This is a genomic window from Marinobacter shengliensis, from assembly GCF_030297115.1.
Lineage (GTDB): Bacteria > Pseudomonadota > Gammaproteobacteria > Pseudomonadales > Oleiphilaceae > Marinobacter > Marinobacter shengliensis.
This window is the reverse complement of record NZ_AP028062.1, coordinates 1,323,870-1,554,555: the sequence shown is the minus strand read 5'-3', so window position 1 is coordinate 1,554,555 and position 230,686 is coordinate 1,323,870. Positions and strand designations below refer to the sequence as shown.

Here is a 230,686-nt window from a genome sequence, read left to right as displayed (position 1 = left end):
CAAAACTGTGCGGAGCCATGGATGGCGGAGCCCAAGCGCCCCATGGATGGGCTTGAGCGTGTTTTGGAAAGCCTTCCCCGAACTGCTCACACCACCAATGTCAGAGCCGAAACCGTGGCAGGAGAAATTACATGAGAATTGGTGTACTTGGCGCCGGCCAACTAGGCCGCATGCTAGCCCTCGCAGGCTACCCCCTGGCCAAAGACTTCGTGTTCTATGACATGTCCGGCAGCCCCAGCGCCGGCCTTGGCGAAGTCATCATCGACCGTGACGGCCAATACCTGGACGACTTCATCTCCCGGGTTGACCGCGTTACCTACGAATTCGAACACCTGCCCGTCGCCGTGGCAGAAGAACTCGCCAAACACAAACCCGTGCATCCCTGCCCCAGGGCCCTGGAAGTTTGCCAGAACCGCGAAGCCGAAAAGACCCTGTTCGGCCGCCTGGGCATCCCCACACCCCAATGGCAAATCGCAGACAGCGCCGAGTCACTCAAAGCCGCTGCCGAAGAACTCGGCTGCCCGGTGGTTGCCAAGTCCATCACCGAAGGCTACGACGGCAAAGGCCAGGCAGTACTGAAAACACCGGAAGAAGCACAAGCCGCCTGGAGCAGCATCGGGCACCCACGGGTGATCGTCGAAAAGTTCGTCAACTTCAAACGTGAAGTATCGATTATTGCCGTGCGCGCGGAGGACGGCGACCTGGCCTTCTACCCCATTGCCGAGAACACCCACCACGAAGGCATCCTTCGTTATTCCATTGCTCCCGCGCCTGCGCTTCAGGCACACAGTCAGCAAGACGCAGAGAAATACATCAAATCTCTGCTGAACGAATTGAACTACGTGGGCGTATTAACCCTCGAGCTTTTTGAGACCGATGATGGCCTGGTGGCCAACGAAATGGCGCCGCGAGTACACAACTCCGGGCACTGGACCATCGAAGGTGCCATGACCAGCCAGTTTGAAAACCACATTCGCGCTGTCAGCGGCCATGCCCTGGGCAACGTGGCAGCCAGAGGGCTTAGCTGCATGATTAACATCATCGGCGAGCATGGAGACATTGAACGCATACTGGAACTGCCCTACGCTCATGTTCACCTCTACAATAAAGGTGAGCGCCCGGGGCGCAAGCTGGGACATGTAAACATTCTGGCCGACAGCTACGAAGAACTGGTTTGGCGGGTCCGGAACTGCGCACAGTTCCTGCCCGGCAGCCCCGAGTTTACAAGTACTCTTACACCAAGGGGTTGATTTAGCTCAAATCGCCCCTATATTGCTGTGACGTACACATTCAACATAAACAGAGAGACAGGGAGAACGACCTCATGGCATTTGAACTTCCCGCACTGCCTTACGAAAAAAACGCTCTGGAACCGCACATGTCCCAGGAAACCCTGGAATACCATTACGGCAAGCACCACCAGACCTACGTCACCAAGCTGAATGGCCTGATTGACGGCACCGATAATGCCAGCAAATCCCTGGAAGACATTATCAAGAGCGCTAGCGGCCCACTGTTTAACAACGCTGCGCAGGTGTGGAACCACACCTTCTTCTGGAACTGCCTGAGCCCGAACGGCGGTGGCGAGCCCACTGGCGCTGCCAAAGAAGCGATCGAGAAAGCGTTTGGTTCTTTCGAAGAGTTCAAGAAAGAATTCAACGACAAAGCCGCCAACAACTTCGGCTCCGGCTGGACCTGGCTGGTGAAGAAGGCCGACGGCAGCGTAGCCATCGTCAATACCAGCAACGCGGAAACTCCGCTGACCGGCGCTGACAAGCCGGTACTGACTGTTGACGTTTGGGAACACGCCTACTACATCGATTACCGGAACAGCCGCCCGAACTACCTCGAAGGCTTCTGGAACCTGGTCAACTGGAATTTCGTTAACGAAAATCTGGCCTGATCACAGAGTAGTGCCGTCGGAAGCTGCCCGGCCGCTTCCGCCTGAACGCCCGCCAGGTCAGCCTGGCGGGCGTTTCTGTATCCAAATGCGACGAAACCGCAACAAATCGATACACGCCCACCCATGATTATTTGAAAAAATCGGCCATACTCCATGCAGTTGCAAAAAATCTGAACCATACTGTCGTACACGGCAGGCCTGACCCTGGCGCCTGCACCCAAGAACAATCCGGACAGATGAGCCACAAGACTCGGAATGCAAACCGCCTTCAAAGTTGAAAATCACCTGGGATACCGAATCCTGCGCTGGGTGCTGATTGTCGCCCTGTTGACAGGCATCCTGGTCAGCACCGTTCAGGTTGTTCTCGACGCCAGGCGGGTATCCATGGAACTGGAACGCCAGGCCAACCAGACCATGGCAATGGTTCGTGACGCCGCCACCCAGTCCGTTTTCAGTATTGATGACACCCTGGCCCAGCAAGTGGTTGATGGCCTTTTCGCGCTGGAGCCCATTCACCTCGCTCGCATTTCCCACCCGGATGGCGACCAATTGGGCGGCCGGCTCAGGCCGCTGCAAGACCGGGCATTCCGCCCCATTACCGACCCCATTTTCGGCAGCATTCGTGAATACCGCGAAAGCCTGCACCGAGGCACCAGCCCAGACACGATCTACGGCTACCTTGAAGTGCACTACGACACTGCCCCTATCGCTGAGAACTGGCTGAACCGGGCATTAATCACCTTTGGTTCAGGCATTGCACTGGCACTGATTCTGGGCCTTGTACTGTTCGTGGTGTTCCACTTGGTACTTACCCGGCCCCTTTTGCGCATTGTACAGTCCGTTCGCACAGTCGACCCGGCACGGCCCGACGACCGGCTGATTGCGGTTCCGGACGGACATCGGGCAGACGAGCTTGGGCTATGGGTGAACGCCACCAATAATCTTCTGGTATCTATCGCTGAGAGCCAGAAAAAGCATCAGGAAGCCGAAGATCGGGTCAATCGCCTGTCACGCTATGACACTCTGACCGGGCTACCCAGCCGCGACGCATTCATGGAAGACCTGCAACACGACATCGTGGCTGCCAGGGAATCCCATGGCACACTGGCATTGATGGTTTGCGGCATTGATGACTTCAAATCCGTGAACGAACAGTGCGGCTTCCGAACTGGCGACACCATATTGCAGACGGTCGCCAGTCGCCTGACCGCCAACCTGCCTTCGGAACGGTTCAGTGTTGCCCGGCTGGGCAGCGACCAGTTTGTGGTTGTTGAGAAGCGGCTGCGCGATGGATTTCAGGCGGCCGATACCGCCGAAAAGATTCTGGGCAGCTTCGCCACCCCGATCAACGCCGGCAACCATCGCATATCCATGACGGCTACCCTGGGCATTGCCCTGTTCCCCTCCGATGCTGACCAGGCCGACCGGCTTCTGCAAAGCGCCGAACAGACCATGGCACTGGCCAAACAGAACGGACACAATCATTTCCAGTTCTACGTTGCCAGCATTGATCAGGAGATCCGGGAGCGCAAACAGCTTGAGAAAGACCTGAGTAACGCACTGGCAAACCACGAGTTCCATCTGGTTTACCAGCCTCAGATCAACCTCGAGACCAAACGCATTATCGGTGCCGAAGCACTGCTGCGCTGGGAACATCCCGAGCGCGGCATGATTCCCCCGGATCACTTCATCCCCGTTGCCGAGTCCAATGGCGCCATCGTCGAGATTGGCCAATGGGTGCTCGACCAAGCCTGCTGGCAAGCCGCTCGATGGGCCAGTGAAGGTTCACCCCTCAGAATTGCCGTGAACCTGTCTGCTGTTCAGCTTCGCCAGGAATCCATCGTCGATGACATCCTGAACACCCTGAAACGCCACAACATTCCCGCCGGCCGGCTAGAGCTTGAGGTCACCGAAACCAGCTTCATGACCAATCTCAGCGATGCCGTGGCCAAGCTGCATCGCCTGCATCGGGCAGGCATCAGCATCGCGGTGGACGATTTTGGCACCGGATACTCGTCTCTCACCTACCTGAAGCAGATGCCGGTTCAGCACCTGAAAATCGACAAGCAGTTCATTCGGGACTTGCTGGTCAATGAGGAAGACACACGAATTGCCAACACCATCATTGATCTTGGCAAAAGCCTGAACCTCACCGTTGTGGCCGAAGGGGTTGAAACCGCTGAACAAGAGTACTATCTGAGCCAGCGTGGTTGTAAACTGGCCCAGGGGTACTTTTTCAGCAAGCCACTGCCACCCAAGGAATTTGAGACGTTTGTACAGACTTTCCATACCCGTATCGTGGAAAATAACGCCTGAACCTTTCACCCTGAGGAGTAGTCATGGGAACGACCGTCATCGGCCTTGTTGTTATTGCCGTTGTCATATTGTACCTGGTGTTTATCTACAACAACCTGGTATCGCTGCGTAATCAGTTCAAGAATGGCTTTGCGCAGATTGATGTGCAGCTACAGCGCCGCCATGACCTGATTCCCAATCTGGTGGAAGCCGCCAAGGCCTACCTTGTTCACGAAAAATCGACGCTGACCCAGGTGATGGAAGCCCGCAACAACGCAGTCAGCGCCCAGAAAGACGCGGCGAAAGACCCGGGGGACGGCACCAAGATCCAGCGTTTGGGCAGTGCCGAGAACCTGCTGACCAAAGCCCTGGCAAACTTCTACGCCGTTTCTGAAAACTACCCGGAACTGAAAGCCAACGAAACCATCCAGCAACTGATGGAAGAGCTCTCCAGCACCGAAAACCGGGTAGCCTTTGCCCGCCAGGCCTACAATGACGGCGTGATGACATACAACATTTTCCGCGAGAAGTTCCCGAACAATATTGTTGCCGGCATGTTTGCCTTCAAGGAAACCGCCCAGCTGCAACTGGAAACCCCGGAAGCGCGCCAGGTACCAAAAGTCAGCTTCTGAGGCCTGAATCATGGCAAACCCCGGTTTCTTCCAGCGCCAGGCCCATGCCCGGCGCAATACCGGCCTGTTAATCGTCCTGTTTCTGACAGCAGTCACCCTGATTACCCTGGCCGTTTGCCTGGTCGGTTACCTTGTCACCCGCAGCCAAACCTCCGTTCTGCCTTTCCATTACTGGCTCACCTCCAGCCACGGACTCACCACCGCACTCGCGGTGGTGTTGCTTATAGGCGTTGGCTCGCTGGTGCGCTGGGCAGACCTGGCTGGTGGCGGTAGCCGGGTGGCCAAAATGGTGGGCGCCCGCCCGATTGAGCCCGACACCAACGATCCCGAAGAACGCAAACTTCGCAATATCGTGGAAGAAATGGCCATCGCCAGTGGTGTGCCCGTGCCAGATCTGTACGTGATGGACAACGAGACCAGCATCAACGCCTTTGTGGCAGGCTACACGCCTGGTGAGGCCGTTATGGTGGTTACGCACGGCGCACTTACCCACCTCACCCGAGACGAGCTTCAGGGCGTGGTGGGGCACGAGTTCAGCCATATATTGAATGGTGATATGCGCATTAACGTCCGGCTGATTGCGCTGCTGGCCGGCATTCTGATGCTAGGTCAGATTGGCCAGTTCCTGCTTCGGGCAGGTTTCTACAGCGGCGGCCGAAGCCGAAACCGGGATGGCCGGGCGCAGGCTGCAATGGGCCTGATAGGTCTAGCCCTGATGATCATCGGCTATGTGGGTGTGTTCTTCGGCCGGCTGATTCAGGCAGCGGTATCCCGGCAAAGGGAAATGCTGGCCGACGCCTCCTCCGTACAATTTACCCGTAACCCCGAAGGCATAGGCAGCGCCCTGTTCAAAATTGGCATGAAGGGCGGCTACCTGGACACCACCAGCCATGCCAGCGATATGAACCACATGTGTTTTGGCGAGTCGGCACGGATGAAGTTCAGCACCCTGCTCGCGTCCCACCCGCCCATCAACGAACGCATCAATGCGATCCAACCGGGTATGCTGGCACGCTTACGCAGCCGCCTGCGAGACACTGAACCAAGCCAAAAGCTGCGCCAGGACACCTCCAGGACTGCCGGTAAAGCGGGCCTGAACGACCTGGTCAATCAGGTTGTGGCGCCTGCCAGGGGCCGTAGTAGCTCATCACCGGTGCGCTCTTCCCTGGCACCCAATACGCCACAGCCGGCTGAAAAGCTGTCCACACGGGTAGGCACCGTCAGCGCCCAGAGCGAAGCCTTTGCCATCCAGCTTCTGGAACAATTGCCATCCACCTTCCGTAACCTGCTCTACACCCGCGCCGGCGCGATTCAGCTGTGCTATGCCCTGCTGATCTTTGATCTCTCGCCGAGCATCCAGAAACAACGACTGGCACTGTTAACCGAACACCCGCTACTGGGCGCTCAGCCAGACCTGCTGGACAAAATGTTGCCAGCCCTGGCAAGACTGGGTGAAACTGCACGCTTCCCGGTACTGGAACTGGCCATGCCGGCATTGCGAAAACTGGACCCGGAAGAACGCGACGCCCTGCTTGAAAACGTTCAGAAGCTGGTCGCAGCCGACAACCGGGTGAGCCTGTTCGAGCTGGCCCTGACCACCTTCCTGAACCGGCATCTCGGGCTTGGCGCAGAACAGGTTGTACCGGTTAAATACAGGAACTATCGCCAGGTGATGCCGGCCCTGCGGCGCCTGCTCAGCCTGTTCGCCCGCGCCGGCACCGACACCCCTGAGGACGCAGACAAACTGTATCTTGAAGCCATGGCCGGCTTTGGTAGCGGTCAGGAAGAAAGCAGAGCCGGGAAGGTGTCCATGCGAGAACTGAGAGAAGCGCTGGAAATACTGAATCGGCTGTCGCCGCTACTGAAGCCCGCCGTCATCGACGCCTGCGGCTACTGCGTGACCCACGATGGCAAGGTGGATGTTCGGGAGTATGAATTAATGCGGCTGGTGGCAGACCAGCTGGATTGCCCGATGCCTCTCCGGGGTCTGTCCCCGAACGGGGACTGACCCACTTTTGCCCGTCTGTTGCGACCAAGTCTGACCACGTACGTAGCCCGCCAAGATGGGTCAGTCCCCATTCGGGGACAGACCCTGGGGGACAGACCCACTTTTGCCCGTCTGTTGCACCCAAGTCTAACCACGTACCTAGCCTTCCAAAATGGGTCAGTCCCCATTCGGGGACAGACCCTGGGGGACAGACCCTTTAACTAAGTGCTTGGATTCCAAAATGGGTCAGTCCCCGTTCGGGGACAGACCCTTGAGACCCTATTGCCTGCGCCCCTGGAACAGCATATCCACTGAGGGCTGGTCTTCCGGGGCGGGCAGGCCGAGCTTTTCGCGGACTTCAAGGTTTACGTCCCACAGCTGGTTAAACTTCTCGGTAGTGGCAGCCACGCTCTCGTCTTTACCGAGCATAATGGTCGGCCTCAGGAAGACCAGCAGGTTGCGCTTGATGCGGGTTTCAGACTCCGATGAGAACAGGCGCCCAAGCAACGGGATATCCCCTAGCAGCGGCACCTTACTCTTGTTGACCTGGAAGTCATCCTTGATCAGCCCGCCCAGAACCACGGTTTCACCATCATCGGCGAGCACGGTGGTTTTGATTTCACGCTTGTTGGTGATCAGATCAGAGGCGCCAGAGACCGTCGTGGTAGAGATATCCTCGGTGGTCTGCTCGACCACCAGCCGAACCAGGCCGTCGGCACTGATGGTCGGTGTTACTTTCAGGGAAAGGCCCACATCACGGCGCTCAATGGTGGTAAACGGGTTGGTGGTTCCATCACCGGTAACCGTCGACTGCCCCGTCCGGAACGGCACGTTCTGGCCCACAATAATCTCGGATTCCTGATTATCCAAGGTAATGATGCTCGGTGTCGAAAGCAGGTTGGCAGCGGATGAGGAAGACAGCGCCTGAATCAGAATACCCCAGGTGAGACCGTCCCGATCCCGCTGGCCAGCGCCAACGGTAATGCCGCCGCCCAACTGCGGCAGGGTATCGCCTACCAGCGCACCAATCACCGAGTTCAGCCCCAGCATGCCCTCACCACTGGTAAGGTTAGTGCCCATTACCGGGAAAGCGTTGGCAGACTCATCACCAGCCGCCAGTTGGACACCCAACTGATCTCCCAGCTCGTCACTGATCTCGACAATCGCCGCTTCAATCATCACCTGAGCCCGGCGCACATCCAGAGCGGCCACAATTTGCTCGGCTTCCTGCATCAACGACGGCTCGCCACGGACAACCAACGCATTCAAACCTTCATCGGCGAACACCGAGAAGCTTGCGGAACGGCTACCCGATGAGCCACTGCCCCCGGAACCACTGCCGGTACTCGATTCCCGCACCACTTCGCCCATCACGCCCTTTAGGATTTCGGTCAGGGCTTTGGAGTCAGCGTGCTTGAGTCGGATGACTTTTGTCGTGCCGCCAGTTGCCGAGGGCTGATCAAGCTGGCGAATCAAGCCCCGCATTTTGTCACGAAAAGTCTCGTCGCCCCTGAGAATCAGCCGATTGCTCCGCTCATCCGCAGTCACGCTGTACTTTCTCGCGGAACTATCACCGCTACCACGACGCAATTCATCGGGCGCGAGTTCCTGCAGGAGTTTGACCATATCGCCCACCCAGGCTTCCCTGAGCTGGATAACCTCAACCTCGTATTTGGAAGGGCTGTCCAGTTCGCGAACGATCTGCTCAATACGCTGAATATTGGAAGAATGGTCACTGACAATCAGCGCGTTAGCTGCTGCCACGCCGGCCAGATGTCCATACTTGGCCACCAGCGGGCGCAGGATGGGCACCAACTCCAGGGCATTGGCATTATCAATTTGGATAACCCGGGTAATCAGCTGTTCAGATGGGGTAACCTCGAATCGATCCAGAATCTCGGCAGACTGCTTTGCATCCACCTGCTGGATGATCTTGATCACTTCTTCCCCGGGAATGGCGGTGAAACCGTGCACATTCAATACCGCCAGGAACAGATCATAGATTTCGTGCTTGTTCATGGGCGCACTGGACAGTACGGTCACCTTGCCCTTAACCCTGGGGTCCACCACAAAACTGTACCCGGTAATATCCGCCACCTGAGTGACAAAGGCCCGGATGTCCGCATCCTTGAGGTTCAACCGCCAGGTTTCATCCTGTGCCTGAGCCACCGATAGGATTGGCAACAGCAGAAGAAACACGAGGGTCCGGAGTACGTTGGTCTTGTGGTTATACATCTGGCGATATCGTCCTGTTGTAATGTTCCCGATCAGCGCCACTGCTCGGGTATGGCATAGCTGACGGTCAGTATGGAGCCGTCTCGTTCTATCTCGATATCCAGCTGGGCCTGGCTTCGCCAGTCTTCCAGCAGGGATTTATCCTGTTCTACATCACCCAGGCGCTGACCGTTAATGGCAGTAATGACATCGCCCTGGCGCAGATTGACCGCATTGAGCATCGGGTTGGAGCCATCGTACACATACCCAGAAGCGCCGCTGTCATCCGCTGGCCGTAAGCCGTAAGCCGCCAATGCCGCAGCCCCTTCTGCATCCAGCTGCTGCCTGGCCCCGGCCAGGAAATCATCGGGCGATTCTGCCGCCTGAACCGGTGCGTCCGCAACCATTACCGAAGAGTCCAGCTGCTCTTCAAATGCGAGCGATTCATAGCGGCCCCCACGCCGAATCAGAATGCGGTCTGATTCCACCTCGGCCAGCTCTGCATTACCGGGCAGGGTTTCACCTACCCGGTAATACTCAGTTTCACCATTGCTTCCGGCAACTATAGCACCGGAGTCTTCCGGCCGCTGCCCTATCAGCACCCCCTCGAGGCGCAACCGAAGTCCGGTTTCCGGTGCGCTGCGGCGAACAACCTCTGCCACACCGGCCTGCCGCTCTGGCCGGCCGAAAAATTCGTAACCGGCGATGGAAGCCTGGGGCACCCGGTTCTGGGCGCCAGGTTGGCCACCCAACCGTGCCGGGACATCCGGAACCGGCCGATCAGACCATGCATACAACCAGGTCAGTTTGGCCGCCGAAATACTCAGATAAACCACCAGGGCGACCAGAATAATGTTTGCCAGGGCTCTGGATAGACGCTCCTGATGATGTACTGCCAATCCTGCCACGTCAGAACCCTCCCGGCAGTATTGGCTGACGAACCCGGAACACCACATCACCCGGGCGCGCACTGTCGGGCCATGGCTGTTGCGCCAGGTCGACCATGCGCTTATACACCCTGAGCTCCATCATGCCGTCCCAAAGAATGCTGGCATCCGCAGCGGGGCCATCGCCGCCCTGCTCCGATACCGTCAAAGCAACGCCACCCTCGGTGGTATCTACATTAGCCTGCATAGGCGGGAACTCTGCCTGCCCGGTCTGATTCCCCATAGGCCAGGTAACCAGCCCGCCATTCCAGCGCCCGACACCGTCGGCTTGCTGTAATCGGTTATCCGCGAAGACCAGGCGTAGTCGATCGATACTGACGTCCCCTTCAATCATCGCTCCGCCGCTCTGGCGAATCAGATCTTCGAATTCCTCTACCGCTATTCGGCCGCGGGCCGTAACATCCAGGTTACCCGGCCAACCGATACTAGCAGTTCCCTCCACCCGGGATTGTGACGACGCCAGGGAAATTCCAATCGGTAACTCCAATCCGGTCAGCGAGGGCCACCCCAACGTCCACTGCACCCGGGCCGGAAAACCGGCAACCACAACGCCTGCGGCGCCATCCCAGAGCCGACCCGACACCTGCTGCACCACTACCTGCGGTGGCAACTGGACATACCGGGAAGCCTGATGCCAAACCCATCCCGCCGGCACCCACAGCACCAGAACCACGCCATACACCAGCAAGCCAAGCAGCAACATCAGCAGGATCTTGGCAGGGCGCAGGAAAGGCTTGGCTTGGGGTTCAGTCATTGAGTTTTGCACGTTAATGAACGGGTAACCGAGTCTAACAAAGCCATTGGGCAACTTCATGACAAAAATAACGAAAAACCCCGCACCAGTGTGAACCAGCGCGGGGTTTTTCAGGGGTAGATCGGGCCAGACCTCAGAAACTGAGATCTGGTCGGGACCTGGCCGGCATTACATCATGCCGCCCATGCCTCCCATTCCGCCCATTCCACCCATGTCTGGCATACCGCCAGCTTTCTCGTCTTCAGGCTCGTCCGCGACCATCGCCTCGGTGGTGATGATCAGGGATGCTACGGAGGCAGCCGCCTGCAGGGAAGAACGGGTGACCTTGGCAGGATCCAGGATACCCATTTCCAGCATGTCGCCGTACTGCTCGGTTGCGGCGTTGAAGCCGAAGGAACCTTCGCCTTCTTTCACCTTGGCAACCACAACAGAGGATTCACCACCTGCGTTGAATACGATCTGACGCAGCGGCGCTTCCATGGCACGGCGCAGAATGTTCACGCCGGCTTTCTGCTCTTCGTTGATGGCGTCTACCTTGTCCAGGGCCGCAATGGCGCGGATCAGGGTCACACCACCACCGGCTACGATGCCTTCTTCAACGGCAGCGCGGGTGGAGTGCAGCGCGTCTTCAACGCGGGCCTTCTTCTCTTTCATTTCCACTTCAGAGCCGGCACCAACCTTGATCACGGCAACACCGCCAGCCAGCTTGGCTACGCGCTCTTGCAGTTTCTCTTTGTCGTAGTCAGAAGTGCTGTCTTCGATCTGCTTGCGGATCTGCTCAACGCGGGCTTCGATATCGCCCTGAGCGCCGGCACCGCCGATCAGAGTGGTGTTTTCCTTGGTCACGTTAACGCGCTTGGCAGTACCCAGATCATCCAGAGTGGTGTTCTCCAGAGTCAGGCCTACTTCCTCGGAAATCACAGTACCACCGGTCAGAATGGCGATGTCCTGCAGCATTTCCTTACGACGGTCACCAAAGCCAGGCGCTTTAACCGCGTTCACCTTAACGATGCCACGCATGTTGTTCACAACCAGAGTGGCCAGGGCTTCGCCTTCGATGTCTTCGGCGATGATCTGCAGCGGCTTGCCAGCCTTGGCAACAGCTTCCAGCACCGGCAGCAGTTCGCGGATATTGGAGATTTTCTTGTCAACCAGCAGGATGTACGGGTCATCCAGCTCGGCAGACATGTTGTCCTGGTTATTGATGAAGTACGGGCTCAGGTAGCCGCGGTCGAACTGCATGCCTTCAACCACGTCCAGCTCGTCTTCCAGGCCACGGCCTTCCTCAACGGTAATGACGCCTTCTTTGCCTACGCGCTCCATGGCGTCTGCAATGATCTTGCCGATGGTCTCATCACCATTGGCGGAGATGGTGCCAACCTGGGCGATCATACGGCTGTCGTCGCAGGGCTTGGCCATTTCACGAATGGCTTTAACGGCTTCAGCCGTCCCCTTGTCGATACCGCGCTTCAGATCCATCGGGTTCATGCCGGCAGTCACTGCCTTGATGCCCTCATTGACGATGGACTGGGCCAGAACCGTTGCGGTAGTGGTACCGTCACCAGCGGTTTCGTTGGCCTGGGAAGCAACTTCCTTGACCATCTGCGCGCCCATGTTCTCGAACTTGTCTTTCAGCTCAATTTCCTTGGCCACAGACACACCGTCTTTGGTCACGGTCGGAGCGCCGAAAGACTTCTCCAGAACCACGTTACGGCCTTTCGGGCCCAGGGTTACCTTGACTGCGTCTGCCAGGATGTTTACACCTGCAACCATGCGTTTGCGGGCGCTATCACCGAATTTAACGTCTTTTGCTGCCATGTCTTCTATTCCTGTTCGTTAAACCGAAGTTGAATAAGATCGGATTAATGAGCGTTCGTACTTATCGCTGCTGCGATCACTCAAGCACGCCGTAGATTTCGCTTTCGCTCATGATGAGCAGCTCTTCACCGTCAACCTTTACGGTGTTACCGGCATACTGACCGAAGACCACGGTGTCACCCACCTTGACCGCCAGTGCACGGGTTTCGCCGTTATCCAGAATACGGCCATTGCCCACAGCAACTACCTCACCCTGGGAAGGCTTCTCTTTGGCGTTACCCGGCAGCACGATGCCACCCGCAGTTTTCTCTTCTTCTTCCTTACGGCGTACGACAACACGATCGTGTAGCGGACGAATTTTCATTGCTCGGTTTCTCCAATAGTCAGATTAATGTGGCAATGACAATTGCATGTTAAAAGTGTCTGGCCGGAACCCCGGACCGGACAAATTGCCCCGGCATCCAAGCCACTGATAGACAGCAGTTTTCAGCCTGAGACGAATCTGTGGTGAGTTAATGGGGTTGCCACCAACGTTTTCAACACCCGGAGCGAAAAAAATTTCACTTTTTTTCGTCGCCCTCACCGCGCTCCCGTGCCCGCTCGAGGCGTTCCCGATCGCTCTCCGTCTGATCCTGATATTCACCTTCAATAATGTCGCCATTGGCATCCCGATCAAACGGCCGCTGCGGCCCGAACGGTCCGTGCCCTTCAAACGGACCCTGCCCGAATGGCCCGGCACCGCCGCCAGCACCAAAATAAAAGCTCCGACTCTGGCCGGCTACCGTCATTCGCCTCAAAGCCTTCGCCGCGAGCCAGTGCCGGGACCCCGGCAGCAAACAGGCAAACCCCACCGCATCGGTAATAAACCCCGGTGTCAGCAACAAGGCCCCGCCCACGGCCAGAATCAGCCCCTCAGCCACTTCCTTTGCCGGCAATTCGCCGCTGTTCAAGCGCTGGTTCGCCCGCAATAACGTGGCCAACCCCTGCTGGCGCAACAGCCAGGCGCCAATGACGGCGGTCAGCAGCACCAGCCCGATGGTGTTCAACACCCCGATCAGGCCGCCGACCTTGATCAGAACCACCATCTCGGCGATGGGCAGAATAATGAAAAGAAAAAGGAAAACGGGCAAAATGCCTCCTTATAAAAACGATGCAGACACACAGAGAACGTAAACCACCTCTGAACTTAATTAGGGCAAACCATGAAACTTCAAGATTCAGTGATCGCAATCACCGGCGGCGGCCAGGGCCTCGGCCGCGCCATGGCAGAATACCTGGCAGCCAAAGGCGCCAAGCTCGCGCTCATCGACCTGATGGAAGACAAACTGACGGAAGCCGCCGACGCCTGCAAACAAGCCGGTGGCGATGCAAAAACCTATGTCTGCAACGTCGCTAAAGAAAACGATGTTGAGAAAACCTTCCAGGCTATCATCAACGACTTTGGTCACCTGAACGGTCTGGTAAACAACGCTGGCATTCTGCGCGACGGCCTGATGGTGAAATTCAAGGACGGCAAACTGGAAAAACGCATGGAACTGGCCCAGTGGCAGTCCGTCATTGATGTAAACCTCACCGGCGTATTCCTATGCGGCCGCGAAGCCGCCACCCGCATGATCGAAAACGGTGACCAGGGCGTCATTATCAACATCGCCTCCATCTCCCGCGCCGGCAACATGGGCCAGAGCAACTACTCTGCCGCCAAGGCCGGCGTATCGGCCCTGGTGCCGGTCTGGGCCAAGGAACTGGCACGCTACGGCATCCGCTGCATGGGCATCGCCCCCGGCTTCATCGAAACCGAAATGACAGCCTCCATGAAACCCGAAGCCCTGGAGAAAATGACCGCGGGCATTCCGCTCAAGCGCATGGGTAAGCCGGAGGAAATCGCCTCTGCCGTGGCGTTCATCTTCGAGAACGACTACGTCTCCGGCCGTATGATCGAAGTGGACGGCGCACTGCGTCTCTAGTGCGCAGACGCATGAGGCTCTGAATGGACGAGTTCGACAAGGAACCGACAAAAGAGCAGAAAATCTGGCAGGTAGTGGCCGCCATTCCGCAAGGAAAAGTGGCCAGCTACGGCCAGGTCGCCGCCATGGCCGGCCTGGGCCGCCAGGCGCGCTTTGTTGGTCGGGCCCTGGGCAAACTGCCCGCCGGCCACAGCATCCCCTGGCACCGGGTTATCCGCAGCAACGGCCAGATCGCTTTTCCTGGAGGCACAGAAACCTGCCAGCTTCAAACCGAGAAGCTGAGACTGGAGGGGGTGGAGGTGTATAAAGGAAAGGTAAAGATGAAGGACTTTCAGTGGCAGCCCTGAGCCGAACGCCCAAGGCTGCCACCGAGACTAACAAAGACTCAGATCAAACCGCTTTGGCAGCAATGATCTTGTCGTGCCACTCAACCGGGCCAGTCTGGTGCACGGAGCTGCCACGGGAATCCACCGCTACGGTTACCGGCATGTCTTCCACTTCGAACTCGTAAATGGCTTCCATACCCAGCTCTTCGAAGGCCACCACTTCGGCACCCTTGATCGCCTTGGATACCAGGTACGCCGCACCGCCCACCGCCATCAGGTATACCGCGCCGTGCTTCTTGATCGCATCAATAGCAACCTGGCCACGCTCGGCTTTACCGATCATGCCGGTCAGGCCGGTTTTCTCCAGCATGGTGTCAGTGAACTTGTCCATACGGGTGGCCGTGGTGGGGCCAGCCGGGCCAACCACTTCTTCACGTACCGGATCAACCGGGCCTACGTAATAGATGAAGCGGCCTTTCAGATCCACCGGCAGCTCCTCGCCACGTTCGATCATATCCACCATCTTCTTGTGGGCGGCGTCACGGCCAGTCAGCATTTTGCCAGACAGAAGAACAGTTTCACCGGGCTGCCAGTCTTTCACGTCTTCCGGAGTCACGGTGTCCAGGTTTACACGGCGCACGTTCTCACCCACTTCCCAGGTGATTTCTGGCCAGTCGTCCAGGCTCGGTGGTGTCTGCAGGGACGGGCCAGAGCCATCCAGCACAAAATGCGCGTGGCGGGTGGCGGCACAGTTCGGAATAATCGCCACCGGCTTGTTGGCCGCGTGTGTCGGAAAATCCTTAACCTTCACATCCAGAACCGTTGTCAGACCACCCAGACCCTGGGCGCCAATACCCAACTCGTTGACCTTCTCGAACAACTCCAGGCGCAACTCTTCAGATCGGTTGGACGCGCCACGGGCCTGCAGATCGTGAATATCGATCGGGTCCAGCAGGGCTTCCTTGGCCAGTTCCATTGCCTTCTCGGCGGTACCACCAATACCAATACCCAGCATACCAGGCGGACACCAGCCGGCACCCATCTGCGGCACCATCTTCAGCACCCAGTCCACCACCGAGTCAGACGGGTTCAGCATGGCAAACTTGGACTTGGCTTCAGAGCCGCCGCCCTTGGCTGCCACGTGCACGTCTACCGTGTTACCCGGCACCATCTTGTAATGGATGATGGCGGGGGTGTTGTCCTTGGTGTTCTGGCGCTTGCCGTCCGGGTCTGCCAGCACGGAGGCACGAAGAACATTGTCCGGGTGGGTGTAAGCACGGCGCACGCCTTCGTTGATCACGTCGTCCAGCGGCATGTCGCACTCGAATTTCACATCCATGCCAATGTTCACGAATACGGTCACAATGCCGGTGTCCTGGCAGATCGGGCGATGGCCCTGGGCACACATCCGGGAATTAATCAGGATCTGGGCCATGGCATCCTTGGCAGCCTGGGACTCTTCGCGCTGATAGGCCTCGTACACAGCCTGAATAAAATCCTTGGGGTGATAGTAGGAAATAAACTGCAGCGCATCGGCTACGCTTTCGATCAGGTCGTCCTGGCGGATAACAGTGGTCATAGTCGCCTCATCAGCTTTCTGATTATCGGAAGTGTGCGGAGCCACCCAGGCAGCCCCTGCTTATATAAGGAAGCGTGAGTTTACCAGAAATGAACCCGATAGGACTCGACAAACCCGCCGGTGCCCACTATTTTTCAGAAAGGCCACTCCGACTGTGCGGGGAGGGATTCCGAAAGCAGAATCACACTTTTGGCTGATCAACACTTGCCAGACTGTCGCTATAGTCAAAGCTACAGAAATTGGCTCAAGTGCTGGCTACAATTTCAGACAACGAACGAATTCATAAAAGCAGAACAGGCAAAAGCACGGAATTCAGGGGCCGACCGGTTCCGTCTACGCCGGATATAACGACACAACAACAGGAAAAGGTTCCACCCATGTTCAAGAAAACTCTAATAAGTCTTGCCGTGGCTTCTTCCCTTGGGTTGACTGGTTGCTTCGATAGCGCCGGCGATGGGGGTAATGCGAATCCCAATTATAAGATCAGTAATCCTGAACTGGATGGCAAAACGTGGCCGCTGTTCAATCCGGTGACTGGCCAATTGCCGCTGCCCAATGACCTGATTTTCCGTTCGGACAACCCGGCGACAAGCATCAACGAAGCGGACGGCTCGTTCAGCGTGGCCGACTCCGCCCCCCCTGTCACAACAGCCCTTAATCAACTGAGCGGTGCATCATCCATCGCTCCCGCTGTTGTGCAGTTTAACGGTCAGATCGATGAAGATTCTGTTGATTCTCGCGCCTTCATTCTCACGGACCCAGCAGATCCTACCAGCGTTATTCCGAACCCAAACCAGAACGTATTCTTGATTGAGCTTGAATACGCAAGCGGTGATCCGGTTCGCGGTCTGGGTGCCGGCGAGTCGCCAACCATTCCGCTGGCCATCACAGCCCAGGTAGCTGCTGGTGCCGCTCCACAGGATCTGAGTGGCCGCAATCAGGCGCAGGCCGGAGCCTATCTCTTCGGTTTAACCCAATCACCTGATTATGTTGCTGAAGTAGTCACGCTTGACGGCAATTCCGCAATACGCATCAACCCGACCAAGCCACTTAACCCGTTCAAGCGCTACCTGGTAGTTGTCACCAAAGAAGTGCTCGACGTTAACGGCGACCCGATTGTTCAGTCGCCACTCTATCGCGATGTAGCTGATCCCACTCGAGTTCTGGGCAACCCAACTGCTCTTGCTCCTGTACGTCAGATCGTGGATGGCTTCTGGGAGAAGGTAGCGGCCAGCTTCTTTGGTGTACCCAATCAGGCGAGACCAACGGCGCTCACTGAAGAAAGCATCGCTATCTCTTACAGCTTCACAACTTCAAATGATCAGCGTGTTCTGCAGTACATCGCTGACCCAAAGACCTTTTTTAAAGAGACGATCCTCGCATCCATCCGTTTCGATGCGGTAAAAGAGGCGCGGGATGAAGGAGAAACTGACTTCTTTACTTTGTTTGGCATCGGTAATGCTGCCGTAGCTGCAGCAGAGCCCACTGCTGATGGCCAAGCGGACGCACTGGTTGGAGCATTCACCGCCGGTGAACTGTTGCCAACGCCCGCTGACCTCAGCTCTACCGCAGAGTTCGGTACCCCGCAGGATGTGACTCAGGTATCGGCAATCGCGAGCCAGTTTGTCGATTTCGGTGACGTTAATATTGTTCAGGGTACCATCGACCTTCCCTACTATCTCGGGGTTCCAACCGGATCGTCGGATGCCGAAGGTTCCGTAATTAACACTCAAAGCTGGAAAGCCAATGCAGCCTTGGCGGCTGTCGCCGGCGATCAGCTTGGCGTTGAACTTGCGCAATCAGACCCAATGGTTAGTGAGGTCGTGAACTATCGATTCCCGTTCCCGGCCAAGACTCAAGACGTCACCGTTCCCATCATGGTTCTCTACCCGGCCGATTACGATGGTAGCACGCCGCTTGAAACCGTCATGTACATGCACGGCATTACCACTGACCGTAGTACCGCACTTACCTTTGGTAGTGCACTTGCTCATAACTCCGGGGTTGCCGTCGTCGTTATCGATCAACCGGTTCACGGTGTGACTCCGTTCAGTGCGGAAGCTCAGGCTGGTCTGGCAACCCAACTGTTGACTGTGGGGCAAGCGAACGGGTTACCAGAAAGCTTGGCACCGACCGACACTAATGTTCAGGCGGTGATTGCTGGCCAACTGGCTATCGGCTTTGTAGTGGGCGCTACAGGTCAAACTCCTGAAGATTCGGCCGCGTTGATCCAGAGTGTCGTTACAGGCGGAACTTCCGGTGATGCAGCTCTCGATGGAGCCATTCGCGCTCTCCGCTCTTTTGAGAACACTGTTGCAAACGCTGGCTCAACCGTTCCAGGCATTGCCAAAACCGAGCATGAAAGGCACTTCGATTTCACCGCCAACGCTGCAACCCAGCCGACGGCCATGACAGCAACCTCCGGGGAGTCCGGTAGTCTGTTCATTAACCTGACGAACTTTACCAACACCCGGGACAAGAACCGTCAGGCAGTGGTTGACCTACTCAACGTTCGTGCATCGCTTGCGGGCCTCGACTTTGACGGCAACGCAGGTGCCGATCTGGATGCAGATAGCGTTTATTTTGTCGGTCACTCACTCGGCACGATCGTGGGAGCGCCTTTCGTTGCAGTCGCCAACGAAACCGCAGCCACTGAGGATGACATTATTGCCGCTCAACTGCTGACGCCTGGCGCCGGCATCGTTCGTATGCTTGAAAACTCCCCGACCTTCGCACCACGGATTCTGGGTGGCCTACAAGCAGCCGCAGGTCTTGAGCAAGGCGACGGCGCTCTGGAGACGTTCCTGAATGTATTCCAGGCTACCGTGGACTCCGTGGACCCAATCAACTTCACAGGCAGCCTGAATGCATCGGCTACACCGGTGCTGCTCTCTCAGGTAAATGGTGACAATGTAATTCCAAACGATGCGTTGGCAGCCCCCCTGGGTAACGCATTTGACGCTTACCTGTCTGGCACAGAACCACTCGCACGACTGTTAAATGCCAACAATGTCACAACTGCCGGTGTCCCGGTTGACCTTCCTGCGATAACTCGCTACACCGAAGGCACCCACAGTACGCCTGTGCTTCCGCAGGGCGGCCCTCTCGACGCACTTGTCTTTACAGAGATGGTAAGCCAGACTGTGAGTATCATCGAAGAACTGGGAGGGGCTGGAACCGTTGTTCCTAACATTCTCGGTAACGCGAATTACGAGGATATCGTCCAGCAGGATTGAACACTTAACTCGTGAAGAAAAAAGAGGCGGCCTCTCAGGCCGCCTCTTTTTTTGTACCTCTAACTAGCGAATCGCACGAACTAGCAAATAGCACGGGCGTACGTTGTTGTAACGCCCGCGCTCTTCCCGCCTTACTCAGTCATGATCTGGATTGTCCCGTTGGGAATGAGATTCGCCTCAATCTCACCATCACTGAAGTACAGCTTCCGATAATCCTTCTCCGAGTAACGCAGTCCCTGATCATTGAAGTATGGTGATCCCTCATCACTCGACTGGGAGTAGCTCACCAGTCCATAGGCCTGAGGGCCCTCGTCTGTGAACTCCAGACCGAAATGCCAACTGGTCCCCCTGGCCATCAACCAACCTTCGCCAGGCTGATCAGAAAGCCCCGCCGTGTTACCAATGGTCGAAGGGGCAATCCTTGGAAATACCGTGTCTTCGGCAACAGGCGAGGCCACTACACCAATCGCATTAAAGGCGCCATCGATAGTCCCGTCACCTCCATGCCAGGGAAACGACTGAAGCTGCTCAACTGGGGTACCACCAGGCGGCACTCCACCGCTCGGCTGATAGTATTGCACCTGCCCGAGCGCCACATCGTAGGCAATTCCAACGGAATCCAGAGCTTCAAGCCCTTCGGCAAGCGCTATCAACATTGCATCATCCGCCGTACCTTTAGTAGCTTCTGACGGCGACGCGGGGGTTGCAACGGGATCGCTAGGATCAAACGGAACGGTCAGGTCCGCCCCAAAACTGTTCCGGTAGTTAGCAATGAATACCCGGAACACATGGGCGCCAACGCTATCCACATCATATACGCCATTCCAGTCCTGCAGGACATCACAGGCCTCCTCCACAGCCCTGGAGCCACCGCCCGAAAGATTCACGGGGTCGCTGCCAATCAACGTACAACGGTCCCGCAACTCGGGCAGGAACTCCTCTGCGTACCAGGTACGGTTGTTGTAGATCACGTTGATCAGATCAATCGCCCCAAACTTCCCATCTTGCCCAGCCGGCGCGCCGGCAGCAAATCCCGGATCAGAAGGGTTTTGCAACATTTTGATGCCGATACGGGTTCTTGGGTTCAGGGGCGTTTCTTCTGAGCCGAAGAGGGGGGAAAACCCTGTCAGGAAAGCATCCGGGTTGGTTGCCCAGTAACTGTCATTGGAGTTTTGCACCCAATCGGTACGAAGTAACTGAGGCCGTTTTTCATAGGGCACCAAACCGCCGCATTCACCCTCTACCCAATCATCGCGGGACTTACTTCCATCCAGCAAAGTCAGGCCTGCATTAAAGAGCTGATTGTATTCGGGGCTGACCTTTCGCTTAAAATCTACAACCGCCAGCGCAGCATCCGAAAGATGCGGCACCGAGCTGCTGTCAATGTAATAGGCGTTGCCCTGATCATCCGCGTAGGTGGTATTAGTCCAGAATGTGGTGCCGCAATTCTGGAACACTTGCCGGAACTCAGCCAAAGTACTGGCCCGGCTCATTTGCAGCCAGGTATCCAATAGCCGCTGAGTAGAGGCATTCGCATCCCGATAGGTGTATGCAGTACCCGCTGCGCCCCAGGCGGGGAGGCCGCCGCTGGTTACCGCATCAGCGGCCAACATAGGGCCATACTCTGAGAAGTAGAACGTCTTCTCAAGAATAGTTGGTGTTGGAGAGCCGTTGTTCACCTCGATTCTGTAGGTTTCTGAGGTTATGGGCCGCTCCTGACCATCCTTCAGGTAAGTGAAGTTATCGCCGTCTTTGAGTTTCAATTCATATAACGTAAAACGGCGGCTAGTGGTTACCGTATGAGACCATGCCAGATTCTCATTGAAATTAATCAATGGAATCGCGGTACCCAGCAGCCCCGCTCCGTTGGTATTCAGGTAGCCAGGAACGGTCATCTGGACTTGGTATAGCCTCCTGTGGCCGGTGTAGGGAAAATGCGGGTTTGCCAGCAACGCACCTTTACCCTGCTCCGTCAGGTCTCCACCAACACCCCAGGCGTTACTACCAAGCCCGAAATCCTGATAATCGATTTGATTGGCCGCGTTTGACGTTGCGTTTGCAACCAGTTTCCGTAGCATTTCATCGGAAGAGGTATCTCGTGAGGCCGCATCCATCACCGGTGTTGGAGAAGGTGATTCGCCGTCCGGCACTGCCAGGAATACGGCTCCCGTGGCAAACAAAGCGCCACTGGCGTATTGACCGACGATCCGGTAGTGAGCAAACAGATCAACAGGTGTGATCTCTTTTACCCAAGGTTGATTCCGGCACTCCGGAGGTAAATCTGCCGACTCTGTTTCTTTCACATACTTATTGTAGCCAGCGGTAAATCCCTCGATGAGGGCTCTGGTCTCACTACTGAGGCTCGGATATTCAGCTTCGGCGCCACTCAGAATTTTCTGGGCCTTAAAACTGAAATCATTGATGATGTTGATATCCCCGGGCCCTGGCCCAAAATACTTTGCTCTCTCGCTCCTGGCCTTGACGATTGCCTCCGCCAACAAACACACATTGTCCTGAGTTTGGGCGTAACCCGCGCCGAATGCCGCCGATGCGAGGTTGTCGGCTTTGACGTGAGGCACGCCATTGGTGGTCCTGCGAATGGTAGCGTTGAACTTACCGTCTGCGGGGAATAGCGTTTCGTCGACACTTGAACCGGAACCCGATGAGCTGCCGCCAAAACAACCGACTAACAACATGCTGGAAGCAAGCATTACTCCAGCAGCTTTCAACACACCCAGGTGGGCGTGTTGAGAACTATCGCTTAGCCATCTCATAATAAATCGTCCATTGTAATTGTTGGATAGGAGCCAAAAACCTGACTCACTATCACAAATTAGCAGACGACTTTAGTTTTTGCCCGCAAATGAACACCAATTCACTCTTTAATCTGACGCCGCAACATGCCGAATCGGACAACCTAACTGCCGCTGCCCCACACCATCCCCCCGATCCCTCTCAACCACCATCCCCCGCGCCTTAATCTGCGGATGCTCCGCCGCCTCCTCGATCGTCAGCACAGGCTCCACACAAGCATCCACCTCGGCAAAAATTGCCCGCCAATCGGCAAACGTTTTCGCTCCAATCTTCTCTTTAATGGCAGCCTTCAACTTCTGCTGATGCTCAGGGTTCTGGCTCAGGGCGAAGCTCTTCACCTCGCTGAGTCCGAGCGTGTCACACAACCGTGCGGAGAACTGCGGCTCCAGGCTGCCTACCGACAACCAACGGCCATCGCTGGTCTGGTAGTAATCGTAGAAGGTGCCGCCATTGAGCATGCCGCCCTCGGGCTTCTGGGGCTGGCCGCCGGCCAGGGCGGCGGCGCCGGCCATGGCGTTGAGGGAGAAGGCGGCGTCGGTCATGCTGATGTCGATGAAGGCGCCCTGCCCGGTTTGCTGGCGCTGGATGACCGCAGCGAGAATGCCCATCACCGCGTGGTGAGAGCCGCCGGCCACGTCGGCAATCTGGATCCCCATGGGAGGCGGGCCGCTGTCGGCGCGGCCGCAGTGGCTGGCGACGCCGGAGATGGCCAGGTAGTTGATGTCATGGCCGGCGCGATCTTTGTAGGGGCCGGTCTGGCCGTAACCAGTAATGGCACAGTAAATCAGATTCGGGTTGATGGCTTTGAGGGTTTCGTAGCCAATGCCCAGCCGATCCATCACACCCGGGCGGAATTGCTCCACTACGATGTCGTAGTCTTTGACCAGTTCTTTCACCTTCTCCACGCTCTCAGGCTGTTTCAGGTTGAGCTGGAGTGTCTGCTTGCCACGACTGAGGTACGAGAAGGTGGTGCTGAACTTGCCATCAAACGGGGGCATTACCTTGGCCAGGTCTACCCTGTCCGGCGCTTCCACACGCAGCACCTCCGCGCCCATGTCGGCAAGCATCATGGTGGCGTAGGGGCCGGGTAACAGGGTGCTGAAATCGAGTATTTTCAGGGCGTTCAGTGGGCCTGCCATGGTCGTCTCCATTGGTTGATCTGAGGTATTGTTATTACTGTGGCTCATGCTGCCGGGTTTTGCAGAGGGGGCCAACTGCCGGTTCCTTCATTCCCATTGGCAGAATCTTCCATCTTTCGCGAAATCAGATGGTTGCATTGTCCCTCGGGGCACTTATGATGAACATCGTTTCCATCAATGGCACCGGTTATGTCTACGCTTACGGTTTCAAAGCATTTCGTTGAAGCATCCCTCTCCGGCGCGGAGCGCCTGGGGCTGGATAGCCGTGCGCTGCTGCAGGAGGCCGGCATTTCGCCGGATTTGCTGCGCATAGACATGGCCCGGGTAAGCAGCGACCAGTTCAGCCGGCTGATGCAGGTGATCTGGAACCGCACCGGTGACGAGTTTATGGGCATGGGGCCGCGGAAGGCCCGCACCGGCACCTTTGCCACCATGTGCGCCCTGGTGATTAATTGCCAGACGCTGGAAGAAGTCTACGAGCAGGCGTTCCGCTTCTCCCGCCTGTTTGAGCCCATGGTGAGCATGGAACTGGAAGTTAACGAAGACAACGCCCGGCTGGTGGCCCGTATCGAGGGCGAGATTCACGACCCAAGCTATTTCCTGCGCGAGAGCATCCTGGTGATCTGGCACCGCCTGGGCAGCTGGCTGATTGGCCAGCCGGTGGAGCTGGAGAAGGCGGAGTTCAACTATCCCCGCCCCGAGCATGGCGATGAGTACCGCCATATCTTCCATTGCCCACTGGCGTTCAACTCCGACTGCATCGCCCTCACCTTCAGCAAGCGCTTTCTCTCCGCCCCAGTGATCCGGGACAAGCCGGAGATGCGCCAGTTTCTGAAAACCTCGCCTGCGGATCTGTTATCCCGGCCAGACGAAAGCAACACCTGGACGGGTAGAATTCGGGGGCTGATTGGCCGGGATTTTTCCAAGCCTATGCCGGATTTTGACTGGATTGCCCAGGAGCTTCACACCAGCCCGCAAACCCTCCGGCGGCGGCTCAAGCAGGAAAATACGTCGTTCCAGGAGATCAAGGATCTGCTACGGCGGGATATGGCCATTTACTACCTGAGCCATCAGGAGTTGCCGATCAACGATATTGCCGAGCGGGTGGGCTTTACGGAGCCTTCAACGTTTCACCGGGCCTTCAAGAAGTGGACCGGCGTCACCCCGGGTGCCTGGCGGGAGGGCGAACGGGGTGACCTGGCCGAATAACGGCCAGGACCTTGCAATCAGTGCGGATCAGGAGCCGGAACTGCCCTGCTGCAGGTTGCGAATCAGTCGGCCCAGGGTCAGGGCAATCTCGTTCACCTGGTTTCGGCTTTGAGCCAGCTGGAACAGCCGGGAGCCATCCCTCGGATCATAAATCCAGCAGGCGCCTACAGCGGGCTCACAGTCCCAGCGGGGCTGTGGGTTTACGCCAAATACCGGCAGCGAAACAGACTTCCGGACGGTTGTATCATCGGTGTTCCTGGTGATTTCCTGAATGTTCAGGTTACCGTTGGCAACGCTCACCCGGTACCGGATGTCTGCTGGCCGGTCCAACCGCACCACGGTTTTGTCCCTGCGCCAGCCGGCGGTTTCCAAGAGGGCATTGAGATGGATGGTCAACGCCTCCCGGTCTGAGTCGGCCAGGTACAGCTGGCGCAGGCTTTTCAGCTCCTGGCCGCCCGCCGGTTCGATAATGGCCACGGGCTCTTTGGCTTCGCCATTGCCGTTGGCCAGCGCCCGAACGTTGGCGCGATTTTCTTTCTCAATATCGGTGATCAGCTTCAGTGACTGCTGGTAGTGCTTCCCATCCACTCCAGCCCTGCTCACATAAGCTTCCAGGGCCGCCCGCGCCTCGTTGAGGTGGCCGGCCTGCAACATTGCTCGGCCGCGGTAGTAGAAATAATCTGCGGGCTTTTCGGTTTCCATCTTCTGCAGACGGTTCAGGTACTCGCTCGCCTCACCCCAGCGCTCTGCCGAAACGGCCTCTTCGGTAGCCAGCATCAGGCGACGGATCTCATGCTCCGGTGCCAACGACTGCCCGTGGGCAGAAACCGTGGCCAATGAGGCCACCATTGCCAGGCCTGCCACTAATGACCGTCCACCGGCCAGGCTTACAATTCTGGGTGACAACATACCGCTACTCCTGATCGTCATTTGTGCCTTCTTCCGCTACCTCAGGTGCGTCGCTACCTGCGTCTGTAGGCGCGCCAAGCTCGGTATGCTTCGGCTCGCCGGAATCGGCATCTTCGTCGTCCGCATCCACCTCGGCCTGGTCCACAATGGCTTTGGGCAGTTCCTTCTTTACCCGAACCCCAAGTTCCACAAACCGGTTGGCCTGGGAGATCAGATTACCACGGCCACGAGTCAGCGTATTCATGGCGTTATCATAGGTGCCTTGAGCCGTGTGCAGCTGGGTGCCCAAACGCTCCATGGCCTCCACAAACACCCGAAGTTTGTCGTAGACGGCGCCAGCCCGGTCGGCAATCCGACGGGCGTTCTGGCTTTGCCGCTCGTAACGCCAGATATTTTCAATCGTCCTGAGGGTCGCCAGCAAGGTGGTGGGAGTCACCACAATAATCTTTCGCTCGAAGGCTTCTGCGAACAGGTTCTCGTCTTGCTGGAATGCTGCCACAAAGGCTGGCTCGATTGGCATGAACAGCAGCACGAAATCCGGAGAATGCAGGCCATTAAGCTGGCTGTAGTCTTTCTCACTGAGGCTCCGGATATGGCTGCGCACCGCCTCTACGTGTTGCTTGAGGGCTTCATCACGGGCGCTGTCTTCCTCGGCCACTACCCACTGCTGGTAAGCCAGCAGTGACACTTTCGAGTCTACCACCAGGTTGCGCTGGTCGGGCAGATGTACGATGACATCGGGGCGCAGTAACTGGTTGTCTTCGTCCCGGTAGCTGCCCTGGGTTTCGTATTCTACGCCTTTGCGCAGGCCTGAGCGTTCCAACACTCGCTCAAGAATCAATTCCCCCCAGTTGCCCTGTACTTTCTTGTCGCCTTTGAGGGCGCGAGTCAGGTTGGCGGCTTCCTCGGTAATCTGGCGGTTCAGATCCTGCAGCGATTTAATTTCGCTTCGCAGGGCCTGGCGATCCCGGGTTTCGGTGGTGTATACATCCTCAACCCGTTTGCGGAAGTCCTGGAGCTGGTCCCGGAACGGGTTGAGCAGGGAATCCAGGCTGGTTTTCGACTGCTGACTGAAGCGCTCGCTTTTCTGGTCAAAAATGCGGTTGGCCAGGTTCTCGAACTCCTGTTTGAGGGCGTCCCGGTTTTTCTCAAGCAGCTCCATTTTTTCCGCTGCCGAGCGGCGCTCTTTGTCAAGGGTCACCTGTTGTTCCCGGAGCTCCACTTTCAGCTGGTTGAACTCATCGCTCAGGCTCTCAGCCCGCAGTCGGAGATCCCGGTTCTCCTGCTCCAGCTGACTTAACCGGTCCCGGCGACTGGCCAACTCCGAATCTGTAGAGGCCAATCGGTTCTCCAGACTGGTGGCTTTCTGGCGCCAGGTCTCGAGACTGTTATCCCGCTCCAGCAGGGTTTGCCGCTGCTGCTCGATCTGCTGTTCCAGATGGCTTACCTGTTGATGGTGCAACGCCTGAGCCTGATCCGATTCGCGCAACCGGGCATTCTGATCAGACAACTCCTGTGCCTTCAGATCCAGCGCGGCACGAACTTTGCGCACTGTCAAAGCGGCCCAGACCAGGCCAGCAAACAAGGCGACGCACGCCACCAGAAGCGTGATAATCCAGCCGGCCAGCCATTCGGGGCGTAGCTCCATAAGATTGGTCAGGGTATCGACCACAGCGTGAAACTCCTTTCGTAGCGTGTTAACACCAAAGATTTTCAATGGTTAGTGTTAGCGAACCAGTCTACCCCAAGCGCGGAACTTTTTGCCCGTTAAACCCTCATTACCTGTGCTGATCTCAGTTCCGCCCTCGACTGATCGGCATTTCCGGCAAGTGACGGAATCCGGTTCTTTACGGCTAACGTAAATTGCTCTACAAGGAACAGAAGGATCTCTCAACGGCGCAGGGTTCCGAACCCTGAACGCGCCAAGGCAGGACCAGCACATGCTCAAGGCACTCTGGAGAAAACTGGGCGTAGATAACATGCCGGCAACAGGTGCGGGATGCATGGGTGACGCACTTTGCACCTCAGATGCGCACTCGGGGCGCGAGTCTGTACGGGTGTTGCCTCACATCACCCACACCGGCGAATTTCACCTTGAGCGCCTGACCCAACTTCTCAACTCTCGCTATGGCCAGTCAGTGCCCACAAATGAACACAGCGCTGTGAGCGACCAGACGCTGAAAGACATCGTAGGCTTTGCCTCCCGCATTCAGGATCAGGATATCCAGCGCGAACTGTTGCTGTTCTATCTGAATTGCTCCCCGGTGATCCAGGAATTTCTCCGCTCGGAAACCGCCCTTGGCCAGGAACAACTGATTTCACCCTGAGTCGATTTTCAAGGCCTTAACCAACTGTAAAGTATTCACACAGGTCACGTGTAGTATACTTTGCCGCCTGATTCAGAAACACATTCACAGGCTGCATTCATAATCGGTCGCAGAAACCGCTTCCGCAGCCAGCTCAGGGGAAATCAATGGGTTACAGGTTCTTCCAGCCTCGGCGCTTCCTGATGTTCGTTATTCCAACCATGGCGCTTGTGATCACCGGCTGCTCGGCAGATCGTTACTTCATGGTCCCCAAAAATAACATGGAAGACCTGAGAACGTCGGTACAAACCCAGAGAGCCACGCAGGTGACGATGGAAAACAACGCCACCGTGCGGCATGAACAACTGCTCCACAAAAGCGACGCTGCCACACAAACCATTCTCGACGCTATCGCTACCCAGGTTGAAAGGCCCGTTTGCCCGCCGGCCGCAGCACCGGTTTGCCCTGCAGTTGCAGAGAACCAGGGGCGCGCCGACAGGCTCAAAGGCAAAGTGATTGTGGGGGAAATAGAGAAGTTTTACCTGGCCGGCCCCGGGCACATCTACACCGCACGCATTGACAGTGGCGCAGAGACATCCTCGATTCACGCACGTAACGTCAAACGTTTCGAGCGGGATGGCAGCAACTGGGTACGCTTTGAGGTACCTGTGCCCGGTGCGGACGGCGAATGGGTCACCATGGAGCGGGAGATATCGCGCCGTGTTCGGGTCATTCAGGCCAGTGCCGAAGAAGCCGAACGGCGCGTGGTGGTGGAGCTCCAGTTTGCCATCGGCGACCACCAGCAAGTGGCCGAGTTTACCCTGGCCGACAGGACTAACCTGACCTACGAGGTACTGATTGGCCGGAACGTTTTGCGGGATGTCATGCTCATTGACGTGGGTAAGGAATACGCCACGGAACTTCCTGACTCCTACCGCAGGCGAGCGAATAACGGAGATGACTCATGACCGTCCGCTCCAGAGCGCCGTTCTACGCATTTGTTCTGTTACTGATCGCCGCCGGCATTTCCATTGCCACCTGGCGACACATCGAGCTTGGTGTCCCCTGGATGACGGGCGAGCAAAGGCCAGTCTGGATGATCGAAGCCCGGGTGGACTTTGTCGGCCAGGATGAGGCGGCACAGATAAGCCTGCACATTCCCGAGCAACCGCCGGGGTTCAGCATCCTCACCGAACAAGCAGCGTCCCCGGGCTATGGTTTCTCCATTATCGAAACCTCTGGCAGCCGGCGCGCCGAGTGGACCAAGCGGGATGTCTCCGGCCCCCAGACACTCTATTTCAAAGCCCAGTTTGTGCCTGATGACAGTGCCGGGGAATCCGCGCGGTCACGAAAACCGAGGCCAACCCCCACCTTTTGGGAAGAACCTCAGGCTACCGCAGTCCGCGAAGTACTGCGCCAGGCTAACGAACGCTCCAGCTCTCCGGAAAGCCTGACACGGGAGCTAATCCGGCTGCTTCAGCCTGACAGCCGAACCCAGAACACCACCCTGCTGGTGGCTGACGACAACTACCTGCAAATGCTGGTTCGAATGCTGAATCATGCTGGCATCCCAGCCCGCACCGCCGACGCACTCAAACTGGAAGATGCCCGCCGCCGTCAGCAATTGATGCAGTTCCTGCAGATACATAACGGTGACCGCTGGCTCACCTTTGACCCAAGAACCGCCGAACAGGGGGTACCGGAAAACCTGCTGCTGTGGCGCCAGGGGTCGGAATCGCTGCTTGATGTGGTGGGCGGCGACAACTCCCAGGTAAGCTTCTCCATGCTCCGGCAGACGGTGCCCGCACTTCAGCTGGCCACCCTGGAGGCCAACAAGAACGGCCTTGGGGTACTGGGGTTCTACCAACTCCCGATCGAAGAGCAAAGCATGTTCCGGATGCTACTGCTACTGCCCATCGGGGCTCTGATCGTGGCATTTATGCGGATTGTTATCGGGGTTCGCACCTCCGGCACATTCATGCCCGTGTTGATTGCCGTGGCGTTTGTCCAGACAACCCTGGTGCCCGGACTGATCGCTTTCCTGTCGGTCGTCGCTATTGGTCTGCTGTTACGAGGCTATCTCTCCAGCCTCAACCTGCTTCTGGTTTCACGAATATCTGCGCTGATCATCCTGGTGATCTTTATCACCGCCGGACTCAGTATTATCGGCTATCAAATGGGCTTCAATACCGGCATGACCGTCACTTTCTTCCCGATGGTGATCATTGCCTGGACCATTGAACGAATGTCCATACTCTGGGAAGAGGAAGGTGCCCGCGAAGTTATGGTACAAGGCAGCGGCAGCCTGTTTGTCGCAATTTGTGCCTATCTGGCCATGAACACGTCGCTGGCCGGGCACCTGACATTCAACTTCCCGGAACTGCATCTGGTGGTGCTGGGATTGATCCTGCTGATGGGGCAATACACCGGTTACAAGCTCAGCGAATTAAGGCGCTTTACCCCGATGAAGGCCTACGACTGATATGGACTGGATTTCCCCCAGAAAACTGAAAAAGCTTGGCATCCTGAACATGAACCGGCGAAATGTGGACTACATTTCCCGGTACAATGAACGGGAGTCTTATCCGCTGGTTGATAACAAGCTGAAAACCAAGCTGGCAGTCAGCGAATACGGCGTCAAAACCCCGGAGTTGTTGCAGGTAGTTCGCCAGCAACACGAAATATCCCATTTTCGGGAAATTGCCGAGGGGCTCGCTGGCTTCGCCATCAAGCCCGCCAAAGGTTCCGGTGGCAAAGGCATTACCGTGATCACCGGGCGAGATGGCGATGACTACGTCAAGGCCTCTGGCGCCCGTATTTCCGTGGCTATGCTCGAACGCCATCTGACCAACATTCTGGCCGGCCTCTATTCCCTGGCAGGAACGCCAGACGTCGCGATTGTGGAAGATCTGGTACAGTCCACCCCCTCCCTCGCCAGATACTCCTTCCAGGGCGTTCCGGATATCCGCATCATTATCTTCCAGGGTTATCCGGTGATGGCCATGCTGCGACTGGCCACCAAGGATTCCGATGGCAAAGCCAACCTGCACCAGGGAGCCGTTGGTGTTGGCCTGGACATAGGCACCGGCCGCAGCCTCAACGCGGTTCAGTTCAATCGCCCGATCACCCTGCACCCGGACACTGGCCTGGCATTGGAAAACATCCAGATTGACAGCTGGGAAGACATGCTGGAAATGGCGTCCCGATGCTATGAAGCCACTGGGCTGGGCTATATGGGCGTAGACCTGGTGGTCGACACCCAGAAAGGCCCCCTGCTGCTGGAACTCAACGCGCGCCCTGGCCTGGCCATACAGATGGCTAACGGGGAGGGGCTGTTACCCAGGCTGAGAAACATCGAGGCCCTTAAGCGCCCCCATTTCAGCCCCAGGGAGCGTGTTCAGTACGCGATGGGAGCTTTCGGGAAATTCTGACAAGCGGCAGGCCACAAAAAACCGGAGCACTAAGCTCCGTTTTTTTGTGGCCGTGAAGGCTGCTCCGTCAGAGCAGCTCACCGCGTTGCAACAACAGTTTTCGTTCGTGTGTCAGGCCTTTCAACAGGCCCCATGTCATGATCAGCAGCACGACAGTGAACGGCAGGCCGGCACTGATGGCCACCGCCTGAATGGCCCCCAGGGCGTCGTCACCGCCACCAAAGATCAAGGCTGCGGCAATCGCACCTTCCATCACCACCCAGAACACACGCTGAGCCGTCGGTGCATCGGTCTTGCCACCGGCAGTAATGCTATCGATGACCAGTGAGCCAGAATCCGACGATGTCACGAAGAACACCAGCACCAGAACAATACCCACAAAGGAGATGATTCCGGTCAGCGGCAGGTTGGCGAACATCTGGAAAGTCGCCAGCGAGACTTCTGTCAGGCCGTCCTCTGCCAGTGCACCCATGCCTTGCTGGATCTGATCCAGGGCGGAGCCACCAAACCCACTCATCCACACGGTGGTAATCAGGGTTGGGATGATCAGTACCGCAGTTACAAACTCGCGCACTGTCCGGCCCTTGGACACCCGGGCGATAAACATACCCACGAACGGTGACCAGGAAATCCACCAGGCCCAGTAGAAGACAGTCCAGCCCTGGAACCAGGCCTCGTCTTCACGGCCAAACGGATTGCTCAGAGGCACCACGTTAGCCACGTAGGTGGATGAAGTAATCCAGATGGTCTCGACGATGGCCAGGGTCGGGCCAGCGAAAATCACGAAGGCCAGCAGGACGCCAGCGGTGACCATATTGATGTTACTGAGCACCTTGACGCCGCCATCCAGACCGCGAAGCACCGAAATCAGCGCCAATGCCGTGACACCAACAATAATGGCCATCTGAACATTGATCCCGGCGCCCATACCAAACAGGTAGTCCAGGCCCGAGGCAGCCTGCTGCGCACCAAAGCCGAGGGACGTCGCCAAACCAAAGATGGTGGCGACCACTGCCAGCACATCAATGACATGCCCAGGCCAGCCCCACACTTTATCCTTCAGGAGCGGGAAAAAGGCTGAGCGGATGGTCAGCGGCATGTTCTTGTTGTAAGCAAAGAACGCCAACGACAAGGCGACCACAGCATAGATTGCCCATGGGTGCAGACCCCAGTGGTACAGAGTCGCGCCCATGGCCATGTTACGGGCCTCGGCCGAGTTCGCCTCTACATTGAACGGCGTCTCATACCAGCCGGTGTAGTAAGCCACGGGTTCTGCTACGGCCCAGAACATCAGGCCAATCCCCATACCCGCTGCGAACAACATGGCAAACCACGACATTGTCGAGAATTCCGGCGTTGCCTCCTGACCGCCAATCCGTATTTTGCCTACGGGCATGAAGATCAGGGCCAGGCTAACCACCACAAAGATGTTGGCACTGATCAGGAAGAACCAGTCAAAGGATCCGATAATGTCCCACTTCATGCCGTCCAACGTTTCCTTGGCGGCTGTCGGGAACATCAGGGTTGCTATGACAAACAGCACAACAATGACTGATGTGACCGGGAATACCCAGTTATGGAGGTCCAGTCCAAACGGTCTTATGTTGTCCTGGCCTGCGACGTAATCCGTCTGATATTCGTCTTTCACTACCTCGCCCACGTTGGCGCCTCCTGGTCTGGTGTGACGATTGAATATTCGTTCGGTTTCATTAGCTGTGAATCTATCCTCATAGATTACAAGCTAGTCATCTTATTATTTTGAGCTCAAAACATCAAAAGTTGACATGTGTCATCACTGCACATTCAAGCATAGACCAGATTTCAGAGGCGAAAGTACAACCGGACATCTATCTGAACCCCTCCGCACTGCAAGCCGTAAGATATACTTGAACCCACGCCAATTTGGCGTGACCCGTACCGACCACAGAGGTATCCATGGCGAAAACCACCACCTTCCCGCTGCGCTACTCGGCCTATGTAATCAGCATTGCCGGTCTGATCATTTCCTTACCGATCACTTTGTGGGCAGGCGCTGGATACGTTATTCCATTGATTTTCGCTGGATTGACCACCCTGGGAACCTGGGATTTGCTCCAGAGAAGTCATACGGTAAGTCGCAACTATCCGATCATGGCGAACTTTCGCTACCTGTTTGAGTCCGTGGGGCCGGAGATCCGGCAGTACTTCATCCAGTCAGACACCGAAGAACGGCCATTCTCCCGGGAACAACGCACCATTGTTTACCAACGGGCCAAGAACGTACTCGATAAGAGACCGTTTGGCTCACAACTCGGCATGTATGAGGAGGGGTTCGAATGGATGAACCATTCCCTTACACCAAGCAAGTTGAGCTCCAGCGACTTCCGTATTGTGATCGGCAAGAACTGCGACAAGCCCTATAGCGCCAGCGTATTCAACATTTCCGCCATGAGTTTTGGCTCGCTGTCTGCCAACGCCATTCTCAGCCTGAATTCCGGTGCTCGCAAAGGCGGGTTCTACCATGACACCGGCGAGGGCTCTATCTCCCGTTACCACAGGGAGCCAGGCGGCGATCTGGTTTGGGAAATTGGTTCCGGCTATTTCGGCTGCCGACATCCAGACGGCAGCTTTAACCCGGATATGTTCCGGGAAAATGCCTGCATTGATCAGGTTAAAATGATAGAGGTCAAACTATCCCAAGGTGCCAAACCCGGCCATGGCGGCATTCTGCCAGGTGAAAAAGTAACCCAAGAGATTGCCGAAGCCCGAGGCGTTCAGGTCGGCGAAGACTGCGTATCCCCGGCAAGCCATTCCGCTTTTTCCAACCCGGTGGAACTCTTGGAGTTTCTGGAGCAGCTTCGCGAACTCTCCGGTGGCAAGCCGGTCGGTTTCAAACTGGCCATTGGTCACCCCTGGGAGTGGTTTGCCATTGTCAAAGCCATGCTGGCAACCGGCAAGAAGCCTGATTTTATTGTGGTAGACGGCGGCGAAGGAGGAACCGGTGCCGCGCCCCTCGAGTTCATCAACCGGCTGGGCATGCCCATGACCGAAGCCCTGTTGCTGGTACACAACACCCTGGTAGGCACCAACCTTCGGGAAGACATCGCCATTGGCGCCGCCGGAAAGATCACCTCGGCCTTTAACATCGCCCGCACCCTGGCACTCGGTGCAGACTGGTGTAACGCCGCTCGCGGCTATATGTTTGCCCTGGGATGCATCCAGGCCCTTAACTGCCATACCGGACGCTGCCCCAGCGGGATAGCCACCCAGGACCCACGCCGGGGCAACAAACTGGACGTTCCCCTGAAAAGCGAACGGGTATTCAACTACCACAAGAACACGCTGGACGCCCTTCAGAACCTGCTGGAAGCATCTGGCCTGAAACACCCCTCCGAACTGGGCCCCGAGCATATTGTCCGGCGCGTCTCCAAAACGGAAATACATAGCTATCTGGACCTGTTCCCGTGTCTGGAACCCGGCGCCCTGCTGGAAGGCAAAACCGGCCTGACGGTATTCGACAAATACTGGGAAGAAGCCCGGCCCGATACCTTTGAGCCGCCGGAGTTCATCCTGAAACTGAGGGAAACCAAACTGAGGTAATCCTTTGGAGAAAATCGCCCGCTCCCTGTTTATTTTTACCGTGGGCTGGTGTAGACTTCGCTCCCGCTAAGCCACTGAGATAAACCTCTTTTCTTGGTGGACCGCAGTTTACGGGGCGTAGCGCAGCTTGGTAGCGCACTTGCATGGGGTGCAAGGGGTCGTAGGTTCAAATCCTACCGTCCCGACCAGAATTCCCTACACAAAACCCGGGCCGAAAGGTCCGGGTTTTGTTGTTTCTGGCTCATCAATTCTGACAACGTTATGTGCCAACCTGAACTGTCAAGGAATCCTTGACAGCTGCCTAGAACTGTAAGCCTGTAGTTATCATCACGGCAGCCGCACCAAGAAAGGAAAGCTCCGAGGATACATGCTGCCCTCGAACCCCCACCGCAGGAATAATAGCGGGCGCTACGCCCAGGTGATTCAGCGGAATCTTATCCCGATACTCGCCCCGATACCCGTGCATCAGCCCACCGGTCACCTTGGCAAACACTGGCCCCGGCCCGAAATCAAAGTACCGGCCGGTGAAAACATACGCTGAACGCTGGCTGAAAGAATTCAGAAAGCTTGCTCCGCCAACCACCCAATCGTCCTCACGGGCATATTCCAGCGAGACCAGTTTCTGGTCGTTGTTGTGTTCCGGTTTGGGATTGTGGTGGGTTGTGAAAACACTGGTCTGCAGCAACCAGCGGGATTCATTGGCGTGCGCAGTATTGGCTGCGAGAACCACAATCAAGAAAATCAGTAATCTGGTCACGGAATAGCCCCTCATTTCTGCAGGCTGAATGGTAACCACCCGAGTACCGAAGTTCAATTTGCAAAGGATTACGGCTTGAACAGCTTTCGCCCTATGGGTAGCGCGGCGGCGATGGCAACACCGGAGGCGCCGAACGCCAGTGCGAAACCGCCCAACTCCAGCAGAAGGCCGAACATCAGCGGTGCCAGAAAGTGGATGGCGCGGTTGGCCATCAGTCGCATTCCCAGCGCACCGGAGCGCTTGGCGCGGTCAACCGACTCCGCAAGAATAACCATGGACAAAGGCTGGGTAAGTCCTGAGCCGATACCGACCAGCACCGCGAGCAATCCCATGACGACAACCTGTTCCGTTGCACCCAGAAGCGCGATACCTGCAGACACAGTGACCAGTGACAAAAACACCGTATTCACACGGCCGCCGGCGAGCTCGATGATCGACGCCATGAACGGACGAATCACCATGGACACCCCCGCCCTGAGGCTCACCAATATCCCGATGATCACCGGGCTGATTGCAAGGCTCTCCAGATAAACTGGAAGGTAACTACCGTAAACACCGAGGGCAAACATGCCCAATACTGTCACCAGAACCGACAGCTGTACGCCGCGATTCGATTGCATCAAAGCCCACTGGGCCCGGAATCCTGCCTGCTTTCGAGTAACCTGAATGCGTTCAGTGGCCTGGCCGGTCAACCAGAATCCTACCACGCCGGCTACCAGCGCAAACGCTGCCATCACCAGAAACGCGTAGGCCGTTCCGCTGGCGCTCAGCAACAGCCCTGCCAGCAGAGGGCCGATCACCTGTCCGCCGGAAAGCCAGGTGGAGTACCAGCCAAAATACTTCTCAAGGCGCGGACCCGCGCCCAGGTTGGCAATAATGGTTTGTGCCGCCAGAACCATCTGGAGATGCGCCAGACCAACCAATAGCTGTCCCAGGACCAATCCACCAAAACCAGGCCAGAGGTGCATGGCCAGAAGCCCCGCCACCATCAAGCCGGCACCGGTTATCAGCGTTGCCCGACCACCGAAACGGCTGACCACCCCACCCAGCGGAATAGCCAGGGCCAGGGGTAACAGATACTGGGCACTCAGAACCGCACCAAGGACCAAGGGAGAGGCGCCCAGTTGCAAGCCGTAGACCGGTACCACGACGATTAGCATGGAGTAGACCACGAAACAGAGCGTCAGCGACAGGCAGACTGCGCAGAAGGTTTGAGTGGCTTCGGCTTCGGCTTCGGTGGTTTTGCTGGGGGCGGGTGTGTTCAATGTGGGCCAGCGGTGCGATTGGAGAAGTGAATTTAGAGGGAGATGGTAGCGCAGGATGGGGTCGCTTGCTACGTGGCTACGAGGTCGCTACGGGGTCTGTCCCCGAATGGGGACTGACCCCAATCGCACCAAGCATCGGGGTTCGGAGATTGACCGAGGTAAAAGGGGGTCAGTCCCCGTTCGGGGACAGACCCTTGGGGACAGACCCTATTCGGCGGAGGCGATCAGACTGGCGTTGCCGCCCGCGGCGGTGGTGTCTATGCACAGGTGCCGTTCGATCACGTAACGCTGGTCCAGTTTGTGCTCGGTGATGATGGGCAGCAACGCACCATCGCGCCGGGCGAGGGCCTGGCGATATTGCTTGAGCAGAGGCTTTTCGGCCACGCTGGTAATGGCGGCATAGCCCTCAAGCTGGGTCAGTGCATCCGGAGCGATCACGCCGTCGGCGGCCACTACCGGCAGGCCGGCTTTGATGGCATCCGCCAGGGCTTTTTCGGCACCCGGTGCAATCACAACCACCTTGTTGCCCTGTGACAACGCAGTGCCAGCCTGCTCTACCGCAGACTCCGCATCCGGCCCCAGGCACAGAATGGTGCCGCGGGCATGACAGGACAGGTGGTTTTGTTCGCCGGTTGGTCCTGGCATTTCTTCATAGCCAAGATCCAACGGCGCCGGTACGTTCTTGAACCAGGGGCGCAGAGCTTCTTTACGGCGATCCGCCGCCGGTACCTCGGCCTTTTCCAGCTTGTCGATCAGCTTCTGAACCTTGTCAGCCCCGAGTACCTTGTTGCTGGACTCCGACCGCTTGTGGACCATCTCCGCTCTCAGGAAGCGACGCACGTACTGCGGGCCGCCGGCCTTCGGGCCAGTGCCAGACAAGCCCTCTCCACCAAACGGCTGAGAGCCCACGATGGCGCCAATCTGGTTCCGGTTAACGTAGGTGTTGCCCACCTTGATTCGGCTGGCAATGTGCTCAATCCGGTTATCTACCCGGCTGTGAATGCCGAAGGTCAGGCCGTAACCCTTGGCGTTCACCGCATCCACAACCTTGTCGATGTCTTTGGCTTCAAACGTAGCCACGTGCAGAACAGGGCCAAAGATTTCCTCTTCCATTTCCTCAATGCCACTCACCTGAAGCACCGCAGGGGAAACGAACAGGCCTTTTTCGGGTACCTTAATCTTCTTCAAGAGCTTGCCTTGCTGCTCGAACTTCTGGCAATGATCGTTGATCTTCTTACGGGCGTTCTCGTCGATCACCGGGCCAACGTCGGTAGACAACAGCCAAGGGTCGCCAATGCCCAGCTCTTCCATGGCGCCATAGAGCATTTCCAGCAGGTTGTCGGCGATGTCTTTCTGCACGTACAACATGCGCAGAGCCGAACAGCGCTGGCCGGCACTCTGGAATGACGACGCCAGAACGTCCCGCACCACTTGCTCGGGCAACGCGGTGGAATCCACGATCATGGCATTCAGACCACCGGTTTCCGCCACCAGTGGCGCGTCCGGCTCCATGTGTTCGGTCATGGCTTTGTTGATACGTTGGGCGGTCATGGTGGAACCGGTGAAGCAAACGCCATTCACCCTGGCGTCGGAGGTCAGGCCAGCACCCACGGTGGCCCCGGTGCCCGGCAGCAACTGGATAGCCGCCTTGGGAATGCCCGCCTGGTGCATCAGTTCAACCGCCCGTACCGCCAGCAGTGAGGTCTGCTCCGCCGGCTTGGCGACCACCGCATTGCCTGCCGCCAGGTTCGCCAGGATCTGGCCGGTAAAGATGGCCAGCGGGAAGTTCCAGGGGGAAATACAACAAACCACGCCAAGGGCCTCGCCCGCCTCTTTGTAACGGACACCCTCGTTGGCGTAGAACATCGCGAAATCCACCGCCTCACGAATCTCCGCCACCGCGTCCAGCAGGGACTTACCCGCTTCCCGGGTAGTCAGGGCAAAGAGCTCGTGTACGTTCTCTTCATACAGGTCGCCTACCTTACGGACCATCTCGGCGCGATCCTCCGCAGACAGCGCCGACCACTGCTTGAACCCGTCCCGGGCAGCGTCCAGGGCAGCAGACACGTCTGCCTCGGAGGCGTAGGTAATGTGGCCGACCAGATCATCCGGGTTGGCCGGATTGCGCACCTCAACCACTTCATCACTGGCGGGCTCAACGGCCAATACCGGACCGCCGTGCCATTGATGACTCTTGTAACGATTGCGGCCCTCGTCGATTTCCTCAACGATTACCGGGTCGGTGATGTCCCAACCTTTGGAATTACGGCGTTGCTCACCAAAGAGCTTCGACGGATGCACAATCGCCTTGCTGGACAAGTTGTGCCCCAGAGTCTTCACCACATCAATCGGGTCTTTGGCAATCTCTTCCGGAGTGATACTGGTGTCCACAATCTGGTTCACGAAAGAACTGTTGGCACCGTTCTCAAGCAGGCGGCGCACCAGGTACGCCAGCAGATCTTTGTGGGCACCAACGGGAGCATAGATCCGGCAAGGTACACCGCTGTCTTCAAGCACCTGGTCGTGCAGGGATTCACCCATGCCGTGTAGTCGCTGGAACTCAAACTTGTCGCGACCCAGGCCTTTTGCCAACTCCAGCACCGCAGATACGGAATGGGCGTTGTGGGTGGCAAACTGGGGGTAAATCCGGTCTGTCATGCCCAGCAACTGCTTGGAACACGCCAAATACGACACATCGCTGCAGGCCTTGCGGGTAAACACCGGGAAGTCCGACAACCCCATCACCTGGGCCCGTTTAATTTCGGCATCCCAATAGGCACCCTTCACCAGCCGCACCATGATCCGGCGATCCAGTTTCTCAGACAGTGCATAGAGCCAGTCCAGCGTCTGGGACGCCCGCTTGGCAAAGGCCTGGACCACCACGCCAAAACCGTCCCAGCCTTTCAGTGACGGTTCCGACAGAATCGCTTCAATCACATCCAGGGACAGGTCGAGCCTGTCCTGCTCTTCCGCGTCAATATTGAACCCCATATTGGCCGCTGCGGCCTTCTGGGCCAGTTTCAGGGCCCGGGGCATCAACTCATTCATCACCCGCTCTTTGTTACCGTACTCATAGCGGGCCAGCAGTGCGGACAGCTTTACCGAAATACCCGGATTGGTGCGCACATCACCTTCGCAGCGCTTGCTGATGCTGTCGATAGCATCGGAGTACGCCTGGTAGTAACGCTGGGCGTCGGCATCGGTACGGGCAGCCTCACCCAGCATGTCATAGGAATAGGTGTAGCCTCTTGCTTCCTGGGCCTTGCCACGCTCCTGCGCTTCTTCGATATCCCGGCCCAACACGAACTGTCGGCCCATTTCTTTCATGGCCTGCCCCGCCACGGTACGAACCACCGGCTCGCCAAGGCGCTTGACCAGTTTGCGCAGGGTATCCCCCACGCTCTGGCACTCGGAGTCCTTCAACAGGTTACTGGTCATCAACAAGGCCAGGGTGGCCGAATTGATCAGTCCGGATTTGGCCTTGCCCACGTGGGCGCCCCAGTTACCGGATGTAATTTTGTCTTCGATGAGATCATGGATGGTCAGGTTATCCGGAACCCGCAACAGCGCCTCGGCCAGACACATCAAGGCCACGCCCTCTTTGGTGGTCAACCCGTACTCAGAAAGGAATTTTTCCATAATGGTCGGGCGGGCACTGCCACGGACGCTGCGAACCAGATCGGCCGCCCGGGCAGAGATCGCCACCCGAGCGTCATCGGAGAGCTGAGCCTCAGCAATCAATCGATGAATAACCTCATACTCGTCCGCCAGGTAGTTGGCACGGATGGCCTTGCGAATGTTATGAAGCTCTGGCGTCATGGATTGCTGTGGACTCATGGGGGATACCCTCCTGCTTATTGGAATACTGTCCGCATTTTAACGAAGCCGCTATATACTATTTACCTATTCAGGTCGAAATTGGTTTACCTTTTTCCTTTTTTGGATTGAAATAACAGAATCATTACCCCTAATTCAGGCCAAGAACAGGAATTATTGCCTGGGCACAAAAAACAGACCGACTTTCTAAAAGGATAGCAGCCATGGCGGATCTGGACAGGATTGACCTCTCGATCATCCGGGAACTACAGAAGAACGGCCGCATAACCGTGACAGACCTTGCCTCCCGGGTAGGCCTCTCCAAGACTCCCTGCCAGATCCGGATGCGGCGCCTGGAGGAGCAGGGCTACATCACCGGCTACAGCGCCATGGTGAACCAGACCAAGCTTGGCTTGTCGCACGTAGCTTTTGCCCAGGTCACCCTGAACGACACCAGCAGCAAGGCGCTGGCGGCGTTCAACACGGCGGTTCGGCAAATCTCTGCAGTTGAGCAATGCCATATGATGGCTGCCAACTTCGACTACCTTCTTAAAGTCAGAACCAAAAACATGGCCGAGTACCGGCAAGTGCTTGGCGAACAGATCTCCAGCCTGCCCCATGTGCTGCAAACCAGCACCTTTGTAGTAATGGAAAGCGTTAAAGACCGTGGCCTTTGAGGAATTCTCCAATGTTGACGAACAGAACCGACACTCTACGAGTAGTCATTGCCCCCGATTCCTTCAAGGAATGCCTGGCCGCCGAACAGGTGGCCCAGGCGATTGCCCGGGGCTGGCGACAGGCAGCCCCGGATGACCAGCTTGTGACGGTGCCGCTGGCCGATGGCGGTGAAGGCACCACCCGGGCTCTGACGGAGGCGCGCCGGGGGCAGCTTCACACGGTTAAGGTCACCGGGCCTATGGGTGAACTCGTCTCAGCTCACTACGGTCTGGTTAATGATGGCGAGATTGCCATTGTTGAGGTCGCCGAGGCCAGCGGCTTGCACTGCGTGCCGGCCCGCAGCCGAAATGCCCTGACAGCGTCCAGCGTTGGTACCGGCGAACTGATTCTGGCCGCCCTCGAGCACAAACCCAAAACCCTGATCATGGGCCTGGGCGGCAGCGCCACCACCGATGGTGGCGCTGGCATATTGCAAGCCCTCGGGGCACGTCTTCTGGATCACGGTGGCCACCCCATACCGGGCGGCGGTAACGGCCTGGCAGAACTGGCCAGCCTGGACCTGGCCCCAGCTCTGGATCGATTGGCCGGGGTAAACCTGGTTGTGGCCTGCGACGTCAACAACCCTCTGTTGGGGCCGAATGGCGCGGCAGCGGTGTTCGGGCCGCAGAAAGGCGCTGACTCCCGGCAAGTGGTGGAGCTGGATCGCAATCTGGGGCACTTTGCCCGCCTGGTGGAACAGCAAGGAATGGATATTGCCAGTTTTCCGGGCAGTGGCGCGGCGGGCGGAATCGGCGGCATGATTGCGGGTATTCTGGGGGCGGAACTGCGCCCGGGTATAGAGCTGGTGATGGAAACCGTGGAGCTGGAAAGCCATCTGGCCCAAGCGGACCTGGTGATCACTGCCGAAGGGGCGATTGACTCCCAGAGCGCCTACGGCAAAACCCCTGCCGGCGTTGCTTCGCTGGCAAAAAAATACGGTGTTCCGGTGATTGGCTTGGCAGGGAAACTGGGGGCGGAACTGGGAGAATTGCACCGCCTCGGGTTGTCTGCTGCCTTTTCCATTACCCCTGCACCGATGGAACTGCAGGAGGCCTACACCCAGGCCGCCGATAATCTGGAAACAACCGCAGGGCAGCTGGCACGACTGGTGCACAGCGTTTCAGGCAGGCGCTAGCTTATCGGCAAGCCCCGTCAGCTCAATCTTGCCGCGGGCCAACCTGACCTGATCCTGCCGCTCCAGCTCCTTCAGCAGGCGGCTGACCACTTCTCTAGCCGTGCCCAGCTCAATCCCCAGCTCCTGATGGGTAATGGCCAGCACCCGCTGGCCATGACTCGCCCGCGCCAGCAACCACTCTTCCAGGCGCTCATCCATCCGGCGAAACGCCACCTCCTCCACCAGCAACATGAGATCGTCGAGGCGCTTTCCGTAAGACTCCATAATCGCCAGCCGAAACTCGGCGGACTGGTCCATCAGCCGGTCAAAAAGCCCTCGAGGGATGATCGCCGCTTCCGCCTCTTCCTCAACGATGGCCTCGGCCCGGTAGCCACGGCCGGTCATCAGGCAGCCAATCGACAAGGTGCATATATCATCAGCACCCATCCGGTACAACACGATGCCCTGCCCGGAAACGCCGGTCATCTGGACCTTGATGCTGCCATCAAGCACCAATGGCAGCCCCCGGCAATGCTCCCCAGCGCTGAAAAGCACCTGCCCTGGAGGAAATCGCATAACACTGATCGACGTCAGCGTGTCTTTGCGCAGGCTTTCGTTAAGGGTTTCCAGAATACTGTGTTTCGCCATTATTGGCTCCGGACGCATAATCTTGGTTGCCTGTGTGACTTTATCACTGAACGCTCGTCGCCGCAGGCCTATAGTGCCAGCATCACCCGACATCAAACAGGAGAGACAAAGATGACGGTAAACATGGGTTCAGCGGACCGGATTATTCGCGCCATTGTCGGCATTGTTCTGATTGCCCTGGTGTTTGTAGGGCCACAAACGGCCTGGGGCTGGATTGGTGTGGTGCCCCTGGCCACCGCTGCCATTGGCAACTGCCCCGCCTATTCCCTGCTGGGGATCAAAACCTGCAAGACCAAATAGGCAGAAAGCGCACGCCAGAAAGCATAAAGGCCGGAGTGGGTACCCACTCCGGCCTTTCATCAACGGCTTACACTGCGTTCCCCGAGGCAACTTACCGGGCGGGGGAATTCAGCACATCCAGTACCTCTTCCAGCTCGGTGATCATTTGCCGGATCAGCTGCTTGTACTGGGAGGTGTCGTCTTTGACTTCCGAGCTGCTCAGCTTCTGCTTGGCACCACCGATGGTGTAGCCCTGATCGTACAACAGGCTACGGATCTGACGAATGGTGATCACATCCGCCCGCTGGTAGTAACGACGATTGCCCCGGCGCTTGACCGGCGACAACTGGGGAAACTCCTGTTCCCAATAGCGCAATACGTGGGCTTTTACAGCACACAAATCGGCCACTTCACCAATCGTGAAATAGCGTTTCCCCGGAATGGCGGGGAGCTCGTTGTTATGACTCGGTTCCAGCATACGCTTCTACTTTCTGCTTCAGTTTCTGACCTGGTCGAAACGTAACTACGCGTCGTGCACTGATGGGAATTTCTTCACCCGTTTTCGGGTTCCGTCCCGGGCGCTGCTTCTTGTCCCTGAGATCGAAGTTGCCAAATCCCGACAACTTAACCTGCTCGTTGTGGCTGAGTGCGCCTCTGATTTCGTCGAAGAAAGCTTCTACCATTTCCTTGGCCTCACGCTTGTTAAGACCTAACTCCTCGTACAAGCGCTCTGCCATGTCCGCTTTCGTCAAAGCCGCCATTTCTCAACTCCTCAGTGTTGCCCCCAGCTCTTCTTTCAAGGCATCAATAACGCCGTTGAAGAGCGAATGCACTTCATCTTCATTGAGCGTGCGTTCGGGATGCTGCCAGAACAGGCTGAGCGCCAGGCTTCGGTTGCCTTCACCCAGGCTTTCGCCTTCATAGACATCAAACACACGCAACGCCGTAAGGTGTTCACCAGCATGCCTCCTGGCCACATGCTCAACCTGGGCGAACGCCACATCGCTCCCGATAATAATAGCCAAATCCCGCCGAACTTCCGGAAATTTTGAAATATCTTTGAAATTAGGCACATATCCGGTAACGATCGAATTCAAGAATAGCTCAAACATCAGGATCGTGCCATTAAGTTCAAGATTTTTCTGAACTTGTGGGTGCAACGTGCCCAACCAGCCCACATGTTCACCGTCACGCAACAATTCAGCGGTCTGGCCCGGGTGCAGCGCCGGATGCTGGCTGGCGATGAACTGAATCTCGATACCCAGCACACGGAACAAGCTTTCCAACTCTCCTTTAACATCAAAGAAGTCCGCTGTTCTGCGACCGTTTACCCAGTTTTCCGGTGCCTGATTGCCCACCACCACACCGGCTAGCATCGGCTGCTGGTCGATCTCACCGTCATTTTTCTCAAACCTGAGACCGGTTTCAAACAGACGGATGCGGGGCTGCTGGCGGTTCTGGTTGTGCACTACTGTCTTCAACAGGCCGCTCCACAGGGTGGTACGCATCACTGACAAATCCGCCGAAATCGGATTGGCCAGAGCAATGCCTTCCCGCTCTGGATCGATCAGCTGTTGTACCTTCGGATCAACAAAGCTGTAGGTAACTGCTTCCTGGTAGCCCTGCGCCACGAAGAAGTTGCGAATGGCCGACAACGGCCGTACCGCCTCTTCCCTCGCCCGCAAGCCAAGGGAGCCCGTTGGCTCGGTCACCGGCAGGTTGTTGTAACCGAAGATACGACCGACTTCCTCGATCAGGTCTTCTTCGATGGAAATGTCCGGGCGGAAGCTGGGCACACTGATGCGCCAGCCGTCTTTCAGTAACTTGTCGATATGCAGACCAAGACGAGACAGGATTTCTTCCACCGTGGTGCGGTCAATCGCCAGGCCCAGCACATCGGCCAGGCGTTTTTCCCTCAGATCGATCACTCTCGCTTTCGGCAAGTGCTCCTGGCTTGCCACTTCCACGATTTCTCCGGGCTCGCCACCAACAATGTCCATCAGCAGGCGCGTTGCCCGCTCCATGGCATCGCGAGCCAGTTGGTAATCAACACCACGCTCAAAACGGTGGGAGGCATCGGTGTGCAAACCATATTCGCGGGCCTTACCCGCCAGGGTAATGGGGTCGAAATAGGCCGACTCCAGCACCAGGTCCCGGGTTTTCGGGCTCACCCCGGAGTGCTCCCCACCCATAACGCCGGCAATGGCAATCGGTTTCTGGTGGTCCGCAATCAGGAGGGTTTCCGGAGTCAATTCAACTTCCTGACCATCCAGCAGCACCAGTTTTTCGCCTGCCTTGGCCATACGCACAATGATACCGCCACTGATCTCGTCACGGTCGAAGGCGTGCATGGGCTGGCCCAGTTCCAGCATCACGTAGTTGGTGACATCCACTGCGGCATCAATGGACCGGATACCGGAACGGCGCAGCTTTTCCTGCATCCACAAGGGTGTTTCCGCCTGCAGATTTACGTTTCGCAGAACGCGCCCCAGGTAACGGGGGCAACCTTCCGGCGCCTCTACGCGGATATCCGGCACTTCCGAATGCACCGCTTCCACCGGAGCAATGTCTGGTGCCTCTACCAGCAGGCTGTTCAGAACACCCACTTCCCGGGCCAACCCCTTGATGGACAAGCAATCACTGCGGTTCGGAGTGAGGTCAACATCAATGGCGATGTCGTTGAGCTTCAGGTAATCCGCTACGTCCTGACCAACCGGCGCATCAACAGGCAATTCCATCAGGCCATCGTGACTTTCAGACAGCGCCAGTTCGGATTCGGAGCAGAGCATGCCTTCGGAAGGCTGGCCACGCAGCTTGGCCTTCTTGATCTTGAAGTTACCGGGCAACACCGCACCAACCACCGCAAACGGCACTTTCAGGCCGGCGCGCACATTGGGAGCGCCACAAACCACCTGAACGGTATTGGTCCCGTCACTCACCTGACACACACGCAGCTTGTCAGCATCCGGGTGGGGTTCGGCGGAAATCACCTCGCCAACCACCACACCGCTGAACTCCCCGGCCACCGGCTCAAAGCCATCCACTTCCAGCCCGGCCATGGTGATCTGGTCCATCAATTCCTGGGATCCAAGGTTCGGGTTAACCCACTCGCGCAGCCACTGTTCACTGAATTTCATCGTTCTTGCCTTGTCCTGATGCGGTTTATGCGGTTGATTCTGAGCTCTGCGTACGTCGTCCTGCCCTTGGGCTTAACGGAACTGACGCAGGAAACGCAGGTCGTTTTCGAAGAACATGCGCAGATCTTTCACGCCGTAGCGGAGCATGGCCAGGCGTTCAACGCCCAGACCAAAGGCAAAGCCACGATATTCTTCGGCATCAATACCGCAATGCTCGAACACTTTCGGGTGCACCATGCCGCAGCCCATCACTTCCAGCCACTTGATGCTGCCGTCTGCTTCCCGGCCCCACTCGATATCCACCTCCGCGGAGGGCTCGGTGAACGGGAAATACGACGGACGAAAACGTACTTTCAGATCACGCTCGAAGAACACCCGCAGGAATTCTTCCACCGTGCTTTTCAGATCCGCAAAGCTGACGTTCTTCTCAACCAGCAACCCCTCCACCTGGTGGAACATGGGGGTGTGAGTCATATCCGAATCGCAGCGGTACACGCGGCCCGGGCAGATCATCCGGAAGGGCGGCTTGCCGGCTTCCATGGTACGGATCTGAACCGGAGAGGTATGGGTCCGCAGCAGAGTGCCGGGATTGAAATAGAAGGTATCGTGCATGGCACGGGCCGGGTGATGCCCGGGAATGTTCAGCGCTTCGAAGTTATGGTAGTCATCTTCGATTTCCGGCCCCTGCTCCACGCTGTAACCGGCGCGGGCAAAGATCTCTTCAATACGCTGCAGGGTGCGGGTGACCGGGTGCAAGCCCCCCAGGTCCTGGCCACGGCCGGGCAAGGTCACATCAATGGATTCGCTGGCCAGCTTCGCCTCTATGGCGGCTGTCTCAAGATCTGCCCGGCGCGCATTGATAGCTTGCTCAACCTGCCCCTTGGCTTCATTGATCTTCTGGCCGGCGGCAGGACGCTCCTCCGCAGAGAGTTTACCCAGGGTTTTCGCCTGCTGGGTGATCACCCCCTTCTTGCCGAGGTATTCCACGCGAATTTGATCAAGTGCCTGAAGGTCGCTCGCGTTTTCTACCGCGTTCAACCCGTCCTGAACCAGTTGCTCCAGGTTTTCCATTGACCCTGCTCCAAACCAGAAATGGGGTAGGTTAAAACAAAAATAGGGGAAGAGCGTGCCCTTCCCCTATCAGAGGGCGCATTCACGATGACATGAAGCACCCGGATCGATCAGTAATCGATGAAAGAGCTTAAGCGATCACAGGGATGCTTTGGCCTTCTCAACCACAGCGGCAAACGCCTGCTGCTCGTTCATGGCCAGATCAGCCAGAACCTTACGATCGATTTCAACATTCGCCTGCTTCAGGCCAGCGATCAGACGGCTGTACGACAGGCCGTTTGCACGGGCGCCAGCGTTGATACGGGCAATCCACAGAGCGCGGAAAGCGCGCTTACGGTTGCGACGGTCACGGTAGGCGTACTGACCAGCCTTGATAACCGCCTGCTTGGCAACGCGGAATACACGACTACGAGCGCCGTAGTAACCCTTGGCCTGCTTGAGAATCTTCTTGTGACGACGACGTGCTACCACGCCACGCTTTACACGAGCCATACTTTAATCCTTCTACCTTTACTTTCTAAGGAACGTTTCGCGCGGCTGGATCAGCACGCGGTCATGCGCTTGATAGATGCAACATCCGACTTGGCGATGAGCTTGGTGCCGCGCAGCTGACGCTTACGCTTCGGGCTCTTCTTGGTCAGGATGTGACTGGTGAAGGACTGCTTGTGCTTGAAGCCGGTGGCGGTCTTCTTGAACCGCTTGGTAGCTCCGCTTTTGGTTTTCATCTTCGGCATTTTTAAAACTCCGCATTCTATTATGAATAAAAACAACTGTGCCCCTGAACGACAAATCCCCCGCCGCTGCGGGGGACCCGTGCTGGGATCAGGTTCACTTCTTCTTGCGGGGAGCCACGATCATGGTCATCTGCCGGCCTTCCATTTTCGGCCGCATCTCAACCGTTGCAAGTTCTTCGATGTCGGTTTCAATCCGAGCCATGAGTTTCATACCAATTTCCTGGTGTGCCATCTCACGGCCGCGGAACCGAATCGTGATCTTGCCGCGATCCCCGTTCTCAAGGAAACGTACCAGGTTGCGTAGTTTGACCTGATAATCCCCTTCTTCCGTTCCTGGTCGGAACTTCAGCTCTTTGACCTGCGTCTGCTTCTGCTTTTTCTTGGCAGCCGCCTTGGCCTTTTTCTCTTCAAAAATTTTCTTGCCGTAGTCCATTATCTTACAGACGATCGGATCGGAATCCGTAACCTGCACCAGATCAAGGGTGGCTTCTTCCGCCATGCGGATCGCGTCCTCGATGGGTACTATCCCGACCTGATTGCCTTCGGCATCAATCAGACGGACTTCAGTTGCGTCAATGTTCTCATTGATAGGCGCTTTTGGAGTACGCCCACCCCGATTCGTTCGCTGTTTAATAATCAGATCTCCGTTTTGTTTCTGCCTTTTCGGTCGACGTCAGCTGCAAGCAGCTGTTCAAACTCGTCGACAGACATGGTGCCCAGATCTTCGCCTTTGCGAGTTCTTACTGCAACGGCGTTGTTCTCGATTTCTTTATCGCCAACAACGATCAGGTAGGGAACCTTGTTAAGAGTATGCTCGCGGATTTTAAAGCCGATCTTCTCGTTTCTCAAGTCAGCATTAACCCGATAACCCAAAGAATCCCACTTTTTGGCCAGATTCTGACAATAATCACGCTGGTTATCGGTAATATTCAGCACCGCAACCTGTGTCGGAGCAAGCCACGTGGGGAATGCGCCTTCGTATTCTTCGATCAGTATACCGATAAACCGCTCAAAAGACCCGAGAACCGCCCGATGCAGCATAACGGGAGTTTTCCGCTCGGAATTATCGGCCACATATTGGGCACCCAGGCGGCCTGGCATTGAGAAATCCACCTGAATGGTACCACACTGCCAAACCCGGCCGAGACAGTCTTTCAGGGAATATTCAATTTTGGGACCGTAGAAGGCACCCTCGCCCGGCAACAATTCCCAATCAACACCCTCGCGGTTCAGGGCTTCTTCAAGAGCAGCCTCCGCCTTGTCCCAGACCTCGTCCGAACCTACGCGCTTCTCCGGGCGAGTGGACAATTTGTACAGAATCTCGGTAAAACCGAAGTCCTCGTATACTTCGTGCAGCATTTTCATGAACGCCGACACTTCTTCCTGGATGGCGTCTTCTTCACAGAAGATATGGGCATCATCCTGAGTGAATCCACGCACCCGCATCAGGCCATGAAGAGCCCCGGAGGCTTCATTTCGGTGGCATGAGCCGAATTCTGCCAGGCGCAGCGGCAAGTCCTTATAGCTTTTCAGACCCTGATTGAACACCTGTACGTGGCACGGGCAGTTCATGGGCTTGATGGCGTAATCGTGCTTCTCGGACTCGGTGGTGAACATGCCATCCTTGAACTTGTCCCAGTGCCCGGACTTCTCCCAGAGCGTGCGGGACACCACCTGCGGTGTTTTGATTTCCTTGTAGCCATGCTGGTGCTGCTTGGCCCGCATGTACTGCTCAACTTCCTGGTACAGGGACCAGCCATCCGGATGCCAGAACACCATGCCGGGAGCTTCCTCCTGCATGTGGAACAGGCCCAGCTTCTTGCCAATCTTTCGGTGATCCCGCTTTTCGGCCTCTTCCAGGCGATGCAGATAGGTTTTCAGGTCTTTCTTGTTACCCCAGGCCGTGCCGTAGATACGCTGCAATTGTTCATTGCTGGTATCACCGCGCCAGTAGGCACCCGCAACCTTGGTGAGCTTGAACGCTTTCAGCTTGCCGGTGCTGGGCACGTGAGGACCACGGCACAGGTCAATAAAGTCACCTTGACTATAGAACGATAGATCTTCCTCACCGGGGATATCCTCGATGATCCGAACCTTGTATTCCTCACCCATTTTTTCAAACAGTTTGACCGCTTCCTCCCGGGACATGATGGAACGGGAGACCGGCAGGTCCTGTTTGGCGAGTTCTTCCATACGCTTTTCGATGCGCGCCAGGTCTTCGTTGGTAAACGGGCGCTCGTATTTGAAGTCGTAGTAGAAACCGTTCTCGATCACCGGCCCGATGGTTACCTGGGCGCCGGGGAACAGATCTTGTACCGCCATGGCCATAAGGTGTGCCGTGGAGTGGCGAATCACGTCTACGCCGTCTTCATCGCGCTCGGTTACGATGGCCAGATCCACATCGTTTTCGATCAGGTAGCTGGTATCCACGAGTTTGCCATTCACTTTTCCAGCCAGGGCGGCCTTGGCAAGGCCTGCACCAATATCGGCGGCCACATCATGAACGGTAACGGGTTCGGCAAAACTGCGATGACTGCCATCCGGCAGGGTAATGACGGGCATGATTCTCTCCTGATGGTTTCTCAGCGGTGATCTATACCAAAGATCACATGGTGGCCGGGCTCCGTGATACAAACCACGGGCCGGTTTGAGGGCGAGTCTAACAGAAAAAAACCCGGCAGCAACGCCGGGTTTTCACTAAGTGCCATGAGCTTTACGCCGTTTGAGGTGATGCGTCCTCCCTGGCTTTGCGCTTGAGCTGGCCAAACGCCACCAATCCAAGCAACAACAGCGCGGGAATAAACATCAATTCCCTCGGTGGCCGGTCGAGCTTTGCCTGAACTGCTTCGATATTCCAACCAAACTCAATACCGGCATCTTCCGCAGCGCTGCCAAAATCGACAAAATTCACCGCCAGCACGTCACCCTGATCGGACACGTCCAAACCGACGGCTGAGAGCCGTTCCTCCGCTGACCCACCAGCCGGAATATCGAGCTGAACATAAGTGGTCACGTCACTGCCATCCAGCCCCATGCCCGATACCCGGAAAACCGTTGTGTCATCAACCGGCACCGTCTCGACGTACTCCATAATCGCACTGCCCTGCCGCTCTTCATAAGGCGGATAGATCATGTCCCACCAGAACCCGGGCCGGAACAAGGTGAAGGTAATCAACAGCAACAGCAGGCTTTCCCACTTGTAGCTGCGGGTAAACCAGAAACCCTGTGTCGCGGCAGAGAACACGAGCATGGCCGTTACCGCGCTGGCCACGGTAATCAGCAGGTCGACCCACCCGGTCAGGCCAATCAGCAACAACTGGGTGTTGAAGATAAACATGAACGGCAGGATGGCGGTACGGATATCGTAGGTAAAACCCTGAATACCCGTTCGGATGGGGTCTGCGCCCGAGATAGCCGCCGCCGCGTAGGCGGCCAGACCCACGGGCGGCGTATCATCCGCCAGTATCCCGAAATAGAACACAAACAGGTGAACCGCAATAAGCGGCACGAGCAAGCCATTCTGGGCGCCGAGGGTAACGATGACCGGCGCCATCAGTGTCGATACCACGATGTAATTAGCCGTGGTGGGCAAGCCCATCCCCAGTATCAGGCTGATCACTGCGGTGAAGATGAGCATTAACAGCAGATTCCCCCCGGAGAGGAACTCTACAAACTCTGTCATCACCAACCCGATACCGGTGAGGGTTACTGTGCCAACCACGATGCCAGCGGTGGCCGTGGCAACACCAATGCCCACCATGTTGCGAGCGCCGGTGGCCAAAGAGTGCGCCAGATCAACAAAGCCACTGGCAAACTCACGGAGCACCTGGCCGCGGCTGCGGAAAAGTGTTTTCAGCGGGCGCTGTGTTATCACGATAAAGATCATGAACAGGGTCGCCCAGAATGCAGACAACTGCGGCGAAAAGCGCTCTACGGTGAGGCACCAGACAAGCACCACCACAGGCAGGAGATAATAAAGGCCGGTTTTGACGGTGGGGCCCACCTCAGGCAATGCGCCCATCGCCTTTTCGGGATCATCCACTTCCAGCTCGGGAAACCGGGTGGCATAGCCAACCAAACCCACATAGACCGCAACAAGCAGCGGCCCAAGCACCCAGGGCGCCGCCTCGCCAAGAACATCCTTGGTCCAGCCCACACCATAGTAAACCGCAAAGGTGAGTACGATCAGGCCGATCAGAATCACCACCCAATTCAGCATTCGCTGTGCCAGCGAGGGACGGTTCGGCCGCTCCATGCCTTCCATCTTCAGCTTGCAAGCTTCAAGGTGAACAATGTAAATCAATGCCACGTAGGAAATCAGAGCCGGCAGAATGGCGTGCTTGATCACTTCCAGGTAAGAAATGCCCACATATTCGACCATCAAAAACGCAGCAGCGCCCATGATAGGCGGTGTGAGCTGCCCATTGGTGGACGCAGCAACCTCGACAGCACCCGCCTTGGTAGCCGGAAAGCCAACACGCTTCATCAGCGGAATCGTGAACGTACCCGTGGTGACCACATTGGCAATCGATGAGCCGGAAATAACACCACTCAAACCACTGGACACCACCGCAGCCTTCGCAGGGCCACCACGCATATGGCCAAGCATGGCGTAGGCCACCTTGATGAAGTAGTTGCCGGCTCCGGCACGTTCAAGCAACGCACCAAAAAGTACGAATAGAAACACAAAGCTGGTGGATACACCCAACGCCACCCCGAAAACACCTTCGGTACCCAGCCATTGATGAGACGCCAGCTTGTTGAGGCTGACCCCCTTATGGGCAATGACATCCGGCATGTAAGGGCCGGCAATCGAATAGGTGATGAACACCGCCGCGACGATGGTCAGCGGCAGGCCAAGGGCCCGTCGAGTGGCTTCAAGCAACAACACCAGACCTCCGAGCGCGACCCATAGATCCATGGTAATCGGCGCACCCGGGCGGGTAGAAAGTTCGTTATAGAATACGAAAAGGTAAGATGCGGAGAAAGCAGCCGCAAGTGCCAGTATCCAGTCGTAGACCGGTACTTTATCGGCGTGTACTCCCTTGATCATGGGGAATGCTGAAAACGCCAGGAAAACCGCAAATGCCAGATGAATGGAGCGGGCTTCCGTGGAATTGAAAATGCCGAAGTTCAGAATGAACGGCAGCGGTGATGCAATCCAGAGCTGAAACAAAGACCAACAAAGGGGCACGATAAACAGGATGACAGATGCCGGTCCGGTGAGAGCCCTGCCTCCGGTTTCTGTCTGCAACAGCTGATCGACCTTGGCGGCGTCAACACCCGCCCCGGTACCGGGGTCGTTCTTCGCCATAGAATGTACCTGTGATGGGAGATAACCTGGTTGGAATCAGCAGGGCGGGCCGGACGCCCACCCTGCCGGCGACGTGCCGGATCAGTCGATCAGGCCAGCCTCACGATAGTACTTGGCTGCACCCGGATGCAGAGGCGCACTCAGGGCGTCAGAGACCATCTCTTCCTTCTTCAGGTTACCGAACGCAGGATGCAGGCGCTTGAAGCTGTCAAAGTTCTCAAAGACCGCTTTAACCACTTCATAAACCACATCGTCTGCCACATCGGTTGATGACACAAAGGTTGCTGCCACACCGAAAGTGGTTACGTCCTGGTCAGACCCACGGTACATTCCACCCGGAATAACCGCCTTCCGGTAGTACGGGTTGTCGTCAATCAGTTTCTTGCTGGCCGCGTTATCCACGTTTACCAGGACACTGTCGCAGGAGGTGGTGGCTTCCTTGATGGCACCGGAGGGGTGGCCAACGGTGTAGAAGAAAGCATCAATGTTGCCATCACACAGAGCCTGGGACTGCTCCGCCGCCTTGATTTCCGCCGCCAGGGCGAACTTGTCCATACCCCAGCCCATTTCGTCCATCAGAACTTCAGCGGTTGCGCGTTGGCCGGAACCCGGGTTGCCCACGGATACCCGCTTGCCCTCCAGGTCTTCAAAGCTCTTGATGCCAGAGCCCTTGCTCGCTACCACGGTGAACGGCTCCGGATGCAGTGAGAAAACAGCCCGCAACTTCTCGTTCTTGCCGGCGTCTTCAAACTGGCTGGTGCCGTTGTATGCGTGGAACTGCCAGTCGGACTGGGCCACCGCCAGATCAAGCTCACCCCCGCGAATGGCGTTCAGGTTGTACACGGAACCACCGGTGCTCTCGACAGAGCAGCGAATACCGTGTGCTTTCCGATCCATGTTCACCAGCCGGCAGATGGCGCCACCAGCGGGATAGTACACACCGGTCACGCCGCCTGTGCCGATGGTCACGAAGCGCTGTTCCTGGGCGGAAACGGCTGTCGATGCGGCCCCGAGGCTCACGGCGGCAGCAACGGCAAACGCGGACGCTTTGAGTTTTAGTGTCATGTGTGCTCTTCCTTCTCTTCTTGGTCTTTATTGTCAGTTGCCCGTCTCAAAGTGCGGGCAAACATCCCGGTCGTTTAAGAACATAGACCACTTCGGGCCATAAATAAAGAATGCATTAGCTCGCTAACCGTCTGACCCAGCAACAAAAAAGCCCGCGAGTGCGGGCTTTTTTGCAGTTCTGGCGGTTATTTCGCCGCTCTTGCCTTGGCAAGCATTTTGTCTGGGCGCAACAGGAAGCGCGCCAACGCAGGCAGCAGCCAAATAGCGCCCACCATGTTCCAGAGGAACATGAAGAACAGCAGGAAGCCCATATCCGCCTGGAACTTGATCGGCGAGAAGATCCAGGTCACCACACCAAGACCCAGAGTCACACCGGTAAAGATAACCGCCTTACCGGTTGAGCGCAGAGTCTCGTAATAGGCATCCTGGAGCGTCTTGCCCTCCAGCAGGAACTTCTCAAGCTTGCTGTAGATATAGATACCGTAGTCGACACCGATACCTACCCCCAATGCGATCACCGGCAGGGTCGCCACCTTGATACCGATACCCGAGACCGCCATGATTGCCTCACACAGGATGGAGGTCAGGCCCAGCGGAATCACGATACACGCCACCGCGCGGATCGACCGGAACGTCAGGAAACACAGCAAGCTCACCACGCTGTAGACCAGCAGCAACATGATGTCTTTGGCATTGGCAATAACTTCGTTGGTAGCGGCCTCAATACCGGCGTTACCTGCGGCGAGCAGGAAAGTGTGCTCGTCGTTGTTGAAGTTATCGGCAAACTCCTCAACACGGTCAACCACAGTCTGCAGGGTTTCCGCCTTGTGGTCTTCCAGGAACACCAGCACCGGCGTCAGATCACAGGTGGTGTTGATCAGACCTGCCGGGGCCTCACGAATGGAGGCGTTGATGATGGTCTGGTTACGGGAGATCTCATACCACTTCCAGCTACCCTCGTTCAGAGCCTTGGTCACCATCTTGGAAACATCCGCCAGGGAAGCAGAGCTCTGCACGCCCGGAGTGTTCTGAAGCTCCCACTGAAGGCGATCCATCGCACGCAATACGTTGTACTGGGTGCACTGTTCTTCCTGGGTTTTCACCATCACCACCAGAACGTCGGCACTGGTGGAATAGTTGTTGATGATGAAGGAGTTATCCTTGTTGTAGCGGGAATCCGGGCGCAGCTCCGGCGCACCCTCGTCCAGGTCACCAACCTTCAGGTCCTGCTTGTAGTACAGACCCAGGCCAAGACCAATCACCGCAATCAGCAGGGAAATCGGCGCAACGCCTGGATGGGAGAAGTAAGACATGACCCGCCATTTGCGATCCTGCTTTTCACCGTGATTCTGCACATGCCGGACACCACCCTTCGAGATACCGATGTAAGACATGATCAGTACGTGCAGCACCAGGTTGGTGATGATCACGAACGCCACACCCAGGCCCGCCGCAATAGCCAGATCCCGGATTACATCGATTTCGATAAACACCAGGGTCAGGAAGCCGAAGGCATCGGAAATCAGGGCCAGCATGCCCGGAATATACAGAGCCCGGAACGCGAGCCTGGCTGAGGTAATGGCATCGAACCCTTTGCCTGCTTCAACCGCCATGGCGTTGACAATCTGAACGCCGTGACTGATACCGATCGCAAAGACCAGGAAAGGAACCAGCACCGAGTATGGGTCCAGCCCGTAGCCCAGCAGCTTGAGAGTACCGAGCTGCCAGAACACGGCAATGATCGACGTGAACACCGGCACCAGGGTGCCCGCAATGCAGCGGGAGTACCAGAACAACAGCAGCGTGGTCAGCAGGATGGTGATCCCCGCAAACCAGGCAATGGAGGCAATACCCTCAATCAGATCACCCACTTTCTTGGCGAAACCGACAATGTGGATATTGACGTTAGGATTTTCTGCTCCGTACTTATCGCGAATCTTTTCTTCGAGCTGGCGTGAGAACTCACCATAATCCAGCGCTTCGCCGGTTTCCGGGTTCTTCTCGTACAGTGGCGCGTAAACGATGGTGGAACGGAAGTTATCGGAAATCAGGCGCCCTACTTCGTTGGAACGCAGGATATTCTGACGTAATTGCTCCAGGCTTTCACGGGAACCGTCGTAGCCATCAGGAATGACCGTACCACCCTGGAAGCCCTGTTCTGTTACCTCTACCCAGCGTACGTTGGAAGTCCACAGCGACTTGAGGCCGGAACGGTCTACCCCATTCAGGTAAAAGACCTCGTCAGTAATCTGCTGCAGGGTTTCCATGTACTCGGCGGTAAAAATATCGCCTTCTTCCACGGCCACCGCAATCCGGACAAAGTTACCCAGGTTCTCCAGATCGTCCCGATGCTCGAGCATATTGACGATGTAAGGATGCTCAAGCGGAATCATCCGCTCAAAGCTCGCATCTGGCTGAATCTTGACAGCGTTGTAGCCAAGGAACAGCGTCAGAATGAAAAACGCAACCAGGATCGGTGCCCGGTTATTGAAAATCAGCCGTTCGAGAAACGGCTCCGCCTTTGGCGTTGTCAGGTAATGTTCACCCCTGTCGTGCATCGGGTTAGACATTAAAAAGCCCCTCTATCCATTAATCTGTTGATGCCACACCAGGGCGTTAATTCGGATTCCGACCACGAGCGTCGGTGAACTTGACACCGCCCTCGCCAACCAGAAGAAGATTGGTTCCTTGCAGGGGAACAACGGCCATCACACCTTCCCGATCGTTCCGGAAGTACACCCGGAAGCTCTCGCCGCCATTGGTACTCATAAGCACGGCGCCACCATTGCCCACCAGGGTAATCCTGCCGTCGTCTGCAACCGCACCGTTATTAATGGTTGCACCGCCCTCGTTGGGAACCACCGTCCAGCTGCGGCCAAGGTCGGTCGAGCGGAAGGTGTTGCCCCGCAGACCAAACGTCAACACTTCGTTAACCTGGCCAGTACCCATAACCCCAAACAAAGACCCCTCATAGGGGCTTTCACGGCGTTCCCAGGTATCGCCACCGTCCACCGACACATGGATCTGCCCGGCTTCACCAACCGCTACCAGGGCACCACCGGTAACCTGAGTGATGCTGTTGAGGTGAAAGTTCTGAGGATTATCCAGGTTCGGCGCCCAGTCTTCCCAGTTTTCGCCGCCATCCTGGGTTCTCAGGATCATGCCGTACGCACCTACCACAAACCCGTGGCTGTCATCTTCAAACCAGACATCCAGAAACGGGTTTACCGGCCCGACATCCTGGTCTGCCTGCATGTTCTCAAGAGTAAAGAACAGATCGTCAAGCGCCCACTCCAGATCCGTTTTCTCATCGTCTTCAGCCTGTTCGATCTGTTCTTCCAGTTCGGCAATTTGAGACTGCTTGCTTTCAATAGCCAGGGTTGAAGCCTGATTACCGTCCAGCTGCAAGGTCCAGTTCTCTCCACCGTCCGACGAATGCAACACCACGCCGCTATGACCAACCGCCCAGCCGTGCTGTTCGGTGCCGAAGTCCACGGCGTTGAGTGTCAGGGAAACCGGCACAGCCCCCTGCACCCAGGTGTGCCCCTCATCATCCGAGAAGATCACGTGCCCACGCTCTCCAACGGCAACAATCCGCTCACCGGCACGCGTTGCGTCATTCAGCAACGATTCCGGCGCCAGCAGTGTCGGGCGGGCAGGAGTTTCAAGAATATCTGGCACCGCAAATGCCGCGGGGGCTGCCAGTACCATGGAGAACCCCAGACAGGCAGACCCCAGTGTCTCGCATATGAACCTATTAGCCATTCAAATTGCCTTTACGTTGATTGTATCTTGTTGCGTTATCCCTGAGCCTCGCAGAAGCACAAACAAACCGGCAGCCATAAGGCCGCCGGTATATCTGGCACTACTACTGCCACTCCGGGATCAGACTGTGCGCCGAGTCCTTAGCGCACACTCCGCCGACGCAGCGAGGCCGGTGAGAAATAACGTTTATTCGGTACATCGTCGGTAAACACCCGAGTACCGGATTCTTCCGTATCCAGACCCAGCACGTGGTAACGGCGAGCCTGAAGGTCGTGGTACACGTCCAGCACTGTCCACACGCCGGGCAGCTCATAATAGTTCTTGGGGATACCCATGGTCACGCGCCACAGCTCTCCACGACCGTCGTACTGGTCCAGCAGCACGGTATTCCAGCTGTCCGCATCCACATAGAAACGACGCTTACCGTAAATGTGCCGCTCGCCCTGCTTGAGGGTGGCTTCTACCACGTGCACGCGGTGCAGCTCCCAGCGGGTCAGATCAGGATTCAGATGGGAAATACCCAGAATCTCGGAATACGGTGTGCCTTTTTCGCCAATCCGGTAGTTGTTATAAGGGATGTATATTTCCCTCATACCCTCGTAGTTCCAGTTGTAGCGATCCATGGCACCGTTAAAGATATCGGTGTCATCCGCGGTGCGCAGGTTATCGGCCGCCGCGATCGGGGAATCGTACCCGAGGTTAGGGGCACGACGAACCCGCCGCTGGCCAGCATTGTAACCCCAACCGTTGCGAGGGTTGATAATCTGGTTGAGTGTCTCGTGAATCAGAATGGCACCGCCGGCAAGGCGGGGCGGAGACTGGGTGAACGAGAGGTAGTAGAAAATGATGTTATCGAGATCGGCTTCGCCGCCTTCCGGGTTGTAGAAGTTAAAGAAAGCTTCCTGCTGCGAGGTCACCAGACCATAATCACCGTTGGTCTGAACCGCCACTTCACTGGAACGACGGGTAACGGAAATACCGCGCCACCGGGTCAGATGGTTCCAGACCACCTGCCAGGCTTTTTCTTCATCGGTACCGTGCAGGATCGGGAACGGGTAACCGCCAAACGCTCCGCTCAAGCCCTCGGCCTGTCCGACAATTTCCGCGTTGACTGCGTTCTTGCGGGTATTCTCGGCAACCCAGTCGGGCACGGCATGGGTGCGGCGCGACTGGTACACCGGAATACGGAATGTGGTTGGGTAGGTACGGAGCATGGCCCTGACGCCATCGGTCAGGTACTCGTCGTACTGCTCCATGTTGGAGGCGGTAATCGTGAACAACACCTGATCGTCCGGGAACGGGTTGATGTGGTGCTGCCCACTGCCTTCGTAACCAGCCGGGGGCTCTGTCAGCCCGCCAGTCCAGGCAGGAATGGTACCAGCTTCATTGCCAGCCTTGATGGACCCGAAGGGCGTCAGGTCCTGACCGAGGCGGTTTGCCTCAGCGGCAGACACACCGGCGTGAACCGGTGCAGCTGCAAACGAAAGCGCAAGCAGCCCGCCCAAAAATGCGTTCTTGTTGTATCTCATTGTGCAACCTTAAATCCGTCTGGGAGCCTCTACAGGGCTTTATTGTTATGGTCTGACGTAATCGCAGACTTTCCATCAGATTAGCCGATTGAGCAACATTGTCTATCGACCGAAAGTGCGATTTTGTATCTGGCTGTGACGACGGCTTTACAATCACAGCCAGGGTACGAGCCTGGGTCAGTCCGCCAGGCTCTTGTGAACCACCTCGTACACGTCTCGTGAAAGCTCGTTTTTGTCACGAATCCGCTCAAGGGCGGTCTTCATCTGACTGCTGTATTGCGGTGAAAACTTCTTCCACCGGGTAAGCGGAGACACCAACCGGGCAGCAATCTGCGGGTTGCTGTCGTCCAGTCGACACACCTGGTCCGCCAGGAACCGGTAACCACTGCCATCCGGTTTATGGAAAGCTGCCAGGTTCTGGCCAGCAAACACCCCGACCACAGAACGCACCTTGTTGGGGTTCTTCCAGTCGAAGGCCGGATGCTCCAACAACGCCTGGATCTGCGGCAACTGCCCTGCCCGGTCGCTGGACGCCTGCACCGAGAACCAGAGTTCAACCACCTGCGGGTCATCCTGGAAACGCCCGAAGAATTCTGCCAGGGCCCTGATCCGATCCGATTCAAAACCGGAATTCACCAGGGCACGCAAGGCGCCGAGCCGGTCCGTCATGTTATCCGCCTGCTCAAACTGCTCAACGGCCAGCGCCCGCCCCTGCTCATCATCAATGTGCAGCAGCCACGCCAACGCTGTATTACGAAGGCTGCGACGGGCGATGGCACCCGGCGTCAGCTGATAATCGCCCTGACCAGCGTTGCGCTGATAACAGGCCAGCAGGTCATCGCGGAGCGCCTGGGCCAGATGCGTCAGAACCTGCTCCCGGGCGTCATGAATGGCCGGCACGTCGGCCTGCTCGGAAAGCTCGATCAGATAGGCTTCCGAAGGCAACAGCAGCATCTTGGCCACAAGCGCCTGGTCCAACTCGGTATCGTTCAACAACAGGCGATAGGCTTCCACCAGCCGTGGTTCAATTTCCGTGCCCTGAGGCGCGTCAACCAATGACTGGATAACATCGACCGCCAGTTTCTGGCCAGCATCCCACCGGTTAAAGCCATCCGGATCATGACTCATCAGGAACAACAGCTGTTCGCGGGTCCAGGGGTAATGAACCCTCACCGGGGCGGAAAAATCCCTCAGCAACGACGGCACCGGCCGTTCCTTGAGTCCATGGAACTCAAAGCTGTGTTGCGTCTCAGTCAGTTCAAGCACCCGCTCAGCGGGACCGTTGCTGTCCTCCGCCCCCATATTCAGAGGCAGCGGCTGCCCTTCGGAATCAAGCAGGCCGATCGCAAACGGAATATGCTGCGGCTTTTTCCCGGACTGTCCGGGCGTATCCGGAATCGACTGCCGGATATCCAGTCGATACACACCTTGTGCCTCATCGTAATGATCCGCTACCGCCAACACCGGCGTGCCCGCCTGCTCGTACCACAAACGGAACTGGCTCAGGTTGCGCCCGGAGGCGTCTTCCATTGCCCGAACAAAGTCATCGGTAGTGACGGCCTGGCCGTCGTGGCGGTCAAAGTAGAGGTCACTGCCCTTCCTGAACAGCTCGGCGCCGAGCAGGTTGTGAATCATCCGCACCACTTCTGCGCCCTTTTCATAGATGGTCAGGGTGTAGAAGTTGGAGATTTCCATGTACGAGGCCGGCCGAACCGGATGCGCCATGGGGCCGGCATCTTCGGCAAACTGCGCAGTGCGCAGCAAGGTTGCGTCTTCAATCCGTTTGACGGTGGGCGACCCCATATCCGCCGAGAACTGGGAATCCCGGAACACCGTAAAGCCTTCTTTCAGGCTTAGCTGGAACCAGTCACGGCAGGTAACCCGGTTGCCGGACCAGTTATGGAAATACTCATGGGCAACAATGGCTTCGATGCGCTGGAAAGCGGCATCCGTGGCCGTGTTCTGGCTGGCAAGCACGCAGGATGAATTGAAAATGTTCAGGCCCTTGTTTTCCATGGCCCCCATATTGAAATCATCCACCGCTACGATCATGAAGATATCAAGATCGTACTCACGGCCGTAAACCTCTTCATCCCAGCGCATCGAACGCTTGAGCGCATCCATGGCGTAATCGCACTTACGTGCGTTGCGCGCCTCCACGTAGATACGCAGATCTATGTTGCGACCGGAACAGGTTGTAAAGGTGTCTCGTTTCTCAACGAGATCGCCCGCCACCAACGCAAACAGGTAGGCTGGTTTCGGGAATGGGTCTTCCCAGGTGACAAAGTGACGGCCGTTCTCAAGATCACCTTGCTCAACAGGATTACCATTGGACAGCAATACCGGGTAGGCGGATTTATCGGCTTCAACGCGGGTCTGGAAGCGCGCCATCACGTCCGGCCGATCCGGGTAATAGGTGATACAGCGGAAGCCTTCGGCCTCGCACTGGGTGCAGAACATGCCCGATGATTTGTACAACCCTTCCAGGCGAGTGTTGTTCTGCGGCTCAATCCAGGTGACTACGGTCAGCTCGAAGACCTCCGGCACCGCTTGGACCACCAGCTTGTCGCCCTCATTTTGGTATTCATCGCTGGCCAGGGGCTGACCGTTCAAGGCCAGAGATTCCAGAGTCAGGCCGTCGCCATCCAGCTCCAGCGGGGCGCTGCTCTGCGCAGCGGCGGGATTGCGGCGTATGGATAAGGTACTGTGCACCCGCGCGCCGTCCTCGAACAGTTCAAACCTCAGGCTGACATGGTCCACCAGATACGCCGGCGCCTGGTACTCGCTCAGGTAGATGGTTTGTGGCTGGTTGGTACGCATTCACTCTCTCCAGACGGTAAACTTCCGCGCTCAGTCAAGAACCCGGAACCGGACTTCGTAGCCGGTAAATTTTCGAATATTGATCACACCGGTATCGAGCATCAGGTACTGGCCCTTGATCCCCTCCAGCAGCCCTTCGACTTCCGGGGTTTTATCCAGATTATGGGTTTTCACTTTCGACGGCCACACCTGAACCGGATAACCAAGCCCAAGTGAGGCCTCGTCCACAACCCGGATACTGTCCTCACCATGTTGCGCCCGTAATTGCGCCAACTCGTCTTCAATAAGCTCCAGCATTTTCCGGCGCTCCTGAACCAGGTCCAGCTCTGGCACATCGCCCTTGAGCATCGCACGCCAGTTGGTCCGATCCGCCACATGGCTCTTGCACGCCACTTCCACCAGACCGGACAGGTAACGGCTGGCTACCCGCAGCATGGGAATGGCTGTCACCGCGCCCTGGTCGATCCAGCGAGTCGGCACTTGCGAGCCCCGGGTAATACCCACCTTCAAGCCACTGGAATTGGCCAGGTAGACCACGTGCTCCACCATGCAATTCGCCTCGCCCCACTCGGGCTCCCGGCAGGTACCCAGATGGTAATGGCACTTCTCAGGACTCATTATGCAACTGTCACAGGCAGCGAGTTTGCGGAAACAGGGATAACAGTAGCCCTGGTTGAAACTCTTCTTGGTGGTGCGGTCGCAGTGGATGCAGCGAATCACACCGTCAAAGTCCAGTCGCACCTTCTGGCCAATCAGGTCGTTCAGGGGAATGCGGGTGTCACCCACGGCCAGGGTGTAGGCCACCGGATCGCCGGCTTGCGCCGGCATCTTACGCAAGCGGCCGGTTACATCAATTGACTCGCTCAAACCTTGACCTCGACGAACTGGTCTGGATCCACATCGTTGCCGTTCTGGCGATCTTTACGAAACTGCACGGATGGATCACAGGCGGTACCGGCTTTCTCGCCCCGGTCCAGATAGCCCACCCGCTGCTCTTCGGGCACATTGTGTTTGTTCTCGTAATAGATAACCGCTTCCAGGCTGATTTCCCGCTGCTCTCGGGTCATTGCCCTTCCATCAGGCCATTTACCAAGCTCGATAGATTGCTTGAGGTTCCGGTATACAGTCGGATCCAGCCGTTCAATGAGTTCGTCGTAGGTCATTACCCACCTCCTGAAAAATCATTCATAAAAAAATCGGCAAATCCGTTTGACAGATGGAAATGATAACAATTATCATTATCTCACCAAATGACGACGGTCGTATCATTTGGTCTCTCTCATCAGGAGCTATAAGCTCTTTTAATGCCCCACCCTTTGGTGGGGCTTTTTTATGCCTTCACCGAAACCGCCCCCGGGCGGGCATCACCGCTGCCAACGCCAGACCACCCACAAAGCCTCCCAGGTGAGCCTCGTTAGCCATCCGGCCCAGGCCAATCACTTCCGGGATAGGCGTAAAGCCGATCACCATCCACACCAGGGCAAAGGTGACCAACGCAGGTGGAAACTGGAATCTGGGCCGGCGTTGCTGGCTCAGCCAACAGTAACCAAGGATGCCATAAACGACACCCGACAAACCTCCGAACAGGGGGCCAGACACCAGATACTGCAACAGATTGGCGGACAGACTGGTTACCAGGAACAGCGCCACCAGGCGGGCGCGACCATCAATCCATTCAATCTGGCTGCCCAGAAACCAGAGCATGACCGAGTTGAAAATGATGTGGGTCCAGCTGAAATGCAGGAAATCCGGTGAAATCAGGCGCCACAACTGCCCGCTTGCCACTGTCGCAGAGAGCGCATCCAACCTCCCGCCCAGGGAACTGAACAGGTCCCAGGAATAGTGCCTCGGATCGACGATCATCATGGCCGCGGCCAGGGGGTTCTGCCCCATGGATGTCAGCCACACCATGGCAACGGCGATGCCGATCACGCTCACAACAAACGGTGCATGCCGGGGAGCCGGCTGCCAGCGCCCGCTGGGGGTAATCGGAGATGATGTATGTTGGTCCAAACTAACCTCGCTGATACTTAGCGCGCCACGCTGTCTTCACTGGTGGGATAATCCGGCTGCTCGGGACGATCCACCTCTACCCAGACAAACTTGTCGCGGGAAAGTGCCTTTTCATCATCCAGCCGATAGGCCACCAGCTTGCCGTACTTTACGGCGCTGTAATCGATACAGGCCACATTCGACTTCAAAGGTGCCGGCTCACCATCCATCCAGTAATGCCCGACGAAGACCGGCGGCGCATCCAGCGGATAAGTAATCAGTTGTTTACGCTCATCCTCCCGCAATCTCATGGACGCCACTTCCGGTGGTAATGGGTCTGGCTGGAACACCACATCGGCGTATGTTTGTGGGTTGTCGGCCCAGAACTTGGTGCGGAAGAATTCCCGAACATAGCCATCCCGCCCGGTAATCTTGACCCCTGGCGGCAGGCGCAAGTCAGTGCCACGCAACAAGGTGTCCATCACCTGGCCGGCGAAAGATTCGATGGCGGCCGAGGCATGAAGAAAGTCTTCATCAATACAGGCACCGCCCTGATTCTGCCGGAACTTGTCTATCAGATCCTGATCCCAGCAGGCATGCACCACCCGGAAGTGCTCCTCTTCGATGAACAGCGGAATACTGTAAAACCACTCCAGAAAATCGTTCCACTCATGGGGATACGCATCGAACTGCTCAAGAGTTTCCTTGATCAGGCGGTCATGGCGAGGGTTGTGTTCGCGCAGGAATTGCTTGCCACTGCCCGGCCGCGCCCGGGTGCAGTAGCCGAGGGCATTGTATTCATGGTTGCCCATAACGATGCGGGCGGCACCGTGCTCCACCATGTCTCGCACCAGATGCAGGGCCTCACGGATTCTTGGGCCCCGATCGATGATGTCGCCAATAAAAATGGCCTGGCGCCGGGGATGCTGGTAAATGCCGTTCTGTTTACGATACCCCATCTGCTGGAGCAACCGCTCCAGGGTGTGGGCACAACCGTGAATGTCACCAATAATGTCGTAACCGCGGCTCGCGGTTGAAGTCTGTCCCGCCATAATCAACTCGCTGCTATTTCGCTTGCCCAACCCAGCTTGTCACGGCAGGTGGCATAGAAATTGTGATCGGTCGGGTGGATCAGACGGATCTTGAACGGCTTTTTGGTAATTCGGATGATATCCCCGGGCGCACAGGCAATGTTCATCTGGCCATCAAAGCTGACTTGCGGGTAGGTTTCGTTGGTTTCACCAATCACCAGTTTGATTTCACTCTTGCCGTCGACCACGATCGGGCGACTGCTCAGGGTATGCGGGAACATGGGCACCAGCACCACAGCATCCAGTTTCGGGTGCATGATGGGACCACCTGCTGACAGGGAATAGGCAGTTGAGCCGGTAGGCGTGGCAACAATCAAGCCATCGGAACGCTGGCTGTAAACAAAGTGGCCATCAATGTAGAGGTCAAAACCGATCATCCGGGTAGACTTACCGGGGTGCAGCACCACATCGTTCAGGGCAGAACCGTAGCCCAGGGGCTGGCCATTACGTTCCACATGGCCATCCAACAGGAACCGCGATTCCTCGATATATTCACCCTCAAGCACCCGGGCCAGGCGCTCTTCGAGGTCAGATGGAGAAATATCCGTCAGGAAGCCCAGGCGGCCGCGGTTGACCCCCAGAATCGGGATCTTGGATTTGGCCAGTTCACGGGCAGCCCCCAGCAAACTACCGTCCCCGCCCACGACAATGACCAGGTCGCAGATTTCGCCCAGCAGTTTTTTGCTGGCGACCTGCAGGCCATGGCCCGGAATCATGGTGGAGGTATCTTCCTCGATGATGACGTGGTAGTTGTTGGCCGTCAGGTACTGCTTGAGCTGCCGCAGAGACTCAACCACCTTGACGCTGCCCATGCGCCCGACAATGCCGATATTCCTGAACTGATCCATGAAGTATCCCGTGGTGTCTGAATGAGACAGGAAAGGCATGGCCCCTCCTGTTCTGTAACGAACAGAGCCACAGTTTAACGAATCTCAGGCAGATACTGAAAAAAGATCCGCGTCAGGACCGGTGCTGCTCGCAATGATCATCTACCCCTGGCTGGAATTCCGCCGGCTGGGTTACGCGCATGATCGGCTCACCGCAGGCATTTCCGTCACTATCCACGTGGCGGCAAACCGGGTGTTCGTAGTGTGCCAGCCAGTCTTTGTAGGCCGGCTCGTTCATACCGCAACGCTCGGCGGCATAGGCCACCGGGTTGCCAAAATAGGTATCGATATCGTCGTAAGGCAGTGTGATATGGCCCACGCCGGGATGATAGGCAACCAGGAATACGGACTGGCTCTGCAACTGTTCCAGCAGCGAATCCTCGGGCGGTACCTGGTGGCGAAGCTCGTGGTTTTCCTGCTCAAGGGCAACAATTTTGTCATCCCGAAGCTCCAGCTCCCTTTGCTTGCGCTCCAGCTGTTCATGCAGCAGAACGGTCTCGGCGTCAGCATGAACGTCCTTACGCTGGCGGGCGTCGCCCTCCGCCATTTTTTCCTGCATGGAGAGATATTGCTCGTTGCGCTGAGCCAGGCGCTGTTTGAGCTGTTCATTGCTGATCCGGGTGCGTTCGTATCGCTGTTCCAGATCTGACATTTCGCTGCGCAGAGCCTGCATTTCGAGACGATGCTCACGCTGGAGGTCAGCCAGGGAATCCCGATGCACACTTTGGAGGGTTTTGATCCTGAGCCGCTGTTCACGGAGGATCTGGGCAACACGGGCCCGGTCACGGTTATCCTCGACGGGCTGCTCCACACTCGCCGCGGTCAGGACCGGAATATTCTCTTCTTCCGGTTCCACCTTCTGGAAACGCAAAGCGTTGGCGTCAACCGCTTTGCGGATCAACTGGAAGTGGTTACTGCCCGGTGTCATGTCCGGGTCCCAGAGTTCCTGGGCAAATGCCGGATCAGGACACTGGCTCCTACAAACCAGCCGGATAGCACCGCCGCCCATATCCGGCCCCTTGGCGCCTTTCTCTGCCAACGCCTCGATAGGCACGTTCCAATGACTGTCGGCCCGCCCCTCATCATCAAACCAGATACGGAAGAAAACCAGCGACCGAACCGTCAACTCCGGTGAAAGGTTGACCAGCACCGCCCGAACATCTGTCTCGGCAAGATCAGACAGGCCAACATAGCCGTCCAGAAACGCGCCAAATTCAGACAACCGCATCTGCCGGGCAACCTGACTGCCCTCCATAAAGAAAACCGCCGAATACCCGTCGGCTGCCTGCCCGGCATTAACCATTCACTTTCTCCATGCTTCGGAAAACTCTTGTTATGGACGCCCGATGCGGGAAGAGAGTTCCATCCCCCTCCCGCTCTTCAACTCCATAGTCTAGCCAGACCTTAACCGAAACACAGAGAAAAACTGCAACGTTTTGTGATCAGATCTCCGCTGCCAGGCGGCTACCCTGATCAATGGCCCGCTTTGCATCCAGCTCTGCCGCCACATCGGCACCACCGATCAGATGCACCGGCAAACCGGCTGCTTCCAGGCCTGCCTGCAGCTCACGCAGCGGCTCCTGACCAGCACACACGATGATGGTATCCACCGGCAACACTTTTTCCTCGCCCTGCTCGGCACCTTTCGGTGTGATGGTGATGTGCAGGCCTTCGTCATCAATCTTGCGATAGCTGACGCCGGGCACCATCTGCACGTTGCGGTGCTTGAGAGAGGTACGATGAATCCAGCCGGTGGTCTTGCCCAGGTTCTTGCCAACTTTCGAGGCCTTGCGCTGCAGCAGGTAGACCTCCCGCGCAGGCTCAGGCACCTGAGGCTGAACACCCTGAATACCGCCACGGTGTTCAACCGTCAGATCCACGCCCCACTCCTTCATGAAGTGCTCGGTGTTCAACGAAGGCGATTCCCCCTTGTGGACGATGAATTCAGACACATCGAAGCCGATACCACCCGCACCGATGACAGCTACCTTCTGACCAACCGGCTTGCGCTCCAACAGCGCATCCAGGTAGCCAATCACCTTCGGGTGATCAATGCCTTCGATCTCCGGTGTGCGTGGCTCCACGCCAGTGGCCAGGACCACCTCATCAAAGCCACCGGCTTTGATGTCCTCTGCGGTAACGCGGGTATTGAGCCGAATATCAACGCCATGTTTGTCGAGCATCACCCGGAAGTAGCGCAGGGTTTCGTAAAATTCTTCCTTGCCCGGAATGCGTTTGGCCACATTGAATTGGCCGCCCACCTCGCTGCCGGCGTCAAAGACAGTGACTTTATGCCCACGCTCGGCGGCAACCGAGGCAAACGCCAGGCCTGCGGGGCCAGCACCAACCACCGCAACCGACTTCGGCGTAGCCGTCTTCACGTACGCCAGTTCGGTTTCGTGGCAGGCGCGGGGATTGACCAGGCAGGACGTCAGCTTGCCGCTAAACGTGTGATCAAGACAGGCCTGGTTACAGCCGATACAGGTATTAATCTCCTCGGCGCGGTCTTCCACAGCTTTGCGCACCAGGTCAGCGTCTGCCAGGAATGGGCGGGCCATGGACACCATATCCGCATCACCTTCTGCCAGAACCTTCTCGGCAACGTCCGGCATATTGATCCGGTTGGTGGTTACCAACGGAATACTGACCTCGCCTTTAAGCCGGGCCGTTACCTTGGTAAAGGCACCACGGGGCACGGATGTGGCGATGGTCGGCACACGGGCTTCGTGCCAGCCAATACCGGTGTTGATAATGGTGGCGCCCGCCTTCTCGATTTCCTTGGCCAGGTGCACCACTTCTTCCCAGGTACTGCCGTCTTCGATCAGATCGAGCATGGACAGGCGATAAATGATGATGAAGTTTTCGCCCACGCGCTCACGAACCCGGCGAACGATTTCAATGGGCAGGCGAATGCGGTTCTCGTAACTGCCACCCCACTGATCGGTGCGGTGGTTGGTGTGTTTGACAATGAACTGGTTAATGAAATAACCCTCGGAACCCATGATCTCCACGCCGTCGTATCCAGCGCGCTGGGCCAGGGCAGCACAGTTCACGTAGTCGTCGATCTGCTTCTGGATGCCGGCTTCGTCCAGCTCTTTGGGCTTGAACGGATTGATCGGCGCCTGGATAGCCGAAGGCGCGACCAGCTCAGGGGAATACGCATAACGGCCCGCATGCAGGATCTGCATACAGATTTTGCCGTCAGCCTCATGCACCGCCTGGGTAATCACCTTGTGCTTGTCAGATTCTTCCTCTGTGTTCATCTTGGCTGCGTGCTGGAATACCGCACCTTCGGTATTCGGGCCGATGCCACCGGTTACGATCAGGCCAACGCCACCAAGGGCACGCTCGGCGTAAAACGCAGCCAGACGCTCGAATCCGTTTTTCACTTCCTCCAGGCCGGTATGCATGGAACCCATCAGTGTGCGGTTACGCAGGGTGGTAAAGCCAAGGTCCAGTGGTTCAAGCAGGTGCGGGTACTTGCTCACGCCCGGTGATGCAGCCATTGGTAATCTCCTCATCGATTGTAGGATCGGGCAACCATCGCGCCCGTTGTTATGGCCCCTACACTACCCAGCTCCCGCCAGCGCAACAATATCCAAAAAGAACATTTTATTATCCCTGGATAACACCGATAATACGATCATGACCAATACATCCAGACCCAACCAGAATTCGCTGGGCGACATCAGCCTGCTCTATGCTTCCGTGCTGCTGCGCGCCACTGAGGCCGAGGGAGGTGATGCCGAAAAGCTAAAATCCCAGTTCCATCTGAACGACCCTGAGCTGGCCGCGCCGGAAGGACGCATCAGCATTCCCAGGTTCATGCGCCTGGGCCAGGCTGCCATCGCCACAACGGGCAACCCCGCCCTGGGCCTGCGTATGGGCGCCCTGACCCGCCCCATTGACGCCGGCATTGCCGGCCTGGCCGCAGAAACCGCCAACACCGTACACCAGTCCCTTGCCACACTGATACGGTATGCGCTGCTAAGCAGCCGGAACTCCAGAGGCGAGCCAAGTCTGGCGGCTGAACATCGTAAGGCCTGCTTCTATTCGATCAGTCCATACAACCAGTACAACTACTTTGTCGTGGACTCCATCCTTGCCGCCTGGACCCAACTGATCAGACACATGACCGGCCGTTACGACATCCTGGAACGGGTACGGATTGAGTATCCCTCGATCGGGCTGGACGAGGTATTCGAGAGCTGGTTTCGTTGCCCCGTGGAATTCGGCGCGAAGGAAAACTCGATTCGTCTGAAGGACAGCGTTTGGCTTCAGGCACCGAGCCAGGCGCACCAAGGTATGCACGAAAAACTGACCGCCTGGTGTGAACAGGAGCTACAGCAGATTCGCAAAGGCTGGAGTGTGGCTGACAGGGCCCGGTACCTGATGACGCCGTTATTGCGGGGAGAAACACCCACCATTGAAACCCTGGCCAACCGACTGGGAACAACGCCCTGGACACTGCAACGACAGCTTGCCAGTGAAGGAACCGGCTTTCGGGAGTTGCTGGACAACACTCGACGACAACTCGCACAAGACTATTTGCAGGAGACCAACAGCTCGCTTTCGGAAATCGCCTGGCTATTGGGATTCGCGAACCCACCAGCCTTCCACAAGGCCTATCGGCGCTGGTATGGCATAAGCCCGGGAGAATACCGGAAACACATCAAGGGAAGTAACTGAGGTAAAGCAAGGGGGGGGGATAAAAATGGCGGAGCGGACGGGACTCGAACCCGCGACCCCCGGCGTGACAGGCCGGTATTCTAACCAACTGAACTACCGCTCCGCGTTTGTTGCCTAACAGCCTGTTTGCTGACTGCTCGGTGACAACGAGGGCGCATTATAAAGAGGCCCCCGTTTATGTCAACGCTTTTACTGAACTTTTTTCAGATTTTTCCAAACCCCCGGTTACATGGCGTCAACCATGGCATCTTTGCCCTGGGCCGTCTTCCGGTATTCGATGGGCGTCATACCAGACCAGCGCTTGAACGCCCGATAGAACGTACTGGGTTCGGAAAAACCGGTGAGGTACACAATTTCATCAATGGACTCATCGGTGGTCGCAAGGAGCTGCCGCGCCAGCCGATAGCGGAAATCCGCCAGCACCTGGTTGAAGCTGGTTTCGGCCTCGGTGAGCCGGGTGCGCAAGGTTCTTGGTTTGATACCCAGCCGTTCTGCAACGGCATCCAGGGTCACCTCGCCGCTGTCCAGCAGCTCGGCGATGATGCGCTCCACCTGACCGACAATGTCCTTTTTCTCTAGCCGCGCCACCTGTTCACTGGCAAAGCGCTCGTGCAGCGCCAACAGTTCTGGTTCGGCGTGGGGAGAGGCGTGGGACAGCATCGCAGCGGGGAAATACAACCGGTTTTCTTCTGCGCCAAAAACCACGTTACAACCCAGAACTTCGCGTACGTGCTCGGCTCCCTGCTCCCGCCCATGCTCGAACTCGATTCGTGATGGGTAGAAATTGCCATCGGTGATGGACTTGAAGAAGGTAATCAGCCCCTGTACGAAGCACTCATTGAAGTGCTTGAGCTTGCGAATCTCATCGGAGGCGGCGTCCAGCACCATGCAGGCTTCTTCGCCTTCAATGAAGAAATCGGTATTGGCGGCATCGCTCAGCAAGCGCTGATAGTTCTGAGCCCGGCGCAGTCCCTCTCCGAAGGTTGGGCTGCTGAGAAACAGGTATTCGAGAACCTGGCCCTTGTAGGCGGGCAACAGCGGCCCCAGGTGCAGGCCTATGTCCGGGTCGCCGGAGACATCCTCCACCGCCTGCCAGAAGTAAAGCTGGGCGCTGTGGGGAGTGCGAAGCTGGTCTGTGTAGACGTAGTTCTCGTCAACGCCGAGGCGGCTGAATATGGCATCGGTATCGACACCCTTTTTCTTCATCGCCTCATAAATCAGGCGCAACATCACGCCCGCATCACGTAGTTCCTGCATAGTATCCCGCTATTTTATTTATATGGTTACTACTTTGACCCACCGGACAGTGCTCAGGGCACGGCGGGTCAATGCCCGATCTGGAGGGGTTTGCCAGACTGCGAGGCCGCCACGACTTTCGTCTTACATTAGAGCATATCAGGCCACAGACGCACAGTTGTACCAGAATGTAGAGAAAATCGGTAATTACGTTACTGATTCACGGGAAATTACCCGGCCGATCAGGCCAACAAGGGAGATGAATACCATGACAGAACCACTGATTTATCGCAGCACCCCACCCTCTCTGCTGCCCATGTTCGGCAGAGCACTGCTGCCAAAATCACACAAGCCCGGCGCCAACACAGAGATCCCGGAATTGCAGGCTGAGCTGCTGGGCGTGGCTACAGATACGCCGATGTTGTCCCGCTATCTGAACGTGTGCGGATTCAAGCCTGGCTCCACCCTGCCCATGACCTGGCCGCACATCCTTGCTTTCCCGCTGCACCTGAAATTGCTGACCGACAAACGGTTTCCACTGCCCCTGCTGGGCCTTGTGCATCTGCGCAACACCATCACCCAACACCGACCCATCCAGACCGGCGAAAACCTGGATATCCGGGTTACGTTGGGCAATCAGCAGAGCACGGAGCGCGGCATCGAGTTCGACCTGATCACCGAGGCGCGCTCTGCGGGCCGGCTGATCTGGGAGGAGGTAAGCACCAACCTGTTCCGGATGGCAAATGCTGAAGGTGGCAAGCCGAAAGCGCAACCGCCCAAACTCGAAACCTATCCGTTCAGCGAGTCCATCACGGCACCGGAGAACCTTGGGCGACGGTACGGGCAGGTATCCGGGGACCGCAACCCGATTCACATGCACGCATTGAGTGCCAAAGCCTTTGGCTTCCCACGGGCCATTGCCCATGGCATGTGGAGCAAAGCCCGGGCGCTGTCATTACTGGAACAGCAGGCTGACTGGCAATCCGGCCCTGTGCGGGTGAGCTGTCAGTTCAAGAAACCCCTGTTTCTGCCCGGCACCGCCCAACTGAACTGGCAGACCGCCAGCGACGCCTGGGATTACCAGCTCCTGAACAGCAAAGGCGATGCGCCACACCTGAGTGGTCGTATTGAATGGCTATAACGGCGGGATAAACGCTTCGATCTGGCCGCTCACCGCCAGATCGATGCTCAATCTGCTGCGCAGGGCTGCCCCTCAGCATTGGCAACAGGCAGCGTGAAGTAGAAGCAGGCACCACCCTCTTCCGGACGCTCATAGCCAATGTCGCCACCCTGGGCCTGAATCAGGGACCGGCAGGTGGCCAGACCAATGCCCATGCCTTCATCCTTGGTAGTGTAGAAGGGATGAAACAGCTTTTCCTCGGCATCCTCCGGCACACCCACCCCGTGATCGAGCACCTGAATGCGCACACACTGGTCACCGCATCGGCGGGCGCTGACTTCCACAGGCGTGGATGATTCGGCACTGCGAGTGGCTTCAAGGGCATTACGGATCAGGTTAAGGGCAACCTGCTGCACCTGAATCGGGTCCGCCAGTACGTCTGGCAGGTCATCTTCAACGCGGACATCAATACCGCCCTCGTTGTTCCTCATATCCACTTCCGCAAACTGCCGGGTGTCCTCCAGCAGCACCGGAACAGACAGGACTTCTTTACCAGTGGCAGGTTTTTTCATGAACCGGCGAATGCGGCGAATAATCTCACTGGCCCTGTGCGACTGCGCTTCGATCTTGTCGAGGGTTTCCTGAAGCAACACAAGGTCCGGTTGCTCCTTGGCCATCATGCGCTTGGACACCCGGGCATAATTGGTGATAGCGGTCAGCGGTTGGTTGACCTCATGGGCAAACCCTGCGGCCATCTCACCCATGGTGGTCAGGCGTGAGGTGTGGGCCAGTTGATCCCGCTGTTCCTGAACCAGGGCCCGCGCTTCCTCCAGGGCCAGTTCGTTGTCCAGTTCCACGGTAATGTCCCGAAACACAACCACCGCGCCATGCAACTCGCCGTCATCCAGTTTGGGGGTGGAACGATACTCCGCGGGGAAGCCACTGCCATCAGCGCGCAGCAGCCGGATATCACGCTGGTTTTCCGCCACACCTTGCCGGCAGGTGGCCATCACCGGCAGGCTGTCCTGGCACTCCGCCGCCGTCGAAAAGTGCAGTTCGAAAAAACTCTTGCCGATCAGGTCTTCCGCCGGGCATCCCATAATCATGGCGGCTGCGGGATTGGCAAATTCGATGATGCCGTTCTCGTCAAGGCCGTAGATGCCCTCGCTGATGGAGTTCAGGATGCGCGCCTGATCGCTCTGCAGCTCGCGGTTCCGGGCCTGGAGTTCCCGCTCGAGGCGAATCACCTGGGCGTGGGTTTTAACCCTTGCAATCACTTCCAGGGACTGGAATGGCTTGGAGATGTAGTCTGCACCACCCAGGCTGAAGCCTTTCACCTTGGCCTGCAGGTCGTCCAGGGCTGACAGGAATACAACGGCACAATCTGAGGTTTCCGGATCGGCTTTCAGGCGCTCACACACCTCATAGCCGTCCATTTCCGGCATCATGATATCCAGCAGAATCACTTCCGGATGATGGCGGTGGGCAAGGTCCAATGCTTTCTCGCCTTCGTTGGCGATCAGAAGCCGGTAGCCTTTGTCTTTCAGGGTCTCGTAGAGGACTTTCAGGTTCTGCGGGTTGTCATCAACCAGCAGAACCGTCACCTCGGAGTTCTCACTGACAACTTCAGTCATAGAAACATGGCCGGTTAAAAACGTCATTGTATGATGACGATACCGACAGACCTAGTCGATAAGTTCCTTTACGGACAGAACCATACGCACCAGATGTGCCAATGAATGGGTGCCCATCTTGTGCATCACACGGGACCGGTGAATCTCAACGGTGCGCTGGCTGATCTCAAGCTCGATGGCGATCACCTTGTTGGCCTGGCCCGCAATCATCCGATCCATGATTTCACGCTCGCGGGGTGTCAGGCTCTTGATACGGCGAACGATCTCCTGGCGCTCATCCAGAGATTTCCGCTGCTCACGATCCTGCTCCAGCGCCGCCTCGATCTTCTCCAGAAGCGCTTCTTCGCGATAGGGCTTCTGGATAAAGTCGACGGCACCTTCCTTCATGGCATCGACAGCCATAGGAACGTCGCCATGCCCCGTCACGAAAATAATGGGCAGGATCGAATGCTTGTCGTTGAGTTTTTTCTGCAACTCCATGCCGTCCATACCCGGCATACGGATATCCAGCACAATGCAGCCCGCCATCTGGTCAGAATAATCTGCCAGAAAAGAGCCGGCGCTTTCATAGGTTTTCACCGGCTTGCCATCGGATTTCAGCAACAATTCCAGTGAATCGCGGACGGCCTCGTCGTCCTCTACCACATACACAGTCTGCTGGATATCAGTCATGGATCTGTTTTCTCCTGTCCGTTTTATTATGGAGCCGGTCAGTGGATGGACGGATCTTTGTGATCGTCCCTGGCATGTTCCTGCCGTTCATGTTCCCGCATTTTCTCGAGCCGTTGCTGGATAATGCCAAAAACGCTTTGCTTGGGGTACCTGCCTTTGTCATCGGCCTTGCCCGCCGGTTTGCCAAGCAACAGTGTAATGGCCTCCTCCACACGGGCAACCGGGTATACGGCAAATTTGCCCGCTTTGGATGCCTTGACCACTTCGCTGTCCAGCATCAGGTTCTGCACGTTAGTGACCGGGATAATGACGCCCTGGGAGCCGGTCAGGCCGCCTTTCAGCTCACAGGTGGCGTAAAAGCCTTCGACCTTTTCGTTGACGCCGCCGATCGGCTGCACCTCGCCAAACTGGTTCACCGAGCCGGTAATCGCAAGATCCTGCCGCACCGGAATACCCGACAGTGCAGAGATCAAGGCGCACAGCTCGGCCAGGGAGGCGCTGTCACCGTCCACTTCGCCGTAGTTCTGCTCGAAGGTCAGACTGGCCGACAGGTGCATCGGGTCATTCACCGCAAAATGGGAAGCCAGCCAGGAGCTGAGAATCATCACGCCCTTGGAGTGGATATTGCCGCCCAGCTTCACGTCCCGCTCGATGTCCATGACACCGCCATCACCATAGTAGCAGGTTGCGGTTACCCGGTTGGAAAGACCAAACTCGAAACCGCCGGTCGACAGCACCGACAAGGCGTTCACCTGACCGACGCAGGTGCCGGTTGTGGTCACCAGGGTGGAGCCGTCCCGAACCGAATCGTAAAAATGATCCCGGATACGGCTGCTACGGTAACGGGCACTCTCCAGCGCGCGCTCAACGTGCACTTCAGAGATCAGTTTGGCACCCGCCTGTCGGGCCCAGAAATCGGATTCCCGTAAAAGGTTGGCGATGTCCGCTGCATGCAGCGAGAGCCTGTTCTGATGTTCGGCCATGCGCGCGCTGTGCTCGATTATACGGGCCACCGCTTTATTGGTGCAGTGCAGCAGCTTCTTCTCCACCACCAGACTGGCAATGAACTTGGCATACAGCAGCTGGCTCTCCTCGGTACGGTACATCTCGTTTTCGAAATCGGCCGTCACCCGGAACAGCTCGGCAAACTCGGAATCGTATTCCTGCAGCAGCATCCAGGTTTCGCGATCGCCAAACAGCACGATTTTAACATCCAGAGGTACGGCTTCCGGCTCAATGGAAATGGTCCCTGAAAGCGTCAGCTCCCGCTCCAGGGAATTGATCTGCAGGGTGCGGGAGCGCAGGGCGCGCTTCAGACCGTCCCAGACAAACGGCTGCTCCAGCACCTTGATGGCATCCATCAGCAGGTAACCGCCATTGGCCTTGTGCAGACTGCCCGGTCGAATCAGGGAGAAGTCGGTGAACACGGTGCCTTTGAACGTGACGTTCTCCACGTACCCGAACAGGTTGTGGTAGGTGGGATTGTCTTCCACCACCACCGGCACTTCATTGGTTTTCTGGTGCACCAGCACATTGATCACGTAGCGCCGGGGCGTTTTCTTGTCCAGTGAGGCGTAGGCGATCGCCGCCTGCTCTTCATCGTCCTCAAGGAAGATATCCAGGTTGTCGACCAGGTCTTTGCGAACGGCCTCAAGATAGGAAACCACGTCTGGCTGGTCACTGTAGCGTTTGACTAGCTCATCGATCTGGTGACCGGAAATGCCTTCGAGAGTTTCCTGATTCAATGCCTGTTGCTTCTCGGCGTACTCCTGCTCCCAATCGGCGAGCTTGCGAAGGGCCTGGCGGAGTTTCTTTTCAAGGGCGTTGATGGTGTCTTCAAACTTGTCACGCTGCTCGTCGGTCAGCGCCTGGAAGCTCTCCACGGTGTGGGGCTCATCGCCATTCATGGCAACCAGCCGATAGCCACCCGGTGTGGTTACCGTGAGGCTGACTTTCTTGCGCCGCGCCTGCTTGGCGACTTTCTCGAGCTCGTCTTCCTGCTTTTTGCCGTACTCGTTCTTGAGGTGCTCGGAGCGCTCCAGGAAACTGTCACTGTCAAACGTCTGGGGAATCACCTTCACCAACCGGGACATCAGCTTGTCCATGTCCTGCTTGAGCTGGGTACCCATCCCTGCTGGCAGTTGCAGCAGACGCGGATTGCGTGGCTCATCGAAGTTGGCCACGTAACACCAGTCGTGGCTCTGCTGTTCGGTATCGACGTGGTGTTCCAGGTACCGGAGCATCATGGTGCGCTTACCCAAGCCATTGCGACCGACCGCATACACGTTATAACCACCGTGGGGCATGGCGAGCGCAAAACGCACCGCTTCCTGGGCGCGGTTCTGGCCAACAATCTCAGCCAGCGGCTCCAGTTGCCGGGTGGTTTTGAATGGCAGATCTTTAAGAACGCAGGCTTTGTAGAGCTGATGCAAGGGCAATGACTTCAAGTTCGATTCCCGTTGAGTTCGGTTTTGAGTAGTAACTGTCGCTCGCATTGTAGTGTTTGAGCTTCAAGCTGTCGCCTATCCGCGCCGCATTTATCGGAAGAGGCCGGATTCGTGACAATATGCCAACCGGGTCACAAATTCCCCCTTGGTCATTTTTCAGGCAGGCCGTCGATTACTACACTTCCATGCCCGGACGGATTCCGGACACAACAAGTACAATACGGGTGATGGTCAAAGCAATGACGAATTATTCCGCAGATCGCCGCATCAAGGATCGTTTTTCGGCGTCGTGTCTCAGGGTGCAACTCCGTGAGAGGGCGTTCTTTGGTCGCGGGAAGCAGCCAGTGGCGGTAACCTGCCTGGACCTCAATCGTTACGGTATGGCGGTGCTGTGCCCTCGGCCGGTAGACTCCGGCGCGCATTTGTTCCTGGATATTGAGGGTAAATACATCAGCGAGTCGCGCATTGATGCCCGAGTGGTGTCGTGCCAGCCGTTTCAGACGGGCTTCCGTGTGAGTCTGCAGTTCAGCTACTGTCTCGACAAGAAAGGCTACTCGAGAGCGATCGACAATGCCCTTTCCAGAATTGAGGGTTTTTACAACCGGTTCGCCAGTTAATCAGATCAGGCCAGCATCCAGGCTGGCCGCCACGTACATGCCCAGTTCCTCGCACTGTTGCTCGAATTCATCCCTGTAATCTCCCCTGCACAGCAATGGCTCCTGTATGCGTTTCCAGCGTAATCCGGTGGTGATGCTGTCGATGGCGCGGCGGGTGCCGGTGCCGTCGTGGCCGGCGCGGATGTAGTAGGCAAAGGGCAGGCCTTGGGTTTTCTCGAGGCAAGGGTAATAGCTTCTGTCGAAGAAGTCTTTGAGGGCGCCGGACATGTAGCCGAGGTTTTCGGTGGTACCTAGGATGATGGCATCGCAGGCAAGGATGTCTTCGGGGCCGGCATCGAGTGGGGCTTTTACCACCACTTCGACGGCTTCGATGTCGGGGTTACGGGCGCCTTTTTCTGTGGCGTTTCGGAGTTTCAGGGTATTTGGGGATGGGGCGTGGGCTACGATGAGCAGTCTCTTTTTGCTAGACATTTGCCGTCCGACTCCCTTCTTGCCGTTAACTCATGGAGCATGAGTTGTGGCAGGAACCCCCTCACGGGAAACGCTACGAGCACCCCTACGGGGTCCGGCCAGCAATCATAGATTGCTGGCGTTCGGCTGCGCATGAAGCTTCGCTTCATAATCGCTTGCCTCACCCCTGTGCGCTTCGCTCCGGCCATCCATGGCCTACGAGATTCCCGTGAGGGGCTCCCTGCCACAACTCGCTAGGCTCCGAATATGCCGTCCAACGTATCAATGCCGCATAGAGCCGTATGAAGCGGGTTACAGCAACTCGCCACTCGCTTCCACCGGCGCCTCGGCCGCTTCTTTCTTCACCGGCTTGGGCATCAGTTTGTCGCGAACCTTGGCTTCGATTTCGTTGGCGATATCCATGTTCTCTTCCAGGAACTTGCAGGCGTTGGCTTTGCCCTGGCCGATTTTGTCGCCGTTGTAGGCGTACCAGGCGCCGGATTTGTCGACGAAGCCTTCTTTTACGCCCATGTCCAGAACTTCGGCCATGTGGTAGATGCCCTTGCCGTACATGATCTGGAACTCGGCCTGTTTGAAGGGCGGAGATACCTTGTTCTTGACGACTTTTACGCGGGTTTCGTTACCGACCACTTCGTCGCCCTCTTTGACAGCACCGATGCGGCGGATGTCCAGGCGTACGGAGGAGTAGAATTTCAGGGCGTTACCGCCGGTGGTGGTTTCCGGGCTAAATGTGTCCTCTACTTAAAACCAGCTTTTTGTATGAAAGAGATTAACAACACAGAATAAATTTTCCTAGTGTAGTGCCGATGTAGCGGGAAAGAGTGTTGGTGCCATTTATTCTACAGCCGGAACCTGGCAGAGACCCCAGAATGCCTCATCGACCAGGCTGGCTAAGCAATACAGCATTATCATTGTTCCCAAAAAACCCTTGCCCCCAAACAGCCCCTTTGGCATCAACAAACAGTACCAGGTCGGATTTCGGTGCCAGGCTTTGAGTTGGTGCGTTGGGGACATAAAGGCCTTTCTTAGCCAGTTAGAATCCAGGGTCCTTTCTTTTATCCCACGACTCAAGAACGAACATTGCCAAGGTATGAGCACTATGAATTGCCAATCGGGCGTGCCTGGGCTCCAATTTATAGATCTGCTTCCCTGCTCCATGAGCTGAGCTAGCGTGTGTACGTAGCGCCCCAACACCATCAACGATTGAGTGCATTCCTGATAGAATTTTGCGTAAATCGTTGTCTTCTATGCGCTTCGGGTCAAAGTTCAAGTATTCGGCCACTGGCTTCCAGAGGTTTTTTAGATCCTGTTTTGCCGGTTTCTCCAGCTTCTCTTCGTCGATCATGATCTTGAAAAGAGACTCCAGAATATTGCATGCAGCTGAGCATGCCTCGCGAGGCTCAGTATTCGTATTGTCTATCGCTCGCTCGAATTCCATATCGATAGAGATTAACTCACGACCTTTGATCAGATCAGATAAGCTCTTTGTTGCACCCTTCATCCCTACAGCCGATTGAACCTTTCCTCCTATCCGGTATACCAGGTCATAACGCTCAAGCACCTCCTTTGTCTTTCTCTGAAATGTCTCCCGAGACAAAGACCCTGGCGGTGATCCAAACAGCTTCGAGTGATGATCATCCGGAGTCTCCATCTCCTCTTCGATTAATTTACCCAGAACCGCAAGAGGGGTCGAGGATTCCACGTTGGTTCGCCTAAGCCAGTCCTGGCACTTCACAGGTTTACTGCCCTCTGGAGGGTCCCCGGGAGCGTCTGCGTACATGAACATGCTGTCCAGGTCGGCGTGAGTTTTAACTTGAGACATGTGTTTTGCAATGAGAGCAATAATCGGCGCTGGTATCTGAGTCTTCAAAAGAAAATCCCCTGGATCTGTGAACCCAGGGGATAGTCTACATCAGCTTGAGCTGTGTAACTCGGCGGCGGCATGGCCAACGCCGCCGGATAGTCCTTTAGATTGAAACAGCCCCATCGGCGTTTGATCTGAATGTTCGCTTTACGACCGTTAGGGTCCCCGTAGATTTCTAAACAAAAGCGAACATTTGAGTCAGGGCTTTTCGCCAGAGTCTCCAAGCTAATCACCGCCATTTCACCCAGTATGATTGGCAGAGCAATTTGCAGACGCTGAATGATTACATGGCAGAGCTGGCAATGCTCGGCTAAGCTATTGTTTTATCGATTCATGTGCAGCGTGATTGATGGTTCAGAGTCAGTGATAATGATGCAGTCAAATTTCTGCAATGATAAAGCACGCTGACTAATTGCTGTTGAAGAAGGAGATTCCTGATGGGTTGGAGCGACCTTGGCCTTATCTTTTTAGGATGGCTCCTGGGACTGCTTTCTCCTGTGATCCAGAATTACATTCTTACCCGGCGGAAAAAGAAGCAGGTCGAGAAACTGATCGAAGCAGAAGTTTCTGAGTTAGCTAAGCAACTGGTTGTCGTGTCGTTTTTGCTGTCGGAAAGCACTTTTTCTCTAACCAAAGACTTTGTGAAATGGTGCCTTCAAGAATACGAGAAGTTCGACACCGGAGCAGATGAGTTCCAGATCAAGGAACGGTTGGAGCGGTTCGTTCAGAATAGTGCCCAACAGTTGGACGAATATAATACAAAGCAATCGCTGAGGGGATTCTCTCCTGTAGGGGTCAAGAGGTATGAAATGCCGTATTCATTGGCCCATGCCAACTTTTTTCATAATCTTGAGCAAGAAAAACAGTCGGCGATATGGGAGGTTGCTAATCGGCTTAACACCTTTAATCAAGAGGTTGACCAATTGAGGGAGTACAGAATGATGACCTTCGATGAGTCGATTAGTAATGCTAATCACGAAATCATAAAAGCAGAACTGGTTGCAAAGAGCAACTACCTTTCACGATACTGCAAAACCATCATTGCAGCCTCAAGTAAAGTTCTTCATAACAATGCCATGCACGCGACAAGCGCGTGATGGCGGGCATTATGTTTTATAAAGAGTATGGATACAAATGACACAGTTTAACTTAAATTATCCCCAGAATGATGGCCAGCAAAAGCAACTAACCATAAGGTCTGGGGAGATACTGTTTATGGTCGGACCAAATGGGACTGGAAAGTCAACACTTATGCATGCCTTTACGACACAGAATACTGGGAAAGTGCGTAGGATAACTGCTCATAGGCAAATATGGTTGAACTCAGACTCTGTTGATTTGACTCCTGCCTCACGCCAGCAAATGGAAACGAATATTATCCAGAGAGATCGTCAGGAAGACTCTAGGTGGAAAGACGATTACGCCCATCAAAGGTCGCAGGCAAACATATTTGATCTCATTGATTCTGAAAATGTTGATGCAAGAAAGATTGCTGAAGCAGCCAGAGCGGGAAATATGGCTGATGTTGAGGCATTGGCAAGAGAACAGTCTCCGATATCAAAAATGAATGACATACTCCGAATTTCCAACCTTCACTTTCAGGTCGATGTGGATCAAGGGAGCAAACTGATTGCCATTCGTGAGGGATGCCAACCGTATAGCATTGCGCAACTTTCTGATGGCGAAAGAAACGCACTGCTGATTATTGCTAACGTACTCACAGCACCTAAAAATACATTAATCTTACTTGATGAACCAGAAAGGCATCTCCATCGGTCAATTGTTTCTCCTCTTATCAGTACTTTGCTTACCTATCGAGAAGACTGCGCATTTGTGGTTTCGACACACGACATCACATTACCTCACGACCAAGAAAAATGCGGGGCACTTTTACTTAGAGAGTATTCACATCAGCCAAGACATTGGTCCGCAGACCATGTTGAGAATATCGAAGAGATGGATGAGGACATAGCTCTTGCAGTTCTTGGATCGAGAAGAGCTATATTGTTCGTGGAGGGTGGAAGTTCAAGCTTAGATCTTCAGCTTTATCAAATTCTTTTCCCAACCAAAAGTATAAAACCGCTTGGGAGTTGTGTTGATGTAGAGAGGGTCGTCTCAGGTATTAGAGCATCTGAGCATAACCATTGGATATCTGCATTTGGAATTATTGATAGGGATAATCGAACTGATGAAGAGTGCGAGAGATTGAAAGAAAACGGAATAATTCCGTTAGAACAGTATTCCGTAGAATCTCTTTACTATCACCCTTCGATTATACGTGCTTTGTTAACTCGTGTAGCTACAGTAAATGAAATTGATATTGGCGCTACGATAGCTGAAATTATAGATTCCGTAGTTCAAGCCACAAATGAACATAAAGACCGAATGGCTGCCAGAATGGTCGAAAGAAAAGTAAAGGATCGCGCATATAGAGAGTGCCCAAACTGGAGAAGTATACTGGGAGGCGATGTGGAAGTAGCGTTTTCTTCGGCCCCAATTCTCAACGAGGAGTTAGGGTTAATCTCTGATCTAATTGATAGAAAGGATATAGGAAAACTTATTTCTCGCTACCCGCTTAGAGAAACCCCAGCTCTTGAATTAATAGCCAAAAAGGCTTTGTTTCCATCAAGAGAGAAATACGAGCAAGCAGTCAGAAAGATGCTGATTGACTCTAACGAGACCCTGCAAATAATGAGAGACATTATTCAGCCAGCTACAAGGCTATTGAGCTAAACATAACAAACGCGTCGATAAAGACGTGGACTGTTGGAAGCGCCTTCCATGGCTCCTTCATCGCCATTCCAAGGTCGCCGCTGTACTTCGGCATTAGGTTTTAGACGTTATGAAATATGTCCTTCGTCGTGAAGTTCTTTCTTCAACAGCAGAAAAGCAGATAAGCGAGGCCAGTTTCCGGGAGATCTCTGATGCTCGCCAAAATCTATTTGAGCTTCTCGCGATTGAGGAAAAGTATGACCTCCTCATCAGAAACTACCTCGGGTTCGAGCAGGTGGTTTATGACTCATCCATTAATGGTCTGCTTTACACGGAGCGATCATGGTCAGATTTCATTGAGCACATCCAGGCCGCAAACCTTGCCGTAATGAACCTCTTGGCAATGTGTAGGTCCTACGTCGATCATACTCCACAGCATCTGTCTGCAATTTTTCCGGATCTGCCAGAAAAGAAAGATGCCTTTCATAACGAACGAAAAACCGTCTACTCCGAGTTTTTGGGGTATCGGGTTTTGTATGAAATTCGTAATCATGTGCAACACTGTGGTCTGCCGGTTCATTCTTTCACTTTGGGAGGAAGCTGGTTAGATACAAGAGATGCATGTCGCCACAATGCGATTCCTTATATATCTGTGGCAGAGTTGGCGAAGGACAATAGTTTCAACAAAAAGATTCTTCAAGAAATCCAAGATATGGGCGAAAGAATCGATTTGAGACTGTTAATACGTGAGAATATGTCGGCTTTCGCGCGCATACATAAATGCGTGCGTGCATTAACCAAAGATCTCGCTGATGACTCCGAGAGAATCGTCTCTGATTGCCTTAAAGATTTCGCAAAAAATTACGATTCTGACCTGATTGGATTATCAATTATGGCGCTCGATACAGAGGGGCGGGTGATAGATAGATCTTCTCTTTTCGACGATATGGTCAAACGACGAAGGTATCTTGAGGAAAAGAACAAAACACTAGTAAATGTGGAGAGGCATTTTGTCACGGGCCAAATTGAAACCTAGCCAGACGCTGTTGCCGCACAATTTTCCCTTCTCTTCGCGGCTCCAAAATTGCCCTAAAGCTTCGCGTTAACTCTACGAGTGTCTTTATGCTGTATCACTACACAAGCTTGAACGGACTGCTTGGCATACTGGAGAACCAGGGAATTTGGGCGAGCCACTGTGAGTACCTGAACGACTCCAGCGAAATTTCCCATGCCTTAGATTTTGCGAAACACTTCGCTGGGGGAATCTATATGGAAGATGACTATATTGCTGCATTTGGATGGGCACTGAGGGATGCCATTGAGCACATGGAGCGCCAAGACGTCTACGTCAGCAGCTTCAGTGAAAAGCCCGATCTGCTTAGCCAATGGAGGGGATATTGTCCAAAGGGCGCGGGGATATGCGTGGGATTTGATCGAGCTGCTGTCGAGGATTACTGCAAGCAGAATGGTTTTGTCTTATCAGAATGTCTGTATGACGAAGATGAGCAGCGTAATCGCATCTTTGAGCTAGTAAACGAATGTTTTACAAAGTTTCCGAAACCCGGAATATCACGTGCAGAATACGATGCTCTGAGCACTGGGAAGCAATGTGAGCATGAATTGGCGTACAGATTCTTTACCTCGGAGGGAGACGGAAAGTTTGAAGCCAAGACTGCTATGAACGAATTCTGCGGTGCTATCAATGACTACGCCCCACTAATGAAGAACTTTGGATTCCATGAAGAATCAGAGTGGCGTGTTGTGGCGCGGAATCCGGATGCTGATGTCCGACACAGGGCTGCAAGCTCCCACTTGGTTCCTTATATCAACTTGTCGATCATCAAGCATAATAAAAATGCTATTCGAAAAATTATCATCGGTCCAAATCCGAATGCGCGGAGATGTTCTGCTTCAGTTGAATCACTATTGAAGTCCAAGAATCTTGATCATGTGAATGTTGAACATTCGAATATCCCGTTCAGTAGCTGGTGAGAGTTAACCAGTCACGGAAGGCGGATGCTTAGCTTGGGACGCGCCGCTCCGATTTCGCGTTATCGCACCATCTGAATGTTCGCTTTGCGACCCAGGAGCACCTAAACAAAAGCGAACATTCATGCCTCCGGAAGACCTGACGGCCTGGGAAGTATCTGGCCATATATCAACGGGTGGAATATTCTAATCAGCAGTGCAACTGAAACAGGGGTGCTTACAACGGACTGAGCGTTTCTAGTAGCTGCCATCGACGTTGGCCTAGTTAACTCCCAGGGGCTCTACCCCGTTACTGGGGACATTCCTAAAAAAGTATAGCCCGTCATTCCTCATCACCTCCACCCTTCACATCCAACCAATAGCATCAAGCTTCCTGACGAACAAGTTACTTACTTTATTACTTACTTACTTTCTTTCTTAGTATTTGTGCTCTAATATTCAGTACCAGTCTGACATCAGGAAGTGGTTATGCGCCCAGTACAATATCCGAACGAAAAAATTATTGAAGCAGGCACAAAGATACAAGACGAGGGTCGCACGGTGACCGCCTTCGCGATTCGTAAAGCCATTGGAGGTGGGGATACCAAAAGGATCGCACAAGTTTGGTCTCAGCACGTGACCGAAGCGACCAATGACGAAGCTCCAGCCCCAGACCTACCGGTCGAAGTCGAGGAAGCGCTTGCCGCAGGTAGAGAGCGTTTCGGGGACTATCTTCGGTCAATTGCAACAGAAATTAACAAAGTTTCTAATCGGGCGGCAGACCGCCGAGTGGCCGATATGACGCGAGAACTTGAGGCTGCAAAGAAGCAAGCGGAGGCGGAAATGGCCGACTCTAGCGCTATGATCGAAGAGCTTGAAGATAAAAATAGGGACCTCGAAAACAAAGTCGATCAACTTGAGATGGATCTGGGTATTGCCTGCCGGGATCGTGATGAGCACAAAGAGAGAGCGGATAAGGCTGAGACAAAGCTTTCACAGTCAGGTGGCATGGAAGCTCTTCTAAAGCGTATCGAGAAGTTAGAGCACAGCAGTAAGTGAATTGAGTGGCCTCAGAATAAAACGAAATGAGAGGTCGCGCTCAAAAGGAAGGGGGGGGCACGATGGCGCGGAATACTCAAAGATCGCATACCCCTCAACTCCCGATCCACAATCGCCTCCTTTAGCGGCAATTCACGATGTGATATTGACTTATTTCACAAAAAATGGAATCTTCAACGCGTCTCGTTCAGACAGCGGTTTTCCCCGTGCCGCGTGGGTACAATTCCCGGAGCCTTTTTTCGTTTAGGTTTTGACGTCTATACATAATTCTTTCTGCGGGGATCATTGAGGAAGAAATTATGTTCACAGACACCCTCTCAAACATTGATTACATTAATAAGTTTTTAGCGCCCAATCTAGACAATATCGAGCGGCAATACTCACCAATAGGAAAAGAGGTCGGCATTGACTTCGATAGCCTGACGCTGGGCCGGTTTAAATCCGGGAAAAAGCTCGATCCTTTTGAAATACAGGTACTGGCTTCGTTTACAGGCATTTATTCACTCGATGAAATTGAGACGCCAGAAAGAACATTGAGACTTATTTCTGAGATTGGCTTCGCCTCGGCTGAAGCTCGCTTAAGTATCCAGTTGCGACTCTTACAAAATCAAGCAGTTAGAACGGGCGTTCGAGTCAACCATTATGTTTATTTGCCTGGAGACATTGACCTTTATGTCTACGTCGATCCAGATGGCGCTTGGTTTAGCAATGTCGAAGAGGCCGATTTCATTGAACATCGCAACGGCTTGACGAATAAAGTTTTAAAACACATAAAATACTGTGCGAAAAAAATGCAGAACCGGGAACAGCAACGGGGAAATGACTCAACATTTTCTTTGCGCTTTTCCAAAAGATAGGGGGGGCTGCCGTTTAGCTTATGGCACTACACTATTACGTTGGCCAGACGCATCGCTTCGGTTTTCGAGAGCCTGATGCCCGCATAGATGTTGCTGACCCAAGCCACGCAACATCCCCTCTATTTACTAAGCAATGGATAGCAAAAACGAAAAGGCTCCGATCCCGAGGGCAGAAAAAAGGACGACACTTGATTCTGAACCTGCTGCGTCAACATTCGTTTTTCTTGAGACTATTAGGTAAGAAAGTATCAATTTCTTCATCAGAAAAGGTCATGTCTTCCATGTTTTTCAAAGCATTTTGGGCCTGACTGTATGCCCTGAAGTTAGTACTCGGTGCTCCAACATAAATAGAGTGAAGCTCAACTAACAATTCGTTTCTTTCGATCCTCACCTGATCCTCAGTCAGGGCATTAGAGCGCAAGTCAGTCAAGAGCGATAAATATCGTTCTCTAATCAACCATATATCAGCGGCGGCTTGGCGGTGTTTTTGCGCCAACTGGCCTAGGTCATAGTCCTTCGTATACCCATTCAATACAAGCAAGACTGCGGAAACCCCGCCACCAATTATCGTACCCACCTCTCCTGAACCAAAGAGTATGGAGATGAAACCAACCGTACTCCCAGCTGAGAGCACAATCTGTGCAATCTTAATTCGCGATTGGCGTTTGAGAAGTATGTCCGCGCACCTCTCATGGGTTTTGTGTGAATAAACGACTCGGCCATAGCACTCCCTAATCTGCTCCTCAAGGAAGGGGCCTTGTTCTCGATTAGTTTGGGAATTTTGCACCAAAAATCTCCCTCCAACGCTCTTTGGCGGACCACTCGCGTGACGGTTTCGCCGACTCATGCTCGCACGCTTCAAGCGCAATGTTGTGGCATCTTCGGGCCTTAAACTGAAAAAGCCCCTTTCGATACACGTGCTGACCGCTTCCGGGAGCTTTCCAGTATGTTTTTTCCTTATCCTGGTTCGCCATGAAGTTTAAAAAGTCTCGACACATCCAGTCATAGTAAACAAAGGATTTGTCTTTATACTCCCACGTCGCAAGAAACTGATAAGCCAATGTATCGACCAGCAGCCCGCCTACAGGAACATCCCAGTTTCTTTTCCAAATGCGCATCATTCTGCAAAGCCAGACAACGTTTCTCTTGCAGAGATTGTTTCTCTCCCTAATCGCTTGCTGTTCTGGCTTGGGATCCGTAACGCGCCAACGTCCGCCGTTGTTGGCGTCCGGGTACGTGTAGCTTTTACCCTTGTTCAAAAAAGCTGGCAAAACTTCGTAAGTGAGCCCATCCTTGAAAGGAACTAAAATTACTTGACCATCGCCTCGTATCGAGGTTGTTGCATACGTACGCTCAATCGAACGCTTTACCTCTTGCAGTAGCGCAGATTGGCCATTTCCGTTGTAATTGTCGTATCGCTCATACACGGAATACGGTAGTCGAAAGAGCATATCTAGGTCACTAAAGCCACATACCGCAGTATTCCGGCCATAGGACCCTACATAGAGACTGTGGGCAGCATCGGATGTGGTGTCCCAGAAGTCTGTGTTCAATCTTTTCGTAATCGCTTTGTACCGGCTTGAAATCGAAGCCTGATCCTGAACCCTAATGTTTTCACAAAACGTTTCAAACCAGTTCCCTACAGCCATGACTTTTCCTTGAGTTCGAGGGGCCAGATAGATAATGCCGTCTCAATATTCCTGTCAGGACCTATCGACCATTCTTTTGACCAAAGAAGCTATCGCAGAAACGCCAAGCTCCCGTGCCACGGTGGCGATCCGTGCCCATACTAACGGAGCACCTAGCGTGCGTAACCGGAAAGGCCCTAAAGCATATCCAACTTTGGCAAGCTCTTTACAATCTCCTGAGTCTCTAGGCTAACCGTGATCATTCGCAAGAAAAGCTCAAGCGGGTACCGCGCATTACCAATCGCCTCAACCGCCCAGTCATTGGCGTCGTTAACGATATCGGAGTTGTTGTCCTTCAGAACCGCTTGACGCTCCATAACCCACTCAAGAGCCGACCTTCCGTTCACAACATAGTCATAGGCATCACTTGGAATATTTTCAATGGTAATGTTTTCGTTATATAAAACTTTTGTTTTATCGCCTTTTTTAAGGAACTTCATTTTTTTCACGTGAAAGTCTTTGTCTTCACCACCAATAACAGCATTTTCAGTTGCTATAATTTTCTTTGACTTTCCATTGATAGTGGCTTTTGTGTATAAAGACATAGACTCATAATTTAGGTGGAGTTCCGAAAGATTACGCCCCGCCTTGCTTAGCGTCCAAAAATCAAAAACACTTTCCACTAAAGGCAATCGTGGTAGCATCTTTTTTAAGTCGTTAGCAAATGTTATGCGATAGTCGGGACTATGTAATAAGCCATACACATAGAAAAATATGTCTTCTTTACTGATTTCATTTTCGCCATATTTCTTTGACGCAGCTTCAATAATAAAGTCACTTATTCCGTCTCGGCGAACATAACTGCCTATATTTTCGTCGTCAAAAAGACCGCAATTACTTTTAACCTCTTCATAATAATAAAGCGGGAATGTCTGACATCCGCCATAGGTATCGAGATCTCGGACTGTATCGAGACACAGTGCATAAAAATCTTTAACTGATCCCGTTCCAGGCAACATAATAATTTTATTACGATGGTCCGGTGTTGGAAAAAACCGATCGCTTAGGCCCGGACTTTCTATCACGTTTTTGTCAAAGTAAAGGAACTGCTTGTTGAAAGGCCTATATGTTGCTACGACAATCTTTTTAGGATCGAAGTCAATCCTTTTTCCGTTTTTACAGCTCGTCTTGAGAGACCTCGTCCATTTTATTTTTTTAGCATCAGCATCTATAAAATCATCTATATTTTCTTTATTAGATTTTTTGTATAAATCTGTTTGTTCGTTGTAAAAATCAACGAAATTTGCCATATTTTTTTCTAATTTTTTCTTACTATAATTATAAACCCATGAGTCTCGGTTAGTACCAATTCCTACTGCATAAGTAACGAACATTGACTTTGTCTTTAGGTCAAACTTCTTATCCGGAGTTAACCTAATAAACGATTCGAAGCTCAAGTTTCTTTGATTTATCCAGTCCCCTTTCTCGTTTGGGTTAATTTCAGTGAATTCAAAAGAATTAATACTCCGAAGACCCGAAAGGTAATCTAGTTTTTCCTGTTTACTTAAACTATCTGGGAGTTCGCCGAAAAGAATTTTAGCACTACCAGCGGTCTTTTCATTTTTATCTCTATTCTTTACCAAAATGGTAATGGTTACTCCAGTCATTATGTCAAAAACATTTTGACCTTCGCGTTTAGAATCTTCTTTAGATCTTCCTCTAATATCTCCTCTCAAATTAAATACATAAATTTTATTGAACTCTTTTGCCAGTGACTTTCGAAAACCTGCATAGCTACCTTTATCAATGAACCCCCCGCCTGTGATAAAAGCAATGATTCCGCTATCTTTGTCTATCCTGTCGGACGCCCAACGGAAAGCCTTAATATAACTATTGTATAGATCTCTACTTAATGTTGATTCGTTTTCCGCCGCATAGGTTTCAGAAATTCTATGTTCCAGATTTGGGTATGATTGGTTTTTGGCATTGTCATTTCCATCCGATTGCCCCCTTGAATAAGGCGGATTTCCAATAATCACTCGAATATCTAAAGCTTGCTGTCGCTTACGTCGTGCACTGTTTTCTTCTAGTAACTCATCAACTAAATCCGATTTTTCGCCCATCTGAAATGTGTCGGTCAAACATATACCATTGAAAGGTTGGCATTCAGGCTGAAAGATCAGGTCATCTCGTTCACCGCTAATATTTCCTGTTAGAATTCCGTGGTAAGTCGCCTCAATGTTAATTGCTGCAATGTAGTAAGCTAGCAAGACAATCTCATTGGCATGAATGTTATTCTTATATTTCCCTGGCAATCGATCTTCAGGGATGATTCCGCTTTGAAGAAGCCGCGTGATGAAAGTGCCAGTGCCCGTGAAGGGATCTAATATATGGACGTTTTCGTCTGCCATACTACTACTGAACTCATTCTTCAACACTTTCTCAACCGATTGGATCATAAAATCTACAACCTCAATCGGGGTGTAAACGATACCTAGTCTGTCTGTCATTCGTGGGAAAGCATTTCGGAAGAACTTATCATACAGTTCTACCACGATCCTTTGTTTTCCTTCCGCACTGTTGATCCCTTCCGCTCGCATCTTCACTGATTCATAGAATGAATCTAGCGTCCCACGTTCTTTATCTAAGTGGTGCTCATGCAGCTTGTCCAACACCTGTTGCATCGCCTGAGACATTGGGTTGTGCTTGGCGAAACTGTATTCCTCAAACAGAGCATCAAACACCGGCTTGGTTATAAGGTGCTGGGCCAGCATTTCGATGATTTCTTCATCGGAGATGCTATTGTTGAGATCATCGCGTAACTCTGCGGCAAACGCATTGAAGGCATCGATCTCTTCGGTATGGTTTTTGTCTTCAAGGATTGCTTTAATACGATCAATATGGGTATTGGCAATCTTGGCAATGTCATTCGCCCAGTCTTCCCAGTGGTGCCGATTGCCGCACTTCTTGACGATCTTTGCATAAAGAGCGCGTTCAATATCGCCCACTTCGAATACCAACTCCGCTTGCTCGGGCAACAAATTAGGGTCTTTTGATCCGATCGCTGCCCCTCCACGCGCCTTTCCGGCTTTGCGTTCCTTCTTAGATTTCTTGGTGGCTTTCGGTACTACCTTGTCTGCAACGGCCACAACCTCCATCTTGGAGGGCATGCTCCCGTTGAACTCAAGCTTATTGATCATGGCGTCGAAGCGGTCATCGTGTGACCTCAATGCATTCAAGACCTGCCAGACCACTCTGTAGGTTTCATTGCTGTTTAAGGCCTCTTCGGGCTCAACGCCTGCCGGAATCACCACTGGGAGAATGACATATCCCAGCTCTTTCCCAGGCGAAAGTCGCATAACGCGCCCAACGGACTGTACGACATCAACCTGGGAGGATCTAGGCGTAAGAAACAGCACAGCATCCAGCGCCGGGACATCGACACCTTCAGACAAACAACGCACATTAGATAGGATGCGGCAGGTATTAGCTTCAGTTGTTGCCTTTAACCATTCCAGCTTTGCCTCCTTCTCACTCGCGTTCATGCTGCCGTCAACATGTTCGGCGTCACAAAGCATCGTCAAGGCTGCGTCCAAAGGCGCGTCGGGATCCTTTTCCCGTAAAGAGGCAATTTCAGCTTCTTGGTACTGAGCAACCACAGCACCGAACATTTCTGAAATCAACTTGGAGCTTACCTTGTGGTTTTTGCCCTTGTACTCCTTCTCAATGACCTGGCAAAAAGCCACTGCTCTTTTCATAGCCTCAGCTTTTTGCCCAGCTGTCTCGAACAAGCCCTGCTTTGAGAGCGCTTTCCAGCAGCCCACAATCTTGGCCGCATCATCGACTTTGAGCGAGTTGTCGGCGTCTTTAAGTAGGCTTTGAAGTCGTCGGTTAACGTGTGTTTCCTCAACCGCTAGTACGACAACCTTGTAGTCAACCAGCAATTTTCGAGAGACTGCTTCAGAAAAGGTGATAACGTAAAGCTCTTCGCCGTATAGAAAACTGTCATCCATCGAGCAAAGGGTAACGTTTTCGGTCTGTTTGGCAGATTCACCATAGATTCGAGGCGTAGCTGTCATGTATAGACGCTTTGCGCCCTGGATGTAGTCATTGTCATGAACCCGGACAAATGCAGACTCCTCCTCACCGTCGAAAGTTGCACCTGTAGTCCGGTGGGCCTCATCGCAAATAATTAGGTCAAAAGCTGGAATCGTTTTATCGCCTGGCGACTGCGCTTCATTCAACACTGCAATCGAATGATAAGTTGAGAACACCACTGTCATTGCGTCATCAGAGTGGTGATCCGACATATGCTTCTGTAAAGAAATTGCATTGGTCGTTGCAGGGTATTGCAGGTCACTTATGCCGGAGATTACTCGATCATCTTCTTTACCTCGACGCTTGCCCACATCACTATCAGAACAGACGGCAAAACATTTAAGACGGACGGATGATTCTTGAGTCCATTCTGTCAAAGTTTGACCGAGCAAAGAGAGGCTGGGGACGAGGAATAGTACACGCTTCCCTTTGCCCGCCATCTCCTCCGCGATTTTTAATGAAGTGAACGTCTTACCTGTCCCACAAGCCATAATAAGCTTGCCGCGATCCGCTTTTTGAAGGCCAGATACCACACCTCTCAATGCATCGACTTGGTGCTCACGGAGCTGCTTTTGAGCTTTAAGAACAGGCGTAGAGTCCTCGTGGTACTGAGACCAGTCGATGACACTATGCTCTAGATCGTGGAGATCAATTTTGGCTACAGGTGGGTTTTGGCTCTCCAGTGAATCCTACGCATTATCAGTCCACTTGTCCGTCGTAGCGACGATGATCCGGTAGCTGAAATAGCTTTTCCCTGAAGCCGTGAAAAAGCTATCAATATCGGTCTTTCTAATTGTGTAGTCTGGTGAATAGTTCTTGCACTGGATGGCATGGAACTCGCCGTCACTTGTGATTGCTACTAGGTCGATCCCGGTATCTCTCTTCGTGCTGATGCCAAGGGCCGTACCATAGTGACTTACCCAGTCTGAGTATGAAAGCACCTCGGCGTACTGCTCTTTATAAAAAGGTTCCGTTTTGAAATATTGCACCATCAAGTTTTCGAAACTGGTTCCCTTGTCCCTTTCATTCAGGGTCAATTCTCTGAATTGAGCCAATAACGCTTGTAGAGCTGTCATCATCGTTCCTTAATTCTTTCGTGTCGTTGACAGTACCAGGCTGCCAACTGTTGCAAGGCTGCCAAGGTGAAAAGCCTAATTTCTTATCTGACTAAATGGTATATCCCTCACGCTTGAGAGAGGTATTGAGCGTTGTCCTGCTAACCTTGAAATGCTCGGCCACCTCAGCTTTAGTCATTGCTGGGTCAGAAAGCATAGCAGCGGCCTTTTTCACATCCGATACAGACATAACTGGCCTGCGACCACCTTTCCGCCCACGCGCTCGGGCAGCATCAAGACCTGCCTTCGTTCGCTCCCGAATTAGGTCGTGCTCAAACTCAGCGAGTGCGCCAAATATGTGGAAGACCAGCCTACCGCCAGAACTGGTGGTGTCTATTGATTCTGTCAGCGATTTGAAGCCAATCTCTCGGCCATGGAGATCTTGGACGATTTCAACCAAATCTTTGAGAGAGCGAGCAAGCCGGTCTAATTTCCATACAACCAACGAATCGCCCTTTCGGAGTGTCCGGAGGCACAATGAAAGCTCAGGTCGCTCTTTGAGCTTGCCTGTAAACTTTTCCTGAAAAATCTGTTCACACCCGGCTTTTTCCAGGGCATCGACCTGAAAGTCGGAATTTTGATCCTGAGTGCTTACACGCGCATAACCTACGATCATCAAACGCACCTTTGTTAATCATAGTTTGTTGTACGCGATTTTTGGACGCAAAACAATTGAAAAAATGCTGTTTTTTAGAGATCCACGGTAGCGTTCAAAAAACGAACGTTTTATTCACATACCCGTCTGGAGCCCAAAGATCGGCCTGGTATTTTCAGACCTTTTCAACTCGCATGTTTCGTGGGCTGAATGATTGTAAAAGACGGATGATTAGCATCATTGGTAACCGTTCGGGCGTAGACGCTGCAAAAACGCTCAACGCTCAACGCTCAACGCTCAACGCTCAAAAGAACATTTTGGAGGCTTAGCAGGATATCTGAGTAAATCTATACAGACCGCGTCATTACTCGCTTGAGCCGATTTGGATAGCTGTAAATAAGGCTATACTAACCCTCCCAAAATCAGATCTACTCTCCAAAATTACTCCACTCACTCTCTGTGTCCTTAAACGAAACCAGAGACTACGGCCATTGCTGATTACAATGAATCTAATTGGCAGAATCTGACTGGACCAACCAGCATGCCTCACTTGAGTTACCACCGCTTCAGAGGGGGCTATCATCGAGTCGCCATTTGTTATACTCAACATGACAAATTTCACGGGAGGTATGCCATGGACGCCGCAAGCCAAAACTCACGACGCGATTTCGCCGCCCGAATACTTGAGTCATGGGGGCTGGAGGCTCATCCGAGAGAGGGATTGCTGGATAAATACGAGAACGTCCTAGCCGTACTTTCGATTTACGATTCTCTCCATGCGATTTATGAGGGAGACAAAGATCGAGCTAGTCAGTGGCCAACAAGGCCAAACCGAGCGTTTGATGGGCTACGCCCACTCGATGCAATGCTTTCTGGCGACATTGAGAGGGTTGCGCAGTACCTGCGCTATCACGCCTATAACGCTTAAGAGCGACGAACCACCGATATGGCTAATGATCGGCACAGTAAAGCGATACGAAAAAGGCTTGAACAAAAACCTCCTGGTGAAAGACTGTCACTTGAAGAAATCCGTGAACTGAAGAAAATCGAGGCAGAGCGCGTCAATGAACGCATCAGGCGCGGAGTTAGGCCCGAAGATCAGTCTCAAGTCTGGCAGCAGCTTTTCGCCGAGGGACGTTTTTTGCCAGCAAACCGGCGACAAACTGCGAACCGATACTTAACAGGACTCACAGCTTTAAACCTCAACATGGAAGGTCGCACAGCTCCTGGTTGGCACAGCACCTATTTATGCCTTTGGGAAAATTGGACTTGGTCCGGTGACTCGATCATGGACTCGACCCACTTACTAGGCCAAAGAGGCGTGTATGACGCGACTAGCGAGCTGCGCCGCCATGCTCCAGACACACCAGAGGCCACTCTTGCGGCGTCATACGAGCGAGCGGTATTCGATTTGTTACACCACTATGCGGTGCTAGATAAGCCAGTGCCAAATATCCAGGCTTGTGACATCGATCATGAGGTTGATTTTGATCTGATACGGCAGTGGATCAACGAGAGCGAGGCGCTGTCTGAAGAATTAAAGTATGCCATGCTGGCGTGGCTGAGGGTATGAGAGCACTTAGCGTGCGTAAACCGCTCAAGGTTGCCACCCATTCCACTTGAAGCCTGCCACTCGGCGAGGAGCGGGCTTGGGGCGGAGCCTCTTTCGCACTAGAAGTAACTTGATCCTGAGCCAGCCAAGGACGACCTTGGATTTTCAACCGAAGGTTGACCGTTTGTCAGTTTTTAAGACTTCTAGCTCACGCTCCAACTGGGCAATTTTGCTTTTGGCGACATCCAATTCCGATTGAAGCACTGCACTCTTACGCTTCTCTTGCTCAAGGTACGTACCCTGATTCTGAGCGTTAAAAATGGCTTTAGCTTGCAGGTAATGTTGTTTGAGCGTTTTAGCGGATCGGTCATTCTGTGAATGGCCCGCGTGCTCTCTTGCGAGAAGTATCGCAGACTCTTCGTCGATTCCCTCTTTGATCTTTTCGATAAAAAACTCAGTGAGATTAGTACTTCTTCCGTCGTGCGGTTTGATTGCGTATTTTGTTAGAATCCTGTTGAAGTAAGAATTTGAAAGAGACTGACCTTTAGGATTACAAAACAAATACCCCGCATCTACCCTACGATTCGTCAGCAAAGAGGGGCGAACGTCTTCGATGAAATTCTGCATTTCCAAGTATGTTTCGACGGGGATATTCAATATCCTTCCCTCATCGCTATTCTTTGTCTTTCTCACCCTCACTGGCATCGTCTTTTGAGTCGGGTGAGGATCTTCGTTGAACTGATCAGTGTGAGCAGACTGGGCTTCTCCACGGCGAGCACCTGACTGTAGAATAAACAGGATCAATGCCGCATCGCGCTGAGAATAAATGCTGTCCTCATCAAGAGCTTTTTCGTAAGCCGCCTCCCATTTTTCTTTGTCGGTAATGTCTGTTCGCATTCGGGAAGGGGTCGGGTCTAATAAATTCGGTAGACTGTAGTCTTTGGTATCATTAGGACCTGGCGGATAAACAAATAGTGGATAAAGATAATCATCTTTATCGACATTGTTAATGCCGATTACTCGATTACAGTAACCCTCCCCCTCGCACCACCAGTAGAACTCGTATATGGCCCCGATGTAACCATTGATTGTTGTCGAGTTGCGCTTCCTTTTCCCGATACCGCCCTGGTTACGAAATTGACGAACGCGATCATGCGTCGCTCTTGTCCAACGACGATCGTTCTCGTGCAGATAACAAAGAAAGGCAACAATCTTATCTACTTTTGCGTTGACTGTACTTACACCATTTTTGCTACTGTCAAACAACGCAGCTCTGATGAATGCATTGAGTGGTTCAAACGGCGTACCCTCCGGACCGATAACAAACGGCACTTTATCCAGAGGTTTACTGGAGTAGTTAACTTGGCAAAGTAGTTTCTTATACACCGCTATCTCGCCGGAACGGAGTTACTTTAGGATCAATACTCTGGGCCTTTGACCGCTTTATGAGCTGCTTTGTTAGACTTTCGACTTCCGCCTCAGCCGAACGAAGTTCGCGTTTCAATTCCGCTATCTTGAGATGCATTTCGTGATTAAGGCCGGCCAAATCTGTCCTTTCCTTCTCGGCCTGATCTCTTTCCTTCCGAATCTCCGCAATCTGGGACTCCGGACTCTGAACCTTTGCAGATTTAACCGACGAAACTAGGTCTTTCACTTTGTCGTGCAAATCAGCACGCCCATTAGGCCCCGTTAAGGTTGCACGAGGAATTTCTTTGAGTGTGGCATCAACGCTCGGAAGCTTGGTCAATTCACAAAATGCTTTTACGCTCCTGGGCAGTCCGTGAAAGGGGTTATTTAACCTCCGCTGTACCTCTTCACGGATGTCCTCAGGCAAGCCATGCAGCGGGTCCGACTTCCTACCCTCCAACTGATCGTGGATGAAATTGATTTTATCCCCAACCTCAGTTGTGGTCTTGTCACGAGCAGCTCGTGGCGTGAGCCCACCGTTGCTGGATGACTTACCCTTGCCCATTGATACCTCCAGAAGCAATAACCGAGTCGAGGATGGGAGAATCGCACGCCAGATCGGTCAGAGAGTCTCTCCCAGGTGCTTTTTGGGAAACCAGTGACGAACATTGCACCAAGTTTGGACAGCCGTCACAGAACCTCTCAGAGGCCTTGTGGAGCGCCACCAGATATTCCCCTCCATCTTTGATCGCGCACTTGGCTTTTTCCGCTCGACCTGGCGAAAATCCGAGGCAAACAGCGCCGAAATTCAAAAACTCGATGGTTAGGCTATCTTCCTGAACTTTCTCTAGCGCTCGCTCGGCCTGACGCGGCCTTACGAGATCCGTTTGATAAACAGATTTTTGAACGCTTTCTGACAGGCTAGACAAACTCACCAACTCAGGATCATTCGACCTACCTTTCAAAAGAATTCCCGCCAACCATTCTTCTTCAATCTGACGGAAAGTAGCTCCGGCCTCACGCTGGGTCAGATACTTTCCGGTCATAGTCCAGTCTTCATGTCTTAATTGGTGCATAAGAGCGTTGAAACTGGTCTCATGATCCGAGCCATATCGGTAGAAATACATGATCGCGAACGCGCGACGGAACTGGTGCTCATTCAGATTCCAATGATTGCCATGTTCATCTAACTCAAGATCAATAAAATCCATGAATCGCGACGCTAAATCGTCAAACCGAAAGGATCTGAGCTTGGAGTCACCTTTTAGATCAACGAATTGGAAAATCTTGTCGTGGTCCCAGAGCGCTCGACCTTCTTCGCTCAGGCGCTCCAACACGTTGACCGCGCGCTCCACCAATGCACAAGTCGGCAAATCTTCGTAATCTCTGACGGTTTTAGGAATATACAGATTGATATATCTGAGGCCTGCGACACGACGAACACATCCGGCCCGAAGATCATTAATCGACGATTCGCGCCCAGCTGTAAAGCACAGCAGGAGCAACTGGCAACAGAATGGCAAGATGCCGTATAGCGCAAAGTTTAGTGAAAGCCCACTGTGCTCGACATTCTGGTAGTAGTAATCGTTGATAATTCGCGAAATGTATAGGTATTGATTCTTATTTAGGCCTAAACGCTGCCGAACCTCTTTCGGGCTAAGGCCTTGCTCCAGATAGCCTTGAAATTCTGCGAGAAACTCCGGGCTGTACTTGCTTCCCTGAGTGTTCTCCTGATGATGGCGGTAGTATCCCAGCGGGAACGGGCTCGCTACTTTTCCAATGTGATTAGACTGAGCGGAAAGGACACGAATTGCACGATTCTGAGCCTTTTTGTGCGTGCCGTTATCGCGCATCTGACGTTCTAGCTCGAAAAGCTCATCGGCGTAATCAAGAACCCAACGTGCAGCCGCGTCTAGCAACGTCAGATAAACAGGGATCGGAATATCTCGCGTACTTCCCTTAGATACTCGCACATCGACAGTTTGCAAAACTCGGTCAGCAGCGTCAGAAGGATTAGTGCCCGAAAAGGGATCGACAACCAGAGGGTGCCCAAAATCAGTGAGATAAGCGCTCTGCCGATGAAAGGTGCGAAGAACTCGGTAGAGATCTCTTACTTGTTTTTCGCTGGACTTGTCGGGATTAGTCTCTCTTTCCAAAATCTCAGTATCGAACTTTATACCAGCGTAATGCTCTTGCAGCTGCCTGTTGACCGATTTAATCAAACCTAATGATTTAAGGCATGTTCTGAACTGAGTAACCCCAATCGCCTTGGCAAGCACTTGTTGTTTAACACCCGACAAAATCCGATTGTCATGATGGATCGCAACCGGAAGATCGGACAACGGCACACTGTCGAAATAGGCCTCCAGCTTTTTTGCGTAGCGTCGGGAAATGTGCTCTGGCAGAGCCAGTCTTTGAAGCAAATCGCTGACCGAACCTGCATCAAGATCACTCGGCGAACTAAACCCCATGCCGATGATTTCACGGTAAATTCGCATCAAATGATAAGCGAAATTGGTAATGGCACTAACACTCCGAGCCTGGAATGTGTGTTTTCGCTCATGAAAACTTTTGTCTAGCTCTACGGCGATGACAATCGATTTTCTTATATCCTCAACAAGCTCGGGATAATCTAAGAGGGTCTCGCCCGGGGCAACAATGCAATCGAAGTTAATGAAGTCAGGGTTTTCAAAATCGGGGTTAATCGGATCGCGGATCTCCCAACGACTCGCGGGCCAATCAGAACGGAGCCAGTCATAGTCGAAGCGCTTGAAATTACCGTTTCGATCGTGAATCTCCGGAAAAATATGAACAACCTGATTCATTACGCGCACTCCGTTGAGCGAAAGAACACATTCCGGTATGGATTCTCGGTTTGCTCGGCAATATTTCTCTCAACATCCAACAGCAAGGCTTTATGCTTTAGTTGATTGCTCAGCCGATCATACATAGTGTCTACATAGATTCGCCAGAGCACCCAGTTGATATTGCTATCATCAATAACATGGTTCTCAAACGCTTCCAGCAATGCTTCTCGCCATAGGATCAGATTAGCCACATTATTTTCGGATGCGATGAAAATATTTCTCCGCTTTTCACAACTCATGCACATCATAACTTGATTGCATGGTACGCCAGCCAGACTCCCCGGCTGAAAGCCGGACATAGGGTCTGAGCAATGCACGGACCCAAATTGGCTCGACAATACATCATCCCTTACTCGGGTATACTCTTCTTCATTCAGTCCGAGCTTGGCTGCGACATCATCGAGCCTGATGGTTACCAGCGCTTCAAGCCACTCAATATACTCTCGCATATGCGATTCGAGCTTTTGCTTGAAAGGAAAAGAAGCAACATACCCCTTCGTTGTACGACCCTCTGAATGTTGAGCCATTTCCTGGGCTGCGGACACCCCTTCTTTCAATGTCTTCAGAAGAATTAGGGACACTCGAATCGCTTTCGCCCTGATTTTCCATCGCCCATCCGTTATCCGATTGATAAGGCTTTCGATATTATGAGCAAAAAAGCTTTTGTAGGTCGCTTGTGCTGCGACATAGTCCTTCGCAATCGTCCGGTGTTTAGCGGTGGTAGAATGCGCATAAATATGAAGAAACAGCCTATCTTGATCCGAAGCATGAGCATGATTTCGATAGTGCTTTGTGGCCGCAAGTATCTGATTAAAAATTTGGGTGACACTCTCACGGGATTCAGCTGAAGAATCCCACTTGCTCAAAACTTTTCGAGCCCGACTTTTGGTCCAATCAATAACTGCCAGATTGTCAAATACTTGTGTTTTGTCATAAATCGTAATATTGCCCAAATCCCCAGGATTCGCGCATGTCTCAAACATCATCAACAAGAAACCGGACACCATCAGATCTCTTGAGGCTCCCATTAGCTCGATGAACTCATTCGCGCTGAACTTCCCATTCAACCCCTTTCGATAGTCTCTTATTTCATTTCGCAATCGAGTCACCACTTGCTGAGGCGAATGCCCCTCTACGGCGTGAATTCCCCGTAAAGAGTGGTAATTCATATACCAAGCCAACAGCCCTGCCCAAAATTGCTCATCCGAGAGAGCCCTGGCGCGCGCCAGAGTCGGCTTATTTTTCTTTGGCTTGAAGGAGTCAGGGAACATCAACCAGTCGTCGATTATGGGAGCAAATTCAGCACCGACCTGAATCAACCTAATGCCTTCAGCCCTCTTGTCCAATGCTGTTTGATATACCTCCCAGGCCCCGCTATACAAATCCGACAAGCGCCTCTCTAACGTCGCTTGAATCAGGTCTGACAGGTTCTTCCCAGTTATATCGGCGTCACTATATTCGGCCAAAACATTCGTGCAAACGAGCTTGGCTTCAGCCACAAGTTCGGCTTCACCCGAGAAATTCTCAGATGAATAAAGGGCTTCAACTTGCTCAAACTGTTCTTCGGAAAGTGTGTGCAACACCGTTTGTGGTGGGGCCGAGCGAACCTTGTCAACTCCCGGCATCCTCAATCCGCTAGGGCAGATGCCCCGAGAGGCCATTCGTTTCAACCAGCCATTGAAATAGAGCGATCTTTTACGTGCCTGACCCGGAGTGTTAATTTTTTTCAAATAACGGGAGAAACGATACAAGAAGTGCATCCAATCAGTACGTGAATGCTGTGGCGCGATACCTAATTTTAGGTCACTTGGTATCTGAGTATTGTTTGGAGAGGTTGCAAGAAAGCGAGAGAAATCTTTAAGAGCTTCAACGTAATAACGAGCAGTGCTTTGAGCCTTGCCGCTTACTAAATCATTGCCCTCCTTGACGACTAACCTAAAAAAGTTCGCCGAAAGGAGGGGCTTTAGACAACTGATATCCCAATCGATTTCCCTATGTTCTATGCAATCCTTTGTCACTCAGGAATTACTCTTCTAACGGTAGGGCTTCAGCTTTAGGCTTGACCAATTCTGGCATGAAATGATCACGCACTTTCACTTCAATTTCCTGCGCGATAGCAGGGTTTTCTTCTAGGAACTTGCAAGAGTTTGCCTTTCCTTGCCCAATCTTATCACCATTGTACGCATACCACGCGCCAGACTTATCAACAATGCCAGCCTTGACGCCGAGATCAATAATTTCACCGTTCCGGGAAATACCCGAGCCATAGAAAATTTGGAACTCAGCCTGCTTGAAAGGAGGAGAGACTTTGTTCTTAACCACTTTAACGCGAGTTTCGTTACCGACAACTTCGTCGCCTTCCTTCACAGAACCGATGCGACGGATATCCAGGCGAACAGATGAGTAGAATTTCAAACCCTGACCACCCGTGGTTGTTTCAGGACTTCCGAACATAACACCGATTTTCATTCGTATTTGGTTAATGAAGATCATCAGACAACCAGAATTCTTTACGTTACCAGTAAGCTTCCGCAGAGCTTGGGACATCAATCGAGCTTGCAGTCCGACGTGACTATCGCCCATCTCTCCTTCAATCTCTGCCTTTGGGACCAATGCCGCAACCGAGTCAATGATAATGACGTCAACGGCGTTAGAGCGGGTCAGCATGTCGGCAATTTCCAGCGCTTGCTCCCCAGTATCTGGCTGTGAAACCAGCAGTTCATCTACGTTAACGCCGAGCTTCTCGGCATACTGTGGGTCCAGAGCATGCTCGGCGTCCACAAATGCACAGGTCTTGCCCTGCTTCTGGGCTTCGGCAATTACCTGAAGGGTCAGAGTGGTCTTGCCAGAGCTTTCCGGCCCGTAGATCTCACAGATCCGACCATAGGGAAGCCCGCCAATCCCCAGCGCTATATCAAGACCCAATGAGCCTGTCGAAACAGAGGGGATGGCCTCGCGAGGTTGGTCACCCATTTTCATGACTGCGCCCTTACCAAATTGGCGCTCAATTTGAGCCAGCGCTGAGGAAAGGGCCTTTGTACGAACATCAGAATTAGACATGAACTTTCACCTTAAACTTGTTTCGAAACTCATTTCGTATGCTTCGTTATTCTGGGTGCCTAACCGACCTGATTCTTTGCAACAGAGGGTAGTACATAAGGTCGAAAAAGCATAATTTCTGTATGATAGAGCTACGCAGCTTGCTGAAGCCCATGGTTGCGCCCATTCACACTCTCATACACTTTTTCTAGTAAACATTTTGGCGAGCCGAACATGACGCCGATTTTCATACGGATCTGGTTGATGAAGACCATCAGGCAGTTGGCGTGTTTGACGTTGCCGGTCAGTTTACGCAGGGCCTGGGACATCAGGCGGGCCTGGAGGCCTACGTGGCTGTCGCCCATCTCGCCTTCGATTTCGGCTTTCGGTGTCAGTGCGGCAACGGAGTCGACGATGATCACGTCGATGGCGTTGGAGCGCACCAGCATGTCGGCGATTTCCAGGGCCTGTTCGCCGGTGTCTGGCTGGGACACCAGCAGGTCGTCTACGTTTACGCCCAGCTTTTCTGCGTAGATGGGGTCGAGCGCGTGCTCGGCGTCGATGAAGGCGCAGGTTTTGCCAGCCTTCTGGGCTTCCGCAATCACCTGAAGGGTCAGTGTGGTTTTACCGGAGCTTTCCGGGCCGTAGATTTCAACGATCCGGCCGTAAGGCAGGCCGCCAATACCCAGGGCTACGTCCAGCCCGAGGGAACCGGTGGATACCGCAGGAATGGCTTCACGGGGCTGGTCGCCCATTTTCATCACGGCACCTTTGCCGAACTGGCGCTCAATCTGGCCGAGTGCTGCGCTGAGTGCTTTCTTGCGATTGTCTTCCATTGGTACCTGACCCTCATTTGCCGGGGCTGCTGAGCCGCGATTGGGCCGACAGCAGCGAAATTCAAAGCGATGACACCGGAGGCATCCAGTGTTTTCCTGTATATTTGAACAGTATTAAAACATAAGCCTTCGCTGAGACCAACCCCTGCCCGGGTGAAAAACGTCACAGTGTTTTCAGAAACTCCGTAACCCCTTGCAGAACATACAAAACCGACTTTCGGCGTACCTGATCCCGGTCGCCGTCAAAGCACTGCGTGCTGGTTTCGATGCGGTCCGGGCCGGTGCCCCAGGCGAACCATACGGTGCCTACGGGCTTTTCATCACTGCCGCCGCCAGGGCCGGCAATGCCGCTTATGGCCACGGCTATGTCAGCGTCCGCAGCGCGGATGGCACCGGCGACCATCTGGCGAACCACTGGCTCGCTCACCGCGCCATGTTCGGCGAGCACCGATTCTTCAACCCCCAGAATGGCCTGTTTCGCCTCGTTGCTGTAGGTCACCAACCCGGCCATAAGGTACGCAGACGACCCCGCCCGGTCAGTCAGCACTTTGGCCACCCAGCCGCCGGTACAGCTTTCTGCGGTGGCGATGGTTTTACCGTGCTCGACGAGCCATTCACCCAGCGTGTTTCCAGCGCTCTCCAGTTGTTGGTCAGAGGCCTGCATAAGAATCTCCCTGTGTCTGTTGCCAAACCCTTCGTTTCATCACGGGCATTATTTTCTTACAATCCCCGCTTTCACCCAAAAGTACGATCAACCGGACAAACCCATGTCAGTAGCCCAGACCGATCTTTCCAAGCACACCCCGATGATGCAGCAGTACCTGAAGATCAAGCGGGAACACCCGAACGAGCTGGTGTTTTATCGCATGGGTGATTTCTATGAGCTGTTTTACGACGACGCCAAGAAAGCAGCGGAACTTCTGGACATTACCCTGACGGCCCGGGGCCAGTCCGGGGGCAACCCCATCCCGATGGCGGGCGTGCCTTTCCATGCGGCTGAAGGTTACATTGCCCGCATGGTGCGCGCAGGTCAATCCATCGCTATTGCTGAGCAGATTGGCGACCCGGCCACCAGTAAAGGGCCGGTTGATCGTCAGGTGGTGCGCGTGGTGACACCGGGCACCCTGAGCGACGAGGCGTTTCTGGAAGACCGGCGGGACAACCTGTTGGTGTCGATTTTCAGTCATAAGGAGCAGTTCGGCTTCGCGTCGCTGGACATCTCCAGTGGCCGGTTTGCGGTCGCAGAGCTGGAAAGCCTGGAAGCTCTGCAGGGGGAGCTGCAGCGCCTGCGGCCGGCGGAGATTCTGATCAGCGAGGACTTCCCTTACAGCGATGTGCTGGAGGGCTTCACCGGGGTTCGTCGCCAGGGCCCCTGGTTGTTTGAGATGGATTCCGCCCGGCGGGTGATTACCCAACAGCTGCAGGTTAAAGACCTGACCGGTTTTGGCTGTGAAGACCTGCACCTGGCGATCTGCGCCGCCGGCTGCCTGCTGCAGTACGCCCGGGAAACCCAGCGTACCGCCCTGCCCCACATCCGCAAACTGACCCGCGAGCGTCGGGAAGATGCGGTGATCCTGGACGCCGCCAGCCGCCGCAACCTGGAAATAGACACCAACCTGATGGGTGGCCAGCAGTACACCCTTGCCTGGGTAATGGACCGCACAGCCACGGCCATGGGCGCCCGTGAGCTGCGCCGCTGGCTGAACCGGCCGCTCAGGAATGTGGAGGTCGTGCGCCAGCGCCAGCAGGCGGTGTCGGCTTTGCTGGACGGCTTCCATTACGAGCCAATCCACGATCTGCTCAAGCAGGTGGGTGATATCGAGCGGATTCTGGCCCGAGTCGCGCTGCGCTCAGCCCGCCCCCGGGACCTCGCACGCCTGCGGGATGCGTTCCAGACCTTACCGGGGCTGCAGGAGGCGCTAAAGCCCGTTAACTCGCATCACCTGGTGAAGCTGGCCACGGTTATTGGCGAATACCCGGAACTGGCAGACCTGCTGGAGCGGGCCATTATCGAGAACCCGCCCGTGGTGATCCGGGACGGCGGCGTGATTGCCGAAGGCTTCGACGAAGAACTGGACGAACTGCGCAACATCAGCGAGAACGCTGGCCAGTACCTGTTGGATGTGGAAACCCGCGAGCGCGAACGCACCGGCATTTCCACGCTGAAAGTGGGCTACAACCGGGTACACGGTTACTACATCGAGATTAGCCGGGCCCAATCTGATCAGGCGCCGGTGGATTACATCCGCCGTCAGACGCTGAAAAACGCCGAGCGGTTCATCACGCCGGAACTGAAAGAATTTGAAGACAAGGCCCTGAGCGCCAAGAGCCGGGCGCTGGCCCGGGAAAAAGGACTGTACGACGACGTATTGGAAACCGTCGCCGAGCAGTTGGCACCGCTGCAGGACGCCGCCCAGGCCCTGGCGGAACTGGATGTGCTCAGTAACTTTGCCGAGCGGGCCACCAGCCTGCGTTTCACCGCCCCGGAGTTCACCGAGCAGCCGGGTTTTGATGTGGAAGAGGGCCGCCATCCGGTGGTGGAGCAATTGCTCGACGAGCCCTTCGTGCCGAATAACCTGCTGATGGACGCCAGGCGGCGGATGCTGGTGATCACCGGTCCGAACATGGGCGGTAAGTCCACCTACATGCGCCAGGCCGCGTTAATTGCCCTGCTCGCCTACACCGGCAGCTTTGTGCCCGCCAACCGTGCGGTGCTGGGGCCGGTAGACCGGATTTTCACCCGCATGGGTTCTTCCGATGACATTGCCGGCGGCCGCTCCACGTTTATGGTGGAAATGACCGAAACCGCCAATATCCTGCACAATGCCACCGAGCACAGCCTGGTGCTGATGGATGAGGTGGGCCGCGGTACCAGTACCTTTGACGGCCTGTCGCTGGCCTGGGCCACAGCTGAGCACCTGGCCAGGGACATTCGTTGCTACACCCTGTTCGCCACCCACTACTTCGAACTCACCCAACTGGCGGATGATCTGGAACATGCGGTGAATGTTCACCTGACGGCCACCGAGCACGACGACTCCATCGTTTTCCTGCACAATGTACACGACGGCCCGGCCAGCCAGAGTTATGGCCTTCAAGTGGCCAAATTGGCGGGCGTGCCCCAGGATGTGATTCGCAATGCCAAGGCGCAGCTCGCGCATCTGGAAGGCAGCGCCGGCCCGTCCAAGGGAGCTACAGGCGGTGCCGCTGCAGCGCCATCACCAGCCCCCAAAACGGCTAAACAACCGGCTGCCGTGGAATCGGTGTTTCAGGGCGATATGTTTGCCAGCGCGGAGCCGAGCGTTGTAGAGAACGCCTTGCAAAAACTGGACATTGATGGACTTTCACCACGGGATGCCCTCAATCAGCTCTATGAGCTGAAAGCTTTGCTGGCAAAATAACAGGAAACTGGGCCAAACTTGATCTGTGTAATAAGGTTATAGCAGCCCAACGCTTGCGGCTGCGGGGGGCGCTCCCTACAATATCGCGCACAAAATTATAGATGGGGCCGGAACATCAGGGCTCCTGATGAGACCGATTACTTTACGAACCAGGGATCTGACTATGGCGTTTATCGTTACTGATAACTGCATCAAGTGCAAATACACCGACTGCGTGGAAGTCTGCCCGGTGGACTGCTTCTACGAAGGCCCCAACTTTCTGGTGATTGACCCGGACGAGTGCATAGATTGCGCCCTGTGCGAGCCCGAGTGCCCGGCCGAGGCCATCTTCTCTGAAGACGAACTGCCGGCGGGCCAGGAAGCGTTCGTTGAGATCAACGCCGAACTGGCTGGCAAATGGCCGAACATCACCGAGAAGAAAGACCCGCTGCCAGACGCTGAAGAGTGGGACGGCAAGCCTGACAAACTGAAGTACCTGGAGCGCTAAGAACCTCCAGCATTACTTCAACAACAAAAAGGCCGGACGACAAACATCGTCCGGCCTTTTTGTTTGAGCCCGGGTATTGACGGGCTCAGGGCAAGGAAGCCGCCAAACAGACTAAGCCAGCAATTTCTTGGCTGCTGCAGATCGATAGAATGCTCCCAAACGCCGGCGTACCAGCGCTTCGAGGTAGCCCTCCTCGGCCAACACCTCCACGATGGGCAGCGCCAGGGATTCCACTTCGGTCACGATAACCTCTCGAGTCACCCCGACATCCTGCAACAGGTCCATGACCGGGCGATCGCCATACTTGGCAAAAAGATGCTCCACCACCGCCCTGGCGCAGCCTTCAAAGTAGCCGGTTTTCCGGAAATTCAGCCAAAACTCGTACCCCATCACCACGAACTCCTGCAACTCCACATCGCCCAGCCCCTCTTTGAGCTCAGCAATGGTGCGACCTTCCAGGGATACCCAGGCAGCCATCACGGTATCTCTCAGCTCATCATCAGACAGCGCCTTGTGCAGGAATTGCTCACTGCGGGAAATCAGCCCCGGCAAACTGTCTGCCAACCAGGCCTTGATGCGCCGCTCAAACGTTTCGTCCAGCCCGGGCACCGCCCTATTGGCCATTTTCTTGCCGAACTTCATCATTGAGCCAACACCAGGCACAGACCGGGTAATCAGGTTGTCTTCATAGAGGTAATTGACCAGACCGTGGTAGACCACGTTGGACACCAGCTCCTGGTAGACCGGGTGCGCCATGATCTCGGCAATAATGCGCTCACGTTGGTGACGCAGCTCCAGGGCTTCTTCGATGAACCCGCTGGCCTGTTCACGAGACAGGATCTCGCCCAGGGTGGTGTCAGACTGGACCGAGGCATTCATGACCTCGGTCGCCATTTCTGCGGCCAGCTCCGGAATACCGGCGTCCAGCTCCATATCCACCACAATACGCTGGATCACGCCCATCACCTGGTCCGCGCTCACCAGTCGGTTCAGGGTGACACTGCCCGCGTGATCGAGCAGTTCGTCCACCTCGTTATCGATGAACTTTTTCAGTTTCGCCCCTTTGAGAGCAGACATCTCATGTTTGACGTGTGCTTCCAACAAAGTATCGGCAAGGCTTGGGCTTGTCTTTGACATAAACCGGGCATCCTTTTGGCTAGGGTCCTGAACGTTGCCAACGAGGCTAACACGAACTGGCCTGGCGCGGGTTCGCCGGAATTACCCCGGCTGGGGCAATGCAGGGCCAGTCTGGGCCGACGGGCCTGGAGGCTACTGGAAATCGTTGAAGGTATGGGGCTCGGCGGCCAGGGCCAGGCAGATACTGCCCGGGCCCACGTAGATGGCACTGGTAATACCCATTTGTGACAGCAACAGCTCTACCCCATTGCTTTCACAGGCATCGCGCAAGCGATTCAGGCCTGGCAGATCTTCGATCTCCGTCCAGGTCAGGCCGCAGGACAAGCTGACGTAAGGCGTCAATAAACCAGCCTCCACCCGGGCGACCGCGTAATTCATTACTTTCTCGACTGCCATATCAAAGTTGCGGGTTTTAACCACGGGTTTGCCTTCGGCACCCTGGCCAAAGATCACCGGGACAATGTTCAGGGCCTTACCCAGGAACGCGGCAAACGCCGAGACGCTTTTGTCACCACGGCGCCGGGCACGCTCGCGTATATAGTGCAGATCTCGGGGAATCACACAGGTATAGATCTTGTCGGTAAACGTCTCGACCTCATGCCGAAGGGCATTCTTGGAAAGCTTTTGCTCAATCAGTTTCAGAGTATGGGCCGCCAGCAAACCCTGCCCGGCAAAGATCTGTTTACTGTCGATCACCCGCATGGAGAACTTGCCATCCCGGCCAGCGGCCTTACGGGCCTCCTCGTAATGAGCCATGACGGAGTTCATGGCTTCCGCGGCGTTCTGGAAAATCTGGCTACGGCTTTTGGTGACGGTTTCGCAGATGGCCACATCGAACTCGGTCACGATCTTTTCCATGAACAGGTCATGGATCTGTTCGGCAGTGTAGGCTTTGGTTTCCGCTTCATGACCTTTGCCCAGCAGGCCACTTTGATAAAACTCCTGGGTACGAACCGGGCAATGTTTATCGGTGTAGGTCTGGCCGTCGATAATAGCGGTTACCGGCAGAACGAACAGGTCGTGCTTGCGGGCAAAGTCATAGGGCAGGTCACAGGCGGAATCTACAATCAGGCCTACTCGCATGCTGTGTGTCTCCGGGTGCGGGCAACACCTCACATGGGCATGCCCTTTATTGTCATTATTTTTGTCGCGCTACAGTTTTGCACAGATTGGTGAAAATTTCAGCACCCACCTCAGGCTGTCAAACCTCCAGTTCTTTCAGGTTGTGTTCCAGTAGCCGACGGTTGTCTTGCTGCCATGGGTGGAAACCTTTCCGGAAGTAGGCCAGGAATTCCGGCAGGCACTTGCGCAGAACGCCGGGCTTCCCCCAGAGAAAATTCAGCCCGCCTAACCAGGTTTTCAGACTCCAGAGCTTGCCATCCGTCTTCAGCAGGCTGCAGGTGTTGATGAAGGTGTACTTGAAGAAATTCCAGGTGACAAACAGAAAGACAATCCGGCGCAACCGCTCATTGCCAACGCAGGCCCGGTATACGTCGAACGCCACCGACTTGTGCTCGGTTTCCTCAATGGCATGCCAGCGCCATAACCTCTGCATTGTCGGCGTAGCGCCCTCCATCCACTCGGGGTGACTGAGAATGGCGTTGGCCAGCACGGCGGTGTAGTGCTCTGCACCACAGGTGCCCGCCAGTTGGCGGCTGGGCGGCAACCGCCCTACCCAGTCCATGTGCTTGCGGAAGCGCGCGTCGAGGGCATCGATATCATAGCCACGGGCTTTCAGGGCTTCGTTGTAATCTTTGTGCTCTCGGCTGTGCAGGGCTTCCTGGCCGATAAAGCCTTTGATCTCTTCCTTGAGCTTAGGGTCGGTAATCTGGTCCCGGTACAGGCGAACGGCGTTAATGAATTGCTGCTCTCCGTCGGGAAACTGCAGCGACAAGGCATTGAAGAATGCGGTGCGGAAGGCATCGTTGCCGTGCCAAAGGGTTTTCAACTCATCCCTTACATCAAAACGCAGATGCCTGGGTTTGACGGCGACGCCGTCCGGTGTGGAACTGATGGTCATTTCGGCCCCCTGTTGTCGGTTTGTTGTTATTAAAGCACTCGACATCGGATAAATTTTCACCAGTTCGGCCAGTGTACCCCCGTATTCCAGATAACCGGAAGGGGCCAGCCTGACAAATTCGACAATTTGTCATGAAATGACAAACTGTCATCACACTGGCACAAACAAAAAAAGGGAGGCATCAAGCCTCCCAAGGACACACAGTGGGTTGGTGCCGCCATCTTCATAGCGGCACCGGGTTCAGTGTTACTGGCTCTTCTCGGCGCCCGGGGCCTCCGGGTCGGAAGTGAATTTCAGTAAATGAGTGCGTTCGATCAGGTAGTAGAGAACCGCACCGGTCGCCAGGCCCCAGCCTGCGCCATACACCGCCAGAACCACACCCATGGTGCCGGCAATGCCTCGCTCAGTGTTGTTCTCCAGCTGCTCCAGGCCCACCATCAAACAGATGTAACCGGTCAGCAGCAGGGTCAGGGACAGTGCAATCGGCAGCACCGGCTGGAAGAAGCTCACCAGCGGCAGGACAAACAGAGCGATAAAGCCGGTAATCCAGAAGGTGCCACCGCCGCTGTAGATGGAATCCATGGCGTTACGGCCATACTTGTAGCGTTCGGCCATGGTGGCGGTGACCGCTGTCCAGATTGGACCAGCAAGGCCAGGGTATGGCGCGAAGAACGCGTGGCCACCGTTACGGATAGCAGTTACCAGGTGAACACGGTCAATGCTGTTGTCGATGTCTTCGTCTTTACGCAGGTGGTCGACACGGTTCATCAGGGACTGCCCCACCACGATATCGCCGAAGGCAATCACGTAAGCGATGACCGCAGTCGGGATCGCATACAGGAAGATATTCAGATCCGGGAAACCTACGGTAAACGGCAGGTAGTTCCACAGCTGGTCAAAGGCCGGCTTGGTGATGCCCCACTGCACATCCGGTACAGCGTATTCACCAGTGGCAAAACCAACCAGGATCGCCACAACCATGCCCGGCACCATGCCGTAGTTGGCAATCTTGCGGGCAATATTGCTCTTATCGACGAAGCCCTTGAAGGACACCGAGAACATCAGGTAAAGACACACCAGGCCACCGACAATCAGGGAAATGGGCGTGTTGGCCAGACGGCCACCAGCCTCAATTTCGCCCATCAGGGCCGCAATACCCGCACCGATAATGATACCGCCCTTCATGGAGCGCGGAATCCACTCAACCAGTTTACTGCCCAGGCGGGTAACCCCCAGAATCAGGAAGATCAGGAACACCAGGAACTGCAGGGCGAACAGCGCCTGAATGGCCTCCGGGCCAGGCTCGTAGTCCGAGAGGAACAGCAGCACCACAGGAATACCCGGGGTTATCCAGCCGGGAACCAGTGGCACGCCCAGCAGCGCCGGCAGCATAAAACCGATACCGCAGATAACGACATAAGCCAGGGCCACCTCGTAGGGTACGCCGAGATAGGTTTCAAGCAGGGGAATCATCGCCAAACTGACCACGAACATGATCAGGGCCTGGACCATCTCTGCGAACTCCCAACGATAGTGGACGAACGGCAGACGGATTTTGAAAGGGCCCGCGGGCCAGAACGGCTGTTCTTCACCGTTTTTTCTGTGGAACATTTGCATTGCATTACCTCCGGGCACGCCGGTAAAGGGTGCCAGTCAATGTTGTTTTTGTGACGAGGTGTGGCGGCACCGAAAGATGCCGCCGTTCAGGGGGATTAGTTCAGATCTTTGGCCTGGTCCCGCAGCACGAACTTCTGGATCTTGCCGGTGGATGTTTTCGGCAGCTCCGAGAAGACCACGGTTTTGGGCACCTTGAACCGGGCCAGGTGCTCGCGGCAGAAATTGATGATGTCTTCTTCAGACACATCCCCTGCCTCTGGCTTGAGGGTGATGAAAGCACAGGGCGTTTCGCCCCATTTCTCATCCGGGCGGGCAACCACCGCCGCTTCCATCACCGCCGGGTGGCGGTAAAGGGTGTCTTCCACCTCGATGGTGGAGATATTCTCACCGCCGGAGATGATGATGTCTTTCAGGCGGTCCTTGATTTCCATGTAGCCGTCTTCGTGCCACACGGCCAGGTCACCGGTGTGGAACCAACCACCCCGGAAGGCTTCTTCCGTGGCACTGGGGTTCTTCAGGTAACCTTTCATCACGGTATTACCGCGCAGGAAGATCTCGCCAATGGTTTTGCCATCTTTCGGGACCGGCTGCATGGTGTTGGGGTCAGCCACCATAGTACCGCCCAGGGTGTGATAACGAACGCCCTGGCGCGCCTTGATCTGGGCACGCTCCCGCAACGGCAGTTCATCCCATTCCGACTTCCAGGCACACACGGTGACCGGACCATACACTTCAGTCAGACCGTAAACGTGAGTCACCTTGATGCCCATTTCTTCGATGGAGCCAATCACCTGGGCAGGGGGCGCTGCGCCGGCGGTCATGGACTTCACTTCGTGATCAATACCAGCCTTGGCTTCTGGCGAGGCATTCAGCAGCGCGTTCAGAACAATCGGGGCGCCACACATGTGGGTAACCTGGTGGTCACGGATCAGCTGCAGGATCTTCTCAGGGTCTACCCGGCGCAGGCATACGTGGGTGCCAGCCATGGCGGTGATGGTCCAGGGGAAACACCAGCCATTGCAGTGGAACATCGGCAGGGTCCACAGGTACACCGGGTGCATGTCCATGGACCAAACGGCCTGGTTACCCAGAGCGTTGATATAGGCGCCGCGGTGGTGATAAACCACGCCTTTGGGGTTACCGGTGGTGCCAGAGGTGTAGTTCAGGGAAATGGCATCCCACTCATCGGCCGGGAAGCTCCACTGAAACTCGGGGTCACCCTCCTGCAGGAAGGCTTCGTAGTCGAGGTCACTGACCTGAACGCCCTCACCGTACTCAGGGTCGTCCACATCAATCACCAGGGGCTTGTGCTCAAGGTGACGAATCGCATCTTTAACGACCTGGCCAAATTCGCGGTCGGCAATCACGACTTTCGCCTCACCATGCTCCAGCATGAAGGCAATGGCCTCGGCATCCAGGCGCACGTTCAGGGTGTTCAGTACTGCGCCGATCATGGGCACGCCAAAGTGGCATTCCACCATGGCAGGAATGTTGGGCAGCATCACCGCCACGGTATCGCCCCGGCCGATACCCCGGCCTTTCAGGGCAGAGGCCAGGCGCAGGCAACGGTCATAGGTTTCTGCCCAGTTACGACGGATGGCACCGTGGATGATGGCCGGATAATCCGGGTACACACTGGCGGTGCGCTCGATAAAATCAATGGGGGACTGAACTGCGTAGTTGGCATCCCGGGGCGCAAGGCCCTGGTCGAAGATCGAAGTCATTGGCGTGGTCCTCTAACTCAGATGTTGTTCTTATGGCATATTCAGAAGAATAGCCAAAGCAGCTATACTCCAGATTGCCCGAAATGGTAGAAGATAGAACAAATACTATAAACTCTACTATGGTATTATAGGATTATTACTATAACTTTATGAGCAACCCTAAAAAAGCCCGCGTTTTCAGCCAACTGGTCCCTAATGACCCACAACCCACTCTCGTGGTCGGTCGCACATTAGAGGTCCTGGCCAGTAATCATGCGGCCGATTCCCTCGTCCAACGCGCAGAACTGGACCATCCGGAGCACCTTTTACCGGTGAACGCGGCAGCGCTTGTTAAATCAGCCCTGGAACAGGGGCGAGCTATTGAAAACGTGGAATCCCGGTTTGCCGACCATATATTTCTGTGGAGCTTCATTCCCGATCCAGACAGCGGGGAAGTATTGGTTCGGGGCCGTGATGCCACCAACGATATCCTCACCCTGGAAGAAGCCGTTCGCTCCAACCGCCTTTACCGGCTGATCACCGAGAACACCACAGACCTGATCTCGCGGCATGCCCCGGACGGACGATTCATTGATGCCACGCCAGCGTCCTGGCGCCTGTTGGGCTACTGGCCGGAAGAGCTCCGGGGAAAGGCCCTGGAAGAGGTGTTCCAGGGGGAAAACGTGGCCGAGCAACTGGCCCTGACCCGCCATCGGCTGCGGGAAGACGGCTACGCCACCATGACTCTTGAAATTATTCACCGCAATGGCAGCCGCCGCTGGTTCGAGATTGCCAGCCGCGCCATTCGGGAAACCTATACCGGCGCCGTGGTGGAGGTGATCAGTGTATCCCGTGACATCACCGCGCGGGTGGAATCGGAGGAGCAGAACCGGCTGCTAGCAGATGAACTGGCTCACACCGCTCGCCTGGCTACCCTGGGTGAACTGGCTTCCAGCATTGCCCATGAGATGAATCAGCCACTGGCGTCAATTGTGAATTTCGCGTCCGCCAGCCAGCGCTTTCTAAAGGAAGCAGACCAACATCCCGAGAAGCTGCTGAAGGTAGACGACGGCCTGCAAAAGATCGTGCACCACGCCAACCGCGCCTCCGAGGTGATCAAACGTCTTCGGGCGTTCCTGCGTAAAGGCCAGAAGCGCATGGGCCCGGTATCCCTGAATTCGGTGATTACCGAGGTTGCACGCCTGTGCCAGTGGGAGGCAGAGAAGAACGGCGTCCGGATCTATGAGAACCTGGCCGCAGACTCCCCCACCATCACCGCAGACCCGGTGTTGCTTGAACAGGTGTTGATCAACCTGATCCGTAACGGCATCGAGGCCAATGTGGAAGCCGGGGCAGACAAAGACAGTGCAGGCCCTTCCCGGATTGTGGTCAGCACCTGCGTCAACGACCAACAGGAAACCCTGATTCAGGTCATCGATGAAGGCCCGGGGCTGGACGACGAAGGCATACGCCAGATGTTCCAGCCGTTCTACACCAGCAAGGCCAAGGGGCTGGGACTTGGGCTGTCCATGAGCCGTTCCATCATTGAGGGATTTGGCGGCTTTCTGGATGCCACCCGCACAGACACCGGCGGCCTTTCGCTGATCTGCCGGTTCCCTCCCGGCAACACCCGATGCACCCACAAACCAACCCAGGAGTAAGCCCCCGATGTCTGGCACCACCCAGTCAAACGCCAACACCGTTTACGTTGTTGATGACGATGCCGGTATGCTGGAGTCCACCCAATGGCTGTTGGAATCGGTCGGGCTTGAAGTCAGAGCCTACAGTGATGGCCGGCAGTTTCTGGATGCCGTGGAAGACCAACGCCCCGGTTGCGTGATTCTGGATATCCGGATGCCCGGCCTTGGCGGGCTGAATGTTCAGGAAGAACTGCAAAAACGGGGCCTGGAGATACCGATTATTTTTGTCTCCGGCCATGCCGATGTGCCCATCGTGGTGCGTGCCTTCAAATCCGGCGCCTTTGATTTTATCGAGAAGCCCTTCAATGAGCAGTTGTTACTGGACAGCGTGCAGCAGGCACTACAGGCACCCGCCGAACCCGAGCCACCCGTTCGCTCCGATGCGGATACCGAAGCGCTGATCAGCACCCTCACCCGCCGGGAACGGGATGTCTTTCTGCCCCTAGCCCAGGGCTACACCAGCAAGGAAATCGCCGAACAGCTGGATGTCAGCGTTAAAACCATCGACCTGTATCGGGCTCGGGTAATGAAGCGCCTGGGCGCAGAACGGCTGCCGGATGTCACCGGCATTGCCATTGCCGCTGGACTGCTCGACCCGGCAAATCTCAGAACCGGTCCGGGCTGACCCCGGACTGCACCTCCCGGGCGATGGCGCCCAAGCGGTCGACCGCGGCTTCAATCCGGCCGGTCCAGGGATTGCCGCCGTTCAGCCGCAGGCAGTTGTCGAACTTGTTGGCGGTGGAGAACATCCGCCCCGGGGCGACGTTTATATTCTCTCCCCGCGCCCGGTGATACACCTCGGTACCCGACACCCCCTCCGGCAGCTGAACCCAGAGCACAAACCCGCCCTGGGGCCGGCTCACCGCAGTGCCCTCCGGAAAGGTTCTGGCAATAGCCGAACGAAGCCGGTCTGTGGACTCCTTGTAGTGCTGCCGGGCCGAGCGTAAGTAACGGTCATAACCACCCTGTTCCAGAAAATGGGCGACTGCCAGCTGCGGGATGGTGGAAGTTGCCAGATTCACAAAATATTTGTGTTGCCGGGCGGCGGCCATATGCCGACCGGGGATCATCCACCCAAGCCGCAGCCCCGGAGAGATGGTCTTGGAGAATGAGCTGCAGTAAATCACGTTATCCGCCAGGTCAAAGGCCTTGGCCGGGCGCGGGCGCTCGCCGGTATGAAAAAGGTCGCCGTAGATATCGTCTTCAATCAATGGCACCCCAGCAGCCGCCAGCATGGAAACCAGCTGTTGTTTGCGCTCGTCGCTCATCCGGGCACCCATGGGATTACTGTGGTTTGGCACCACCACGCAGGCTTTCAAGGGCCACTGCTCCAGGGCAAGCTGCAGGCCTTCAAGACTGATGCCGTCTGACGGGTGGGTGGGGATTTCAATCACCCGCAGGCCCACCACTTCCAGCGCCTGCAGGATGCCGGGAAACGAAGGTGACTCCACGGCGACGATATCCCCGGGTTGGGTCACTGCCCGCAGGGCCAGAATGATAGCCTCCTGGGCTCCGTTGGTGGCAAGCACATCATCTGGCGCAATGGGCACTCCGATGGTGGCCATTCGCTGCGCAATCTGGCGCCGGAACGATTCCTTGCCCGGAAACGCATAGTCGAGGGTTTCCAGGCCTCGCCTCGCCGCCCATAACGTGCTCTGCTGAATCTGCCTGACCGGCAGGTAGTCCGGGTGCGGAATGGCCGTGGCCAGGGGCACCATACGCTTTTGTTCATCGGCACACAGGTCCAGGGTCATTTCCCGGGCAGACACCGGTACCGGACGACTGCGCTGTTCCATCATTCTTGGTTCCGGCAAATCCCGGGCTGGCCGGCGCACGAAATACCCGCTGCGTTCCCGGGCCTGCAGGTAACCTCGGGCTTCCAGAGTCTGGTGGGCCTGCAGCACGGTTGAAATACTGACACCGAACTGCCGGCTCAATACCCGCACACCGGGCACACGCTCCCCTTCCCGGTATACACCATCAAGGATCAGCGCCTGAAGCTGGTCCGCCACCTGGTTGTATAGCATGCCCATCGTGTTCTCCGCCGTGCCGTGCTTTATAAGCTCTATTCCACCAGAACCGACGCCACTATGAGCAGTACAGTTTCCCGGCTTTTTCGGCAGTACAGTTTGCATTTTTCTGCATCTGTACCGATTCAATAACACTGTAGCTGAATCTGTTATGGAAATCCGATGAAACCAATAATGGTTCCTGAATCAGAAAAGGAGTTTCATCATGGCAACGGCAACCATCCCAAAACCCGACTCGCGTTCACCGCGCCCCGTTCACCGCGCCACCCGGAACGATGTGCTGGGCCTCTATGCCACAGGAGGCACGCCAACCGCTGGCACACTGATGACAGCCATGCAGGCCCTGGCCCGTGAGGGCATCCGTGTGATACCCGTTGGCAACCGTCACTGGGTTCTTCGGGGCGCTGCGCCGCTGCCCGAGATTCACTGTTACAGTGAGCAGGAGCTACATGGAATCTCAGTCTCACCAGCCAGACGCGTTCTACTAACAACCCACAAGGACAACCCATGAAGACAGAAATCTACCAGGTGGATGCTTTTACCAATGAACTGTTCCGGGGAAACCCTGCGGCGGTGATGCCCCTGAACAGTTGGCTTCCGGAGCAACAGATGCAGGCCATTGCCCTGGAGAACAATTTGTCCGAGACCGCTTTCCTGGTGCCACTCCCGGAGCAGGATGATGCAGATTTTCATATCCGCTGGTTCACCCCGACGGTAGAGGTGCCACTGTGCGGGCATGCCACCCTGGCGTCGGCCTGGGTGGTGTTCAACCGTCTTGGCTGGCAGCACGACAGGGTTCGTTTCCAGTCGAAAAGCGGACCCCTGGCGGTTACCCGCCGTTCCGATGACTGGCTGGAACTGGACTTCCCCAACCTGCCGTTTGAACCCCGACCAACCCCGGAGTTAATCCGGAAAGCGCTGCCAAACGCCCCCGAACAGGCGTTCTACGTGCCAAATGACACCAACTACATGGTGGTTCTGGATTCAGAAGCTGCAGTGACCGAAGCAGCCCCGAACCTGGCGTTGTTGGCAGAACTGGGCAATCAGGGACTGATCGTTACCGCGCCAGGAACTCAGTGCGATTTCGTCAGCCGTTATTTCGCCCCCGGAGCGGGTATCGATGAGGATCCGGTAACCGGCTCCATCCACAGCGTGCTGGTACCTTACTGGGCTGAACAGCTCGGCAAACAAACACTGGAAGCCCGCCAACTCTCTGCACGCGGTGGCGTTCTGCGATGCGAGCTCAGAGGTGACCGGGTAGCCATCGCCGGCCAGGCGGCGTTTTACATGGAAGGGTCCGTTTACCTGCCCTGAGGCTGATATACTGCCCGCCATTTTCAACCAGTGGTGGGCGGTTCTATGGCAGGTTCAACATCCAGGTACGATGTCATCATCATCGGCGCAGGCGCTGCCGGGCTGATGTGCGCGGCCACCGCCGGTTATCGCGGCCGCAAAGTACTGGTGTTGGACCACGCCAACAAACCGGGCAAAAAGATCCTGATGTCTGGCGGTGGCCGGTGCAATTTCACCAATCTGAACAGCACGCCTGCGAACTTTATCTCCGACAACCCGCACTACTGCATCTCCGCGCTAAAGCGCTATACCCCGCAGGATTTTGTGGAACTGGTGGACCGCCACGGTGTGGAGTATGAAGAGAAAGCGCCGGGCCAACTGTTCTGCAAAGACAGTGCGAAGGACATTCTCAACGTGCTGCTGACCGAGTGCGAATGGGCCGGCGCCGAGATTCGCATGAACACGTCGGTGTCCGGCATTCGGCAAGCAGGCTCGGGCTTCTCCCTGAAGACCAGTGGCGGCACACTCGGTTGCGAATCCCTGATCGTAGCCTGCGGTGGGCTGTCGATTCCCACCATGGGTGCCACCGGCTTTGGTTACGAGATTGCCAGGCAGTTTGGCCTGAGCGTGCTGCCCACCCGCGCGGGGCTGGTGCCCTTCACCCTGCACCCGGACCTGAAGCAACAACTGGCACCGTTGTCTGGCGTTAGCTGCCCGGTGGACGCCCACTGCCACCAACAACACTTCCGGGAGCCCATGCTGGTAACCCATCGCGGCCTCAGTGGCCCGGCGATGCTGCAAGTGTCCAGTTACTGGCAGCCAGGCGATGCGGTACACATCAACCTGCTGCCGGCTGAGAACATTCACGAAGACCTGCTGGCCCTGCGCAACAGCAAGCCGCAATCCACCATCGCGCACTATCTGAACCAGCACCTGCCGAAACGATTCGCCCAGGCGTTTAACGACCTGCACGGCTGGAACGGCCCACTGCAGGGGTATCGCAACCAGGAACTGGAACAGGTTGCCGGCACGCTTGGCGACTGGACCATCAAGCCGGCTGGAACGGAAGGTTACAGAACGGCCGAAGTGACCCTGGGCGGTGTGGATACTCGCCAGCTATCCTCCAAAACCATGGCGGCCCTGGATCACCCGAACCTGTACTTTATCGGGGAAGTGGTGGACGTTACTGGACACCTGGGCGGGCATAACTTCCAGTGGGCTTGGGCCTCCGGCGTGGCGGCGGGTAACGTGGCCTGATGGCCTGAAATAATTCAGATTGAGACAAACATAAATACTTTTAGACAAAGCTGACAAATCAATAATTGTTTATAGACATTCTTAGAATGCGTGCAATTTCATTAAAAGGGAATGGTCGGAGCTATGCCCCGAAAGATCGGGTTTCTCAGTCAAAGCAGGCCCACACGCGCGGGCCCATCTTTAACCATCGAAAGATGAAATTAACCGGATGATGGCGGCACCTCTCCAAGGAGCGCGTCGACAAGGCCGTCATAATCAAAACCCAGAAGACTGTCGTAGTCGATGTAGAGTCCAGACCGTTTGTAGTGAGCATCAGAGATGTACACGAAGTCTCCCCTAGTCCTGACCTCCTGACCCCATCTCAAAAGCAGCCATGTGTCCAGCTCTATGCATCCCGAAGCGACGTGAATAGACTTGAGCCCTCGAGTAGGCTCGAGGGATTCCAGAAACTTATCGTGCAATTTCGAAAGCCTCTCTAGTTCCCGTGATTTACTTTTGTCATCCATATAACGCTCCTCTTTGCTATCCAAAAATAAGTATAAAATCCTCAAGAAAGCCAACTGGTAAAACCCTCATTATTCCAAAACGATATATAGGTTTTTTTGAGCCATCAAAAAAATACCAACAAGCGAACACATTAAAAAATCAAAGACCATTAAATACATATACTTAACTGACCTTTATTTTTTATTAATTTAAATCTCGCCCGTTTATTTTAATTGAAATTAAATCAAAAACTTATGAAAATAAAGTATTTAGAATAAGGACCGGCCACTGGTAGCATATCGCCAGACAAATGGGTGGTCAGAATGAAGAAAAGAAAAAACATTACTATAGACGATAGGAATAGATGGGTAACCAAATGGGAAAAAGAATGGAGTGCCGGAAAATACGAACCTTTCATAAAAACCGGGGATGTAGCCTCATTTGGAACAAAACACAAGTGCCAAGGCATTAAATCCAAAAGAGTTCATCATTTCCTGTCGACAAATGAATACCTTTTCTTTTTCTTATTAGAGTTCCGGCCAGAAGTTATTGAAATATACGAACAGTTTCCACTTCTTCCTGTAACAAGGACGCGACTTATTTCGGAAGCCCTAGGGGTAAAGCATCCAAGGTATATAAGAACGACGACGAACATGATTCTTACAACGGATTTTCTTGTCAAACTTGATAGTGGCGAATGGAAGGCCTATTCCGTCAAGCCTGCCAAGAGCATAGGAAACAAGCGAACCGTCCAAAAGCAAATCATGGAGAAGACCTACTGGGAGTTACAGGGAATAGACTGGTGTTTAGTGCTAGACCGAGATATCAAAACGACTGCTAGCGCCAATCTCAGCCTTCTAAGGCATTACGCCAGTCCGCCAACTGAAAGCTCGGAAATAATAACAAGCTGGAAGCATGTATTTTCAAAGAAGTTGTCAGCAAGCAATCGATATCAAACTAGTGAGATCATCAGAAAAATTTCAGAAGAACTTGGAATAGATTACACAGCCTCATCGTCAATATTTTTTCATTTACTCTGGCATCGAGAAATCGGTTTCGACTTAAACACTCCAATTGAACTCGAAAAAACAGCTTCTGAATTAGGTATTTTTTGTCAGTGATTAGCATCAACACATTACTTGTACCACTAGAACCGAACGCTCGGAGCCCACTTTCAGAAGCGATGATAGTCGTATTCAGTGACTATCCTACGAACCGCGTTTTCCTAATGAATTACGAAAACAAACCAAGGAAACCCAGTCTCTTCCCCATGACGACCCTACTTTCTTGGATTGAGACAGACCTCATTACAACGGCGGAGATGAAGCTGGAAGCATTATACTATTTAGCTGATTCACAGATCGGAAATAACTCGCTCGAAAAACGCAACAAAATATTTAACGCGATATACCCAATAATCGAGAACTTGGAGGAATTTCTTTTATCAACGTACAACTCCAAATTGGTAGCGGAGGCTGCTCAGAAAGCCGGTGTGACGAGGTACCAAATCTACCAATGGACATACCTATATTTACGTCGGGGACAAACCAAAAACGCACTACTGCCGAAGTATCAGCGTTCAGCAAGTAAAAGACGAAGATCAACCGGTGTAAAGCTGGGCCGCCCCCCACGCTCGCCTAACCAGCCTCATAAAGTAAAAACCCCTGAAGACGAGCGAAACCTGAAGAGGGTTTTGGAGAAATACTATTTTGTTCCCGGGGCACCACCATTACGTGAAGCATACGAAAAGTTTCTAGCGCTACAGTATTCTGCGGACAGGTACCTACTTCCGAATGGGAAAATAGAGTTCCGACTGCCTCAAGGCGAAAAGAACTATCCCCCGCTAAGCCAGTTCAAAAGCTGGAAGGACACTTTCGTAAGAGAAACTGGGATTAATCCTGAACGCCTGAGAATGAGCAAAAGTAAGTACGACAAAGACCTAAAAGGCAGATCGGGCGATCATGTTCGGGCCAGTGGCCCGGGAGAAGTTTATCAAATAGACGCAACAGTAACCGACATCTACCTAGTTTCTCAGTTTGACAAATTTAGGAAGCTGATTGTGGGCAGACCAACCCTCTATTCTGTTGTGGATGTATTCTCCGAGGCCATTGTAGGCATCCTCCTTACGTTGGCACCACCCTCATGGCATGGAATGGCGCTTGCTCTATTCAATGCCTTCCGATCCAAGGTGTCATTCTGCGAGGAAGTGGGCGTCAAGCTCATCGATGAGCATGTATGGCCAATGGCAGTGCCATGTATAAAGCTGCTCGGCGACAACGCTGAATTGAACTCGGAGCTTTCGGAGAGCCTCCACCCGGATTTGGGCATTACAGTTCTTTTTGGACGCCCCTACAGAGGAGACGACAAAGGATTGGTCGAAAAATCCTTCGACCACTTCAACAAGAAAACAATATCACGCCTTCCGGGATTCGTTACAAAAGAATCAAAAACCAGGGGTGTAAAGGACCCGAAGCTCAGCGCGGCCATAACACTGCCGGAGCTTTACGATCGCCTGATCGACTACATCCTCCACCACAACAACATCCAAGAATGCTCGCCTGATTTACTTAATCAGCAAATGGTGGCTGATGGCGTCCCTCCACGTAGAAGGGATATTTGGAATTGGGGCCTCAAAAATCGCCCGTTCACGGGCAAAGCCGTCCCAGAGGAACACTTATATCTGCATCTAATGGAGAAGGGAGAAGCTTCCGTGCATCGAGAGGGGGTCTACTTCAGAAAGCTGTGGTACGTCAGCGAGTGGACGCTCGCGAGTGGACTCCAGAACCAACTATCCAACCGCAATCGCGCCAAGAAAATTGATGTTCGCTTCATGCGTCACAGTACGGAGCACATTTATCTTTGCACGCCAGAAGGCCTCAAGCTCGCCTCTCGGAAATCCAGTTTCAACAGGTTCGAAGGGTGTTCCTTCGATGAAGTCGAAAGCCAGCTTTCTCGTGAACACAACGAACGAGTTATGAGAATGCCCGAGGTCTTGAGTTCCGAGCTGTCACTGAACGAAAACACACGAAATCTGATTAAGGAGGCACAAGCCTCGCAGGTAAAACTAACCACTGCGGAGATCAAGAAACAGTCACTAACTGAAAACCGACAATTCGAAATAGAGCAAGAACAGCAACGAGAGCGAGAGCGTCTCCGAAATGCCACGTGGTCAGTATTCGGTCTTTCCGAGGAGCAAGAGCCTGAATCGACAGAGGAAAATCAAACCCTGCAACAGGAATCCAAGCGCAACACCGCACACCAAGATGCAATGAACAACCTTTTCGGGAGCACCGATGACCACGACAGCTAAAGCAGAATACTCACCACAACGGTTGGAAGAAAACCAGGGTAACCCGCTCATTGAAGCTATTCCGCGTCGGCTTTCGCCTGATGGGCTCATCACTGCGGTAGCCAGACTACCGGGTTTCGAGCCTGCTCAGCGCGATTGGGACGATTTCGACCGAGAACTTCTCATCAAACGTTTAGAGCGCTGCGTTATTCCGCTCTCGGTTTACCAAGACGTCTACGCAACCATGTACACAACGTTGATTGCTGGGTATCAGGACAGAAACCCAATGTTACCTGCGAGTCGGGAATGGCTTTATGGAGTAACACAAAACGTCCAGATCAACAGCAAAACGACAGCGGACTCGATACTCATAACCGGCTTGTCTGGAGCAGGGAAAAGCACGCTCATAAACAGTATCTTGTCGTGCTTCCCGCAGATCATTGAGCATGAAAACTACAACGACGAACCCTACCTAAAAAGCAACTTGTGTATTTGAAGGTCGAGATTCCACCGGATGCGGTTCGAAAGGCGTTATGTTTGAGCTTCTTTTTTGCTTTGGATGAGGCACTCGGAACCAACTACTACGTGCAGTATAGCAACAGCCGGAAAGGCATTAGCGAGTTGGAAACTGCTATCCATCAGATCTGTGCAAGTCATTGCGTCGGAATGATTATTATAGATGAGTTTCAAAATCTAAACGTTGCGAAGGCAGGAGGTGACGAAGTCATACTCCAGTTCTTCGACTCGATAACCAACAACGCAAAAATCCCAATAATTAAGGTCGGCACGCCAGCAGCTCTGCGTCTTTTCAGCGCAAAATTCAGGTCGGGAAGACGCGCTGGAAGCGCCGGGTTTTATGAACTGGGGCAGCTAAAGTATGACGAACCGGATTGGAATACCCTTGTCCGCGCCGTTTGGAACTTCCAGTGGGTGAAAAAACCCAAGCGACTAGACCAGAAACTCGAGAGTACACTTTACGAGCTTTCCCAAGGAATTCCGTTCTGCCTTTTCAAACTTATGCAGCTTGCAAACCTTGAAGCAATCTCAGCAGGAAAAGAATCCATTTCAGATTCAACCCTGAGAAAAGTCTACAAGCAACACTTCGGATTGTTGAGACGTGCTTTATCTTCCCTGCGCAAGGGAAATCCCAGCCAGTACGAGGATCTGCTTCCAGTTTCAGTCTGGGTTGGAGGCGCGACCAAATCAGTGCCGATCGTTCATCTCAATAACTTGGCAAAATCAGAAGATTTCCGGGGACCCGCTGCCAAACAACTAAAAAATCACATCGATGACGTGATCGCCGAAAATAATCTATCTCCGACGATAAAACACAAACTTTTGAGAGTACGCGCGGACCTTAACGCAAAAATTGCAGAAGGCAAAGGCGCGGAGCTTCTAGGTATAGAGGCTGAATAGAATGACTTCGTTTTTCCCCGCTTTGATGCCCGACGAGCACCTGTTCTCTATTTTTGCCCGATATCACCAGATTGCAGGCAACTCTACAATCGAGCGCACGAAAGAACAGCTCGGGTTGGCGGCAGGCCCCATGAAGCCGCAGGACATTTCCAACCAAACCTTTCATACGGCGCTCAAGACTGCCGCAACCTTGCTCAGGCAACCGCTGAGCAAGGTTGCTCGGGGCCACACGCTCGTTCCACTCTTGAGGCTATCCCTACCATCTAAAATCCAAGACCAATTGCTCAGTGCTTGGGATAACGATCAATCTTCCATTCCTGCCCCCAAGACTCTCATGAATGACCGAATGCTCACATTCGACAAGTCTTGGAGGTTCTGCACCGAATGTGTCAAAGCGGACACGCGAGAAGTGGGCTTCGGTTACTGGCACCTGAATCATCAAATACCGTCAATCATGCAATGCAAAATCCATCAGGCACCGCTACTTAACTCTGGGCTCAAAACCCTGAACGATTTCCAGCTACCTCGAGATGCCCATGAAAACACTGTCCAAGGCAGTACCACTTTGATCGAGAATCGCTGGGAATGCTGGCTGATGGAATTATTCGCGAGCTGTCAGGCGTCTGGCGGCTGGGTCGGCCTCGAGGTTCTTAAAGCAACCTTCGAAAACGCCTGGAGAGTACCTAAAAAGCCCGGATGGGCAAGAGCCCAAAGGTACGAGGAAATCGTTGGTTACGTAGAAGACATCGCGGGCATACCGCTACTGGAGACAATCTTCGAATTTTATCAGGACGACCGGTTGACCTACCGGGGTAGAGCGCGACCAAACTTCATTCGAACAACCTTTGAATCAACGGATCCCAAAATCCGGCACCCCATTTATTACCTGTTACCGATCTGGGCTGCGGGCCTATCACCGCACCCCGTAGAATGGTTTCGCGGGCTTTGACGATATGACCTGCTCAATACATATCCAGCCGTTGCCAGAGGAGACTGTTTATAGTCTGATTAGCCGATACCACCTCCTCTCAGGGAACGCGAACGAATCCGCATCATACTCAGCGCTGTATTCGTCCAACAGGGCCAGGATCAACGCCTATTTACCGTCACAACTACAGAGAACCGGCCATTACTTCGGATTGCGGCCTGAAGCCTTACTCTGGAATCACACGCTTTACCCTCTATTTGCGAGCTTCATAACGCCCGAAAGGGCTCAGGAACTCAAACGTGCGATGTTTCTGAATTTTGGCAGCCATGTAGGCGAAAAGGCGGGGCTCCCTCAGTCGAAGCTCAAGTTCACAACCGGCCACAAGCATTGTCCGGTGTGCTTGTCAGAAGACTTGAAGCAGATAGGCGTTGGATACTTCCGAAACAGTCATCAACTGCCCGGCGTGAATGCCTGCCCGACCCATGAATCACAATTATTCTGTACAGCCATAAGTGACTTCTCGCTCGATCGTTCATTGATTCTGCCTCACTCCGACGTGAGTCCACTCCCCGCCGATAACGCTTCGGTGAAGCTTTCCCGTTTTGGCGCTTCCGTAGTCCAGCAGCTACAAATTCGGCAACGATTCCCCGATTACCGACGAGCTTATAGAATCCAGCTAAACAAAAAAGGCCTGTTAACCAAAAACGGCAATGTGCGAATCAGAAAGGTTACACCGGCCTTGAAAACTCACTGGGCGACACTGGAGAAGACCTACGCCCACCAGTTCGAATGTCCGCACCAGCTACTAACATTCGAGTTCGTAGGCCCTCTTCTGCGCGCAAAGACACATTACCCAACACACCCCATCAAACATCTGCTTTTCGCAGAATGGCTGTTCGATGGGGATGCTAATTTCTTTTGGGACGCCGACGAAGAAGAGCAGCTCATCCTCCCTGGCTTTGGAGTACCAACAGTTGGAAACAGCCACACCCACAGAGATGATTTTTTCAGCAATCGGGAGACGCGCCGACGCTCGATCTGTGACTATATGGACGGACATCCATTCGCGATCAGGAAGGACATCAAAGCGGCGAGGAATGCGGACTTTTTCTGGCTTTACCACAATGACAGGGATTGGCTAGAAAAGCAGTTGCCGTCACCGATGCCACCGCGACGCCCCGAAAAGAACTGGCACGCTCTCGATGACAAAGTGTGCGAAATGGTTCATGAACAAACACTTCAACTATCGAAGCCAATGTCCGTTTCAGAGTTAGATACCTTACTCGGCGGGCATCGCTGGCTGACAAAGTTTCTGGGAAACCTGCCAAAAACTCACAATCTCATTGAAGACCAAGTCGCCAAAGGAACTCTCAAGAAAGTGGGTCAATCGAAATAAACCCAAAGCTCAAGCAGTGCGGTGACATTAAACATTACTTGTTGAAATTATCCCGAAAGTCGGAGAAACTCCGAGTTGCGAGGTTGACGCACGCTGCCCACTCTAGCGAACCCGGACGGGACAACCCTTACCAACTTTTCTTACGCTCTGATTTTCTCCGCGAATCATGGCAGTGGGCACCATATTTTTCGCTAACAGAGGAAATACACATGAGTGTAACGACCGTTGTTTCGTCTAAAACAGTTCAACAGCTCAAGCAAATAGCCAAGCAATACAAGCGCAGCTTGTCGATCACGCACACAGAAGCCCTAGAACTCGTTGCCCGGAAAGCTGGTTTTGCGAACTGGCATCAGGCCACACAGGCCAAAGCACTGCTCCTGCCCGCCGAAGAAGCGCTTAAGACAGGCACAATAATCGGCATGGATATGAAGGATGGAATGGACTCTTTCGACTCAGTCACTGAGGACGGAACCTTCATCTACGATGAGTTTCTTCCCCAGGTATGCGCCGAATCTTTTCGAAAGATGATGTGGTCTGAGCCAGACCCAGATGATGAATTTGGCCGGCTTCCCTCTGAGACAATGACAGAAGACGAATTTGAGGAATGGTTTCATACCAACCTTCACGACAACATGTATTTCCGCCTGAGTGAAGAAGTCTCCGTCGACTCACTGGATCAGGTACTCAAACTACTTGATGAGAGATCGTTCTGGCCTGCGTTTTACGTGTGGTTCCAAGGCAAACTCTATGAGTTTGAAAAAGGCTATGAAGATCCACTTCCTATTTTCGGAAGCTAAATAGCCTTCCTCTAATTGGCGGCAGTTCTTTGCCGCCAAGCTATGAATTCGCAAGGACATCAAAATGGCAATTCAAACCGCCACCTATGCAGAAGCCTATAAGGAACTTTCCTCAACCATCGAATGGATTGAGAGCCTCGGGCTGGCCCCCTATCGGGGAAGAATCCGCGAATACCACAGAAATCTCGGACATTGGAAAGATAATTACTTGTCGGCCACTGATGAGGACGTTCGAAAGGGTTTCGCCGAATTCCTCAATGCAATTCAGGATGCAGATGACCTGGTAGCCGTATATCGGAAGTTTCACACCTTGCCACCGAGCCAGCTCCAATCGATCAGAGAAAAGCTCTCAAGGGCACTCAACGGTCCAGTCAGGAGACAGGATGAGCAGCCCCGCACCACTATTGCTCGTAACTTTCTATTTGAAGCCCTCGTTGCAGCCCGTTTGCATCACCCTGAGCGAGGCGTGATGGCAATGCTTGATGCCAGAACCGATACAGGGTTCAAAGTAGGTGATAACAAGGTCTGGGTTGAGTGCAAAAGAATCACCAGTTTCAAAAAACTCGAAGCGAACATTCGTGATGCATCCGAGCAGCTTGAAAGGGCTTTTAAGCGAAACCTCGGCAGCGCTCACAAAGGGCTGGTGGCTATCGATATCTCGAAATTGGCGAATGACGGAAGCAAAATCTTAGTTAAGCCTGACGAAAACACTCTACGCGCTGATATGGGACGTTATGTCGAACACTTCATCGAACAGCAAAGGCAACAATGGGAGAAAGTATACAGAAAGCGAGACAAGCGGATTATGGGAACACTGGTTCGGCTCTCGACAATGGCAAGCGTCGAAGAAAAGAACCTGCCGACGGTTGCCACTGAGTGGGTCGTAAACCCAAGGGATCGTTTACCCGAAGCAGATCAACACTTCCTTCAGCAGCTTGCGTCAACGCTGGGCTCCGCATAGCCTTCAAGCGGCCGAAGCGAGCGAATTCCACAAAGAGCATTCTGAAAGCACCCCTTTCTGCCCTCCAGATTTGCTACCATCTCCCACAAGAAAAACATAGATTGAGAGCACCCCAAACCTATCGCTCTCTACTCCGATTCGAGCAGTAACGGATTATTCAGCACCCATGACACTGATCAACCTGAAGGATCTCGAAGCCCACCTTTGGCACGCCGCGCACATCATCACCGGCCCCATCGACGCTTCTGACTACAAGACCTACATCTTCCCAATTTTGTTCTTCAAACGGATCTGTGACGTCTACGACGAGGAGTTCGCGGACGCCATGGAGAAAGTTGGCGATAAAGACCTGGCCGCCCAGAGCATGTTCCATCGCATTCAGATCCCACCTGAGTGCCATTGGAAGCATGTGTTTGAGCAGACCAAAGACATCGGTCAAGCGCTCAAGGACGCCTTTCGCGGGATTGAACTGGCGAACGACAAGCTCCATGGGATATTCGGGGATGCGAGCTGGACCAACAAAGATCGTCTGCCAGATGAATTGCTCGCCACGCTACTGAACCACTTCAACCAGGTTAATCTTGGCGTGCGCAGCGTCCGCGATGACGACATGGGGCGTGCTTATGAATACCTGATTAAGCGGTTCGCTGACAAAGCCAACAAGAAAGCCGGTGAATTCTACACGCCACGAACCATCGTTCGGCTGATGGTGAACATCCTTGATCCCAAGGCAGGAGAAAGCGTCTACGACCCAGCTTGCGGTACGGGAGGAATGCTGCTCGAAACCATTCACCATGTCCGTGAGAATGGCGGCGATCCTCGCTTACTCAGGATTAAAGGGCAAGAGAAGAACCTGACCACTGAGGCCATCGCCAGAATGAACCTGTTCCTGCACGGTCAGGAAGATTTCGAAATTGTGCGTGGCGATACACTGCGTCACCCCAAATTCTTGATTAATGACCGCCTGGAAACATTCGATTGCGTCATCGCCAACCCACCTTTCAGTCTTAAAGAGTGGGGGCAGAGCCTTTGGTCGAGCGATCCTTACGACCGAAATAGGTATGGGCTGGCTCCGAAAACCAATGGCGATTTTGCCTGGGTTCAGCACATGTTTGCTTCCCTCAACGACCAAGGCCGCATGTCCGTTGTACTCCCCCATGGAGTTTTATTTCGAGGGGGCGCAGAAGGCAAAATCCGAACAACGCTTCTGCAAGAGAACAGGATCGAGGCCATCATCGGCGTTGCGCCTAACCTGTTTTACGGCACTGGGATACCTGCCTGTATTCTTGTGCTGCGCAAACAGCGCCCAGCCGATCATCAAGACCATGTGCTGGTCATTAACGCAGAGGAAATTTTCACCAAGGGCCGAGCACAGAACACCTTATCAAACGCTCAAGCGGACCAAATCTTTGAAATCTACAGCGATCAAGAGGCCTCCGGCCCCCCTGGGCAACCAGTTGAAGGCAAAGCTCGCTGGGTTCCTCTGTCTGAAATTGCCGAGAACGACTTCAATCTGAACATTGCGCGATACGTTCAAAAGCCTCTTGAGGAAGAGTCAATCTCTGTCGAGGAAGCTTTGAGGGATTTTCAGGAAAAACTGACAGCTCTGGAAAAAGCAGAACAAGAACTTGAGGAACTGTTGGTGCAGGAGGGCTTCGAATTATGAACAAACGAGAGTTAGAAGACCTTCTTTGGGGCGCTGCGGAGTTCTTACGCGGCCAGATCGATGCCTCGGACTACAAACAGTATATTTTCCCTCTGCTCTTCTATAAGCGCCTATCCGACGTCTACTTGGATGAGTACACGGAAGCACTGGAACTGAGCGATGGTGATGCTCACTACGCCACAATGCCGATGTTCCACCGGTTTGATATCCCGGAAGAGGCCCGATGGGAAAAGGTCCGAAACACTCGCAAGAATATTGGAGAAGCGATCCAGAGTGCCCTCCGGCTCATCGAAGCAAAGAACGAGAGACTTCATGGCGTATTCGGTGATGCCCAGTGGACAAATAAAGAGCGCCTGCCTGACCACCTTCTCGCGGACCTGATCCAGCACTTCAGCAAAATTCCGCTGGGTATCACATCGGTCAATCAGGACGACCTGGGTGAGGCGTACGAATATCTGATCAAGAAATTTGCAGATGACTCCGGCCACACCGCTGCCGAATTCTACACGAACCGAACCGTAGTCCACCTGATGACAAGGATTATGGGCCTAAAACCAGGTGAAACCGCTTACGACCCGACTTGTGGTACCGGCGGCATGCTGTTGAACGCAGTTATGGAGCTTCGAAGCCAAGGAGAGCAATGGCGTTCAGTGAAGCTTTACGGCCAGGAAGTGAACCTGCTCACCTCCGCTATCGCACGCATGAATATGTTCCTGCACGACATTGAGGAATTTGACGTTTTACGCGGTGACACTCTCGGTGATCCCAAGTTTGTCGAGAACGATCAGCTTAAGCAGTTTGATGTGATTTTTGCCAACCCTCCCTACTCCATCAAAAAATGGAATCGCGACAAGTTTGCCGCAGACCCATATGGACGGAATCTATATGGGGTCCCTCCACAGGGCTGTGCCGACTACGCGTTTTTTACTCACATTATCAAAAGTCTGAAACGCGACACCGGACGCGCTGCGATGCTCTGGCCTCACGGCGTGCTCTTTCGGGACTCCGAACAAGCTATTCGCAAACAGGTGGTCGAATCAGACGTTATTGAATCGGTGATCGGGTTAGGTCCCAACCTGTTCTACAACTCACCGATGGAATCCTGTGTGGTGGTGCTCAACTGCAACAAACCACCTGAACGAAAAAACAAGATTTTGTTTATCAATGGTGTTGAGCAGGTTACTCGCGAACGCGCCCATAGCTACTTGTCGAACAATGACTTGTCAGTGCTGTGTGAAGCTTACTTAAGTCCGGAAAAGCACACCGGTATTTCTGCTCTAGTGGAACTCGATACCATCGAAGAGAATCTTTATAACTTGTCGATCCCCCTATATGTGCAAGCTCCAGGAAATGACGAAGTTCACGATACTGAACATACCGTCGAGGCGTGGAAGGTCGGTCGTCTGCGATTGAAAAATCAGACCAATGAATTATTCGATAGCCTTGCAGAGCTTGGATACGACGTTAAAAGTAAGGTGTGGCATTAAATGACTGAGCAGCAAAACGTTGAAGGCTGGCAAATGGTGAGATTTGGTGACATCGCTAAGCAGATTTCTATGCGGGTTGAACCAAGGGAAACCAAACTTAAAGTCTATGTGGGCTTGGAACATTTAGATCCAGGAAGCCTTAAGATTAAACGACACGGCGTGCCCAGCGACGTTGCGGGCCAAAAACTGTTGGTAAAAAAAGGCCAGATCATATTTGGTAAACGCCGTGCCTATCAGCGCAAGGTAGCGGTAACCGACTTTGATTGCATTTGCTCGGCACATGCCATGGTCTTAGAAGCTATCCCAGGAAAAATAATTCCCGAATTTCTGCCATTTTATATGCAGAGTGATGAATTCATGAATCGAGCGGTCTCAATATCCGAGGGCTCGTTATCACCGACAATAAAATGGAAGACTCTTGAGAGGCAAAAATTTAAAATCCCGCCAATTGACATCCAGAACAGGATGCTTCGGCTATTAAAAAAATCGAACTCAGTTATAAATGGATATTACGAAACAGAAGATAGCTTATTAAAGCTTGCAGACAGAATAATTGAAGCTCGACTCGAAGCCATTAAAGCAGAACATGTTTCTTTTGAAAGCCTCCTAGAGACGGGGGATCTGATTGATATTCAGGACGGAAATCATGGAAACGATCATCCGAAGGCATCAGAGTATGTTGAGGAGGGCATCCCTTTCGTGATGGCCAACGATTTAAATGGTAACGACGTCGACTTAAAAAGGTGCAAAAAGCTACCTAAAAATCGGACCGATGCACTGCGGATAGGCTTTTCGTTCCCAGGAGATATTTTGCTCTCCCACAAAGGAACAGTTGGTTTAGTTGCTGTCACCCCTGAAGTGCAAGACTATATAATGCTCACACCACAAGTTACATATTATCGGGTTAACAAAAATGGCCGTATTAAACCGAAATTTTTAGAATTGTACTTCCGATCTTTCAATTTTCAAAGAATTCTTAAAAATCAAGCAGCGCAGTCCACAAGAGCATACATTGGCATAAAAGCTCAGAAGAAGTTAACTATTCCCGTCGCCTCCGAAACTGAGCAAGAGGAAATAATTAAACTGTGGGACCAGCTCAAATTAACTGCTTCTTGCATACGCGCAAGTGGAAAATCAGCAACCCTACTTTCAAAACAACTAATAAATGGGTGAGTTCATGTTCAACGAACAAACCGTCACAGAAAATGGAATTATTGACCGCTTAAAGGGACTTAGAGGAGAGCATTGGAAGTACCATCACGGTGAGAACCTGCCGAAACGAGCGCAGGATATCTTCGTCGATGAGTGGCTCAAAGACGCACTTTGTTCGTTGAACCCCGATATTGCTCGGCAGCCCGATTACGCCGATGAAGTGATTTACAAGCTACGCGGCGTGGTGCTGGAAGCCCGCCACACCGGTTTAGTAAAGGCCAATGAAAACTTCCAGGAATGGTTGATGGCCGAGAAGACCCTGCCCTTTGGCGAAAATGGCGACCACATCACCATCAACCTGATCGATTTCGACAACATCGAAAACAACCACTTTATCGTGGCGCAACAGGTGCACTATGTCGCCGCCACGGAGGTATTTTTCGATATCGTCCTATATGTCAACGGAATCCCGTTGGTTGTGGGTGAAGTAAAAACCGCAACACGCCCTAGTGTAACTTGGCAGGACGGCGCTGCTGACTTCATCGGCGGCACTAAGCATTATTGGAAAAATGCGGAGCCCTTCTTCGTCCCAAACCTGCTGTGTTTCGCTTCCGAAGGTCGAACCTTTGCGTATGGTGCGATAAACGCTGGCCCCAAAGATTGGGGCCCCTGGCATACCACTGAACAGGAAGAAGAGCAGCTCACCGGCATGGCGTCAGTACTTGCCAGTGTTGAAGGATTATTGAACGCTCGAACGCTTCTTCAAATTCTTGAATCCTTCGCTCTCTTCTCAACCATCAAGACCGGCAAGAAAACGCCACCCAAACGCATCAAGCTGCTTCCTCGTTACCCTCAATTCGAAGCTGCCAAGCAAATCGTCGACCGCGTCAAAAGCGGTTACCCAAAAAAGGGGCTGATCTGGCACTTCCAGGGCTCTGGCAAGTCTCTACTGATGCTTTATGCCGCTCGCATGCTGCGTGCCGACAATAACCTCAAAAACCCAACCGTTCTCGTCGTGGTGGATCGGCGAGACCTTGATAGCCAGATCAGCGAAACCTTTGGCGGTGCCGACGTTAAGAACCTTGTTAAAGTGCAAAGCTGCAAAAAACTAGGCGAGCACATTGAGCAGGACAGCCGGGGTATTCTGATTACCACCATCTTCAAGTTCCAGGATGTCGAGATTGATGAAAGCAATCCCAACGGCCTGAATGATCGGGACAACATCATTGTGCTGGTGGACGAAGCGCACCGCACTCAAGAGGGCTCCCTTGGTGACAAGATGCGATGGGCCCTGCCGAACGCACACTTTTACGGCCTGACAGGCACGCCGATTTCCAGTATCGAGCGAAACACCTTCAAGCTGTTTGGTGCGGACGAAGATCCCGGCAGATACATGAATCGCTACAGCTACAAGCAGTCAATCCGGGATGGGGCCACCGTGCCGGTAAAATTTGAACCACGGTTGGCGGAGCTTCGCGTTGACAGAGCTTCTATTGACCAAGAGTTTGAGCGGCTGGCTGAAGAACACGGATTGGACAAAGAAGAGAAGACCGCGCTGTCTACGCGGGCGGGTAAGCTGGCAGTCATGCTGAAAGCCCCGAAGCGTATGGAAGCGATCAGCGACGATATCGTTGATCACTTCACCAGCCACGTGAAGCCGAAAAAGCTGAAAGGCATGGTGGTTGTTTACGACCGAGATGCCTGTATTCAGATGTATTACCTGCTAGGCCAGAAGCTTGGTTTTGACGCCGTCGAAGTGGTCATGAATGTCGATCAAGCTCCGATCAAAGCGAAAGGCGGTGGTAAAGACGGGAAGGAAAACAGGGACTGGCGCAAATGGAACAAAGAATTGGAGCTGCCGATAAGGGAGGAGGACTTTCAGCGTTGGCAGGAGATTGACGGAGATGACCAACTACAAAAAGACCTGATTGAGTCCTACAAAGATCCAGAGAACCCTCTCCAGCTTCTCATTGTTACGGCAAAACTTCTCACCGGTTTTGATGCTCCCATTTGCTACTGCATGTACCTGGACAAGCCACTTCGAGACCACACCCTCCTACAGGCTATGTGCCGTACCAACCGTCTCTACGAAGCAAACGGTATGCGCAAGGGAATGGGGTTGATCATCGACTACCTTGGTGTGTTTGAGAACCTTCGAACGGCCCTCGCTTACAACCCCGACGAGATCGAGGGCGTTGTCGAAGGCATCGAACGCTTTAAGGAAATGCTTCCAGAGCAGCTGAAAAAGTGCCTGGCGTTCTTCCCTGGGGTGGATCGATCCCTGGAAGGCTTTGAGGGCATCATCGCGGCCCAGGAATGCCTGCCGACCAATGAGAAACGGGACGAATTTGCCGCAGCGTTCGGCGTACTCAGCAAACTCTGGGCTGCGATCAATCCAGACCCTTTCCTCGCGCCCTACCGCAACGATTACAAATGGCTTGCTCAAATCTATGAGAGCGTTCGCCCTGTCGGGCAAACAGGAGCGCTAGTCTGGGCTGCTCTCGGGCCTGAAACCATCAAAATGATCCACGAGAACACCGATATAAATCGCATTAGGAACGATATCGATGAGCTGGTGATGGACGAGCACGCTATTTTCACGCTCACTGAAAAGGAGCAAGAAAAACGCGCGCGCAGGCTCGAGATTGATTTGATGGGACGACTTCGCGGTAGCGGAAACCCAGAATTCGTCGCGCTCGGCGAGCGCCTAGAGAAGCTCAGACAGCAGTACGAGGCTGGAGTTATTAAGGCCATCGATTGGCTCAAAGGCCTGCTTGATACCGCCAAGGAAACGGTTGAACTTGAGAAACAGACTGGTGAGCGCACGGTCACTGAGGAAGACAATGTCCAGGCGCTCACCAAGCTTTTCATGGAAACCAGGCCTGATCGGACTCCGAAGGTCATTCAGGATGTTGTCGAGCAGATCGACAAGATCGTCAAAGCGACGCGATTCGATGGTTGGCAGAACTCTGCGAGCGGACCGAGAGAGATTCAGAAAGCTTTGATGTTGACGCTGGTTCAGTTCGGACTTGGGAAGGATAAAGAGCTTTTCAATAAGGCCTACAACTACATCAAGGGGCATTATTGATGTTCAAATTTCGAGTTATTCCTAGAGACGTAAGTATTCCAAGCTCAGGAAAGCTTGTCGGATACCTGAAAATTGATCGTTGGAACGACTTTCATTACCAAACGATGTTCCAACTATCTATCTTCGATGAAGGCGGAAATTTCCACAAAATTGGAAATATCAAAATAGGATTTGTGGGGCAATCCGTATCTACGGCAACTCACACAACTCTTGAAAAAGAGTTTGAAAAGCTACCTGAGAGGTACTTTTCTCTAGGTGAAGATGTCGAATATTATTCTAATCTTTCTAAACTATCATCAGATACAAAATCGAAGGTTCTGGAATCATTAAACGACCTAGTTGATCGAGAATCAGCATTTAAAAAAGCTATAGACGAAGACGTATTCAGAACCTCTCTGCTACGCGATACCAGCTTATCAATAATCAAAGGCCAGTATTTCAGGGTGCTTTATGGCAAACCGGCCCTTACTGATTTCGAATTTTCTTTTAAACGGAAGAAAACTGAAAAATTATCGGAAGTTTCACTGAATTTTCAGGTGGAGGCGAACTCAAGCCCAAGCACGAATATTCATGCGATCATTGGTAGAAATGGATGTGGAAAAACTACCATCCTGAATGGAATGATTCAGGCCGTAACGGACTCAGCAATTTCGGATTGTCAGTTCGTCGACAAAAGCTGGCTAGTTGACTCTCCCATAAGCCGCGATTATTTCGATGCGTTGGTTTCAGTATCTTTTAGCGCATTCGACCCTTTCAGTCCGCCAGAAGAGCAACCCAATCCCGCGAAGGGAACTTGTTACTACTATTTAGGGCTGAAAAATCGCAATCAGAAAGGTTTGCATTATACCCTCGAAGAGCTTCAAAAGAACTGTGTAAGCAGCCTTATAAATTGTTTTAGCAAGGAAGGCAAAAAAAATCGATGGTTGAAGGCTATCGACAAGCTTTGTTCTGATGACAATTTTGAAGCGATGGATTTAAAGCAGCTCGAGAGCTTATACCGGGCAGAAAAAAGTGAGACTCATGACAAGCAACAGCCAGATTCCAATCAATTCCAAAAGAAGTATTATAAGAAGATTAAGCCCATTCTATCCGAGATGAGTTCAGGACATTCAATTGTTCTATTAACCATCTCTAAATTGGTTGAAAAGGTCGATGAAAAAACGCTGGTTCTCTTAGATGAACCCGAAAGTCATTTACACCCGCCACTGCTTTCAGCGTTTACACGTGCCCTCTCAGACCTTCTACACGACAGGAATGGTGTTGCGATCATTGCGACTCATTCACCGGTCGTGTTGCAGGAAATACCCAAGTCTTGTGTCTGGATTCTAGATCGAATTGGCTCTTCACTAAAACCAAAACGTCCAAACAGAGAGAGCTTCGGTGAAAATGTTGGAGTACTTACGCGGGAGATTTTCGGGTTAGAAACGGTTAAATCTGGTTTTCATGATCTGTTGGTGGACAAGGTAAAAAGTCTAAATTCATATGACAAAGTCCTCAAAGACTTCAATGGTCAACTCGGTCTTGAGGGGCGAGCAATTTTGAAAGCTTTAACTTCGAAAAACGAAGAGAACGGGCAAAATGATTAAATTACCGCCCCCTTCTTACGAATTCGATCAAGTGTTCAGTACCTGTCTTGAAGGGCTGGATAAGAAACCGGAATTCAAAGCCCGCCTTTCTGCTGGAAAGGCAGAGATAGATGCTCAGCTGGCCCTGTATGCCGAAAAAGCACCAAACGGTGAGCTTTACACCCTCGTTCCAGTCGTTCGAGAGCATGGGGCAGACCCAATTATTGTCTCAGATCTCAAGAAATCTGAATTATTGAACCTTTATGAAGCCCATCTCAGGGGTAAAGAAAAGCCCGGCAGAGGGATATACAACGAACTGCTAGCAGCAGCAAATGGAACCTGCCCCTATTGTGGTGGGATAGGCCGGCCAAGGAACTTGGATCATTATTTACCAAAGTCTAAGTTTCCGCAGTTCTCGCTTTTCCCGAAAAACCTGGTCCCGGCCTGCCGTGATTGCAATATGGACGGAAAAGGACAAGGCTTTTCAGCCTCTGCGGAAAAACAGATAATCCATCCATTCTTTGATGCTGAGCATTTTTTCAGAGAACAATGGATATTCGGGACATACGACCCTACTGACGAACCATCCGGATCTGTTGATTTTTACGCTGCTCCCCCTGACCACTGGCCTGAGGTAGACAAGGAGCGAGCCGAAACCCATTTTGATGACTTTGAACTTGGCGTCAGATACGCAAAAGAGGCTGGTGCTCGCCTTATTTCTCTCCGAACGCAACTTGATAATTTGGCTGATTTAGGTATTTCATCAGACGAAATTTCAAGGGTGCTTTTGCACCCCATGATTGAGAATGCGCCCCACATCAATCACTGGGAGAGCGTGATGGGAAAAGCTGTTATGGAGGCCCTGAATAACGGTTAGACCAGTAGCTTTTATACGTCATAATTTTTTTTGACGTATAACCCACGGCTAATAGCTAACGAGTGGGCTGAACACTTTCAGCCACCTCAAGAAACCTGCAAAAAGCATTTGCCAATTTCATTTGGCCGGGTGTTTTACAATCAGCTTCGAAAATAGCGGGAGAGGCAACCAGTATCGCCAAACACTTCGCTCTGGAAATAGCGACGTTCAACCGGTTCGGGCTATAGAGAAACTCCATCCCTCTTGGCGCGTCTGCATGGCTGGAGGTCGCCATGGAAAAGACCGTGATGGGTGCCTCCTGACCCTGAAATTTATCGACAGTGCCCACCCTTGCATCGGGCAACCTCTGATGAATCTCGAATACCTGAGCGTTGTAAGGCGCAATAATCAGAATATCCGCGAGAGTCAATTCGTGCTCGCACCCTTCACCATCAATCCAAGTCGTTTTGCGGCTCAAGATCTCGTTGACGATTCGGCGGACCTCGTCGGCCTCCTCAGTTGAACTACTGGTATTGCCGCTGTGTTCGACTGGCAGATAACGCAAGCCGGTACCGGAAAAAGAGCCTTCAGATTTAATCTCATGATTTGCGGCCTTCGCCACGGAGGAGAGTTTGTTCTCGTAGAACAGTTCTGAATTGAAGCGGCAGATTTCTGGATGAAGGCGGTAAGTAATACCCAGGAACAGGCCTTGATCATCAAAAATAGTCTGATGCCCCTCTAGGAGATGATCAAGCGCGGAGCAATCCGTTCCATCTGGATGGGAGCCTTGGGTAGGCTGCTCAAGTTGTTGCGGGTCTCCGAGCAATATCAAACTCCTTGCACAAGCAGAGACCGCTACCACATTGGCTAAAGCCATCTGAGCCGCCTCATCGACGATAAGCACGTCAAGGGTGTCCTGTGCTTCTTCACGCGCCCAAAGAAAGCTTGTTGCCCCTGCAACTTGAGCCGCTCCATCGCTCAGAGCCAGAAAAACGTCCTTGTTGGATTTGGCAAAAGTCAGATTATGTTGATCCGGCTCCTTGCTATCCCCGCTTGGCTTTTGAATACACCTGATATCGGTGCCTCTCTCTGCGGCTACAGCAATGGCTTTATCAATTAGATTCCGAATAACCTTGTGGCTATTCGCCGTTATCCCAACGGTCATACCTTTTTCAACAAAATCACAGATAACGTGAGCGCCCGTAACGGACTTACCTGTTCCTGGCGGCCCCTGAATTGGTAGAACATCTCCGTTCAAAGTGGGGGCGATTCTGAGCGCAGCATCGAGCGTTAGCTCGTCATCATGCTGAAGAGGGATTCCATCCTCGCCGACTTTCGAGCGAAGCAAAATTGACCGGCCAGCTTTAAATGGGCCATCACCCTCTAGTCCGTGTTCGGCGACGTACTCACCTAAGCGAAAAAGCGCGGCCTTCTGCTCATTAGTCCTTATGACAGTGTGGGTAAATACCGCTTCAGGATGTATTTCTGCGGTTGCTCCCTTCTTTTTGATGTCTAGCGTTCCATCTTCCATTGACACCGATTCGACCTTGCCGAGATCATCGCCTCCAGCAGACTTCAGATCGTCTCCCGCCCGCACCTCAGTATCCTGGGGAATAAACTTGTAGCGGTCGGTCAGAATACCCTTTTTCGAGGTTTCAACGGTACCTACTATCTCCAATCCTGCGATTGCAGCGCGTTCTCGCAGAAGTTCGTCCGGCTGCAACTCAGAGAGCCGGAAGTATTCCCACCAAACCGATTTATCCTCTCTACGATGCCATTCCAATAGATGAGCTAGAATCCAGCGCCCGTGCTGTTCGGGGGTACGCTCCTCTTTGTCTACCGGAACTCCATCAATCAGGCGCTCAACCAGTGCCTGAATACGCTGCGCCTGCTCGTCAGCCTCTTCACTGGGCTCAGTTCCTGGTTCTGGCCTATCAATCGAATATCCTTCGCTGATTAGTTCATCCCTCAAGCTTTCAAGCCAATCTCTCAGGGCAGCAGTCGAGAAGCAGTCATCTGCGTTGTATGCCTCAACAACGGACTTTGTCTTCTCTGTTACCGAATCGAAATCATCCAGTTCAATGTGCGATGAAAGCTGCGTGAGTGCCACGTTGGCATCATGAAGCGAAACCTTGCGCTCAAATTGAAAGAACGGCTCCAGCTTTTTGAGGGAGTAGCTTTCCACACTGGCACGGAGCCCATTCCGAACGACACTCAGAAGGTCGACAAACACCAACCCTCGAAGCAAGTTGTCCATTTCGTTTTCACGCGAGGCATATCGCCCCATGAGCCGTTTCAGCGCCGATGGTTCGTAGGGAGCAAAATGGTAGACATGCATGTCCGGGTATTGCTGACGACGCTCTGTTAGAAAGTCGATGAAGCCCTCAAAGGCCGCTTTCTCTTCGCCTGGCCCAAAGGCCCATTCAGCCTTGTATTCGACCTCTCCGCTATTGTTCTTAAAGACATACCCAAACAAGTACTCCAGGCCGTGCTCTCCGACGAACTGGTCACTCTCGATATCAAAGAACACGTCGCCCTCTGAGGGCTTTGGTAGTGCCCCGAATCCAGCACCTGGAATAGGATCGAGAAACTCTCGCTTGAGTTCTCCACTCTCTCGGGCGGCAACTTGAATCCGAGCTTGCGCTCGCGCTTTCTCCAAAGAAGGTTTGGTGCCGCGTTTTGGCTCGAACGGGATAGGTGTTGGAAGGGCCGCCAAGTCTTTCATGGTTGCAATACCGTTGGCATTAAGCTCAACGATCTGTGCTTTGCTGATGTTGGCAACTAAACAGAGATGGTCATCGTCTCGCCTCCTCTGGTCGCACTGGGATTGCCAGTGGCAAATTTCACAGTGCGATTTCGGGTCCGGATAGGTTTCCGTGGGCTCGTCAGTATTGATGTCGGCTTCGGCTGCTTTCCGAACCTGCCGGAAATAAGCTGCATAGTCAGCGAACCGATACCGTTGCGGCTCGTAGTCACTCCATGGCGCAACTACAAAAATGAATTCGGGGTCGACTTTTTGAATGCTCGCCAGAAGGTCGGCATAAAGGCATAGCTGAAGAACGGTTCCACCCTTCGTCTCTCGCGCTAATTTTGTATCGATTATCTCGTATGACCAATTACCCAGCGCACTGGGCTTTTCCACTCGTTTCAAAAAGTCGGCCCGCCCGCTCCAACTTCCGTTTTTAAGAGCGGCCTGAGCAATGATTGGCGCACCGGCTCTCATTGCCTCAACGGTCTGATCGATGCTTTCTTCGTTTACTTCGACGCCTTCGATAGCAGTGACATCCAGTCCCGCAGATTTTAAGTGCTCGAGGTAACCCTGCTCGTGACGCTGGCCGCGCTCCCGCAGAATTTCCAGCAGAGGATCGTAATGATCCGGCTTCTCGCGTTCTCCTTGAGCCACCTGCTTTTCAAGGGCGACCAAATGGTTGCAGGCGCTGTGGGCGACTAAGTCCGTTGCGGTGAGTTGGAAATGACCATCCAGGTGTCTCATTGGCTGCAACCTCCGTGTGTGCAGGAACTTAAAGTTTATAAACTGCTGCACATAATGTTTGGGGAAAACTTGAGCGCATTTTCATTTTTTCAGTATTCTAGATACGCCAATTTAGACGACATTCTGCTATTAGACCAGTTAGGATGGTAAGACTATGAAATGAAGACTACTTTTCCCTTTTGAGGGACTCCCACGTTTGGCTACAAGTTTTCTTCATTTATTTGCTTGCGACTTGGATCGGAGCGCAGCCTGAAAGGCGAACTGACTACCAACAAAAGGATCGGCAGGTGGACCAGTACACATGGATACCAGCGTTTAAAGCACTCACGCAGTGGATCAAAGATTACGAGGATCGCCAACCAGAACTCATCGCGATCCTACAACAATTGGGAATAGAAAAGGGACTCACCGACGAAAATGAGGCCGGTGAAAAGGTACCTTTACAAGAAATTGATCCATTTAGCTTTTTTGCCATCTTCATGAAATATGGGGAAGAGACACGCAAGAAGCTGTTCAAGGAACTGATAGAGCTAATCGGCCTGGATGCACCACCTCCCTCCGATTTTTCCGGCGTGCCAAGTGCTCAGCCACTGAAGGTCTGGCTTTTCCCGTATGCCAAGTCTCGGGCTCCGGGAACTATCAGCAAGCTCTGGAAATTTTTTCGGGATGCGGCCACCTTCGAGTTCGACAGAGAGCAGTTTCAATCTGTGCTCTCGATTAAAGGAACAGGTTTCGCGAAGCTTACCCAGTGTCTATTTTACGCCTACCCCGACATCTATTTACCGGTGGACGGACAAACTCGCCACTGGCTTACCTCTAACGACCTGGAGATTCCCAAACCCAACTGGCAAGACTACAGAGAATGTCTCCAACGCGTCCGCAATCGGACCGATAAGCCTTTCTGGGAAATTTCGTACCAAGCTTGGTACGAGAATCAAAGCACGCCATTCGACTCTAAAACCGCAGTTGAGCACCTTAAAAAGGTCTATCCCGGAACGTACTCGGGAACGATGCATATTGCAGGATTCAAATGTTCGAATGGGAAGCCTATTGCCCTTGATCCTAAACCAAAGTCAGTGAAGGTTTTTATTGGGGACAAACCTCCTGAAGAAATCCAACTCGAAAAAGTGAGGGAGTACGGCCCGCGAGACACCCGTAACCATCACTTAAAACAGCATGCCCCATCCCTTGCACTGGGAAGTACAGCCTACTTGGTACCGGTGTCATCTATGGACGAGCTGGACACGCTATTAGAGTGGTATGACGAGGAGGACAACGATATGTCTAAACCCATTTCGGAAGAAAACCTTCCTCAGAAAGAAGAGAGCATCATGCCAACTGAACCACTCAACCAGATTCTCTATGGGCCTCCGGGGACCGGGAAGACGTACCGTACTACTGATCTAGCCGTCCGAATCGCCGATCCAGTTTGGTACCAAGAAAACGCTGATCGAGCTGCGCCCTATGAAAACAGAGCAGCTATTAAAGCAAGGTTTGACGAACTGGTTCGATCAGAAAGAATTCAGTTTACGACGTTCCACCAGAGTTTTGCTTACGAGGACTTCATTGAGGGTATAAGGGCTGAAAGCCAGCCAGAAACGGATGAGCTTCACTATCCCGTGCGAGATGGTGTTTTCAAAACGCTATGCAAGAATGCCGACAAACGAGTAATCGCTCACCAAACTATCTCATCATCGAGCCTGTCTGATAGAGCGATCTGGAAAATGTCCTTGGGCAATTCTCAAACGGCTGAAGCCGGTGAGGTTTTCACCGAGTGCCTTGAGAACGATTATGTACTCTTGGGATGGGGCGGAGACGCTGACTTCTCGGGGTGCGATGACTACGAATCTGTCAAAAAGCGATACCTCGAGCGTTACCCTTCTGAGACGCAGGAATATGCATTTCGAGCCGTTAATACCTTCAGAAATCAGGTAAAAGAGGGCGATTTGCTTGTTATTTCTGACGGCAATTCTCGATTCCGTGCAATTGCAGAGGTCACTGGCCAACACAGAAAACTTGAAGATAAGCCTGATTGGTTTCACCAAGCCCGTGACGTCAAATGGCTTCAAGTCTATGAAAATTCGCGGCCTGTGAGTGAGCTGTACAGCAGTCAGTTCACCCAAAAGACTCTGTACAAATTGAAGCCCTCCAAGTTGAGCCTCAGTCGCCTTCAGGAAATGGTCTCAACGGAATCTCCAGAAGAGGATGCGCCTCCTCATGTTCTGATCATCGATGAGATCAACCGAGGCAATATCGCGCGGATTTTTGGGGAACTCATTACCCTCCTGGAACCGAGCAAGCGAGCTGGAGCTTCTGACGCGCAGTCGGTGACATTGCCCTATTCCAAAGAGCAGTTCTCAGTGCCGTCCAATGTTTTTGTCATTGGTACGATGAACACAGCTGACAAATCCCTGGCCCAACTGGACCTGGCACTTCGTAGGCGTTTTAGCTTCGTTGAAATGCTTCCTGATCCCAGCAGCTTGTCCGAGATCACCGTTTACGACATTCCGCTTGATACGCTTTTGGATATGATTAATCAGCGCATCGAAGTCCTGCTGGACTCTGACCATCAGATTGGCCATGCCTATTTCATAGAATTAGCAGGCATAGAATCGGAGTCAGAACGACAGGCGGCTCTCCGGTACATATTCCGCGACAAAGTCATTCCTCTGCTTCAGGAATACTTTTTCGAAGATTACGAGCGTATCGGTTGGGTCCTGAACGATCCTGCCAAAGCTCCCGAGCATAAATTCATTACTCCAGGAACGACTGGTGCTAATGCCTTCACGCGCAACTTAACCGATCTTTTCCCAGGGGAAATTGCAGAACAGTTGACCGATAACAGGTTCAAGATCAACGAAACCGCTTTCGATGAAGCAGAAGCGTATCAACAGATCGTTGGAATGCACCGGTGATTCAGGTTCGCGAGTATGCCGTCCTCACCGCTGATCCTGAGGCCAACGCGAGTATGGATGTCGGGCGGGTCTCAGGTGCAACGTTTGAGTGGCTTATCGACCTGCACAATCAGTGGGAGCAAGATTCCAAGCTTGTCATACGGAAAGGCAAGAAATACCTAAAGCTGGGGAGCTACGTCGGTTACCTCCAAAGCCCCTCCGGTGAAGGCATCGAGATTCTGCCAAAAACTGAATTTGCCTCGCCAGAAGAGCCTGAGTCGCTGCGTATGCTTTTGCAGGACATGCTTGGATGCTCTGCGTCACTGGATGGCCGTGAGGGAGACTCAGCAGATCTCAAGCGCGCTGAGCTACCCATTCACGAATGGATTATTGCCCAGTTTCTCAATCAGCTGACCCACCTCGTGAAGCGAGGCCTCCGATTCGATTACGAAACCGTCGAAGAGGAAAGTAGGTTTATTCGCGGTCAGTTGGATGTAGGCAGACAGAGCCGACAATCCCCAGCACGAGCCACTTGGTTCAATATCCGCCATGACATATTCACCCCAAATAGAACTGAAAACCGTCTGTTGAGAACCGCACTGGATTACGTGCTTAAGCTCACGAAGAATGCTCGAAATTGGCGGGTAGCAAACACACTGTCTCACCAACTGTCCGTTATCGAGCCTTTCAGAAAGCCGCTGTCCCAAATCAGTCAATGGAAGAACACGAAGTTGATGCAGCCCTACAAAGCCATAAAGCCTTGGTTCATTTTGGTTCTCGAGCGGCTAAACCCCAACTTTCAACACGGCCTGCACAGCGGCATTGCCATGCTGTTCCCGATGGAACAGCTTTTTGAAAATTATGTGGCTCACCACATCAAGAAGCGTATGCGTTCTGGTTCGTCACTGACCTCTCAAGCGGCAAGCCAATGGTTGATAAAACACTCTCCGGATGGGGGCCCTGAGAAATCCTGGTTCCAAATGAAACCTGATCTGCTGGTGACTTATCTCAGTCGCAAGAACGTGATGGACGCCAAATGGAAGCTTTTGGACTCGACTCAAAACACATCGGCTGAGAAGTACGGTATTAAACAGGCTGACCTCTACCAACTCTTCGCTTATGGGCACAAATACCAGAACGGATATGGCCATATGCTGCTGGTTTATCCCAAGCATGCGGCATTTCAGGAACCTCTGCCAAAGTTCAGTTTCAGCGAAGACCTTCACATATGGTGTGTGCCGTTCGACTTGCATGAAAAGCAGTTAGTGGTTGGCGAGTGGTCTCGTTTTTTTCCGGCCTTGACCCAGAGCGCGTCAACGGATGCGGACAGTGCCCTAAACCGGACGCTGGGATCAATCGAAGATGTTTCACAAGCATTGGGAGGGAAAGGTAGCTCAGACCTGGCACACCGGCTCCAGCTTCACCTCGGTCTCGAAGGCACGCTCACTCTCCTTAGAGAGGACCAGATCCACGAACGCTCTGGTGATCAATTCAACGATTGGTCAGATCGGAATCAAGTAGTCGGTTTCATCTTTGACGTTTCAGTTCCTACAAGCAACCAGAGCGTTGGGACGGGAATGCTCTTACTCCCTCTCCGAACCGACCAGTTGCTCCGCAGGCTGGAGTTGTTGCTCAAACGGTATCAGCGACAGGTTTCCGGCGCGATCTCAATCAATCTTAACGGCGTCATGGCGAGAATAGAGGAGTCGCTCCGACTTTCGCTCGCGGAGAAAGAGCCGAATTCTTGACCATATGCCCAATCGGATAGGAGAAACTCTGGAGAGGATGTTTTAGGAATCATTGGTGGAGCCGCTGTTGAGCGTGTTTGCAATACACGACAAAGTACTTCCCATGCGCAACCAATATATTTAAATTCAGAGACTTACATTAGTGATTAATGCCCTGTGACAGCAGGCGTAGCAGCCGTGACGACCGGAGCGTTCTGACGGTTAGGAATCCGCTTTATGTAGAACCGAGAAACAAGGATTAATTGAAGTATGGGACTGATGTTTAAAGGTAGTTTTGATGATCTTGCCACCCGACTATCTCCACTGGATGGCGAATGGGACGAGACTCAACAAGACCGAAAAGTTTTTCGCCTCGATGGCGGCATCATGAATTGGTTCGAGCCTTCCGGAACAATCTCATTCCAAGGCAAGCAGAAAGGCAAATCACTACTGGAGAGCAAAGTTCCAGAATTGATAAACAAGAGCGAGAAAAGCAACGGCTTACAAGAACGGATTCATCAGCTGGTTGATGCCGTCAGTGATGGTATGTTCGAGCGGGAAGAGATTATCGCAGTATCCCTTCTGGGTGCGCTGTGCGGTCAGAACACATTTCTTTTCGGCCCTCCCGGCACAGCGAAAAGCCTAATCTCAAGACGCATTGCCTGCGCTTTTCAACGTCCAACGTATTTCGAGTATCTGATGAATCGCTTCAGTACTCCCGAAGAGGTGTTTGGGCCCGTTTCCATCAAAGCTCTCAAAGAAGACCAGTACACACGGAAAACTGAGGCTTACTTGCCAAAAGCCGAGTTCGCATTTCTGGATGAAATCTGGAAATCCAGCCCAGCAATCCTCAACACTCTCCTCACGTTGATAAACGAGCGGGTTTTCCGAAATGGTGAAGTGGTTGAGAGGGCTCCCCTTAAGGCGTTGATCGCAGCCTCTAACGAAACACCAGAGGCCAACCAAGGTCTAGAGGCACTATATGATCGCTTCATTATTAGACTTCTCGTGGGTCCCATCAGCCAAGGCGAAAATTTTGACCGTCTCCTCAACAGCAAACCGACCGATGCGGATATTGAGATATCCGAAGACTTGGTTGTTAAACCTGATGAGTGGAAAGAGTGGCGGAGCCAATCACAGGACGTGACCCTCTCGCCAGAGACTTTGACCATCATCCACCTTATCCGCTCATCCCTGGCCGAAAAGTCAGATGAGCTGGAAGTCTACGTTTCCGATCGAAGATGGCAAAGAGCCGCGATGCTGATGAAGGCATCTGCGTTCTTCAATGGCCGAGGAGAAACAAACCACAGTGATGCAGTCTTGCTCAAACACTGCCTATGGACTCGTGAGGATAATCGACACGCTGTAATAGGTCTTGTGGAAAACGCCCTAAGAGAGGCGGGATTTGACAGCGGATTCAATCTTGCTGAGATGGACAAGAGCAAGGACGACCTCGATAAAGAGATAAACCATGAGTTGTTTCACACAGCAGATGTTTATGAGACCAAGCTGCTCAATGAAAAAGAATATTTTTTCTTCAAAGCAGATTTCAAAGTAAATTACTCAGCGTACAAGGAGTCGAAAAAGCTCTACGTTCCGCGTGTGAAGCTGAAAAGCAAACAGAAGTTCCATCCGTTGGACGCAAGAGGTAATAAGCAAGAAGATGTTTGGTGCAAGTTTGACGGCCAAGGTACCTGCTCTGTCTCACTAAATGACGAGTACCATTATCGATATGCCTCCCAAACTGTGGAGTGCACCCCAAAAATCCTTTTTCGCAAGGGTGATAAAAAACAGGACATCAATATACGACTCGTGGAATCTCTCTCAAACGCTGTTGGCGATCTAAAAAAAGAGCTTGAGGAGATCCTGAGACAGGTTGAGAGTAAATCCAGAGACTACCAGAAAGTACTCAGTTCGCCATTTATCTCCGAAGCGGACATACAGCTCGTGCTCTCAGGAATTACGGAACAAATTGACAGTTTGAAACTCCGCATCAAGGACTGCGAGCGGCTGGAAGAGCTATGCCGATAAAATCGCTTGAGCAGGCGGCTATTGCCGCCAATAAGGATATTTTTCATAAGTTCCCGAGTTTGCTGCAAAACTCCCACAGCGTGAGTAACTACGTAGCCGAACAGCTATCCGAGTGGGAGGCAAGCTCCGCTAGAAAGCTAGGAACAGAGTTCCCGTTAAGCTCTCATGCTCGGAAAATCTCAGGCTGGGCCCCCATACTTGAGTCGCGAGACCTCACCCGGGCGACCCTGGAAAAGGCTGTCGATGACTTTACTTCATTCTGCCTCGCGGCCAACCATCCATCGAACCATTCGTTCTGGAAGCGTCTGGTAAGCGCTGAGGAAACGAAAGGTAAGCGGTCCACACGAAAAAACGACGACCTTTCAGTCAGTGGACGTCTCCTGCTGTCTGAGTGGCAAAAGATCATGGACCACATTCGGAGCGAGTGGGAACTCTCAACCATCGAGATGCTCCGTGCAAAGCTCCTGGAGGATCTTTCGCTCATTTTGGAACGGATGGATCTCCTTCGCGGCCATTTGGAGGAACTGGGATTTGATCCCGGTCTGCTTCTGGACCTTTCGAAGGGCTATCTAACAACTCAAGACATCGAGCAGTTTCATCGCTGGGCCGAATACCTCAAAGAAGACGAGAGCGTGAAATCTCTCTGCGAACTACTTGGAAAAATGCGTCAAATAGAGCTTTCCGAAAAAATCGAAAAGGTTCGAGTAAATCAAACACGACAGGTCCACCTGCCTGATATCAATTCCCGCGAGGAAATCATCGGAATTAAACTGGGGCGAGACCTCGAACATGTGCTACCCAGTGAAAAAGCTCTTTTGGCAGATGAGGATACGGCGATTCTTTTTGATCTAAAATTCGTTGAGTCACGACTGATGTGCTTTGATATGCAAGGTATTCAGTCGGTACAAGAGACTATCGAAGTTGAGGAGGAGCGCCAGGTAGAGGAAGCAGACAAACAGGGGCCCATGGTGATCTGCGTGGATACCAGTGGATCGATGAACGGGACACCAGAGACCGTCGCAAAGGCTGTTACATTGTTTATATCAACAAAAGCCCGAGAACAGAGACGCCCTTGTTACCTGATCAACTTTTCAACTGGTATCGAAACGCTGGAATTGTCGGACGATATGGGAATTGCTTCCCTCATAGACTTTCTGAAGATGTCTTTTCACGGGGGCACTGACGTCTCGCCAGCTCTGCAACATGCGTTGGAGGTCATGGAGCATGATAAATACCAGAAAGCTGACATGCTGATTATCTCTGATTTCATAATGGCCAGCCTGCCAGAGGATATGCTCTCAGATATCAACAAACAAAGAGAACACGGAAACCGATTTTATTCCCTCGTCGTTGGCTCTTCTTTTTTGAGCACGCGACTGGAAACTTTATTCGATCATGAGTGGGTTTTTGAGCCGCATAGCAGCCGCATACAGGAGTTGGTGAGCTTCAAAGGACGAGTTTTAGATGAGGGACTAGCCTCCTGAATTTTACAGCCGTAGTCCCTGAAATCTTTGAGCAAAACGAAGGTTTTCTGAAACCAAATCAGTCTATCAGCGAGCTACTTGCACGCCCTGTTAAAAATGATGAAGCGACCCGCCTACTTGGTACCGGTTAGCAACTGATCCAAAAACACGTCTGTCGATTCCACCAGGTCTTTAATAAAACGGATGTGTTTTCGTAGGTCGTCTCTCGTGACCGCATGAGCAGTTGGCTGCCCTACAACTGGTCTCCAAGAGCGGTGTGCAATGTCCCCGCGTTTCCTGGCAATCTTGTTGAGTTCACTTTTGGCCCTGACAGGGTCGAAGTGATTCCAAACCCACGCCTCGGTTATGTCCACATCCAGATACTTTTTAAAAATCGCCTTTATCCGATCGGTGCTCGGCGTATGAAAGAACTTGAGATCGTTCTGAAGGGACGACCTATAAAACTGCACAAGCGGACTTTGCTCTGATCCCACGCCTGCTACCGTATTCGCAGCTTCGACAATTCGGTCCTCTACATAGGTCTCCAATGCTGCCAATGCCATGACTAGGCTTGCGCGTTTCAGCACCTCCGCCTCAGGAGGAGGTGGGTTTTTGTTCAGTGCGTCAAACAAATTGAACAGGTCGACCGCGTCTTGAATCGCATGGTGGAACGTCTCAAATGCTGAAGATGTCATCTTAAACCTTAAATGCTATTGAACAGTCGCACCCTTCGACAATCGACGTCAAAACTCGATCAACATCGTTGGTACACGCAGGGCCAGAAAACTCGGGATGAATAGTTATCAAGATGGAGCAGTTTCGGACCCTTTAGTAATCGATCCTCAAAGAGCTGTAAATTCAAGCCACTTGACTCGGTCGTCTATTTGGCCTCATAACGGTGACGAACGTCACCATCTCCATTCGAGGAACACAGACATAACAGCTCTTTCCCCAATTCCGTAATCCTTACATGACTAGGATCTGAAACTCCATCTACGGTCTGTGAGATTGAAAGAAGGTTGAGCCTATGCAAATTGCCGACCGAAATCCGGACATCCTTTTTCGGCTCAGGAATTCCATCTTGGAACTCATCCATTGGGGCGGCTCTCTCGGGCAAATAGCCTACATAAAATCCAGGATTTAGCACATCCAATTGATAAGTAGGACTCAGAGTTGCGGCCCCGATAACTTTCAAAATCCGAACATCGAGAGATGTCATGTCTTCCAAGATACTTATAAACGCACGCCTGAGCTGCACATCGACTGTTTCGTCTGCGGCATTCACCAGCACAGTGGCCCATAAATCCTGAAGGTAGTCGTCATCTTCGAGTGACGCAGCCTCGACAAGTGGGACAGTGAACTGCAACGGAAGCAATCGGGTAGGAGAACATAACCCGCGCTGAGCCAGCTTTTCGTTTGCTTTCTCGATTAAGTTCAGCTGATTTTCCCATCTCATGTAGCTTAGCTTGTCTTCGAAGATGCCTACAGCTGTGGCAATGGGAACACCGGCGACATTGGAAAGAAACGCTCCCATCTTTTCTACTGCACGGATCGCGACACCGGTAGTTTTCGCGACCTCTTGAACTGCCTTCGCCTCCTCAGACATCGTCGGCACCTAAAAACTTCTCCAGCCAGGCATCCGAAAGATTGAGTTCTTTCTTCAATAGAACAGGGTCTTTGGTTTGAGCCATTAGAAATGTGAGATCTTTGAAGAGTTCAGGGCTCAGAAGGTAACCGACGGGGTGACCTTTGGCTAAGACGGCAACAGGGACGTCTTCGAAGCAGCGAGATGGGGATCGTGAAAATTCTCTGAGAGTGACGGACTTTTCCAATGGCAATACCCGCTTGATCGAATTTTTCATTACCGCTCCCTTTCACCCCTTATCCATGCTTCAAGCCTATCATGACTTGCACTTGTTCACCCTCGTAAGAGCGGACCTCGATGCCGGACCGATGCTGGCCCAGACAAAGGCTTGCTGTAACTATAGTTCTGTGGGGACGGTTGATCCGCATTTCTCAGTTCGCATACAACTCAAACACGCCCCTTCCTTATCTTCGATTTCGGTAATCAGCAATGAAAATCGATTTCCAACAAGTACAGGGCTCGGATCCCGAGACGGGCTTGACAAGGAAGAGTCAATGGATCAATTTAATACATTGTTCACGAACAGGAGGTTTAGAGATGGTTGGTCCAAAAGTAATCTAATTTCAAAAAGTTACCCGCGAGATCCCTCCAAAGTCAGCGTCTAGAAAAGGCTCTCACAGCACACGTGGGCCAACTTCTACAAGCGTCTGCTCAACTAGCTCAGCCCAGCTCGCCCTCTTCCCCCACTGAGGAGGCTATCTACTACCCCCAGCTATTAGGCCCAGCCTGTTTATCCTTTCAGTAGCGCAATAACTTGGTGGAAAACCAGATCCGACCCTGGGCGCTGGGGCGCAGCAGCTTGCTGTTCGCGGGCTCACTACGGAGCGGTCAGCGTGCTGCTGCGGTCATGACTCTGATCCAGTCAGCCAAGCTGAACGGGCATGATCCCTATGCCTACCTCAAAGATGTGCTGACCCGGCTGCCGACGCAGAAAAACAACGCCATCGACGAGATATTGCCCCACAACTGGACGCCGACTATAGCTGACAAGGTGTGATGGTTACCACTCACCGCTTCTCTCCACGGTCTTCCATGAAATCCTCTGAAGCACCCTCCCCGTCAAGCCAAGCATCCCAGTCTTCGGGGGCAATGGCAGGCTCTGTGGGTCGTTCGAATTTCTTGACTGAACCTTTTAGCTTTTTCAAGGACTCAGACTCGTGAGAGAGCGGCTTAGCCAACTCGTCCGCGTGGGCTCCGTAGGCATCTAGGTTTTCGAGTAGCTCCTGCTCTGTTGGTCGTTTCTTTTTCATGGAAACCTCTAGCTTACAAAGCCTTTTTACCAATATACCAAATTCGTAACCCCATCCGTCCAATAGCACTAGATTCAAGATGGGGTCACCGGACGGTTACGCTCTTGGCAACAAAAGCTACTTGTTGTAACTATAGACCTATCAAAGTAGTCGGCCTGTACTGCTTTTTATTATTCAACCCAGAATCGCCATTCTGCGACTTAGGGGCACAATCAACACCAAGCGACTCGCGACCACGTCCAACATTGAATATACGAGGATGTCCTCCATGGAAATTAACCGGCAGGCGCTCTATGAGGCACTCTGGTCGACCCCAAGAAAGGAGCTTGCATCCGTCTGGGGAGTCAATTCAAATACCATTACTTCTGCAAGTAAGAAGCAAAACATCCCCCTACCGGAACCAGGGTATTGGACATTAGTGTCTATGGGAAAATCACCCAGTCAACCAGCACTGATTGGAGACCCTAACGAGAACGTTATTCTCGAGGATCCTCCTCGGAACCCTAGGAAGGGAGAGCCCCCTTCGTCCCTCCCCAAAACTCCAACGAAGGTGTCGCAAACATCTGGTCCGACAACCGCTTCTTTAACCGAACCCGTACCGGCGATCAAAGACCCAGTCACGTCCATTTCAGAGGCTCTACCAACGGTCCGAAAGGCATATAAGATCTACTCTTCCCCAAAAGCTGCGCGGGATTACAAGTACCAGCACGTGTTACCAGGGGCCGCTGAGGTAATCCGAATAGCGGTCATGCCAGAAATGGTGGAAAGAGCGCTTCTGCTCATGGATACCATTCTTCGAGAGTTTCAAAAGTCGCAATGGAAGACACAAATCCCGTCAGAAAGAGATCGGAAAAAGAACTCAGTATTTGTTGAAGAGGTAGAGATCCTGTTCACGATTACGGAGCATCGTCAGCAAGAAAGAGTGAAATCTGAGCGTAGGTGGACGACTTGGGAGTATCGCTACCACAGCACGGGCACCTTGAGATTCCAGTTCGGCACATCCTCGTGGATGCATGAAATCAAAGACAACAAGCGAAAGAAATTGGAGGAACGAATTCCTGAGATCATCGACGGTATTTTGGAAGAGGTAGCGCGAGTAAAACGGGTCGAAATTGAACGGAAAAATCGGGAACACATTGAGAGGCTGGAAAGTCGCTTGTCGGGTTTGGTCCGCAAGGCTCTGAATCACAATCATCAGTGTGAAGAAAGATTGAATCACTGTATTGCTCAGTACCAAGAGGCCGTGCGGATCAGAAGCTTCGTTGAAGGCATGAGAGGCACTGATTGCTCTGATGACCGTTCTGAGGAGCGAGAAAGTTGGCTCACTTGGCTAGAAAGCAAGGCAGATTCTATTGACCCTATAATCAACCAAAGCACTGTAGATTTCTCAGTCCCAAAAGATCTGGTGGCCCAAGTCTCTTCAATGATCGAATCAGATCTTGATGCATATTTTACATTGAAAGAGCTGGACCTTGAGGCTTCGATCTCTAAAGTAGCACAAAGGATCGATCTTCATGAAAGCTGGAAATACAAATAGCGCTAGCCTCAATCCACGCACAATATCGGGCGCATCTAAAAGTTTACTTACCCTGAATTCGCGCGCTGAAAACAGCCGAAGCCAAGGTTAAAGACCCCCCCCATAAGAAACTGTATTTAATAGCCTTTTCGATCCATAACAATTATTTTTAAATTGTCTAATTCCGAATTTTCAATTATTGGAAATTTTGAATCGACAACCATGCGGCTTTCAGCCGCACTTTGTCTCAAAAGGAATTATGCCGGGTCACCTGACAGGCCTCAGAGATACTTCTCGATCGACAGCCAGGACAACATCCGGGACGCCGCCCGGCGCCAGAATCCGCTCTCAGGTTCCTGATAAACCTCACCGTCCCGGGATTGCCACACCAGACTACCCTGCTCGTTCAGGCTCACCCGCCAGCTGTTCTCCGGCGCCATGGCGCGCTCAATATCTTCGGCTACCGCGCGCGCCAGTTGCGGACTGCGAATCACCAGCACTGTCTCGCCGTTGAGGTAGATAGAACGCAGGTTCACGTTGAACGAGCCAATAAACAGCGTTTCCCGGTCAAACACCACGGCTTTGGAATGCAGGCTGACCACACCTTTATCGCAGGCTTGTTCATTGGCCACCCAACGTTTACAGGCTGGCGCATCAGGGCGTAACTCGTACAGGTCAAAGCCCTGCTCCAGCATCTCACGCCGCCAACGGGCGTAGCCGGAATGATTGGTGACCAGATCGTTGGTGGCCAGCGAATTGGTGATCGCCGCCACCTTCAGCCCGTGGTTGCCCAGATTGTCCAGCCCGTTCAGCTGCTCGTCTGCCAGAATCAGATAGGCGGACTCAATCAGGATTTCCTTCCGGGCCGATTCGATCAGATCAAACAGGGCCTTTGCGGTGTTTCGCGGTTTGTCCGCCGGCGCTTCCAGGTCTTCCGGTGGCGGATCGAACACCAGCTCGGCCTCCGCCTTCACCATGTCAGCGAACCACCCTGCCAGCAGGGATTCCGCCTGGTTCCTGCCCTGGGGTACGGGCGCAGCAAAAGGCAGCGGCTCAGTGGTGGCACGGCTGAGTCCGGATAAGCGGTCACCCGCACGCTCCGATTCCGGCAGCTCATACAATTGCCCCAGCGGGTAGGACCACGGGCTTTGCCAGTAGGCCTCAAAGTTATCGGTCATGGCGCCAGCCAGCGGCCCGAGCACCATAACGTCGCGATCCCGGAAATTCAGTTCCTGGTGCTCGTCAAAGTACTCATCGCCAATGTTGCGGCCGCCGGTGATACCGACATTGCCATCCACCACAAAGGTCTTGTTGTGCATGCGCCGGTTGATGCGGTCGAAGTCGGTGATGAACGACAGCCAACGGCCAACGCCCTTGCGGGAAGGAGACGGATTGAAAATCCGGATGCTGATGGCCGGGTGGGCCTCCATCATGGCAAACAGGGATTCCTTGCCGGCCACATTGATGTCATCCAGCAACAGGCGAACCTGCACGCCCCGGTCTGCAGCGGCTACCAGGCGGCCAGCCAGGTACCGGCCGCTGGCATCGTCGTTCCAGATGTAATATTGGGCATCAATGCGCTGACTGGCGGTTTCAATCAGGGCGCTGCGAACCACAAAGGCATCGCGGCCCGTGTCGAGCAGCCCAAACGCAGAGAGTCGGGAATCGGGATCAAGGTGCATCCGGCGCTGATCCGTTGTGAAGGAGTCTGCCACCGAGGATACCGCCAAAACCGGGCCATGGTCGACCGGCGGCAATCCCCTTGCGCAGCCGGCAAGCAGCCCCGCAAACAATAACAGGCTCAGCCTGGCGATCAACGGGACTACTTGCCGGGTCAGCATGGCCGGGGGATTCCTTGTCAGCGAATGATAACCAATGGTTTTTTAGCGGTTTTCAGCATGGTTGTGGTGGTACTGCCCACCAGGAACTGGCGAATTCTGGAATGGCCGTAAGCGCCCATCACCAGAATGTCGATGTCATGCTCCTCCTGGTACGCGTGCAATGCAGGTTCTACATCCCCGGCGCGAATGGCCAGGGTGATATCAACGCCCAACCCGGACAACATCTGCTCTGCCTTCTTGAGCTGCTCCCAGCGGTCGGCGGTATCCGGGCCAACCATCACCAGGTGCAGGGGCATGCCTTTGAGTACCGGGCTCTGGGCAATCAGTTCCACCCCCCGGAAAGCGGTGGGGCTGCCGTCGAACGCCAGCATGGCACTTTTCGGCTCACTATAGTCATCCGGCACCAGCAGGATGGAGCGATGCACACTTCGGATGACGGTCTCCAGCTGGCTGCCGATGTGGATATCACGGTCAGAACTGCTTTCACCGTGCAGCCCCATGACAAACAGGCGGGTCTCTTTCTCAAGAGCCACCAGAGACTCAGTCAGATTACCGTGGCGCTGGCGCTTGACGGCCTCCTCCGCACCGGCGGACTTCACCCTGGTTTCGGCTTCATCCAGCATGTGATGGCCGTGCTCCAGCGCCAGTTTGGCCCGCTTTCGGTCCAGTTGCGCCAGTTCGTCCAGCAACTGCTCACGGCTGCCAAGGCCGATGTTGCCCGCCAGATCCGGCTCCGCCGGGTAGCGTTCTTCGTCCAGAACATGCAAAAGCATCAGGGGCGTTTCCATGTGCCGGCTGGCCCAGGCTGCGTAATCGCATACTGCAGGTGCTGCCCGGGAGCCATCGATACAGGCCACTACTCGTAACATACTTGCCTCGCCTTGGTTGTCCGTCTGCTCGTTATTGTGGCTGCGAATGTCGTTCTTTTCATTGCTGTCGATCATTGTCAGTGACCCATCAGGCGGTCGACGGCATCCGGCTTATCATGAACACCGAAGCGGTCAACGATGGTGGCGCTGGCCAGGTTCAGGCCAATTACCTCAACATCAGAGCCTTCACGGCGGAACTTGATCACCGCCTTATCCAGCGCAGCTACGGCGGTGATGTCCCAGAAGTGGGCCCGGCTGAGATCTATTACTACATTATCGACTGCTTCCTTGAAGTCAAAGGATTCCAGGAACTTCTCTGACGAGCTGAAGAACACCTGACCTACCACGGTGTAGCGACGGGTCTCGGTGTTTTCATCCAGCTCGGAGGTTACCAGCATGTAGTGGCCAATCTTGTTGGCAAAAAACAGCGCCGCCAGCAGCACGCCCGCCAGAACGCCAAAGGCCAGGTTGTGGGTGGCCACCACCACAATCACCGTTACCAGCATCACGATGTTGGTAGACAACGGGTGCTCCCTGAGATTGCGAATGGAGTCCCAGCTAAAGGTACCAATAGAGACCATGATCATCACCGCCACCAGCGCGGCCATGGGAATCTGCACCAGCCACTTGTCCAGAACCAGCACCAGAATCAGCAGGAAGACACCGGCGGTGAGGGTCGACAATCGAGTGCGACCACCGGATTTAACGTTGATGATGGACTGGCCAATCATGGCGCAACCGGCCATGCCACCCAACAAACCAGAGCCGATGTTGGCAATGCCCTGGCCCTTGCACTCACGGTCACGGTCACTGGTGGTGTCGGTCAGGTCATCCACGATGGTGGCTGTCATCAGCGATTCGAGCAGGCCGACGACGGCCAGAGCAACCGAATACGGCAGGATGATCATCAGGGTTTCAAGGGTCAGCGGCACGTCCGGCCACAGGAAGATGGGCAGGGTATCCGGCAGTTCGCCCATATCCCCAACCGTGCGGATATCCAGGCCCATCACCATGGCCACAAGGGTCAGGCCCACAATACACACCAGAGGCGATGGAATCAGCTTGCCCACGGTGGGAATCAGCGGGAACAGGTAGATGATGCCAAGGCCAGCGGCGGTCATGGCATACACATGCCAGGTCACATTGGTCAGTTCCGGCAACTGGGCCATAAAGATCAGGATAGCCAGTGCGTTCACAAACCCGGTCACCACAGACCGGGACACAAAGCGCATCAATCCACCCAGTCTCAGATAACCCGCCGCAATCTGTATGACACCGGTCAACAGGGTTGCCGCCAGCAGGTACTCAAGGCCGTGCTCTCTGACCAGCGTCACCATCAACAGGGCCATGGCGCCGGTTGCTGCCGAGATCATGCCTGGCCGGCCGCCCACGAAGGCGATAATCACGGCGATACAGAAAGAGGCATACAAACCCACTTTCGGGTCCACGCCCGCGATGATGGAGAACGCAATCGCTTCCGGAATCAGCGCCAGGGCAACAACGATACCGGCGAGCAGGTCGCCTCGAATATTGGAAAACCAGTTTTGCTTGAGTGATTGCACCATGATTGGGGATATCCAACTGAACAATGAAAATAAACGGCTGCCATGCACACGGGCACGGGCGGGTGTCAGGAAACCTGAAAAAGAAGTCTGGGCGAGGCCAGTTAAGGGAGCATGAACGCTATGGCGGAAGGATCGTCACGGTTATGGAATGCTTCGCTTGGATGAAAGTCAGATTACTGTCGAATCGGGGCGGCGAAGCTTACCAGAAGCGGGTCAGGAAAGTAAGGCAAGGGTGCCAACCGCCTCGCTGCCGCACACATCAACCGGCTTTGCGAAAAGTCAGGTTGTAACGGCAAGAGCCCGTCAAAGGGTGGTGGCCCGCTTTGAGTGTCAGTACGCCGTGATAGAACAGCCGGGCCGGCCCTCCCCAAACCACCACATCGCCGTGCTCCAAGGGGATTTTCAGGGGCTTGTCTGATCGCCTCGGCCCGCCAAACTGGAAGGTTATCGGCAAACCGAGGGAAACGGAGACAATGGGCCAGGAGAAATCCTGCTCGTCTTTGTCCTGGTGCAACCCCATGCGGGCGCCGCGCTGATAACGGTTGATCAGGCAGGCATCCGGCACAAATCCCCGATACCCCGCCGCCTCGGCAGCGTTCCGCGCCAGCGTTATAAAGGACTCGGGGATCTCAGGCCAGGGCAGACCGGATTCCGGATCTGTCGACTGGTACCGGTAACCCGTCCGGTCTGTCACCCAGCCCAGACCGCCGGCACAGGTCATGGCGGCCGACATGCTGTGGCCGCCGGGCGTTACCATATGCCGGAACGGCGCTTTGCTGGCCACCTCACCAATGGTCTGAATCAGCTCCGGGGCCGTGTTCCGGGCAAACCGGCGCAATACCACAACGCCCTCACCCACCAGTTCCTGCCAGGGTTCAGCATCACTGAAATCAAACAGATCTGTTGTCATAACCTGATCATTTTCATCAACATTCAAAACACCTCGGCGGTCAGGGTCTACACTCAGGATACCTGTTTTCCATTTAAGGCTCGCCCATGCTGCCGAACCGCCAGACCGCACAGGTGTCGCTCGCTTTTCTGATCGCGTCCGCCATCACTCTGGGCATGCTCATTCTCACCCTTGTGCTGGTGGGCCAGAGCTTTCGCGGCATGGAGCAGGCCAAACTAACAGCGGCAGAGGCCACGGCACGGCAACTGGCCACCAGCGTGGATGACCGCATCAACGCCATTACCCAACCGCCCTCCACCGCCCTGGCGGTGCTCCGACATGACCCGTTAACGGCGGCAACCACACTGGATCAGCGCCTTGAGCGGCTGCCGGTACTGGCCGACATCCTGTCCAGTAGCACCATCGTCAGTGCTATTTACGCCGGCTTTGGCGACGGCGATTTCTTTCTCTTCCGCACCTTGAGCAATTCAGGGTCCGTGCAGTTTTCGGATGCTCCCACTGGCAGCCACTTCCTGTTGCAAAGCCTCGAACGAGAAGGTGAACAACGGGTTGGGGTATGGCGCTTCTACGATCAGGGGCTAAATCTGATCGAGCATCGGGTGCTGGAAAGTTATGACTACGATCCCCGCCAACGGCCATGGTATCAGGCAGCCCAGAGCGTCAGCGAACTGCAGTTATCCGCGCCATACGTCTTCTTCACCACTCAGGAAACTGGGCTGACACTGTCTCAGCGGGCCAGTGCAACTCCTTCCACGGTCCTTGGCATTGACGTTACGGTGAATGATCTTGGCGCCCAGCTCGCCCAACTGCGCCAGACGCCCGGCAGCCAGCTCGCCATCATCAATGATCAAGGGCAGTTATTGGCCAGTTCAGAGTTTGAGCAAGAGGCCGGTGCCGTTATCCAAACGGCCCGGCTGCAGCAAACGGAACGGGGCGTCGGCGGCTTTTTCGCAGAGGGGCGTGACTGGTATGGCGTTGCCGTGGCACTGGATGCCCTGCCGGATGAGTCACTGTCGATTGTGATTGCCATTCCCTCTGATGAACTGCTTGCAGAAGTCTGGGCCGCATTGGCCAGGCAAACCCTCATTGCTGGAGCCATCGCCCTGCTGTTGCTGGTCATCGGCTGGTTTATGGGGCGCCAGGTGGGCAAGCCGCTGGAGCAGCTGACAGACAGAGTCAGCCAGCTGTCACGCTTCCGATTCGACACCAAGGTTCGTTCCGAGTCTCACATCCGCGAGGCGTCGCAGTTGAGCATTGCGCTGGACGACATGGCCCATACCATCCGCAGCTTCCAGAACATTTCCACCGTACTGAACCGCGGCCAGGACCTGAACCAGCTGCTGCAGGATATTCTCGAGCAGATCGTTAGTATCGTGGGCCAGAAACGCGGTGCGATCTACCTGTTCAACATTCACGATCACAAACTCGAACTGACCGTGAATGGCGGCCTTGAAATACCCAAGGCGCTCAGGTCTATTCCCCCTGCCGCCGATGACAACGAACTGATCCGTATTCTGCGCAGCCACATTCCCGGCCACTCGGTGTTTGCCATTCTCCGCAACCGCCGCCGCAAACTGATTGGCGTGTTGATTATCGAGATCGAGCACGGAGACAAAACAGAACTGAGCGATGACCTGATCCTGTTTGTTGACGAGATTGCCGGTTCTGCCGCCGTTGCCATCGAAACCCGTGAGCTGATCGAAAGCCAGCAGGCCCTGCTGGACGGCATCATTCAACTGGTGGCCAACGCCATCGACGCCAAATCACCCTACACCGGGGGCCACTGCGAGCGGGTGCCCAAATTGGCACAGATGCTGGCTGAACAGGCTGAGAGCGCCAGTGACGGCCCGTTTGCACGCTTCAGGATGTCCGAAGACGAACGTTATGAATTCCGCCTGGCCGCCTGGCTCCACGACTGCGGAAAGATAACCAGCCCGGAATATGTGGTTGATAAGGCGGTCAAGCTTGAGACCATTCACAACCGGATACATGAAATCCGAACCCGTTTTGAGGTGTTACACCGGGATGCCGACATCCAGTACCTGAAGGCGTGCCTGGAAGGGAAAGATTCTGACGAGGCGCGGCAACAACGGGATCAGTTGCAAGAAACCCTGCAGGAGGAATTCGCGTTTCTTGCGCGGGTCAATCAAGGCAGCGAATCCATGTCGGATGACGATGTCGCGCGCATTCACCAGATTGGCAGCCGCACCTGGCTACGGAACTTTAACGACCGCCTGGGCTTGACCGGCGACGAACAGCAAGCTCTGGAACACCAGCCAACACCCGAGCTACCTGTTATGGAAACCTTGCTGGCTGACAAACCCGGCCACTTGCGCAGCTGGGGCGACAATACTCCACCGGTGCGCAAAGACGATCCCCGTAACCGCTGGGGGTTCGATATGACCTTGCCGGAGCACGCCTACAATCGGGGTGAGCTGCACAACCTCACGGTGCGTTATGGCACCCTCACCGACGAAGAGCGATTCAAGATCAACGAGCATATCGTGCAGACCATCTGCATGCTGGATGCCCTGCCGCTGCCAGATCGGCTGGCCAATGTGCCGAGGCTCGCCGGCACCCACCACGAGCGAATGGATGGTAATGGCTACCCTTGCAGGCTGACAGGTGAAAACATGAGCATTCCGGAAAAAATCATGGCCATCGCCGATGTATTCGAAGCCCTCACTGCGGTAGACCGCCCCTACAAACGCGGTAAAACCCTCTCCGAATCCCTGGGGCTGATGGCGGTTATGGTGGACAAGGGGCACCTGGACAAGGACACCTTTAACCTGTTTTTGCAGTCCCGTATCTGGCTGACCTACGCACAACAGCACCTAAGGCCGGAACAGATTGATCCGGTGGATGAAAGCCTGTTCATGAAGCGCTGACCAAAAACACGTATATTCTACGGACTGATTTACTTGCTAAGGATATCTGAATGCTGTTCGCAATGATTTTCGGTGGCCTGATCGGTTATGCCTTTGGCCGGTTTCCGGGATTCCTGGTGGGGGCTGCCATTGGCGCATTCCTGTTCCAGCGGATGAAGAGCCGGCTGATAGGCAAGATTCAGAGCCTGCAAAACAACTTCGTTGAATCCGTGTTTGCCGTCATGGGCGCCCTGTGCAAGGCCGACGGCGTGGTGACCCGGGACGAGATTCAACTGGCGGAGGCGATGTTTGAACGGTTTCGTTTGAACGAAGAGCAAAAAGCCATCGCCCGGGACGCCTTCAACCGTGGCAAGCAACCGGATTTCGACCTGGACGCGGAGCTCAACCGCTTTTTGCAGAACTCCGGCCGCCAGCCCGCGTTTCTGCAGATGTTCCTGCAGGTTCAGGTGTCGGCGGTGGCCGCGGATGGCCAGGTGCACCCGGCCGAGCACGAGATGCTGGTGCGTATTGCCCGGGGCCTTGGCCTGCCAGAAAGCCAGGTAGACCAACTGGAAGCCATGCTGCGCGGCGCCCATGCCGGGCATGCCGGCGGCAGCCCGAACTACTCCTCGGGGCAGCAGATTGAGGACGCCTACAAGGTACTGGGGGTATCCGCCTCTGCCTCCGATGCAGAGATCAAACGCGCTTACCGCAAGCTGATGAGTGAGAACCACCCGGATAAACTGGCCGGGCGCGGCATGCCCGAGAGCATGCGGGAGATGGCGGAAGAGCGCACTCGTGAAATCAGCCACGCCTACGATGTGATCAAAGACGCCCGAAAACAGGCATCCTGACGACAGCCGTCAGAACCAGCGGGGCACCCTTGCCCGGTAAACCTCATAGTCCTGGCCAAAGCGCTGAGCCAGGGCTTTTTCTTCCTCTTTTGCCTGGCGGGTAATCACCAGCACACCCGCCACCAGGCAAACCAGCGAAAACGCACTGGGCAATGCCAGAAAGAAGCCCAGCTGCCCGGTCATAACCGCCAGAAACAACGGATTTCGGGAACGACTGTAGGGGCCATGAGTCAGCAGCCTGGCCTTATCTGCAGTGGGTGCGATACCGGAGCGCCAGTCTTCGTGCATATACGCCTGCAGGTAATTCACCGCCGTGAACGATGCCAGCAGTAACACCGCACCGGCCAACAGAACCGGCCCGTGATACAGCCAGGCAAATACCCCGAGCCAGCCATCCAGGTCGACAAAAATCCGCGCCAGACACACCAGAAGAATCGCCGCGCGAAAGACATTGAAGATGTGGCGATGCCACCAGGTCGCTTTGCCCCGGGCACCGTAATGAATGTGACTGAACCCCATACGGGCGTATAAGCCCAGTGTTCTGGCGGAGAACTGCAGGCCAATCATCAGAAAAAAGATGCCGAGAAACGTTCGGACAGCGGGTTCAATCAGATCCATTTATGCATTCTGGTTCAACAGGTTGGCTATCAGCTTACTGTCTGATTCCGGTTATTGAAAGTGATCAGAATCAATCACCCGTTCGCTGGTTTTAACGGAGCATGTGACGCGATACCCAAAATGACATGCCATCACGTTTTCAGGTGAGTTATCGTTAGACGATCTGATCAGTCTGGAGTACACCATGCAGTCCGAACACCAAGGTCCATTCCATTGTTTTCGTGATGATGCCATGGGCGAGGATGACGCAACCGCCCTGGCGGCGCGCATTCGTGCTGGTGAGGTGTCAGCGCTGGACGTCACGAAAGCCGCCATTGAACGGGCTGAAATGGCACAGCCGGTGATTAACGGACTGGTTGCCACGGATTACGACCGAAGCCTCTCGTTTGCTCGCAGCCTCGCAAAGCCTGAGGCCCCGTTTGCCGGTGTGCCCACGTTTATCAAAGACAACACCGACGTTCAGGGCCTGCCAACGCGCCATGGCTCGGCGGCCGTGCCCAGCAATACCGCCAGCAAAACCAGCCCGTTCGCCGAGCAGATGTTGGCGCAGGGCTACCTGTGTCTGGGCAAGAGCACGCTGCCGGAATTCGGCTTCAATGCCACCACCGAGCCGGCCCATGGCGCCGCCACCCGTAACCCCTGGAACCTGCAATACTCCTCCGGCGCTTCCTCGGGTGGCGCTGCCGCCCTGGTGGCCGCCGGCGTTGTGCCTGTGGCCCATGCCAACGATGGTGGCGGGTCTATCCGAATCCCGGCGGCCTGCTGTGGGCTGATTGGGCTGAAACCCACCCGGGGCCGTGTGGTGGATAACGAGGCCGCCAAAACCCTGCCCATCAATATTGTCAGTGATGGAGTGGTCAGCCGCTCTGTACGGGATTCCGCAGGCTTCATTGCAGCCGCGGACGAGTATTTACGCAACCCGGCCCTTCCCCGAGTGGGCCATGTGCAGGGTCCGTCAGGAAAGCAGCTGAGGATCGGAGTGGTTCTGGACTCGGTGACCGGCCACAAAACAGACCCGAAAACCCGCAAAACCGTGGAGGCCACCGCGCGCTATCTCGAGAAACTCGGGCATATCATCGAGCCGATGGATGCTCCCATTCCAGCGTCTTTTCCTGACGACTTTGCACTTTACTGGGGATTGCTGGCCTTCGGCGTGAAACTGCAGGGGCACAAGTTGATGCACCCTCAGTTCGATAAGCGGCAAGTTGACGGACTGACCAACGGCCTGGAGAGAATGTTCCGGAAGAAACTCTGGAAATTGCCTGCGGCGCTCTGGCGACTCAAGCGCTCGCAGCAGGACTATGCGCGGCATATGTCCCAATACGATGCCGTGCTGACCCCGGTACTCGGCCAGACGACACCGCCACTGGGGCACCTGAGCCCGACAGTGCCGTTTGACCAGCTGTTTGACAGGCTGACCCGGTACGTCTGTTTCACTCCGTTAGCCAACACCACCGGGGCACCGGCCATCTCCGTACCCATGGCACTCACAGACGCGGGCCTGCCCGTTTCCGTTCAGTTCATGGCTCGACACGGTGATGAGCGCACCCTGCTGGAACTGGCTTACGCGCTTGAAGCCGACCATCCACTGCCCCTCATCTCACGCCTGGGCGATAATCGCTACGCGGGTGATGTGGCACTGATGGCCTGACCCTGATGCCGGTTAGCCACTACCCGGTTTCTGCCCTGCCCCTTGGCCTCGTAGAGTGCCTCGTCGGCGCAGGAAAAGATTTCCTTGGTGGCATCGGCACGGGAAGGTGACACACTGCACACGCCAATACTGACGGTCAGGTGGAGCATTTCACCGGACACCCGGAAGGCGGTCTTCTCGATTTCCTTCCGAATCCGCTCTGCTACCCGCTCGGCACCGTCTCCGGGAGTATCCGGCAGCAGTACCACAAACTCTTCCCCGCCATAGCGGGCAGCGAGATCCTGGGGGCGCGTCACGTGGCGCTTGATGCACTGGGCCACCATTTTCAGACAATCATCACCCACCAGATGGCCGTAGGTATCGTTGAATTTCTTGAAATGGTCGATATCCAGCACCAGCAGTGACACGACTTCCTCAAACCGGTAGGCATGAACCACCGATGACTGGAACGCCTTGTCGAAATGCCCCCGGTTTTTCAGGCCCGTTAGCGGGTCTGTGGCATTCAATTCCAGCAACTGCTCGTTCAGGGTTTCCAGATCCCGGGTACGTTCCTGCACCCGCTCTTCCAGCATGGCGTTGGCCTCCTGCTGCACCCGCAGCGACTTCTCCTGAGCCAGGCGAGCCTTGCGTTCTTCACGCAGGAGCCTCTGCTGCGCGGCAAATGAACGCTTCTTCTCCCGGTTCAGGCGGTCTGCCAGGGCCAGTGAGAGCAGGATGACACCGAGTGCCGAGCCCACCTGAGTGGCATTCTCTGTCAGCAGGTTGCGCGGCAGGAAGGTGAACTTGTTCAGGGCCAGTACAATTCCCCCAGACAGCATGAACACCCAGGCAACGGTGTAATAGCGAGCCGCCGGGTCTTTCTTGATCCAACGCACCACGCTCAGCACCAGCATGGTCGAACAGCCCACCGCAGCGATCAGAATGGTGGGCAGAATCATGTGCTTGTAGGGAATAAACAGACCTGCCCCAGCCATCAGGCCAGCGGCCATGATCATCGCCATGGTCCACCGGTTCAACAACGGGTGATTCTCACGGGTAACGCTGATAAAGCGGATACTGAAGGCCCCACCAAATACAATCACCAGATTCAGAAACACAATAATGGACTGATCGTTCCACCAGGTGCCTTCCGGCCAAAGGTACTGGAAACCAACCCCGTGAAGACTGGCCAGAAACAGGGGCATGGTGGTGATGTAGCCAACGTAATAGAGAAAACTGCGCTCGCCGACGGCCATGAACACAAACAGGTTGTACAGGATCATCACCAGGACAATGCCGTAGTAGATACCTTCCAGCATACTACGGCCCTGGTCGGCCGCATAAAACGCATCCCGCTCCCAGAGTGTCAGCGGCACCTGCATGGAGCTGGTAGTGTCCACCCGGAGGTATACCGTAACTGTTTCATTGGCTGGCAACAGCAAAGGCACCACAAAATGACGGTGGTGGATGGGCCGGTCGTAGAACGGCCGCTTGTCGCCCAGCAGAAGAGGTTCTTGAGCGTCAGGGAGGTAGACTTCGATGTGGTCCAAGACCGGGTAACCAATTTCCATGAAATTGACGGCTTCCACTCCGGTGACGTTGGTCACTCGGAAACGGAACCAGTACACATCATCGCTATAGCCGAAGTTAGCACTTTCATCGCCACCGGCGGTCCAGGATTCATCTGGTAACTGAGTTACCTCCGAGAACGAGGTTCGCCCGTTTTCCAACCAGTAATCGACATGGGGCGCCAGTTCCAGTCGCTTCGAGTGCTTGTCCCAGGTTGCCGGCTCTGCCAACACTGACGATGGCAGCAAAAGACTGAGGGCAAGAATGAGCAGTAACGAGAGTCTTGGCACAGTGGGCCTCGGGTATAAGCATTTAGTGTAGTTATGTGCTTATCAACGAGTATGCACCAAGCTTGGGCGCGGCGCCTGCCGCTACTACCAATCGACGCAAAATGACAAAAAAAGATACACACTGGTTATTAATCAAACACTTTTAGCCAATTGTTAAACGGGGCCTAAGAAAACACTTCAAGCACCCGGAGAAAGCTCTCTTCCGGCTCGGATACCAGTGTCAGCTCTTCGCCGGAGACCGGGTGCAACAACGACAGCCGGGTAGCCGCCAGCATCAACCGGCCCTCGCCAAACCGTTCAGCAAAATACCGGTTATGGCGCCCCCGGCCATGGTTAGCATCACCGATGATGGGGTGGTTGATGTGTTTCATATGGCGGCGTAGCTGATGCTTTCGGCCGGTTTTCGGGTATAGCTCCACCAGGCTGTACCGGCTGGAGGGATAGCGTTCAATGGCCACCGGAATCTCAGTGGTCGCCAGCCTTCGGAAGTGAGTGAGCGCTTCCCGCACAGGCTGTTCAGTTCCACGTAAACGCCGGTCTTCCGGCTCATCTTTCAGCGGGTGGTCAATCACGCCAGACTCGGGCGCCCACCCCCTCACCATCGCCAGATACGTTTTCTCCACCTCGCCCGCCATCATGGCCTGCCCAACCAACCGGGCAGTCTCCGGATCTCTGGCAAACAGCAAAACACCCGAGGTGGGCCGGTCCAGGCGATGCACCGGGTACACATGCTCGCCGCCATTCAGCGCACGGGCGTATTGCAGGGCAAACTCGGTTTCGTGTTTGTCGATGGGGCTTCTATGAACCAGAAGCCCCGCCGGTTTGTGGACCGCCAGCAGCCACTGATCGCGATAAAGTTCGACAAGAGGGTTGTCGGCGAATGGCATCAGGAATCCCGACCGAACAACGCCCGAACCCGCTGGCCGGCTTTTTCACCCAACACCAATAGCGCCGGCGTCAGGAGCAATGTCAGCAGGGTGGCAAAGGCAAGGCCACCGGCAATGGCGCTGGACAACTGTGTCCACCACTGCGTTGAAGGTGCTCCCAGCCCGAGCGACGGCTCCAGCAGGTTGACGTTGACGCCCAGCACCATGGGCATCAGGCCCAGAATGGTGGTGATGGCTGTCAACAGCACCGGCCGTAAACGCAGGCAACCGGTTTCCAGAGCGGCCTCGTAGGCGGCCTTGCCCTCTTTCTTCATCTGGTTGAAGGTATCAATCAGGATGATGTTGTTGTTCACCACAATGCCTGCCAGGGCGATGATTCCCATACCCACCATCACCACCCCGAAAGACTGGCCGTTGACCAGCAGGCCCAGCAGCACGCCGGCAGTCGACAGCACAATCGCCGACAGGATCAGGAAAGTCTGGTAGAGAGAGTTAAACTGGGTAACCAATATCAGCAGCATCAGGCCCACCGCCACCAGAAAAGCTGTGGTCAGGAAAGTGGCCGCCTGCTGCTGGTCTTCGTTTTCGCCGGCGAAGCGAACGCTTACCCCCTCGGGCGGCTCTGGCATTTCGGCCTGCAGGCTGCGCAAGACCTCATCCATGCGTCGGCCCGGGGCAACGTCGGATTTGATGGTGATGGTGCGCTGGCCGTCTACCCGGACAATGGAGCCGGTTTTATCACCCGGTTCGAGGCTGACAAATTCCGACAGTGACACCTGGCCGCGCGGGGTGTGGATGGTCTGGCGTTGCAGGTGGTCCAGCTCCCGCCAGTTGTTTGGAACCCGCACGGCAATATCGACTTCATCCCGGACATCTTCCGGCCGGTAGGTGGCCAGCACCAGGCCATTGGTGACCAGGCGCACGGCACTGCCTATGCTCAACACGTCGGTACCGAAGCGGGCCGCCGCTTCCCGGTCTACCTGCAGGCGCCACTCGATACCCGGCAGGCTGCGGTCATCCTCGATATCGGCGAAGCCACCCAATGCTCGCATCTGCCGCTGAATCTCATCCACATACCCATTCAGCTCGTCACTGTTCATACTGCTGACCTGAAGCTCTATGGGCTTGCCCTCTGCCGGGCCACCTTCCTGCTTGCGAAACTCCAGCTCGATACCAGGGATATCCCTGGTTCGTTCTCGAAAATCCTCCAGAATGTCGGTGGCGGTACGGCGGGTAAACCAGTCGTTGAACTGGAACTGCAACACCCCGATGACATCTGGCGCCAGCTGGCTGCTGGTTGACAGCATGGAACGCGCATACAGAGCTTTTACTTCCGGCATATTCTGCAAGCGCTGCTCCACCTGGCGCACAATGGCGTCTCTCTCCCACACAGACAGATCGCCCCGGGCGCGCACCTGCACCTGGGCAGAATCCGGTTCCACGCTGGGGAAAAATTCCACGCCGTGGTTGAAACGGCCATACGCCGCGTAGATCAGGATAATCACTCCCAACGCACCCAACAGGGTCAACCCCGGGCGGCGCAGTAAGGTGCCAAGGGTATTGCGGTAAATGATCATGAACCGCCCTTCCGTGGCGTCCTGGTGCACACGCCGGCCGCCACTGACACCGCCCATCACTGGCAGGAACACCAGAGCCATGGCCAGCGAAGCGATCAGACAAATCAGCACCGTCATCGGCAGGAACTTCATGAACTCGCCCACAACTCCAGGCCAGAACAACAGGGGTACGAACACCGCAAGCGTGGTGGCGGTTGAGGCTATAACCGGCCAGGCCATTCGCGAGGCGGCTTCTACCCAGGCGGTTTTCACCGGCTGACCATCGCTGAGGTTCCGGTCCGCCAGCTCAGACACCACAATGGCGCCATCCACCAGCATGCCCGCTACCAGAATCAGGCTAAACAGCACCACGATATTGAGGGTCAGCCCCATACTCCAAATCACTAGAATACCGGTCAGGAATGCGCCCGGAATGGTCAGCCCCACCAGGAACGCGGAGCGGGGCCCCATGGTGGCAATGACTACAATGATGACCAGCACGATGGCGGTCATCACGTTGTTCAGGAGGTCAGACAGAATATCCCGAACTTCATCGGACTGATCCATGATGTAACGAATGTCCAGAGTGTCTGGCAGCCGTGGCCTGGCGTCGTCGATCAGCGCGCGGATTTTCTCGATGGTTTCAATGATGTTGGCGCCTGAGCGTTTGGACACTTCCAGCACCAGTGCCGGCTCGCCGTTAATTCGAGCAAAACCGGTAGGGTCTTTGAAGGTGCGCTGCAGCATGGCCACATCGCCAAAGGTGACCACCGAATCGCCGTCTACCTTCACCGGCATCGACATCACATCCTCGATGGTCTCGATTACCCCCGGCACTTTCAGGGCCATCCGGCCATTGCCGGTGTCCAGGGAGCCAGCGGCAACCAGCTGATTATTGCGCGTGACCAGAGAGGCCAACTGGTCGAAGTCAATGCCGTAGCTCTCCAACACCTGGGCATCCACCACAATTTCCAGAAGATCCTCGCGGTCACCGCCAATGTCGACTTCCAGAACTTCCGGAATCGCTTCGATGGCATCCTGCAGGCGACGGGCAATGGTGATGAGCTCACGCTCGGAGAGTGGGCCAGACAAACCGATCGACAGCACGGGAAACAGGGAGACGTTGATCTCATTTACCCGGGGCTCGTCGGCTTCCTGGGGCAACTTGGTGCGGGCTGTGTCCACCTTTTCTCGGACATCCTGCAGCGCTTTGTCGGGATTGAAGCCTGCATCAAACTCCAGCATCACCGAGGCGTGACCTTCCGAGGCGTTGCCCCGCATCTCCTTGATGCCCTCCAGGGATCGCAGTTCCTGTTCCATGGGGCGCACCAATAGTCGTTCGGCGTCTTCGGGGCTGATGCCCTCCAGGGTCATGGATACATAGATCATGGGTATGGTGACGTCAGGGTTGGATTCCTTGGGAATCGCCTGATAGGCCGCCATGCCGCCCAGTAACAGAAACAGGAACAGCAACAAGGTGGTGCGGCTGCGGTCCATGGCCGCCGAAATCAGCGCTCGCATGGCCGTTAACCCCGCCGATCCGAGCGATCAACGGGCTCGACCTGTTCACCCTCGGCCACAAAACCGCCACCACGGGTAATCAGGCGAATCCGCTCCGGCAGGCCAGACACCCAGGCACCGTTGGTGGATACGCTCAACAGCTGAACGTTCTGGAAGACCACAGCGTTGCTGTCATCCACATATTTCACGCCGGGCCGGCCGTCATCGTCCAGGCTCAGATACGCCGGTGAGATAAAAATCGCATCCTGCTCGGGCAACCGGATATTCAGGTTGGCCGTGCCCCCGGCCGCGCGTTTCTGTTCGGGATTCTCCACTACAATTTCAACGGCAAAACTGCGGGTTTCGGGGCTTGCCGCGCTGGCAACAAAGCTGACCACGCCGGCCAGCCGTGTGCCATCCAGAAGATTAACCTCCACGGCCTGCCCCGGCTGAACATCCTTCACGGTTTGCTGCGGAATTCTGCCGGTGGCTTTCAGCCGGTCAATCTGCACCAGCTCCAGCATCGGCGTACCCACCTGCACCAGATCGCCCTGCTCCACATCTTTACGGTTAACCACGCCGTCAAACGGGGCCTCGGGCCGAAGGTGCCTGACCGCAAGTTCCGCAGCCGCCAGCTCCGCCCGGGCCGCCGCCAGGTCACTCTGCAGCCTGAGAATGTCGGTCTCCGCCGCCAGGTTGTTGGCCCTCAACCGGCGCCCGGCGGCAAGGTCAGCCTCCAGCTTTTGAATGTTGGCGCGCCAGCGCTCTACAACGGCGTCCCGGCCATCAACAGACAGCTGCAACAACTCCTGCCCGGCACGAACGCTTTGCCCCAGCTCTACCTGCATTCGCTCAACCGTGCCGGCTACCCGCGCACCCACCATCACCGAACGCCAGGGCTCAAGCTGGCCCTGTAGTTTCAGGGTTGGTTGGTAACGGGTTGCTTCAAGGGTCTCAATTTCAACCCGAATCCTTTCTGCATCCCGCACCTGTGGCTCATCCGGTGCCTCTTTACTGGCTACCTTTACATCGCCAGTCGCCATCCAGACAACCAGCAGCACAAGTATCAGAAGTGACAGCCCGAGAGAGCCCAATTTTGCTTTCGTCATGTAACACTCGCCACGGAATCGTTCTTATTGGTGGCCCTGACAACCCACGCTCGGCGGGCGAGGCCACATTTCCGGCAATAAACGGTTGCAACCGGATTTAAACGTGGGTTAGATTCTACACACATTGTTTGAATCAATTCAGAGCAGACTGTCGATTTTATGAATCTCAACGCAATGGTTGTCATCGTGAAGCTAGTCCTGGTGGTCGTGGTACCGTCCGGGGGCTTTTGCGTGGACAAGCGGGTGAGATAGCGACAACCTGACAAAGACACCAGAAACCCCCGGCACCGAAAGGTCCCGGGGGTTTCTTTTTTGCGGCAAAGAAAAAAGGGAAAAACGAGCATGAACGGCGCACAGCACATTCTTGAAGCGTTCCACCGCCACAACATCCATACCGTATTCGGCTATCCGGGTGGCTGCATCATGCCGCTATACGATGCCCTGGTGGACGATGTGGGTGTGGAGCACGTGCTGTGCCGCCACGAACAGGCGTGCGCCCTGGCTGCCGATGGATATGCTCGGGCCAGTGGCGAGATCGGCGTTTGCATTGCCACCTCTGGCCCCGGCGCCACCAACCTGATCACCGGCGTTGCCAATGCCTATATGGATTCCATCCCCATGCTGGTGATCACCGGGCAGGTTCCATCCGGATTGATTGGTACCGATGCCTTCCAGGAAACCGACATTCTGGGTATGACCCTGGGCATCGTGAAACACAGTTACCTGGTAGACGACGCCGAGGCCCTGCCCGCCATCATGGAAGAAGCCATTACCCTGGCCCAGAGCGGCCGGCCCGGACCGGTGTGGATTGATATTCCCAAAGACATTCAGTTAACGGAGATCGAGGCGCCGGCTGCTGCAACCTGCGCTCAGCCGGATCCGCTTCGCCCGGAGATTTCCGACGCGCTGGCCATGCTTTACTCAGCCAAACGCCCCCTGCTCTACAGTGGCGGCGGCGTATCTCTGGCCCGCGCGGAGGAAAGCTTCCGCGCCTTTGCCAACACATCAGCCCTGCCGGGTGTTGTGACCCTCAAGGGGATTGGCAACCCGGGCAAGAACAATCCTCACAGCCTCGGCATGTTGGGCATGCACGGCTCCCGGGCGGCCAATAAGGCGGTTGATGAATGCGACCTGCTGCTGGTTATCGGCGCCCGCCTGGACGACCGTGCCACCGGCAAACTGGACGGCTTCGCGCCCAACGCCCGGATGATTCACATCGACGCCGACGCCGCCGAGATCAACAAGCTGCGCCCGGCAGACCTGGCCCTGCGGGGTGACCTGAACCGGATATTGCCTGCGTTCACCGAGGCCTTGAAGGAAAAGCCACTGGCCATTGCCCACTGGCAAAAGCAATGCAGAACCTGGCACACCACCAGTGGCTTCCAGGCGGCGGACAACGAGGAAGCCCTGGCGCCGATCACCGGCCCCGCGTTTATCCGCCAGCTTTCACGGATTACGCCGGATGATACGGTCATCGCCTGTGACGTTGGCCAGCACCAGATGTGGGTTGCCCAACATTACGAATTCGACCACCCACGCCACCATCTGACCAGTGGCGGCCTGGGCACCATGGGCTTCGGCCTGCCGGCGGCCATTGGCGCCCAGTTTGCGAATCGTCGCGGCACGGTCATCAATGTCACCGGTGATGGCTCGTTCATGATGAACGCCCAGGAGCTGGCCACCATTCGCCGCTATAACCTGCCGCTGAAGCTGATCATTCTGGATAACCAGTGTCTGGGCATGGTGCGCCAGCAGCAGGAGTTGTTCTACGACAACCGGGAAAGCCACATCAATCTGGACGACAACCCGGATTTTGTGGCTATGGCGCGGGCGTTTGATATCCCGGCCCTGCACATTGAGCGCACCGATCAGATTCGCCGGGGCATTGAGACGATCCTGGCTTACGACGGCCCGATGTTGCTGCACGTGGCCATCAGCCGGGAGGAGAATGTCTGGCCGATTGTGAAACCCGGCGCCAGTAACCGAGACATGATTGACGAAAAACGTCGCACTACCACCAGCAAGGAGCACGTAGCATGAGCGCGCAAGCACAAACAGAGTTACCGAGTTATACGTTGAACTGTCGGATGAATCAGGAGGCGGCGGCGCTGGAGCGGCTTTGCCAGGTGGTTCGGGTTCGGGGGTTCCAGATTTCGCGTATGTCTATGGAGTCTGCCGATGACTACCTGGATATCGCCCTGACCCTTTCCGGCAGTCGGCCTATTGCCATGTTACGCTCTCAGCTGGAGAAGCTGCATACGGTTGTGGATGTGGGCCTTCAGGAGCAGGGGGCGTCGGTTCGCTCCGTTTCGGCTTAAGGGGCTGGCTTGGGCTCCTAGCTTTTGGGTTTGCGGGCGGGTACGTGGGGTGTGGGGTATTTTTCTTCTGGGAAAAACAACTCGCTTCGCTCAGACATCTTTTTCCCTGCCAGAAAAATACCCCACACCCCACTACCGACGGGCATTTCTGGTATAGGCTTTTTTTGCCTGCGGCGGCTTTTTTTTAAACTGTTGAGCTTTGGAGCTTTGGGGCTTTGTGGGTTTTGCTGGTGAGAGACTGATTTCGTTTACAACATTGGATTGGGAGGTATTGCTATGACCACGGACAAACGACGTCGTTATTCCGCACCGGTGGTGGATGGTATTAACAAGTCTGCCAGTCGCGCGATGTTGCGTGCGGTGGGGTTTCAGGATGAGGACTTTCGGAAGCCGCAGGTGGGTATTGCCTCTACCTGGAGTAATCTGACGCCCTGCAATATGCACATTGACGGTCTGGCCCGGGAAGCGGCCAAGGGGGCAGACGCAGCGGGGGGCAAAAGTCTGATTTTTAACACCATCACGATTTCAGACGGCATTGCCAACGGCACGGAGGGGATGAAGTATTCGCTGGTGTCGCGGGAGGTGATTGCGGATTCCATTGAAACCGTGGCCGGTTGTGAGGGTTTTGACGGGCTGGTGGCGATTGGTGGCTGTGACAAGAACATGCCGGGTTGCATGATGGGGTTGGCGCGGCTGAACCGGCCGTCGGTGTTTGTTTACGGCGGTACCATCATGCCCGGTGAGAATCACACCGATATCATTTCGGTTTTCGAAGCGGTGGGTGCCCATGCCCGCGGCAATATGGACCTGATTGAGGTGAAGCAGATCGAGGAAACCGCCATTCCGGGGCCGGGTTCCTGTGGGGGTATGTACACGGCCAATACCATGGCCTCGGCCATTGAGGCCATGGGCATGAGCCTGCCGGGCAGTTCGGCGCAGAATGCGGTGTCTGACACCAAACTGGCTGACTGCGAAGCCGCTGGTGCGGCGGTGCTGAAGCTGCTGGAAGCAGACATCAAGCCGTCCGACATCATGACTCGTGAGGCTTTCGAGAACGCGATTACCGTGGTCATTGCCCTGGGCGGTTCCACCAACGCGGTACTGCACCTGCTGGGCATGGCCAGTACGGTTGGTGTGGAGTTATCGCTGGATGACTTCGTGCGCATTGGCAAACAGGTTCCGGTGTTGGCGGACCTGCGCCCGTCTGGCCATTACATGATGTCGGAGCTGGTGGCCATCGGCGGTATCCAGCCGTTGATGAAGATGCTGCTGGAGAGGGGCCTGCTGCACGGCGACTGCATGACGGTGACCGGAAAAACCCTGGCTGAAAACCTCGCGACAGTTACCCCCTACCCGGAAGACCAGCAAATCATCCGGGCCTTTGAAAACCCCATCAAAGCAGACAGTCACTTGCGCATTCTGTTTGGCAACCTGGCACCGGAAGGCTCCGTCGCTAAGATCACCGGCAAGGAAGGCACCCACTTCTCCGGCCGGGCACGGGTGTTCCATTCCGAAGAAGAAGCCCAGGAGCGCATCCTTGACGGCACTGTGGTGGCCGGCGATGTGCTGGTCATCCGCTACGAAGGCCCCAAAGGCGGCCCCGGCATGCGGGAAATGCTCAGCCCAACTTCCGCCATCATGGGCAAGGGCCTGGGCAGCGATGTTGCCCTGATCACCGACGGCCGGTTCTCCGGCGGCAGCCACGGCTTCGTGGTTGGTCACATCACCCCGGAGGCGGCCGTTGGTGGGCCGATTGCCCTGGTAGAAGATGGCGACACCATCACCATTGATGCAGTCAACAACTCTATCATCCTGGAGCTCTCTGAAGAGGAAATGGAGAAACGCCGCAAAGCCTGGACGCCACCCGAGCCAAGATTCACTCGGGGTGTTCTCGCCAAGTATGCCCGGGTGGTCAGTTCTGCATCTACGGGGGCCGTTACTGACCTGCCCTAGTCCGGACTGGGGGTCGGGCTTGGGCTCCTAGCCTGCTGGTTGAGGGGCGGGTACCGTTTGGCTTGGGCTCCCAGCCTTCCGGTTTGCGGGCGGGCTTGCGGGGTGGCTGTTGAATTTTTTTTGGAAAAACAACTCGCTTCGCTCAGACATCTTTTTCCGGCAAAAAATCCAACAACCACCCCGCGCCGACGGCGCATTGGCGGGTATTCGCTTGATAACAAGGCCGGTATTTTTTGTGCCGAAAGGGGAATTGATCGAATTAGTGCAACGCTCTCTTCAAACCTGAATTTGCTTTAGTTTCTTTTTGCCTTTGGTATTCCTGTGCTGCACGTCGGTAGGGGGGTATGGGGTATTTTTCTGGCAGGGAAAAAGATGTCTGAGCGAAGCGAGTTGTTTTTCCCAGAAGAAAAATACCCCATACCCCCCGTACCCGCCCCATAACCAGAAGGCTAGGAGCGGGCAAACTCAAAACTACCAAGCTTTGTAAGGCAGGAACTTCCCGTTAAGTGTAACCACCACCCGGTCACCCTTGGGGTTCTCTTCTTTCTCGATATCCATGGTGAAATCAATCGCACTCATAATGCCATCACCAAACTTCTCATGGATCAGCTCCTTCATGGTGTCGCCATACACACCCACAATCTCATATAAACGGTAGATCAGCGGGTCCTGGGGTACACCGCCTTCCCAGGCTTTCTTCGGGCAAACCTGCAATGCTTCTGCCACCGGCTTGTCCAGGCCCAGGGTTTCGCACAGCGCGAACGCCTTGTCTTCGGTGAAGCTGTTCATACCCAGGCAGGCTGAGGTGGTGAACACCGGGGACATGCCAATGGATTCAGCAATCGCTTCCCAGGTCATGCCCTTGGCAACTTTGGCTTCCAGGATTTTTGCAGTCATCAGTTCTTTGTTCATCATGGTCATTTCCTCTTGTGGACAATCAACATCAAGCATTCACCGCTCGCGCGGTGGTTTCGGTCTTGGTCTCGGATTCGGCCGGCACCGGCTCGGACGTCAGCTCATCGGTGCTGGGGTCTACTACTCTCGGGCTGCCATCCTGCTCCGGCAGCGCTGAACCACTTCGATTCACCAGAAAATCCACCAGGTAATGCCGGATCTTTTGATGGGCAGGGTTCTGGAAAATGGTGGCCCGGGAGCGCGGGTGTGGCAGGTTTACCTTCACGCTTTCGGCAATGCGGGCATTGGGGCCGTTGGACATCAGGAAGATGCGGTCCGACAGCAGAATGGCCTCGTCCACATCGTGGGTGATCATGAACACGGTCTGGCGGGTTTCTTCCCAGATTTTTACCAGCTCGTCCTGAATCACCCCGCGGGTGAGGGCATCCAGAGCCCCAAAGGGTTCATCCAGCAACAGCAGCTCTGGCTGGGTGGCGAAGGCGCGGGCGATGCTCACCCGCTGGCGCATACCGCCAGACAGCTGGGAGGGCTTGCGGTCCATGGCGTGGTCCAGACCGACCATTTTCAGGTATCGCTCGCTGTGCTCTCGCACCTTCTCTTTGGACCAGCTGGGCCAGCGAGCCTTTACCCCAAAGATGATGTTGTTCAGCGCGGTTTTCCAGGGCAACAGGCTGTAGTTCTGAAACACCACGCCGCGCTCCAGGCCCGGGCCTTTCACCTCTTTTCCGTTCATAACCACGTTGCCGGTACTGGCCTCGTCCAGGCCGGCCAACACGTTCAGGATGGTGGATTTGCCACAGCCGGAATGGCCGATGATGCACACAAACTCGCCTTTCTGCAGGGCGAAGCGGATGTCTTCGAAGACTGTCAACTCACCGCCCTGGCCGTCCGGGTATACCTTCGACAATCCATCTACTTCCAGGAATGACTTACTCATATCAATTCTCCAGTCGGAGGGTTCTGGCGGGCGCCAGACAACCGGCGCCCTGCCCGATCATTCTTTGTATTCAACCAGCTTCTGAGCCTTGCCCAGGGCCAGGTCCAGCAGCATGCCCACCACCCCGATCATCAGGATGGAGAAGATCACACTGGCGAGGTCCAGGTTGTTCCACTCGTTCCACACGTAGTAGCCAATGCCGGTTCCGCCCACGAGCATTTCCGCCGCCACAATCACCAGCCAGGCGATACCGATGGAGATGCGCATGCCGGTGAGGATGGTTGGTGCTGCCGCCGGCAGAATCACCGTAATCGCGGTCTTGAACGGATTGAGCTCGTGGGTGCGGGCCACGTTGACCCAGTCCGACCGCACGTTGGCCACGCCGAAGGCGGTGTTCAGCAGCATGGGCCAGATAGAGCAGATGAAGATCACGAAGATGGCCGACGCATCCGAATCCTGGATGATGAACAGGGCCAGCGGCATCCAGGCCAGGGGTGAGATCGGTCGCAGCACCTGGATGTAAGGGTTGAGCGCCTTGTACATCAGCGGTGACATGCCGATCAGGAAGCCCAATGGCAGGGCAATCGCCATGGCCGCCAGATACCCCGTCAGCACCCGGTAAACCGAGTAGGCCAGCTGAATGCCGATGCCTTTGTCATTGGCACCCGCGTCATAGAACGGGTTAGACAGCTCCGCCCAGGCCACTTTGATGACTGCTGATGGCGGCGGCACACGAGATTCTGACCCCGAGACGCCCATCAGCAATTCATACTCTGACGTAGCCTCCGTCGCCGCGGGCGGCTGGGTGGCCATTTCCCACATGCCAAGTGCCAGGATCAGGAAAGACACCGACAGCAGTGCTGCCCTCACATTCAACGAGGCCATGATCAAATCCTCCCGATGGCGAAGCTACGGGCATACTCTTCCGGTGTTTCCGGATCAAAGGTTTTGCCCATGATGGTGTGGGTTTTGTAGGTTTCGGTGGGTGCGCTGTACCCCATCTCGCGCATCAGCTTGCCGGTTTCACCCGCCAGGTAGACCTGCTCAGCAATGCCCTTGTAATCCACATCGCCCTCAATGTAGCCCCAGCGTTTCATCTGGGTCAGAATCCACACGCCCATGGAATGCCACGGGAACGGGTCGAAATCGATGCGGTCGGGCACGTTCTGCACCTCGCCCAGGCCATCGGCGTAGCGGCCTGTCAGCACTTGCTGGATCACCGGTACCGGCTGGTTCAGGTAGTTCCGCGGGGCAATGGCCTCGGCGATCTCTTTGCGATTTTCAGGCTCATTGGAGTACTGGGTGGCGTCGATGATGGCGCGCAGCAGAGCGCCGTAGGTATTCGGATTCTGGCTGGCAAACTTCTGGCTGCAGGCGAAGGCGCAGCATGGGTGCCCTTCCCAGATATCCTTGGTGAGCATGTGAATGAAGCCAACCTTCTCCCAAACCGCTCGCTGGTTGAACGGGTCTGGTGACAGGTAGCCATCCAGGTTGCCGGCGCGCAGGTTGGCGACCATCTCAGGTGGCGGAACCACCCGGATCTGAACGTCTTTATCCGGATCAATGCCGTTTTCAGCCAGGTAATAGCGCAACAGGAAGTTGTGCATGGAGTATTCAAACGGCACACCAAACTTGAAGCCCTTCCATTGCTTAGGGTCACGCTTGTCCATGTGGTCCACGTGCAGCACGATGGCCTGGCCGTTGATATTCTCCACCGCTGGCATGATGAATGGCTCCGGCGTGGAACCGGCGCCCATAGTCATGGCCAGGGGCATGGGAGTGAGCATGTGTGAGGCGTCGTATTCACCCGCCAGTGACTTGTCCCGAGCCACGGCCCAACCGGCGGTTTTGGTGACGGTGACGTCCAGGCCATAGCGCTCATAAAACCCCATCGGAGCGGCCATAATGATGGGCGTGGCACAGGTGATCGGCACAAAGCCAACGTTCAGCTTGGTTTTCTCCAGCTTGCCGAGCGACTCCTTCACCGCCGCCTTGGCTTTGTCCATGGGGAACACGGAGCCCAGCAAAGCGGCTGCGGTCCCTGCCCCCATCATCTTCATAAAGCTGCGGCGGCTGTGATCGTTATGGCCGAACACGGAGCGCACCACAGCGCTTTCGATGGCACGGTCCATCATGGCTTCGGAATCCATCCCGGCCGCAGAGCCTGTGGCTTGCTCGCCCCCTGTCTGGCGAAGGTTCAGCGATACAGACGGCAGGCTGTCACCAGGCTTACATTCCGGGCAACCACAGGTTTTCGCGTGGATCAGTGACTGGTCGCCGTCAAACGGGTTTCCAAGGCTTTTGGTTGTCATGGTGCACTCTCCCTACTCTCAGATAGTTTTTTTGCACTCTTGCGGTGCAACTAAGACTCTGGTTCTGCCCGGCCAGAATTTGGCCTTGGCAAACAGCACGTTCTGAGATGACTATTGCGGGGTTCGTGCCAACTTTATGAAAACCTCTACCTCATTGTTTTTATGGGGTTTAATACAAACGAATGCTAACCCGGCGAACTACGATATTTCGTAAACCACGATTTCTCGTAGCGATCGCTTCGATTTTTCGTAGTTGGCACAGGCTTTGTTTGGGTTTTACCGTCACTCAAGCGGAAGCCCGGCATGAACCAGCCCGAACGCATCGAAACACACCAATGGATCAACCACCTGCCAGAGGCTGCCCTTCTGGTGGACGCGGGCCAGGACCTGATCCTCGCTGCCAACAGCGCCATGGCACGAATGGCGGGCACCGACAGGCAATCCATTGCCGGCATGGCATGTACCCAGCTGTTTGCTGACCAGCGGCCCCAGCTGATCAATTTCACCGAAGAAACCCTGTTCCGCAGCCACAGCTGGAGCCGCGATTTCCACCTGAAACACCGGGACGGCCACACGGTTGAACTGGAAATTTCTTCTTCCTGCGTGGGAGAAGCCGAATCGCAAACCCTGTTACTGCTGCTGCGTGACCGACGCCAACTGAGAACCCTACGCGAACGCCACGAAGCCAATCACTACCACCGGGGCGGTTTGCTGGAGTGGCGGCGAGTGGAAGAACTGTTCAAGGATATGGAGCGGGAGAACCAGCTGATTCTCCACGCCGTGGGCGAAGGCATTTACGGGGTAGACGCCGAAGGCCGCACCACCTTCGCCAACCCTGCCGCCGAGCGCATGCTGGGCTGGCGAATGGATGAACTCATGGGGCGGGTAATACACCGCGTGGTGCACCACTCCCACGAAGACGGCAGCCTGTTCCCACTGAAAGAATGCCCCATCTACGGCGCTTTCCGGGATGGCAGCATCAAGCGCGTTGGCGACGACTGGTTCTGGCGCAAAGACGGCACCGGGTTCCCGGTGGAATACACCAGCACCCCGATCATGGACAACGGCCACCCGGTGGGTGCGGTCGTGGTTTTCCGGGATATCTCCTCCAGACTGCAAGCCCAGAAGGAACTGCAATCAGCACTGGAAGAAGTCGAAAGCCTGAAACGCCGGCTGGAAATGGAAAACGCCTACCTGCAGGAAGAACTCAGCGCGGAGTTCCACTTCCACGAAATCCTCGGCCAGAGCGACGCCATCAAAGCCATCGTGCGGCGCATCGGCATGGTGGCCCCGACAGATGCCAACGTTCTGATCACCGGCGAATCCGGCACCGGCAAGGAGTTGATTGCCCGCGCCATCCACCAGGCCAGCACCCGCCGAGACCGCCCGCTGATCCGGGTAAACTGCGCGGCCATTCCAAAAGACCTGTTTGAGAGCGAGTTCTTCGGCCACATCAAAGGCGCCTTCACCGGCGCCGTGAACGACAGAATCGGCCGATTCGAACTGGCCGACGGCGGCACCCTGTTTCTGGATGAAGTGGGTGAAATCCCTTTGGAATTGCAGGGCAAGCTGTTGCGGGTGCTTCAGGATCAGCAGTTCGAACGCGTGGGTGAGAACAAGACTCGCGCCGTCGATGTAAGAGTGATTGCCGCCACCAACCGGGATCTAAAAACAGAGGTACAGGAGAAGACCTTCCGGGAAGATCTGTATTTTCGCCTCAATGTCTTCCCTATCGAATCCATTCCCCTGCGCAGGCGGCTTGAAGATATTCCCATGCTGGCCCAGGAATTCCTGAACCGGGCCTGCCAGAAGTTCAACCGGCCACCGCTGGTTCTGACAGAACGAGACGTGGTGACCCTCAAGGCCTACCACTGGCCGGGCAACGTTCGGGAACTGGAAAACGTCATCGAACGCCAGGTGATTACCGCCGATGGCCGCCTGGATCTGGACCTTCCCGGTACCGAGACTCCTGCGCATGCCGCAGCAAACTCAACGCCATCGCGCCACTACGACAGTGAGTTGTTGACCGAGGTAGACTTGAAGGAGCTGGAGAAACAGAACCTGATCAAGGCGCTGAAAATGACGGGCGGGCGCATCTTCGGAGACGACGGGGCGGCGGCACTTCTTGGCATCAAGCCAACGACCCTCAATTCCCGCCTGGGCAAGCTCAAGCTTGATGCCCGGCAGTTTCGGGCTTCTTGAGTGTTGACTTGGGTTTCTGAGTTGGGCTCCTAGCCTGTTTGGTTTGCGGGCGGGTACGCGGGGTATGGGGTATTTTTCTTCTGGGAAAAACAACTCGCTGCGCTCAGACATCTTTTTCCCTGCCAGAAAAATACCCCATACCCCCCTACCGACGGGCAGCACAGGAATACCGAGGGTAAAAGAAAAGAAGGTATCCCGAAGTGCGCGTGACCGTTGCACCGAGTCGAGCCTTTCCCTTCCTGAGTGCAAAAACGACAAGTGCTTTTATCAAGCGGATGCCCGCCAATGCCAGCCACCCCGAAAGCCCGCCCGCAAATTCGAAAGGCTGGGAGCCCAAATAAGACCTCACCTCCACACCCAGAGGGCTACTAACCAAAACCAAGCTGGCTGAGCGCGTAGGTGACTACAATCCAGAGCAACACCAGCACCGGCAGAAACCGCCCGACCAGGTACATACGCCACTCCCACCAACGGCTTTCTGTTCCAAGAACAGTGCGAATGCGTTGGGGCGGGATGAACCAGCAGAACAATGCGGCACCGAATACTCCGGAGAAGATAATCACGTTGCCACCAGCCACACGATCAATAACGTCCAGCACCGGCTCACCGGCAATGGTCCATTCAAGGGGCGTGAAACTGAGTGCTGAGGCGGTACCAAGCACTAGCATGACAACCGTTACGATACTCACTGCGGCAACGTTACTCAGCCGGAACTCCTCCGCCACCGCGGCAATCATGACTTTCAAACCGGCGAGGCTGGAGCTGAATGCGGCCATGAAGAACAGCGCGAAGAAGAGCACGCCAACCCAGTAACCACCACGCATGTCTTCGAACACTTGCGGCATGGTCACAAACGCCAGCTGACTGCCTTCGGTAGGCTCCATGCCCAGACTGAACACAAACGGGAAAATCATCCATCCCGCCAGCAAGGCAACACTGGTCTCGGTACCGGCAACGACCAGGCAAGCTCGGGGCACGTGGGTTTTGCGGGGAATAAAACTGCCATAGGTGACCAGATATCCCTGCCCAATGGCGAGAGTATAAAAGGCTTGCCCGAAGGCAAACGCCCACAGACGACCGTCTGCAAGCCGGGTCCAGTCCACGTCAAAAAAGAAGGACTTGGTTTGCTCCCAACCCGGCGTCGTCGAGGCAAACAGCATCAGCCCTATCATCACCAACAGCAGCACGGGCATCAGCATTTTCGAGAAGACCTCGATAGCCTTCACATCCCGAGCCAGGATGATGGCAGCCAGTACCGTTACGATCAGGAAGTACCATAGCGAGTTGTAACCGGCACTGTATTCACTGAACACGCGGAGGTCGTCCGTGGCAGCATCCACCGCATAGCCCAGCGTCCAGCCGGTAATCACCAGGTAATAGCTGGTGATGGCCATGGTGATCAGCACCACAAACCAGCCGTAGATGGCCCCAAACCGGTTCACCTGCCGGAAAGTCTGAACGGTACTGCCCTCAGACAGCCGTCCGGCTGCGACCTCCAGAATCATGATCGGCAGAACGACAACCACAAGCGCCAGCAGATAGGCCACCACGAAAGCCCCGCCACCGTTCTCCCCAACCATGTAGGGAAACCGCCAGAGGTTCCCGAGGCCGACGGCTGCAGCGGCCATGGAGAAAACAAATGCGGGCTCGGAACTCCATTGCTTTCGGGATTCCTCGATAAACTCGTGGCGCTTGGTCAACGGTACCTGGCTCCCCGTGATATGGCTTATTTGCACGGAAGCCTAACAAATCAGACGTTACGGTTCATGACTGGGGTCAACGCGTTCTTGGTTCCTGGTCATCGGGCTTGGGCTTGGGCTTGGGCTTGGGCTTGGGCTTGGGCTTGGGCTTGGGCTTGGGCTTGGGCTTGGGCGCCCAGCCTTCCGGATGTGCGGGCGGGCTTGCGGGGTGGCTGTTGGATTTTTTTTGGAAAAACAACTCGCTTCGCTCAGACATCTTTTTCCGGCAAAAAACCCAACAACCACCCCGCGCCGACGGGCATTGGCGGGAATTCGCTAAATAACTACATTTGTTTTTCCCCTTGGTATTCCTGTGCTGCACGTCGGTAGGGGGGTGTGGGGTATTTTTCTGGCAGGGAAAAAGATGTCTGAGCGCAGCGAGTTGTTTTTCCCAGAAGAAAAATACCCCATACCCCGCGTACCCGCCCGCCAACCACCAGGCTAGGAGCCGAAGCCATACCCAGCCCGCAAACCGGGAAGGCCAGGAGCCCAAACCACCCCCACACCAAAACCAGAAGGCTCAGAGCGGAACTCAGACCACCTCGATGGCCACCGCAGTCGCTTCACCGCCACCAATACACAGCGATGCCACACCACGCTTCAGACCACGCTGTTTGAGGGCGTTGATCAGGGTAATGATGATACGGGAGCCAGAGGAGCCGATGGGGTGGCCCAGGGCGCAAGCGCCGCCGTGCACGTTGACCTTTTCCGCAGATAATTTCAGCTCATTGATGGCGGCCAGGGTGACCACTGCGAAGGCTTCGTTGATCTCGAACAGGTCGACATCATCCAACGTCCAGCCGGCTTTCTTGACCACTTTCTCAATGGAGCCAATCGGGGCCAGCGTGAACTCTGCCGGCAAGCGGGCATGGGTGGCGTGGGCCACGATTCTGGCTTGTGGGACAAGGCCTCGGGCATCTGCTTCAGCCGCTGAAGTCAGCACCAGGGCAGAGGCGCCGTCGCTGATGGAGCTGGAGTTGGCGGCGGTTACTGAGCCGTCTTTGGCAAAGGCCGGTTTCAGCTGGGGAATTTTTTCGGGCTTGGCGTTGCCCGGTTGTTCGTCGGTGTCTACTTCCGTGTCACCACCCCGGCCAGAGACGGTGACCGGAACGATTTCATCCAGGAACCAGCCGTTCTCGATGGCCGCCAGGGCCTTTTGCAGGGAACCGATGGCGAACGCGTCCATGGCCTGGCGGGTGATGTTGAATTTATCGGCGGTGCGCTGGGCAAATACGCCCATCAGCCCGCCTTCGTAGGCGTCTTCCAGGCCATCCAGGAACATGCTGTCCATCACCTGGCCGTGGCCCATGCGCATGCCGGCGCGGGCTTTCGGTAACAGATACGGTGCCTGGCTCATGTTCTCCATACCACCGGCGATCATGATGTTGTTGGTGCCGGCTTTGATCTGGTCGTGGGCCATGATGACGGCTTGCATGCCGGAGCCGCACATTTTGTTGATGGTGGTGCAGCCACTGCTATCCGGAATACCGGCAGCGCGGGATGCCTGCCGCGCAGGTGCCTGGCCGAGGCCGGCAGGTAGCACGCAGCCCATGATGATTTCCTGTATATCGGCCGGCTGCAGCCCGGCACGATCAATGGCCGCCTTGATGGAAACCGCACCCAGTTCCGGTGAACGCACAGAGCTCAAAGAGCCCATCATGCCCCCCATCGGGGTTCTGGCGGAGCCTGCTATTACGATATCGTTGTTCATGTTTTATGTTCTCCTGCAACGGAATCTAGTTGGTGTTCTTATCTTGCTCATCGGTCTTGTTTGGGTTCCCAGCCTTCCGGTTTGCGGGCGGGCTTGCGGGGTGGCTGTTGAATTTTTTTTGGAAAAACAACTCGCTTCGCTCAGACATCTTTTTCCGGCAAAAAATCCAACAACCACCCCGCGCCGACGGGCATTGGCGGGTAGTCGCTAAATAACTGCATTTGTTTTTTTCCCTTGGTATTCCCGTGCTGCACGTCGGTAGGGGGGTATGGGGTATTTTTCTGGCAGGGAAAAAGATGTCTGAGCGAAGCGAGTTGTTTTTCCCAGAAGAAAAATACCCCATACCCCCCGTACCCGCCCGCCAACCATCAGGCTAGGAGCCGAAGCCAGCCCCCTCAGCGCCCAAGTACCGAACGGGCAATAATCTCTTTCATCACCTCTGAAGTACCGCCGTAAATCCTCTGCACCCGAGCATCGATAAAGTTCCGGGAAATCGGATATTCGGTGGTGTAACCGTAGCCCCCAAATAACTGCAAACAACCATCAGCCACCCGGCACTGCATCTCCGTGGCGCTGTACTTGGCCATGGACGCCGTGGGCGCATCCAGTTTGCCGTCTTCGTATTCGCGGATGCACTGATCAACAAACGCCTTGTTGATGCGGTAGTCCGTTTCCATGCGGGCGATTTCGAAGCGGGTGTTCTGCAGCTGGCTGAGCTTCTGGCCGAACAGTTCCCGCTCCTGGGCGTAGGCAATGGTCAGGTCCAGGGAGCCTCGGGCAGCAGCGACGCCGAGGGCGCCGATCACCAGGCGTTCGCGGGGTAGTTCCCGCATCAGGTACATGAAGCCCTGCCCTTCCTCGCCTAGCAAAGCCGACGAGGGAACACGCATGTCCGAGAAAAACAGCTCGGAGGTATCGCCGGAGTGCTGGCCGATTTTGTCCAGGTTGCGGCCTTTACTGAAGCCCGGCAATGAGGTGTCCACCAGGAACAAACTGATGCCCCGGGCGCCAGCTTTCGGGTCGGTTTTGGCGGCAACGATCACCATGTCGGCGTGCTGGCCGTTGGTGATGAAGGTTTTGGAGCCATTGAGGATGTAATCGTCACCATCCTTTACCGCACTGGTACGCATGGCCTGCAGGTCACTGCCCGCGCCCGGTTCGGTCATGGCGATGGCGCCGACGGCTTCGCCGGAGACCATTTTTGGCAACCATTGCTGGCGTTGGGCCTCGTTGCCGATGTGGCTGAGGTAAGGCGCCACGATGTCCGAGTGCACCATCACGTTGGTAGACAGCGCCCCGAAGCCCATGCGGGCCATTTCTTCGCCCACCACCACAGAAAACTGGAAAGGCGCACCAATGCCGCCGCAGTCTTCCGGCACGTCGACACACAGTAAACTGGCGTTGCCCAGGGTATTCCAGAGCTCCCGTGGCACGATGCCGCTTTTCTCCCAGGCTTCGTAGTGTGGTTTCACCTCGGCTTCCAGGGCCTTGATCACCGACTCCCGAAACATGGCCAATTCTTCTTGATCGACGTGGTTGGTCATATTACTCACCTGTTGTTATTCGTTCGCTTGTGGCGAATCCAATTGCCTGAACCCGCTTGTGGCGGGTGGTTTGCATCAATTCACTTGGGCGCCATGCGCAGGGCGCAGTCCAGACGAATCACTTCGCCGTTCAGAATCGGGTTGCGCACCATCTGGTCTACCATCATGCCGAACTCTTCCGGCTTACCCAATCGCTTGGGAAACGGCAGTGTCGCCGCCAGGCTGTCCTGCACTTCTTCCGGCATACCGGCCATCATCGGTGTCATAAACAGGCCGGGGGCGATGGTGTTCACGCGGATACCTTCACGGGCCAGCTCGCGGGCGGATTGCAGAGTCAGTGCCACAACCCCGCCCTTGGAAGCACTGTAGGCGGCCTGGCCAATCTGGCCCTCGTAAGCCGCTACAGAAGCCGTATTGATGATCACACCACGCTCGCCATCGGCGTTGGGCTCACGCTGGGCCATGTCGGCTGCGGCCAGGCGAAGGATGTTGAAGGTACCAATCAGGTTTACCTGAATCACCTTGCTGAAGCTGTCCAGTGGCATCACACCTTCCCGGCCCAGGATCTTCGCCGCCGGCGCGATACCTGCGCAGTTCACCGCAACACCGCAGGGGCCATGGGCCTCCCGCGCAGCATTGATGGCGGCTTCGGCACTTTCCGCAGAGCTCACATCGCACTCTACAAAAATCCCGCCAATGTCTGCGGCTACTTTTTCGCCCTGCTCTTTTTGAAGATCCAGGATCGCGACTTTACACCCGGCAGCCGCCAGGGCACGCGCGGCGCCCTCGCCCAGCCCGGACGCCCCGCCTGTTACAATGGCCGCCACATTCTTGAATTCCATCATGCACTCCTATTCTCAGGATTGTATTTGTTGAAAATCGGACCCGAAAACTACTTTACGTTTACGTAAACTTTATCTAACCTTGGTCTAAAAAGGAAATCGTGATGAACGAAAAAAGAACCTTCAGCATCAGCGAGCTCTCCCAGGAGTTCGACGTGACAACCCGAAGCATCCGATTCTACGAGGATCAGGGCCTGCTCAAGCCCACCCGAAGGGGCCAAACCCGCATCTTCAGCACCAAAGACCGGGTTCGGTTGAAGCTTATTCTCCGGGGCAAGCGCATGGGCTTCTCCCTGGCAGAAACCAGGGAACTGTTCGACCTGTGGGACGAAACCCTCACCGGTAACGAGAAACAGCTTTTGAAGATGCTGGAAATCCTCGCCGACAGGCGCGCCCAGCTCGAACAACAGAAAAACGACATTGCCCAGGCGGAAATGGAAATCGAAACCGCCGAAACCCGGTGCCGCGAAGCACTGGAAGACCTGCAGAAGAAAAAGAAACAGCAGGACGCAGGGCAAAAAGAATCCAAACAAACCGTCACCTGAGCGTGACGAAGCACACAGACCCAATTCAAGAACAACAAGGTAGCCAACGATGAAATCACAATACTCAGAACTCAATTTCGGTCTCGGCGAAACCCTCGACATGCTGCGCGAACAGATCAACGGCTTCGCCGCCGCTGAAATCGCACCGCGCGCTGAAGAGATCGACCGCAACAACGAGTTCCCCATGGACCTGTGGCGGAAAATGGGCGACATGGGCCTGCTGGGTATTACCGTGGGCGAGCAATACGGCGGCTCAGACATGGGCTACCTGGCGCACGTCATCGCCATGGAAGAAATCAGCCGCGCCTCCGCCTCCGTTGGCTTGTCTTACGGCGCCCACTCCAACCTGTGTGTAAACCAGATTCACCGCAACGGCACCGAAGAACAGAAACAGAAATACCTGCCCAAACTGGTCAGCGGCGAACACATCGGCGCCCTCGCCATGTCTGAGCCCAACGCCGGCTCCGACGTCATCTCCATGAAGCTCAGTGCCCGCGACGAAGGCGACCACTTCGTCCTCAACGGCAACAAAATGTGGATCACCAACGGCCCGGACGCCAACACCTACGTGATCTACGCCAAAACCGACGTAAAAGCCGGCTCCAAAGGCGTCACCGCCTTCATCGTAGAACGCGACTACCCAGGCTTCAGCCGCCACCAGAAACTCGACAAACTCGGCATGCGCGGCTCCAACACCTGTGAACTGGTGTTCGAAGACTGCAAAGTACCCAAAGAGAACGTCCTCGGCGGCGAAGGCAACGGCGCCAAAGTCCTCATGAGCGGCCTCGACTACGAACGCCTCGTCCTCTCCGGCGGCCCCCTGGGCATCATGCAAGCCGCCATGGACGTGGTCGTACCCTACATCCGCGAACGCAAACAATTCGGCCAGGCCATCGGCGAATTCGAACTGGTACAGGGCAAAGTCGCCGACATGTACACCTGGATGAACACCGCCAAATCCTACGTCTACATGGTCGCCATGTCCGCCGACCGCGGCGAAACCACCCGCAAAGACGCCGCCGGCGCCATCCTCTACTCCGCCGAAATGGCCACCAAACTGGCCCTGGACGCCATCCAGCTGCTCGGCGGCAACGGCTACATCAACGAATACCCCACAGGCCGCCTGCTGCGAGACGCCAAACTTTATGAAATCGGCGCGGGCACGTCTGAGATCCGGCGAATGCTGATCGGCAGAGAGCTGTACCTGAACAAATAAAAAACAGTTCCAAGCCAGTGGCTTCCAGAGTTTTACGGACGCTAGCACTCAAAGCACGACGAGGGCCTGGCAGGGTGTCTTTCCGAGAATCCCGCACCCAAAGCATGCCGAGGGGTTGGCGGGATGCCCTTCCGGAAATGTCGAAGGCCAAGGATGGCCTGAGAGAAGCGCACATGGATGTGCTCGTAGCGGTTTCCGGAAGGGCATCCTGCCAACCCCGCGCCCCCAAATAATGGGACGAGAACAAATGACGATACTGCAGAGCAAAATAAACCCGAGGTCCGACGAATTCCTGGCCAACCAGAACGCCATGGCCAAAGCCGTCGCAGACCTGAAAGAAAAAGTCGCCACCATCCAGCAAGGCGGCGGCCCAAGCTACCAGGAACGCCACATCGCCCGCGGCAAACTGCTGCCCAGAGAGCGCATCAACCGCCTCCTGGATGACGGCTCCCCGTTCCTCGAAATCGGCCAGTTCGCCGCCTACAACGTCTACGACGAAGAAGTCCCGGCAGCTGGCGTGGTGGCCGGAGTGGGCCGCGTCTCCGGCACCGAATGCATGATCATCGCCAACGACGCCACCGTCAAAGGCGGCAGCTACTACCCGCTCACGGTCAAAAAACACCTGCGCGCCCAGGAAATCGCCCTGGAAAACCGCCTGCCCTGCATCTACCTGGTGGACTCCGGCGGCGCCAACCTGCCAAGGCAGGACGAAGTCTTCCCGGACCGCGACCACTTCGGCCGCATCTTCTACAACCAGGCCCGCATGAGCGCCGACGACATCCCCCAGATCGCCGTCGTCATGGGCCTGTGCACGGCCGGCGGCGCCTACGTGCCCGCCATGGCCGATGAATCCATCATCGTGCGCGACCAGGGCACCATCTTCCTGGCCGGCCCGCCGCTGGTGAAAGCCGCCACCGGCGAAGTGGTCAGCGCCGAAGACCTGGGCGGCGCAGACGTACACTGCAAAATCTCCGGCGTGGCCGACCACTACGCCGAAAACGACGCCCACGCCCTGGACATCGCCCGGCGCTGCATCTCCAACCTCAACCGCCGCAAACCGGTGGACGTGGAAATCCGCAAGCCCAAAGCGCCCCTGTACAGCGCCGAAGAAATCTACGGCATCGTCGGCACCGACTTGCGCAAGCAGTTCGACGTGCGCGATGTGATCGCCCGCATTGTCGACGGCTCCGAATTCGACGAATTCAAACGCTACTACGGCCAAACCCTGGTTACCGGCTTTGCCCACATTCACGGCTACCCGGTGGGCATCATCGCCAACAACGGTATCCTGTTCAGCGAGTCCGCGCAAAAAGGCGCGCACTTCATCGAACTCTGCTGCCAGCGCAACATCCCGCTGTTGTTCCTGCAGAACATCACCGGCTTTATGGTGGGCCAGAAATACGAGGCTGAAGGCATCGCCAAACACGGCGCCAAAATGGTCATGGCCGTGGCCTGTGCCAACGTACCGAAAATCACCGTACTGATCGGCGGTTCTTTCGGCGCGGGCAACTACGGCATGTGCGGCCGCGCCTACAGCCCGGACTTCTTGTGGATGTGGCCGAACGCCCGCATCTCCGTGATGGGCGGTGAACAGGCCGCCGGCGTGCTTGCCACCGTCAAACGGGAAGGCATGGAGCGCAAAGGCCAGGACTGGAGCAGCGACGAAGAAGCCAAGTTCAAGCAGCCGATCATCGACACCTACGAACACCAGGGCCACCCCTACTACGCCAGCGCGCGCCTCTGGGACGACGGCGTGATCGACCCGGCCCAGACCCGCGAAGTGGTTGCCCTGAGCCTGTCTGCCACCCTCAACCGACCCGCCAAGCCAACACGCTTCGGCGTGTTCCGGATGTGATGGAGGACATCGCCATGACCGATCAGGAACCAGCGGTTCGCCTCAATCACCGCGCCAAGGGTGTCACCGAGGTTGTGCTCAACCGCCCTGACAAACGCAACGCCTTTGACGACGTGATCATCCAGCAACTGATCAAGGCGCTGGAACAGGTAGACGCAGACAACAACACCCACGTTGTCATCCTGCGCTCCGAAGGCAAACACTTCTCCGCCGGAGCGGATCTGGGCTGGATGCGCCGCATGGCCGACAACAGCCGACAGGAAAACCTGGACGACTCGCGGCAACTGGCGCGGTTGATGAACGTGCTCAACCACCTGTCCAAGCCGGTGATCGGCCTGGTTCAGGGTGCCGCCTTCGGAGGCGCCGTTGGCCTGGCCGCCTGCTGCGACATCGTACTGGCTACCGAGAAGGCCAGCTTCTGCCTGAGCGAAGTCAAACTCGGCCTGATTCCCGCCGTGATCAGCCCCTACGTGGTGCGCGCCATCGGCGAGCGCCAGGCCCGGCGCTACTTTATCAGTGCCGAAGTTTTCACCGCCCGGCAAGCCGAGCACTTCGGCCTGGTGCATGAAGTGTGTGAAGACGAAAGCGCCATGGAACGCCGCTGCGACGAACTGCTTTTGCAGCTTGCCCTCAACGGGCCAGAAGCCATGAAAGCCGCCAAAGATCTGGTATTTGCCGTCAGCCACAGGGTGATCGGCCAGGACGTGATCGACGACACCGCACAACGCATCGCGGACATCCGGGTGGGTGCAGAGGGACAGGAAGGCCTCAGCGCCTTTCTGAACAAGCGCAAGGCCAACTGGGTTCCGGAGGAATAACAACAATGTTCAGCAAAATTCTGATTGCCAACCGCGGCGAAATCGCCTGCCGGATCATCCATACCGCCCATCGCATGGGCATCCGCTGCGTTGCCGTGTATTCCGATGCAGACGCAGACGCTCGGCATGTGGCCATGGCAGACGAAGCCTTCCACATTGGCCCGGCCCCCAGCTCCGAGAGCTACCTGAAAGCCGGCAAGATCATCGAAATTGCCAAGGAAAGCGGTGCCCAGGCCATCCATCCGGGTTACGGCTTCCTGTCTGAGAACACCCAGTTTGCCGAAGCCTGCGAAGCCAACGACATCGTCTTCATTGGCCCGCCCTCCTCGGCCATCGCCGCCATGGGTTCCAAGTCCGCCGCCAAGGCCATTATGGAAAAAGCCGGCGTACCGCTGGTGCCCGGCTACCACGGCGACGACCAATCCCCGGAAACTCTGCGCCAGGAGGCCGAGAAATGCGGCTTCCCGCTGCTGCTGAAAGCCGTCGCCGGTGGCGGTGGCAAAGGCATGCGGGTGGTGGAACGCATGGAAGACTTCGACGACGCCCTGGCCGCCGCCAAACGGGAATCGAAGAACGCCTTCGGCAACCCGGACATGCTCATCGAACGCTACCTGACCCAGCCACGGCACGTGGAAATCCAGGTGTTCTGCGACCAGAGCGGCAAGGGCGTGTACCTGGCGGAACGGGACTGCTCCGTGCAGCGCCGCCACCAGAAAGTACTGGAAGAAGCCCCGGCGCCGGGCCTGAGTGACAAAACCCGCAAAGCCATGGGCGAAGCCGCCGTTAAAGCCGCACAAGCCATCAACTACGTGGGTGCCGGCACCGTCGAATTCCTGTACGACGTGGACGGCTCTTTCTTCTTTATGGAAATGAACACCCGCCTGCAGGTGGAACACCCGGTCACCGAAATGGTCACCGGCCAGGATCTGGTGGAATGGCAGCTGAAAGTGGCCTGGGGCGAGCCCCTGCCACTGGAGCAATCCCAGGTAAAAACCCGGGGCCACGCACTGGAAGCGCGCATCTACGCCGAAGACCCGGACCAGGACTTCCTGCCCGCCACCGGCAACCTGCGCTACCTGAGCACCCCGGATGAAAGCGCCCACGTGCGGGTGGATACCGGCGTCACAGAAGGCGATGACATCAGCATCCACTACGACCCGATGATCGCCAAGCTGATCGTGTGGGACGAAACCCGGGACCAGGCCATCAACCGCATGGTCCAGGCCCTGGAGCACTACCGCATCGCCGGCGTGAAAACCAACATCCGCTTCCTGCATGCCCTGGCCGACGCCCAGCCGTTCCGGGAAGCAGAGCTGACCACCGGCTTTATCGACGACCACCGCGACCTGCTGTTCCCGAAATCCAGGTTGGATACCCACAAAGCCCTGGTACTGGCCGCCGGCTTTGTGCTGGAGCAACGCAAATCCCGGGAAGTGATCAGCACAGACCCCTGGTCGCCCTTCGCCCGTCAGAACAGCTGGCGCATGAACTCCGAATACGCCCAGCCGCTGCAGTTGCAGGTAGGCGACGACATCCACGACCTGAAAATTCTGGAACGGGACGACCGCTACCAGGTGTACGTGGGCGGCAGCGTGTACAACCTCACCATGCGCCTGGACGACGACTACCTGCAGGCGGTGATTAACGGCCATCGCATCAGCGTTCACGGCAACCTGCACAACGACCAGTTGATGCTCTTCTACGAAGGCGACACCTTCAACTGCACCCTCTACAAAGAAAGCTACGGCTTTGAAGAAATGGCCGGCGAAGGCAGCCTGGCCGCACCCATGAACGGCGCCATTGTGGCCGTGCAAGCGAAAGTCGGCGACAAGGTTAAAGCCGGTCAAAGCCTGGTGATCATGGAAGCCATGAAAATGGAACACGCCATCAAAGCCCCGGCCGACGGCGTAGTCACCGACATTTTCTTCGCCGAAGGCGACCAGGTGTCTGAAGGTGCTGAACTGATCGCCATCGAAGTCACCGAAGAGGAGGCAGGCTGATGGCCTTTCCCAAACAGGTGCGCCTGGTTGAGATGAGCCCCCGGGACGGCCTGCAGAACGAGCCCGGCGCGGTGATTGCCACCGCCATCAAAACCGGCCTGATCGACCGACTGGCCGACTGCGGCCTGAGCCACATCGAAGCCGCCAGCTTTGTGTCGCCCAAATGGGTGCCACAAATGGCCGACGCCGCCGACGTGATGGCCGGCATCACCCGCAAACCCGGCGTACGCTACTCCGCCCTCACCCCGAATTTAAAGGGCTTTGAAGGCGCCCTGGCCGCGCAAGCCGACGAAGTGGCCGTATTCGGCGCCGCGTCCGAATCCTTCACCAAAAAGAACATCAACTGCACCATCGCCGAAAGCCTGGAACGCTTCGCCCCGGTGCTGGAAGAAGCCCGAAAACACGGTATCCCCGTGCGCGGCTACGTCTCCACCGTCATGGGCTGCCCCTACGAAGGCGACATCGCCCCGGCACAAGTCGCCACCGTAGCCAAAGCCCTGTACGACATGGGCTGCCACGAAATCTCCCTGGGCGACACCATCGGCGTGGGCACCCCGCTAAAAGCCAAACGCATGCTCGAAGCCGTCGCCGCCCACGTACCCATGGACAAACTGGCCGCGCACTTCCACGACACCTACGGCCAAGCCCTGGCCAACCTTTACGCGGTGCTGGAAGAAGGCGTCTCGATCATCGACGCCTCCGTCGCCGGCCTAGGCGGCTGCCCCTACGCCAAAGGCGCCTCCGGCAACGTGGCCACCGAAGACGTGCTATACCTGCTTAACGGCCTAGGCATCAACACCGGCGTGGATCTGAACAAACTGGTCGCCACCGGCGACTGGATCAGCAACCAACTGAACCGCCACAACGGCTCCAAAGTCGGCCAGGCCCTTGGAGGAAACTGCGGATGAGCAATAACAAGAATGTCGTCGCCCTGGATCTCCCCATCCCGGAGATCAGCGACATGCCCGAAGACACCCAAAAGTACTTCCAGATCTGCCAGGAAAAACTCGGCATGATCCCCAATGTGTTGACCGCCTACAGCCACAACCTCAAACAGCTAGAAGGCTTCACCCGCCTCTACAACGAACTCATGCTCGGCGAAAGCGAACTCAGCAAACTCGAGCGTGAAATGGTGGCCGTGGTCGTCTCCTCAGAGAACAAATGCTTCTACTGCCTGGTCGCCCACGGTGCCGCCGTTAGGGTACTGAGCGGCGACCCAGCCCTGGGCGAACACATGGTGATGAACTACCGCAGCGCCAAACTCGACAAGCGCCAGCGGGCCATGCTCGATTTCACCTCTCTGCTCACCCGCACACCCGCCCTGGTGACCGAAGAACACACCCAGGCCCTGCGAGACGCCGGCCTGAGTGACCGAGGCATCTGGGACCTGAGCAACCTGATCGGCTTTTACAACATGAGTAACCGCGTGGCCATCGCCAGCGACATGCAACCCAACCCGGAATACCACAGCCAGAGTCGCTAGCAAGTGCACTGACTTGCCAGCCCTCAATTACAAAAACAAATGGAGGCAGAGACATGAGCAAGACTCTCCCGAGCTACACCAGCAGCACCGCCGACAAACCGCTACTGGGGATGACCATCGGCGACATGCTTGACCGCACCGCCGAAAAATTCCCCAACAACGACGCCCTGGTGTGCCTGCACCAGGACATCCGCTGGACCTACAAAGAGTTCGTTGAAAAGGTCAACGAAGCCGCTCGCGCCTTTATGGCTATTGGCGTCAAACGCGGCGACCGGGTAGGTATCTGGTCTCCCAACCGGTATGAGTGGACCGTTACCCAGTTCGCCACCGCCAAAGTGGGCGCCATTCTGGTAAACATCAACCCGGCCTACGGCGTGCACGAACTGCAATACGCCCTCAACCTGGCCGGCATCACCACCCTGGTCACCGCAGACAGCTTCAAAGCCTCCAACTACCGGGAAATGATCTACGAGCTGGCGCCAGAGCTGAAACGCAGCGCACCAAGCAAACTCAAAGCCGATCACCTGCCAGACCTGCGCGCCGTCATCAACATGCACGACGACAAGCACGACGGCATGTGGACCTGGAAAGAGTTCATCGGTTTTGCCGGTGACGTTTCCGAAGCCGATCTCAGCCAACGCCAGAGCGAACTGCAGTTTGATGACCCCATCAACATCCAGTTCACCTCCGGCACCACCGGCAACCCCAAAGGCGCCACCCTCACCCACCACAACATCCTCAACAACGGCTACTTTGTAGGTGAAAGCCAGCGCCTGACCGAGAACGACCGCCTGGTTATCCCCGTGCCCCTGTACCACTGCTTCGGTATGGTGATGGGCAACCTGGGCTGCATTACCCACGGCACCGCCATGATCTACCCAGGCGAAGGCTTTGACCCCAAAACCGTGCTGCAGGCCGTGCACCAGGAAAAAGCCACCGCCCTGTATGGCGTGCCTACCATGTTCATCGCCGAACTGGCCGACCCGGAGTTTGACACCTACGACCTCTCCAGCCTGCGCACCGGCATCATGGCCGGCTCCATTTGCCCGGCAGAAGTGATGAAAAAGGTCAACGGCAAGATGAACATGAAGGAAGTGCAGATCGCTTACGGCATGACCGAAACCAGCCCGGTCTCCACCCAGACCAGCTCCGAAGACCCGTTCGAAAAACAGGTCACCACCGTGGGCCGAACACAGCCGCACCTGGAAACCAAGATTGTCGACCCCGGCACCGGCAACGTGGTGCCCCGTGGCGAAATTGGCGAACTCTGCACCCGTGGCTACAGCGTGATGCTGAAGTACTGGAACAACGAAGAGAAAACCCGTGAAGCGATAGACGACGGCGGCTGGATGCACACCGGCGACCTGGCCACTATGGACGAAGACGGCTACATCCAGATCGTCGGCCGCATCAAAGACATGGTGATTCGCGGCGGCGAGAACATTTACCCTAAAGAAATCGAAGAATTCCTCTACACCCACCCCGCCATCGAAGACGTGCAGGTAACCGGCATACCCGATGAAAAATACGGCGAAGAACTGATTGCCTGGGTAAAACTGCGCCCAGACACAGACCCGGTAACCGGTGAAGACCTGCAAGCCTTCTGCAAAGGCAAAATCGCCCACTTCAAGATTCCGAAGAACTATAAGTTTGTGGATGCCTTCCCGATGACCGTTACCGGGAAGATTCAGAAGTTCAAAATGCGGGAGATTTCTATTGAGGAGATGGGGTTGAAGAAGTAAGCCACTCCTCTGAGCCAGTCACACCCTTCAGACCCCGGCCTTGTGTCGGGGTTTTCTGTTAATCAAGCCTCTCCCGAGCAACGAACGATGAGTTTAGTGCCCCTTATCTCGTATACTACCCACCTCAAATTGGAGCCGACGGCGATTTAAACCGGATTGAAACAGGAAAACCGAATGACAAGCACCCAACAACGCGCAGCCCTGCAACGCCAGATATGGGCGATCGCTAACGACGTACGTGGCTCTGTCGACGGCTGGGACTTCAAGCAGTATGTGCTGGGCACCCTGTTTTACCGCTTTATCAGCGAAAATTTTGCCAGTTACATCGAGGCCGATGACGACAGCATCAACTACGCAGAGCTGCCCGACAGCGTCATCACCCCAGACATCAAAGACGATGCCATCAAAACCAAGGGCTACTTCATTTACCCCAGCCAGCTGTTCGTCAATATTGCCAAGGGTGCCAACAACAACGAAAGCCTGAATACCGACCTCGCGGCCATCTTTGCTGCCATCGAAGCCTCCGCTAACGGCTACCCATCGGAGGGCGACATCAAGGGTCTGTTTGCCGATTTTGACACCACCAGCAACCGACTCGGCAACACTGTTAAGGAAAAGAACTACCGCTTGGCGGCTGTGCTCAAAGGTGTAGCCGGCCTGGATTTTGGGAATTTTGACAGTGCCCATATCGATCTGTTTGGCGATGCCTACGAATTCCTGATTTCCAACTACGCAGCCAATGCAGGAAAGTCCGGTGGCGAGTTCTTTACCCCGCAGCATGTGTCAAAACTGATTGCCCAGCTCGCCATGCATAAGCAAACCAGCGTAAACAAGATTTACGACCCCGCATGTGGGTCCGGCTCGCTGCTGCTGCAAGCAAAGAAGCATTTCGATGCCCATATTATTGAAGAGGGCTTCTTCGGCCAGGAAATTAACCACACCACTTACAACCTGGCCCGTATGAACATGTTTTTGCACAACATTAACTACGACAAGTTCAACGTGCAGCTAGGCAACACCCTGACCAATCCGCATTTTGGCGATGAAAAACCCTTTGACGCCATCGTCTCCAATCCGCCCTATTCGGTGAAATGGATCGGTAGCGACGACCCCACCTTAATTAACGATGACCGTTTTGCCCCAGCCGGGGTGCTGGCCCCTAAATCCAAAGCCGACTTTGCCTTTGTGCTACACGCGCTCAGCTATCTGTCGGCCAAAGGCCGCGCAGCCATCGTCTGCTTCCCTGGCATTTTCTACCGGGGCGGTGCCGAAAAGAAAATCCGCCAGTATCTGGTAGACAACAACTACGTAGAATCGGTGATATCACTCGCCCCCAACCTGTTTTACGGCACCACCATCGCAGTCACTATCCTGGTGCTGTCCAAACACAAAACTGACACTACCACCCAGTTTATCGATGCCAGCGGCGAGGCGTATTTCAAAAAAGAAACAAATACCAACCTACTGACCGATCAGCATGTTGAAGACATCATGCGGGCGTTCGACCGCAAGGAAAACATTGAACACTTTGCCCGGTCGGTGCCGTTTGAAGAGATCGCCGCCAATGACTACAACTTGTCGGTCACCAGCTACCTAGAAGCCAAAGATACCCGCGAGCAGATCGACATTACCCAGCTCAATGCTCAGTTGAAAACCACAGTGGCCAGAATTGACCAACTTCGCACCGAGATTGATGCCATTGTGGCTGAAATTGAAGGTGAGGAGCGGAAGGCGTGAGCAGTGTGAGTTTTATAGACAAACTGCTGGATGGTGTTGAGGTTGAGTGGAAAGCGCTCGGAGATGTGGCTCAATACTCATCAACGCGAGTCGATGCTGACATAATTGATTCGACTTCGTTTGTAGGAGTCGACAACCTTGTCGCTAACAAAGGTGGTCGCATGGACGCGAATTACCTGCCGAATACCTCTCGCATAACGGCATATGAGCCCGGCGACATTCTTCTTGGCAATATTCGCCCTTATCTTAAGAAGGTGTGGAGAGCGACCAATTCAGGAGGATGTAGTGGTGATGTCCTTGCAATACGCATCCTAGATGCACACAAGCAAGTTATTGACTCGAATTTTCTCTATTATCTTTTGTCATCTGACGCGTTCTTCTCGTACAACATGCAGCATGTGAAAGGCGCAAAAATGCCGCGCGGAAACAAAGCGGCAATTTTGAATTATCTGATCCCTATCCCATGCCCCGAAAACCACATAAAATCCCTTGAGATCCAGGCCGAAATCGTCCGAATTCTGGACGCATTTACCTCCCTTACCGCCGAGCTTACCGCCGAGCTTACCGCAAGAAAAAAGCAATACAACTACTATCGCGACAAGTTGTTGAGTTTCGAAGATGGAGAGGTAGCGTGGAAGCCGCTCGGAGAGATTGGAGAATTTATTCGGGGTAAACGCTTTACCAAAGCTGATTATGTAGATGACGGTATCAGCGCTATCCATTACGGTGAGATTTACACCCGGTACGGAGCATTCACGACTCAGGCACACTCCCAGGTCCGAAGTGATATGGCGAAGACACTTCGTTATGCGCAGCCTGGTGACGTGGTAATAACGGACGTGGGAGAGACTGTAGAGGATGTTGGTAAAGCCGTGGCCTGGCTCGGCGACGGGAAAGTCGCTATTCACGACCACTGCTATGCTTTCCGCCATACAATGAACCCGAAGTACATTTCTTACTGCATGCAAACCGCCTCGTTTATTGCTGAGAAGGCGAAGCATGTGGCCAGAACCAAGGTCAATACACTGTTAATGACCGGCTTTTCGAAGGTTTCGATCCCTATCCCCTATCCGGATGATCTCGAGAAGTCACTTGACGAACAGGCTCGTATTGTATCAATTCTGGACAAATTCAACGCCCTTACCGACTCGATCTCCGAAGGCTTACCCCGAGAGATCGAGCTGCGGCAAAAACAATATGAATACTATCGGGATCTTCTGCTGAGCTTCCCAAAACCGGAAGAGGTCGTGGCTTGATATGAGCAAGACCCTAACGGAAATAGCCCAACAGCTCAGAGGCGCCAATAAAAGGGTGCAGTTGATTTATGCCTTTAATGGCTCGGGGAAAACCCGCCTATCCCGGGAATTCAAACAACTGATTGCGCCGAAGAATGATGATGAAGAAGAAGAAGATGTCACCAATAGTGAAGGTGAAGTTGCATTCTCAAGAAACAAAATCCTCTACTACAATGCGTTCACCGAGGACTTGTTCTATTGGGATAACGATCTGGACTCAGATGCAGAACCTAAGCTGAAAATTCAACCCAACTCTTTTACCGACTGGGTTTTGAAGGATCAGGGGCAGGATCTCAATATCGTCACAAACTTCCAACGTTATGCTAATCAGAAACTCACCCCGCACTTCAGCGCAGATTTTACAGAGGTGACTTTTTCTCTTGAACGTGGTGATGACGAGCACTCCGGCAACCTGAAAATCTCCAAAGGTGAAGAGAGCAACTTTATCTGGAGTATTTTTTACACGCTGTTGGATCAGGTTATTACAATCCTCAACGTTGCTGAGCCCACTGAGCGTGAGACGAACCAGTTTGACCAGCTGGAATATGTCTTTATTGATGATCCGGTCAGCTCACTGGATGAAAATCATCTGATTGAGTTGGCCGTCAACTTGGCGGGCTTGATCAAATCCAGTCAGTCTGAGCTGAGGTTTATTATCACAACTCACAGCCCTCTTTTTTATAACGTGCTCCACAATGAACTTGGTTTGAACAAAAATGGTAAAAAAGAAGGCTGCTACCTGCTGGAACGTTTTGAGAATGGCAGCTACCTTCTGAACACCAAATATGGGGATTCCAACAAGAGCTTTTCCTACCATCTATATCTAAAACAGGTCCTTGAGCAGGCAGTCGCGGAAAACCAGGTACAAAGGTACCATTTTACGCTCTTACGTAACCTGTACGAGAAAACGGCGAGCTTTCTCGGTTATCCGAGATGGTCTGAACTCTTACCGGGTGACCAGCAGGCGTATTTGAACCGCATCATCCAGTTCTCCAGTCATTCAACCTTGTCAAATGACACGGTCACCGAGCCAACAGAGCCCGAGAAGCAGACTGTTAAGTTACTGCTTAATCACTTGAAGAATGAATATGGCTTTTGGAAGCAGGTCGAAGCCAATGACTGAACTCACTGACATTAAAGCATAAGGAAGGAACCCTGTGCCCAATCTAAGTCTGGAAGATCAAACCACAGAATTTCTGCTCTACACCGCACCCAACGGCAAGATAAAGGTAGAGGTGGTGCTCAGCAATGAGACCATCTGGCTGACTCAGGAAAGAATGGCGGAGCTGTTTGGTGTGCAGCGCCCGGCAATTACCAAGCACCTGAAGAACATTTTTGAAAGCGGAGAGTTAGAGGAATCAGTGGTATGTTCCATTTTGGAACATACCACTGAACACGGCGCTGTGGCCGGGAAAACCCAGACGAACAGGGTCAAATACTACAACCTGGATGCCGTGATTTCGGTTGGCTACCGGGTCAACTCGGCACAGGCCACCCAATTCCGTATCTGGGCGACGCAGCTGATCAAAGAGTACATCATCAAGGGCTTTGTCATAGATGATGAGCGCCTGAAAAACGGCCGCTACTTTGGTAAAGATTACTTCCGCGAATTACTGGAGCGGGTGCGCTCCATTCGGGCCAGTGAGCGGCGCATCTACCAGCAGATTACCGATATTTTTGCTGAATGCAGCATTGATTACGACCCCAGATCGAAAACCACCCAGTTGTTCTATGCCCACGTTCAGGACAAGTTCCATTACGCCATTACTGGCCACACCGCCGCAGAAATCATTTCACTAAAAGCTGATGCCGGTAAACCTTTGATGGGCATGAACACATACAAAAACGCACCGGCTGGCCGGGTATTAAAGTCAGATTCGGTGGTCGCGAAGAATTATTTGAGCGAAACCGAAATAAAACAACTCGAACGGGCAGTCTCGGCTTTCTTCGACTATATCGAAGGCATCATCGAGCGGCGCAACAGTTTTACGATGGAAAGCTTTGCTGAGAGCGTCAACAAATTTCTTGCCTTCAATGAGTACCGGATTCTGGAAGGCTATGGCACCGTTAGCCGAAAGCAGGCCGAGCAAAAGGCTTATGCCGAATACGACAAGTTCAACAAGCAGCAACATATCGAATCAGACTTCGATCGCGAAGTGAAAAAGCTGCTTCAAAGAAAGGACGCGGATACGTGATTGACTACAAGGCCATTGCCGAAACCAATCAATTTATCGTTCTGGATAGATATACCAAGTGCGTTCAGCTCAGTGAAACCTATCAAAGTGAATACGACCTGGAACGGGAATTTATCGCCGACCTTGAAAACCAGGGGTATGAATATCTGCCGGACCTCAACTCCCCGGATGCACTGCTGGCCAATGTGCGCCAACAGCTACAAACGCTGAACAAACTGCAGTTTTCCGAGAGCGAATGGCAGCGCTTTGTGGAAACGTTTCTGGACCGGCCCAGTGAAACCGTCATCGATAAAACCCGCAAAGTTCACGATGACTATATTCACGACTTCGTATTCGATGATGGCCGTATCCAGAACATTTACCTACTGGATAAAAAGAACGTTACCCGTAACAAGCTACAGGTCATCAAGCAATTTGAGCAAACTGGTAGCCATGCTAATCGCTACGATGTCACCATTCTGGTCAATGGGTTGCCCATGGTGCAGGTGGAACTGAAACGGCGCGGTGTAGCCATTCGCGAGGCCTTTAATCAGGTTCACCGCTACAGCAAAGAGAGCTTTAACAGCGAGCATTCCCTGTTCAAGTATCTGCAGCTGTTTGTGATTTCCAATGGAACTGATACCCGCTACTTTGCCAACACCACGCAGCGGGACAAGAACAACTTTGACTTCACCATGCATTGGGCAAAGGCCGACAACACCCTGATCAAAGACTTGAAAGACTTCACCACCACCTTCTTTCAGAGGAACACTCTGCTGGAAGTGCTGTTGAAATACTCGGTGTTTGATGTCAGCAACACCCTGCTGGTAATGCGCCCTTACCAAATTGCCGCGACCGAACGTATCCTGTGGAAAATCAAAAGTTCTCACGCGAGCAAGAACTGGAGCAAGCCGGAAAGCGGCGGCTATGTCTGGCACACCACAGGCTCCGGCAAGACATTGACCAGCTTCAAAGCAGCAAGGCTGGCCACCGAGCTGGACGTTATCGAAAAGGTATTCTTTGTGGTGGACCGGAAAGATCTGGACTACCAGACCATGAAGGAGTACCAGCGGTTCTCCCCCGATAGCGTCAACGGCTCGGACAGCACTGCGGGGCTGAAGCGCAATCTGGACAAAGAAGATAACAAGATCGTCGTCACCACCATTCAAAAGCTCAATAACCTGATGAAGAGCGAAAACGACCTGCCAATATACACCAGGCAAGTCGTTTTTATTTTTGACGAGTGCCACCGCAGTCAGTTTGGTGAAGCACAGAAAAACCTTAAGAAGAAGTTCAAGCGGTTCTATCAGTTCGGCTTTACCGGCACCCCCATTTTCCCCCAGAACGCTCTGGGTGCAGAAACCACCGCCAGCGTGTTTGGTCGCGAATTGCACTCCTATGTGATCACCGACGCCATTCGCGATGAAAAGGTGCTCAAGTTCAAGGTGGACTACAACGATGTGCGCCCCCAGTTCAAAGCCATTGAAACCGAGCAGGACGAGACAAAACTGACGGCAGCGGAAAATCGGCAGGCCTTGCTGCACCCCGAACGTATCCGGGAAGTATCACAGTACATTCTGAATCACTATCGGCAGAAGACCCATCGTCTACAAGCGGGTGCCATGGGCTTTAACGCAATGTTTGCCGTCAGCAGCGTGGACGCCGCAAAGCTCTATTATGAATCGCTGAACAAACTTCAAGCCGAGAGTGATAAACCACTCAGAATTGCCACCATTTTTTCCTTTGCCGCCAACGAGGAACAGGATGCCATTGGCGATATTGCTGACGAGAGCTTTGAAGTCTCGGCTATGAACAGCAGCGCCAAGGAGTTTTTAAACGCCGCGATTGCCGACTACAACGCTTTATTCAAAACCAGCTTCAGTGTCGACAGCAACGGCTTCCAGAACTACTACCGCGATTTGGCCAAGCGCGTTAAAACCAGAGACATCGACCTGTTAATTGTGGTGGGCATGTTCCTGACCGGCTTTGATGCGCCAGTGCTCAACACCTTGTTCGTGGATAAGAACCTGCGCTACCACGGCCTGATCCAGGCCTTTTCGCGCACCAACCGGATTTATGACGCCACCAAAACCTTTGGCAATATCGTAACCTTCCGTGATCTGGAGCAAGCAACCATTAACGCCATCACCTTGTTTGGCGACAAGAACACCAAGAACGTAGTGCTGGAGAAAAGCTACAAGGAATACATGGAAGGCTTCACCGATCTCGTTACCGGCGAAGCACGACGTGGCTTCATGACGGTGGTAGCAGAATTGGAACAGCGCTTTCCCGCCCCGGATGAGATTGTTAAAGAAAAAGACAGGAAGGCGTTTTCCAAGCTGTTCGGCGAGTACCTTCGCGTTGAAAACATTCTGCAGAATTTCGATGAATTTGCCAGCCTGAAAGCGCTGCAAACGATTGATACAAGTGACCCTGAAGAGGTGGAGGCATTCAAGGCGAAACATTATCTGAGCGATGATGATCTCGCCGTCTTACAGAACATCCGATTACCCTCCGAGCGCAAGATTCAGGATTATCGCTCCACCTACAACGACATTCGCGATTGGTTGCGCCGCGAAAAAGCCGGCAACGATAACAACCAGTCCAGCATCGAATGGGATGATGTGGTCTTCGAGGTGGATCTGCTCAAGTCACAGGAAATCAATCTGGACTACATTCTGGAGCTGATCTTTGAGCACAATAAAAAAACCAAAAGCAAGTCAGACCTGATTGAAGAAGTGCGCCGCCTGATTCGGGCCAGCCTTGGTAATAGAGCCAAGGAGAGTTTGGTGGTCGACTTTATCAACCAGGCAGATCTGGACGATATTCCTGACAAGGCCAGTGTCATTGATGCGTTCTTCACCTATGCAAGAGCTGAGCAACAGCGTGAAGCACAAGCACTCATTACCGCCGAGAATCTGAACGCTGAGGCAGCCAGACGCTATATCGCCACGTCGTTGAAGCGAGAACATGCCAGCGACAATGGCACTGAACTCAATAACATTCTGCCCAAGATGAGCCCGCTGAACCCGCAATATCTGACGAAGAAACAAAGCGTTTTCGCTAAAGTTGCTGCGTTTGTGGAGAAGTTCAAAGGTGTGGGTGGTAATGTCTAGTGCTTGCCCCCCGCCGCAAAGAACGCTAGCAGGATGATGAAATTAACTCCAAGAGCCGGGCCCTTACGCACGCGCCACTCCCGTCCTCTTGTCCATGGAATGGCTACCAGGGAGACGGCATACTTCCTTCATCAATCAACTCCTGAGTTTGCAATCGGTAGCCGCTTGGATCCCCTTCAACCACTTCGGCTTGGACGTTTTCGATCAGCGGCGTGTGGAAATCGTGGCTGCGATCATAGTTGCAGGTAGAGCAGAAAGCTTTCCACCAAGCAAGCGCTTCTCCCTTACCCGAAAACCCAACAATCAGAGTATGGTTGTAGTCATCAAGCGGGTAGTCCCGATACCACTTACGCAACTTGTCATCAAGATCCTCGGGTAGCGAGAAGGTAACTTCATAGAACGTCTGAGTCCGGTAGGAAAACCATTGCGCATATACGGAACGAGGCGCCTTTTTGGGGTAGATAATTGACACCTTCCCGCCAGGAGGCCTTTGGTCAAAGCCTCCACCCAAGGAGCCAGCGCCAACAGTCCACGCTCCATCGAACTCAACTTGCTTTACCCAAACAGGCCACCCTTCAGGCCCTCCCGCCACAGACACGGCGAAGTCGTACTCGCGAGGTTCCGAGGAGCAAGCGGTTACCAAGATCAGCAATAGAAATGAAAAGGCCACCCTTGCCGTGATGTTATTGCGCATGAGCAACTCCTTTGCTGAGCGGGGTTATGGCCTTAGTTGGCCGGTTGAAAAACACTGTCCGATTACCAGAGGGTTCCGGCTCCAAACCAAGCCGGTAGATGCTGTCAGAGGTGTGGATATATCCCCCCAGGTAATCCCTTGACGCATCAAGTGATCCCCCACTTTTATGCCAACTGTGCAGCGCGGCCTGCAAGTCTTGAGGGATTTGGAAGTCCTCGCTGTTGGTATTCATCTGCCTGAGTGGCACGTCGCTCTGCAACGCGAGCTCGTACATCCGATGCAGATTATAGATAGCCAATTCCTTACGGGTACGCCTGCGCTCCTGTACGTGGATATCACCGTTTGGCTGGGGCACCGCCACCACCGTCCGGCCTGGGCGCGCGTACTTCGCCTCAAGCTGTGGAATCGCTGTGCGCTGAGTATGGCCGCCGTCCGCAAGACCCGAGTGGATGCCCAGAACGATCTTCTCAATATTTTCGAAGCCCTTGTCCGGATTTTCATAACCGCCGCCCACATCGGAATGGGCACCCGGTACGGCTATTTCCGTAAAGTGTGATGGCCCACTACCGTTGGCGCCCATAATACTGCTCAATGGGAAATTCTTGCGGATCTCATGATGGGCCGTAAGGTGCACCACCCGTTCGGCACTGCTGGGCGAAAGGTTCAGGTTAAAGTCCAGGTTGGCGTTGTCTCCGGGTAGGTAAAAACTACCCACAGTGTCAAACAGGCCAACAAAATTGACCCGTACCTTCACACCAGACGGGAAAGCGGGTACGGGTGTAACGCCAACCATTGGGGAGAACAAAGAGGCACCCTTAAACTGGGGCAGCAGGACCGTTTCCGGTTGTCCATTGATCAGATTGACAAAATGCCGGGCCAGGGCTGCGCCACGGCTGAAGCCGAATACATCGAAGACCACTTCGTTGTAATCCCCAGCATGGATTTCATCTCGCATCCTTGTAATCGCAATCTCTATCCTGTCATGGCCCCCTTCGGGCCCAATGCCCAAACCCAGGCCCATGAGGTCCTCCGAGGCCTCAAAGCCATCCGGAGTGTGCTTGCCGTCGATAGTCCCAGGGCCTTTAATATAAATCGCCCGATGGCCACTACCAACGCCATCGTCACGGTATAAGTTATACAGCTTCGCCACATTCGTCACATCGCGGTTCGCCAGAATCTGGTCATTGCCTTGATGGTTGCCAGTGCCATCAAAAAACACCCCCAGGCGAAGGGGTTTGCCAGACTCATCAATATCCTTGGTGGCCTGAGAAGGAGTTGCGGCTGAGCCACCTCTTCCACCTGCGTGGCTGGAGGTGCTACTGCGCAGCTGCGCCCCGGAAGAGGCCTGCATGCCGTTTGTGTGTGTTTCTGCTGTACTGGATTCTGAGCCCAAAGGCGCAGAGTGAGAATTTGCCCCCGAAACACCAGAGAATGGCAATGGCGCATGGGTATCGCCAACCACCACGCTACTGCTGCCAATGGTGACTCCACCACAGGAAATCGCACCACCGGTTGTGGCAACGGGTAACCCGTTAATGAAAACCGTGCTTGAACCGGAAGCGATAGTACGCGGATGAGGGGAATGCTTGGGTTTGGAGTGCGGGGCAAGTTGGTCACCTACCCGCGCGACGGGCTTGCCGTCGATGAATACATCCGGGGAACCATTGATTACCGGGGTGGGCGGAAAACCCTCATGGTCGGTACCTAGATCCCCCAACAGCACAACTTTCTTGCCGCTCATGGCTTTGCTCCTTGCTTCTTCCTTGATGCCCGGGAAACGATCCCGAACTCTCCTTGATGGGCAGCTCTGCCCCTATGCCTACCCTCTTCAGAGTTGCATGTGCTCCATATGCGGTGGAAGTGTATCAGCATTGCTCGATTTCAAGTAAGCCTCTACGCTTTCCCCGCTTCACAGATGGCGCAGAAACTCATGCCGGGATCCCAATAGGTGCGCACTCTGCTAGTCTCGTCCTATGAAGCGCGTTAACTGGGATGCTGAAAAGAACCAGCAGTTGATGAGCGAGCGCAGAGTTTCCTTCGAAGCTGTCCTGTTTGCTCTGCAGTCTGGTGGTTTACTTGATGATGGACCTCAGCCCAGCAGGGACAAGTATCCGAATCAACGCCTGCTTGTGGTTCAGGTTGACGATTACGCCTAGCTGATACCGTACGTTGAAAATGATAGCGAAATTTTTCTCAAGACGGTCATCCCCAGTCGCAAGAGCACCAAGAAATTTCTAGGGAGGTAGCATGGCTAAGACCAACTTAGATCCCGAAGAGCAAGAACTGCTGGAGACTTACGAATCCGGAGAGTTCGAGTCAGATCTGGATGCCGATCGTCGGGAGTACTTGACGAAAGTAGCGGAAGGCACGTTTAAGAAAGACAAGCGGATCAATATACCCATCTCCAGTTGAGACCTGGAAGAGGGACTTCCTTACCAAATGGGGAGCAGCGGTGTCTTTTCCATTGCGGCTTCGTCTCCACTCCAAAGCTACCCGTGTTGATAGCGTCAGACCGAGACGAAGACACGGAGCCTTCCCCTGAAAACAAGAGGTCTAAAACCGATACGTTTACTGATGCTCATATTTGTTAGCTGAAACAGAGAAAGCACGGTTTGGCTGTGGCAACCTCTGCGATCGGTGTACTTCAGGGAAGAATCGTATTTATGTCAGGAACAGACTGTCGCGATAAAAGTCTGCAAACAATTTCCGTAAGTCAGCGAAGCCCTGCTCTGGGCTTTAGTGTGTCATACAAAAAAAGCATTCCGATCCCCGGCCTGAAACCAAAGTCCCGTGAGGAGCTGGGATATCCGGGAGTTGGCCGTTGGACACGCAGTGCGCAGGCAACAGGATCTAAGATACAGTATCTTATCGGGTTGTTTTTTCTGCTGTTGCCACTGACTGTCTACGCGGTAACGCTGGGCAACTATTTCCATCCTATTTTGTTGTGCGGTCCGTTTTTCGGCATTTGCATGCTTTCCTCTCGACTGAACACCACACGGAAGCTGCTCAAGTACGGAGCCACGTTGCTAAAACTGGACACGGAACCTGAGGTTGGTGGCAACGCTTCAGGAAGCATACGTTTTCTGAAGCCTCTGCGGGGAAACCAGCCAGTGGAGGTGAAGCTGGTTTGTTATAAGAAGGACGCAATCGTTAGTAATAATAATTCGTCGCGTGACGCCGAATACTGGAGCATAAAGCAGCAGATTCGGGTCAAGCCTGAAGGCAGGGAGCGTGTTGCGCTATTCAGTTTTGATGTGCCTTCAGGACTGCCCGTTAATGACCTGCCATGTTATTACTGGCTACTGGAATTGCGGGGAACGCATGGTCAGAAAAGTCTGTATCGCTCCTGGCGCATGCCGATCGACTCTACTGTAATAGCCCTCATTTAAATCGGACACCTTGGTAGAAGCAAAGGCCTAGGCATAGACCTAGTGCAAAGGAGTGTCCAAGGTGGAGAGAATCGAAGTCATAACGGGAGTGCAGCGCCGTCGCCGTTATTCCGCGCAGGAGAAGGCGTTCATGGTTGCTGAATGTGAGCGGCCAGGCATGTCGGTATCGCTTGTAGCCCGACGCCATGGTATGTCAGCAAGTCTGTTGTTCCGTTGGAAGAAGCTGATGAAAGACGGTCGCATGTCCGCGATTGAATCCGGTGATGAGGTTGTCAGTGCATCCGAGGTGAAGGCCTTTAACAAGAAGGTTCGGGAGCTGGAGCAGATGTTGGGCCGCAAGACGATTGAAGCTGAAATACTCCGGGAAGCCCTGGAGGTGGCTCAGTCAAAAAAGTTGATCTCGCGCACGCCGTTGCTGCCACCGAACGATACCCTCTGAAGTGGGTTGCGGAAGTGCCGAAAGTATCGCGCTCCGATCTATTGGATCGTCTTCATGGTCGCCAGAAAGGCCGAAGCCCGAGATACAGCAAACAGGACGATGACAGACTCCAACCGGCATTTACCGTTTATCCATGAGCTCTGTGAGGCCCCTGCTGCCAACGGCTATCGAACGAACACGGCTCGACTGAATCGGTTGCTCGCAGCAAATGATGAGCGAGTAAACCACAAGCGCATGTACCGACTGATGAAGCAGGATGGGCTGTTGTTACCCCGGCATACGGGACGGCCCCAGGAGCGCTGCCATAACGGCCAGATCATCATTTTAAAGCCGGACCTTCGCTGGTACTCGGATGGCCTTGAGATCCGCTTCTGGTAAAAGGAGGTCGTTCGCGTGGTCTTTAGCCTCGACTGCTGTGATCGGCGGAGGCCTTCCTGAAGACGTTTTAGCGCGACTATGTGTTACTGAGCGATCTCCCAGATGCCGCCACGGCGATGGCCAGGTTGCCGGAATGGATCGAAGACTATAATCGCAGCCACCCGTGCAAGGGGCTGAAAATGAAATCACCTTGGGAGTACCGGGCGGAACTGGCATCAAACGAATGAGGAGGTGTCCGGTTTAGCGGGGGCGGCTACACTTCGATACTTTCGATTGCAAACAGCAAACTCATGAGGTAGCCTAATTTTGGCTACGCCACTCACAATAAGGAGGTATTTTATGCCGGAATATACTGTTGCTCTTTGGGTTGAGAGCGCCAGCGGCAATCAGGATCGCGTCACAAAGATCGTGTACGCAGAAGATAGGAGCGAAGCTGTGTCTGAGGCTGCCGGAGAGCTATCCCGCAGCGATACAGTAAAGAAAGTTATAAGTGTCGAGGAAAGATAAAAACTGTCATCAACATGATAACGGTTAAAATATCGGCCAGCTTTAGATAACTCATTACGGGTGACTGGCCGATATTCATTTAAACTGAACCGACTAAAATATATAAGAATCTGTGCCTTAACCGCGCTTTCCAAGAGAAAATTTTAATGATAAAAATCAAACATCGTAAGACTTTATCTCGAGATCAGAATAACCTCTACCCTTAAGCTCTTTATATGCAACCATTCGCTCTGCGTGCGTCTTAGAAAAAAAACCCTTAGAGCTATATATTTCAAATAATTCTTTATCATCTAAACGCTTATATTTCTTTTCTGAATTTTTAGTAAGATCAGAGACTCTCTCCATATTACCCACATAAGACTTACCTGCATTTCCGATAATATCCAATGCCTTTTTTAAAAAACTCATCACAACCATCCTAAGCAAAATTTTTAGATATCTTAAGTATATAATACTCCATCGACAAAGTCATCCTTCCGCTGCTGAGAAGCTGCTTAAGGAGTCGTTTATAAATCAACATGCTTTATATATAAGCTATCGGATAGCTTCGACTAAATATATTCGCCTTGTAGTTGCCTCCGCTAACCCGGACACCTCCTCATTCGTTTGATGCCAGTTCCGCCCGGTACTCCCAAGGTGATTTCATTTTCAGCCCCTCGTCATCATGGATGAATTTGAATTCGACGAAGCAAAAAGCCAGGCCAATCTGGATAAGCACGGTATTGATTTCGTTGCTGCCCAGAGGCTGTGTAAAGATCCATACCTGCTGGAGATCCGCGCAAAATCGGAGGTTGAGCTCTATGAAAGCTAAAAACTTCGACAAAAAATTTGAGGAAGGTCAGGAAGACATTATTGATGACCTGGACCTGTCCTCTGTTCGCCGCGTTATTGATGACCTGGACCTGTCCTCTGTTCGCCGCGTTAATCAGGAACAAAAGCGAATCAACGTCGATTTCCCGGCTTGGGTTGTCGAGTCTTTGGATCGTGAGGCCGCGCGCATAGGCGTTACCCGTCAATCGATCATCAAGGTGTGGCTGGTGGAGCGTCTTCAGGCAGAATCTGCTAACAAACGGCTCAATGGTGATACCGCAGGCGGCGCAAATTAGCGGAGCGTTAATTGTCTAAGATTACACACGGAGATTGGCCTGCTGATTCAGGGCTCGGATACCAACGTCAAACTCTATGACACCACAGAAATACATGCCGAACAGGCGGTTCAGCTTGCCTTGGACGGGATTTAACCAGGAGCGGCAGATTAGTTACCCCCACTCGGGGCCTCGATTTTGACGGCCCGATACGGCTCCCCCTCCTCAGTCTGCAACTGATAGTCATAAGCCGCCTGCAAGCCGGTTTCGTCCTCGCCCTGCTCTTCTGCGCTCGGTTCAAGGGAGCGCGGGTAAAGCGGCGACAGCAGTGCCGCCAGTATGCCGATGGCGGCAAACATGGCAAACGCATCCGCATAACTGAACTCGTTCACCAACATACCCACGATGGGCGAGCCGACGGCCTGGCCAAGGGATACCGATATAAAGGGCAGCACCGGCCCCACAGACAACCGGCCGGGTAGCAGGCGGATGCCGGTCATCAGGTACAGGCCGGTCAGGCTCATGTAGGCCAGGCCGAATACCAGGGCGGAGAACACCGCAATCACTATATTGCCGGGGCTGGCGGCCAGCAGGGCCAGGCTGGCAGACAGCATCATCAGCATCAAGGCCTGGGTGATGGGTGGGTTGTTGCGATCGGCAAGGTCTGCAACCACGGCACCGCCCAGCCCAGCCAGGCCTACCCCCAGCCACAGCCAGCCGGTGGAGCCCGATGGCAAGGCACCCACGGTAACCGCCAGGTCCGGCGCAAAAATCCAGTACGCGGCAGACACAAAGCCCATCACGAAGGCGAACAATGAGAGCCGCAGCAGGCGCACCCACTGCAGGGTAGTAATGGCAGGCGGCGGCGCTGCGTTCGCCGGCATGACGCGTGAAACCGAGGGGATGAAATACCAGGTTGCCAACACCCCGATAATGGCCAAAACCGCGAAGGAGAAATAGGCATAACGCCAGGCCCCGGCCAGTAACAGAATGGCCGACGCGGCGCCCACCACACCCACACTGGTACCGGCGTTCATCACCGAGCTTACGCGCCCATGCAGGGAGCGTTTTACCAGCGCCTGCATGGCGGCGGTCAGTGCCGGCATCATCAGGCCAGTGCAGATACCACAAGCGACTACGCCCACGCCCAGGGACAAAACGCCCGATGCCTGGCTGATTAACACCAGACCCACCGCACCAAAGCCGCCAGATAGCACTGCCGTGTTGCGGGCGCCCAAGCGATCAGCCGCCAGCGGCGCGACCAGGGTAGCCAGGATAAAACTGATGAGGGGAAGCGCGCCGATGATGCCGATCATGTCTGGCGAGAGTTCCAGCTCTGCCCGGATCGGCGGCACGAACAAGCCGAAGGCGAAACGGGCCAGCCCGAAGCTGATGGCAATCAGGGCGGCACCCAGAAGAGCAAACGAGGTACTTGAAGGAAACTTCATGTCACCTCCGGCAGGCTACTGTAAATTTACGGCGGCACTACACAGCGTCTGGCAACGTTGCCACCAGGAAGTCCACCAGCGCCCTCACCTTGGGCGTAACAAACTTGCGGGTGGGATAAACCGCATACACCCCCAGCTCGGTAGAGCAGTATTCCGGCAGCAACTCCACCAGCCTGCCCGAGTCCAGATCATCACGCAACAGGAAGCTCGGCTGGTACACCACCCCCTGGTGAGCCACCGCGGCGGCGCAACAGGTGTCACCGTTGTTGGCGTACATCCACGGGCGCACCCGCGTGCTGACCGGCCCCTCCGGCCCCTGAAACTGCCATTCGTTACCGCTGGCCAGGTTGCTGTAGGCAATGACCTTGTGGGGCATCAGGTCTTCAGGTGTTTCCGGGGCTCCGTGCGCCCGGATGTATTCCGGAGAAGCGCACACCATCAGCCGGGTATTGGTGAGCCGACGGCTCACCAGGGTGGAGGTTCGCAGGCTGGCAATACGAATGGCCAGGTCAAAGCCTTCTTCAACGATATCCACGATGCGATCAGACAACTCGATGTTCAGTTCCACATCCGGAAACCGGGCGTGGAACTCGCCCCACAGCGGGGCCAGATGTCGAATGCCGAAACTCACCGGTGCGTTGACGCGCAGCACCCCTTTGGCCACGCTGGTGCGCGAGGTCAGTTCTGCTTCGGCCTCTTCCACCCCCGCCAGCAGTTCCCGGCAACGAACGTAAAACACCTCCCCTTCCGCTGTCAGGGACAACCGCCGGGTGGTGCGGTGTAGCAGCCGCACGGTAAGGCGCGATTCCAGCTCGTTGATGTACCGCGACACCGCAGCCTTGGACATACCCATGGTCTCGGAGGCGGCGACAAAACTGCCGGCTTCCACAACGGCGCAGAAGGTCTGCATTTCCAGTAATCGATCCATTTTATTGTTCCACTTTTTGAAACAGTCAATCTATTAAACGTATGTTTATCCCAAAAATAGATCCCCGTAAAGTAGCCCCATACTCAACCACACAGAAGGAAGCACGATTATGAACAACGCACTCATCAACAAACTGCTCGATACCAACGCTGGCTGGGGCGCCCTCGCCCTGCGTATTCCGGTAGGCATTATCTTCGTCGCCCACGGTGCCCAGAAGCTGTTCGGCTGGTTCGGAGGCTACGGCCTTGAAGGCACCGGGCAATGGATGGATTCTATTGGTTTAAGCCCGGGCTACCTGATGGCCCTGCTGGCCGGCGGTACGGAGTTCTTTGGCGGTCTTGCGCTGATCATCGGCCTGCTGGTTCGCCCTGCCAGCGCGGCTCTGGCCTTCGCCATGGTGATTGCCATTTTCAGCGTGCACATCCAGAACGGCCTGTTTATGAGCAACAATGGCTACGAATTCGGACTGGCCTTGCTGGCGGCTTCTGTTTCGCTGATGTTCAGCGGTGCCGGGCGCGCATCGGTTGACCGGCTTGTGGCCGCTCGCTAAACAGTACACCGAACTCAACCCAAAGGAGCAACGCGCCATGACCAGTCTGTTCGTATCCCACGGCGCCCCCACCTTTGCACTGGAGCCGGGCCTGGCAGGCCCGGCCCTCACCCGGCTGGGGCAGCAACTTCCACGGCCGACTGCCGTGCTGGTGGTGTCGCCCCACTGGATGACGCCCGAGGTGCGGGTAGGCCTTGCCGAAACACCGGCAACCATCCACGACTTCAACGGTTTCGAACCCGCGCTTTATGAGCTCGAGTACACGGCTCCGGGCCACCCGGCTTTTGCCAGAATGGCGCTTTCTCTCCTTGAGGAAGCGGGCTGGAAGCCAGTCGCCGACGCTCAACGCGGCCTCGACCACGGGGCTTGGGTGCCGTTGCGGCATCTTTACCCGGATGCGTCCGTGCCGGTATTTCAGGTATCCCTGCCGGATTGGCTCGACAGCCACTCTGCCTGGCGCCTGGGCCAGACGCTAGCCCCTTTGCAAAAAGAGGGTGTTCTGATCGTCGGCTCCGGCAGCCTGACCCACAACCTGTATGAGGTCCGCTGGCGCGACGAACAGGCAAGCGAATACGCCCGGGACTTCAGCCACTGGATTCGGGAAGCGGCGATTGCAGGCGATCACGAGCGACTGGTAAACGCCCTGACCCTGGCTCCCCATGCCCGCCGCGCACACCCCACGGTTGAGCATTTCCTGCCACTACTGGTTGCCCTTGGAGCTGCTGATTCCAATGCCCGGGCCACGGTTATTGAAGGTGGCATTGAGCACGGGGTGCTTTCGATGGATTCGTTTGTTTTCTGACGGGCGGCTCCACACTGCATCCGAAAATTCCCGGTCGGCTTGAAAAGGGCCGACTAAAACCCGTTCAGAGTCCCCGTTTCTGCTCGTACATTTTCGAATCGGCGCGCCCAAGCAGGTTGCGCGCCGTGTGGCCGTCTTCGGGGTACAAGGCAACACCCACGCTGAGGGAAATCAGCACCCTCTGGCCTCCCAGCACCATGGGCGCGGCCATTACCTCGCGGATTTTGCCAACAGCAGCATCCGCAGCGGAAAGATCGCCGATGTCGGTCAACAACACGGTGAATTCGTCACCGCCCATGCGCGCTACGGTGTCTGTTTCGCGGGTGCACTGTTCCAGCCGGCGCGCGGTTTCGATCAGCAGCTGGTCGCCTGCCTCATGGCCCAGGTTGTCGTTGATCTGTTTGAAATCGTTGAGGTCCAGATACAACAGGGCTACGTGGCTGTTATGCCGGCTGGCTGACTTCAGTGCGGTTTCCAGCCGATCGTAAAACAGTGATCGGTTAGTCAAACCAGTCAGGGGGTCGTGGTGCGCAAGAAAACGCAGGTGATCTTCCGCGCGCTTACGCTCGACAACGGTCGCAACCTGGGCGGCAACGAACTGAAGCAGCTCCTGGTCCTCAGCGCGGTAATGGGTGTGTTCTGAATGGCTCTCAATCACCAGCGCGCCCAGTACCGACTCGTTTGAGATCAGAGGCACACCCAGCCAGTTCTTGGGGCCAGGCGCGTTCAATCCATCCATCGTTATCGCCCCAAGACCCGGTTGATAGGGATCCCGTGAGGTCAGTATGGCCTGTCCGGAGCCGATCACCTCGGCCAGCGCGGTGCCGGGTTGCATCGAGCCTTCAATCCAGTCATTGGAGCCATCGGCTGACCAGTCCGGAACGGTCAACACCGCCTTCACCGGATCATAGAATACCAGGTGCAGATCGTTGTGCGGAAACAGCTCTGTAATCACCTGCCGCACACCGTCGCAGATCCCACGCAGGCTATCGGCAGCGTGTGTGGCTTCCGATATTCGGTAGAGCGCATCCCGGGTTTGATTGGCGCGCCGCAGAGACGTCACATTGCGGGCCAGGCCAATTCGCAATCGATCGTCTTCTGACCAGCGCGCAGACCATAATATATGAACCGCATGGCCCTCTTTATGGAGGTATCGGTTTTCAAAGTTGGTGTGGGCCTGGCCCTGCATAACGCGCTTGGCTTCTGCGCGGGTGCGCTCACGGTCATCGGGATGAAGGTAATCGAAAATCAACGTGCCGATCATTTCAGAGGCGGTGTACCCCAGTAGTGCCTCGCAGGCGTCGCTGACAAACACAATGTTCCCGAATTCATCCACAACGAATACTGGATCCAGCAACAGATTAACCAGCTTGGGATACAGGGTTTCAAGATCGACAGGCATAGGCGCAGCCATTTACTTCACATGTGAAAGCATATTTCACTAGCATAATCGGGAATGGGCGCAACGGATAGCCACTTAGCGGCCAAAGGGCAAACACACAAAGCCCGTCTATTCTCAGCCCTTCAACTGGCGGACGGCAGGTTGCCCCCGAGCATGTTTTCAACCACGGCGGCGTTATAGAAGGTTTCCACCGTGTGTATTTTGTCATTCCGGACACGAAACCAGACCGCAAGCCGCACGTCTCCGATCGGTTTGAAGTGGGTCTGGTAGTCCAGAATGGCGTAAACGTGTTCGCCGTCAGCGCTGAGCTGGCGAATAACCAGGTCTTTCTGGATGGCCGCCATGCCGAATTGGTACGCCAGCATGTCGTCGGGCCGCAGGAAACGCATGTTCGGCCCCACATATTCAAACCCCTCTTCAACCAGCAAGGCCTTTGCCTCATCAAAACGCTGGGCCTGAATGTCTGAAATGAACTGCGCCACGATGTCTTTGGGCTGCATGAATAGACTCCGTTTTCAGAGTAGAGAGGATTCAGTACCTGAATCTACCAAATTAGTGCCTCAACATGTCAGTGCTATTTGAGCGACTCATCTGGCGCGCGTAAAGAGCACATCCGACAAAAGAATGATCCCTAGAGCATGCGTTTTTCCGTTTGATTGCTAAGCTTGTGATGACCCAAAAATAATAAAGGAGAACACCATGTTAGACAGAGCATCCAAGCCCTTTGTCAGTCTGGTGGAGAAGTACCTGCCAGACCCCTACCTGTTCGTTATTATCCTCACGCTACTGTCGTTCATCGCCGCCATGGTCTTTGAAGGCCATGGCCCGTTGGCGGTGATCGAGATGTGGGGTAATGGCTTCTGGAACCTGCTGACGTTCTCCATGCAGATGCTGCTGGTGCTGGTTACCGGGTTTATGCTGGCCAGCACACCACTGGTGCGTGGCATACTCAACCGGATTGCGGGCCTGGCAAGAACGCCTGGGCAAGCGATTGTGCTGGTTACCTTCGTGGCCCTGATTGCCAGCTGGATCAACTGGGGGTTCGGCCTGGTGGTGGGGGCGCTGTTTGCCAAAGCCCTGGCCCGGCAGATTCGGGTGCACTATCCGCTGTTGATCGCCAGCGCCTACTCCGGGTTTATCGTGTGGCACGGCGGGCTGGCGGGGTCCATTCCGCTGGTGATTGCCACCGATGGACACTTCACGGAAAACGTGATCGGCGTTATCGGTACCAGCGAAACCATTTTCGCGTTTTTCAACCTGGCCATCGTGGTGGCCCTGTTTATCGTGGTGCCGCTGGTTAACCGGCTCATGTTGCCCGAGGAACGAGACAGCGTGTACGCAGACCCGAAAGTGCTGGACGACGAGCCAGACACTGCCGTTGTGATCAATCGCCCGGCGGACCACCTGGAAAACAGCAGGATTCTGGCGTGGCTGATTGGCTTCAGCGGCATCGCGTTCATCTTCCAGTATTTCATTAACGGTGGCGGCCTGAACCTGAACATCGTCAACTTCATGTTCCTGTTCCTGGCAATCATTCTACACCAGACTCCCAAACGCCTGCTGGCCAGTCTGAACGAGGCGGTTAAAGGTGGTTCCGGCATCGTGATTCAGTTCCCCTTCTATGCAGGCATCATGGGGGTTATGACTGCATCCGGCCTGGCCGCCAGCATTTCCTCGGGCTTCGTTTCCATCGCCAGCGCGCAAAGCCTGCCTTTCTGGAGCTTTATCAGCGCGGGCCTGGTGAACATCTTTGTGCCGTCTGGTGGTGGGCAATGGGCGGTGCAGGCGCCGGTCATGCTGCCAGCTGCCCAGGAACTGGGTGCTGATATCCCCAGGGTTGCCATGGCGGTAGCCTGGGGTGACGCCTGGACCAACCTGCTGCAACCTTTCTGGGCCCTGCCCGTGCTGGCGATTGCCGGGCTGAAAGCCAAAGACATCATGGGCTATTGTCTGATGCTGCTGTTTATTACCGGCGCCATCATCAGCATCGGCCTGACCTGGCTTTAACCCTCCCCCTGCCGGCTGTTGGCGAGCCTCTTTGCCAACAGCCGGTACTTTCCCGACGATATCCTTAAAACCGGTTGTCGATTTCCATCAGCCTCGCCCGACTTACCAGTGAAGACAACCCACAATCACTGGAGAAAGCTGGTATGAGATACATGCTGATGCGCAAGGCCGATACAGACACTGAGAACGCCGTATTGCCGACCGAAGAGATCCTGCAGGCGATGGCTGACTACAACGAACGCATGCTACACGCCGGGGTGTTCGTTGATGGCAATGGCTTGCGGCCAACCCGCGAAGGATGCCGCATACAGTTCCGTAATGGTGAACCAACGGTGGTGCGCGGCCCCTTTGAGCACACCCACGAACTGCTCGCTGGCTACAGCGTGCTTGAGGCGGATTCCCTGGAAGACGCCATCGCCTGGGCAAAGCAGTGGCCCCGGGAAGATTCCGACGGCAACGTGACCCTGGAGTTACGCCGTTACTTCACCCTGGAGGACTTTGAGCCGGGCGCGGCCCTCGAGAAGCACCGCTCCATGGGAAATTTGCCCCGTGAAATGAACGTGCATGTGGCCTTCGGCGGCAATTGCCGGGAGGCGATGGAATTCTATGCTGAGGTAACCGCCGGTCATCTGGAAGCCATGATTACCTATGGAGAAACACCGGCAAAGGCGGATGTACCCGAAGCGATGCACGACCGCATTGTTCACTCCTCCCTGAACCTGAGGGGGCGCCGATTGATGGGGGCGGACATGGCAGGCGACTGCTATCAAGCACCCCAGGGCGCCCAGGTTCACCTGGATTACGCTGATACGGAGCGGGCAGAGCAGGTTTTCCAGGCGCTGTCTGAGGGAGGCACAACAATCATGCCATTTGAAGAGACGTTCTGGGCGCACCGGTTTGGGATGGTGAAGGACCGCTTTGGTGTTCAGTGGATGATCAGTGCCGAACTGGATCAGTGTCAGTAGGCCCGGCGTTCGGCCAGGCCAGTGCGCTACCCGGCAGGAGGTGTGGGGGTAATGTCCCACACCTCCTGTAGTCCGGTGTGTTTGATGAACGCCGTACCGGCGGGATTCACCCCAGGTTTTTGCGTAGGAATTTCTGGATTTCGCCGACGATCCCGCTGCGGAATGCCAGTACGGTCAGCACGAAGATGCCGCCGAGGATCGGGTTCACCCAGTCCCGCAATGGTCCCTGGGACAACTGGTATTCGATGTTGACCACAAAGGTGGCGCCCACCACCGGGCCGAGCAAGGTACCCATGCCGCCGACCAGTGTCATCAGGATGACCTCACCGGACATGTGCCAGTGGGCGTCGTTGAGCGAGGCGAGCTGGAACACCACCGATTTCATGGAACCTGCCAGGCCCGCCAGCGCCGCCGAAATCACGAACGCCAGCACTTTGTAGCGGTCCACGTTGTAACCGAGTGACACCGCGCGGGGTTCGTTCTGCTTGATGGCCTTGAGCACCTGGCCATAGGGGCTGCTGACAATGCGCTGAACCAGCAGGTAGCAACCGATAAACACGGCCAGCACGAAGTAGTACATGTTCAGGTTTTTCGACAGGTCAATCAGCCCGAACAGGTGGCCCCGGGGGATCCCGTGCATGCCATCTTCACCGCCGGTAAATTCCGACTGAACAAAGAAGAAATAGACCAGCTGGGCCAGGGCCAGGGTGACCATGGCAAAGTAGATGCCTTGCCGGCGAATGGACAACAAGGCGAACGCCAGGCCCAGGGCCGTTGCGACCAGCGTGCCTGCAATAATGCCCACTTCTGTGGTCAGGCCTGAATAATTGCTGAGCAGGTAACCGGTGGTGTAACCGCCGGTGGCGAGAAACGCGGCATGGCCAAAGGACAACAGCCCGGTAAAACCGAACAGCAGGTTAAAGGCCACCGCAAAGAGTGCGAAGCACAGGATCTTCATCAGGAAGACCGGGTACATCGCGAATGGCGCCGCCAGCAGCAAGAGCAGCAGTACGCCGTTGAGGAGCATCTTCCGGCGATCCTGGGCCTTTTGCTGGTCGATGATCGCCTTTCGCACGTCGGCGGGATTAAAGGATTGGCTCATGATTATGCTTCCTTACCGAACAGGCCTGAGGGTCGGAACATCAACACCACCACCATGACCAGGAAAATAACGGCAGACGACGCGGGTGGATAAAAGGTTTTGGTGAGGCCTTCAATCACGCCCATCATAATGCCCGTGATAATCGCCCCGCCAATGGAGCCCATACCGCCAATCACCACCACGGCAAACACCACGATCAGAGTATTGGCGCCCATGCCGGGCGTGACGGAGTAGATGGGTGCGGCAAGCACACCGGCAAAAGCCGCCAGCGCCACACCAAAGCCGTAAGTGAGGCTGACCAGCAAAGGCACGTTGATGCCGAAGCCTTGCATGAGTTGGGAATCTTCTGTGCCGGCCCGCAAATAGGCCCCCAGTTTGGTTTTTTCGATCATGAACCAGGTGCCAAAACACACCAGCAGCGCCACCACAATCACCCAGGCCCGGTAATAAGGCAGGAACATAAAGTCCAGTTTAATGCCGCCCTTGAACATATCGGGCATGGCATAGCGCAGGCCAGACACACCGTAGATATTAGTGAGCACGCCCTGAATAATCAGCGCCACCCCGAAGGTAAGCAGCAGGCTGTAAATGTGATCTTGCCCGGCAATTCGCCGCAGCAGGAAATATTCAATCAGCACCCCGAACACGCCGACCAATAGCGGCGCCATAAACAAGGCGACCCAATAGTTGACGCCCAGGGTGTTGAACATAACCACCGTCAACAGGGCACCCAGCATGTACATGGCACCGTGGGCGAAGTTGATGATCTTCAGCAGGCCGAAGATGATGGCAAGGCCCAGGCTTAACAGGGCATAGAAGGCGCCATTGATGAACCCGATCAAAAGCTGACCGGAGAGCACAGCAAGAGGGACGCCGAAAATCATGGTCATGGGTTTAACTCCACAAGCAGCACGTACGTTGGTATTGAGCTTGTTGGCTCAGTGATATGCCGGGCGCACCCTGCCCTGTTGCAGGGCGCGCCCGGCTTTCCTCAGCCTCAGTTAGTCACCAGTTTGCACTTGCTCTCAGAGAGTGGGCGGTAGGCTTCATCGGCCGGTATGGTCCGCAGGATCTTGTAAAGATCCCATTCGTTCTTGGACTCCGCCGGCGTTTTCACCTCGGCCAGATACATGTCGTGCACCATCCGGCCATCTTCGCGGATACGACCATTGGTGGCGAACATGTCGTTGATGGGTGTGTCCATCATCTGCTTGCGAACGGTTTGGGCATCGTCCGAGCCTGCCGCGGCCACCGCATTCAGGTAATGCAGGGTGCTGGAATAGATACCCGCATGCACCATGGTGGGCCGCACACCGGTTTCTTTCATGAAGCGGTCTGACCACTCACGGGTGGCATCGTTCATGTCCCAGTACCAGCCGGTGGTGAGCTGGATACCCTGGGCTGTGTCGACACCCAGCGCGTGCACGTCGGTCAGGAACAGCAGCAAGGCGGCCAGGGTCTGGCCCGCCTGGGTAACACCGAATTCACTGGCGGTGGTGATGGCGTTGGTGGTATCTGAACCGGCGTTGGCCAGGCCAACGACATCCGCACCAGAAGCCTGGGCCTGTAGCACGAAGGAGGAGAAATCCTGGGTCGGGAACGGATGGCGAACAGAACCGACGATCTCACCTCCGTTGGCCTCCACCACGCGGGTAACGTCTGCTTCCAGGGCGTGGCCGAAGGCGTAGTCTGCGGTCATCAGGTACCAGCTCTTGCCGCCCTCTTTAACCACCGCACTGGCGGTGCCGTTGGCCAGCGGATAGGTGTCATACACATAGTGGATGTGGTTGGGGGTGCAGTGCTCATTGGTGATGCTTGAGGCGGCAGAACCAGAGACAATGCCCAGTCTGTCGTTTTCTTCAAGGATCTTGCTGACTGCGATGGTGACAGACGAAGCCACCAGGCCGGCAACCATGTCTACCTTGTCGTTTTCCACCCAGCGGCGAACCGTGCTGGAAGACGCATCGGGGTTGTTACGGTCATCGGCACTGAGAACTTCGATCTTGGCGCCGTTCACAGTGCCACCGAAATCCTTGATGGCCATCTGCAGGGCCTTGAGGCCATTGGGGCCCGCCAGGTCACGATAGGTACCAGACATATCGGCCAGGTAGCCGATCTTCACCGTATTGTCGGAAATGGCCGCCTGCGCGCCACTCACCATCAGGGCTGAGGCAACGGCTGAGGTCAGAAGCTTTTTGGTCATTGTCATTATTGTATCTCCGCTACTGTCTTGCGTTGGTTGATGTTGTTGGAGTTATTGGTTTTGTTGCACCTGTTCTATCCGGAGTTCAGACCCCCAAATAGCCGTCCAGCACCGATTGTTTGGCACTCAGTTCATCGGCGTGGATTTCTTCCACAATCTGCCCATGCTCAACCACGTAATGCCGGTCAGCCAGCGGGGCTGCAAAGTGGAAATTCTGTTCAACCAGTATGATGGTCAGGCCTTTCTCTTTGAGCGCCATCAGCACCTCGCCCAGCTTCTCTACGATCACAGGTGCAAGCCCTTCTGTGATCTCATCGAGCAGGAGCATGTTGGCGCCGGTGCGCAGGATACGGGCCATCGCCAGCATCTGCTGCTCACCACCGGACAGCTTGGTGCCCTGGCTGAACCGACGTTCATACAGGTTGGGGAACATGTTGTAGATGTCTTCCAGGCTCATGCCGCCACTGCGCACCACCGGCGGCAAAGTGAGGTTTTCCTGGACGTTGAGAGATGAAAAAATGCCCCGATGTTCGGGGCAATACCCCACTCCCAACCTCGCAATATGGTGCGGCGCGCACTGCATGGTTTCTTCGCCGTTGATCATGATGGACCCGGTGCGGCGGCCCACCATATTCATAATGGCCTTGAGGGTGGTGCTGCGGCCGGCGCCGTTGCGGCCAAGCAGGGTGACCAGCTCGCCACGCTTAACCACTAGGTCGACCCCGTGGAGAATGTGAGATTCGCCGTAAAAGGCGTGCAGGCCAGACACCCGCAACTGTTCGTAGTCTTTCTGGGGATTCTGGCTCATTGTGCTGCCTCCGCCTGCTCGGCGGGACTCTTGCCACCGCGTTCTCCGCTGCCATCGCTGCCCATGTACACTTCACGCACTCTCGGGTCTGCAGAGACAGCTTGATAATCGCCTTCCGTCAGCACAGCACCCTGGGCCAGCACCGTAATGCGGTCGCACAATTTGCTGACCACACTCAGGTTGTGCTCCACCATCAAGACGGTGCGGCCTGCGGCGGCCTTGCGCACCAACTCCACCACCCGCTCTACGTCTTCCGAGCCCATGCCCTGGGTTGGTTCGTCCAGCAACAGCAGCTTTGGCTCCATCGCCAGGGTGGTGGCCAGTTCCAGCGCGCGCTTGCGGCCATAGGCCAGTTCTACGGTGGTGGTGTTGGCAAATTCGATAAGGCCGACGGAATCGAGCAATTCCATGCAGCGCTGGTTCAGCCTGTTCAGGGAGGCGCCGGATTTCCAGAAGCTGAAAGACGTGCCCTCTGCGGTTTGCAACGCAATGCGGATATTCTCCAGCGCCGTCATATGGGGAAACACCGCCGATATCTGGAAAGAGCGGACGATACCCTTACGGGCAATGGCGGCAGACTTCAGGGAGGTAATGTCTTCACCGTGGTAGAGGATCTGGCCTCTGGTCGGGCTCAGGAATTTGGTCAGCAGGTTAAAGACCGTGGTCTTGCCCGCGCCATTGGGCCCGATCAGTGCATGAATATCACCCTGCCGGACCTGCAGGTTGACGTTATCAACCGCTACAAATCCTTTGAATTCCTTGACCAGGTTACGGGTCTCGAGAACGAACTGTTCACTCATGAGCCACTTCACCTTTTGTTATTGTTGTATTTAACAATCAACCCACAGATTAGATTGACGTATACGTAAACGTCAAGAACAAACTTGGTTATTTTTCCGGCGGTATGGAATAGGTCATGGTGGAGTGCGCAACGGGCTCTTCCGAGCCCTCGGAATACACAAATACTTCACCCACACCGATGGTTCGCCCCACCTTGAGAATGGTCGCCCTGGCCCAGATAGGCGCATGAGCCACGGGCTTCCTGAGGAAGTTGATATTCAGGTTGGTGGTGACGGCCAAAGGCACCAGGCCAATCTTGCTGAGCAACGCGGCATACATGGCAACATCGGCCAGCCCCATCATGGCGGGGCCAGACACGGTCCCCCCGGGGCGCAGGTGTTCTTCGTCTACCTCCAGCTTCATTTCTGCCCAGCCATCACCCAGTTCCTGCAGGGTGCCGTATGAGGCCCCCTGCGGAAACTGCTCTTCAAGGAAATAGCGCAGCTCCTCAAAGGTAATCTTCATACGGCGACTTCCTCTTTGGCCCGGTTGCGCAACACAAAGCGTTGGATCTTGCCGCTGGGTGTTTTCGGCAACTCTTCCACAAACTCGATTTCCCGCGGGTAGGCATGGGTCGACAAGCGGTGGCGAACCAGTTCCTGCAGCTCTTCCTTGAGCACGGCGTCGTCTGCCGGCTCCTGACCGGATTTGATAACCACATAAGCCTTGATGATCGAGCCACGCTTTTCATCCGGCTTGGCCACCACACCGGATTCGGCCACCGCCGCGTGCTCCAGCAGTGTACTTTCCACATCCGCTGGCCCTACGCGGTAACCTGCTGTGGTGATAATGTCGTCGTCACGGCCGCTGAAGGAGAAACTGCCATCGCCATGGCAGATCACCATGTCGCCGGTCAGGTAGTAGCCGTTCACGAACGGGTCTTTCTCGCCCCAGGTGTAGCCATCAAAATGGAACAGCGGCGACGCCTTGAGATCCACTGCCAACTGGCCGATTTCGCCCTCGCCCACTTCTTCATTTTTTTCGTTCAACGCCACTACTCTGTGGCCAGGCGATGAGAACCCCATGGAGCCCTGGCGAATCGGGTGGTCCAGGCCGTGGAAGTTGCAACAGGTCATGCCGGTTTCAGTCTGGCCATAATGATCCTTCACCGGGCAGAAGTGACGTCGAGCAATCCAGTTCACCACCTCCGGATTCAGGGGCTCGCCGGCGCTGCTGCACACCCTCAGGCCAAGATTCTCCCCTTCCGGAAGAACCTGATCGTTCGCCTTGAGCAGACGATAGGCGGTCGGCGCCGCTGCGAGGTTGGTGATCCGGTACTTGCGGATCATCTCGTAGGTGGATTCCGGGGTGAACGGATTGGGATTGAAATGGGTGGCGTGGCC

General features: G+C 54.8%; 180 protein-coding genes, 2 tRNA genes and 4 pseudogenes (1 of these 186 running past the window's edge). 86 read left to right on the top strand and 100 right to left on the bottom strand.

Annotated features, from left to right (window positions below; translation table 11 throughout):
* Positions 1-131 precede the first annotated feature (131 nt).
* From QUE75_RS07055 to QUE75_RS07035, 5 genes are all read left to right on the top strand, one after another.
* Positions 132-1,250 (top strand): 5-(carboxyamino)imidazole ribonucleotide synthase, encoded by a 1,119-nt coding sequence (locus tag QUE75_RS07055; RefSeq protein ID WP_286254666.1) that lies wholly within the window; start codon positions 132-134, stop codon positions 1,248-1,250.
* A 74-nt stretch (positions 1,251-1,324) separates the two neighbouring features.
* Entirely contained in the window at positions 1,325-1,903 is a 579-nt protein-coding gene (sodB, locus tag QUE75_RS07050) for a superoxide dismutase [Fe] (protein ID WP_058091808.1), read from the top strand.
* A 255-nt stretch (positions 1,904-2,158) separates the two neighbouring features.
* Complete coding sequence (locus QUE75_RS07045; protein ID WP_286254664.1) at positions 2,159-4,219, top strand: putative bifunctional diguanylate cyclase/phosphodiesterase; 2,061 nt, start codon at positions 2,159-2,161, stop codon at positions 4,217-4,219.
* 23 nt (positions 4,220-4,242) lie between these two features.
* The gene (locus tag QUE75_RS07040; RefSeq protein ID WP_058091810.1) at positions 4,243-4,830 is read left to right on the top strand and encodes a LemA family protein; all 588 of its coding nucleotides are present in this window, start codon (positions 4,243-4,245) and stop codon (positions 4,828-4,830) included.
* Positions 4,831-4,840: 10 nt separating this feature from the next.
* On the top strand, positions 4,841-6,838 hold the full coding sequence (locus QUE75_RS07035; RefSeq protein WP_286254662.1) for a M48 family metallopeptidase: 1,998 nt from the start codon (positions 4,841-4,843) through the stop codon (positions 6,836-6,838).
* 258 nt (positions 6,839-7,096) lie between these two features.
* Here QUE75_RS07035 and gspD read toward each other — a convergent pair whose 3' ends face one another.
* The 6 genes from gspD to QUE75_RS07005 form a co-directional block, all read right to left on the bottom strand.
* Complete coding sequence (gene gspD, locus QUE75_RS07030; protein ID WP_061331725.1) at positions 7,097-9,052, bottom strand: type II secretion system secretin GspD; 1,956 nt, start codon at positions 9,050-9,052, stop codon at positions 7,097-7,099.
* Between the two features lie 32 nt (positions 9,053-9,084).
* Positions 9,085-9,939, bottom strand: a complete 855-nt coding sequence (locus tag QUE75_RS07025; protein WP_286254659.1) for a type II secretion system protein N — start codon at positions 9,937-9,939, stop codon at positions 9,085-9,087.
* A gap of 1 nt (position 9,940) precedes the next feature.
* Complete coding sequence (gene gspN, locus QUE75_RS07020; RefSeq protein ID WP_061331775.1) at positions 9,941-10,732, bottom strand: type II secretion system protein N; 792 nt, start codon at positions 10,730-10,732, stop codon at positions 9,941-9,943.
* Between the two features lie 168 nt (positions 10,733-10,900).
* Positions 10,901-12,550: a chaperonin GroEL gene (gene groL, locus QUE75_RS07015; protein ID WP_061331723.1), complete on the bottom strand. Its 1,650-nt coding sequence runs from the start codon at positions 12,548-12,550 to the stop codon at positions 10,901-10,903.
* A 76-nt stretch (positions 12,551-12,626) separates the two neighbouring features.
* Positions 12,627-12,914 (bottom strand): co-chaperone GroES, encoded by a 288-nt coding sequence (gene groES / locus QUE75_RS07010; RefSeq protein ID WP_058091815.1) that lies wholly within the window; start codon positions 12,912-12,914, stop codon positions 12,627-12,629.
* A gap of 196 nt (positions 12,915-13,110) precedes the next feature.
* On the bottom strand, positions 13,111-13,680 hold the full coding sequence (locus QUE75_RS07005) for an FxsA family protein (RefSeq protein ID WP_072677699.1): 570 nt from the start codon (positions 13,678-13,680) through the stop codon (positions 13,111-13,113).
* A 72-nt stretch (positions 13,681-13,752) separates the two neighbouring features.
* Here QUE75_RS07005 and QUE75_RS07000 point away from each other — a divergent pair, with 72 nt between their 5' ends.
* Together QUE75_RS07000 and QUE75_RS06995 are read left to right on the top strand one after the other, a co-directional pair.
* On the top strand, positions 13,753-14,514 hold the full coding sequence (locus QUE75_RS07000) for an SDR family oxidoreductase (RefSeq protein ID WP_286254653.1): 762 nt from the start codon (positions 13,753-13,755) through the stop codon (positions 14,512-14,514).
* A 23-nt stretch (positions 14,515-14,537) separates the two neighbouring features.
* A complete protein-coding gene (locus tag QUE75_RS06995; RefSeq protein WP_106695367.1) occupies positions 14,538-14,861 on the top strand; it encodes an MGMT family protein in 324 nt (107 codons plus the stop codon).
* A gap of 43 nt (positions 14,862-14,904) precedes the next feature.
* On the opposite strand, the gene QUE75_RS06990 is transcribed toward QUE75_RS06995, so the two are convergent.
* Complete coding sequence (locus QUE75_RS06990; protein WP_058091821.1) at positions 14,905-16,419, bottom strand: fumarate hydratase; 1,515 nt, start codon at positions 16,417-16,419, stop codon at positions 14,905-14,907.
* Positions 16,420-16,796: 377 nt separating this feature from the next.
* Between QUE75_RS06990 and QUE75_RS06985 the strand changes: the two genes are divergently transcribed.
* Complete coding sequence (locus QUE75_RS06985; RefSeq protein WP_286254651.1) at positions 16,797-19,655, top strand: hypothetical protein; 2,859 nt, start codon at positions 16,797-16,799, stop codon at positions 19,653-19,655.
* Between the two features lie 131 nt (positions 19,656-19,786).
* On the opposite strand, the gene QUE75_RS06980 is transcribed toward QUE75_RS06985, so the two are convergent.
* Both QUE75_RS06980 and QUE75_RS06975 read right to left on the bottom strand, forming a co-directional pair.
* Positions 19,787-22,387, bottom strand: a complete 2,601-nt coding sequence (locus QUE75_RS06980) for a penicillin acylase family protein (protein WP_286254650.1) — start codon at positions 22,385-22,387, stop codon at positions 19,787-19,789.
* Between the two features lie 150 nt (positions 22,388-22,537).
* The gene (locus QUE75_RS06975; RefSeq protein WP_286254648.1) at positions 22,538-23,608 is read right to left on the bottom strand and encodes a CaiB/BaiF CoA transferase family protein; all 1,071 of its coding nucleotides are present in this window, start codon (positions 23,606-23,608) and stop codon (positions 22,538-22,540) included.
* Positions 23,609-23,797: 189 nt separating this feature from the next.
* Here QUE75_RS06975 and QUE75_RS06970 point away from each other — a divergent pair, with 189 nt between their 5' ends.
* Positions 23,798-24,817: an AraC family transcriptional regulator gene (locus QUE75_RS06970; protein ID WP_286254646.1), complete on the top strand. Its 1,020-nt coding sequence runs from the start codon at positions 23,798-23,800 to the stop codon at positions 24,815-24,817.
* 27 nt (positions 24,818-24,844) lie between these two features.
* Here QUE75_RS06970 and QUE75_RS06965 read toward each other — a convergent pair whose 3' ends face one another.
* Together QUE75_RS06965 and rmuC are read right to left on the bottom strand one after the other, a co-directional pair.
* On the bottom strand, positions 24,845-25,726 hold the full coding sequence (locus QUE75_RS06965) for a tetratricopeptide repeat protein (RefSeq protein WP_286254644.1): 882 nt from the start codon (positions 25,724-25,726) through the stop codon (positions 24,845-24,847).
* 4 nt (positions 25,727-25,730) lie between these two features.
* Entirely contained in the window at positions 25,731-27,398 is a 1,668-nt protein-coding gene (rmuC, locus tag QUE75_RS06960; RefSeq protein WP_396631694.1) for a DNA recombination protein RmuC, read from the bottom strand.
* A 268-nt stretch (positions 27,399-27,666) separates the two neighbouring features.
* Here rmuC and QUE75_RS06955 point away from each other — a divergent pair, with 268 nt between their 5' ends.
* The 4 genes from QUE75_RS06955 (at position 27,667) to QUE75_RS06940 (ending at position 31,463) form a co-directional block, all read left to right on the top strand.
* Positions 27,667-28,053, top strand: a complete 387-nt coding sequence (locus QUE75_RS06955) for a hypothetical protein (RefSeq protein ID WP_286254643.1) — start codon at positions 27,667-27,669, stop codon at positions 28,051-28,053.
* A gap of 146 nt (positions 28,054-28,199) precedes the next feature.
* Complete coding sequence (locus tag QUE75_RS06950; protein WP_106695360.1) at positions 28,200-29,000, top strand: ATP-dependent zinc protease family protein; 801 nt, start codon at positions 28,200-28,202, stop codon at positions 28,998-29,000.
* Positions 28,997-30,514 (top strand): inactive transglutaminase family protein, encoded by a 1,518-nt coding sequence (locus QUE75_RS06945; RefSeq protein WP_072677708.1) that lies wholly within the window; start codon positions 28,997-28,999, stop codon positions 30,512-30,514. Before QUE75_RS06950 ends, QUE75_RS06945 begins: the two co-directional genes overlap by 4 nt.
* Before the next feature lies 1 nt (position 30,515).
* On the top strand, positions 30,516-31,463 hold the full coding sequence (locus QUE75_RS06940) for an alpha-L-glutamate ligase-like protein (protein WP_106695359.1): 948 nt from the start codon (positions 30,516-30,518) through the stop codon (positions 31,461-31,463).
* Between the two features lie 67 nt (positions 31,464-31,530).
* Here the strand turns inward: QUE75_RS06940 and QUE75_RS06935 are convergent, their stop codons facing one another.
* Positions 31,531-33,123, bottom strand: coding sequence for a BCCT family transporter (locus QUE75_RS06935; protein WP_106695358.1), 1,593 nt, complete (start codon positions 33,121-33,123; stop codon positions 31,531-31,533).
* 275 nt (positions 33,124-33,398) lie between these two features.
* Here QUE75_RS06935 and QUE75_RS06930 point away from each other — a divergent pair, with 275 nt between their 5' ends.
* Positions 33,399-35,042, top strand: a complete 1,644-nt coding sequence (locus tag QUE75_RS06930) for an FMN-binding glutamate synthase family protein (RefSeq protein ID WP_286254633.1) — start codon at positions 33,399-33,401, stop codon at positions 35,040-35,042.
* A gap of 111 nt (positions 35,043-35,153) precedes the next feature.
* Positions 35,154-35,230: transfer RNA gene (locus QUE75_RS06925), tRNA-Pro, on the top strand.
* Positions 35,231-35,343: 113 nt separating this feature from the next.
* Here QUE75_RS06925 and QUE75_RS06920 read toward each other — a convergent pair.
* From QUE75_RS06920 to putA, 3 genes are all read right to left on the bottom strand, one after another.
* Entirely contained in the window at positions 35,344-35,799 is a 456-nt protein-coding gene (locus QUE75_RS06920; protein WP_106695996.1) for a sn-glycerol-3-phosphate transporter, read from the bottom strand.
* A gap of 68 nt (positions 35,800-35,867) precedes the next feature.
* The gene (locus tag QUE75_RS06915; protein WP_286254631.1) at positions 35,868-37,064 is read right to left on the bottom strand and encodes an MFS transporter; all 1,197 of its coding nucleotides are present in this window, start codon (positions 37,062-37,064) and stop codon (positions 35,868-35,870) included.
* A 207-nt stretch (positions 37,065-37,271) separates the two neighbouring features.
* Complete coding sequence (putA, locus tag QUE75_RS06910; protein WP_286254630.1) at positions 37,272-40,901, bottom strand: bifunctional proline dehydrogenase/L-glutamate gamma-semialdehyde dehydrogenase PutA; 3,630 nt, start codon at positions 40,899-40,901, stop codon at positions 37,272-37,274.
* Positions 40,902-41,104: 203 nt separating this feature from the next.
* Here putA and QUE75_RS06905 point away from each other — a divergent pair, with 203 nt between their 5' ends.
* Entirely contained in the window at positions 41,105-41,557 is a 453-nt protein-coding gene (locus tag QUE75_RS06905; protein WP_061331707.1) for an Lrp/AsnC ligand binding domain-containing protein, read from the top strand.
* Positions 41,558-41,568: 11 nt separating this feature from the next.
* Entirely contained in the window at positions 41,569-42,732 is a 1,164-nt protein-coding gene (locus QUE75_RS06900; RefSeq protein ID WP_286254627.1) for a glycerate kinase, read from the top strand.
* Here QUE75_RS06900 and QUE75_RS06895 read toward each other — a convergent pair.
* Positions 42,718-43,359 carry a Crp/Fnr family transcriptional regulator gene (locus QUE75_RS06895; RefSeq protein ID WP_286254624.1) on the bottom strand — a complete coding sequence of 214 codons (642 nt, stop codon included), beginning with the start codon at positions 43,357-43,359 and terminating at the stop codon, positions 42,718-42,720. The two genes, QUE75_RS06900 and QUE75_RS06895, sit on opposite strands and share 15 nt — an antisense overlap.
* A 111-nt stretch (positions 43,360-43,470) precedes the next feature.
* Between QUE75_RS06895 and QUE75_RS06890 the strand changes: the two genes are divergently transcribed.
* Complete coding sequence (locus QUE75_RS06890; protein ID WP_061331704.1) at positions 43,471-43,659, top strand: YgaP family membrane protein; 189 nt, start codon at positions 43,471-43,473, stop codon at positions 43,657-43,659.
* A 91-nt stretch (positions 43,660-43,750) separates the two neighbouring features.
* Here QUE75_RS06890 and QUE75_RS06885 read toward each other — a convergent pair whose 3' ends face one another.
* The 21 genes from QUE75_RS06885 to QUE75_RS06785 form a co-directional block, all read right to left on the bottom strand.
* Complete coding sequence (locus tag QUE75_RS06885; RefSeq protein WP_058093133.1) at positions 43,751-44,116, bottom strand: MerR family transcriptional regulator; 366 nt, start codon at positions 44,114-44,116, stop codon at positions 43,751-43,753.
* Positions 44,097-44,399 (bottom strand): integration host factor subunit alpha, encoded by a 303-nt coding sequence (ihfA, locus tag QUE75_RS06880; RefSeq protein WP_044386556.1) that lies wholly within the window; start codon positions 44,397-44,399, stop codon positions 44,097-44,099. The genes QUE75_RS06885 and ihfA overlap by 20 nt, the downstream gene beginning before the upstream one ends.
* Before the next feature lie 3 nt (positions 44,400-44,402).
* Positions 44,403-46,775, bottom strand: coding sequence for a phenylalanine--tRNA ligase subunit beta (gene pheT, locus QUE75_RS06875; protein ID WP_286254616.1), 2,373 nt, complete (start codon positions 46,773-46,775; stop codon positions 44,403-44,405).
* Positions 46,776-46,847: 72 nt separating this feature from the next.
* A complete protein-coding gene (pheS, locus tag QUE75_RS06870) occupies positions 46,848-47,846 on the bottom strand; it encodes a phenylalanine--tRNA ligase subunit alpha (RefSeq protein WP_061331702.1) in 999 nt (332 codons plus the stop codon).
* 138 nt (positions 47,847-47,984) lie between these two features.
* Positions 47,985-48,338 carry a 50S ribosomal protein L20 gene (rplT, locus tag QUE75_RS06865; protein WP_286254613.1) on the bottom strand — a complete coding sequence of 118 codons (354 nt, stop codon included), beginning with the start codon at positions 48,336-48,338 and terminating at the stop codon, positions 47,985-47,987.
* 50 nt (positions 48,339-48,388) lie between these two features.
* Positions 48,389-48,580, bottom strand: coding sequence for a 50S ribosomal protein L35 (gene rpmI / locus QUE75_RS06860; protein WP_007151842.1), 192 nt, complete (start codon positions 48,578-48,580; stop codon positions 48,389-48,391).
* A gap of 94 nt (positions 48,581-48,674) precedes the next feature.
* A complete protein-coding gene (infC, locus tag QUE75_RS06855) occupies positions 48,675-49,220 on the bottom strand; it encodes a translation initiation factor IF-3 (protein ID WP_082780529.1) in 546 nt (181 codons plus the stop codon).
* Complete coding sequence (gene thrS / locus QUE75_RS06850) at positions 49,217-51,142, bottom strand: threonine--tRNA ligase (RefSeq protein WP_286254611.1); 1,926 nt, start codon at positions 51,140-51,142, stop codon at positions 49,217-49,219. Before thrS ends, infC begins: the two co-directional genes overlap by 4 nt.
* A 151-nt stretch (positions 51,143-51,293) precedes the next feature.
* Entirely contained in the window at positions 51,294-53,894 is a 2,601-nt protein-coding gene (locus QUE75_RS06845; RefSeq protein WP_286254608.1) for a TRAP transporter permease, read from the bottom strand.
* A gap of 81 nt (positions 53,895-53,975) precedes the next feature.
* On the bottom strand, positions 53,976-54,959 hold the full coding sequence (locus QUE75_RS06840) for a TAXI family TRAP transporter solute-binding subunit (protein ID WP_106695346.1): 984 nt from the start codon (positions 54,957-54,959) through the stop codon (positions 53,976-53,978).
* Between the two features lie 185 nt (positions 54,960-55,144).
* Positions 55,145-57,529 carry an efflux RND transporter permease subunit gene (locus QUE75_RS06835; RefSeq protein ID WP_061331698.1) on the bottom strand — a complete coding sequence of 795 codons (2,385 nt, stop codon included), beginning with the start codon at positions 57,527-57,529 and terminating at the stop codon, positions 55,145-55,147.
* 46 nt (positions 57,530-57,575) lie between these two features.
* The gene (locus tag QUE75_RS06830; RefSeq protein ID WP_286254605.1) at positions 57,576-58,724 is read right to left on the bottom strand and encodes a WD40/YVTN/BNR-like repeat-containing protein; all 1,149 of its coding nucleotides are present in this window, start codon (positions 58,722-58,724) and stop codon (positions 57,576-57,578) included.
* A gap of 140 nt (positions 58,725-58,864) precedes the next feature.
* Positions 58,865-60,253, bottom strand: a complete 1,389-nt coding sequence (locus tag QUE75_RS06825) for a DUF1329 domain-containing protein (protein WP_061331697.1) — start codon at positions 60,251-60,253, stop codon at positions 58,865-58,867.
* Positions 60,254-60,430: 177 nt separating this feature from the next.
* Positions 60,431-63,073 (bottom strand): aminopeptidase N, encoded by a 2,643-nt coding sequence (gene pepN, locus QUE75_RS06820; RefSeq protein WP_286254601.1) that lies wholly within the window; start codon positions 63,071-63,073, stop codon positions 60,431-60,433.
* 30 nt (positions 63,074-63,103) lie between these two features.
* Positions 63,104-63,940, bottom strand: a complete 837-nt coding sequence (locus QUE75_RS06815; protein WP_286254599.1) for a DUF2797 domain-containing protein — start codon at positions 63,938-63,940, stop codon at positions 63,104-63,106.
* On the bottom strand, positions 63,937-64,236 hold the full coding sequence (locus QUE75_RS06810) for a YeaC family protein (RefSeq protein WP_058093123.1): 300 nt from the start codon (positions 64,234-64,236) through the stop codon (positions 63,937-63,939). The genes QUE75_RS06815 and QUE75_RS06810 overlap by 4 nt, the downstream gene beginning before the upstream one ends.
* A gap of 175 nt (positions 64,237-64,411) precedes the next feature.
* Positions 64,412-65,101, bottom strand: a complete 690-nt coding sequence (locus QUE75_RS06805; protein WP_286255619.1) for a rhomboid family intramembrane serine protease — start codon at positions 65,099-65,101, stop codon at positions 64,412-64,414.
* A gap of 2 nt (positions 65,102-65,103) precedes the next feature.
* Positions 65,104-66,117, bottom strand: a complete 1,014-nt coding sequence (locus QUE75_RS06800; protein ID WP_106695340.1) for a metallophosphoesterase — start codon at positions 66,115-66,117, stop codon at positions 65,104-65,106.
* 2 nt (positions 66,118-66,119) lie between these two features.
* Entirely contained in the window at positions 66,120-67,004 is an 885-nt protein-coding gene (locus QUE75_RS06795) for an NAD(+) kinase (protein WP_058093152.1), read from the bottom strand.
* A 112-nt stretch (positions 67,005-67,116) separates the two neighbouring features.
* A complete protein-coding gene (locus QUE75_RS06790) occupies positions 67,117-68,346 on the bottom strand; it encodes a hypothetical protein (protein ID WP_061331692.1) in 1,230 nt (409 codons plus the stop codon).
* Positions 68,347-68,485: 139 nt separating this feature from the next.
* The gene (locus QUE75_RS06785; protein ID WP_286254592.1) at positions 68,486-70,549 is read right to left on the bottom strand and encodes an NADPH-dependent 2,4-dienoyl-CoA reductase; all 2,064 of its coding nucleotides are present in this window, start codon (positions 70,547-70,549) and stop codon (positions 68,486-68,488) included.
* A gap of 139 nt (positions 70,550-70,688) precedes the next feature.
* On the opposite strand from QUE75_RS06785, the gene QUE75_RS06780 reads away from it, so the two are divergent.
* Complete coding sequence (locus tag QUE75_RS06780) at positions 70,689-71,732, top strand: AraC family transcriptional regulator (protein WP_286254590.1); 1,044 nt, start codon at positions 70,689-70,691, stop codon at positions 71,730-71,732.
* Between the two features lie 26 nt (positions 71,733-71,758).
* Here the strand turns inward: QUE75_RS06780 and QUE75_RS06775 are convergent.
* Both QUE75_RS06775 and QUE75_RS06770 read right to left on the bottom strand, forming a co-directional pair.
* Positions 71,759-71,835 (bottom strand) — tRNA-Asp (locus QUE75_RS06775).
* Positions 71,836-71,957: 122 nt separating this feature from the next.
* The gene (locus tag QUE75_RS06770; RefSeq protein WP_061331690.1) at positions 71,958-72,989 is read right to left on the bottom strand and encodes an AraC family transcriptional regulator; all 1,032 of its coding nucleotides are present in this window, start codon (positions 72,987-72,989) and stop codon (positions 71,958-71,960) included.
* 247 nt (positions 72,990-73,236) lie between these two features.
* On the opposite strand from QUE75_RS06770, the gene QUE75_RS06765 reads away from it, so the two are divergent.
* Entirely contained in the window at positions 73,237-74,109 is an 873-nt protein-coding gene (locus QUE75_RS06765) for a MaoC family dehydratase (protein ID WP_286254587.1), read from the top strand.
* A 47-nt stretch (positions 74,110-74,156) separates the two neighbouring features.
* Here the strand turns inward: QUE75_RS06765 and QUE75_RS06760 are convergent, their stop codons facing one another.
* From QUE75_RS06760 to QUE75_RS06750, 3 genes are read right to left on the bottom strand one after another with little or no spacing between them, the layout of a single operon-like run.
* Positions 74,157-75,722, bottom strand: coding sequence for an ATP-binding response regulator (locus QUE75_RS06760; protein ID WP_286254585.1), 1,566 nt, complete (start codon positions 75,720-75,722; stop codon positions 74,157-74,159).
* A gap of 51 nt (positions 75,723-75,773) precedes the next feature.
* Positions 75,774-76,394, bottom strand: coding sequence for a response regulator FixJ (gene fixJ / locus QUE75_RS06755; protein WP_058093114.1), 621 nt, complete (start codon positions 76,392-76,394; stop codon positions 75,774-75,776).
* Between the two features lie 38 nt (positions 76,395-76,432).
* Positions 76,433-78,841: a Lon protease family protein gene (locus QUE75_RS06750; RefSeq protein WP_286254581.1), complete on the bottom strand. Its 2,409-nt coding sequence runs from the start codon at positions 78,839-78,841 to the stop codon at positions 76,433-76,435.
* A 239-nt stretch (positions 78,842-79,080) separates the two neighbouring features.
* Here QUE75_RS06750 and QUE75_RS06745 point away from each other — a divergent pair, with 239 nt between their 5' ends.
* A complete protein-coding gene (locus tag QUE75_RS06745; RefSeq protein WP_058093151.1) occupies positions 79,081-79,458 on the top strand; it encodes a PilZ domain-containing protein in 378 nt (125 codons plus the stop codon).
* Here the strand turns inward: QUE75_RS06745 and QUE75_RS06740 are convergent, their stop codons facing one another.
* The 3 genes and pseudogenes from QUE75_RS06740 to QUE75_RS06730 form a co-directional block, all read right to left on the bottom strand.
* Positions 79,459-79,929: a flavodoxin family protein gene (locus QUE75_RS06740; RefSeq protein ID WP_061331686.1), complete on the bottom strand. Its 471-nt coding sequence runs from the start codon at positions 79,927-79,929 to the stop codon at positions 79,459-79,461.
* Positions 79,930-80,220: 291 nt separating this feature from the next.
* Positions 80,221-80,655, bottom strand: a pseudogene (locus tag QUE75_RS06735) (recombinase RecA); the annotation flags it as partial.
* A 307-nt stretch (positions 80,656-80,962) separates the two neighbouring features.
* On the bottom strand, positions 80,963-81,799 hold the full coding sequence (locus QUE75_RS06730; RefSeq protein ID WP_286254575.1) for an abortive infection family protein: 837 nt from the start codon (positions 81,797-81,799) through the stop codon (positions 80,963-80,965).
* Between the two features lie 431 nt (positions 81,800-82,230).
* Between QUE75_RS06730 and QUE75_RS06725 the strand changes: the two genes are divergently transcribed.
* The 6 genes from QUE75_RS06725 to QUE75_RS06700 all read left to right on the top strand — a co-directional run bounded on the left by QUE75_RS06725 (position 82,231) and on the right by QUE75_RS06700 (position 88,389).
* Complete coding sequence (locus QUE75_RS06725; protein WP_286254573.1) at positions 82,231-82,890, top strand: hypothetical protein; 660 nt, start codon at positions 82,231-82,233, stop codon at positions 82,888-82,890.
* A gap of 37 nt (positions 82,891-82,927) precedes the next feature.
* Entirely contained in the window at positions 82,928-84,526 is a 1,599-nt protein-coding gene (locus tag QUE75_RS06720) for an AAA family ATPase (protein ID WP_286254572.1), read from the top strand.
* A 109-nt stretch (positions 84,527-84,635) separates the two neighbouring features.
* Positions 84,636-85,541, top strand: a complete 906-nt coding sequence (locus QUE75_RS06715; protein ID WP_286254570.1) for a hypothetical protein — start codon at positions 84,636-84,638, stop codon at positions 85,539-85,541.
* Between the two features lie 86 nt (positions 85,542-85,627).
* Positions 85,628-86,497 (top strand): DUF2971 domain-containing protein, encoded by an 870-nt coding sequence (locus tag QUE75_RS06710; protein WP_286254568.1) that lies wholly within the window; start codon positions 85,628-85,630, stop codon positions 86,495-86,497.
* Between the two features lie 465 nt (positions 86,498-86,962).
* Positions 86,963-87,532, top strand: a complete 570-nt coding sequence (locus tag QUE75_RS06705) for a DNA-binding protein (RefSeq protein ID WP_286254566.1) — start codon at positions 86,963-86,965, stop codon at positions 87,530-87,532.
* A gap of 299 nt (positions 87,533-87,831) precedes the next feature.
* Complete coding sequence (locus QUE75_RS06700) at positions 87,832-88,389, top strand: hypothetical protein (protein ID WP_286254565.1); 558 nt, start codon at positions 87,832-87,834, stop codon at positions 88,387-88,389.
* A gap of 208 nt (positions 88,390-88,597) precedes the next feature.
* On the opposite strand, the gene QUE75_RS06695 is transcribed toward QUE75_RS06700, so the two are convergent.
* From QUE75_RS06695 to QUE75_RS06680, 5 genes are all read right to left on the bottom strand, one after another.
* Positions 88,598-89,176, bottom strand: coding sequence for an SLATT domain-containing protein (locus QUE75_RS06695; RefSeq protein WP_286254562.1), 579 nt, complete (start codon positions 89,174-89,176; stop codon positions 88,598-88,600).
* A complete protein-coding gene (locus tag QUE75_RS06690; RefSeq protein WP_286254560.1) occupies positions 89,157-90,038 on the bottom strand; it encodes an SMODS domain-containing nucleotidyltransferase in 882 nt (293 codons plus the stop codon). The genes QUE75_RS06695 and QUE75_RS06690 overlap by 20 nt, the downstream gene beginning before the upstream one ends.
* Positions 90,039-90,214: 176 nt before the next feature.
* On the bottom strand, positions 90,215-94,648 hold the full coding sequence (locus QUE75_RS06685) for a DEAD/DEAH box helicase (RefSeq protein WP_318036582.1): 4,434 nt from the start codon (positions 94,646-94,648) through the stop codon (positions 90,215-90,217).
* Positions 94,649-94,804: 156 nt separating this feature from the next.
* On the bottom strand, positions 94,805-95,191 hold the full coding sequence (locus QUE75_RS20555) for a restriction endonuclease (RefSeq protein WP_318036581.1): 387 nt from the start codon (positions 95,189-95,191) through the stop codon (positions 94,805-94,807).
* 91 nt (positions 95,192-95,282) lie between these two features.
* A complete protein-coding gene (locus QUE75_RS06680) occupies positions 95,283-95,846 on the bottom strand; it encodes a recombinase family protein (RefSeq protein ID WP_286254558.1) in 564 nt (187 codons plus the stop codon).
* Between the two features lie 520 nt (positions 95,847-96,366).
* Here QUE75_RS06680 and QUE75_RS20595 point away from each other — a divergent pair.
* Positions 96,367-96,753 (top strand): MbcA/ParS/Xre antitoxin family protein, encoded by a 387-nt coding sequence (locus QUE75_RS20595; protein WP_396631693.1) that lies wholly within the window; start codon positions 96,367-96,369, stop codon positions 96,751-96,753.
* A gap of 18 nt (positions 96,754-96,771) precedes the next feature.
* Complete coding sequence (locus QUE75_RS06675; RefSeq protein ID WP_286254556.1) at positions 96,772-97,398, top strand: hypothetical protein; 627 nt, start codon at positions 96,772-96,774, stop codon at positions 97,396-97,398.
* A 144-nt stretch (positions 97,399-97,542) separates the two neighbouring features.
* On the opposite strand, the gene QUE75_RS06670 is transcribed toward QUE75_RS06675, so the two are convergent.
* The 7 genes and pseudogenes from QUE75_RS06670 to pncC all read right to left on the bottom strand — a co-directional run bounded on the left by QUE75_RS06670 (position 97,543) and on the right by pncC (position 106,190).
* Positions 97,543-98,763 (bottom strand): site-specific integrase, encoded by a 1,221-nt coding sequence (locus QUE75_RS06670; RefSeq protein WP_286254554.1) that lies wholly within the window; start codon positions 98,761-98,763, stop codon positions 97,543-97,545.
* Positions 98,756-99,349, bottom strand: a complete 594-nt coding sequence (locus QUE75_RS06665) for a hypothetical protein (RefSeq protein ID WP_286254552.1) — start codon at positions 99,347-99,349, stop codon at positions 98,756-98,758. The genes QUE75_RS06670 and QUE75_RS06665 overlap by 8 nt, the downstream gene beginning before the upstream one ends.
* On the bottom strand, positions 99,336-101,609 hold the full coding sequence (locus QUE75_RS06660; protein ID WP_286254550.1) for a hypothetical protein: 2,274 nt from the start codon (positions 101,607-101,609) through the stop codon (positions 99,336-99,338). Before QUE75_RS06660 ends, QUE75_RS06665 begins: the two co-directional genes overlap by 14 nt.
* A complete protein-coding gene (locus tag QUE75_RS06655) occupies positions 101,609-103,669 on the bottom strand; it encodes a hypothetical protein (protein ID WP_286254548.1) in 2,061 nt (686 codons plus the stop codon). Before QUE75_RS06655 ends, QUE75_RS06660 begins: the two co-directional genes overlap by 1 nt.
* 7 nt (positions 103,670-103,676) lie before the next feature.
* Positions 103,677-104,711, bottom strand: coding sequence for a recombinase RecA (recA, locus tag QUE75_RS06650; protein ID WP_286254546.1), 1,035 nt, complete (start codon positions 104,709-104,711; stop codon positions 103,677-103,679).
* 197 nt (positions 104,712-104,908) lie between these two features.
* Positions 104,909-105,526: pseudogene (recA, locus tag QUE75_RS06645) on the bottom strand (recombinase RecA); the annotation flags it as partial.
* 163 nt (positions 105,527-105,689) lie between these two features.
* Positions 105,690-106,190 carry a nicotinamide-nucleotide amidase gene (gene pncC, locus QUE75_RS06640; protein ID WP_286254544.1) on the bottom strand — a complete coding sequence of 167 codons (501 nt, stop codon included), beginning with the start codon at positions 106,188-106,190 and terminating at the stop codon, positions 105,690-105,692.
* Positions 106,191-106,293: 103 nt separating this feature from the next.
* Here pncC and mutS point away from each other — a divergent pair, with 103 nt between their 5' ends.
* Both mutS and fdxA read left to right on the top strand, forming a co-directional pair.
* Positions 106,294-108,927 (top strand): DNA mismatch repair protein MutS, encoded by a 2,634-nt coding sequence (mutS, locus tag QUE75_RS06635; protein ID WP_286254542.1) that lies wholly within the window; start codon positions 106,294-106,296, stop codon positions 108,925-108,927.
* 163 nt (positions 108,928-109,090) lie between these two features.
* On the top strand, positions 109,091-109,414 hold the full coding sequence (gene fdxA / locus QUE75_RS06630; protein ID WP_011785560.1) for a ferredoxin FdxA: 324 nt from the start codon (positions 109,091-109,093) through the stop codon (positions 109,412-109,414).
* 111 nt (positions 109,415-109,525) lie between these two features.
* Here fdxA and QUE75_RS06625 read toward each other — a convergent pair whose 3' ends face one another.
* The 5 genes from QUE75_RS06625 to QUE75_RS06605 all read right to left on the bottom strand — a co-directional run bounded on the left by QUE75_RS06625 (position 109,526) and on the right by QUE75_RS06605 (position 115,912).
* On the bottom strand, positions 109,526-110,551 hold the full coding sequence (locus QUE75_RS06625; protein WP_061331682.1) for a hypothetical protein: 1,026 nt from the start codon (positions 110,549-110,551) through the stop codon (positions 109,526-109,528).
* A gap of 132 nt (positions 110,552-110,683) precedes the next feature.
* Complete coding sequence (locus QUE75_RS06620) at positions 110,684-111,634, bottom strand: DegV family protein (RefSeq protein ID WP_106695330.1); 951 nt, start codon at positions 111,632-111,634, stop codon at positions 110,684-110,686.
* Between the two features lie 118 nt (positions 111,635-111,752).
* A complete protein-coding gene (locus QUE75_RS06615) occupies positions 111,753-112,571 on the bottom strand; it encodes a metal-dependent hydrolase (protein ID WP_138435602.1) in 819 nt (272 codons plus the stop codon).
* A gap of 246 nt (positions 112,572-112,817) precedes the next feature.
* Positions 112,818-114,188: a solute carrier family 23 protein gene (locus QUE75_RS06610; protein WP_106695328.1), complete on the bottom strand. Its 1,371-nt coding sequence runs from the start codon at positions 114,186-114,188 to the stop codon at positions 112,818-112,820.
* A gap of 95 nt (positions 114,189-114,283) precedes the next feature.
* The gene (locus QUE75_RS06605) at positions 114,284-115,912 is read right to left on the bottom strand and encodes an acyl-CoA synthetase (RefSeq protein WP_286254535.1); all 1,629 of its coding nucleotides are present in this window, start codon (positions 115,910-115,912) and stop codon (positions 114,284-114,286) included.
* Between the two features lie 149 nt (positions 115,913-116,061).
* On the opposite strand from QUE75_RS06605, the gene QUE75_RS06600 reads away from it, so the two are divergent.
* Positions 116,062-117,552 (top strand): sensor histidine kinase, encoded by a 1,491-nt coding sequence (locus QUE75_RS06600; protein WP_286254533.1) that lies wholly within the window; start codon positions 116,062-116,064, stop codon positions 117,550-117,552.
* Positions 117,553-117,559: 7 nt separating this feature from the next.
* Complete coding sequence (locus tag QUE75_RS06595; protein WP_061331676.1) at positions 117,560-118,216, top strand: response regulator transcription factor; 657 nt, start codon at positions 117,560-117,562, stop codon at positions 118,214-118,216.
* On the opposite strand, the gene QUE75_RS06590 is transcribed toward QUE75_RS06595, so the two are convergent.
* Positions 118,197-119,624, bottom strand: a complete 1,428-nt coding sequence (locus tag QUE75_RS06590) for an aminotransferase-like domain-containing protein (protein ID WP_286254529.1) — start codon at positions 119,622-119,624, stop codon at positions 118,197-118,199. The genes QUE75_RS06595 and QUE75_RS06590 overlap by 20 nt on opposite strands.
* Positions 119,625-119,826: 202 nt before the next feature.
* Here QUE75_RS06590 and QUE75_RS06585 point away from each other — a divergent pair, with 202 nt between their 5' ends.
* From QUE75_RS06585 to QUE75_RS06575, 3 genes are read left to right on the top strand one after another with little or no spacing between them, the layout of a single operon-like run.
* A complete protein-coding gene (locus QUE75_RS06585; RefSeq protein WP_286254528.1) occupies positions 119,827-120,132 on the top strand; it encodes a hypothetical protein in 306 nt (101 codons plus the stop codon).
* A complete protein-coding gene (locus tag QUE75_RS06580; protein ID WP_286254526.1) occupies positions 120,129-120,935 on the top strand; it encodes a PhzF family phenazine biosynthesis protein in 807 nt (268 codons plus the stop codon). Before QUE75_RS06585 ends, QUE75_RS06580 begins: the two co-directional genes overlap by 4 nt.
* Before the next feature lie 45 nt (positions 120,936-120,980).
* Positions 120,981-122,171, top strand: a complete 1,191-nt coding sequence (locus QUE75_RS06575; RefSeq protein ID WP_286254524.1) for a BaiN/RdsA family NAD(P)/FAD-dependent oxidoreductase — start codon at positions 120,981-120,983, stop codon at positions 122,169-122,171.
* Between the two features lie 200 nt (positions 122,172-122,371).
* On the opposite strand, the gene QUE75_RS06570 is transcribed toward QUE75_RS06575, so the two are convergent.
* Positions 122,372-122,677 (bottom strand): hypothetical protein, encoded by a 306-nt coding sequence (locus tag QUE75_RS06570; protein WP_286254522.1) that lies wholly within the window; start codon positions 122,675-122,677, stop codon positions 122,372-122,374.
* 303 nt (positions 122,678-122,980) lie between these two features.
* On the opposite strand from QUE75_RS06570, the gene QUE75_RS06565 reads away from it, so the two are divergent.
* The 14 genes from QUE75_RS06565 to QUE75_RS06500 all read left to right on the top strand — a co-directional run bounded on the left by QUE75_RS06565 (position 122,981) and on the right by QUE75_RS06500 (position 141,279).
* Entirely contained in the window at positions 122,981-123,778 is a 798-nt protein-coding gene (locus tag QUE75_RS06565; RefSeq protein WP_286254520.1) for a TnsA endonuclease N-terminal domain-containing protein, read from the top strand.
* 149 nt (positions 123,779-123,927) lie between these two features.
* Positions 123,928-125,967 carry a hypothetical protein gene (locus tag QUE75_RS06560; protein ID WP_286254518.1) on the top strand — a complete coding sequence of 680 codons (2,040 nt, stop codon included), beginning with the start codon at positions 123,928-123,930 and terminating at the stop codon, positions 125,965-125,967.
* On the top strand, positions 125,951-126,442 hold the full coding sequence (locus tag QUE75_RS06555) for a hypothetical protein (protein WP_286254517.1): 492 nt from the start codon (positions 125,951-125,953) through the stop codon (positions 126,440-126,442). The genes QUE75_RS06560 and QUE75_RS06555 overlap by 17 nt, the downstream gene beginning before the upstream one ends.
* Complete coding sequence (locus QUE75_RS06550) at positions 126,439-127,362, top strand: TniB family NTP-binding protein (RefSeq protein ID WP_286254515.1); 924 nt, start codon at positions 126,439-126,441, stop codon at positions 127,360-127,362. Before QUE75_RS06555 ends, QUE75_RS06550 begins: the two co-directional genes overlap by 4 nt.
* 1 nt (position 127,363) lies before the next feature.
* Positions 127,364-128,311: a TniQ family protein gene (locus QUE75_RS06545; RefSeq protein ID WP_286254513.1), complete on the top strand. Its 948-nt coding sequence runs from the start codon at positions 127,364-127,366 to the stop codon at positions 128,309-128,311.
* Positions 128,312-128,315: 4 nt separating this feature from the next.
* The gene (locus QUE75_RS06540; protein ID WP_286254511.1) at positions 128,316-129,686 is read left to right on the top strand and encodes a TnsD family Tn7-like transposition protein; all 1,371 of its coding nucleotides are present in this window, start codon (positions 128,316-128,318) and stop codon (positions 129,684-129,686) included.
* A 209-nt stretch (positions 129,687-129,895) separates the two neighbouring features.
* The gene (locus tag QUE75_RS06535; RefSeq protein WP_286254509.1) at positions 129,896-130,483 is read left to right on the top strand and encodes a glyoxalase superfamily protein; all 588 of its coding nucleotides are present in this window, start codon (positions 129,896-129,898) and stop codon (positions 130,481-130,483) included.
* A 64-nt stretch (positions 130,484-130,547) separates the two neighbouring features.
* On the top strand, positions 130,548-131,444 hold the full coding sequence (locus QUE75_RS06530) for a hypothetical protein (RefSeq protein WP_286254507.1): 897 nt from the start codon (positions 130,548-130,550) through the stop codon (positions 131,442-131,444).
* 166 nt (positions 131,445-131,610) lie between these two features.
* A complete protein-coding gene (locus QUE75_RS06525) occupies positions 131,611-133,110 on the top strand; it encodes a type I restriction-modification system subunit M (RefSeq protein WP_286254505.1) in 1,500 nt (499 codons plus the stop codon).
* Positions 133,107-134,597 (top strand): type I restriction-modification system subunit M, encoded by a 1,491-nt coding sequence (locus QUE75_RS06520; protein WP_286254503.1) that lies wholly within the window; start codon positions 133,107-133,109, stop codon positions 134,595-134,597. Before QUE75_RS06525 ends, QUE75_RS06520 begins: the two co-directional genes overlap by 4 nt.
* Positions 134,598-135,770, top strand: coding sequence for a restriction endonuclease subunit S (locus QUE75_RS06515; protein WP_286254501.1), 1,173 nt, complete (start codon positions 134,598-134,600; stop codon positions 135,768-135,770).
* A gap of 4 nt (positions 135,771-135,774) precedes the next feature.
* Positions 135,775-138,837: a type I restriction endonuclease subunit R gene (locus QUE75_RS06510; protein ID WP_286254499.1), complete on the top strand. Its 3,063-nt coding sequence runs from the start codon at positions 135,775-135,777 to the stop codon at positions 138,835-138,837.
* Positions 138,837-140,423 (top strand): AAA family ATPase, encoded by a 1,587-nt coding sequence (locus QUE75_RS06505; RefSeq protein WP_286254497.1) that lies wholly within the window; start codon positions 138,837-138,839, stop codon positions 140,421-140,423. Before QUE75_RS06510 ends, QUE75_RS06505 begins: the two co-directional genes overlap by 1 nt.
* The gene (locus QUE75_RS06500) at positions 140,416-141,279 is read left to right on the top strand and encodes an HNH endonuclease signature motif containing protein (protein ID WP_286254495.1); all 864 of its coding nucleotides are present in this window, start codon (positions 140,416-140,418) and stop codon (positions 141,277-141,279) included. The genes QUE75_RS06505 and QUE75_RS06500 overlap by 8 nt, the downstream gene beginning before the upstream one ends.
* A gap of 55 nt (positions 141,280-141,334) precedes the next feature.
* On the opposite strand, the gene QUE75_RS06495 is transcribed toward QUE75_RS06500, so the two are convergent.
* Complete coding sequence (locus QUE75_RS06495; RefSeq protein ID WP_286254492.1) at positions 141,335-144,751, bottom strand: TM0106 family RecB-like putative nuclease; 3,417 nt, start codon at positions 144,749-144,751, stop codon at positions 141,335-141,337.
* 287 nt (positions 144,752-145,038) lie between these two features.
* Between QUE75_RS06495 and QUE75_RS06490 the strand changes: the two genes are divergently transcribed.
* The 4 genes from QUE75_RS06490 to QUE75_RS06475 all read left to right on the top strand — a co-directional run bounded on the left by QUE75_RS06490 (position 145,039) and on the right by QUE75_RS06475 (position 152,887).
* Positions 145,039-147,666, top strand: coding sequence for an AAA family ATPase (locus QUE75_RS06490; RefSeq protein ID WP_286254491.1), 2,628 nt, complete (start codon positions 145,039-145,041; stop codon positions 147,664-147,666).
* Positions 147,663-149,393 carry an McrC family protein gene (locus tag QUE75_RS06485; RefSeq protein ID WP_286254490.1) on the top strand — a complete coding sequence of 577 codons (1,731 nt, stop codon included), beginning with the start codon at positions 147,663-147,665 and terminating at the stop codon, positions 149,391-149,393. Before QUE75_RS06490 ends, QUE75_RS06485 begins: the two co-directional genes overlap by 4 nt.
* A gap of 249 nt (positions 149,394-149,642) precedes the next feature.
* Positions 149,643-151,403: an AAA family ATPase gene (locus tag QUE75_RS06480; RefSeq protein WP_286254489.1), complete on the top strand. Its 1,761-nt coding sequence runs from the start codon at positions 149,643-149,645 to the stop codon at positions 151,401-151,403.
* Positions 151,394-152,887 (top strand): VWA domain-containing protein, encoded by a 1,494-nt coding sequence (locus tag QUE75_RS06475; protein WP_286254488.1) that lies wholly within the window; start codon positions 151,394-151,396, stop codon positions 152,885-152,887. Before QUE75_RS06480 ends, QUE75_RS06475 begins: the two co-directional genes overlap by 10 nt.
* A gap of 113 nt (positions 152,888-153,000) precedes the next feature.
* Here the strand turns inward: QUE75_RS06475 and QUE75_RS06470 are convergent, their stop codons facing one another.
* The 3 genes from QUE75_RS06470 to QUE75_RS06460 form a co-directional block, all read right to left on the bottom strand.
* Positions 153,001-153,561, bottom strand: coding sequence for a HEPN domain-containing protein (locus QUE75_RS06470; protein ID WP_286254487.1), 561 nt, complete (start codon positions 153,559-153,561; stop codon positions 153,001-153,003).
* A 185-nt stretch (positions 153,562-153,746) separates the two neighbouring features.
* Complete coding sequence (locus QUE75_RS06465) at positions 153,747-154,472, bottom strand: Abi-alpha family protein (RefSeq protein WP_286254486.1); 726 nt, start codon at positions 154,470-154,472, stop codon at positions 153,747-153,749.
* Entirely contained in the window at positions 154,465-154,728 is a 264-nt protein-coding gene (locus QUE75_RS06460; protein ID WP_286254485.1) for a type II toxin-antitoxin system Phd/YefM family antitoxin, read from the bottom strand. The genes QUE75_RS06465 and QUE75_RS06460 overlap by 8 nt, the downstream gene beginning before the upstream one ends.
* 531 nt (positions 154,729-155,259) lie before the next feature.
* Here QUE75_RS06460 and QUE75_RS06455 point away from each other — a divergent pair.
* Positions 155,260-155,508: pseudogene (locus tag QUE75_RS06455) on the top strand (transposase domain-containing protein); the annotation flags it as partial.
* 10 nt (positions 155,509-155,518) lie between these two features.
* Here QUE75_RS06455 and QUE75_RS06450 read toward each other — a convergent pair.
* A complete protein-coding gene (locus tag QUE75_RS06450) occupies positions 155,519-155,761 on the bottom strand; it encodes an AbrB/MazE/SpoVT family DNA-binding domain-containing protein (RefSeq protein ID WP_286254484.1) in 243 nt (80 codons plus the stop codon).
* 268 nt (positions 155,762-156,029) lie between these two features.
* Here QUE75_RS06450 and QUE75_RS06445 point away from each other — a divergent pair, with 268 nt between their 5' ends.
* A complete protein-coding gene (locus QUE75_RS06445; RefSeq protein ID WP_286254483.1) occupies positions 156,030-157,298 on the top strand; it encodes a hypothetical protein in 1,269 nt (422 codons plus the stop codon).
* Between the two features lie 260 nt (positions 157,299-157,558).
* Here the strand turns inward: QUE75_RS06445 and QUE75_RS06440 are convergent, their stop codons facing one another.
* The 4 genes from QUE75_RS06440 to alkB form a co-directional block, all read right to left on the bottom strand.
* Positions 157,559-159,118 (bottom strand): phospholipase D family protein, encoded by a 1,560-nt coding sequence (locus QUE75_RS06440; RefSeq protein ID WP_286254482.1) that lies wholly within the window; start codon positions 159,116-159,118, stop codon positions 157,559-157,561.
* A gap of 17 nt (positions 159,119-159,135) precedes the next feature.
* Positions 159,136-159,987 (bottom strand): universal stress protein, encoded by an 852-nt coding sequence (locus tag QUE75_RS06435; protein ID WP_244178329.1) that lies wholly within the window; start codon positions 159,985-159,987, stop codon positions 159,136-159,138.
* Between the two features lie 77 nt (positions 159,988-160,064).
* On the bottom strand, positions 160,065-161,552 hold the full coding sequence (locus QUE75_RS06430) for a SulP family inorganic anion transporter (RefSeq protein ID WP_286254481.1): 1,488 nt from the start codon (positions 161,550-161,552) through the stop codon (positions 160,065-160,067).
* A 259-nt stretch (positions 161,553-161,811) separates the two neighbouring features.
* Positions 161,812-162,462, bottom strand: coding sequence for a DNA oxidative demethylase AlkB (alkB, locus tag QUE75_RS06425; RefSeq protein ID WP_286254480.1), 651 nt, complete (start codon positions 162,460-162,462; stop codon positions 161,812-161,814).
* 86 nt (positions 162,463-162,548) lie between these two features.
* Here alkB and QUE75_RS06420 point away from each other — a divergent pair, with 86 nt between their 5' ends.
* Positions 162,549-165,350 carry an HD domain-containing phosphohydrolase gene (locus tag QUE75_RS06420; RefSeq protein WP_286254479.1) on the top strand — a complete coding sequence of 934 codons (2,802 nt, stop codon included), beginning with the start codon at positions 162,549-162,551 and terminating at the stop codon, positions 165,348-165,350.
* A 50-nt stretch (positions 165,351-165,400) separates the two neighbouring features.
* On the top strand, positions 165,401-166,183 hold the full coding sequence (gene djlA, locus QUE75_RS06415; RefSeq protein ID WP_058093084.1) for a co-chaperone DjlA: 783 nt from the start codon (positions 165,401-165,403) through the stop codon (positions 166,181-166,183).
* A 9-nt stretch (positions 166,184-166,192) separates the two neighbouring features.
* Here djlA and QUE75_RS06410 read toward each other — a convergent pair whose 3' ends face one another.
* Positions 166,193-166,801 (bottom strand): methyltransferase family protein, encoded by a 609-nt coding sequence (locus QUE75_RS06410; protein WP_286254478.1) that lies wholly within the window; start codon positions 166,799-166,801, stop codon positions 166,193-166,195.
* A gap of 184 nt (positions 166,802-166,985) precedes the next feature.
* On the opposite strand from QUE75_RS06410, the gene QUE75_RS06405 reads away from it, so the two are divergent.
* Positions 166,986-168,452 carry an amidase gene (locus QUE75_RS06405; RefSeq protein ID WP_286254477.1) on the top strand — a complete coding sequence of 489 codons (1,467 nt, stop codon included), beginning with the start codon at positions 166,986-166,988 and terminating at the stop codon, positions 168,450-168,452.
* Here the strand turns inward: QUE75_RS06405 and QUE75_RS06400 are convergent.
* From QUE75_RS06400 to QUE75_RS06385, 4 genes are all read right to left on the bottom strand, one after another.
* Positions 168,422-170,290 carry a sensor domain-containing diguanylate cyclase gene (locus QUE75_RS06400; protein WP_286254476.1) on the bottom strand — a complete coding sequence of 623 codons (1,869 nt, stop codon included), beginning with the start codon at positions 170,288-170,290 and terminating at the stop codon, positions 168,422-168,424. The two genes, QUE75_RS06405 and QUE75_RS06400, sit on opposite strands and share 31 nt — an antisense overlap.
* 164 nt (positions 170,291-170,454) lie before the next feature.
* On the bottom strand, positions 170,455-171,177 hold the full coding sequence (locus tag QUE75_RS06395) for a pseudouridine synthase (protein ID WP_061331667.1): 723 nt from the start codon (positions 171,175-171,177) through the stop codon (positions 170,455-170,457).
* Positions 171,177-174,254, bottom strand: coding sequence for an efflux RND transporter permease subunit (locus QUE75_RS06390; protein WP_286254475.1), 3,078 nt, complete (start codon positions 174,252-174,254; stop codon positions 171,177-171,179). Before QUE75_RS06390 ends, QUE75_RS06395 begins: the two co-directional genes overlap by 1 nt.
* A gap of 5 nt (positions 174,255-174,259) precedes the next feature.
* Positions 174,260-175,342, bottom strand: coding sequence for an efflux RND transporter periplasmic adaptor subunit (locus QUE75_RS06385; RefSeq protein ID WP_286254474.1), 1,083 nt, complete (start codon positions 175,340-175,342; stop codon positions 174,260-174,262).
* A 342-nt stretch (positions 175,343-175,684) separates the two neighbouring features.
* Here QUE75_RS06385 and ilvG point away from each other — a divergent pair, with 342 nt between their 5' ends.
* From ilvG to ilvD, 3 genes are all read left to right on the top strand, one after another.
* A complete protein-coding gene (gene ilvG, locus QUE75_RS06380) occupies positions 175,685-177,382 on the top strand; it encodes an acetolactate synthase 2 catalytic subunit (protein WP_286254471.1) in 1,698 nt (565 codons plus the stop codon).
* A complete protein-coding gene (locus tag QUE75_RS06375; protein WP_286254469.1) occupies positions 177,379-177,660 on the top strand; it encodes an ACT domain-containing protein in 282 nt (93 codons plus the stop codon). Before ilvG ends, QUE75_RS06375 begins: the two co-directional genes overlap by 4 nt.
* Positions 177,661-177,936: 276 nt before the next feature.
* The gene (ilvD, locus tag QUE75_RS06370) at positions 177,937-179,613 is read left to right on the top strand and encodes a dihydroxy-acid dehydratase (RefSeq protein ID WP_286254467.1); all 1,677 of its coding nucleotides are present in this window, start codon (positions 177,937-177,939) and stop codon (positions 179,611-179,613) included.
* A 471-nt stretch (positions 179,614-180,084) separates the two neighbouring features.
* On the opposite strand, the gene cynS is transcribed toward ilvD, so the two are convergent.
* Genes cynS through QUE75_RS06350 form a run of 4 tightly spaced genes read right to left on the bottom strand, consistent with a single transcriptional unit; the run spans position 180,085 to position 183,777 of the window.
* Positions 180,085-180,528, bottom strand: coding sequence for a cyanase (gene cynS / locus QUE75_RS06365; protein WP_058093075.1), 444 nt, complete (start codon positions 180,526-180,528; stop codon positions 180,085-180,087).
* A 28-nt stretch (positions 180,529-180,556) separates the two neighbouring features.
* Entirely contained in the window at positions 180,557-181,465 is a 909-nt protein-coding gene (locus QUE75_RS06360; protein ID WP_286254464.1) for an ABC transporter ATP-binding protein, read from the bottom strand.
* 57 nt (positions 181,466-181,522) lie between these two features.
* Complete coding sequence (gene ntrB / locus QUE75_RS06355; protein ID WP_058093073.1) at positions 181,523-182,350, bottom strand: nitrate ABC transporter permease; 828 nt, start codon at positions 182,348-182,350, stop codon at positions 181,523-181,525.
* A gap of 2 nt (positions 182,351-182,352) precedes the next feature.
* Positions 182,353-183,777, bottom strand: a complete 1,425-nt coding sequence (locus QUE75_RS06350; RefSeq protein WP_058093072.1) for an ABC transporter substrate-binding protein — start codon at positions 183,775-183,777, stop codon at positions 182,353-182,355.
* Positions 183,778-184,080: 303 nt separating this feature from the next.
* Between QUE75_RS06350 and QUE75_RS06345 the strand changes: the two genes are divergently transcribed.
* Positions 184,081-185,979, top strand: a complete 1,899-nt coding sequence (locus tag QUE75_RS06345) for a sigma 54-interacting transcriptional regulator (RefSeq protein ID WP_286254455.1) — start codon at positions 184,081-184,083, stop codon at positions 185,977-185,979.
* 368 nt (positions 185,980-186,347) lie between these two features.
* On the opposite strand, the gene QUE75_RS06340 is transcribed toward QUE75_RS06345, so the two are convergent.
* The 4 genes from QUE75_RS06340 to QUE75_RS06325 all read right to left on the bottom strand — a co-directional run bounded on the left by QUE75_RS06340 (position 186,348) and on the right by QUE75_RS06325 (position 191,815).
* The gene (locus QUE75_RS06340) at positions 186,348-187,679 is read right to left on the bottom strand and encodes a sodium-dependent transporter (protein ID WP_286254453.1); all 1,332 of its coding nucleotides are present in this window, start codon (positions 187,677-187,679) and stop codon (positions 186,348-186,350) included.
* 571 nt (positions 187,680-188,250) lie between these two features.
* Positions 188,251-189,429, bottom strand: coding sequence for a thiolase family protein (locus QUE75_RS06335; RefSeq protein ID WP_062278071.1), 1,179 nt, complete (start codon positions 189,427-189,429; stop codon positions 188,251-188,253).
* Between the two features lie 395 nt (positions 189,430-189,824).
* The gene (locus tag QUE75_RS06330; RefSeq protein WP_138435629.1) at positions 189,825-190,973 is read right to left on the bottom strand and encodes an acyl-CoA dehydrogenase family protein; all 1,149 of its coding nucleotides are present in this window, start codon (positions 190,971-190,973) and stop codon (positions 189,825-189,827) included.
* Between the two features lie 80 nt (positions 190,974-191,053).
* Complete coding sequence (locus QUE75_RS06325; RefSeq protein WP_286254448.1) at positions 191,054-191,815, bottom strand: SDR family NAD(P)-dependent oxidoreductase; 762 nt, start codon at positions 191,813-191,815, stop codon at positions 191,054-191,056.
* A gap of 104 nt (positions 191,816-191,919) precedes the next feature.
* On the opposite strand from QUE75_RS06325, the gene QUE75_RS06320 reads away from it, so the two are divergent.
* The 13 genes from QUE75_RS06320 (at position 191,920) to QUE75_RS06260 (ending at position 209,796) form a co-directional block, all read left to right on the top strand.
* Entirely contained in the window at positions 191,920-192,360 is a 441-nt protein-coding gene (locus tag QUE75_RS06320) for a MerR family transcriptional regulator (RefSeq protein ID WP_286254446.1), read from the top strand.
* Positions 192,361-192,409: 49 nt separating this feature from the next.
* Positions 192,410-193,576 (top strand): isovaleryl-CoA dehydrogenase, encoded by a 1,167-nt coding sequence (locus QUE75_RS06315; protein ID WP_286254444.1) that lies wholly within the window; start codon positions 192,410-192,412, stop codon positions 193,574-193,576.
* A gap of 247 nt (positions 193,577-193,823) precedes the next feature.
* On the top strand, positions 193,824-195,431 hold the full coding sequence (locus QUE75_RS06310; RefSeq protein WP_106695282.1) for a carboxyl transferase domain-containing protein: 1,608 nt from the start codon (positions 193,824-193,826) through the stop codon (positions 195,429-195,431).
* A 14-nt stretch (positions 195,432-195,445) separates the two neighbouring features.
* Positions 195,446-196,249, top strand: a complete 804-nt coding sequence (locus tag QUE75_RS06305; protein ID WP_286254441.1) for an enoyl-CoA hydratase-related protein — start codon at positions 195,446-195,448, stop codon at positions 196,247-196,249.
* Positions 196,250-196,254: 5 nt separating this feature from the next.
* Positions 196,255-198,249, top strand: coding sequence for an acetyl/propionyl/methylcrotonyl-CoA carboxylase subunit alpha (locus QUE75_RS06300; protein ID WP_286254439.1), 1,995 nt, complete (start codon positions 196,255-196,257; stop codon positions 198,247-198,249).
* Positions 198,249-199,157 carry a hydroxymethylglutaryl-CoA lyase gene (locus QUE75_RS06295; RefSeq protein WP_286254438.1) on the top strand — a complete coding sequence of 303 codons (909 nt, stop codon included), beginning with the start codon at positions 198,249-198,251 and terminating at the stop codon, positions 199,155-199,157. The genes QUE75_RS06300 and QUE75_RS06295 overlap by 1 nt, the downstream gene beginning before the upstream one ends.
* Complete coding sequence (locus QUE75_RS06290; RefSeq protein ID WP_286254437.1) at positions 199,154-199,732, top strand: peroxidase-related enzyme; 579 nt, start codon at positions 199,154-199,156, stop codon at positions 199,730-199,732. Before QUE75_RS06295 ends, QUE75_RS06290 begins: the two co-directional genes overlap by 4 nt.
* A 53-nt stretch (positions 199,733-199,785) precedes the next feature.
* On the top strand, positions 199,786-201,474 hold the full coding sequence (locus QUE75_RS06285) for an AMP-binding protein (protein WP_286254436.1): 1,689 nt from the start codon (positions 199,786-199,788) through the stop codon (positions 201,472-201,474).
* Between the two features lie 174 nt (positions 201,475-201,648).
* The gene (locus tag QUE75_RS06280) at positions 201,649-203,211 is read left to right on the top strand and encodes a type I restriction-modification system subunit M (protein WP_286254435.1); all 1,563 of its coding nucleotides are present in this window, start codon (positions 201,649-201,651) and stop codon (positions 203,209-203,211) included.
* Positions 203,208-204,467: a restriction endonuclease subunit S gene (locus QUE75_RS06275; RefSeq protein WP_286254433.1), complete on the top strand. Its 1,260-nt coding sequence runs from the start codon at positions 203,208-203,210 to the stop codon at positions 204,465-204,467. Before QUE75_RS06280 ends, QUE75_RS06275 begins: the two co-directional genes overlap by 4 nt.
* 1 nt (position 204,468) lies before the next feature.
* Positions 204,469-205,629, top strand: a complete 1,161-nt coding sequence (locus QUE75_RS06270; RefSeq protein ID WP_286254431.1) for an AAA family ATPase — start codon at positions 204,469-204,471, stop codon at positions 205,627-205,629.
* 34 nt (positions 205,630-205,663) lie between these two features.
* Positions 205,664-206,701, top strand: coding sequence for a virulence RhuM family protein (locus QUE75_RS06265; protein ID WP_286254429.1), 1,038 nt, complete (start codon positions 205,664-205,666; stop codon positions 206,699-206,701).
* The gene (locus QUE75_RS06260; protein WP_286254427.1) at positions 206,698-209,796 is read left to right on the top strand and encodes a type I restriction endonuclease subunit R; all 3,099 of its coding nucleotides are present in this window, start codon (positions 206,698-206,700) and stop codon (positions 209,794-209,796) included. The genes QUE75_RS06265 and QUE75_RS06260 overlap by 4 nt, the downstream gene beginning before the upstream one ends.
* 103 nt (positions 209,797-209,899) lie before the next feature.
* Here the strand turns inward: QUE75_RS06260 and QUE75_RS06255 are convergent, their stop codons facing one another.
* Both QUE75_RS06255 and QUE75_RS06250 read right to left on the bottom strand, forming a co-directional pair.
* Positions 209,900-210,490 (bottom strand): DUF2931 family protein, encoded by a 591-nt coding sequence (locus QUE75_RS06255; protein ID WP_286254426.1) that lies wholly within the window; start codon positions 210,488-210,490, stop codon positions 209,900-209,902.
* Positions 210,480-212,231: a type VI secretion system PAAR protein gene (locus QUE75_RS06250; protein ID WP_286254424.1), complete on the bottom strand. Its 1,752-nt coding sequence runs from the start codon at positions 212,229-212,231 to the stop codon at positions 210,480-210,482. The genes QUE75_RS06255 and QUE75_RS06250 overlap by 11 nt, the downstream gene beginning before the upstream one ends.
* A gap of 232 nt (positions 212,232-212,463) precedes the next feature.
* Here QUE75_RS06250 and QUE75_RS06245 point away from each other — a divergent pair, with 232 nt between their 5' ends.
* The 4 genes and pseudogenes from QUE75_RS06245 to QUE75_RS06230 all read left to right on the top strand — a co-directional run bounded on the left by QUE75_RS06245 (position 212,464) and on the right by QUE75_RS06230 (position 214,923).
* Positions 212,464-212,646 (top strand): hypothetical protein, encoded by a 183-nt coding sequence (locus tag QUE75_RS06245; protein ID WP_286254422.1) that lies wholly within the window; start codon positions 212,464-212,466, stop codon positions 212,644-212,646.
* A 91-nt stretch (positions 212,647-212,737) separates the two neighbouring features.
* Positions 212,738-212,902, top strand: coding sequence for a hypothetical protein (locus tag QUE75_RS06240; RefSeq protein WP_286254420.1), 165 nt, complete (start codon positions 212,738-212,740; stop codon positions 212,900-212,902).
* Between the two features lie 251 nt (positions 212,903-213,153).
* Positions 213,154-213,879, top strand: coding sequence for a hypothetical protein (locus QUE75_RS06235; RefSeq protein ID WP_286254418.1), 726 nt, complete (start codon positions 213,154-213,156; stop codon positions 213,877-213,879).
* Positions 213,880-213,940: 61 nt separating this feature from the next.
* A pseudogene (locus QUE75_RS06230) lies at positions 213,941-214,923 on the top strand (transposase).
* A 436-nt stretch (positions 214,924-215,359) separates the two neighbouring features.
* Here the strand turns inward: QUE75_RS06230 and QUE75_RS06225 are convergent.
* Positions 215,360-215,611, bottom strand: coding sequence for a hypothetical protein (locus tag QUE75_RS06225; protein ID WP_286254417.1), 252 nt, complete (start codon positions 215,609-215,611; stop codon positions 215,360-215,362).
* A gap of 256 nt (positions 215,612-215,867) precedes the next feature.
* On the opposite strand from QUE75_RS06225, the gene QUE75_RS06220 reads away from it, so the two are divergent.
* On the top strand, positions 215,868-216,014 hold the full coding sequence (locus QUE75_RS06220) for a BrnT family toxin (protein ID WP_286254415.1): 147 nt from the start codon (positions 215,868-215,870) through the stop codon (positions 216,012-216,014).
* Entirely contained in the window at positions 216,004-216,309 is a 306-nt protein-coding gene (gene brnA, locus QUE75_RS06215) for a type II toxin-antitoxin system BrnA family antitoxin (protein WP_286254413.1), read from the top strand. The genes QUE75_RS06220 and brnA overlap by 11 nt, the downstream gene beginning before the upstream one ends.
* A 149-nt stretch (positions 216,310-216,458) precedes the next feature.
* Here brnA and QUE75_RS06210 read toward each other — a convergent pair whose 3' ends face one another.
* A complete protein-coding gene (locus QUE75_RS06210) occupies positions 216,459-217,736 on the bottom strand; it encodes an MFS transporter (protein WP_286254411.1) in 1,278 nt (425 codons plus the stop codon).
* A 37-nt stretch (positions 217,737-217,773) separates the two neighbouring features.
* Positions 217,774-218,664 (bottom strand): LysR family transcriptional regulator, encoded by an 891-nt coding sequence (locus QUE75_RS06205; protein WP_286254409.1) that lies wholly within the window; start codon positions 218,662-218,664, stop codon positions 217,774-217,776.
* 109 nt (positions 218,665-218,773) lie between these two features.
* Between QUE75_RS06205 and QUE75_RS06200 the strand changes: the two genes are divergently transcribed.
* Both QUE75_RS06200 and QUE75_RS06195 read left to right on the top strand, forming a co-directional pair.
* Positions 218,774-219,214, top strand: coding sequence for a DoxX family protein (locus QUE75_RS06200; RefSeq protein ID WP_286254407.1), 441 nt, complete (start codon positions 218,774-218,776; stop codon positions 219,212-219,214).
* Between the two features lie 37 nt (positions 219,215-219,251).
* Positions 219,252-220,016 (top strand): dioxygenase family protein, encoded by a 765-nt coding sequence (locus QUE75_RS06195; RefSeq protein ID WP_286254405.1) that lies wholly within the window; start codon positions 219,252-219,254, stop codon positions 220,014-220,016.
* A 64-nt stretch (positions 220,017-220,080) separates the two neighbouring features.
* On the opposite strand, the gene QUE75_RS06190 is transcribed toward QUE75_RS06195, so the two are convergent.
* Positions 220,081-221,430 carry a GGDEF domain-containing protein gene (locus tag QUE75_RS06190; protein ID WP_286254403.1) on the bottom strand — a complete coding sequence of 450 codons (1,350 nt, stop codon included), beginning with the start codon at positions 221,428-221,430 and terminating at the stop codon, positions 220,081-220,083.
* Positions 221,431-221,540: 110 nt separating this feature from the next.
* Positions 221,541-221,918, bottom strand: a complete 378-nt coding sequence (locus QUE75_RS06185; RefSeq protein WP_061333520.1) for a nuclear transport factor 2-like protein — start codon at positions 221,916-221,918, stop codon at positions 221,541-221,543.
* Between the two features lie 199 nt (positions 221,919-222,117).
* Between QUE75_RS06185 and QUE75_RS06180 the strand changes: the two genes are divergently transcribed.
* Both QUE75_RS06180 and QUE75_RS06175 read left to right on the top strand, forming a co-directional pair.
* Positions 222,118-223,425 (top strand): short-chain fatty acid transporter, encoded by a 1,308-nt coding sequence (locus tag QUE75_RS06180; RefSeq protein WP_106693749.1) that lies wholly within the window; start codon positions 222,118-222,120, stop codon positions 223,423-223,425.
* Positions 223,426-223,568: 143 nt separating this feature from the next.
* A complete protein-coding gene (locus QUE75_RS06175; RefSeq protein ID WP_286254398.1) occupies positions 223,569-224,390 on the top strand; it encodes a YciI family protein in 822 nt (273 codons plus the stop codon).
* A gap of 106 nt (positions 224,391-224,496) precedes the next feature.
* Here the strand turns inward: QUE75_RS06175 and QUE75_RS06170 are convergent, their stop codons facing one another.
* From QUE75_RS06170 to QUE75_RS06140, 7 genes are all read right to left on the bottom strand, one after another.
* Positions 224,497-225,492 carry a branched-chain amino acid ABC transporter permease gene (locus QUE75_RS06170; protein ID WP_106693751.1) on the bottom strand — a complete coding sequence of 332 codons (996 nt, stop codon included), beginning with the start codon at positions 225,490-225,492 and terminating at the stop codon, positions 224,497-224,499.
* 2 nt (positions 225,493-225,494) lie between these two features.
* Positions 225,495-226,382: a branched-chain amino acid ABC transporter permease gene (locus QUE75_RS06165; RefSeq protein ID WP_106693752.1), complete on the bottom strand. Its 888-nt coding sequence runs from the start codon at positions 226,380-226,382 to the stop codon at positions 225,495-225,497.
* Positions 226,383-226,489: 107 nt separating this feature from the next.
* Entirely contained in the window at positions 226,490-227,701 is a 1,212-nt protein-coding gene (locus tag QUE75_RS06160) for an ABC transporter substrate-binding protein (protein WP_106693753.1), read from the bottom strand.
* Positions 227,702-227,780: 79 nt separating this feature from the next.
* Positions 227,781-228,503 carry an ABC transporter ATP-binding protein gene (locus QUE75_RS06155; RefSeq protein ID WP_061333515.1) on the bottom strand — a complete coding sequence of 241 codons (723 nt, stop codon included), beginning with the start codon at positions 228,501-228,503 and terminating at the stop codon, positions 227,781-227,783.
* Positions 228,500-229,303 carry an ABC transporter ATP-binding protein gene (locus QUE75_RS06150; protein WP_138437652.1) on the bottom strand — a complete coding sequence of 268 codons (804 nt, stop codon included), beginning with the start codon at positions 229,301-229,303 and terminating at the stop codon, positions 228,500-228,502. The genes QUE75_RS06155 and QUE75_RS06150 overlap by 4 nt, the downstream gene beginning before the upstream one ends.
* Before the next feature lie 88 nt (positions 229,304-229,391).
* Positions 229,392-229,808, bottom strand: coding sequence for a PaaI family thioesterase (locus QUE75_RS06145; protein ID WP_061333513.1), 417 nt, complete (start codon positions 229,806-229,808; stop codon positions 229,392-229,394).
* Positions 229,805-230,686 carry the 3' portion of an AMP-binding protein gene (locus QUE75_RS06140; protein ID WP_286254390.1) on the bottom strand. It continues 768 nt past the right edge of the window, so only the last 882 of its 1,650 coding nucleotides appear in the window; its start codon lies beyond the right edge, outside the window — the gene reads right to left on this strand; its stop codon occupies positions 229,805-229,807. Before QUE75_RS06140 ends, QUE75_RS06145 begins: the two co-directional genes overlap by 4 nt.

What these genes read in the sequence shown, in the direction of transcription:
- QUE75_RS06220 (WP_286254415.1), top strand. Translation starts at nt 215,868, where the DNA reads ATGGATGAATTTGAATTCGACGAAGCAAAAAGCCAGGCCAATCTGGAT.
- groES (WP_058091815.1), bottom strand. Translation starts at nt 12,914, where the DNA reads ATGAAAATTCGTCCGCTACACGATCGTGTTGTCGTACGCCGTAAGGAA.
- pepN (WP_286254601.1), bottom strand. Translation starts at nt 63,073, where the DNA reads ATGCGTACCAACCAGCCACAAACCATCTACCTGAGCGAGTACCAGGCG.
- ntrB (WP_058093073.1), bottom strand. Translation starts at nt 182,350, where the DNA reads ATGGCCTCGTTGAATGTGAGGGCAGCACTGCTGTCGGTGTCTTTCCTG.
- QUE75_RS06520 (WP_286254503.1), top strand. Translation starts at nt 133,107, where the DNA reads ATGAACAAACGAGAGTTAGAAGACCTTCTTTGGGGCGCTGCGGAGTTC.
- QUE75_RS06480 (WP_286254489.1), top strand. Translation starts at nt 149,643, where the DNA reads ATGGGACTGATGTTTAAAGGTAGTTTTGATGATCTTGCCACCCGACTA.
- QUE75_RS06525 (WP_286254505.1), top strand. Translation starts at nt 131,611, where the DNA reads ATGACACTGATCAACCTGAAGGATCTCGAAGCCCACCTTTGGCACGCC.
- QUE75_RS06540 (WP_286254511.1), top strand. Translation starts at nt 128,316, where the DNA reads ATGACCTGCTCAATACATATCCAGCCGTTGCCAGAGGAGACTGTTTAT.
- QUE75_RS06330 (WP_138435629.1), bottom strand. Translation starts at nt 190,973, where the DNA reads ATGACCAACCACGTCGATCAAGAAGAATTGGCCATGTTTCGGGAGTCG.
- QUE75_RS06145 (WP_061333513.1), bottom strand. Translation starts at nt 229,808, where the DNA reads ATGAAGATTACCTTTGAGGAGCTGCGCTATTTCCTTGAAGAGCAGTTT.
- QUE75_RS06350 (WP_058093072.1), bottom strand. Translation starts at nt 183,777, where the DNA reads ATGACAACCAAAAGCCTTGGAAACCCGTTTGACGGCGACCAGTCACTG.
- ilvG (WP_286254471.1), top strand. Translation starts at nt 175,685, where the DNA reads ATGAACGGCGCACAGCACATTCTTGAAGCGTTCCACCGCCACAACATC.
- recA (WP_286254546.1), bottom strand. Translation starts at nt 104,711, where the DNA reads ATGTCTAATTCTGATGTTCGTACAAAGGCCCTTTCCTCAGCGCTGGCT.
- QUE75_RS06430 (WP_286254481.1), bottom strand. Translation starts at nt 161,552, where the DNA reads ATGGTGCAATCACTCAAGCAAAACTGGTTTTCCAATATTCGAGGCGAC.
- QUE75_RS07055 (WP_286254666.1), top strand. Translation starts at nt 132, where the DNA reads ATGAGAATTGGTGTACTTGGCGCCGGCCAACTAGGCCGCATGCTAGCC.
- QUE75_RS06195 (WP_286254405.1), top strand. Translation starts at nt 219,252, where the DNA reads ATGACCAGTCTGTTCGTATCCCACGGCGCCCCCACCTTTGCACTGGAG.
- QUE75_RS06240 (WP_286254420.1), top strand. Translation starts at nt 212,738, where the DNA reads ATGGCTAAGACCAACTTAGATCCCGAAGAGCAAGAACTGCTGGAGACT.
- QUE75_RS06225 (WP_286254417.1), bottom strand. Translation starts at nt 215,611, where the DNA reads ATGAGTTTTTTAAAAAAGGCATTGGATATTATCGGAAATGCAGGTAAG.
- QUE75_RS06975 (WP_286254648.1), bottom strand. Translation starts at nt 23,608, where the DNA reads ATGGCAGGCCCACTGAACGCCCTGAAAATACTCGATTTCAGCACCCTG.
- QUE75_RS06435 (WP_244178329.1), bottom strand. Translation starts at nt 159,987, where the DNA reads ATGTTACGAGTAGTGGCCTGTATCGATGGCTCCCGGGCAGCACCTGCA.
- QUE75_RS06505 (WP_286254497.1), top strand. Translation starts at nt 138,837, where the DNA reads ATGTTCAAATTTCGAGTTATTCCTAGAGACGTAAGTATTCCAAGCTCA.
- QUE75_RS06600 (WP_286254533.1), top strand. Translation starts at nt 116,062, where the DNA reads ATGAGCAACCCTAAAAAAGCCCGCGTTTTCAGCCAACTGGTCCCTAAT.
- pheT (WP_286254616.1), bottom strand. Translation starts at nt 46,775, where the DNA reads ATGAAATTCAGTGAACAGTGGCTGCGCGAGTGGGTTAACCCGAACCTT.
- QUE75_RS06905 (WP_061331707.1), top strand. Translation starts at nt 41,105, where the DNA reads ATGGCGGATCTGGACAGGATTGACCTCTCGATCATCCGGGAACTACAG.
- rpmI (WP_007151842.1), bottom strand. Translation starts at nt 48,580, where the DNA reads ATGCCGAAGATGAAAACCAAAAGCGGAGCTACCAAGCGGTTCAAGAAG.
- QUE75_RS06515 (WP_286254501.1), top strand. Translation starts at nt 134,598, where the DNA reads ATGACTGAGCAGCAAAACGTTGAAGGCTGGCAAATGGTGAGATTTGGT.
- QUE75_RS06610 (WP_106695328.1), bottom strand. Translation starts at nt 114,188, where the DNA reads ATGCAAATGTTCCACAGAAAAAACGGTGAAGAACAGCCGTTCTGGCCC.
- QUE75_RS20595 (WP_396631693.1), top strand. Translation starts at nt 96,367, where the DNA reads ATGCCTCACTTGAGTTACCACCGCTTCAGAGGGGGCTATCATCGAGTC.
- QUE75_RS06780 (WP_286254590.1), top strand. Translation starts at nt 70,689, where the DNA reads ATGACCAATACATCCAGACCCAACCAGAATTCGCTGGGCGACATCAGC.
- QUE75_RS06500 (WP_286254495.1), top strand. Translation starts at nt 140,416, where the DNA reads ATGATTAAATTACCGCCCCCTTCTTACGAATTCGATCAAGTGTTCAGT.
- QUE75_RS06280 (WP_286254435.1), top strand. Translation starts at nt 201,649, where the DNA reads ATGACAAGCACCCAACAACGCGCAGCCCTGCAACGCCAGATATGGGCG.
- QUE75_RS06545 (WP_286254513.1), top strand. Translation starts at nt 127,364, where the DNA reads ATGACTTCGTTTTTCCCCGCTTTGATGCCCGACGAGCACCTGTTCTCT.
- QUE75_RS06660 (WP_286254550.1), bottom strand. Translation starts at nt 101,609, where the DNA reads ATGAATCAGGTTGTTCATATTTTTCCGGAGATTCACGATCGAAACGGT.
- QUE75_RS06245 (WP_286254422.1), top strand. Translation starts at nt 212,464, where the DNA reads ATGAAGCGCGTTAACTGGGATGCTGAAAAGAACCAGCAGTTGATGAGC.
- QUE75_RS06895 (WP_286254624.1), bottom strand. Translation starts at nt 43,359, where the DNA reads ATGGCGAAACACAGTATTCTGGAAACCCTTAACGAAAGCCTGCGCAAA.
- QUE75_RS06535 (WP_286254509.1), top strand. Translation starts at nt 129,896, where the DNA reads ATGAGTGTAACGACCGTTGTTTCGTCTAAAACAGTTCAACAGCTCAAG.
- QUE75_RS06800 (WP_106695340.1), bottom strand. Translation starts at nt 66,117, where the DNA reads ATGGCGGGACAGACTTCAACCGCGAGCCGCGGTTACGACATTATTGGT.
- QUE75_RS06665 (WP_286254552.1), bottom strand. Translation starts at nt 99,349, where the DNA reads ATGGGCAAGGGTAAGTCATCCAGCAACGGTGGGCTCACGCCACGAGCT.
- QUE75_RS06840 (WP_106695346.1), bottom strand. Translation starts at nt 54,959, where the DNA reads ATGACACTAAAACTCAAAGCGTCCGCGTTTGCCGTTGCTGCCGCCGTG.
- QUE75_RS06810 (WP_058093123.1), bottom strand. Translation starts at nt 64,236, where the DNA reads ATGACCTACGACGAACTCATTGAACGGCTGGATCCGACTGTATACCGG.
- QUE75_RS06825 (WP_061331697.1), bottom strand. Translation starts at nt 60,253, where the DNA reads ATGAGATACAACAAGAACGCATTTTTGGGCGGGCTGCTTGCGCTTTCG.
- QUE75_RS06165 (WP_106693752.1), bottom strand. Translation starts at nt 226,382, where the DNA reads ATGACCATGATTTTCGGCGTCCCTCTTGCTGTGCTCTCCGGTCAGCTT.
- QUE75_RS06565 (WP_286254520.1), top strand. Translation starts at nt 122,981, where the DNA reads ATGAAGAAAAGAAAAAACATTACTATAGACGATAGGAATAGATGGGTA.
- QUE75_RS06720 (WP_286254572.1), top strand. Translation starts at nt 82,928, where the DNA reads ATGACACAGTTTAACTTAAATTATCCCCAGAATGATGGCCAGCAAAAG.
- QUE75_RS06955 (WP_286254643.1), top strand. Translation starts at nt 27,667, where the DNA reads ATGCTCAAGGCACTCTGGAGAAAACTGGGCGTAGATAACATGCCGGCA.
- QUE75_RS06445 (WP_286254483.1), top strand. Translation starts at nt 156,030, where the DNA reads ATGGAAATTAACCGGCAGGCGCTCTATGAGGCACTCTGGTCGACCCCA.
- QUE75_RS06295 (WP_286254438.1), top strand. Translation starts at nt 198,249, where the DNA reads ATGGCCTTTCCCAAACAGGTGCGCCTGGTTGAGATGAGCCCCCGGGAC.
- pncC (WP_286254544.1), bottom strand. Translation starts at nt 106,190, where the DNA reads ATGCAGGCCTCTGACCAACAACTGGAGAGCGCTGGAAACACGCTGGGT.
- QUE75_RS06440 (WP_286254482.1), bottom strand. Translation starts at nt 159,118, where the DNA reads ATGCTGACCCGGCAAGTAGTCCCGTTGATCGCCAGGCTGAGCCTGTTA.
- QUE75_RS06710 (WP_286254568.1), top strand. Translation starts at nt 85,628, where the DNA reads ATGCTGTATCACTACACAAGCTTGAACGGACTGCTTGGCATACTGGAG.
- QUE75_RS06385 (WP_286254474.1), bottom strand. Translation starts at nt 175,342, where the DNA reads ATGACGAAAGCAAAATTGGGCTCTCTCGGGCTGTCACTTCTGATACTT.
- QUE75_RS06200 (WP_286254407.1), top strand. Translation starts at nt 218,774, where the DNA reads ATGAACAACGCACTCATCAACAAACTGCTCGATACCAACGCTGGCTGG.
- gspD (WP_061331725.1), bottom strand. Translation starts at nt 9,052, where the DNA reads ATGTATAACCACAAGACCAACGTACTCCGGACCCTCGTGTTTCTTCTG.
- sodB (WP_058091808.1), top strand. Translation starts at nt 1,325, where the DNA reads ATGGCATTTGAACTTCCCGCACTGCCTTACGAAAAAAACGCTCTGGAA.
- alkB (WP_286254480.1), bottom strand. Translation starts at nt 162,462, where the DNA reads ATGACAACAGATCTGTTTGATTTCAGTGATGCTGAACCCTGGCAGGAA.
- QUE75_RS06690 (WP_286254560.1), bottom strand. Translation starts at nt 90,038, where the DNA reads ATGGCTGTAGGGAACTGGTTTGAAACGTTTTGTGAAAACATTAGGGTT.
- thrS (WP_286254611.1), bottom strand. Translation starts at nt 51,142, where the DNA reads ATGCCCGTCATTACCCTGCCGGATGGCAGTCATCGCAGTTTTGCCGAA.
- QUE75_RS06970 (WP_286254646.1), top strand. Translation starts at nt 23,798, where the DNA reads ATGTCTACGCTTACGGTTTCAAAGCATTTCGTTGAAGCATCCCTCTCC.
- QUE75_RS06270 (WP_286254431.1), top strand. Translation starts at nt 204,469, where the DNA reads ATGAGCAAGACCCTAACGGAAATAGCCCAACAGCTCAGAGGCGCCAAT.
- QUE75_RS06305 (WP_286254441.1), top strand. Translation starts at nt 195,446, where the DNA reads ATGACCGATCAGGAACCAGCGGTTCGCCTCAATCACCGCGCCAAGGGT.
- QUE75_RS06345 (WP_286254455.1), top strand. Translation starts at nt 184,081, where the DNA reads ATGAACCAGCCCGAACGCATCGAAACACACCAATGGATCAACCACCTG.
- QUE75_RS06290 (WP_286254437.1), top strand. Translation starts at nt 199,154, where the DNA reads ATGAGCAATAACAAGAATGTCGTCGCCCTGGATCTCCCCATCCCGGAG.
- QUE75_RS06395 (WP_061331667.1), bottom strand. Translation starts at nt 171,177, where the DNA reads ATGCCATTCGCCGACAACCCTCTTGTCGAACTTTATCGCGATCAGTGG.
- QUE75_RS06255 (WP_286254426.1), bottom strand. Translation starts at nt 210,490, where the DNA reads ATGCGCAATAACATCACGGCAAGGGTGGCCTTTTCATTTCTATTGCTG.
- QUE75_RS06620 (WP_106695330.1), bottom strand. Translation starts at nt 111,634, where the DNA reads ATGCGAGTAGGCCTGATTGTAGATTCCGCCTGTGACCTGCCCTATGAC.
- QUE75_RS06405 (WP_286254477.1), top strand. Translation starts at nt 166,986, where the DNA reads ATGCAGTCCGAACACCAAGGTCCATTCCATTGTTTTCGTGATGATGCC.
- QUE75_RS06675 (WP_286254556.1), top strand. Translation starts at nt 96,772, where the DNA reads ATGGCTAATGATCGGCACAGTAAAGCGATACGAAAAAGGCTTGAACAA.
- QUE75_RS06285 (WP_286254436.1), top strand. Translation starts at nt 199,786, where the DNA reads ATGAGCAAGACTCTCCCGAGCTACACCAGCAGCACCGCCGACAAACCG.
- QUE75_RS06175 (WP_286254398.1), top strand. Translation starts at nt 223,569, where the DNA reads ATGAGATACATGCTGATGCGCAAGGCCGATACAGACACTGAGAACGCC.
- mutS (WP_286254542.1), top strand. Translation starts at nt 106,294, where the DNA reads ATGTCAGTAGCCCAGACCGATCTTTCCAAGCACACCCCGATGATGCAG.
- QUE75_RS06900 (WP_286254627.1), top strand. Translation starts at nt 41,569, where the DNA reads ATGTTGACGAACAGAACCGACACTCTACGAGTAGTCATTGCCCCCGAT.
- QUE75_RS06950 (WP_106695360.1), top strand. Translation starts at nt 28,200, where the DNA reads ATGGGTTACAGGTTCTTCCAGCCTCGGCGCTTCCTGATGTTCGTTATT.
- QUE75_RS06475 (WP_286254488.1), top strand. Translation starts at nt 151,394, where the DNA reads ATGCCGATAAAATCGCTTGAGCAGGCGGCTATTGCCGCCAATAAGGAT.
- QUE75_RS06945 (WP_072677708.1), top strand. Translation starts at nt 28,997, where the DNA reads ATGACCGTCCGCTCCAGAGCGCCGTTCTACGCATTTGTTCTGTTACTG.
- QUE75_RS06325 (WP_286254448.1), bottom strand. Translation starts at nt 191,815, where the DNA reads ATGGAATTCAAGAATGTGGCGGCCATTGTAACAGGCGGGGCGTCCGGG.
- QUE75_RS06250 (WP_286254424.1), bottom strand. Translation starts at nt 212,231, where the DNA reads ATGAGCGGCAAGAAAGTTGTGCTGTTGGGGGATCTAGGTACCGACCAT.
- QUE75_RS06680 (WP_286254558.1), bottom strand. Translation starts at nt 95,846, where the DNA reads ATGATCGTAGGTTATGCGCGTGTAAGCACTCAGGATCAAAATTCCGAC.
- QUE75_RS06450 (WP_286254484.1), bottom strand. Translation starts at nt 155,761, where the DNA reads ATGAAAAAGAAACGACCAACAGAGCAGGAGCTACTCGAAAACCTAGAT.
- QUE75_RS07000 (WP_286254653.1), top strand. Translation starts at nt 13,753, where the DNA reads ATGAAACTTCAAGATTCAGTGATCGCAATCACCGGCGGCGGCCAGGGC.
- QUE75_RS06830 (WP_286254605.1), bottom strand. Translation starts at nt 58,724, where the DNA reads ATGGCTAATAGGTTCATATGCGAGACACTGGGGTCTGCCTGTCTGGGG.
- QUE75_RS06185 (WP_061333520.1), bottom strand. Translation starts at nt 221,918, where the DNA reads ATGCAGCCCAAAGACATCGTGGCGCAGTTCATTTCAGACATTCAGGCC.
- QUE75_RS06605 (WP_286254535.1), bottom strand. Translation starts at nt 115,912, where the DNA reads ATGACTTCGATCTTCGACCAGGGCCTTGCGCCCCGGGATGCCAACTAC.
- QUE75_RS06420 (WP_286254479.1), top strand. Translation starts at nt 162,549, where the DNA reads ATGCTGCCGAACCGCCAGACCGCACAGGTGTCGCTCGCTTTTCTGATC.
- QUE75_RS06785 (WP_286254592.1), bottom strand. Translation starts at nt 70,549, where the DNA reads ATGGCTGCATCACCGGGCGTGAGCAAGTACCCGCACCTGCTTGAACCA.
- QUE75_RS06725 (WP_286254573.1), top strand. Translation starts at nt 82,231, where the DNA reads ATGGGTTGGAGCGACCTTGGCCTTATCTTTTTAGGATGGCTCCTGGGA.
- QUE75_RS06770 (WP_061331690.1), bottom strand. Translation starts at nt 72,989, where the DNA reads ATGCAGGAACTACGTGATGCGGGCGTGATGTTGCGCCTGATTTATGAG.
- QUE75_RS06555 (WP_286254517.1), top strand. Translation starts at nt 125,951, where the DNA reads ATGACCACGACAGCTAAAGCAGAATACTCACCACAACGGTTGGAAGAA.
- putA (WP_286254630.1), bottom strand. Translation starts at nt 40,901, where the DNA reads ATGAGTCCACAGCAATCCATGACGCCAGAGCTTCATAACATTCGCAAG.
- QUE75_RS06890 (WP_061331704.1), top strand. Translation starts at nt 43,471, where the DNA reads ATGACGGTAAACATGGGTTCAGCGGACCGGATTATTCGCGCCATTGTC.
- QUE75_RS06560 (WP_286254518.1), top strand. Translation starts at nt 123,928, where the DNA reads ATGACGACCCTACTTTCTTGGATTGAGACAGACCTCATTACAACGGCG.
- QUE75_RS06985 (WP_286254651.1), top strand. Translation starts at nt 16,797, where the DNA reads ATGTTCAAGAAAACTCTAATAAGTCTTGCCGTGGCTTCTTCCCTTGGG.
- QUE75_RS06235 (WP_286254418.1), top strand. Translation starts at nt 213,154, where the DNA reads ATGTCAGGAACAGACTGTCGCGATAAAAGTCTGCAAACAATTTCCGTA.
- QUE75_RS06580 (WP_286254526.1), top strand. Translation starts at nt 120,129, where the DNA reads ATGAAGACAGAAATCTACCAGGTGGATGCTTTTACCAATGAACTGTTC.
- QUE75_RS06700 (WP_286254565.1), top strand. Translation starts at nt 87,832, where the DNA reads ATGTTCACAGACACCCTCTCAAACATTGATTACATTAATAAGTTTTTA.
- QUE75_RS06410 (WP_286254478.1), bottom strand. Translation starts at nt 166,801, where the DNA reads ATGGATCTGATTGAACCCGCTGTCCGAACGTTTCTCGGCATCTTTTTT.
- fixJ (WP_058093114.1), bottom strand. Translation starts at nt 76,394, where the DNA reads ATGACTGATATCCAGCAGACTGTGTATGTGGTAGAGGACGACGAGGCC.
- QUE75_RS06625 (WP_061331682.1), bottom strand. Translation starts at nt 110,551, where the DNA reads ATGTCAAAGACAAGCCCAAGCCTTGCCGATACTTTGTTGGAAGCACAC.
- rplT (WP_286254613.1), bottom strand. Translation starts at nt 48,338, where the DNA reads ATGGCTCGTGTAAAGCGTGGCGTGGTAGCACGTCGTCGTCACAAGAAG.
- cynS (WP_058093075.1), bottom strand. Translation starts at nt 180,528, where the DNA reads ATGATGAACAAAGAACTGATGACTGCAAAAATCCTGGAAGCCAAAGTT.
- QUE75_RS06170 (WP_106693751.1), bottom strand. Translation starts at nt 225,492, where the DNA reads ATGAGCCAATCCTTTAATCCCGCCGACGTGCGAAAGGCGATCATCGAC.
- QUE75_RS06160 (WP_106693753.1), bottom strand. Translation starts at nt 227,701, where the DNA reads ATGACAATGACCAAAAAGCTTCTGACCTCAGCCGTTGCCTCAGCCCTG.
- QUE75_RS06595 (WP_061331676.1), top strand. Translation starts at nt 117,560, where the DNA reads ATGTCTGGCACCACCCAGTCAAACGCCAACACCGTTTACGTTGTTGAT.
- ihfA (WP_044386556.1), bottom strand. Translation starts at nt 44,399, where the DNA reads ATGGCGGCTTTGACGAAAGCGGACATGGCAGAGCGCTTGTACGAGGAG.
- QUE75_RS06615 (WP_138435602.1), bottom strand. Translation starts at nt 112,571, where the DNA reads ATGACCATCAGTTCCACACCGGACGGCGTCGCCGTCAAACCCAGGCAT.
- QUE75_RS06590 (WP_286254529.1), bottom strand. Translation starts at nt 119,624, where the DNA reads ATGGGCATGCTATACAACCAGGTGGCGGACCAGCTTCAGGCGCTGATC.
- QUE75_RS06930 (WP_286254633.1), top strand. Translation starts at nt 33,399, where the DNA reads ATGGCGAAAACCACCACCTTCCCGCTGCGCTACTCGGCCTATGTAATC.
- QUE75_RS06180 (WP_106693749.1), top strand. Translation starts at nt 222,118, where the DNA reads ATGTTAGACAGAGCATCCAAGCCCTTTGTCAGTCTGGTGGAGAAGTAC.
- QUE75_RS06205 (WP_286254409.1), bottom strand. Translation starts at nt 218,664, where the DNA reads ATGGATCGATTACTGGAAATGCAGACCTTCTGCGCCGTTGTGGAAGCC.
- QUE75_RS06940 (WP_106695359.1), top strand. Translation starts at nt 30,516, where the DNA reads ATGGACTGGATTTCCCCCAGAAAACTGAAAAAGCTTGGCATCCTGAAC.
- QUE75_RS06300 (WP_286254439.1), top strand. Translation starts at nt 196,255, where the DNA reads ATGTTCAGCAAAATTCTGATTGCCAACCGCGGCGAAATCGCCTGCCGG.
- gspN (WP_061331775.1), bottom strand. Translation starts at nt 10,732, where the DNA reads ATGACTGAACCCCAAGCCAAGCCTTTCCTGCGCCCTGCCAAGATCCTG.
- QUE75_RS06740 (WP_061331686.1), bottom strand. Translation starts at nt 79,929, where the DNA reads ATGTCTAGCAAAAAGAGACTGCTCATCGTAGCCCACGCCCCATCCCCA.
- QUE75_RS06495 (WP_286254492.1), bottom strand. Translation starts at nt 144,751, where the DNA reads ATGAGACACCTGGATGGTCATTTCCAACTCACCGCAACGGACTTAGTC.
- QUE75_RS06760 (WP_286254585.1), bottom strand. Translation starts at nt 75,722, where the DNA reads ATGACTGAAGTTGTCAGTGAGAACTCCGAGGTGACGGTTCTGCTGGTT.
- QUE75_RS06585 (WP_286254528.1), top strand. Translation starts at nt 119,827, where the DNA reads ATGGCAACGGCAACCATCCCAAAACCCGACTCGCGTTCACCGCGCCCC.
- QUE75_RS06360 (WP_286254464.1), bottom strand. Translation starts at nt 181,465, where the DNA reads ATGAGTAAGTCATTCCTGGAAGTAGATGGATTGTCGAAGGTATACCCG.
- djlA (WP_058093084.1), top strand. Translation starts at nt 165,401, where the DNA reads ATGCTGTTCGCAATGATTTTCGGTGGCCTGATCGGTTATGCCTTTGGC.
- QUE75_RS06315 (WP_286254444.1), top strand. Translation starts at nt 192,410, where the DNA reads ATGAAATCACAATACTCAGAACTCAATTTCGGTCTCGGCGAAACCCTC.
- QUE75_RS06190 (WP_286254403.1), bottom strand. Translation starts at nt 221,430, where the DNA reads ATGGCTGCGCCTATGCCTGTCGATCTTGAAACCCTGTATCCCAAGCTG.
- QUE75_RS06575 (WP_286254524.1), top strand. Translation starts at nt 120,981, where the DNA reads ATGGCAGGTTCAACATCCAGGTACGATGTCATCATCATCGGCGCAGGC.
- QUE75_RS06320 (WP_286254446.1), top strand. Translation starts at nt 191,920, where the DNA reads ATGAACGAAAAAAGAACCTTCAGCATCAGCGAGCTCTCCCAGGAGTTC.
- QUE75_RS06745 (WP_058093151.1), top strand. Translation starts at nt 79,081, where the DNA reads ATGACGAATTATTCCGCAGATCGCCGCATCAAGGATCGTTTTTCGGCG.
- QUE75_RS06995 (WP_106695367.1), top strand. Translation starts at nt 14,538, where the DNA reads ATGGACGAGTTCGACAAGGAACCGACAAAAGAGCAGAAAATCTGGCAG.
- QUE75_RS06990 (WP_058091821.1), bottom strand. Translation starts at nt 16,419, where the DNA reads ATGACCACTGTTATCCGCCAGGACGACCTGATCGAAAGCGTAGCCGAT.
- QUE75_RS06705 (WP_286254566.1), top strand. Translation starts at nt 86,963, where the DNA reads ATGCGCCCAGTACAATATCCGAACGAAAAAATTATTGAAGCAGGCACA.
- QUE75_RS06530 (WP_286254507.1), top strand. Translation starts at nt 130,548, where the DNA reads ATGGCAATTCAAACCGCCACCTATGCAGAAGCCTATAAGGAACTTTCC.
- QUE75_RS07040 (WP_058091810.1), top strand. Translation starts at nt 4,243, where the DNA reads ATGGGAACGACCGTCATCGGCCTTGTTGTTATTGCCGTTGTCATATTG.
- ilvD (WP_286254467.1), top strand. Translation starts at nt 177,937, where the DNA reads ATGACCACGGACAAACGACGTCGTTATTCCGCACCGGTGGTGGATGGT.
- QUE75_RS20555 (WP_318036581.1), bottom strand. Translation starts at nt 95,191, where the DNA reads ATGACAGCTCTACAAGCGTTATTGGCTCAATTCAGAGAATTGACCCTG.
- QUE75_RS06460 (WP_286254485.1), bottom strand. Translation starts at nt 154,728, where the DNA reads ATGAAAAATTCGATCAAGCGGGTATTGCCATTGGAAAAGTCCGTCACT.
- QUE75_RS06510 (WP_286254499.1), top strand. Translation starts at nt 135,775, where the DNA reads ATGTTCAACGAACAAACCGTCACAGAAAATGGAATTATTGACCGCTTA.
- QUE75_RS06570 (WP_286254522.1), bottom strand. Translation starts at nt 122,677, where the DNA reads ATGGATGACAAAAGTAAATCACGGGAACTAGAGAGGCTTTCGAAATTG.
- QUE75_RS06150 (WP_138437652.1), bottom strand. Translation starts at nt 229,303, where the DNA reads ATGAGTGAACAGTTCGTTCTCGAGACCCGTAACCTGGTCAAGGAATTC.
- QUE75_RS06790 (WP_061331692.1), bottom strand. Translation starts at nt 68,346, where the DNA reads ATGGTTAATGCCGGGCAGGCAGCCGACGGGTATTCGGCGGTTTTCTTT.
- QUE75_RS06335 (WP_062278071.1), bottom strand. Translation starts at nt 189,429, where the DNA reads ATGAACAACGATATCGTAATAGCAGGCTCCGCCAGAACCCCGATGGGG.
- QUE75_RS06310 (WP_106695282.1), top strand. Translation starts at nt 193,824, where the DNA reads ATGACGATACTGCAGAGCAAAATAAACCCGAGGTCCGACGAATTCCTG.
- QUE75_RS06155 (WP_061333515.1), bottom strand. Translation starts at nt 228,503, where the DNA reads ATGAGCCAGAATCCCCAGAAAGACTACGAACAGTTGCGGGTGTCTGGC.
- QUE75_RS06765 (WP_286254587.1), top strand. Translation starts at nt 73,237, where the DNA reads ATGACAGAACCACTGATTTATCGCAGCACCCCACCCTCTCTGCTGCCC.
- QUE75_RS06835 (WP_061331698.1), bottom strand. Translation starts at nt 57,529, where the DNA reads ATGTCTAACCCGATGCACGACAGGGGTGAACATTACCTGACAACGCCA.
- pheS (WP_061331702.1), bottom strand. Translation starts at nt 47,846, where the DNA reads ATGGAAAACCTGGAGCAACTGGTTCAGGACGGGTTGAACGCGGTAGAA.
- QUE75_RS06845 (WP_286254608.1), bottom strand. Translation starts at nt 53,894, where the DNA reads ATGGCGAAGAACGACCCCGGTACCGGGGCGGGTGTTGACGCCGCCAAG.
- QUE75_RS06390 (WP_286254475.1), bottom strand. Translation starts at nt 174,254, where the DNA reads ATGCGAGCGCTGATTTCGGCGGCCATGGACCGCAGCCGCACCACCTTG.
- fdxA (WP_011785560.1), top strand. Translation starts at nt 109,091, where the DNA reads ATGGCGTTTATCGTTACTGATAACTGCATCAAGTGCAAATACACCGAC.
- QUE75_RS06470 (WP_286254487.1), bottom strand. Translation starts at nt 153,561, where the DNA reads ATGACATCTTCAGCATTTGAGACGTTCCACCATGCGATTCAAGACGCG.
- QUE75_RS06210 (WP_286254411.1), bottom strand. Translation starts at nt 217,736, where the DNA reads ATGAAGTTTCCTTCAAGTACCTCGTTTGCTCTTCTGGGTGCCGCCCTG.
- QUE75_RS06965 (WP_286254644.1), bottom strand. Translation starts at nt 25,726, where the DNA reads ATGTTGTCACCCAGAATTGTAAGCCTGGCCGGTGGACGGTCATTAGTG.
- QUE75_RS06465 (WP_286254486.1), bottom strand. Translation starts at nt 154,472, where the DNA reads ATGTCTGAGGAGGCGAAGGCAGTTCAAGAGGTCGCGAAAACTACCGGT.
- QUE75_RS06715 (WP_286254570.1), top strand. Translation starts at nt 84,636, where the DNA reads ATGAAATATGTCCTTCGTCGTGAAGTTCTTTCTTCAACAGCAGAAAAG.
- QUE75_RS06375 (WP_286254469.1), top strand. Translation starts at nt 177,379, where the DNA reads ATGAGCGCGCAAGCACAAACAGAGTTACCGAGTTATACGTTGAACTGT.
- QUE75_RS07045 (WP_286254664.1), top strand. Translation starts at nt 2,159, where the DNA reads ATGCAAACCGCCTTCAAAGTTGAAAATCACCTGGGATACCGAATCCTG.
- QUE75_RS06795 (WP_058093152.1), bottom strand. Translation starts at nt 67,004, where the DNA reads ATGGATCAGTTCAGGAATATCGGCATTGTCGGGCGCATGGGCAGCGTC.
- brnA (WP_286254413.1), top strand. Translation starts at nt 216,004, where the DNA reads ATGAAAGCTAAAAACTTCGACAAAAAATTTGAGGAAGGTCAGGAAGAC.
- QUE75_RS06885 (WP_058093133.1), bottom strand. Translation starts at nt 44,116, where the DNA reads ATGCTGGAACCGAGTCATAACAACGAGCTCCCCGCCATTCCGGGGAAA.
- groL (WP_061331723.1), bottom strand. Translation starts at nt 12,550, where the DNA reads ATGGCAGCAAAAGACGTTAAATTCGGTGATAGCGCCCGCAAACGCATG.
- QUE75_RS07035 (WP_286254662.1), top strand. Translation starts at nt 4,841, where the DNA reads ATGGCAAACCCCGGTTTCTTCCAGCGCCAGGCCCATGCCCGGCGCAAT.